The following is a 225968-nucleotide window of genomic DNA, read 5'->3' as shown; positions in this document are numbered from 1 at the left end:
TATCCCCGTATCCCCGTATCCCGCGTATCGCGGACGTGCCTGCCCGTACGCCCTCAAAGCCCCGGCGGGCGGCGGTACTTGCGCTCCGCCCCCGCGCCTTGCTGGGCGAGGCCGAGGTTGTTGAGGGCGTTGGCGACGCCGTCGAGGTCGCCCGTCGTACGGAAGAGGCTGACGGCGCGGGCGTGGGCGTCGACGGCGTCCTCGAAACGCTCCGCCTCCTGCAGCGCGAGACCGAGCGCGTCCAGCGCCTCGGCCTGCCCCCGGGGGTCGCCGAGCTCGCGGAAGATCTCCAGGCCTCGGGTGTGGGCGGTGACGGCCTCCTCGGACCGGCCGGCGCCCTGCAGCGCCAGCCCGAGGTTGTTGCAGGCCCGGGCCTCGCCGTCCCGGTCCCCGGCCTCGTGGCGGAGCGCGACGGCTTCCGTGTGGGCGGCGACGGCCTCCTCGCACCGGTCCGCGCCCTGCAGCGCGAGGCCGAGGTTGTCGAGCGCCTCGGCGCGGCCGTTCCGGTCCCCGGCCTCCTGGAGGCGGGCGGCGGCGTCGGTGTGCGCGCGAACGGCCTCGTCGGGCCGGTCCGCCTCCTGCAGCGCGAGACCGAGCGCGTCGAGCGAGGCGCCCTCGCCACGCCGGTCGCCGATCTCCCGGTAGGCGGCGGCCGACTCCCGATGGGCGATGACGGCCCTGTTGAACCACTCCGTGTCGTCCATGATCGGGCCGAAGCCCTCCACCGCCTCACCGTCGCCCTGGCCCTCGGCCCTCGCCGGGCACATGGAACGAGTGAACATCTCCGGCCAAAGTCGCGCAATACCCGCGCAATACCCGCGCAATACCCGCGCAGCGTCCGCGCTAGCCGCGCCGCCCCGCGTCGTGTCCCCAGGCGTGCTTCAGCCGGTCGATGCCGCTGGGGTTACGAGGGGTGAGGGACAGCTCGGTTCCGGTGCCCTGGAGGGCGAAGAGGGAGTAGTAGTCGTAGGTGGGCCGTTCCTGGTGCTTGCCGCCGAGGGCGGGCCAGTAGATGGCGCCCATGCCGAGGTCGCGGACGGTGTCGGTGTCGGCGCGCAGGTAGCGGACGAAGTTCTCGCCGCTGTCCGCGTCGTTGTAGTCGAAGCCGGTGTCGGGCTCGTCGTCCATGGGGGCGCCGAACTCGTCCAGGACGGTGCGGGAGGCGCAGTCGCCGATCCCGTTCTTGAGGTCGGCGACCCAGCCGTCGTAGTCCTTGGCCTCCTTGCCGAACGCGTAGTGGTGGAGGGAGAGATACGTCCCGTCGAGCCTGCTGTCGGCGCACACGGACTTGACCTCGTCGTTGTAGCCGGTGCCGCTGATGAAGATCCGGTCCTTGGGGATCCGCGGGCGGTCGGTGATCCAGGTGGCGGCGAGGTCGGCCCACTCGGTGGCGCTGTAGCCGTGGGGCTCGTTCATCGGCTCGAAGTAGACGTGGTCGTCGTCGGCGTACTTGTCCGCGACCGTGTCCCACATCGAGTCGAAGGCGGCCGTGTCCGTGATCCGGCCGTCGGAGGACGCGCCGTCCTCCCAGTAGGACAGGACGACCTTGAGGCCCTTGGCGGTCGCGGCGTCGATGGCACCGGTGTAGGCGTCCCACCACGGCGTGCCCACGGACTTGGTGTTGACGGGCAGCCGGACGGTGTTGACGCCGGTCTCCTGGAAGCCGCCGTAGACGGCGTCGGCCTTGGCTCTGACCGTGTCGTAGTCGTCGGCTGCGTCCAGCCCCTCCAGGACGAGGGGCTCGTCGGCGAAGTTGTCGCCCGGACGCGCCCAGTTCACGCCTTGGAACTGGCCGGGGTCCAGCTCCTCCGGGCCCGGCTCGGCGGCGGACGAGGGCCCGCCGGAGGCGAGGGCCATGGGGGCGGCCAGCAGCATGGGCAGCAGACCTGCCAGCGCTCGTCGGGTACGGCGGCCTGAACGGGGGGTGGTGTGGGGGGTCATGGCTTCCTTTCGCACGTCGGCGGTGACGGGATGTTCGCGTGAACAGGGAGCGGGGAGCGTCGGCCGTGGGGTTACTCGTTGACGGTGAAGCCCTGGTCCTTCCCGTGGTCGACGCTCTTCTTCTCCCAGGCCGCGAAGCCCTTGCTGAGCGGGGTGTCCGAGACGTACGCCTTGCCGACGGTGTCCTTGAAGACCGAGTTGGCGTACACCTGGTACGGGAGGTACGACCAGTCGGCGCCGACGCGGCGCGCGGACTCGGCGAAGACCTTGTTGGCCTTCTGGCCGCCGAAGTAGGGGAACTTCGTCTCCAGGAACGCGGCCGACTCCAGGTGCTTCCTGGTGGCCGGGAAGGCGCCGCTGTCGATGCGTGAGGTGGCGCCCTGCCCGGTGGCCGCGTACTGGAGGAAGGCGTACGCGAGCTGCTTGTTCTTCGCGGCCTTGGGGATCGCGAGGGAGCTGCCGCCGTTCTCGGCGCTGGCGGAGTCGCCCTTCTTCCACTGCGGGAGAGGGGCGACGCGCCAGTCCCCGGCGGCGGACTTGACGTTCGACGTGAAGTTGGCGGGCATCCAGGCGCCCATGGTGAGGGTGGCGATGCTGCCGTCCCCGAGGCCCTTGTACCAGTCGTCGGTCCAGGTGGTGACGGGCGAGACCAGGTCCTTGTCGAGCAGTCGCTGCCAGGTCTTCGCGTACGTCCTGGTCCCGGCGTCGTCGAAGCCGACGTTCACCTCGGTGCCCTTGGTCCTGTACGGGCGGCCCCCGGCCTGCCAGATGAGGCTGGTGGTGGTGCCCGCGTCGCCCGTGTCGGCGGTGATGTAGGTGTCCGGGTCGGCCTTGTGCAGCTTGCGGGCGGCCTCGACGTACTCGTCCCAGGTCCTGGGCACGTCGATGTGGTGCTTGTCGAAGACCTTCTTGTTGTAGAAGAGCGCCATGGGGCCGGAGTCCATGGGCAGCGCGCTGATGGCCTTGCCGTGCCGCACCGCGCTCCAGGGGCCTTTGCTGAAGCTGTCGCCGTACTTCTCGGCACCGTAGGCGGCGAGGTCCTCGACCGACTTGCCGAGGGCGAACTGCCCCAGCGCGTAGTACTCGATCTGGGCGACGTCGGGTGCGCCCGAGCCCGCGGACATCGCGTTCTGCAGGGCGGTGTACTGCTTGTCGCCGGTCCCGGCGTTGACGAGCTTGACGTTCACGCCGGGGTACTTCTTCTCGAAGTCCGCGGCGGCCTTCTTCAGCGTGGGCTCCCAGGTCCAGACGGTCACCGTGCCGCCCTTCTTCAGCGCGGCCCGGACGTCCTTCGCGCTGGCGCCCGCCGACTCCCCGTCGGAGGAGCCGCAGGCGGTGGCGGTGAGGGCCAGCGCGCAGGCCGCGGCGAGCGCGGCGGGAAGGCGTCGGGGCGTGGTCGTTCTCATGAGGGTGCTCCCGGAGGTGGTGAGAGAGGAGTGCGGGGAAGGGGGAGGGGAGGAGTGGCCGGTCATTCCTTGACGCTTCCGGCGGCCAGGCCGGACTGCCAGTACCGCTGGAGCAGCAGGAAGACCGCGATGAGCGGCAGGATGGTGAGCAGGGACCCGGTGAGGATGAGGTCGAAGACGGCCTCGCCGCCCGCCGTCTGGGCCTGCGCGCTCCAGGAGTCGAGGCCGAGCGTGAGCGGGTACCAGTCCGGGTCCTTGATCATGATCAGCGGCAGGAAGTAGTTGTTCCAGGTCGCGACCATGGAGAACAGCAGCACGGTGACCGTTCCCGGCATCAGCAGCGGCAGGGCGACCCGGAAGAACGTGCGCAGCTCGCCGGAGCCGTCGATGCGTGCCGCCTCCAGCAGCTCGTCGGGGACGGCCTCGCGGGCGAAGACCCACATCAGATAGAGCCCGAACGGCGAGACGAGCGACGGCAGGATCACCGCCCAGGGCGTGTTGGTGAGCCCCAGCTCGCTGAACATCAGGAAGGTGGGCACGGCGAGCGCCGTCCCCGGGACGGCGACCGCGCCGATGACGACGGCGAACACCGCGCGCCTGCCGGGGAAGTCGAACTTCGCCAGCGCGTAGCCGCCGAGCACGGCGAGGACCGTGGCGCCGCCCGCGCCCGCGACCACGTACAGCAGGGTGTTGAGCAGCCAGCGGGTGAAGACGCCGTCGTCGTAGGTGAGCGTGCGGGAGATGTTCTCCCACAGCTGGAAGTCGTCGCTGAACCAGAGCCCGAAGGAGTCGAGAAGCCCCTTCTGGCTCTTGGTGGCGTTGATGAACAGCCAGGCCAGCGGGAGCAGCGTGTAGACGAGGACGAGCCCGGTCACGGCGGTCAGCGGGATGCTCCGGCGGGGGCTGAGCGGGGTGGCCGGGCGCCGGGGCGGGCGGGGCCTGTTCCGGGGGCGCCGGCCGGGGGCGGGGGCGTCCGGGCCGGTACGGGGAGAGAGCGTCGTGGTCACCGGTCGGCCTTCCGCATCCCGCGGAGCTGGACGGCGTAGGCGATGACCGCGGTGATCACGCCCATGACGATCGCCACCGTCGCCGCGTAGTTGTGCTGCTGTCCGGAGAAGGACAGCGAGTAGGTGTACAGGTTGGGGGTGAAGCCGCTGGTGATCGCGTTCGGGGCGAGCTTCTGCAGGATGCTGGGCTCGTTGAAGAGCTGGAAGCTGCCGATGATCGAGAAGATCGTCGCGATGACCAGCGCGCCGCGGATGGCGGGCAGTTTGACCGCCGTGACGATCCGCCACTCCGAGGCCCCGTCGATGGCCGCCGCCTCGAACAGCGAACGGGGCACGATGCGGAGCGCGGAGTAGAAGATCAGCATGTTGTAGCCGGTGAACTCCCAGGTCACGATGTTGCCGATGGAGGCGAGGACGAGGGAGGGGGAGAGCGGGTCGGGCAGCGCGGTGCCGAAGGCGTCGTTGAGGTCGCCGACGAGGCCGAAGCGGGTGCCGTAGAGGAAGCCCCACATGAGGCTGGCCACGACCGCCGGGACCGCGTAGGGCAGGAAGACCGCGATGCGGAAGAACGCCTTCCCATAGAGCCGTCCGCTGTCGATCGCCAGCGCGACGAGCAGTGCGATCCCGAGCATGAGCGGGACCTGGACGAGCAGGAAGAGGCCGACCCTGGCCGCTCCCTCCCAGAACTGTGCGTCGGTCAGGGCATGTTCGTAGTTGTCGAGGCCGACGAACGAGGTCCCGCCGATCAACTGCTCGCGGAACAGGCTCAGATAGAGCGAGTAGCCGATCGGCGCCAGGAATGTCAGCGCGAACACCGCGACGAACGGAGCCGCGAAGCCCCAGCCCGCCCGCGCCTGCCGCCCGCGGCGTGGCCGCGCTCGCCGCCGCGGGGGAGGAGCTGATCTCGCGGGCGTCGACAAGAGGGTCATGGCTGTTCCTTGCGTCGGTGACCGACAGGTCAGGTCGGGTCGGGTCAGGCGTGGAGGCGAGGGAGAACGGAGAAGAGGGCGCGCCGTCGAAGCCGGGAACGGCCGGATGAGGACGGGGCCGATGGCGCATGGTTACGTAAACATCGGTAGCGCGATGGTGGCACCCCCACCTGGGAGCGTCAAGGTGCGGGGCGCGACAAGCGGGCGCGACGAGCGCGGCCGGGAGGGTGGGAGGGGAGGGGGGGTTTCGGGCCTACGGGCCGGGAGGTCCTACGCGCGCGTGCTCGGCGGCGCCGTGCTTCGGCGCACCTTCAGGGTCGGCTCCACCGACAGCCGGTGCGCCCCCTCGGTCCTGCCGTTGATCTGGTCCAGGAGCAGGGTGACGCAGCGCTGGCCCACCTCGTCGAAGTCCTGGCGCACGGTGGTGAGCGGCGGCAGGAAGAACTCGGCCTCGGTGATGTCGTCGAACCCGGCGACGCTCACGTCCTCGGGCGTACCGCGGCCCGCCTCGTGCAGGGCGCGGATGACGCCCAGCGCCATCTGGTCGTTGGCGGCGAAGACCGCCGTCACCTCGGGGTCCTTCGCCAGCGCGCGTCCCGCGCGGTAGCCGGAGGCGGCGGACCAGTCGCCGTAGTGCAGCGCGGGGGTCGGTGCCCCGGCCTCCTTGAGGGTGCGGTGCCAGGACTCGGCGCGGCGGCGGGCGGCGAAGGAGTCGCGGGGTCCCGCGACGTGCCAGACCGTGCGGTGGCCGAGTTCGAGGAGGTGGGCGACGACGCTCCGGGCGCCGTGCGCCTGGTCGAAGTCGACGTGGGGGTAGCGGTGTCCGGTGTCGCCGTCGGCGACGACGACCGGCATCGAGGGGGGAAGCCGGAGCGACGGCGTGTCCAGGATCTGCGACTCGACGAGCACGACGCCGTCCACGGACTGGAGCATCAGGCGCTCGAACGCCTGGCGGACGGCGGCCTCGGTCTGGTCGCGTACGCCCATGAGGTTCACCGAGTAGTCCGCCTCGCGGGCGGCGTCGGCGATGGCGGCCAGGGTCCTGGCGTTGCCGTGGGCGCTGATGTCGAAGCTGATGACGCCCAGCGTCTTGAATCTGCCGGTCACCAGGGCGCGGGCTGCGGTGTTGGGCCGGTAGCCCAGCACCTTCATCGCGGCCAGCACCTTCTCGCGCGTGGCCTCCTCGACGTTCTCGCGGTTGTTGGCCACGCGCGAGACCGTCTGGGAGGAGACGCCCGCCATCGCGGCGACGTCCGCCATGGACGGTCCCTTGGGCGGGCGGGCGCGCTGGGCGCGCGCGGTGCGCTTCGTCGTCATCGGAGACCGGCCTTTCGGTGTCAGGGAAGCCGTGGCCAGCCCTTCCGGGCATGTTGGCGCAATCAGCGGCACCTGGTCAAACACGGTGCGCGGGATGCCGCGCGGGCCGGATCCTGACAGAAACCTTGACAGGCCCGGACGGGGTTTCCAGACTCACTCCCGCAATCGCGTGTTTACGTGAACACGCCGGTTCGTCACCCCCACACCCCCCACACCCCACCCCGACAGGGAGAGGCCCATGCGCGCAGAGCCGCGGAGAAGAGCGACGCACCCCGGGATACGGAGAAGGAGAGGCACCGTCGTGCTGCTGTGCGCGGCGCTCGCGGGGCTGCTCGTCTCCCTCCTCACCTCGCTCGGCACCGGCACGGCACAGGCGGCACCCGCGACCGTCACCAACGGCACGCAGTTCACCGACCCGAACGGGGAGGTGGTGCACGCGCACGGCGGCGGCGTGGTCGAGGCGGACGGGTACTACTACTGGTTCGGCGAGAACCGGAACGAGGACAACACCTTCCGCTACGTCTCCGCCTACCGCTCCAAGGACCTCAAGAACTGGGAGTTCCGCAAGCACGTCCTGACCCAGAAGACCGACCCGGAGCTGGAGAGCGCCAACATCGAACGCCCCAAGGTCATGTTCAACAAGGCCACCGGCAAGTTCGTGATGTGGATGCACAAGGAGAACGCGAGCGACTACGGCGAGGCCCGCGCCGCCGTGGCCGTCTCCGACACCGTCGACGGCGACTACGCCTGGAAGGGCAGCTTCCGCCCCCTCGACCACATGTCCCGCGACATCACCACGTTCGTCGACGACGACGGCACCGGCTACATGATCTCCGCCGCCAACGAGAACCGCGACCTGCACCTCTACAAGCTCAACGACGACTACACCAAGGTCGACAAGCTGGTGCGGAAGCTGTGGGAGGGCCAGTCGCGGGAGGCCCCGGCCATGTTCAAGCGCGACGGCCGCTACTTCCTGCTGACCTCCGGCGCCACCGGCTGGTCGCCCAACCAGCAGAAGTACAGCAGCGCCGAGAGCATCACCGGCGACTGGTCCGGACTCCAGGACATCGGCGACTCCAAGGCGTACGGCTCGCAGACCGCCTACGTCCTGCCGGTCCAGGGCTCCTCGGGGACCTCGTACCTCTACATGGGGGACCGCTGGGGCAACTCGATGGGCGGGAACGTCAACGACTCCCAGTACGTCTGGCTCCCGCTGGAGTTCCCCACCGGGGACACGATGACGATGGACTACTACCCGCAGATCTCCGTCGACGCCGAGGCGGGCGAGGTGAGCGGCGCCGGGACCTGGGAGACGCTCGCCGCCGAGCACAGCGGGAAGTGCGTCGACGTCGCCGACGAGTCCCTGGACGACGGCGCGCGGGTGGACCAGTGGTCCTGCGGCGGCGGCCTCCACCAGCAGGTCTGGCTCCAGGACGCGGGCGACGGCACCGTACGCGCGATGCTGCGGCACAGCGGGAAGTGCCTGGAGGTGAGCGACGCGTCCAAGGACGACGGCGCGGCCGTCGTCCAGTCCGCCTGCGGCGAGGGCGACAGCCAGCGCTGGACCGTGAAGGACGCGGGCGCCGGGGAGAGCGTCACGCTCGTCGCCCGGCACAGCGGCAAGTGCCTCGACGTGCAGAACCGGTCGAACGAGGACGGGGCCACGGTCGTCCAGTGGACCTGTGACGACGCGGCCGACAACCAGCGGTGGAAGCGCTCCGCGACCTGATCCACAGCCGGATCCACCACCTGAGCCACCACCGGATCCACCACCCCCCACACCCGTTCGGCCGGTGCACCTCGGTGCGCCGGCCGAACGGCATGGGGCTCACCCGGAGCTCACTCCTCGGTGGGCCCGAGGTCCGGGTGCGTACGGAGGTCGACGGTGCGGGCGTGGCCGGGGGAGTGGAGCTCCAGCAGGACGAGTTCGTTCCCGTTCCGGCGCAGCGCGGGGCCGGGCACGTACAGGGAGCGCTGCGGGCCCCGCGACCAGTAGCGGCCGAGCGCGAAGTCGTTGATCCACGCGAGGCCCTTCGACCAGCCGTCCAGGTGGAGGAAGGTGTCGGCCGGGTCGGCCAGGTCGAAGACGCCGCGGTGGAACGCCGGGCCGACCACGGGGAGCGCGGTCCGCGCGAAGGGCAGCGCGTCCCAGACGGCCGGGGAGTCCAGGGGCAGGGACCAGTGCGTCCAGCCCCTGTGCTCGGCGCCGTTCAGCAGCACCGGGCCGGTCAGGCCCTTGCGGTCGTGGATGCCGGGCCCGTAGTTGACGCGCCCCTGGTTCTCCACGAGGAGGCTGAGCGTGCTGCCCGCGCGGGGCACGGTGAAGGCCAGCGTGCCCTCGTGGCTCTCCCGTTCGAGTACGCCCACGGGCTGGCCGTCGAGGAAGACCTGCGCCCGGTCGCCGACCGGACCGGTCTCCAGCAGGGCGGGGCCCGCGGCGGGGAGCGTGGTCCGGTAGAGGACGAGGCCGAAGTCCTGCCCGAGCTGCTCCATCGTCAGCGGCACCGGGCTGTGGACCGGTGTGCCGAGTACGGCGAGGTGGGGGAGGAGCGGGGCGCACTCCGTGAGCTGGACGCCCGCGAGCGCGGTCTTGCGGCCCGGTGCCGGTACGGGCTCCGCCGGGACCGGCGCGTACTTGGCGATGACGTCACGGAAGGCCGCGTACTTCTCGGTGGGGTCGCCCGCCTCGTCGAGCGGGGCGTCGTAGTCGTACGAGGTCACGGTGGGGCGGTAGGTGTGCTTGTCGTTCGCGCCGTTGGTGAGGCCGAAGTTGGTGCCGCCGTGGAACATGTAGAAGTTCACGGAGCCGCCCGCCGCCAGCAGTTCGTCCAGCTCCCCGGCGACCCCGGCGGCGTCCCTGGTCACATGGTGCGCGCCCCACCGGTCGAACCAGCCGTTCCAGAACTCCATGCACATCAGCGGGCCGGTCGGCTGGTGCTTGCGCAGCACGGCGAGGTTGTCCGCCGTCCGGCTGCCGAAGTTCGCCGTGGCCAGCACGTCGGGGAGGGAGCCCCGTCCCAGGTCGCCGGGCTGGTCGCAGGTGAGCAGCGGCACGTCGACGCCGTGCCCGCGCAGCGCCTCCGCCAGGTGCTCCAGGTGCGCGGTGTCCTCCCCGTACGCCCCGTACTCGTTCTCCACCTGGACGGCGAGGACCGGGCCGCCCCTGGTGGCCAGCTGGTGGCCGACCCGGGTGAAGAGCGCCTCGAAGTAGCCGTCGACGGCCGCGAGATAGCGCGGGTCCTGCGAGCGCAGCCGGACGCCCGGCTCGGCGAGCAGCCACGAGGGCAGCCCGCCGCCCTCCCACTCGCCGCAGATGTACGGCCCCGGGCGCAGCAGTACGTGGAGGCCTTCGTCGGCCGCGAGGTCCAGGAAGCGGGGCAGGTCGAGCCCGTCCGCCATGCGGAACTCCCCGCGCCGTGGCTCGTGGAGGTTCCACGGGACGTACGTCTCCACCGTGTTGAGCCCCATCAGCCGGGCCTTGTGCAGCCGGTCCGCCCACTGCTCGGTGTGCACGCGGAAATAGTGGAGTCCTCCCGAGAGGATCCGGAAGGGGCTGCCGTCGAGAAGGAAGCCCTCGTCGTCGATCTCCAGAACGGGCATGCGCTGCTGCTCCTGTGTGGTCGTCCCGGGCGACGCGGTGTGCGGGCCCCTATGCATGTTTACGTGAACACGCGCGGGGTGCAAGCCGCAGCCGGGAGAATTCACAGGTCCCGCGCGCCGCGTACCCCCGCCGGGGCCCGCAGTCGGCGCGCCAGGCCGCGGACGATCTCGGTGCCCAGTACCGCCTGGCCACGGGCGTTGAGGTGGATGCCGTCCGTGCTCCAGATCGAGGGGTCCTGGCAGGAGGGGTGGCTCCCCATGTCGAGGCAGACGGCGTCGAGCCGGTCCGCGACCGCGCGCATACGGGAGGAGAGCACGGCGAGACGGCCGCGGGCCACGGAGCGGTACCGCTCGTCGAAGTGCGGGTTGGCGGCGATGTCGAAGAAGCCGGAGGTCACCAGGGTGGCCCCGGTCCCGGCCAGCGGCGCGAGGAGCGCGTGCAGCTCCGACTCCGTGGCGTCCGGGTCGAACTCCCTGCGCAGGGCGTCGTTGCCGCCGCACAGCGCGACGACCAGATCGGGGCCGAACTCCAGCGCCTCGGCCAGCTGGGTCCTCCGGACCTCGGCGGTCAGCAGATGGCGGCGGCCCAGGCCGAGGTGGCGCAGCCCGGGGCGGACGGCGCGCAGGGCGGTGAGCAGATGGTGGGACCAGGGCGCGGCCCCGTACCCCGGATACGGTTCCGTGACGCCCTCGGCCACGCTGTCCCCGAGGATCGCGAGCCGGGACCAGGGGGCGCCGTCGAGCAGCGCGCGGGCCTCGGCGGCGGGCAGCAGGTAGGAGGTGTCCGCCTCTGTTCCGTGCGTCGGCTCCATGTCCATGCCTCACTGTGGCGCGGCGCGGCCGGTGAAGCTGGCGGGTTTCGGCCGCCATCGTGCGGGCCCCACCCCCGGCCCTCCGCCGCGACGACCGTGGCCGAATCCCGCCAGAGCCGCACCCTCGCGCGCGCCAGGATGGGGAAGAGGGAGGGGGACGATGGGTGACGACGAGCGGTACGAGGCGACGCGGAGCAAGGACGCCAGGTTCGACGGCTGGTTCTACGTCGCGGTGACCAGCACCGGGATCTACTGCAGGCCGAGCTGCCCGGTGGTCACGCCGAAGCGGGAGAACGTGCGCTTCTACGCGTCCGCCGCCGCGGCCCAGACGTCCGGCTTCCGGGCCTGCAAACGGTGCCGCCCCGAGGCCGTCCCCGGCTCCCCGCAGTGGAACACGCGGGCCGACGTCACCGGGCGGGCCATGCGGCTCATCGCGGACGGCGTGGTCGACCGGGGCGGGGTCGGCGCGCTGGCCTCGGCGATCGGCTACAGCCGACGCCAGCTGCACCGGCTGCTGGCCACCGAGGTCGGCGCCGGACCGCTCGCGCTCGCACGCGCCCAGCGGGCCCAGACGGCGCGTACGCTGATCGACTCCAGCGAACTGCCGCTCGCGGACGTCGCGTTCGCGGCGGGGTTCTCCAGCGTCCGGCAGTTCAACGAGACGGTCCGGCAGGTCTTCGCGTGCACCCCGTCGCAGCTGCGGAGCCGCGCCAGGGACACGGGCAGGGACGGGGACAGGGACAGAAGTAGGGGCCGGGAGCACGGCAGCGCACCCGGGCCGCTGCGACTCCGGCTGGCCGTCCGTCCGCCGATCGACCTGGCCCGGCTGTTCCGGTTCCTCGCGGTCCGCGCGGTGCCCGGTGTCGAGGAGTACGTCGAGGAGAACGGGAACGGCGAGTACCGGCGCGTCCTCGCGCTGCCCCACTCCACCGGGGCCGTGGCCCTGGCCCCCGGGGACACCGGGCGGTACGTCTGGTGCCGCCTGCGGCTCGACGACATCCGGGACCTGGGCGCCGCCGTGCAGCGCTGCCGCCGGCTGCTGGACCTGGACGCGGATCCGCAGGCCGTGGCGGCGTCGCTCGGCGGCTGCCCGGTGCTGGCCCCGCTCGTCCGTGCGGCGCCGGGGCTCCGTTCGCCCGGCCATGTGACCGCCTCCGAACTCGCCGTGCAGGCGCTGATCGGCCAGCAGATCTCGCTCTCCGCCGCCCGCACCGTCGCCGGGCGGCTGACCGCGCGGTACGGGGAGCCGCTGGCGGCCCCCGTGGGCGGACTCACCCATGTGTTCCCCACGCCGGAGGCGCTGCTGGACGCGGATCCGGCCGCCCTTCCCATGCCGGGGGCGCGCAAGAAGGCCGTGCACGCGCTCGCGAAGGCGCTCGCCTCCGGCCGCGTGGACCTCGGTCCGGGAGCCGACCGCGAGGAGAGCGAGCGGCGGCTGCTGGAGCTGCCCGGCATCGGGCCGTGGACGGCGTCGTACATCCGGATGAGGGCGCTCGGGGACCCGGACGTCTTCATGCCGACCGACCTGGGCGTACGCCACGCGCTGGAGCGGATCGGCCGCCCCGGCTCCGCGCGCCCCGATTCCGCGCGCGCCGCCGCCGAGCTGGCCGGTACGTGGCGGCCGTGGCGCTCGTACGCGCTGCACCACCTGTGGTCCGTGCTCGACCCGCCCGCCCCCACCGGCGGAACGGCACCTGCCGTGCGCTGAGGGGCGGATGTCAGCGGCGTCTCAGGGCGCTGTCAGCCGGTCTTCCGAGGATGGGGCCGACCCACGTGGCACGGCAGTACGACAGCACGGCAGCCATCCAAGGAGCCCGGTGTGATCATTCTCGGCTACAACGGCTTTTCCCAGGGCGCCGACACCTTCGCGCGGCTCTACGGGGCCACCGGCATCGACCGGCACAGCATCCTCGGCCACGACGCGGCGGTCGCGCTCTGCGTCGACGGCGAGCTGGTGGCGGCGGTCGAGGAGGAGCGGCTCAACCGCGAGAAGAAGACTTCCGACTTCCCGGCGCACGCGCTGCGGTGGTGCCTCTCCCAGGGCGACGTGCGCCTGGAGGACGTCGACGCGGTCGCGTTCCCCTGGTCCTTCTCCCCGGACGTGGTCGCCACCATGATCCAGGAGATCAGCGGCAGCGGCCTGACGGTGGAGCAGAAGTTCGACCGGCTGCGGCGGTTCGGCGAGCTGTACGGCGGCCTGGTGAGCGAGGAGGCGGTCCTCGCCGACTTCCGGCGGCGTACGGGCCACGAGCTGCCGCCCGGCAAGCTGCTCCCGGTCCCGCACCATCTGGCGCACCTGATGTGCGGCTACCACCTCTCCGGCGAGCGGGACGCCGCGTTCCTCGTCAGCGACGGGCGGGCCGAGCGGCTCTCGTCCATCCTGGGCGAGGTGCGCGACGGGCAGATCGAGGTCTTCGAGAAGTCGAGCATCGGCGTCACCCACTCGCTGGCCCTGCTCTTCGGGGAGATCACCCGCTATCTCGGGTTCATGCCCAACAACGACGAGTACAAGGTCATGGGCCTCGCCGCGTACGCCCCGCCGCCCGCCAAGAATCCGCTGCTGGAGCACGTCGTCGAGCTGCACGACAGCGGCCGCTACACGCTCGCCCTCGCCAACGACCCCAGCGGGACACGGGGTTACTACCCGCTGCTGGACCGGCTCTTCGACGGCGAGGAGGGGCGGCGGGAGGAGACCCCCTTCCGCGCCCGGGTGGCCGCCGCCGCGCAGCAGATGGTGGAGGTCGTCACCGCCCACCAGCTGCGCGAGCTGGAGGCCCGTACCGATCTGCCCCGGGTGCTCTACGAGGGCGGGCTCGCGCTGAACTGCGTCAACAACACCAAGCTGCTGGAGGGTTCCCGGTTCGAGGACATGCACGTCAGCTACGGGGCGAGCGACCCGGGCGTGGCCATCGGCGCGGCGGCCTACGCGGGCCTGCTGAAGGGCCGTACGCGGAGGCGGCGTTCGGCCGCCCGCACCACGCCCTATCTCGGGCCCTCGTACGACGACTCCCACCTGCTCTCCGCGCTGCGCGGGCGCGCCGGGCTGGTCGAGTGGACCGAGCTCGCCCCCGAGGACGTGGCCGGGCACACCGCGAAGCTGCTCGGCGGGAAGAACGTCGTCGGCTGGTTCCAGGGCTCCGCCGAGTACGGCCCCCGGGCCCTCGGGAACCGCAGCATCCTCGCCAACCCCGCGTTCGCCGACATCAAGGACGTCATCAACACGCGGGTGAAGCACCGGGAGCCGTTCCGGCCGTTCGCGCCGGTCGTCCTGGAGTCGGAGGCCGCCGAGATCTTCGAGATGGGGAAGAAGACCACGTCGCCGTACATGACGTTCGTCTTCCCCGTCCGGCCGGAGTATCGCGACCGCATCCCGGGCGCGACGCACGTGGACGGCACGTCCCGGGTGCAGACCGTCACCGACCGCTCGAACCCCGGACTGGCCCGGCTGCTGCGGAGCTTCCGCGCGGAGACCGGTGTGCCGTGCCTGATCAACACCTCGTTCAACGTCGCGGGCGAACCGATCGTGTGCGCGCCGTCCGACGCGCTGGACTGCTTCCTCAAGACCGAGATCGACTATCTGGTCCTCGGCCGGTTCCTGGTCGTCAAGAAGTGACCCGGGAAGTGACCGCCGCACTGGACGAGGCGTGCGTCGCGTCCGTCGAGTGCGCCCTGCGCCTGGCGTCGGCGGCCGGACAGGCCCGGCGCGCGCCCGACGACGAAGGGCTCGGCGCCGCAGCGCTGGAGGCCCTGGCCGCGGCGCGGGCCTCCGTGCTCGCCACCACCTGCGCCGTCCGCGCCATCGACGCGCGCCGCCGGGCGCGCGGGCACCCGGCGGGGAGGGCGGCCCGGTGACCGGCGGTCCGGTGGACGCGCCGCTCGCGCGGAAGCTCGCCGGGTGGGCCGCGGGCCTCCGCCATTCGGACCTTCCGGAGCGGGTCGCCCAGTACGCGACGAGCCAGGTCTTGTCCCATCTGGCCGTGCTGCGGGCGAGCCTCGGCCACCCCCTCGGGCGCAAGCTGGTGACGGCGTTCGGCTCGCCGCTCGCGGACGACCCGGGCAGGGCGGCGTACGTGATGGCCGCGCTCTCCTCGTGCCTCTACTACGAGGACAGCGTGTACGCCGGGCACGTCACCCACGCCTCCGTCGGCGTACCCCTCGCGTACCGGCGTACGCAGCGGCTGGCCGGTACGGACCTGCTCGCCGCCGTCGTCGCGGCGGGGGAGTGCGCGGCCCGGGTCACCGCGGCCGGGGCGCTCGGCACCCTGCGCGGCCAGGGCACCTCGTACACGCAGCTCGTCGGCGCGGTGGCGGCGCGGCTGCACGGCGCGCGGGCGCCGGAGGACCGGTGGACCGACGCCTGGGGGATCGCGCTGGCGGCCCCGCCGTGGCCGCTGCGCCGCGCGCTGCTCGGCTCCGAGGCGAAGGTCCTGTCGGCCGCGGTCCCGGTCCGTACGGCGCTGGACGCCTGCGACGCGGCGGCCGCGGGGCTGCGCGGCGCGGAGGACATCCTCGAACACCCGGGCGGGCTGCTCGCCAAGTTCTCCCAGGTCCCCTCGCCGGAGGTGGTGACGGCCGGGCTGGGACAGCGGTGGCACACCGACACGCTCACGTTCAAGACGCACCCCGCCGGTGCCTACGTCGACGCCGCCATCGACTGCGCGGCACGCCTCCACGCCCGGCTCACCCCCGCCGAGATCGACGCCATCGCCGAAGTAACCGTCTCCGCCGCGCGGTTGACGCTCACCATGGACGCGGAAGGCGCCCCGTATCTCGACCGCGAGCGGTCGGCGATCATGGCGCTGAACGTCTCCGTCGCGTACAACGTGGCGACCGCCCTGCTCACCGGCTCCGTACGCCCGTCCGACCTGGCCGAGCCCGCCACCCGTGACCCCCGGCGCTGGGCCCTCGCCGCACGCGTACGGCTGGAGTACGACCGGGGGATCAGCCGCCGGGTGCTGGGCTCCACCGCGCCGCTGGGCGAGGCGCTGCGGCAGGGCGGCGAACGGGCGCGCACGTGGCTCACGGACTTCATGGGGCCGGGCGCCGCGGCGGACGCCGGGCTCGGAGTGCGGCCCCCCAGCGCGACGTTCGAGGACGCGGAGAAGTCCGTCGGCGCCCGCCTGCGGGTCACGTTGCGCGACGGCCGCGTGCGCACCGCGCGCCGCGACCGCCCCCTCGGGGCCGCCGGTCCGGAGACCAGGGCCGCGCACCGCACGCTCGTACGGGAGAAGCTCGCCGCGACAGGTGTCTCCCCCGAGGTGACGCGGGCGCTGGAGGACCTCCCCGCTCTCGACGCGCGCGGCGTCGACGCGTGCGTGCGCGCCGCGCTGTCCGATTCCGTCCCGCAGCCCTCCCGGAAAGGAGAGACAAACTGATGGCTGACCACACCCCGAGGTTCACGTACCCCTCGAAGCGGTCCGATCCGCTGAGGCCCCCCGAGGAGTACGCCGAGGCGCTCCGCGAGGAGCCCGTCTGCCCCATCACGCTGGCGACCGGCGACGACGCCTGGTTCGTGGCCCGGCACGAGGACGTACGCACCGTGCTTTCCGACCGCCGCTTCAGCAGGGAGGCGCTGTTCCGCCCCGGAGCGTCCCGCGCCCAGGTCGTCGAGCCCGATCCGGACAGCATGCTCACCATGGACCCGCCGCGCCACACCCGGCTGCGCAAGCTGGCCAACCGGGCCTTCTCCGCGCAGCGCGTGGAGCGGCTGCGCCCGTACATCCAGCAGGTCTGCGACGAGCTGCTCGACGCGATGGAGGCGGGCCCGCCGGAGGCCGACCTCGTCGAGGCGTACGCCCGTCCGCTCGCCCTCCGCGTCATCTGCCGCACCCTGGGCGTGCCGTTCGAGGACCACGGCAGGTTCGGGGCCTGGTGCGACCGGTTCATGTCCCTGACGAAGTACCCGGCCGAGGAGATCCGCCGGGCCAACGCGGACATGCGCGCCTACTTCGCCGAGCTGGTCGGCGCCAAGCGCGAGGACCCCGGCGACGACCTGATCAGCGCCCTGACCGGCATCCACGACCGGGAGGGGGAGCCCTCGGAGTCGGAGATCGTCGGGCTGGGCGCGCTCATCCTCCTGGCCGGGCACGACACGACGGTGACGACGCTGTGCGGCGGTACGGCGTCGCTGCTGCTGAACCCCGAGCAGCTCGCGCTGCTGCGCGCGGACCCCTCGCTGTACCCGGAGGCGGCCGAGGAGATGGCACGGCTCAACGGGCCCGGCGGCGCTGCCTCGATACGCATCGCGACCGCCGACGTCGAGCTGGGCGGCACACGCGTCCCGGAGGGCTCCGCGGTCCTCGCGGCCGTCGGCATGGCCAGCCGCGACCCGGAGTTCTACCCCGAACCGGACCGCTTCCTGATCCGGCGGGAGAGGCGTACCCAGGTGGCGTTCGGCCAGGGCTCGCACTTCTGCATCGGCGCCGGGCTGGCACGGGCCGAGCTGGCGATGGGCCTGCGGTCCCTCCTCGAACGGTTCCCGGCCCTGCGGCTGGCCGTCCCCGAGGAGCAGCTGCGCTGGAAGGACTTCTCCGTGCTGGGCGGCTGGGAGGAGGTCCCCGTTGCCTGGGGCTGACGCGGGGGCGGGACGTACGGGAGAGGCCGCGTTCTTCGACGTCGACGGGACCCTGATCGCCGTCAACTCCATGGCCGCCTTCCTCCGTCACCACTTCCGCGCCGCCGGACGGCCGCCCTCCGCGTACGAGCACGCCCTCGGGCGGCTGCGGGACCTCGTACAGCGGGGACTGCCCCGCGCCGAGGTGTCACGCGCGTACTACCGGTACTACGCCGGAGCGCGGACCCGGGACCTGGCCGCGCAGGGCCGGGAGTGGTTCGCCGCGGAGCTGGCGGCGGCCGTCGCCGCCGGGCACGGCGACGGGCCGTTCGTCCCCGGCACCCTCGCCGCGCTGCAGGAGCACCGGCGCCGGGGCGCCCTGATCGTGCTGGTCTCCGGCTCGTTCGCGCCCTGCCTGGACCCGGTCGCGCATCTGCTGGAGGCCGACGCCGTGCTCGCCGCCCGCCCCGAGGCGGTGGACGGGGTGCTGACCGGGCGCCTCCTGGCCACGATGACCGGCGACGAGAAGGCCGTGGCCGTACGGGAGTTGCTGGCCGCACGGGACATCCCCGCCGGGCGGTGCCACGCCTACGGGGACCACGTCTCCGACCTGCCCATGCTCCGCGCCGTGGGGCACCCCGTCGTCGTCGGCGACGATCCGGACCTCACCCGGCTGGCCGACGCGTGGCGCTGGCCCCGACTGCCGGGCGCCGTACGGACGTAAGGGCGTAGGGACGTACGTAGGTCCAGGACGACGGCTGGAACCTGCCAGCGCCCCCGTACGGGCCTTGGAAGAGTCGAGAGCGACAGACAGCGTCGAGGAGAGCCGACCCTCATGGCCATGAGCCCGGACACCGCCACCGTCACCGTGACGCGGCAGCCGACGTACCGGACGGTGGTGACCCTCGCCTCCGGGGCGATCTTCCTGTCGATCCTGGACGCCACCGTCGCCAATCTGGCGGTGACGGACATGCACGCGTCGTTCCCCGGCGCCTCGGTGACCTCGCTGACGTGGGTCATCTCCCTGTACGCCGTGGTGTTCGCGGCCTTCCTCGCCCCCGCGGGCCGCCTCGCGGACGTGGTCGGCCGACGGCGGCTCTACACCGTCGGCATGGGGGTGTTCACGCTCGCGTCGCTGGGCTGCGCGCTGGCGCCCGGCCTTCCCCTGCTGCTGGTGGCGCGCGCACTCCAGGGCCTCGGCGCCGCCGCCATGATCCCGGCGTCGCTCGCCGTGGTCCTCGCCGACGTCGCCCCGCACCGCAGACCGGCGGCGATCGGCGTGTGGAGCGCCGCCGCGTCCGCCGCTGCCGCCGCCGGGCCGAGCCTGGGCGGCGTCCTCATCGACGCGGTGGGCTGGCGCGCGGTGTTCTTCATCAACGTGCCGCTGGGTCTCGCCCTCCTCGCGGGCATCCGGGCGGTACGGCCGACTCCCGGGACCGCGAAGGGCGTTCCCGACGTGCTCGGCACGCTGACGCTGGCCGGAGGGACGGGGCTCCTGGTGCTCGGTGTCACCCAGGGCCCCGACTGGCACTGGACCGACCCCCGGACCGTCCTCTCCCTGACGGCCGGAGCGCTCCTGCTCGCCCTCGCCCTCGTACGGGCGCGACGGCACCCGGTGCCCGCGCTGCGGACCGAGCTGTGGCGGAGCCGGACCTTCGCCCTGGCGAACCTGGTCTCCCTGTTCTTCGGCGCGGCGCTGTACGCCTGGCTGCTGGTCGGGGCGCTGTTCGTGGTCGACGTCTGGCACTGGTCCCGTATCGCCGCCGGGCTCTCCATGAGCCCCGGCGCGGTCCTGTCCGCCGCCGTCGCGGTCCTGGTGGGCCGCTCGCTGAGCAGACGCTCGCCCGGCCCCGTCGTGTTCCTCGGCGCCGTGACCCTGGTGGCGGCCGGAGCGTGGCTGGCCACCGCGCTCACCGCGCAGCCCGCGCTGTGGCGCATGTGGATCCCCGTCGGGCTCCTCGCCGGGGCGGGCATCGGCGCCGTCAGCACCGGCGTCTCCAGCGCGGCGGCACTGTCCGTCGAACCCAGGGACTTCGCCGGGGCGACCGGGCTCAACACGGCCGTCCGCCAGATCGGCGGCGCCCTCGGCATCGCCGCGCTGGCGGCCATCCTCCCCGCCCACTCCTCGCCGGACCCGGACCTGGCCCCGTACACGCACGTCGTCCTCTTCAGCTGCGCCGCTGCCGCGGTCGCCGGACTGCTCGGACTGGGGCTCGGGCGCGCTCTGCCCCGGCGGGGTCGCTTCGGAAGAGCGGTTCGCCCTGTGGCGTGAAGTGAGCGCGAAGATGTGGGTTCCGCTCGACGCGCGCCGCGAGGCCCGCCGGGGGGGGGAGACCTTCCGGGCTGACCTGCGTCGTGCGCGGTGCCCTGCTGGGCGAGCAGGGCGGCCGGTGCGCACTGCTGCGTGCCGGGGACCTGACCCTGCGGGACAGCTCACGCCCCCACACCCTCGTGCTCGCGCCGGAGGGTCCGGACGCGCGGGCGCTGGTCCTGCAGTTCCCGCGGTCGCTGCTGCCGCTGCCCGAGCGGAACGTGCGGGACCTGGCGGACCCCCTGCTCGACAGCACATGCCAGTGCGCGCGGACTGAAGACCTGTGCGCTGAGCTGAAAGACCGGGCCGGGCCCCGGCACGCACCCTTGCCTCAGGGGCCGGGTACCAGCGCCCCGGCGGCCGCAGCGCTGACGGACTGCACGGGGGTCAGCCCGGAGGCGCGTACGCCGCCGGGGCGCTGGTACCCGGCCCCTTGGCCGTTCCGCCATCCAACGGCGCGTGCGGACCGAATAGGGGAGAGGCCCGCGTGAGGGCGGGGTGGTCCGACGGTCGTGTGTGCAGGTGAGCGCTGTGGTGGTCGAGGAAGCCGCGGAGATGGTCGGCGGGGCACCGTGGCGGCGGTTCGTCGTGCTCGGGGGGTCGGCGGCGCTCGTCAGGAGGCCGCGCCGCGGATACGCCCCCCGGTCCTGGGCGGACCTCGTCGCCTCGGCGCTGCGGTCGGAGCGTCCGGACCTGGCCTATCGCAACTTCGGCCGGTACGACACGTGCACGGCCGGGGTCAGAGCCGGGCAGCTGGCCGACGCGCTGGCGTTCCGGGGGGACCTGGCCGCCGTGGTGGCCGGGACCGAGGACGCGCTGCCCGGCTCGTTCGACCCCGACGCCACCGAGGCGGAGCTGCGCAGGATCGCCGGGCCGCTGCGCGACGCGGGCGCCGACGTGGTCCTGGTGGGGCCGTACGACGTCAGCCGCTCGGCGGCCGTGGCCGAGGAGGACCGGGCCCCGGTGCGCAAGAGGCTGCGGCTCCTCTCGGAGCGCACGCACTATCTGTCGCTCCGGCACGGGGCCTATTTCGTGGACCTCATCTCGCACCCTCCCGGCGCGGGGAACGGGATCCACGCCGTCACCGCCGCCGCGGTTCTCCGGACGCTGTCGTCCGGCTGACCAGCCGTCGGCTGAAGCCGTGGTTTCAGCGGCCTGTCAGTGACCGGTGCGAAATTGGCAGTCCGGCTCAAGGATTCCTGGAGCGGGACATGAGGACTTCCACGGGGGAAGAGGTCATGAGGACCGATACGGACGGACGCGTCTCCGAGCTTCGCAGAATCCGCGAGACCATTCGTACGGGATCCGACGAGCGGGCCACCCGGGCCCAGTGGGAGAAGGGGAAGCTCACCGTCCGGGAGCGCCTCGCCCTCCTCCTCGACGACGGCACCTTCACGGAGGTCGAGGCGCTGCGCCGGCACCGGGCCACCGGCTTCGGACTGCGTGAGAACCGGCCGTACACCGACGGTGTCGTCACCGGTTGGGGAGAGGTGCACGGCCGGACCGTCTTCGTCTACGGGCACGACTTCCGGATGTTCGGCGGCGCGCTCGGAGAGGCGCACGCGGAGAAGATCCACAAGCTGATGGACCTGGCCGCCTCGACGGGCGCGCCGCTGGTCAGTCTGAACGACGGGGCGGGTGCCCGTATCCAGGAGGGCGTCGCGGCGCTGGCCGGTTACGGCGGCATCTTCCAGCGCAACACCCGCAACTCCGGCGTGATCCCCCAGATCAGCGTGGTGCTCGGCCCGTGCGCGGGCGGCGCCGCCTACTCCCCGGCCCTCACGGACTTCGTGCTCATGGTCCGGGGCACCTCGCAGATGTTCCTCACCGGGCCCGACGTGGTGCGGCGGGTGACCGGCGCGGAGGTGACGCGCGAACAGCTCGGCGGGGCGGACGTGCACGCCACCGCCTCCGGCGTCGCGTCGCTCGCCTACGACGACGAGGAGAGCTGCCTGGAGGACGTGCGGTACCTGCTGTCGCTGCTGCCCTCGAACAACCGGGAGCTGCCGCCCGAGGCCGCCACGGACGACCCCGTGGGGCGTACGACGGGCAGGCTGCTGGAGATCGTGCCCGCCGATCCCGGGCGCTCCTACGACATGCGCGACGTCCTGGGCGAGATCGTGGACGACGGCGACCACTTCGAGGTGCAGCCCTCCTGGGCCCGCAATGTGCTGTGCGCGCTCGCCCGGCTCGGCGGCCAGGTCGTGGGGGTGGTCGGCAGTCAGCCGGCCGTCATGGCGGGGGTGCTGGACATCCACGCCAGCGAGAAGGCGGCACGGTTCGTCCAGTTCTGCGACGCCTTCAGCATTCCCCTGGTGACGCTCGTCGACGTGCCCGGATTCCTGCCCGGGGCCGAGCAGGAGCACGGGGGAATCATCCGGCACGGCGCGAAACTGCTCTACGCGTACTGCAATGCCACGGTGCCCCGGATCCAGCTCATTCTGCGCAAGGCGTACGGCGGCGCCTACATCGTGCTGGATTCCCGGTCGATCGGGGCCGATCTCTCCTTCGCGTGGCCCACCAACGAGATAGCGGTGATGGGCGCGGAAGGCGCCGCCGAGGTGATATTCCGGCGGGAGATCTCCGGCGCCGCCGACCCGGACGCGCTGCGCGCGCGGCGCGTCAAGGAGTACGAAGAGGAACTGATGCATCCGTACTACGCCGCGGAGCGGGGGCTGGTCGACGACGTCATCGACCCGTCCGACACCCGGAGGGTGCTGATCGAAGCGCTCCGTGTGCTCCGGACGAAGCACGCCTCGTTCCCCTCGCGCAAGCACGGGAATCCGCCGGTATGACCGGGGCCGGACCGTCCCGCCTCCGCGTGCCGTTCCGCCTCCGCGTGGTGCGCGGAAATCCCACCGCCGAGGAAGTCGCCGTCCTGGCCGCCGTCCTGACAGCTTCTCTGACGACGAGCCCGCATGCCCGGCGGCGGTCCGTGTCCGCGCGCGCCCCGTGGAAGCAGTGGATGTGCTCCTACACGGCACCGGGCACCTGGGAAAGCGATCGCTTCTAGATTCACCGTTCACAGCTCATGGTTCACGGGGGAGTGTCACATGCAGATCAGTGTTCTGGGCCCGCTGCAACTCGTCGAGCAGGGAGTGCCGGTGAAAGTGCCGGGAGAGAAACTCCGGGCCATCGTCGCGTCCTTGTCCCTCACCCCCGGCACGCCGGTGCTCGCGGGGGATCTCCTCGACGAACTGTGGGGGGAGCGGCCGCCCCGTACGGCGGAGAACTCCCTCCAGTCGCACATCGCCCGCTTACGCCGCGTCCTCGCCGAGCAGACCGGGAAACCGGCGACACGGGATCTCGTCCGGACCACGCACTCCGGCTATCTGCTCGCCGTCGCCCCCGAGGACGTGGACGCCTTCCGCTTCACCCAGGCCGTGGAGCGCGCCGGGAGCTGCCTGGCGGGCGATCCCGAGCGCAGCATCGAGACGCTCACGGGCGCGTTCGCCGAGTGGCGGGGCCCCGCGCTGCTGGACGCCGGGGGCGGGATGATCTGCCGGATGGCCTACGTCAGGCTGGAGGAGACCCGGCTGATCGCGCGCGAACTGCTCGTCGAGGCGCGGCTGAAGCTCGGGCAGCACCAGAGGACGGTTCCCGAACTGGAACAGCTGCTGACCCGGCACCCCTTGCGCGAGCGCTTCTGCGAACAGCTGATGACCGCGCTCTACCGCTCGGGACGGCAGGCCGACGCCATCAACACCTACCACCGCGTCCGGCGCCACCTCTCCGCCGAACTCGGCATCGAACCCGGTCCAGGAATGCGGAACACGCTCAAAGAGGTCCTCCTGCAGAAGGAGACGCTGCTGCGCTGAAGGGCCTCGGGCTCAGACCGAGTTCGTCACCCGCAGCACGTGCCAGACAGCGCGCAGGCTGGCCCGGCCCTCGAAGGCCAGATACTCGGGCAGCACGAGGTGCGGTCCCCATTTCCGCTTGTACGCGAGCTGGCTGCGCGCCGGGTAGACGCGGTCGCCCCGCTCGGCCAGCAGCCGCATCAGCTTCCCGGTGAGCGCGCTGTGCGGCTCCACCTCCAGCCGCGCGTCCAGCCCCGTGAACGGCGTGAACCCGAAGTGCAGCCACTCGGCCCGCTCGCGCGTGAAGGTCTCCGTCGCGGCGACGTTGACCGCCTCCATCACGCCGGGCGGCGTCCCGGGCATCCGCCTGCTGAGGTCGTGCAGCCAGCCGCTGCGGGACCCGTAGACGGGGGAGTACGAGATGTACGCGCGCGGCGTGCCGTCGAGCGAGCCGAGGAAGAGCCTGCGGTGCCGCTGGAGGGGGCCGCCCAGCTCGCCGACCAGGAACTCGATCTCCTTCGCATGGCGGCCCTTGCCCCGCAGCCACGCCCCGTCGATCTCCCGGACGTCCGCGCGGTGCGCGTCGTACGGCACCTCGCGCACGGTGAGGCCGCTCCTGCGTGCCCGGGACACCTTGTTGCGCAGCTTCATGAACTCGGGCCCGCGCAGCGTGAATTCGGGGAGCCGCACGGCGTAGGAGCTGCCGACCTGATTGAGGGTGAAGCCCGCCGCGGCGTACACGCCGGTGTCCGCGCGCTGGAGCTGGACCCCTACGATCCGGCGGCGCCGCGACCTGGCGTACGCCCGGAACTCCCGCAGCACGGTGCTCTGCTGCTCCGGAGGGCCGAAGACCCCGCCGAACTGGACGAGGAAGGGGCCCGCCTCCCGGTAGGCGACGCATTCTCCTCCGGAACCGAGGAAGAACGCGTTCGAGGCGTTCAGGGCGAGAAAGGAGCTGGGGTTCTCCCCGTACTTCCGCACGGCGGTGAACGCCGTCTCCAGCCGGGTGAGAAGGGTTTCCGGTGTCTGCGTCATGCCTCGCGCTCCGGGATCGGCGGGCCGGGTCGCCCCCGACGGTAGGCACGGCCGCCCGGAACCGGCTGAGGCGCGGATGTCAGCGGCGTCTCAGCCCCTTCTCAGCGGTGCTTGTGAGAGTCGGTGGAGACGGGCGGCCGGACCGCCGCCCCGGATTCTCCGCACCGAAGGAGCGGGAGTGGACCGTACGCAGGAGTTCCCCAGGATCACGCAGCGGCACCCGGGCGTCGGCCGGAACGGGACGCCGCTGCCCGGCTACTCCTCCTACGTGGACGGCCGGACCGTACCCGCCGAGGAGTGGGTCTACGTGCTCGACTCCAGCTCCCTCCTCGACGACGTCTTCGCGAGCCTCACCCTGAAGCGGAAGCTGGAGCAGGGGCGGCTGTCGCCCGCCGACTGCCCCGGGACCGTGGTGGGCCGCGTCGCCAAGGCCGACCGCGCGACGGTGGAACGGGCGGTCGAAGCGGCCGCCCGCGCCGCGCCGGAGTGGGGCGCCTTCCCGCTGGAGACCCGGCTCGACGAGGTCGGCACGCTGCTCCGCCGGCGGCTGGAGGAGCACGCCGAGGACATCGCGGCGCTCCTCGTCGCGGAGGGCCATCCGCTGGCCCTCGCCCGCTGGCAGGTGTCGGGGATGCTCGACTGCTTCGGGAGCGAGTCGCTCGGCTTCTACCGCTCGCAGATGCTGCAGGAGTTCCACCGGGGCGAGCGGCGGCTCCAGGTCCGCCGCAGGCCGGACGGCGTGGTGTGTCTCAACCCGCCGCAGAACGCGCCCCTGTCCAGCGCGCTGCTCGGCGTGACCGCCGTGATGGGCGGCAACGCCCTCGTGGTCCGCGCCCCGCGCAGCGCCCCGCTCGGCGTCATGTACGTGATGCAGGAGATCGTCGGCCCCGTGCTGGCCGAGGTGGGCGCGCCGCCCGGGACCCTGAACGCCGTCTGCGGCGACCCGGCGCCCCTGCTCTCCGCCTGGCTGGAGCACCCGGCCGTGGACGACATCATCTACTTCGGCAGCAGCGAGAACGGCGCCCGGTTCGAGGCCCGCTGCGTCGCCGCGGGCAAGAAGCCGATCCTGGAGCTGGCCGGGAACGACATCGTCACCGTCTGGAAGGACGCCGATCTCGACCTGGCGGCCGAGGCGCTGACCGAGAGCTTCTACGGCTCCGGCCAGCTGTGCATGATCCCCAACCTGGTGCTGGTCCACCCGGAGGCCGCCGAGGGGCTGGTCGAGCGCCTCGTACGGCAGATCGGCCACGTCCGGCCCGGCCACCCGTGGGAGGACGACGTCCTGCTGACGCCGGTGCTGCGCTCCGAGAAGTTCTTCGCCTGCCTCCAGGACGCGCGGGACAAGGGCGCCGAGGTGGTCTGCGGCGGGCACGCCATGCGGCTCGACGAGACCCGCGACCCGCACGGGATCTTCCTGGAGCCGACAGTGGTCCTCGTGCGCGGCCTCGACGGGGCACGGGAGATCGAGGCCGTACGGCACGAGACGTTCTTCCCGCTGCTGCCCCTCGTCGTCGCCGCACCGGACACCCCGGACGGCGAACTGCTCGACAGCTTCGTGGACTTCGTGAACACCAACCGGTACGGGCTGCGGAACTCGCTGTGGGCCAGGGACGGGAAGACGGTCGACGCGTTCCTCGCCCGCGTGGCCAGCGGCGGACTGCTCAAGGTCAACGACTCCCACATCGGCTTCCTGCCCTACCTCCCCACGCACGGCGGTACGGGCCTGACCGGCGGGGTGTTCGGCGAGGCCAACTACCCGATCCTGCGGACCACGCACATGCAGGGCGTGAGCATCAGCACCGGTTCCCGCCCCAAGGAGGCCGTCTTCGGCGCCTGGCGGCGGCTCACGCCGTACGAGCGGAACACCGGACGGAACATCGAGCGGAACCCCCAGCGGAGCACCGAGGAGAAGCCATGCGCGCGCTGAACGCGGCCCGCCGGGTCTGCGAGGCCCATCTGCCCGGCCTGCTGGAGAGCCTGGCCGCCGTGCCCCCGGCCGAGCTGGAACGGCCGGGGAGCCCGGCCGTCGAGCTCTTCCGCCGCCACGGCGGCCCGGGACTGGTGATCCCCAAGACGTACGGGGGAAGTGGCGCCGACCCGGTGGAGGCCACCGCCGTCACCCGGGCCCTGGCCGCCGCGAGCCCCTCGCTCGCCGTGGCCACCACGATGCACCACTTCTCCGTCGCCACCCTCTTCTCGCTCGCCGACAGCCTGCAGAGCGCGGGCGTGGAGTGGGCGCTGCTGGAGGGCATCGTCGAGCAGCGGCTGCTGGTCGCCTCCGGCTTCGCCGAGGGGCGGCCCGGGCGCGGCATCCTCAGCCCCACCGTCGAGGCCCGGCCCGCGGAGAAGGGCTTCCTGATCACCGGCGCCAAGAAGCCCTGCAGCCTCTCGCGCTCCATGGACCTGCTCACGGCGAGCGTCGCCCTGCCCAACCCGGACGGCACCCACGACATGGCCGTCGTCCTCGTCCCCAAGGACGCCGAGGGGCTGACCGTCCACCCCTTCTGGTCGAGCTCGGCCCTGGCCGGGGCCGAGAGCGACGAGGTCCGGCTGACCGCGGTGCACGTCGACGAGCAGCAGCTCATGCGCACCGAACTGGGGGACCAGGGCGAGCTGGACGAGCTGCAGACCGTCGGCCTCATCTGGTTCGAGCTGCTGATCACGGCCTCGTACGTGGGCATCGCGAGCGCCCTCGTCGAGCGCGTCCTCGCGGCGGACCGGGGCAGCGACTCCGAACGGGCCGCCCTGCTCACACGGCTGGAGACCGCGCACCTGCTCACCGAGGGCACAGCCCGCATGATCCGCGACGGCGCCGTGGGCAACGACGGCCTCGCCCGCGCCCTGGTGGCCCGCTACGGCGCCCAGGACGCGGTCCGGGACGCGGTCGGGCAGGCCGTGGAGCTGCTCGGCGGCATGGCGTTCATCGGCTCCGACGACATCGCCCGTCTCGCCGCCGCCTCGCACGGCCTCTCCTTCCACCCGCCCTCCCGTACGAGCTGCGCCCGGCCGCTCCTGGATCACGCGGCGGGCCACCCGCTGCGGCTGGCCTGAGGAGGGCGTCGCGACGATGACCGACCCCGGCGAAGGACTCGCCCGTGAAGACATCGGCAGGCTCTACCGCACCCGGCTGAGCAAGGGACGGGCGACGCTCGGCGAACTCTTCGGCGGCCACCAGGAGACCGGTTCGGAGGGCGCCTGGGTCACCACGGCCACCGGCTGCCGCTTCCTGAACTGCGGCGGGTACGGCGTCTTCCTGATGGGCGCCCGGCACCCCACCGTCGTCCGGTACGTCACCGAGCAGCTCCGCCGGCACCCCGTCGCCACCCGCCTCTTCCTGGAGCCCCAGGCCGCGCTCGCCGCCGACGCGCTGCTCCGTACGGCCCCGCCGGGCCTGGAACGCGTGCACTTCGCGTGCTCCGGCGCGGAGGCCGTCGAGGCGGCCGTCAAGCTGGCCCGTACGCGCGGCAGGGACCAGCTCGTGGCCGCGCACGGCGGCTACCACGGGAAGACGATGGGGGCGCTGAGCCTCACCGGCAAGGCCGTCTTCCAGGAGCCGTTCCGGCCGCTGCTGCCCGGCACCCACCACGTCCCCTACGGCGACGCGGAGGCGCTGGGGGCGCTGCTCGCCACGATGCCGGGCCGCGCCTGCGTCGTCCTCGAACCCGTGCAGGGCGAGGCCGGGGTCGTCATCCCGCCCGTCGGCTATCTGCGCGCGGTGCGGGAGCTGTGCCGGGAGCACGGCGCGCTGCTCGTGCTGGACGAGATCCAGACCGGGCTGGGGCGGCTCGGCCACTGGTGGGGCGCGGTCGAGGAGCGGGTGACCCCGGACATGCTGCTGGCGGGGAAGGGGCTGGGCGGCGGCGTGCTGCCGGTCTCCGCCGTGCTCGCCTCGGCCGAGGTCTTCAGCGCCTTCGACAAGGACCCGTACATCCACACGTCCACGTTCTCCGCGACCCCGCTCGCCATGGCCGCCGTCCAGGGGGCGCTGGCCGCCGTCGAGGAGGGGGACCTCGTCCGGCGCGCCCAGGACCTGGGCCGCGAACTGCTGAGGGAGATCTCCCGCATCGCACGGCGGCACTTCGGCGGCCTGGTGCGCGAGGTGCGCGGCAAAGGGCTGCTCATCGGCGTCGAGTTCACCGTCCCCGGGCCCGCCGGGGACCTGCTCGTCGAACTCGTCGACAACGGGGTGGTGGCGAACCACTCCCTCAACTCGCACCTGGTGCTGCGCCTCACCCCGCCCGCCGTGCTGACCCCGGCCGAGACCGCGTTCCTCTACGAGGCCTTCGACCGCGCCTGCCGCGCCCAGGCCGCCCGCCATGTCCCCCATGCCCGCCCCGCACCGACGAGAGAAAGCGGCACGATCCATGCGTAGCGTCGAGGTGACCATCGGACTCACCGGCGTCCCCCCGGACGCGGTGTACGAACGGGTGAGGCAGTTCGCCCGGTACCCGGAGCTGGTGCCCGTGGTGCGCTCCGTCTCCGTCCACGCGATCGACGACGGGGAGGAGACCAGCGACTGGGAGGTGTACTTCCGGAACGGCATCCTGCGCTGGACCGAGTCGGACCACTTCGACCGGCAGGCCCTCACCATCTCCTTCGCCCAGCTCGACGGGGACTTCGAGGAGTTCACCGGCACATGGCACGTCTCCGCGTCCGGGGAGCCGGGGGAGAGCGCGCGGGTCCTCTTCCGCGCCGCGTTCGACTTCGGCATCCCCAGCCTCGCGGGCATCCTCGAACCCGTCGCCGAGCGCGTCATGAAGGAGACCATCGCCCGCGTCGTGCTCTGCCTCTTCGCCTCCGGCACCGTCGTCGGCGACGACGCGCTGGCCCGGGCGGTCGCGGCGGCGGTGGCCTGATGGACACCAGGAACCTGTTCATGACCCCCGTGACGGCGGCCCTCGTCCGCGCCGAGTACGGGCTCGGCCTGCTCGTCGCCCTCGTGCTCTTCTTCGCCCACCTGCCGGACGTGCGCTGGGTCCCGGCCGTCGTGCTGTTCGTCTACATCGACCTCGTCGGCTATCTCCCCGGCGCCGTCCGGTACCGGCGGCACGGCGGCGAACTGCCCCGGATCTACTACCTGCTCTACAACGTCATGCACTCCCTGGTCACCCAGGGCCTCCTGGCGCTCGCGTGGATCTGGCTGTGGGGCTTCGAGTGGGCGCTGCTCGCGCTGCCGATCCATCTCTTCGGCGACAGGGCGCTGTTCGGCAACTACCTCAAGCCCTTCGGGGTGCGGTTCGAGCCCGTGCGGCACCCGGCGTACGACCGCTTCCGCGCCGACTACGAGGCCGAGCTGACATGACGTCCGCCGCGACCCGTTCACCGCACCCCGACACCGGCCTCGTCGCGGTCATGCGTCACTTCGTGACGGGCGTGACGGTGCTGACGAGCGGCCAGGGCGAGGAGACCGAGGGCGTCACGGTGAGTACGTTCACCGTCGTCACGGGCGCCCCACCGCTCGCGTGCGTGGCGCTCCGTTCCGGCAGCCGGGGGTTACGGGCGCTCCTGGACGCCCAGGTGTTCGTGGCCAACGGGCTCTCCGCCGGACAGGAGGCGCTGGCCCGCCACTTCGCCCGCCGCACCCGGCCGCGCGGGCTCACACAGCTCCCGCCGACGGCCTGGCTCGCCGGGGACGACGCGGACGGTGCCGAGGGCCTGCCCCGGCTGAGCGGAGCCGCCGCCTGGCTGACGTGCCGCACCGAGCGGACCGTCGCCCTCGGGGACCACGAGCTGGTCGTCGCCCACGTCGTCGGCGCGGCGCACACCGACCGTCCTCCGCTGCTGAGCTTCGCCGACGCGTTGCACCCGGGCCCCATGAACCACCGAGCGGAAAGGGAATCATGATGGCGTCACCGTCACCGTCACCGTCACCGTCACCCGGCACCCCGGCCGAAGCGGACTGGGAGCAGGCGCCCTCGCTCCTGGACGGAGCCTCGCACCTGACCCTGACGGCGGCCGACTGCGACCTGCGCTACTGGCTGGGCGCCGTGCCCCACGGCACCCTGCGCGGGAACGTCCTCGGCCACGCGGACGACGTACGGCCGACGGACGCCGTCTCCCGTCCCGGGCCGCTCAACAGCGCGCTCACGCAGGAGCTGGCGTACCGCTCGGTGGCCGAGGAGAAGGCCACCCGGGCGCTCGGCCACCTGGTGGCCCTGGCGCCGGACGTCGGGACCATGGAGTTCTACGCCACCCAGCTCCTCGACGAGGCCCGGCACAGCATGGTCTTCCGGCGCCACCTGCTGCGGCTCGGCGTGGCCGAGGACCGGCTCGCCGCGACGGTCGACGCGCTGGCGGCCGAGGACCGGGAACGGATCCTGGAGCCGCTGGAGACGCTGGGGCTGCGCGTCCTGCGCGAGGAGCGCGACTTCATCGGCGGCGTGCTGGTGCTGACCGTGCTGGTCGAGGGGGTCCTCGCCCCGGCGGCGGAGCTCAGCGAACGCAAGTGGCGGGTCTTCGACCCGGCGGCGGCCGACATCGAGCGCGGCGCGGGGATCGACGAGATCCGGCATCTGACCGTCGGCAGCTCGGTCGTGCGCGCGCACCTGCTCGACCACCCGGAGGACAAGCCGCGGCTGCTGGAGCTGATGCGGGAGGGCTACGCGCTGTGGGAGAAGCTCCCGACGACGGAGCAGCTCCTGCGCCGGGAGCGGCTCTTCCAGGAGGGCGTCGAGGCGCACAGGCGGCTGCTCGGCGACTACGAGGTGTGGCCCGGGCGCCGCCTGGTGGACACCACGCCGGAGGAGCGGCTGGAGACCGGCCACGAGTGGGCCCGGCGGATGCAGCGGACCCGCCTTCGTCACATGGGCCTGGAGGAGGCGACATGAGTTCCGGAGAGACCACCGAGACCGCTACGACTGCTGAGACCGTCGGGAGTGCCGAGCTGCGGGAGGTCACCGAGCTGGTGCGGACGGCGGGCTGGCTGGACGCGCAGCCCGTCTACTACTCGTTCAAGATCGCGTCCAACCTCGTGCTGCTGGCCGGGGGATGGAGCGCGTTCGTGCTGGTCGGCGACAGCTGGTGGCAGCTGGCCGTCGCGGCCTGCCTCGCCGTCTGCTTCGGGCAGACCGACCTCATCGGCCACGACGCGGGGCACCGGCAGATCTACCGGACCCGGCGCGCGACCGAGATCATCGGCTACACGCACGGCAACCTGCTGACCGGGGTGAGCTTCGGCTGGTGGGTCGGGCACCACACCAAGCACCACAACCACCCCAACCACCTCTCCCGCGACCCGGACATCCTGCGCCGCCAGGTGATCTTCGACGCGGGGGACCGGCACAAGAAGGGCGACGGCCGCGCCGCGCGGTTCATCGTGCGCCACCAGGCGTGGATGTTCTACGTGCTGATCCTCATGGAGGGGCTGCGGCTGCACGCCTCGGGCTATGTGGCGGCGCGCAAGGGGGCGCTGAAGCGGCACGCCGCGCTGGACCTCGGCCTGCTGACGCTGCATCTGGCCGCGTATCTGACGGTCGTCTTCACGCTGCTCTCCCCGGGCGTGGCGGTCGCCTTCCTCGTCGTCCACCAGGCGCTGTTCGGCTTCTACATGGGCATCCTCTTCGCCCCGAACCACAAGGGCCTGCCGGTCCGCGACGGCGCGACGGAGGAGCTGGACTGGCTCACCCGGCAGGTCGTCACCTCCCGCAACCTGGCCCCCAACCGGGTCACGGACTTCTTCTTCGGCGGCCTCAACTACCAGATCGAGCACCACCTCTTCCCCTCCATGCCGCGCCGCAACCTGCGCCGCGCACAGCCCGCGGTCAAGGAGTACCTGCTGCGCCACGGCTGCCCCTACGCCGAGGAGCGGCTGCTCCGCTCGTACCTCGACGTCTCCGGATATCTCGGCGAGGTCAGCCGCGAGGCGGCCGGTGCCGGGGCGGCCGTGGCAGGGGGCGGAGGATGAGCCCCCGCGCGGCCGTACTGGCCGGACTCGGCTCCTGGCTCCCGCCGCGCGTCGTCACCAACGAGGAACTGTCCCGGGAGCTCGACACCACCGACGCGTGGATCACCAGCCGCACGGGGATCCGCCGCCGTCACGTCGCCGAACCCGGTACGGCCACCTCAGGGCTGGCGGTGGAGGCGGGCCTGCGGGCGCTGAAGTCGGCCGGGGTGCCGGACGTGGACGCCGTGGTGCTGGCCACCACGACGCCCGACAGACCGTGCCCCGCCACGGCACCCGCCGTCGCCGCCGAGCTGGGCCTCGGCACCGTCCCCGCCTTCGACGTGGGGGCCGTCTGCACGGGGTTCCTGTACGCCCTGGCCGCCGGGAGCGGGCTGCTGGCGGCGGAGTGCGCGGACAGCGTGCTCGTGATCGGCGCGGACACCTTCAGCGGCATCCTCGACCCGGCGGACCGCTCCACGCGGGCCATCTTCGGGGACGGCGCGGGCGCGGTCGTGCTGCGCGCGGGCGACTCTACGGAACCGGGCGCGCTCGGGCCGCTGCTGCTCGGCAGCGACGGGACGGGGGAGGACCTGATCACCGTGCGCTCGGGCGGGTCCCGCGCTCCGGTACGGGCGGTGACGGCGGGGGAGGCCGACCCGTACTTCCGTATGGCGGGCAGGACCGTCTTCCGCGCCGCCGTCGAACGGATGGCGGACGCGGCCACGGAGGTGGCCCGCCGCGCGGGATGGAGTGCCCGGGGCATCGACCGGATCGTCGCGCACCAGGCCAACCTGCGGATCCTGCACGCCACGGCGGACCGCATGCGCCTCCCGCGGTCGCGCTTCCCCGTGCACCTGGACGCGGTCGGCAACACCGCCGCGGCCTCGGTCCCGCTCGCGCTGGCGCACGCCGCCGGGACCGGCGAGCTGCTGCCGGGGCACCGCACCGTGCTCACGGCCTTCGGCGGCGGACTGACCTGGGGGGCGTGCGCGCTCCGCTGGCCCGCCGTCACCCCGCTCTGAGCGCCCATGAACGACTACCGATCTGAGGAGTGCGACACATGAGCAGTACCTACGACCGTCTGGTGAACCTGCTGTCCCAGGGCTTCGGCGTCGAGGCCCACGAGGTCGGCCCGGAGGACACGTTCACCGACATGGAGCTGGACTCGCTCGCGCTGGTGGAGCTGACGCTGGCCACGCAGGAGGAGTTCGGCATCTCGCTCTCGGACGACGACCTGAACCCGCACCACACCATGGCCGAGGCTGCCGAGGTCGTCGACACCAAACTCGTGACGGCAACGTCCTCATGAGGACGCCGAACGCCCCCATCCACGCCCCCTTCCACGCCGCCGTCACCGGCCTCGGCATGGTCACCGCCGGGGGAGTGGGCACCGCGCCGACCTGGGCGAGTCTGCTCGCCGCCGAGGGGACGGCGGCCGGTCCTGTGCCCGCCCTCGCGGGCGTACCGGCCGACTTCGGCTGCTGGATACCCGGCTTCGACCCGGCGGAGGCGGTGGGCCGCCGCAAGGCGTGGCGGCTGGACCGCAGCAGTCAGCTGGCCCTCGCGGCCGCCGCCGAGGCCCTGGCCGACGCCGGGCTCGACCCCGGGACGTGGGACGGCGCCCGGGTGGGCGTGGTGCTCGGCAGCGGGATCGGGGGCGCCGCCACCTGGGAGAAGCAGCACCAGATCCTGCGCGAGCGGGGCGCCGAGAAGGTCTCCGCGCTGCTGATCCCGATGCTCGCGGTGAACATGAGCGCCGGGTATCTCGCCATGGAGTACGGCGCCCGTGGACCCAACTTCGTGACGGCGACCGCCTGCGCCTCCGGGACCACCGCGATCGGCGTCGCGCGCGAGATGCTGCGCAACGGCAGCTGCGACGTCGTCCTCACCGGCGGCACCGAGGCGTGCCTCATCCCCTCGATCATCTCCGGCTTCCACCAGATGGGCGCGCTCTCCCGGCGGCGCGACGAACCGATGGCCGCCTCCCGGCCGTTCGACGCGGGCCGGGACGGCTTCGTCCCCGCGGAGGGCGCGGCGGTGCTCGTCCTGGAGCGGCCGGAGGGCGCGCGGGCGCGCGGGGCCCGCGTACGGGCGCGGATCAGCGGCTACGGCGCGTCCGCCGACGCCCACAACGCCACGGCCCCCGACCCCGAGGGCACGGGGGCGGAACTCGCCCTGCGCGCCGCGCTGGCGGACGCCGGCGCCCTCCCGTCGGACGTCGACCACGTGAACGCGCACGGCACCTCCACGCCGCTGAACGACGCGATGGAGGGCAGGCTGATCCGCAGGGTCCTCGGCGAGCGCCCGGCCGTGACGTCCGTGAAGGGGGTCACCGGCCACGCGCTCGGCGCCGCCGGGGCCATCGAGGCGGCGGCCACCGCGCTGACCCTGGAACGGGGAGTCGTCCCGCCGACCGCGAACCTCGACTCCCCGGACCCCTCGATCGGCCTCGACGTCGTCGCCAAGGCGAGCCGCCGGACGCGCGTCGAGGTGGCCGTCAGCAACTCCTTCGGCTTTGGCGGCCAGAACGCCGTGCTCGTCCTCACGCGCGGGTGAGGGGGTGGAGGGCTGCCCGGTTCCTACGGTTCCTACGCGGTGTCCGGGCCGGTGTCCGGACGGCCGTCGTCCGCCGCCGCGATGGCGTCGTGCACCTCGCGCTGCCGCTCCTCCAGCTCGCGCCGTTCGGCGTCCAGCGCCTCGGCCTGGGCCTCGTCGTCGGCCATGAGCTTGAGCAGATCACTGCCCGCCATGTCGAGTACGCCCATGGCCGCGTACGCCTGGCGCACCTTCTCGCCCCACAGCCCGATGTCCTTCACGCAGGGGACGATCCGGGTGAAGAGGCGGGAGCGGAACGCCCGCATGCGGGGCGCCCGGTTCATGTACTCCATGCACTCCTTCATGTCGAAGCCGAGCGTCTCCCAGACCTCCTGCATCCGCAGCCGGTCCCGCATCAGGTAGCAGCCCTCGACGATGAACTCCTCGCGGTCGGCGATCTCCCGGCGGGTCAGCTCCCGGTAGTAGTCGCGGAGCGCGAGCCGCCCGAAGGCGACGTGCCGGGCCTCGTCCTGCATGACGTACGAGAGGATCTGTTTGGGGAGCGGCTTGGTCGTCCTGTCGCGCAGGATCCCGAACGCGGCGAGCGCCAGCCCCTCGATGAGGACCTGCATCCCCAGGTACGGCATGTCCCAGCGCGAGTCGTTCAGCGCCTCGCCCAGCAGGGCCTTGAGGTGCGGGCTGATGGGATAGGCCAGCTCGATCTTCTCGTGCACGAAGCGGGAGAACAGCTCCGTGTGCCGGGCCTCGTCCATGACCTGCGTGGCGGCGTAGAACTTGGCGTCGATGTCGGGCACCGATTCGACGATCCGCGCCGAGCAGATCATGGCCCCCTGCTCACCGTGCAGGAACTGGCTGAACTCCCAGGCGGCCATGTGCTGCCGCAGCTCGTTCCTGGCCTTCGCGTCGAGGCGCGCGTACTGCCGGGAGCCGTAGAGGCCGAGCGAGGTCTCCGGCGTGCCCAGCACGTCGTAGGGATCGACCTCCAGGGACCAGTCGATGCGCTTCCCGCTGTCCCACTGCTTGTCCTTGCCCTTCTGATAGAGGCTCAGAAGGCGCTCGCGCTCCGTGCCGTACTCCCAGGTGAACGTGTTCCGTCCACGCATGGGGAACGACCAGTTCTCCGTGCCGCTCATGCCTGTCCCCTCGTACGGTTCGTCCGGTCCGGTGGTGGGGCGAGCGTGGGGAGCACGCCCGGCAGGACCTCGACGGCGTAGCGCCGCCGCGCCGGGCGCTGCACCTCGCCGTCCCGTTCGAAGACGAGGTCCTCCCCGTCGGTGCGCTCGATCTCGACGCGGCGCCCGCGCCGGTAGAGCACGCCGGGCCGCTCCAGGTGGCGGCCGTCCCGGGTGAGTCCGGGGAGCTCGCGCGCTTCCAGTCGGTCCGAGACCACGCAGACGTCCAGCAGGCCGTCGTCCAGGACCGAGCGGGGGAGCAGCAGGAAGCCGCCGCCCCGGTACCGCCCGCCGCCGACGTTGGCCAGCACGACACCGCCCTCGTGGACCACCTCTCCGTCGACCGTGATCCGGGCCGGGTGGGGTGCGAACCGGCGGAGCGTGGCCGCCACCGCTTCCTCGTAACGGGCCCGGCCCGCGATCCCGGTGAGGGCCGCGGCGGTCACCAGGGCCTCGGCGACCAGCCCGGAGCAGGCGCCCAGGAGCACGGTCGCGCCGGTCGGTTCGAGGCGGGCCAGGTCGAGACGGCGTACGCGGGGCTCCGCCGTGCCCAGGCTCCGGGCCAGCGCCTCCTGCCAGGGAGCGTCCTGCCAGACCTCCCGGTAGAAGGAGTTGCCGGTCCCGGCGGGCAGCGGCAGGAAGCACGGTCCGCGCCCGGCGCCCGTAGCGGCCTCGTGCAGACCGGCGGCCACCTCGCTCGCCGTACCGTCACCGCCGACCGCGACGACGACGTCCCGGCCGTCCCTGGAGGCCTTGGCCGCGAGGACGCGCGCGTGCCCCGCGTGCGCGGTACGGACGACGCTCACCTCGTCCAGCAGCGTGCCGCAGACGGCGGCGACCCGATCGGCCGGCGACGGGGTCGCCCCGCCCGCGTGCTCGTTGGCCACGATCACACCGCTGTACGCCCAGTTCGTCATTCCCCCGCATCCCCTCGCATTCCCTTCGTGCCGAGCGGAGAGAGCAGGATTCGAACCTGCGCGAGGCGGTAGCCCCGGACCGGGACGGGCCCGGCCCCCATTGGGCCGCTATGGGTATCTCTCCTCACGTCACGACGGTGGCAGGACGGGCTTGCAGGCCGCTGACACGGCCGTACCAGGCCGCTGAAATGCAATTATCTGTTCCGTTGTGATAGTTCCGTGAGGAAAACCGGAATGGTGAGCAGGAACGGGTACGGGGGGCGAACGTCGGGGAATAGCCTCTTTCCCCCGCCGGGCCAGGACGCAGGCCCGCCCCCACGCGTGATTCCGGATAGCACTTGGCCCTGGACCCCGGCCAGCGTGACCCTGTTCAACTTTCTGCCGCGATCGGCGGTTCGTGCAGCGGAGACCGCATGCCATGGAGTACGAAACCCTGGAACTGAACCCCTATGTCAGCACCTTCCGGTTCTCCGGATTTCTCGTCGTCGAGCTGCACGGGGAACTCGATATCGCGGCGGAAATCATCGTGTCCCCGTATGTGGACCGGCTGACCGCTATTCCGGCCCCCCGCATCGTGCTGGACCTCACCCCGGCGGAGTTCCTGGACTGCTCGGGGGTGCGGCTGATCGCGCGGGCGCACCGGCGCGTCACGGCACAGGGCGGCGTCACGCGTCTCGTCTGCCCGCACCCGCGCATGCTGTGGCTGCTCCGGCAGACGCGCTTCGCGGAGGTTCTCCCTCCCGCCCCCACGCTGGCGCTGGCACTGGCCAACGGGCACGCCAACGGGCACGGCCGTTCATGACGCGGCGGTTCATGACACGGCGTCGGTACGCGGTGCCGTCACCCCCGCTGATTCCCGGGGGAGGAGCGCCGCGGCGACGAGCCCCCCGAGCCCGATGACCGCCAGGGCGGCCATCGCGGTCGCGTACGCGCCCTTGCTGAGTCCGGAGACGAGGATGGTCCCGGCGATCGCCGTGCCGAAGGACGAGCCGAGGTTCGACACGCTGCGGGAGAGCCCGGAGATCTCGCCCTGCTGCTCCTCCTCGAAGCTCGACTGCACGACGTTGACCGACGGGGTCAGCATGATGCCCAGCCCGAGCCCGATCAGCAGCAGTCCCGGCACGAAGGCCCACGCGGTGGAGTAGCTCGCGACCAGGGCGATCAGTACGGCGATGCCGAGGATCGAGACGACGAAGCCGGTCACGATCAGCGTCCGCTGGGCGCGCCGCCTGGCGAAGCGCCCGGAGAGCAGCGAGGTGGCGAGCAGCCCGAGGGTGGCCGAGGTGAAGATCACGCCCGTCCGCACCGCGTCGTACTCCCGTACGACCTGGAGGTAAGCGGCCACCGTGAACGAGGTCCCCATGAGCAGCAGCCACTGCACGTTCTGGGTGATCAGCCCGAGGTTCGAGACCCGGCTGCGGAACAGGCCGAGGGAGAGCAACGGCTCCGTGCCGGACGCCTCCTTGGCGCGGACGGAGCGGAAGAACCACCAGAGCACCAGCGCCCCGGCGGCGAGCAGGCCCGCCATGAGCCAGCCGTTGTCGTCCGCGGCCAGGATGCCCATGACGACGAGGAGGAGCCCGGCGGCGGACAGGACGGCACCGGCGGTGTCGAACGGCGTGTCCGGCTCCGGCGGCAGCGGATCCTCGATCCGGCGGCCCAGCAGGATGATCAGCGCGATCACCAGGGCCTGGAACACGAAGGCCGCGCGCCAGCCGAGCCCCGCCGTGATGAGCCCGCCGATCAGCGGGCCCGCCGCGGCCCCGATGCCGCCCAGGGCCATGACGACCCCGAACGCACGGGCGCGGGAGGCCACATCGGGGTGGAGGAGCGTGACGAGGATGTACACGGGCGGGATGAGCAGCGCTGTGCCGATGCCCTCCAGGACCGAGTTGCCGAGGATCAGCACGCCGAGCCCCGGCGACGCGGCGCTCACCAGGGCGCCGATCCCGTAGACGGTGAGTCCGGCCACGAAGCAGCGCTTGCGGCCGTATCGGTCGGTCAGCTTCCCGCCGGGGATCATCAGCGCCGCCATCACCAGCAGGAAGACGGTGATCGCCACCTGCACGCCCTGGACGGTGGTGTCCAGGTCCTCGCTGATGTCGTTGATCATCACGTTCATGTTGGAGCCGGCGAAGCTGCAGATGAACTGCGCGAGAGCGAGTGCGGCGAGTACCCGTCGCTGGCCGGCGGGCGACTGCTCGTCCATGCGCTCGCCTCCCGTGTCCGGCTGCCCGAGTGGGGTCACATGGGCAGGATCTGGTGCTTGGCCTGGACGAACTCCGCGTCGGTGAGGGAGCCCGAGCGGTGCAGCGCCGAGAGCCGTTCGAGGTCCCGCGTGCCGTTGCCCGAGGGGCTTTCGGCCGGGTCCAGCGCCAGCCCGGCTCCCCGGAGCTGCGTGCTGCGCCGGGCCATCCGCGAGCCCTGCGAGATCAGGTAGATCAGCACGCCGATCAGCGGCACCACGAGGACGAGCAGGAGCCAGCCCGCCTTCCCCCAGCCGCCCAGCTCCTCGTTGCGGAAGATGTCCACGACGACGTGGAAGAGCACGACGATCCACGCGACCCACAGGAAGAAGATCAGCATGCTCCAGAACACGTCGAGCAGGGGATAGTCGTCCATGGCAGACCTCCGATCCGTCCGGTGAGCTCAGGCTCGCCGATGCCGCCGGGCTCCGTATCACCCCTGGCAGGCGATTCCCGAACGGGGCCGTCCGCGCGGGAATCGGGGGTGCGGGGAAGGAGACGGCGTGGACGACTCGACAACCTCGGAGACAGGACCGCGGCCGGAGGCGGAGCGCTGGGGCAACGACTGCGCCGGTGCCGTCTACGGCTCGCTGCTCGCGGCCTCGGTCGTGGCCAGCGCGGAGACCGCGGGCGAACTCCCCAGGCTCCGGCTCATCGTGCTGCTCCTCGTCACCGGCCTGGTGTTCTGGATCGCGCACGTCTACACGCGCCTCGCGGGCGAGCGGCCCGCCGGACGGGGCTGGAGCCGGCACGAGACGCGGCTCGTCGCCGTACGGGAGTGGCCCGTCGTCGAGGCCGCCGTGCTGCCCTCCGTGGCCGTGGCGCTCAGCCCGCTGCTCGGCATGTCCGCGCGGGGCGGCGCCTGGCTGGCGCTGGTCACGGCGGTGGGCCAGCAGATCGTGTGGGCGTCCGTGAGCGCCGCGCGCGTCGGCGCGTCCCGGCCGCGGATCGCCGTGGAAGGGACGGTGCACCTGTGCCTCGGGCTGGTCATCGTGGCGGTCAAGGTGGCGCTGAAGCACTGAGCCGCCTCCCCGGTACGGGCCGCCTCCCCCGGCACGGGTGAGGCGGCTCCCGGGGGCGCGGCGGGAGAATGCCGCACCAGGCGTTCGGCCCGACGCTGGAGGGCGGTGCCCATGCTGGAAGTGCTGCCCGGCGCGCGGGCCGTGACCTCCTACCGGCGCGAGTGGCTCGTCAAGGACCTGGTGGCCGGGGTCGTCCTCACCACGCTGCTGGTGCCGCAGGGCATGGCGTACGCGGAGCTGGCCGGGCTGCCGCCGATCACCGGGCTCTACACGTCGATCACCTGCCTCCTCGGCTACGCCGTGTTCGGGCCGTCCCGCATCCTGGTGCTCGGCCCCGACTCCTCCCTCGGCCCGATGATCGCGGCGACCATCGTGCCGCTGGTCGCCGCCGACGGGGACCCCGAACGGGCCGTCGCGCTGGCCTCGATGCTGGCCCTGATGGTCGGCGGCGTGATGGCGCTCGCGTCGGTGGCGAAGCTCGGCTTCGTCGCCGACCTGATCTCCAAGCCGACGATGATCGGCTACATGAACGGGCTGGCCCTGACCATCCTGATCGGGCAGCTGCCGAAGCTCTTCGGGTTCTCCGTGGACGCCGACGGGCTGATCGCCGAGGCCGCCGGGTTCCTCGACGGCCTGGCCGACGGCGACGCGGTCGCCGCCGCGGCGGCCGTGGGGATCACGGGGACCGCGCTCGTCCTCGTGCTGCAGCGGTGGCTGCCGAAGATCCCCGCCGTGATCGTGATGGTGGTGCTGGCGATCGGCGCCACGTCCCTGCTCGGGCTGCGGGACCACGGCGTCGAGACGGTGGGGACGCTCCCGAAGGGCTTCCCGCCGCTGACCTTCCCCGACGTCGGACTCGACGACCTGGGCGTGCTGTTCGCGGGAGCGCTGGGCATCGCGCTCGTCTCCGTCGCCGACACGATCTCCACGGCGACGGCGTTCGCCGCGCGCGGCGGACAGAAGGTCCAGGGCAACCAGGAGATGGCCGGGATCGGCGCGGCCAACCTCGCGGCAGGCCTCTTCCAGGGCTTCCCCGTCAGCACCAGCGGCTCGCGCACCGCCGTCGCGGAGCGCTCCGGCGCCCGCAGCCAGCTCACCGGGGTGGTCGGCGCGGCCCTGATCATCCTCATGATCGTGCTGCTGCCCGGCCTCTTCCGCGACCTGCCGCAGCCCGCGCTCGCCGCGGTGGTCATCACGGCCTCGCTCTCCCTCGCTGACCTGCCCGGTTCGCGGCGGCTGTGGCGGCAGCGCAAGGCCGAGTTCCTGCTCTCCCTGACCGCGTTCCTGGGCGTCGCGCTGCTCGGGGTGCTGCCGGGCATCGCCATCGCCGTCGGGCTCTCCATCCTCAACGTCTTCCGGCGGTCGTGGTGGCCGTATCAGACGGTACTCGGCCGGGTGGAGGGGCTGGAGGGCTACCACGACATCCGCTCGTATCCGCACGCGCAGCGGCTGCCGGGGCTGGTGATCTACCGGTTCGACGCGCCGCTGTTCTTCGCCAACGTCAACACGTTCCGCACCGAGGTCGAACGGCTCGCCCGGGGCACCCCGCCCCCCGCCTGGATCCTCATCGCCGCCGAGCCCGTGACGGACGTCGACACGACCGCGTCCGACGCCCTGGAGGAGCTGGACGTCGAGCTCAACGGGCGGGGGATCAGCCTGGTGTTCGCCGAGCTGAAGGACCCGGTGCGGCGCAAGATCGAGCGCTACGAGCTGACGCGCACGATCGACCCGCGGCACTTCTTCCCCACGGTGGAAGCCGCGATCGCCGCGTTCCGCGAGGAGACGGGCGCGCGCTGGACCCCCGCGCCGGAATCGGGCGAGGAATGAGGAGGCGCCCCATGGACGGTCAACCGCACCCCCCGGAGCGGTGGTTCGCGCGCGCCGCGCTGGCGGCGGCGGTGGCGGCGGTCGCCGTGCTGCTCGTCTTCGCGGGCCTGCGTACGCTCGCGCTGCTGGCCGTCGGCGCGGCGGGGCTCGCGGTGTTCCTCGCCGCGGCGTGGTGGGCGCTCACCCGCCGCGGCGTCCCGCGGATCCTCGCCCTGCTCCTGGCCGTCGCGGCCCCGGTGTGCGTGCTGGTGCTCTACACCTCGGCGCGGCTGGCCTGGGTGGTCGCCGCCTCCGCCGCGCTGTGGCTGGGCGCGGTGGGCGCGGGGCGCGCCGCGCTCGTACGCGCCGACCGGCCGGCGCGGATGCCCGAGCGCGCGGTGGTCCCGGCCCGTCACCCCGTGCTCTTCCTCAACCCCCGCTCCGGCGACGGCAAGGTCGGCCGGTTCGGCCTCGTACAGCGGGCCGAGGAGCTCGGCGCCCGTACGGTCCTGCTGGAGGGGCCCGGCACGCGGGACGTGGCCCAGCTGGCGCGCACGGCGGTCGCCGACGGCGCCGACCTGCTGGGAGCGGCGGGCGGGGACGGCACCCAGGCGCTGGTCGCCGCCGTCGCGGCCGAACACGGGATCCCCTTCCTCGTGATCCCCGCCGGAACGCGCAACCACTTCGCCCTCGACCTGGGGCTCGACCGCGAGGACCCCGCGAAGGCGCTGGACGCGCTGCGCGGGGGAGAGGGCGTCGAACTCCGCGTGGACCTCGCCTTCGCGGGCGACCGCGTCTTCGTCAACAACGCCTCCTTCGGCGCCTACGCCGAGGTCGTCCAGAGCGACTCGTACCGCGAGGGCAAGACGCGCACCGTCGCCGCCCTGCTGCCCGACGTGCTGATGGGCCATCAGGGCGCCCGGCTGACCGCTGAGGGCGAGGGGCTCACCCTCGACGGGCCCCAGGCGCTCCTGATCAGCAACAACCCGTACGGCATGGGCGACATCGCCGGTCTCGGGCGGCGTCCCCGGCTCGACGGCGGGGTGCTCGGCGTCGTCGGCGTCACCGTGGCGAGCGCCGCGCAGGCCGCGGGGCTGCTGCGCGGGCGGCGCGCGGAGGGCCTCGTCGGCGGGACGGCCACCGAGGTCGTCGTGCGCGCCGACCAGCCCTCGGTTCCCGTCGGCATCGACGGCGAGGCCCTCCACCTCCCCACCCCGGTCCGCTGCACCACACGCCCCGGCGCCCTCCGCGTCCTCGTCCCCCGCCGCCGCCCTGGCGTCCCCCCACCTCGTCCCCGCCCGGACTGGCGCCGCGTCCTGCGCCTGGCCCGCGGATGATGGTTGCCCTCTGCCGTGGCAACTGGGCAGGGGTTGCCCCGTGCTGTTCGTTGCAGGCTGCGGCTGCTTCCTGGCTTGTCGCGCAGTTCCCCGCGCCCCTGAGGCCTGAGGGGCGCGGGGAACTGCGCGCTCAGCCACGACGACGGCCGCAGCCTGCAAGGCAGGGCACGGGGCAGCCCCTGCACAGCCCTGAGGTGAGGGCAACCATGATCCGCCGGGCACGGCCTAGCCCGGTTCCACCGCCAGGACGTGGGCGCCCCACGCCTCCAGGCCGACGTAGAGGCCCGGGCCCGTCAGTTCCTCGCCGGAGCGGTCCCAGTGGAAGTCGCCGGCCAGCACGTCGGTCAGTCGGCAGTGCCGCGCGGCGAGTTCGGTCCAGGGCAGGGGGATGCGGGCCTGTGCCGGACGGGGGGAGAGGTTGACGGCGACGAGGTGCCTTCCGGCGGGTCCCGTCCAGCACCAGGAGAGGATGTCGTGGTACGAGGCGTTGTCGGGCCAGCCCGTGCACTCCAGCAGCCGCCACCGGCCCGTGCGCATGCCGCTGCCGTGCACGGCGGCCAGGAGCCGTTCGTGGAAGGCGTGCAGCGCGGGGTCGGGCCTCTCGTCCGGGCGGCGGGTCAGGAAGACGGGCACGCGGACCCGGCGCCCGGCGAACTGGCCCTCGTGCCACAGCGTCGCACCGGGCACGGTGGCGATGACGACGGCCGCCGCGCGCTCCTTCCCGGCGGGCAGGACGGCGGCCGCGCGGGGCTCGTCGTGGTTCTCCAGGAACCGTACGAGGCGCCGCTGGTAGCTCTCGTCGGCCGTGAGGTGCGCCCGTACGGAGGCCGCGTTCTCGTGCAGCAGCCGGTCGTAGAGCCGCTTGTCGTAGCAGAAGCCGAACCCCTGCTGCTGGAGCGGCCATTCGAGGTCCCAGTACGCCTCGGCCATGAACGTCATGTCCGGGTGGTGCCGCAGGACCCCGTCCAGGACGGCGGCCCAGAAGTCCTCCCGGGGCGGCGGGCCCGCGCTCTGTCCCCACGTCTTGGCGAAGATGTCGTTCATCAGCAGCATCGCCATGTCGCAGCGCACCCCGTCGCACATCCCGCCGATCCGGATCAGCAGGTCCGTGGTGGCCCGGCGCATGCTCGGGGCGAACGCGTTGAGCTGCACCACGTCCGGCCACGGCGGGAAGAAGGGGTCACGGCCCCGGGCGAGGACGTGGCCGCCCACCCGGAGATACGCCGCCGGGTCCGACTGCTCCGACTCCGCCGTGCCGTGCACGAAGTCCTCCGGGTGCTCGTGGGCCCAGGGGCTGTCCGGCGCGACATGGTTGGGCACGTAGTCCAGGATCAGGCCCGCGCCTCGGGTGGCGAGCGCCGCCCGCGCGGCGGCCAGCCCCTCGGCGCCGCCGAGCGCCGCGTCGACCTCGTAGCGGCGGATGCAGTACGGCGAGCCCGCGACGTCCTCGTCGCGCACCTCGCCCAGCGCCTCCGCGAACGAGCGCCGCAGCTCCGGGTCGCGCAGGGCGAGGGCCCGGCCCTCCGCGCTGCGTTCCCACACGCCCATGAGCCATACGGCGTCGACGCCCGGCGGCACGAGCGCGTCCCACGCCTCGCCGGGCACGTCGCCGAGCCCGGCCGGGGGCCGCCCCGGCTGCTCCGTCACCTCGCGCAGCCACACCCGGGTGTTGACCTCGTGGACGACCGGCTGTGCCGGGAGAGCGGTCATGACGTCGTCCCCTCCTCCGTCGTGCTCGTCCGGGGAGCGAAGCCCTCGGGTGCCAGGTCGCCGAAGACCGTCATCAGGACGGCCACCAGCCCCGTCCACCCGGTCTGGTGGGCGGCGCCGAGCCCCGCGCCGTTGTCGCCGTGGAAGTACTCGTGGAAGGAGATCAGGTCCCGCCAGTGCGGGTCGTTCTGGAACTTCTCCAGCCCTCCGTACACCGGTCGGCGGCCGTCCCCGTCGCGCAGGAAGATCCGGGTGAGCCGCGAGGAGAGCTCGCGCGCGACCTCGTAGAGCGTCATGCGGTTGCCGGAGCCGGTGGGGCACTCGACGGTGAGCCCGTCGCCGTAGAAGCCGTACAGGTTCAGCAGCGCCCGTACGAGCAGCGCGTTGACGGGGTACCACACCGGGCCCCGCCAGTTGGAGTTGCCGCCGAACATGCCCGAGTCCGACTCGGCGGGCAGATAGCCGACCCGCAGCTGCCTGCCGTCCGCCTCGAACGTGTAAGGGTGCGCGGCGTGGTACCGCGAGAGCGCCCGGATGCCGTACGGGGAGAGGAACTCGTCCTCGGAGAGCAGGTAGCCCAGCACCCGGGGCAGCATCTTCTCGTCGACGACGGAGAGCAGCCGGGGCCCGCCCTCGGCACCGGCCTGGGCCGAGGAGACCGTGGCCGCCAGGGACGGGTGCCGGTCGGCGAAGCGGCGCAGCCGGTCCCGCAGGCCGGTCAGGTGGGAGAGCTGCCCGGGGCGGAAGACGGTGGCCGCGCAGAGCGGCAGCAGCCCCACCATCGAGCGGACCCGCAGCCGGGTCGCCCGGCCGTCGGGGAGCCGCAGGACGTCGTAGAAGAAGCCGTCCCGCTCGTCCCACAGCTCGTCGGAGAGGTCCCCGACGCGGTCCATCGAGGCGGCGATCCACATGAAGTGCTCGGTGAACTTCAGCACCAGCTCCTCGTAGCTGCGGTCCACCTCGGTGAGCTCCACGGCGATCTGCAGCATCGTCTGGCAGTACAGCGCCATCCACGCGGTGCCGTCGGCCTGCTCCAGGGAGCCGCCGGTGGGCAGCGGGGCGCTGCGGTCGAAGACGCCGATGTTGTCCAGGCCGAGGAAGCCGCCCTGGAAGACGTTGCGCCCGTCGGGGTCCTTGCGGTTGACCCACCAGGTGAAGTTGGTCAGCAGCTTCTGGAAGACCCGCTCCAGGAAGGCCCGGTCGCCCTGGCCCGTGAGGCGCTCCTCCAGGCTGTAGACGAAGTACGCGGCCCAGGCGTGGACCGGCGGATTGACGTCGCCGAAGTTCCACTCGTACGCGGGGATCTGCCCGTTGGGGTGCAGATACGGGGCGCGCAGCAGGAGTTCGAGCTGCTCCTTGGCGAACGCCGGGTCCACCACCGCGAGCGCGACCGTGTGGAACGCCAGGTCCCATGCGGCGAACCAGGGGTACTCCCAGGTGTCGGGCATGGAGATGACGTCGTCGGCGTCCATGTGGAACCACTCGCGGTTGCGCACGGCGCGGTCGCGCGGCGGCGGGCTCCACGGGTCGAGGCCGTGCTCGGCGAGCCACGCCTCCAGGTCGAAGCCGTAGTACTGCTTGGACCAGAGCATGCCGGCCAGCGCCTGGCGCAGCACCCGCGCCTCGTCCTCGCCGGCCGTGGACGGCGTCAGCCCCCGGTAGAACGCGTCCGCGTCGGCGCGCCGGTCGCGGAAGACGGCGTCGAAGGACGCCACGTCGTGCAACGGCGCTTCGGGGCGCGCCAGTTGCAGCCGTACGGTCGCGGAGCTGCCCGGCGGCACGGCGAGGACGCAGTGCGCCGCCGCCTTGGTGCCCTCCTGGGCCGGGTTGACCGCGTGCTCCTCCCCGTCCACGACATGGCGGCCGATGCCGTCCTTCACGTACGGGGAGGCGTTGCGGGAGCCGAAGAGCCGCTCGTTGTCCGTCTCGTTCTCCGTGAACAGCACCCTCGGCCGCCCCGTCACACGCAGCTCGTGACGGCCGAGCAGGGGGTGGTCGGCCGTGACCACGGCCGCGTCCGGGGAGCCGTCCGCCAGGTGCAGCCGGGGCCTGACCGTGGGCTCGCCCCACGACCAGGTGTTGCGGAACCACAGCGTCGGCAGCACGTGCGCGGTCGCCTCGTCGGGGCCCCGGTTCTCCACGGTGACGCGCATCAGCACGTCCTCGTACCCGGCCTTCGCGTACTCCACGGTGACGTCGAAGTACCGGTCGTCGTCGAAGACCCCGGTGTCCAGCAGCTCGTACTCGAAGTCGCCCCGCCCCCGCGCGCGGCTGGTGGCCACGAGGTCGTTGTACGGGTAGGCCGCCTGCGGATACTTGTAGAGGTACCGCATGTAGGAGTGGCTGGGCGTGCTGTCGAGGTAGAAGTAGTACTCCTTGACGTCCTCGCCGTGGTTGCCCTCCCCGTTGGTGAGGCCGAAGGCGCGTTCCTTGAGGATCGGGTCCCGCCCGTTCCACAGCGCGAGCGCCAGGCACAGCCGCTGCTTCTCGTCGCAGATGCCGCCCAGCCCGTCCTCGCCCCAGCGGTAGGCGCGCGAGCGCGCGTGGTCGTGGGGGAAGTACTCCCAGGCGTCGCCCGTGGTGCTGTAGTCCTCGCGCACCGTGCCCCACTGCCGCTCGCTCAGATACGGCCCCCACATCCGCCACCGTCCCGCCTCGTCGGCGGTGGGTCCGGGTACGGCGGTGCTCCTGTCGGCGGCCATGAGGGCGCTCCCTTCCGGGCTGCGGTCCATGCTCAGGATTCGGGTTCAGGGTCGTCCGGGCGCGGGCTCGGCAACCTCACCTTGTGCGGGTGAGCCGCGCGCCAGCAGCGTCACGGCGATCTCGTAGGCGGCGAGCAGCACGGCGACCACCAGCAGCCCGGTCCAGGAGGAGAGCAGCAGGGCGCACAGGGCCGCCACGGCGAGCCCCGCGATCCGCAGGACGTCGGCGTGCCGCCGCGTCCACGCCCGTACCGCCGTACGGGCGGGCAGCCCGTGCGCGGCGGTGGCCACGCGCGTACCGGTGGCCCGTGCCGCGCGCCGGACGCCGCCGCGCGCCGCGACCGGCAGCCGTCCCGGGCCCACCACGTAGGCGAGCACGGCCAGCACGATGCCGAACCAGAGCAGCTGGTCGCCGCGTTCGCGCAGCGTCGCGAACACGTGCCACATCGCGGCGCGGAGCCCGTCCCGGTACACCCCCTCGGGCACCTGCCCGAGGAGCTGGTCCCGTACGGCCCGCAGCACGCTCGTCAGGACCGTCACGCACACCACCAGCCACAGGCCCAGCTGCAGCAGCGTGCGGCGGCGGGCCGGGGAGGCCCACAGCGCGAGGCCCAGCAGCACGAACGTGCCGATCACCAGGCCCACCAGGCCACGCTTGAAGACGAGCACCGCCAGCTGGAGCTGCCGGAGTTCGTCACGGTCGTAGAGGGTGATCTGCCCGAAGTTCTCGGGCAGCGAGACGCCCAGCGCCTTCTCGATCCGCTCGTGCAGCCCCGGCGGCAGTTCGCCTGAGGTCAGCGTCGGGAGGTCCAGCTTCTTGCCGAAGAGCTGCGGCAGTTCGGGCTCCAGCGCCGCGATCGCGTTGTTGGCCATCGGCAGCAGGTTCAGGGTCACCGTGCTGCCCTTGACCTGGACGTTCTTGGCCTTCCCCTCCAGCAGGGCGACGAGGCGGGCGTGCGCCAGCCGGTTGGCACCGGTCCACAGGCCCTCGAACGTGTCGCTCTTGAGCATCTTCGAGATCCGGGCGCGCATGTAGTCCCGCACCGAGTCGGTGACGGGCGCGGCGAGGAACCGCGCGCGCGGCGGCAGCGCGTCCTCCAGGCGCTCGCGCACGTCGAGCGAGACGAAGAGCTGGTTCGTGAGGCGCCGGGAGACCGCGGCGTTGACGTCGGGGTCGGCCGGGAGCGGGCCGACCGTCGCCACCCAGCGGTCCGTGTTCAGCGTCGTCCGCGCGCCCCACACCCCCACCACGGAGGCGAGGGTGCAGACGGCGACGAGCGCGACGAGCACCGCGGCCAGCGCGCGGCGCAGGCCGGACAGCTGCGCGCGGCGCCGCTTGCCGGTCTCCGTCCCGGTCCCGGTCCCCGTCCCGGTACGGGCCCGCAGCTCGGCCACCTCGGCCCGCAGCCGCTCCAGTTCGGCCCTCGGATCCTCCTGCGTCGGCGCGGCGTCCCCTTCCCGCGGCGTACCGGCCGCTTCCGGGTCGCCGCTCGTACCGCCTGCCGTGTCTCCCCGCATGGTGCGTCCCCTCGTCGCACGGTGGCGGGCGCGGACGCCGCGCCGTGTCTCCCACCGTCGCGGCAGCGGCGCCGCGGGGCCTCACCCCCGGGAGGTGATGCGCGCGGGCCGCGCCTGCCGCTGGATGGACGCAGGTGCGGACGAGGAGAGGAGACATCGTGACCGGGATCGGACCGGTGCAGATACTGAGCCTCGGATTCACGGCGGACGCCGGGTTCGAGCCGGTCGTGGACGAGCTGGAGCTGCTGGAGGAGAACGGGCAGATCCGCGTCCTCGACCTGCTGTTCGTGGAGAAGGAGAGCAGCGGCGACCTGAACTCCCTCGACTACCAGGCCGAGGGCATGGGCGACACCGTCAGCGCGCTGCTCGGCCTGGAGCAGGGCACGCTGGACGACGCCGGAGAGGCCTTCCCGTCCCTGAACCAGGGCATGGCCTTCGGCCTCACGCTGGGCGAGATCCGCGATGTCGGGGAGCAGCTGGCCCCGGGCACCGCGGCGGTGTTCGTACTCCTGGAGCACGTCTGGGCCAGGAGCCTGAGGGAGGCCGTCCGCGGCGCGGGCGGCGTACCTCTCGCGGAGGGCTTCCTCACCGAGGAGGCGCTGGCTCCGGTGGCCGCCGAGCTGCTGGCGGTGGCCTCCAAGCTGGGCGAGCCCGAACCGCGCGCAAGTGCCGGGAAATCGGACGGCCACGTCCCTGGCCGCCTGCACAGGAGGAAGTGATGACCGAACTCGTGGTGCTCGGCTTCTCCGACCGGGAGAAGGCCGAGGCCGTTCTCCGTCTCTCACAGGAACTCTCGAAGCAGGAGCTGCTGGACCTGGAGGACTCCGCCCTGGCGTGGCGGACCATGGACGGCAAGCTGCACGTCAAGCAGTCCATCAACACGACGGCGGCCGGAGCGACCAGCGGTGCCGTCTGGGGCACGCTGCTGGGGATGCTCTTCCTGATGCCGGTGTTCGGCGCGGCCGTCGGTGCGGCCAGCGGCGCGATCGGCGGGAAGCTCACGGACGTGGGGATGAACGACGCGTTCGTCAAGGAGGTCGCGAGCCAGCTGGAGCCCGGCCGCGCCGCGGTCTTCGCGCTCGTACGGCGCTCGACCCCGGACCGGGTCCGCGAGGCCCTGAGGCCCTTCAGCCCCACCGTCGTGCGTACCTCGCTCACCAAGGAGCGCGAAGAGGAACTGATCGCCGCGCTGCACGGCGTGTGAGCCGAACCCGGAAGGGGAGGCACCGAATCCGCCGGCGGGGCCCGCAGGGGTCCCGCCGGCGCACAACGTCACCCGGGTGAAAAGCGGTTCGCGCCGCGTCCGCTCCGCCCGGGGCGAGGCCACACTCATGCGCACCACGCGCCGCTCCCCGGACCCCCGGGGTCCCGGAGGCCGCGCGACCGCCCGTCAGGAGCGAGGTGCAGCCATGGGTGATCCTCCGGTCCCGGCGTCCCGCGACCACGACGCCGGGGACGGCGCCACGGGAGCGCGCGCCGCCGTTCCCCCGCTCCCCGGCTGGCTCGTCCCCAGGCCCCGGCTCGTCTCGCGGCTCGTCCAGGGCGTGCGCGGACCGCTGACGGTGGTGGTCGGCCCGGCCGGTGCGGGGAAGACGGCCCTGGTCACCGAGTGGGCCCATACGGCCAGACCGCCGGGCCCCGTGGTCTGGGTGGCCTGCGACGGCGAGAACGAGCCGAGGGAGGTCTTCTGGCCGCGCATGCTGGCCAGGCTCCGCGAGGCGGGCATCGAGGTGACCGACGAGGACCTCGCCCCCGCGCCGCCCTCCGACCACGACCGGCTGTCGGCCGTCCGCCTCACGGACGCGCTGACGCGGCGGACCGCGCCCGTCGTGGTCGTACTGGAGGACTTCCAGCCGGACCCGGGCTCGTTCACCGCCCACGACATCACGCTGCTGCTCCGGCACGCCTACCCGTCCATCCGCCTGGTGGTCATCTCGCGCCGGGACCCACCGCTGCATCTGCACCGGCAGCGGCTGGCCGGTGCGCTGACCGAACTGCGCACGGCGGACCTGGCGTTCACCGAGAAGGAGACGGCGGCACTGCTGGCACAGCACGGTGTCACCCTTACGGGCTCCTGGGTACGCCGCCTCGCCCAGCGGACGGAGGGCTGGGCGGCCGGTGTGCGGCTGGCGGCCATGTCGATGGCCGGACACCCGGACCCCGCACGCTTCGTGGCCCAGTTCGCGGGGGACGAGGAGGCGGTGGTCAGCTATCTGGCCGAGGAGGTCCTCGACGTCCAGCCGCCTCCCATGCGGCACCTGCTGCTGGTCACCAGCATCCTGGACCGGATGAACCGCGAGCTGACGGCGGCGGTCGCGGGGGAGGAGGCCGCCGGTCAGTTCGCGGCGCTGGTGCAGCAGAACACCTTCCTGCACCCCGTGGGGCACGGGTGGTACCGGTGCCACCCCATGTTCCGCGACGTGCTCCGGCTCCGGCTGCGCCACGAGGCGTCCGGGCAGCTCGCCGGGCTGCACCTCCGCGCCGCCGTCTGGCTCGGCGCGCACGGCCCGCTCGTCGAGGCGCTGGAACACACCCTCGCCGCGCACGACCCGGCCCGCGCGGCCCGGCTGGTCGTCGAACGGCTGGCCGTCGGAGGCGTCCTCGGCCTCTCCGCCGACCGCCTCCCCGACGCCCTCGCCCACCGGCTCCTGCGGGCCCTCGCACGGATCCCCGCCGAGGTCCGCGAACCGGCGACAGCGCTGGTGACCGCCGCGCTGGCCCTCGCCCACGAGGACGCCGAGGGCTGCGCCGAGGCGCTGCGGGAAGCGTCACGGGAGGGGGCGTGGGAGGGGACGTGGGAGGCGTCGCCGAACGCGTCGGGGGAGGCGGGTGAACCGGCGGCGGCGCCGGACGGCGACGCGTTCGCCCTCGCCGCCCGGCTGACCCGTGCCGTGATCCGCACGGAGGCCGCGCGCTCGGCCGACCCCGTGGCCGCGCGCACCGCGGCGGGCGAGCTCGTGGAGCTGTGCGCGCGGCTGCCGCGGGCGGCGCTGGAGCGGCACCCGGAGCTGAGCGCGCTGACGCTCTACGTCCACGGGGACGCGGAGTTGCGGCACGGACGGCTCAAGGACGCGGAACGGGCGCTGCTGGCGGCGGCCTCCGCCGCCGCCTCGGCGGCGGAGGGCAGCCCGCTGCACCGCGACTGCCTGATCGGCCTCGCGCTCCTCGAAGCCGTACGGGGGCGGCTGCGCTCCGCCGCCGACCTGGCCGACAGGGCACGGCGGACACCGGCGCGCGCCCCGGGCGCCACGGACCGCTCCTGCGCCGCGCTGCACGTGGTGGCCGCCTGGACAGCGCTCGGCCGGGGCCAGCTGTCCGCGGCGCGGCACGAACTCGCCTTCGCCGAGCGGGCCTTGCAGGTGCTGCCCGACGCCCCGGTCGGCGCGCTGCGGCTGCTGGCGGGCGAGGTGGCCCGGCTCTGCGCGCGGCGCGTGCTGCCCGCGTCGGCGGCGATCCGGGGCCTGTGCGCGGCGATGGCGGGCCCCTGGCCCACCGAGGGCCTCGAACGCGCCGTGCACCTGGTCTGCGCCGTCGCCCAGGACCTCGGCCGTACGCCGGGCTCCGTGGCCCTTCCCGGCCCCGGAACGCCCCTGCCCGGAGACGAAGTTCAGGAACTGGGCGCGACCGTCGCGGGGACGCTCAGCGGGCGGGAGCGCGACGTGCTGGAGTTCCTGGCGCGCACGATGACCACCGAGGAGATCGCCGCCGAGATGTATCTGTCGGTCAACACCGTCAAGACCCACCTCAAGAACATCTACCGCAAGCTGCAGGTGAGCCGGCGCTCGGCGGCCGTACGCCGGGCACGGGAGCTGGAGCTGCTGTGAACTCCGTGCTGGACCCCGCCCTGCGCCCCGTCCGGCAGGAGTGAGAGCTCCCGCGCCCGCGCGAGGGCCTCGGTGCGGGTGGAGGCGCCGAGCTTGCGGTAGAGCGCCCGGGTGTGGCTCTTGACCGTGTTCCGGGAGATGAACAGGCTCGCGGCGATCTGCCGGAGCGGATCGTCCTGTTGGAGCGCCACCAGCACCTCGTGCTCCCGCTCGGTCAGCGTGCCGTGGACGTCCGCCCGCGCGGCCCCGGCCGCGTCCCCGGCCCTGTCCCCGACGACCTGGGCGAGTATCTCCGAGGCCCCCTCCACCAGGACCTCGGCGGCCCGTGCGTCATCGAGCGACGCGGCGAGGTCCACGAGCGTCCCGGCGACCCACTCCAGGCAGGCGGCCACCGCCGCGTCGGCCCCGGGAGCGTCCTGGCCCAGCTCCCGCAGTCGCCCTTCGAGCACGTCCGCGCGCGGCACGGCGGGCGCCCGCCCGACTCGCGGACGTGGCCGTGGACGTGGCCGCGTGTGCTGCGCCGTGGCTGACATGGCGTCCTCCGCTCGTCCGGCTGCCGGGTGGTTCACCGGGCATCCTGACGCGGGCGCCATGTGCCGGACAGGGGCAATCCGGCCCTCAGGAGGGGCCGGAGGGCCTCGCGGCGTTCTCGGGCGGGGGAAGGCGCCGCACCTCGACGAGTTCGAGCCCGAGCGCCTGGATGCGGTCGAGGATGCCGTAGAGCGCGGCCTGGTCCAGCCCGCCGCCGCGCAGCACCGTCTCCGCGGGGTGCCGCGTGACCGTCAGCTCCCCGAACGCCGCGACGAACGAGTCGCCGACGGTGCCTCTGATGCGGATCTCGAACTCGCCGCCGCCACCGCGCCGTTCGCCTCCCTGGGTCTCGCCCATGGCGTCACCTCCGCAGTGGCCCGGCAGTTCCGCTCTCCCGCTCCCATTCTCGCTTCGGCCCCGTTCCCCGAGTCACCCGCGGCGGATGATTCCGGGGCGGGCGCGGCGCAGGATGCTGATTTTGAAGAAAAAGGAGGTACCGGACATGACTGATCAGATCTCCGGCCAGTCCTCGCCGTCGTCGCCGGAGCGGCCGACCGTCACCGCCCCCGCGCCCCGCTCCCGGCCCAAGCCGCTCGCGGTCGGTGGCATCGCCTTCGCCACCTGGGTGATGATCATGATCGGCGCGTACCACGTCATCCTGGGGCTGGCGGCGATCATCGACGACGACTTCTATGTGCTCGGGCGCGACTACGTGTACGAGTTCGACATCACGGCATGGGGCTGGTTCCAGCTGATCTCCGGCGCCGTGGTCCTGGCCGCGGGGATCGCCCTGATCACCGGCAAGATGTGGGCCAGGGTCGTCGGCATCGTGGTCGCCCTGCTCAGCGCGGTCGAGAACTTCTTCTTCATCCCGTACTACCCGGTGTGGTCGGTGATGATCATCGCGCTGGACGTCCTGGTGATCTGGGCCCTCGTCACCTACGGACCCCGGGAGGCGGAGAACCTCTGACCTCCCGCTGTCCAGATCCGTCCTCGACGGTCAGTGACCCGGCGAGGTCGAGTTCAGTGGCGGAGCCGTGCGCTCCGGCGCGGACGAGGAGCACCGCGCCGAGCGCGGTGCTCCAGAACGTCCTGGCCTCCACGCCGAGCGGACGCCGGGTGCTCCAGCCGCGCGCCTCGGCGAGCCGGCCCAGGTACCGCTCGGACTGCCGGAACAGCAGCTGGAGATGCCGGTCGACCACGGGGGCGAGCTCGGGCTTGGAGACGGCGGCCGCGAGCGCCCGCGCGACCGCCGGGAGCGCGGGCAGGGAGAGCACGGCGCGGGCGACGTTGCGCCGGAACGCCGCCGCGTCGGGGGCCTGGCGGCCGAGGCGCTCGACCCGCCGGGTGTCGTGCAGCAGGCCGAGGAAGGCGGCGTGCACGAGCAGCGCGTCCTTGGAACCGAAGTGGTACGTCACCTGGTTGGGGAAGACCCCGGCCGCCTTCGCGATCTCCGCGACGCTCACCTCGGCGCCGGGCCGCTCCTCGCTCAGCCGGGCGGTGGTCTCGATCAGCTTGCGCTTCGTCGCGCGGCCGCGGTCGTGCGCCGGGGTCGCCGCCGCCCGGGCCTCGGTTGCCTCGGTTCGCTTCTTCTCCACGCCCGGATTGTATGTGATACAACAAGGTCCGCAGGTTTGTATGGCATACAAGAAAGGTCGAAGCGCATGCACCGGACCGAAGTCGTCGTGACCGGACTCGGCGCGATCACGCCCCTCGGCGGGGACGTGACCTCCACCTGGGAAGCCCTGCTCGCCGGGGAGTCCGGCCTCCGCGGCGGCGCCCTGGACGGATACGGGGACGCCGGACTGCCCGGCACGGTCGCGGGCACGATGGCCGCCGACCCCGCCGCGGCGCTGCCCCCGGCCCGGGCCAGGCGGCTCGACCGTTCGCAGCAGGCGGCCTTCGCCGCGACGGCCGAGGCCTGGGCCGACGCCGGAGCCCCCGGGGTGGACCCGGACCGGCTCGCCTCGGCGATCGGCACGGGCATCGGCGGCGTACGTACGCTGCTGCGGCAGGACGACGTGCTGGAGGAGTCCGGGACCCGGCGCGTCTCGCCCCGTACGGTCCCGATGCTCATGCCCAACGCGGCGGCCGCGCTGATCAGCATCGAGTACGGCGCGCGGGCCGGGGCCTACACGCCCGTCTCGGCCTGCTCCTCCGGCGCCGAGGCGCTCGCCCTGGGGGCCAGGCTCATCCGCGCCGGGGAGGCGGACGTGGTGATCGCGGGCGGGGCCGAGGCCGCGGTCACCCCGATCACCGTCGCCGGGTTCGCCCAGGCGCAGGCGCTGTCCCGGCACACCGCCGAACCCGCCTCGGCGTCACGGCCGTTCGCCGCCGACCGCAGCGGGTTCGTCCTCGCCGAAGGCGCCGCCGTCGTGGTGCTCGAAAGCGCCGCGCACGCCGCCGCCCGGGGCGCGCGGGTCCGCGCGGTGCTCGCGGGCGCCGGGATCGCCGCCGACGCCCACCACATCACCGCCCCGGCGCCCGACGGCTCGGGGCAGATCGCGGCCATGCGGAAGGCCCTCGCGCAGGCGGGCCTCGCTCCCGGGCGGATCGGCCACGTCAACGCCCACGCCACCGGCACCCCGGCCGGGGACCTCGCGGAGGCGCGGGCCGTCGGGGAGCTCTTCGGCCGCGCCACCGTGACGGCCCCCAAGGCGTCGCTGGGCCATCTCTTCGGCGCCGCGGGCGCGCTCGAAGCGCTCATCGCGGTCCTCAGCGTGGAGCACGGCGTCATCCCGCCGACCCGCAACCTCACGACGGCCGGGGTCGGGCCCGACATCGCCCTCGACGTCGTCGCGGAGCGCCGGGACGCCGCCCAGGAGGCCGTGCTGAGCAACTCCTTCGGCTTCGGCGGCCAGAACGTCTCCCTCGTCCTCACCGCCGCAGAGCACGGCTAGCGGCCGATTCCGTCCAGCTCCGCGAGGTCCCCGTCGGTGAGGGGGAGGCCCGCGCCGGTGACGTTCTCGCGCAGGTGCGCCACCGACGAGGTGCCGGGGATGAGCAGGATGTTCGGCGACCGCCGCAGCAGCCAGGCCAGGGCCACGGACATCGGCGTCGCGTCCAGCCGGCCGGCCACGGCGGACAGCGCCGTGGACTGCAGCGGGGTGAAGCCGCCGAGGGGGAAGAAGGGCACGTAGGCGATGCCCTCCGCGGCGAGGGCGTCGATCAGCTCGTCGTCCTGACGGTGGGCGAGGTTGTACATGTTCTGCACGCAGACGATCGGCGCGATCGACCGCGCCTCGGCGACCTGTTCCGCCGTCACGTTGCTCACCCCCAGGTGCCGGATCAGGCCCTGCTCCTGGAGCTCGACGAGGGCCTCGAAGGGCTCGGCGAGCGAGCCGGGGCGGGGCCCCGACGCGTCCCCGAGCCTGAGGTTGACCACGTCGAGCGTGTCGAGCCCGAGGTCGTCCAGGTTCTCCCGGACGGCGTCGCGCAGCTCCGCGGGCCGCCGGGCGTGCGGCCAGCCGCCGTTCTCGTCGCGGGTCGCGCCGACCTTGGTCGCCAGGCGCAGCGAGGCGTCATAGGGGTGCAGGGCCTCGTGGATCAGCCGGTTGGTGACGCGCGGCCCGTACACCCCGGCGGTGTCGATGTGCGTGATCCCGAGCGCTGCGGCCTCGCGCAGGACGGCGAGCGCGCCCTGGTGGTCGGCGGGCGGGCCCATGACCCCGGGGCCCGCGAGCTGCATGGCGCCGTAGCCGAAGCGGGTGACGGTCCGGTCGCCCAGGTTCCAGGTGCCGCCGGGAAGGGAGAGGGAAGGTGCGTTCATGGCTGTGTCCTTCATGTCCGTGTTCTTCACGTGACCGATGCTCGCCCCGGCGCCGGCGGTGCGGCCAACACTGATGCGGTGTCCTGTCATACCCGTGCGGTATCACCGGAGTACGGTGAGGCCATGGACACTCCCGACACCCTGGAGACCCGTGAGCTGCGGTACTTCGTGGCCGTCGCCGAGGAGCTGCACTTCGGCCGCGCCGCCGAGCGTCTCGGCATGGCGCAGCCGCCGCTGTCCCGCGCGATCCAGCAGCTCGAACGGCGCCTCGGCGTCTCCCTGTTGGAGCGCGACCGCCGCCGCGTCTCCCTCACCGGCGCCGGGGAGGTCCTGCTGCACGAGGGCCGCGCGGCCCTGGACGCGACGACCGCCGCCGCGCGCCGCACCCGCCGCGCCGGTGCCGCCGACGGTCCGGGCGGCTCCCGCGACCGTCTGGTGATGGCGGTGAAGGCCGCCGCCTCGCACGAGCTGCTGCGGAAGCTCCTCGACGCCTACGCGGCCGAGCCGGGCGCCGCCGAGATCGAGGTGCTGCCGAGCGGCATGTGCGAGCAGGGGGAGATGCTGCGCGACGGCCGCGCCGACGTGGCGCTCATGCACACGCCGTTCAACTCCCTGGCCGGGTTCGACAGCGAGGAGCTGATGACCGAGGGGCAGATCGCCGTCCTGCCCGCCGGACACCCCCTCGCCGCGCACCGCACGCTGTCGCTGGCCGAGGTCACCGACGTCCCCGGCCTTCCCCTCGCCCGCTGGTCCCGGAACGGGGTCTACGAGCCGGGGCCGGGGCCCGAGATCCACGACCAGACGCAGCTGGCCCAACTGATCGCCCTCGGGCGCACGGTGGCCGTCTTCCCCGACTCCGCCCGTGCCTCGCTCTGGGCCGGGCACGCGGCCGTACCGCTGCACGACGCGCCGCCCATCGTGACCCACATCGCCTGGCCCGCGCACAGCCGCTCCCTCGCCCTCGCCGGTCTGGTCCGCACGGCCACCCGGCGCTGACGCCCGGCCTCCCCCCTCCGTTCAGCCCCGGAAGGGGGTACGGACGCCGGGCCCGGACCCCGGCTCCAAGGCGGCCTCGGGGAGCTCCGGGTCGCGCGCCGCGGCGTCCGCGTACCAGCGGCCGTACGCCCCGGCCAGCCACGCGGCGCTGAGACCGTGGGCCGTCACGCTCAGGCCGACGGTGAGGGACACCGCCGCCACCACCGTGCCGCCTCCCGGGACGTCGGCCTCGGCCACGAGCAGCCCCAGCACGATCGAGGCGAGGCCCCGTGGCCCGAACCATCCCACGTACGCCACGGTCGCCCCGCGCAGCCCCGAGCGCAGCAGGCACAGCGCGACGGGCAGCATCCGTACGGCCGTGAGGCTCAGCAGCGCGTACGCCGCCGTGGCCCAGGTCATGCCGTCCAGCGTGGGCCCGAGCAGCACGGCGCCGAAGGCGAAGTAGGCCAGGACCGTCAGCAGCGCCCCGAGCTGGTCGGTGAACCCGAGCCCGTCGGCGGTCCGCTCGGCGGACGGGCGGTTCCCGGCCCCGGCGCGCCGCGCCGTGTTCCCGAAGGCGAGGCCCGCGACCCACGCCGCGATGAAGCCGCTGCCGTGCAGGGCGTCGGCCGCGGTGAAGGCGGCGAGCGCCAGCGTGGCGGGGAAGATCCGCGCCCACTCGGGCTCGGCCCAGCCGCGCCGCCGCGACACCGCGAGTCCCGCGCCGCCCGCCACGCCCAGCGCGATCCCGCAGGCGGCGGAGACGGGCAGCGCGAGCGCGAACACCTCGCCCACGCCGGGCGGTTCGCCGCCGGACCCGCCGCCGGGACCGCCGCCCGACGCCGCCAGGAAGACGACGAAGAACGGCACCGCCAGGCCGTCGTTCAGCCCGCTCTCGGCGTTGATCCCCTGCCGGACCAGCGGCGGCACCCGTATGTCCGTGAGCGCGGGCCGTACCAGCGAGGCGTCGGTGGGCGCGAGGACCGTGCCGAGCAGCGCGAGCTGCCACACGCCCAGGTCCGGCAGCAGCGGCCAGGCCGCCAACGCGCCGAGGGCGACCGTGAGCGGCAGCCCGAGCGCCAGCAGCCGCGAGGGCAGGGAGCCGCCCCGGCGCAGCTCCCCGGCGCCCACCAGCGCCGCGTCGGCGAAGAGCACCAGCGTCAGCGCCGCCTCCAGCAGCACCTGGACCGCCTCGGCGTCGCGCTCGCCGCCGATCAGCCCGAGGCCCAGCGGCCCCAGCGCGACCCCGGCCGCGACGAAGACCATCGGCCCGGAGACGGCGGCGGAGGCGGCCCGCGCGGAGACGAGCGCGTAGCCACCCAGCACCACCGCGACGACAAGGCTCGCCAAGGCCGCCATGACCAGCTCCCCGCACCAGCTTTCCGCACCAGCTCCCCGCACCGACGTGCAGCGTCTCCCCGTACCGCCGCCCGCGGCCACCCTCCCCGCGGGTGAACCGCCCCCGCCGTGGGACGGGTTCGGGCCCGGCCGCACGGCGGTCACCCGCGAGGTGTGATGCCCGCCGACCGGCCCGGACCGAGAGTCGGAGAACCGGACGAGAGCCGGACGAGAGCAGGACGTACAGACCGGTGTCCTCCGCACAGAAGGGTGCGCGGCCATGACCTGGACCGGGAACCACTCCCATACGGCGGCCGAACGCGCCGCGCACGGCAAGGCGGTCCGCTCCCGGGTGCCGCGCGACAGCCATGCCCACTACACCCCCGCGCCCGACAGGGCCGACCCCGTCGCCGTGCTGGAGCAGCACTCCGCCACCCGGCTGCCCGAACTCGTACCGCTGCGCTACGGGAGGATGCTGGAGTCGCCCTTCCGCTTCCTGCGCGGCGCAGCGGCCCTCATGAGCGCCGACCTGGCCACCACGCCCACCACGGGGATCAAGGCACAGCTCTGCGGTGACGCGCACCTGTTGAACTTCCGGCTGCTCGCCTCGCCCGAGCGGCGCCTGATGTTCGACATCAACGACTTCGACGAGACCCTGCCGGGCCCCTGGGAGTGGGACGTCAAGCGGCTCGCCGCGAGCCTCGCCGTCGCCGGGCGCGGCAACGGGTACACGGCCAAGCAGCGTGCGGCGGTCGTCCGCGCCACCGCCCGCTCGTACCGCGAGGCGATGACCGGCTTCGCGGGGATGCGCCACCTCGACGTCTGGTACGCGCACACCGACGCGGACGAGCTCTACACCGCGCTGGCGGCGGAGCTGACGCCCAAGGCGCGCGAACGCCTCTCCCGCGCCCTCGCGAAGGCGCGTACGCGCGACCACCTCCAGGCCTTCGACAAGCTGACCCGCCGGGCGAAGGGGGAGTTGCGCATCGCCGCCGACCCGCCCCTCGTGGTGCCGCTGCGGGACCTGCTGCCCAGGAGCGAGTGGCACCAGCTCGACCAGCGGCTCAGGAACCTCGTCGACCGCTACGCGCAGAGCCTGGCCTCGGACCGCAGGGCGCTGCTGGAGCAGTTCACCGTGGTCGACATGGCCCGCAAGGTCGTCGGCGTGGGAAGTGTCGGCACCCGGTGCTGGATCATCCTGCTCCTCGGCAAGGACGAGACCGACCCGCTCATGCTCCAGGCCAAGGAGGCCGAGGAATCGGTGCTGGCCGACCACGTCGCCCATCTCCCCTTCGTCAACCAGGGCGAGCGGGTGGTGGCGGGGCAGCGGATGATGCAGGCCACGAGCGACATCTTCCTCGGCTGGGAGCGCGTGGAGGGCATCGACGGGAAGCGGCGGGACTTCTACATCCGCCAGTTGCGCGACTGGAAGGCGATCCCGCAGGCCGACGTGATGACGCCGAAGACCATGCGTCTGTTCGGCCAGGTCTGCGGCGCGGCCCTGGCGCGGGCCCACGCGCGCTCCGGCGACCGCATCGCCACGGCCGCCTACCTGGGGAGCAGCGAGGTCTTCGACCACGCCGTCGCCGAGTTCGCCGAGCACTACGCCGACCAGAACGAGCACGACCACGACGCGCTCGCCCGCGCGGCGAAGGACGGCAGGGTGGCCACGGCGCACGACTGAACGAGCCGTGCGCGGGGCGCCGCTCTCATTTCCGTCGTGTCCCCGCGCCGCCGCCCTCGTTCCCCTCCGGGATGCCCAGCACGCGCCGTACCGCACGTTCCTGGGCCAGCACCTGACCGACCGCGACGCACACGACGACCGTGGCGCAGAAGAGGATCAGCCAGGAGAGCACGGTGAACACCGCGCCCAGCGGGCCGAACTGCTCGACGCTCTGCCGCAGCGAGCGGGGCATCCACAGGCCCGACGCCGCCGCGAACCCCGTGGCGCCCGCGCCCGTGAGCAGGGCGCCCGGCAGCAGGGACAGCCACCCGACCCGGCCGGCCAGCAGCAGGTGCTGGGTCCACCACCACAGCCCCACCGCCGCCGCGCCCTGGAGCGGCATGCCGACGGCGCCTCCCGCGCCGAACCCGCCGCGCAGGACGCCCTGGAAGACCAGGGCGACGCTCCAGACGAGCAGCCACACCACCCAGCGCCACGTCATGGCGCGCAGACCGAGATGCGGCAGGTGCCAGGAGCGTTCGCACAGGCGTTGCAGGGCCCGGCTGAGGGCTGTGGCCGACACGAGCGCCACGACCACGCTGACCGCGCCCCAGGTCTCCGACTCCCACGCGCCGCCCGCGTAGACGCTGTCCACCTGGCCCAGCGCCGTGCCGTCGCCGCCCAGGAGGCCCCGGAGGGAGGACCGCAACTGGTCCCGTACCGCGTCCGGGCAGTACGCCGCGATGGCGAAGAGCATCGGCAGAGCCGCGAGGAACGCCTGCGCCGCCAGTCTGGTCGCCAGGTCCAGCACGCTGACATGCACCAGCTGCTCGGCGACCCGCCGCACCACGGTCAAACCCCGTACACCTTCCGTGCCTGCTCAGGGCCGTACCGCGTCAGCGACCAGATGACCAGCACGTCCAGGCCGATGATGACCGCCGACCAGACGCTGTCCATCGGTACGAAGAAGAAGTTCTTCACCGCGCTCAGCAGCGCCACCACGATGCCGATGACACGGGCCGAGGGCCGCGCGCTGAACAGGTTGAGCGCGGCGATCACCGCGGCGACCCCGAAGGCGAGGTGCAGATAGCCCCAGCCCGTCGTCCCCCACTCGAAGACGTAACTCTTCGGCGGCTCGCTCTGGTTGTCGTCGATGACATTGGCCAGCCCCACGACTATCTGGAACAGGCCGGCCAGGAGGAGCGCCGCGGCGGAGAAGACCACGCCTCCGATCGCGAGGGGCGTGACACGCGGATCCGACGCGGGCGCGTCGGGCGGTGGACGCTGCAGGCTGTGTTCCTCCGGTCCTGACGGTGCTGATCCCGACGGTGCTGAGCCCTCCGTCATGGCCGCCACCCCCCTTTGTCGTGCGTCGAGGGTCCCCCGGCGGCGGGCTCCCGTACGTCACCCGCCAGGGGTGACCGGCGTGTCCGCACGGACCCGCGGGCCGAAGCTCTGCCTCCGCTTCGCGGCGTGACGGGGACGCATAAATGCATCAGGGGTGGAAAGTTGAAAAGTACGGCAACTGGCCAAAGGTGTCGGCGGCCGCGCGGTCGGCCGCCCCCGGATGGCTCGGAGACGGCCGCCCTACGGCCCGGGACACGAGGCCCCAACCTCGCAGCCCAGGCCACCCCCCATTCCCTTCTCCGCCCGAGGTCGTGGAGGAAGGGAACGCGCCGGGGGCCGCTGCGTGACACGGCGAGGCGGGCCCTGGCGTCGGGGCAGTCCAAGGAGCGCACACACCACGGCCGTTCGGCCATGGGAACACCGCTCGCCGAGGTCCAGGGCGAACCGTCACGGAAAGCGTATGCCCGACGACAGTGCGCGGCAACGGGCCATGGGACGCCGTGGCCGCCGGTACGGGGGCGGGAGGTGGCAAGTTCGCGCCCGTGCGGTCCGGGGCTGCCCGCCGCCCGTGCGGCCTCATTCGCGCGTGCCTGCCCATTCGTACCAGCAGGCCCTGAGAACACAGGCGTGCAAAGCTTTTCTGACCGCGATCCGGACGAATTCCGCGCACTTCTCCCGGGCGTCCCCTTTCTCATTGACGCTCGTGTTCCGCAGGAGTAGGAATCCAGTCATGCTCCACACTCATCCGGCGGTGGCCGAACTGAGGGGGGAAGCCCATGGCCATCGAACAGAAACAGCTTCTGCAAGCGATTTATGACGCGATCTATGACGCGCTCACCGTCTCTCCTTCAGGAGTCGGCGGTGGACAGTCAATTGCGCGGCGCGCCTCGACGTACATGGCGCTGCAGCTTCCAGGAAATCCCGTGGACCCGGCGCAGTTCGCGAACCCGTGGTCACCCGGAAATCCGAACGGTTCCGTGGCGGCGAGCGAGAACTTCGCCACGCTGGTGGATCCCGTTCCGCTGATGACACCGGCGTACGCGGTCGGGGGCGTCAGCACCGACAACGTCTACGGCGAGATCGTCCGCGCGAATGTGAATCCGTCGCCGCCCGACCCCGAGGGGCAGAAGGCGTACGACAAGGCATTCAACCTGCTGTTCGTGGACGGCCAGGACTTCGACGAGAACGGTCTTCCCGTGACCGTGAAAGTCGACTCCCCGCTGTACCGCAACTACAAGAACAAGTTCGCGCTCTACAACGCCGCCCTGCTCAGCTACACGACCAACTTCCTCCAGTACGACCTGAGCAAGCCGGAGGACCAGCGGAAGTGGGCCGTCCTGGCACCCGTGCTCAAGGGGCCCGTGGATCTCGCCTACCAGGATCTGCAGGCGGCGAGCCCCGGTGTCGTGGAGAGCGCCCTGGCGACCCTGGGCCAGTTCCAGCAGTCGAGCCTCGCGGGAATCTTCTCCCGTGCCCGGCAGACGTATGTGCAGACCAGGAAGGGAAGTCTCATCGATGCCAACATGTTCTGGCATCTGTGCGAGGCGTTCCCCGGAAACTGGTTCGCCGAATCCGGCGCCGCGAACTTCACCTCACTGACGCTCCAGTCCAGCCGACTGCGGCTCAACGAGGAGTCACGGTTCGCCCGTTACGGAGCGGGTGGCGGAATCAACCTGGGCCTGTGGCGCATCGGTGCGGCCGGAACCACGGAGAGGACCCAGTACAGCCTGCACAGCGAGACGTCGAACATGACGATTTCGTTCCGTTTCGGCCGTATCGAAATCCGCCGCCGCTGGCTGGACAGCGGGCTCGCCTCGCTGCACGGGTGGAGCACGGCGGGCCGCCGTCCCGGCGACTATTCGAGCGGTGAGATCAGCGACAAGAACGAGGGGATCTTCTCCCTCCTGCCCTCCGCCTTCATCGTCGCGAGGGACATCAAGATAAGCGCGAACTGGGGCACCACCGACCTCCAGCGGGCCACGCAGGCCACCTCGATCCGCAGCAGCGTCGGAATTGGGCCGTTCTCGCTCTCCGGCAGTTACCAGAACAGCTCGTCCACCCGCCGGTACGCGTCGTCCTTCGACGGGACGACCCTCACGGTGCCCGGCGTGCAGATCATCGCGTGGATCAGCAGCCTGGTCCCGTACTCGCCACCGACCGACGGACCGCCGTCGGCCCGGGCGGAGCATCTGGCACTCGCGACGGCCCGGCAGGCGACGCGCAGCAATGTGTACGCCAACCCGTGGCTGGAGCCCGGGAACGACGGCGTCGAACTCACCTCCGAACCGGGGGTGTCGACCGCGTCGGCCCCGTCCAGCGCCGCGAGCACCACGGAGGACATGCCCGCCGAGGTCACGGGGGCGGCGCCCTCGTCCCCGTCCGACGCCCCCGAGAGCCAGTTCCTCTCGGCCGAGTCGTAAGCGGAGCGGTTCGTCCCCGTACGTTCGGCCGGGGCCCATGGCGATGGGTCCCGGCCGACCCACGACGGGGCACATCCGCACCATCAGTCATTTGTGTGAGCTCCTCTAAGACCGGTCCGGGCAGCGGTTCCGGAGCGGTCCGGGGGAGAGGGGGCCGGGGACCCGGAGAAGGGGCTTCCGCACAGGTCATGAGGCATGTCCTGGTCGTCGAGGCGCCCGCGCCGGGTCACGGAACGGTAGCTCTGGGTTCAAGGATTGAGCACAAATTGCACACGGCCCTCTCTTCAGACGGGCCGGGATGGTCTACATTGACCGTGCTTCGCATGTTTGGACACTAGGCGACAAATAATGATCTATAGGTCCGGCGCTACGGTCAGCCAGCAGTCACAACTCCGGCGCCAGACACAGGGGTGATCGAACCTCGGAGCCCGGGAGGGGGCTTTGGGTGCGGGGAGCACCCGAGGTTTCGTCGGGATGCCGCGTGCCTCGAAAGTCTGGTCGGATACGCGACTCCGCTGTCGCCAGGGTGGGTTGTTCACCTTGCGCTGCAACAGCCGGGAACTGATGGCGGGAGGCGGGGGCCTCCCGGGGGGAGGAAGTGCGCGGCACGGGGGGCGGGGGCGCCTCCCGGTGAACTCAGTGTGAGGCGAACACCTCGAACCACTGGCCCTGGGGGGGTCCTGTGCAGCAGGGGGAATTAGTCAGCCCGTTTCCGTCGGCGCGCGGGCGTCTGGCGAACGGGGCCGTCAGCCAGCCCGCGACCGTCTGGGAGCAGCGGTACCGCCGTACCGTGATCACCAGCGACACCGTGGCCACCGCCGTCGTGGTGGGCGCGATCGGGGGTTTCTTCGGAGCCCGTGACGCGGCCAACTGGCACGAGAAATGGGGCATTCTCGCCTTCGGCACCGAACTGCTGGTGCTCGGGGCGCTCGGGGTGAGCCGGGCGTGGGCCCCGGCCGTGCTCGGCCAGGGGGCCGAGGAGTTCCGCCGGCTCGGGCGCTCGCTGTTCGCGGCGGTCGTCGTGCTGGCACTCGGCGGGATCGCCCTCACCTCGCGCAACATCAAGCTCTGGATCTTCGTCGCGATCCCCACGATCGCGCTGGTCACCATGACAGCGCGGTACCTGCTGCGCCTGTGGCTGCACAGGCAGCGGAAGGAGGGGAGATGCCTCAGACCCGTGCTCGCCGCCGGGAGCCCCGCCACCGTGCGGGACCTGATCACCCGTGCCCGTAAGTTCCCGCACCTCGGCTGGCGCGTGGACGGGGTGTGCACGGAGGACGGCCTCGCGCCCGACGGCGACCACCTGGACGGCGTGCCCGTCGTCGGCCAGCTGTCGGACGTCGCGCTCCATGTCCGGCGCGACGGCTACCGAGTCGTCGCGGTCACCCCGGACGCCCACTGGTCGCCGGACCGGCTGCAGCGGCTGGCCTGGAACCTGGAGGGCAGCGACGCCGAAATGGTCGTGGCCCCCGTGCTGATGGAGGTGGCGGGGCCGCGGCTGCACGTCGACGCGGTGCTCGGCATCCCGCTGCTGCGGGTCAGCATGCCCGCCTTCACCGGGGGCCGCCGGGCTGTCAAGGAGATCGTCGACCGGCTGGGCGCGGCGATCCTGCTGGTGCTGTTCGCGCCGCTGATGGTGCTCGTGGCGATCCTCGTACTGACGGGCAGCCGGGGCGGGGCCTTCTACCGCCAGCGCCGGGTCGGCAAGGACGGCCGCGAGTTCACCATTCTCAAGTTCCGCACCATGGTCGCCAACGCCGACGCGGTACGCGCCGCGCTGGCCGACCGCAACGAGGGTGCGGGACTGCTCTTCAAGCTCCGCCGGGATCCGCGCGTGACCCGGGTCGGAGCGGTGCTGCGCCGGTACTCGATCGACGAGCTCCCGCAGCTGTTCAACGTGCTCACCGGCTCGATGTCGCTCGTGGGTCCGCGGCCCCCGCTCCCGGAGGAGTCCGCCGCGTACGGCCCGGACATCCGGCGGCGGCTGCTGGTCAAGCCCGGTCTCACCGGGCTGTGGCAGATCAGCGGACGCAGCGACCTGCCGTGGGACGAAGCGGTCCGGCTGGACCTGCGGTACGTGGAGGACTGGTCGCTCGCACTGGACACGGTGATCTTGTGGAAGACGCTGCGTGCGGTGCTCCGGGGACAGGGGGCCTACTGATGCGGATGGAGAACGGAACATGAGGGTCAGCGTCTTAGGGCTCGGCTACGTGGGCTGCGTGTCGGCCGCCTGCCTGGCGAGCCTGGGGCACGAGGTCATCGGGGTGGACGTCAACCAGGCGAAGGTCGACCTGGTCAACGACGGCAAGGCCCCGGTGGTCGAGGAGCGGATCGGCGAACTCACCGCCGAGGTCGTACGGACCGGCGCGCTGCGCGCCACCCGTGACGTCCGCGAGGCGGTCATGGGCAGCGAGGTGTCACTGGTCTGCGTGGGCACGCCGTCCGCGCCCAACGGCAGCCTGGACACCACGTATCTGGAGCGGGTCACCGAGGAGATCGGCGCGGCGCTGACGGAGAAGAACGGCCGTCACACCGTCGTCTTCCGCAGCACCATGCTCCCGGGCACCTGCCTGAACCTGCTCGTGCCGATCCTGGAGAAGGCCGTCGGCGGCACGGCCGGAGTGGACCTCGGGGTCGCCGTCAACCCGGAGTTCCTGCGCGAGGGCACGAGCGTGCGGGACTTCTTCGCCCCGCCCAAGACGGTGATCGGCCAGCTCGACGCGGCGAGCGGCGACACGGTGGCGGCGCTGTACGAGGGCCTGCCCGGCGAGGTGTTCCGGGTGCCGGTCCCGACGGCCGAGGCGATCAAGTACGCGGACAACGCCTTCCACGGCCTCAAGATCGGCTTCGCCAACGAGCTGGGCGCCGTCTGCCAGGCGCTCGGGGTGGACTCGCACCAGGTGATGGACGTCTTCCTCGCCGACCGCAAGCTGAACATCAGCCCCGCCTATCTGCGGCCCGGCTTCGCCTTCGGCGGCTCCTGCCTGCCCAAGGACCTGCGCAGCCTGGTCCACGCGGCGCGGCGGGCCGACATCTCGGTGCCGATCCTCGCGCACGTACTGCCGTCCAACTCCGACCATCTGCAGCGCGCCGTGGAGCTGGTCGAGCGCACCGGGAAGCGCCGGGTGGGCCTCTTCGGGCTCTCCTTCAAGCCCGGCACCGACGACCTCCGAGAGAGCCCGCTCGTCGAGCTCGCGGAGCGGCTCTTCGGCAAGGGGTACGACCTGCGGATCCACGACGCCAACGTGAGCCTCTCCCGGCTGATGGGCGCCAACCGCGAGTACATCGAGACCCGGCTGCCGCACCTCGCGCAGCTGCTCGCGGACTCCGTCGACGAGGTGCTGGAGCACTCCGAGGTGTGCCTGGTCGGGACCAGGGACCCGGCCGTGCTGGCGGCGCTGCCGCACGGCGAGGGCCCGGTGATCGTCGATCTCGTCCGCCTTCCCGACGCCGAGACGCGCCGGACCGAAAAGGGGTACCTGGGTCTTGCCTGGTGACGCGATCGGTGAGGGGATCAGCGGCGGCCGTCCCGCGCGGCGCGCGCTGATCCTGGTGGAGAACCTGTCGGTGCCCTTCGACCGGCGGGTGTGGCAGGAGTGCACGACGCTTCGCGACGCGGGGTGGCAGGTCGACGTCATCTGCCCGCGGGGGACCAAGCGGGACACCGAGCCCGAGGCGGAGATCGACGGGGTGCGGATCCACCGCTACCCCATGCGCGCGGCCACCGGGGGACCGGCCGGGTACCTGCGGGAGTACGGATCGGCGCTCTGGCACACGGCCCGGCTGGCCCGCAAGGTCGGCCCGGTCCATGTGGTGCACGCCTGCAACCCGCCCGACCTGCTGTTCCTGCCCGCGCTCCGGCTGAAGCGGCTCGGCGCCCAGTTCGTCTTCGACCAGCACGACCTGGTGCCCGAGCTGTACCTCTCGCGGTTCGACCGCGGCGAGGATCTGCTCTACCGCGCCGTGTGCGCGCTGGAACGGCTGACCTACCGGGCCGCCGACGTCGTCCTCGCCACCAACGAGAGCTACCGCGACGTCGCCGTCAGCCGCGGCGGGCGGCGCCCCGAGAAGGTCTTCGTGGTGCGCAGCGCCCCCGAGAACAACAGGTTCCAGCCCGTGCCCGCCGAGCCCGGGCTGAAGCGCGGCAAGCCCCATCTGCTCTGCTACCTGGGCGTCATGGGCCCCCAGGACGGCGTCGACTACGCCCTGCGTGCCCTGGCGAAGCTGCGCGACCAGCACGGGCGGACCGACTGGCACGCGGTGTTCGTCGGCGGGGGCGACACCTTCGACGCGATGGTGGAGCTGTCGGAGCAGCTCGGGCTCGCCGAGCAGGTGGAGTTCACCGGGCGCATCCCGGACGCCGACCTGGTGCGCTACCTCTCCACCGCGGACGTGTGCCTCTCGCCCGACCCGCGCAATCCGCTCAACGACGTGTCGACGATGAACAAGGTCCTGGAGTACATGGCGATGGGCCGGCCGATCGTCTCGTTCGACCTGAAGGAGGCGCGCGTCTCCGCCGGTGACGCCGCCGTCTACGCGCCCGCCAACGACGAGGGAGCCTTCGCCGGGCTCGTCGCCCAGCTGCTGGACGACCCCGAGAAGCGGGCGCGGATGGGCAAGACCGGCCAGGAGCGCGTCAGCGGGCCGCTCTCCTGGCGCAACTCCCAGCGCGCGCTCCTCGCCGCCTACGCCGAAGCCATCAGGGACCGAAAAGGGAAGCGCAAGACAGGGAAGAGGCGTCGCCGTTGAGCGAAGAGACCATACGCCTGGTCACGATCGGGCGGATATTCCGACGGCGCTGGCGGCTGCTCACCGTCCTCGCCGTGGTGGGGGCACTGGTCGGGTACGGCACCTCGGTGCTGTTCCCGCCGCGCTACACGACAGCGGCGTCCGTGCTGCTGCCGGGGCAGTGGGAGGAGCGTGAGCTGCTCACCCAGGCGGACATCGCGAGCAGTTCGGCGGTGGCCGACCGCGCGGCCACCCGGCTCCGCTGGCCCGGCGTCACCGGCGCCGACCTGCGGGGCAAGGTGAGCGCCAAGGCCGCCGACGGGAACATCATCAAGATCTCCGGTACGGCCGAGAGCCCGGAGCGCGCGCAGCAGCTCTCCGACCGGGTGGCACAGCAGTTCGTCAGCTTCGCCGCGCGGCTCGCGGGTGACAGCGCCGACTCGGAGGACCAGTCGGGGTCCGACGCGGCGACGGAGCCCGAGGTGCTGCGGCAGAAGGTGGCGCAGACCAACCGCCGCATCACGGCCCTGGCCAAGTCGGCCGATCCGGGCCGGACGGTCGAGGGCGTGAAGGCCCGTACCGAGCTGGAGAAGCTGCGCACCTCGCTGCAGGACGCCATGAAGAAGCTGGACGAGGCCGACCCGGCGAGCAGCAAGGCGGGCATGGTCGTCATGGGCCCGGCGGCCCGGCCGGCCGGCGAGGCACCGCCGACGCGGACGCAGTTCGTCGTCGCCGGGGCGCTCCTCTTCTTCCTGTTCGGGGTCGTCGGCCATCTGGCCGCGGCGCGGATGAGCCGCCGCCCGCGCACCGAGCAGGAGATCGCCGCGGCGCTGGACTCGACGGTGCTGGGCACCGTCGACGTGCCCGGCGGGCCCGTGCCCGCGCACCGGCCCCGGGGCGGCGGGCCGCGGGCGGGCATCCGCCGGCTGCTGGGCACGGACACCCGGTGGGACGTGCCGCCCCCGCAGATGTCCGGCGACGAGGCCAGCAGACAGATCCGCTACCGGCGGGTGTGCGCCCGCCTGCGCGAGAGGCTGCGGGGCTCCAGGCGGCTGCTGGCCGTCGTGCCGGAGGGCGACGGGACCGCGCGTCTCGCCGCCGGACAGCTCGTCACCGAGGCCGAGGGCGAGCTGGCGCTGCGGGTGGTGGAGGTTCCGGTGTCCCGGCCGCTGGTGCCGGACCGCGGCACCGAGCACGGCGCCCTGGTGGTGCTCAGCGCGGGGACCTGGACGGCGTGGGAGCTGGCCGGGATCGCCGAGGCGTGCACCGACGCGGGGCACGAGGTCGTCGGCATCGTCGTCGCCGGAAGCGTCCGGGCCCGCGCGGCGCGGACCGCCGGGAGGCCCCCGCCCCGCGCCACGGCGTCGGTCGCGGCAGGCGACGACGCGACGGGAGGTTCTGTGTGACGAAAGGCAAGACTCCGGAGTCGTCGGAGGCCACTCCGGCCACTCCGCTGCTGGACCTGCAAGGGCTGGTCGTGGCGGTACGGAGACGCCGCCGCCTCTGGTGCTTCATGGCACTGCTGGGCCTGCTCGCCGGGGCCGCGGTCGCGGTTCTGCGGCCACCGCCGCCGAGCGCCGTCACCAAGGTGCTGGTCACCCACGCGGAGGACCAGCCGAACGACACCGGAACGCTCATCCGCACCGACGTCCAGCTGCTGGGGACCACGCGGATCGCGGCCAAGGCCCTGAAAACCCTCAAGTCGGCGGAGGACCCGGAGCAGTTCATGGCGGACTACCGGGGCACCGGCGTGACCAACAATCTGCTGCAGATCGATGTGACGGGAGACAGCGAGGCGGACGCGGTGTCCAGGGCCAGGGCGCTGGCCGACGCGTTCGTCGCGGACCATGTGCGGCGGATGAAGGCGACCGCGAAGGCCGAGTCCAAGGCCCTGCTCGACCAGCGCGACCGCATGCGGGACGAACTCGCCTCGGTCAACAAGGCGATCGGGGGCCGGTCGCCCGAGACCAACCCGGAGGCGTCGGCGAGCATCGAGTCGCTCTTCGCCCGCCGGGCCGAACTCAACTCCCGTATCGCCGACTTCGACGAGCGCGCCGCGGAGGCGCGTACCGGCACACCCAAGATCATCGCCGGTACGCAGATCGTGGACGCCCCTCGCGCGGTGGAGCACTCCCTGGTCAAGACGGGTGCCACCAACGCCGGGATCGGGATGGTCCTCGGCCTCGTCCTCGGTCTCGCGGCGGCCGCGGTCAGCTCGGTGGTGGCGGACCGCCCCGTGCTGCGCCGGGACATCGCCTCGAACCTGGGCGCCTCGGTCATCGCGGAGCTGCCGTCGCGTACGGGCGGGCTGTGGCAGCGCAGACGGACCAGGGCGGCGCGCGAACGGCTCACCGCCACGCTGGCCCGCACCGTGCGCGGCTCCACGGAACCGCTGTCGCTGCTGGAGCTGGGCTGCGCGCGCACCACCGGCGAGATCGCCCTGGACCTGGGGCGGACGCTGGCCGCCGAGGGCCCCGTGGTGATCGTCGACGGGCTGCCGGGACCGCAGCTGGCGAACCACCGCCAACGGCCCGGGGACCCGGCGGTGATCGGCGCCGAGCGCGCCGCGGACGTACCGCCGCAGGAGCGCAGGATCGGCGTCGGCTCGGTCGCGCCCGGCACGGCGTGGACCGACCTGCAGTACCTCGGCACGCAGACCGTGCTCGTCGTACGGGCCGGGCACGGCAGCGCCGCGTGGCTGCACACCGTGGCGCGGCAACTCGCCGACCAGCGCGTTCCGGTGAACGGAGTGGTGCTGATCGACCCCGACCCGCGCGACCGGACCGACGGCACGCTGTGGGACGGGCTGCACACCGCGCTGCGCGGCCACAGCGAACGGCTGGCACGGCAGAACGGGACGGGGGGCCAGCACCAGACGGAGCGGCCGCCCGCGTGGGCCTCACGGGGCCCGGACAACGATCAGGAGGCGCGGTAGCACGTGTGTGGCATCGCAGGCACGTATCGATGGCCGGACGGGAAGGCCGTGACCGACCGGCTCACCGACACCCTGGCCCATCGCGGACCGGACGGGGCCGGCCGGTACAGCCACCCCGCCGGTGACGGCGAGGTGGAGCTCGGGCACCGCCGCCTGGCCATCATCGACCTGTCCGGGACCGGGGCCCAGCCGATGGTCTCGGACGGGCTCGCCCTGACGTACAACGGCGAGCTGTACAACGCGCCCCAGTTACGGGCCGAACTCACGGCCGCCGGGGTCTCGTTCCGCGGCACCTCCGACACGGAGGTCGTGCTGGAGGCGTGGCGGCGCTGGGGCACGGAGTGCCTGCCCCGGCTGCGCGGCATGTTCGCGTTCGGGATCTTCGACGAGCGCACCGGCGAGCTGGTCCTCGTCCGCGACCAGCTCGGCATCAAGCCGCTCTTCCTGCTCCGGCGCGGCCAGGGGCTGGTGTTCGCCTCCGAGCTCAAGGCGCTCGCCGCCGCGACCGGCGGCTCGCTGGAGGTGGACCACGGGGCGCTGGTGGCCTCGCTGCTGTACTACTGGGTGCCGGACACCCGGTGCGCGTTCCGCGAGGCCGAGAAGCTGCAGCCGGGCAGCTGGCTGCGGATCAGGCCCGACGGCCGGACCGAGCGCGGCCGGTACTGGAACCTGAAGGACGTCGCCGCCGAGGCCCGCGAGCGCGCCCTGGCCGGAGAGCAGCCGGACCTCGCCGCCCTCGTCGAGGAGTCCACCCGGCAGCACATGCTCTCCGACGTCCCCGTGGCGACCTTCCTCTCCGGCGGCCTCGACTCCAGCTACCTGACGGCGCTCGCGGCCCGCCACCAGCCCGGGATCTCCGCCTACACGATCGGATTCCGCGCCGAGGACGCCAAGTTCGAGGCGATGCCCGACGACCTGCGCTACGCCCGGCAGGTGGCCGCGCGGTTCGGCGTCGACCTGCACGAGATCGAGATCGCCCCGAACGTGCTCGACCTGCTGCCGCAGATGACGTACCACCTGGACGAGCCGATCGGCGACCCCGCCGCGATCAACACCTTCCTGATCTGCTCGGCGGCCCGGGAGGCCGGGGTCAAGGTGATGCTCTCGGGGATGGGCGCCGACGAGCTGTTCGCCGGGTACCGCAAGCACCTGGCCAACCTGCTCGCGCTGCGCTACCAGCGCGTCCCGCGGCCCCTGCGGCGCGGCCTGTCCGCGGCCGTGGACCGTCTGCCGGTCGCCACGGCCCGCCGGGGCTACCGCTCGGTGCGCTTCGCCAAACGGTTCCTCTCCTTCGCGGACCTGCCCGAGGAGACCGCGTTCCGGCGCAGCTACACCATGTACGACCGGGACGAACTGCTCGCCCTGGTCGACCCGGACCTGGCCGGGACCGTCGAGGACGTACTGACCGAGCACGCGGACATCTACCGCGACAACGAGCTCGACGACTTCGTCAACCGCATGTGCCTGGGCGACTCCCGGATGTTCCTGCCGGGCCTCAACCTCACCTACACGGACCGTTCCAGCATGGCCGCGTCCACCGAGGTACGGGTGCCGTACGTGGACGTCGAGGTGGTCAAGGCGGCGTTCGCCGTGCCCGGCGACCGCAAGATCGTCGGACGGCAGGGCAAGGCCGTCCTCAAGGAGGCGGCGACCTCGGTCCTGCCCCGGGAGATCGTCTACCGGCCCAAGGGCCTGTTCAGCGCGCCGCTGCGGGCCTGGATGAGCCGGGACCTGGCACCGCTCGTGCGCGAGGTGGCGAACGACGGTGTGCTCGTCCGCTCCGGCATCCTGCGCCGCGACGCGCTGGCCCGGCTCGTCGCCGAGGACGCCGCCGGGCAGCGGGACTTCTCCAAGCATCTCTGGCATGTGCTGACTCTTGAGTACTGGTATCGCGGCGCGACGTCCAAGGAGACCGTGTGAAGCAGGTTGTTCAGAACTACAAGAGCGGCGAACTGGCGCTGCTCGACGTCCCGGTACCGGGGTGCAAGCCGGGCGGTGTGCTGGTCAGGAGCGCCTACTCGCTGATCTCCACCGGCACCGAGCTCATGAAGGTCTCCGAGGCCGGGATGTCGATGGTGGGCAAGGCCCGCTCCCGCCCCGACCAGGTGGCCAAGGTCATGCAGAGCGTCGCCACCAACGGGGTGCCCGCCACCTACCGCAAGGTGATGGGCAAGCTGGACTCCTGGACGCCGCTGGGCTACTCGCTGTGCGGGGTCGTCGAGCAGGTCGGCGCCGGGATCGACGACGTGGCCGTCGGCGACCTCGTGGCCTGCGCGGGCAACGAGCACGCGCTGCACGCCGAGCTGAACTGGGTGCCGAAGAACCTCTACGCCCCGGTGCCGGAAGGACTCGCGCCGCGGCACGCCGCCTTCGGCACCGTCGGCTCGATCGCGCTGCAGGGCGTCCGCCGGGGCGAGCCGCAGCTCGGCGACGTCACGCTGGTCATCGGCCTCGGGCTGATCGGCCAGCTGGTGGTGCAGCTGCTCGCCGCCTCGGGGGCCCGCGTCGTCGGCGTCGACCCCGACCCGGCGCGCTGCGAGCTGGCCGAGCGGCTGGGCGCCGCCGTCTGCGGCGACCCCGCGTCCGCCGCCGTGGAGGCCGCCGTCGCCGAGCTCACCGGCGGCCACGGCGTGGACCAGGTGTATCTGGCGGCGGGCGGCGGCAGCAATCAGCCCGTCGAGCTGGCGGCCCGGCTGTGCCGGGACCGCGGCCGGGTCGTCGACATCGGCAAGTGCCGCCTGGACCTGCCGTGGAACGCGTACTACGAGAAGGAACTGGACGTCCGGTTCTCTCGCTCGTACGGCCCCGGGCGGTACGACCCGGAGTACGAGCTGGAGGGGCGCGACTACCCGATCGGCTACGTGCGCTGGACCGAGCGCCGCAACCTGGCCTGCTTCCTCGACCTCGCCGCGCGCGGCAGCGTCGACGTGGAGCCCCTGATCACCCGCACCGCCGAGTTCGACGACGCCGTCGGGACGTACCAGAGCCTCAAGGACGGCGAACTGAAGGCCGTGGCCGTGCTCTTCCGCTACCCCGAGTCCGAGGACAAGGGGGAGACGGAGGACGCCCCGGAGGCGGTCGTGCCCTCGGTCGCCGTGCCCGCCACGAGCGGGAAGCGGAACCCGGCGCGCGGCACCAACGCGCCGGTGCGCCTCGCGTTCGTCGGCGCGGGGAACTACGCGACGTCGATGCTGCTGCCGCACCTCTCCGGGCGCGACGGCGTGACGCTCTCCACCGTCGTCACCACCACCGCGCTCTCCGCCGCCAACGCCAAGCGGAAGTTCGGCTTCGCCGAGGCGACCACCGACCTCGACGCCGTGCTCGGCGACAAGTCCGTCGACGCGGTGTTCGTGGTCACCCGGCACAGCTCGCACGCCGAACTGACCCGCAAGGCGCTGCTCTCCGGCAAGGCCGTCTTCGTGGAGAAGCCCCTGGCCCTCACCGAGGAGGATCTGGCCGGGGTGCTCGCGGCGGTCGAGGAGTCCGGCAACGACCGGCTGCAGGTGGGGTTCAACCGGCGGTTCGCGCCGCTGCTCCAGGAGGCCAGGAAGCGGTTCGGCGCCCGGTCGGGACCGGCGAGCCTCCGCTACCTCGTCAACGCCGGACGGCTGGACCACGGCAGCTGGTACCTCCAGCAGGACACCGAGGGCTCGCGGTTCGCGGGCGAGGGCGGGCACTTCATCGACACGGCGAGCTGGCTGCTCGGCGCCGACCCGGTCTCGGCGTACGCGGTGGGCACGTCCGGCAACGAGGACCTCCAGATCGTCCTGCGCTACCCGGACGGCTCCACCGCCACCCTCAGCTACGTCACCACCGGAGCGGCGGGCTTCCCCAAGGAGACCCTCGACATGGTCGCCGACGGCAAGGCGCTGCGGCTCGACGACTTCGTCCGCGCCTCGGTGTACGCGAACAGCGCCGGGCGCAAAAAGTGGGTCAGCTCGCGGCTGCCCAAGGCTCGCGACAAGGGGCAGAACGCCGAACTGGCCTCGTTCGTACGGGCCGTGCGCACCGGCGGGCCCATGCCGGTGCCGCTGGAGTCGCTGGCCGCCACCACGGCGGCCACCCTCGCGGTGCGGACGAGCCTGGCCGGGGGCGTGCCGGTGGCCCTGACGGGGGCCCTGGCGGGGGCGCGATGACCGTGAGTTCGGGGAGCGCGGGCTGGTACCTGCGGCGGCTGTCCCGGATGGGGCCGCGGGAGGTCGGCGGCCGCGCCGCCGACACGGCGCGCAGGCGGCTGTGGCGGCGGGTACGCCCGGAGGCCCCGCGCGTGACTGGCGCCCGCTTCACCTCGGCCCTGCCCGCCGGGACGCTCGCCACGGTGCCGCCCGACGCCGCGAAACGCCTCCTCGCCGAGGCGGACCGGCTGATGGCCGGGCACGCGGAGTTCTTCGGCGTGCCCCGCGACGACCTGGCCGACCCGGACTGGTGGTACGACCCGAAGACCGGGCGCCGGGCCCCCTGGGGTTACGCCTTCGACGTGCCCTACCGGGACGAGCAGGCGTCCGGGGACATCAAGCAGATCTGGGAGCCGTCCCGGCACCAGTACCTCACCGTGCTCGCCTCCGCCTACGCGCTCAGCGGGAACGAGCGGTACGCCGAGCGCGTCGCCGCGCAGCTGCGCGCGTGGTGGGGGGCGAACGCGCCGCTGCGCGGCGTCCACTGGATCAGCGGCATCGAACTGGGCATCCGGCTGGTCTCCTGGGTGTGGATCCGGCGGCTGCTCGACGGCTGGCCGGGCGCGGCCGGGCTCTTCGAGGAGAACCCGGTGGCGCGGAACCAGATCTGGCACCACCAGCGCTGGCTGGCCGCCTTCCCCAGCCGGGGGTCCTCCGCGAACAACCACGTCATCGCCGAGGCCGCCGGACAGGCCGCGGCGGCCTGCGCGTTCGACTGGTTCCCGGACTCGGCGCGCTGGCGGACCGGCGCGCTGCGCTCGCTGGACCGGCACCTGCGCGCCAACACCTTTCCCTCCGGGCTCAACCGCGAGCTGGCCACCGAGTACCACGGGCTCGTGCTGGAGCTGGGCCTCGCCGCGGTGGCCGAGGCGGACGCCGCGCGCGTACCGGTCCCTCCGACGGTCCGGCTGGTGCTGCTGCGGATGACCGACGCGCTCGCGGCCGTCGTGGACAGCCACCTTCGGCCGCCGCGCCAGGGTGACGCGGACGACGGGCACGGCCTGGTCGTGGACGGCGCGGGCACCGACCGCTGGGCCTCGCTGCTGGCCACCGGGGACGCCGTCTTCGGGCGGCTCGGCTGGTGGCCCGAGGTGACCGGCACCGATGTCCGTACGCCGCTGCTGGCCGCGCTCGTCCGGCCGTACCCGAAGCGGGGGAGCGCACCCGCCGCGTCCCGCCCGGCGGCCCGGCCGGCGCACTTCGCCGACGCGGGCATGACGATCCTGCGCGGCCCGGGGGAGATCTGGTGCCGCTGCGACGGCGGTCCGCACGGCTTCCTGTCCATCGCCGCGCACGCCCACGCCGACGCGCTCTCCGTCGAGGTCCGGCACGACGGGGTCGAGGTGCTGGCCGACCCGGGGACGTACTGCTACCACGGGGAGCCCGAGTGGCGGCGGTACTTCCGCTCGACCCTCGGCCACAACACGCTGGAGCTGAACGGCGCGGACCAGTCGGTCTCCGGCGGCCCGTTCCTGTGGACCCGGCACGCCCGCAGCCGCGTCCTCGTCGCGGAGCCGGGCGGCGCCGCCGAGGGCGGGACGGCCCGCTGGAGCGCCGAGCACGACGGCTACGCGCCCGCCGTGCACCGCCGCAGCGTGGAGCTCGCCGCCGGGGGAGGGGAGCTGCGCGTGGTCGACGAGGTCCGGGGCGGGCGCGGCGCGCACGCCCCGCGCCCGGCGGCCGTACGGCTGGCGTTCCACCTCGGCCCGGAGATCGCCGCGGAGCTGACCGGGAACCGCGCCGTGCTCACCTGGACCCGGGACGACGAGGACCGCTCCGCGGTGCTCGACCTGCCCGGGGAGCTGCGCTGGCGGGCGCACCGTGGCGAGGCCGACGCCCCGCTGGGCTGGTACTCCGCGGGCTTCGGGCGCAAGACACCGGCCACGACGCTGGTCGGCACGGGCCCCGCCGACGGCACGGCGCCGTCGGGGGAGTTCACGACCGTACTCAGGTTCCGCGGATAGGGAGGACGTGTGATCACGAGGTGGCACCGGGCGTTGCCCGCAGCGCCGCTGGTGCTGGCCCTGCTGGCGATGACCGGCTGCGACAGCTCGCCGGACGGCGGCGGGGACGGAGGCGGCAAGGACGCGCGGTCCAAGCCTGCCTCCGGACCGCACACGCCCGTGGCGCGGGTCTGCGCGAAGCCCGCGGCGGGGCCGTCGAAGGCACCGGCGGGCGCGGTCACGGTCGATCCGGGGAAGGTCGGCGATCTGGCCGCGAAGACCAAGAGCCGCCCGGCGGGCACGACGTTCTGGTTACGGCCGGGCACGCACAGGCTCGATCCGGACCCGTACGCCCAGGTCGTCCCCAAGAAGGGGAACCGCTACCTCGGCGCGCCGGGCGCCGTGCTCGACGGCCGGAAGAAGAACCGGTACGCGTTCGGCGGTTCCGGCGACGACGTGACCGTCCGCCACCTCACTGTGCAGCGCTTCGTGGCGCCGCCGGACGAGGGGGTGGTCAACCACGACTCGGCCGACGGATGGACCATCGCGAACTCGAAGATCCAGAAGAACTCCGGCGCCGGGCTGATGGCCGGTGACCGCCAGCGGGTCCGCGACAACTGCCTGCGCGCGAACGGCCAGTACGGCATGAACGCGTACAAGTCCAAGGGCCGCCTCACCGACCTGCTGGTCGAGGGCAACGAGATCGTGGGCAACAACACCGACGACTGGGAGCGGCGGCGCGAGGGCTGCGGCTGCACGGGCGGCGTGAAGTTCTGGGCCGTCGACGGCGCCGACGTACGCGGCAACTGGGTGCACGACAACCGCGGGACCGGGCTGTGGGCGGACACCAACAACAACGACTTCCGCATCGAGAAGAACGTCCTGGAGACCAACGACGGCGCAGCCCTGATCTACGAGACCAGCTACAACGCGGTCATCCGCGAGAACACGATCCGGCGGAACAACTGGGTGGACGGCCGCAAGTACGCCAAGAAGGGCGACAGCTTCCCGTTCGCGACCCTCTACTTCTCCGAGTCCGGCGGCGAACCCCGGATCAAGGCCCGTACGGACGAGATCGAGGTCTCCCGGAACCTGCTGGAGAACAACTGGTCCGGGATCACCCTGTGGGAGAACGCCGACCGGTTCTGCAACAGCCCGGCGAACACCTCCTCCGGCGACTGCACGCTGCTGGTGAAGAAGACCGACCGCTGCGCACGGCCGTCCATCGCCGACCGGCCGCTCTACGACGACTGCCGCTGGAAGACCCAGCGCGTGAACATCCACCACAACCGCTTCGTGCTGGACAAGTCCGTCGTCGACTGCACGGTGAAGTGCGACCGCATGGCCGTGCTGGCCAACTTCGGCACGTATCCCAAGTGGTCGCCGTACAAGGGCAAGCGGATCGCCGACGCGATCACCCGCAAGCAGCACAACCGCTGGCACGACAACGACTACAGCGGACCGTGGAAGTTCGTCGCCCACGACCCCAGCGGGATCCTCGACTTCGAGCAGTGGCAGGGGCCGCCGTACGAGCAGGACAAGGACAGCACCCTCGACCCGCAGGCCGGAGGGTGAGATGAGCACGGACACACCGGGCGCGGGGACGCCGAAGGCCGTCGGGATCGTGTGGGGACTGCTGATCCTCAACACGCTCGGCTCCGCCGGGGCCAAGACGATCATCCCGCTGCCCCGTTCCCTCATCCAGCTGGTCACCATGGGCGCGCTGGTCGGCGCGTTCGCGCTGGCGCTCGGGCTCAACCTCCGGCTGCGCATCCGGTCGAGCGCCTTCGTGCTGCTGCTCACGCTGCTGCTCGTGCCGAGCGTGATCTCCAGCCTGCAGCTGGAGTCGGGGCTCGGCGCGCTGTTCCGCTGCGGGCGGCTGGCCCTCTTCATCGCCACGCTCTGGCTGCTCACCCGCTGGTGGGACGGCGGCCTGACGTTCGTACGGCACCACATCCGGATGTACTTCGCGGTGCTCGGCTCCGTCGCCGCCGGAGCGCTCGTCTCGCCGGGCGCGGCCATGCCCGAGCTCTACGGCGGGCGGCTGGTCGGCGCGCTGTGGCCGCTCACCCCGCCGCAGATCGGCCAGTACGCCGCGGTGATCATCGGGCTCACCGTGCTGCTCGTCCTCGGCCGCAGGACCGACAAGGCCAGCGCGGCGGTCATCATCGTGCCCTCGCTCGTGCTGCTCGCGCTGACCCACACCCGTACGGCCACGCTCGGCATGCTCATGGGGCTGACGCTGGCGATCGGCTCGCTCGTCCTGACCAGCGCCGCCGCGCGCCGGTTCTTCACCTGGGCGGTGGTGATCGTCGCGGTGGCCGGGGTGGGGTTCGCTCCCGCGCTCCGGGCGTGGTTCCTGCGCGGCCAGAGCCAGGAGTACCTCACCAGCCTCACCGGGCGTGCCAAGGTCTGGGACGCGCTGCTGGCGGCGCCCCGTACGACCGGGGAGAAGCTCTTCGGGATGGGCCTGGGCGACAAGTCGTTCGGCGGGCTGCCCATCGACAACAGCTGGTACGCCGTCTACCAGGAACAGGGCTGGGCCGGTGTCGTCCTCGTGTCGGCGATCATCCTCGTGCTGGGCGGCGTCGCGCTGCTGCGGCCCCCGTCGCTCGCGCGGGCCTGCGCGATCTTCCTGATCAGCTACTGCGCCATCGCGTCGTACACCGAGGCCGGGCTGGGCGACGCCTCGCCGTACCTGCTGCATCTGGCCCTGGCCGCCTCGCTGCTGGCCACGCCCACCGCGCCCGCGCCGCTCATGACGCCCGTGACACCCACGACGCCGCACATCCGGGTCCCGAGCTGGGCCAGGGGAAGGAGGTGACCTCGACGATGCACGTTCTCGTGGTGCACAACCGCTACGCCTCGGCGCAGCCGAGCGGGGAGAACAAGGTCGTCGACCAGGAGGTGGCGCTGCTGCGCGCGGCAGGTCACCGGGTGGAGACGTTCGAGCGGCGCAGCGACGACATCGCGGCGCGTTCCCTGCCGGGGAAGGCCGCGGTGCCGCTGCTGGTGCCGTGGAACCCGTCGGTCCGCAGGGAGCTGGCCGCCCGGCTGCGTGCCCAGCGCCCCGACGTCGTGCACGTCCACAACGTCTTCCCGCTGCTGTCGCCCGCGGTGCTGGCCGCCTGCGCCGACGCCGGGGTGCCCGCCGTGGCCACGCTGCACAACTACACCCAGGTCTGCCCGCCCGGCACCCTGCAGCGCGACGGACAGCCGTGCACCGAGTGCGTCGGCTCGTCGGTGCCGCTGCCCGCCGTCCGGCACGGCTGCTACCGCGACTCCCGGCTGGCGACGGTGCCGCTCGCGGTCAGCCTGACGGCCAACCGGCGGCGGTGGTGGACCGGCGTGGAGCGGTTCTTCTGCATCTCCGCCGCCCAGCGCGACGTCCTCGTACGGGCGGGTATGCCCGCCGAACGGCTGGCGGTGAAGCACAACTTCGTGCCGGAGCCGGACGTCCGGCGGACGGGCCCCGGCGAGCACGTGCTCTACCTCGGGCGGCTCGCCGAGACGAAGGGCCTGCGGCTGCTCATGGCCGCGTGGGACGAGATCGCCGACGGCGGCGGCGCGGGCGTCCCGCTCGTGATCGCGGGCACCGGGCCGCTGGAGGCCGAGGTGACCGCCTGGGCGGTGGGCCGGGACGACGTGCGCTATGTCGGGCTGTACGGCCCGGAGGAGTGCCGCCGGGCGATCGCGCGGGCGGTCGCCGTGGTGGCTCCCTCGACGTGGCTGGAGGCGTTCGGCCTGGTCGTCGTGGAGGCGATGGCGGCGGGGGTCCCGGCCGTCGCCGCCGGGCACGGCGCCTTCACCGAACTCGTCGAGGACGGCGTGACCGGGCTGCTGCACCGGCCGCGCGAGGCCGCCTCGCTCGCGTCCTGCCTGCGCCGGATCACGGACGGGCCGGAGCGCAACCAAGAGATGGGCCGGGCGGCCCGGCTCCGTTACGAGCGGGGCTTCAGCCCCGCCGTGGGGCTGGAGCGCCTGGTGGAGGGGTACCGCACCGCGATCGCGGGGCGGACCGAAATATTGGGGGGCAACAAATGACACGATGCCGGCTCTGCGGCTCGACGGCGACGGCGAGCGTCGTCGACCTGGGAGCGACACCGCCTTGTGAGAGCTTTCTCGCCGCGGAACAGCTGGACCAGCCGGAGCCCGCGTACCCGCTGCATCTGCGGGTCTGCACCGAGTGCTGGCTCGCGCAGATACCGCCGCTGATCACACCCGAGGAGACGTTCAAGGAGTACGCGTACTTCTCCTCCTTCTCGACCTCGTGGGTGGAGCACGCGCGGACGTTCGTCAGCGACGCGGCGGAGCGCGTGGGCCTGGACTCCGGCTCGTTCGTGGTCGAGGTCGCGAGCAACGACGGCTATCTGCTCAAGCACGTGGTGGACCGGGGGATCCGCTGCCTGGGCATCGAGCCGTCGGTGAACGTCGGCGGCGCGGCGCGGGACGCGGGCGTGCCCACGCTCACGGAGTTCCTGTCCCCGGAGACCGGCTCGGGCGTCCGCGCCGAGCACGGCCCGGCGGACCTGGTCGTGGCCAACAACGTGTACGCGCACATCCCCGACGTGGTCGGCTTCACCCAGGGGCTGCGGGCGCTCGTCGCCGACGACGGCTGGGTCTCCATCGAGGTGCAGCACCTGCTGACCCTGATCGAGGAGAACCAGTACGACACGATCTACCACGAGCACTTCCAGTACTACACGGTCGCGTCCGCGATCCGGGCGCTCGCCAGCGGCGGGCTCTCGCTCGTCGACGTCGAGCTGCTGCCCACCCACGGCGGCTCCATCCGGCTGTGGGCCCGCCCGGACGGGGCGGCGGGGGAGCCCTCGCCGCGCGTCGCCGACGTACTGGCGAGGGAGAAGGCCGCGGGCCTCCAGGAGCTGTCCGGGTACACCGAGTTCTCCGCGCGGGTCGCCAAGGTGCGCCGGGACCTCCTCAAGTTCCTCATCGAGGCCGCCGAGCGCGGCGAGACGGTCGTCGGCTACGGCGCCCCCGGCAAGGGCAACACCCTGCTCAACCACTGCGGCATCCGGCCCGACCTGCTCGCCTACACGGTCGACCGCAACCCCTACAAGCACGGCAGGTTCACCCCGGGCACCCGCGTCCCGATCCTGCCGCCCGAGCGGATAGCCGCCGACCGGCCCGACTACGTGCTCGTCCTCCCGTGGAACCTGCGGGACGAGCTCGTCGAGCAGCTGTCCTACGTGCACGACTGGGGCGGCCGGCTGGTCTTCCCCATTCCGGAACTGAGCATTGTCGAGGTGGAGCGATGAAGGTCGTACTGTTCTGCGGCGGTTACGGGTTACGGATGCGCAGCGGCGACTCCGACGACATGCCCAAGCCGATGGCGATGGTCGGCCCGCGCCCGCTGATCTGGCACGTCATGCGGTACTACGCGCACTTCGGGCACACGGAGTTCATCCTGTGCCTGGGCTACGGGGCGCACCACATCAAGGAGTTCTTCCTCAACTACGAGGAGACGGCGTCCAACGACTTCGTCCTGCGGAACGGGCGCACCGAGCTGCTGTCCACCGACATCGCCGACTGGACGATCACGTTCGCGCAGACCGGCATCGAGTCACCGATCGGGGAGCGGCTGCGCCGGGTGCGGCACCACCTGGACGGCGACGAGATGTTCCTCGCCAACTACGCCGACGTGCTCACCGACGCGCCGCTGCCGGAGATGATCGACCGGTTCTCCCGGCGGGACGCCGGTGCCTCGATGCTGGTCGTACCGCCGCAGTCCTCGTTCCACTGCGTGGACCTGGGCGACGACGGACTGGTCGGGGGCATCACCGCGGTCAGCGAGCTGCCGCTGTGGGAGAACGGCGGCTACTTCGTGCTCCGCCAGGAGGTCTTCGACCACATCCCGGAGGGCGGCGACCTCGTCGCCGACGGCTGCGCCCAGCTGGCCAAGCGCGGGCGGCTGGTGGCCCACCAGCACCGCGGCTTCTGGAAGCCGACCGACACCGTGAAGGAGCGTGCCGCGCTCGACTCCGCCTACGCCCGCGGCGACCGCCCGTGGGCCGTGTGGGAGCGCGACGCCGTGGGCGCGGCCGGGGCCGCCGGAGCCGCCGGAGCCAGAGCGTGATCCGGCTCGGCGCCGGGCGCCTGGAACGGATCGTCGCCGTGGGCGCGCACTGCGACGACATCGCCATCGGCGCGGGCGGCACGCTGCTCGCGATGTGCCTCGCCCGCCCCGGCCTCCGCGTCGACGCACTGGTGCTCTCCGGCGGCGGCACCGAGCGGGAGCAGGAGGAGCGGGCCGCGCTCGCCGCCTTCTGCCCGGGCGCCGAACTGCGGCTGACCGTGCTCAAGCTGCCCGACGGGCGGATGACGGCGCGCTGGGACGAGGCCAAGGCGGCAGTCGAGGAGCTGCGCGAGCGCACCGATCCCGAACTCGTGCTCGCCCCGCGCACCGCCGACGCGCACCAGGACCACCGGGGCCTGGCGCAGCTCGTGCCCACCGCGTTCCGCGACCACCTCGTGCTCGGCTACGAGATCGTCAAGTGGGACGGCGACCTCGGCCGCCCCTCCGCCTACCAGCCGCTGCCGCCCGAGATCGCCGAGCGGAAGGTCGGGCTGCTGCAGGAGCACTACCCCTCGCAGCGGCACCGGTCCTGGTACGACCGGGAAGCCTTCCTCGGCCTCGCGCGGATCCGCGGCATCGAATGCCACGCCCGCTACGCCGAGGCGTTCGACGTCACCAAACTCACTCTCGACCTGGGGGAATGAACCTTGCGCGTACTGCTGACCGGTCACCAGGGCTACCTGGGCACCGTGATGGCCCCGGTCCTCACCGCCGCCGGGCACGATGTCGTCGGGCTCGACGCGGGCCTCTTCGCCAACTGCCTGCTGGGACCGTCTCCCACGGACCCCGCCGGGCACCGGGTGGACCTGCGGGACGTCACCGCCGAACACGTGGCCGGGGTGGACGCCGTGATCCATCTGGCCGCGCTCTCCAACGACCCGCTGGGATCGCTGGCCCCCGACCTCACCTACGACATCAACCACCACGCGTCCACGCGGCTGGCCCGGCTGGCCCGCGAGGCCGGGGTGCGGCGCTTCCTGTACGCGTCGACCTGCTCCGTCTACGGCGCCGCGGGCGGTGACGAGCTGGTGGCCGAGGAGGCCCCGCTGCGCCCGGTGACGCCGTACGCGGAGTCCAAGGTGCGGGTGGAGGACGATCTGCACGCCCTGGCCGACGGCGACTTCACCCCGGTGTTCATGCGCAACGCCACCGCCTTCGGCTACTCGCCCCGGCTCCGCGCCGACATCGTGCTGAACAACCTGGTGGGCCACGCGCTGCTGTCCGGCGAGGTCCTGGTGCTCTCCGACGGCACCCCCTGGCGCCCGCTGGTGCACGCCGCCGACATCGCGCGGGCCTTCACGGCCGCGCTGACCGCGCCGCGCGAGGCGGTGCACGACCGGGCCTTCAACATCGGCAGCGAGGTCAACAACGTCACGGTCGCCGAGATAGCCGACGAGGTCGCCGCCGCGGTCTCCGGCGCGAAGGTGGTGATCACGGGGGAGACCGGCGCCGACCTGCGCTCGTACCGCGTGGACTTCTCCCGGTTCCGCGCCGCGATCCCCGGCTTCGACTGCGAGTGGACGGTGAAGCAGGGCGCGGTCGAACTCGCCGACGCCTACCGGAAGCACGGGCTGACCCGGGCGGACTTCGAGCAGCGCTTCACCCGCCTCGCCGTGCTGCGCGCGGCGTCCGACGCCGGAACCGTCGACGACACCCTGCGGTGGCGCTGATGGCGGGGGCGGGCCCCGGAGTGGGCGAGGAGATGCACGCGCTGGTGGAGCGGATGTACCCGCTCTGCCGGAGCATCACGGGCGACGGGGTGCGCGACACCCTGGCGATCGTCGGCGAGCACCTCCCGCTCCAGCTGCACGAGGTGCCGACCGGGACGCAGGTGCTCGACTGGACGGTGCCGCAGGAGTGGAACATCCGGGACGCGTACGTCGCCGACGCCGCGGGCAACCGTGTCATCGACTTCGCCGCGTCCAGCCTGCACGTCCTCGGCTACAGCGTGCCCGTGTCGCGGACCATGCCCCTCGCCGAACTCCGCGCCCACCTGCACACCCTGCCGGACCACCCGTCCTGGGTGCCGTACCGCACCAGCTACTACACGCCGGAGTGGGGATTCTGCCTGGCCCAGGAGACCCTGGACGCGCTGCCGGAGGGCGAGTACGAGGTACGTATCGACTCCACACTCGCCGACGGGCACCTCACCTACGCCGAGCACGTCGTCCCCGGGCAGGTCCCCGACGAGGTGATCGTCTCCTGCCACGTCTGCCACCCGTCGCTGGCCAACGACAACCTGGCCGGGATCGCGGTGGCGACGTACCTCGCCCGCGCGCTGGCGGAGGGGACCCCGTACTACACCTACCGGTTCGTCTTCGCGCCCGGCACCATCGGCGCGATCACCTGGCTGGCGCGCAACGCCGAGCGGATCGACCTGGTCAAGCACGGGCTGGTGCTGGCCTGCGCCGGGGACCCGGGGCAGCTCACGTACAAGCAGAGCAGGCGCGGCGACGCGGAGATCGACCGGGTGCTGCGGCACGTGCTGAGCACGTCCGAACGCCCGCACCGCGTCACCGAGTTCACCCCGTACGGCTACGACGAGCGGCAGTACTGCTCGCCCGGGTTCGACCTCGGCGTGGGCTCGCTCAGCCGGACCCCCTACGCGGGCTACCCCGAGTACCACACCTCGGCGGACGACCTGGGCTTCGTCACCCCGGAGGCGATGGCCGACACGCTCGCCGTCTGCCGCGAGGCGTTCGCCGTGCTCGACCGCAACCGGCGGTACGTCAACCTCAGCCCGTACGGCGAACCCCAGCTGGGACGGCGCGGGCTGTACGACTCGCTCGGCGGCCGGAGCGACGCGAAGCAGGCCCAGATGGCCATGCTCTGGGTGCTCAGCCTCTCCGACGGCGCGCACACCCTGCTGGACGTCGCCGAGCGGTCCGGGCTGCCCTTCGACACCGTCGCCGCCGCGGCCGAGGCCCTGCGCAGCGCGGACCTGATCAAGGCATGACGTCCATGACCACCGAGGAGGAGAGGGCGACGAAACCACCGGGCCGGGCCAGGCACGCCCGGCCGTCGACGCGTCGGGCCGTGGCCGGCCGGCTCTCCTGGGGACTGGCCGACCAGGCGGTCTGCAGCATGAACAACTTCGCGGTGGGGATCTTCGTCGCCCGCTCGCTCGGGCTGACCGCCTTCGGCGTCTTCAGCCTGGCCTGGGTGACCTACGGCGTGGTGCTCAACGTCTCGCGCGGCCTGGCCACGGACCCGCTCATGGTGCGCTTCAGCGGCGTACCGGAGGCGGACTGGCGCGCGGCGGTGGCCCGCTCCGTGGGCACCGCGCTCGGCGTCGGCACCGCGCTCGGCGCCGTGTCCCTGGCGGTCGGGCTGGGCATCGGGGGCCGGATCGGGCCCGGCTTCGCCTGCCTCGGCGTCGTCCTCCCGGCGCTGCTGCTGCAGGACGCCTGGCGGTTCGCGTTCTTCGCCGCGGGCACCGGGCGCAAGGCGCTCGTCAACGACCTCATGTGGTGCGCCGCGCTCGTCCCGGCCATGCTGGTCGCGGCCCGCGTGGGCAGCGTGGGCGCCTTCGTGCTCGCCTGGGGCGTCGCCGCGGCGGTGCCCGCGCTGTACGGCTGCTTCCAGTCCGGGATCCGGCCCCGCACGGCCGGGGCGCGCGGCTGGCTGCGCGAGCACCGCGACCTCGGCTACCGCTACCTGGTCGAGAACGTCAGCAACAGCGGCGCCGCCCAGCTCCGCGCCTACGGGCTCGGGGCGATCGTCGGGATCAGCGCGGTGGGCGTGATCCGCGGCGCCGAACTGCTCCTCGGCCCGTTCCTCGCGCTGCTCATGGGGCTCTCGCTGGTCACCGTCGCGGAGGCCGCCCGCGTGCTGCGCCAGGCCCCGCACCGGCTGGCCACGTTCTGCCTCGTCATCGGCGGCGGGCAGGCCGCCGCCGCACTGCTGTGGGGCGCGGCGCTGCTGCTGATGCCGGACCGCGCGGGAGAGCTCGTGCTCGGCGACGTCTGGCACGCCTCCTCGCAGCTCATCGTCCCTGCCACCCTCGGCGTCGCCGGTGCCGGTCTCGGCACCGGCGCCGCGGCCGGACTGCGCGCGCTCGCCGCCGCCCGGCGCAGCCTGCGCTGCCAGCTCTTCGCCTCCGCCTGCTACGTCACCGGCGGTCTCGGCGGCGCCGTCGCGGCCGGGACGGAGGGCTCCGCCTGGGGCGTCGCCGCCGCGACCGTCAGCGCCTCGGCCGTGTGGTGGCTGCAACTGCGCTCCGCCCTGCGCGAGCACCACCGGAAATCCATCCCCGAAGTGAGGACGCCTTGACCGCCATTCCCCGTGTGAGCATCGGCCTTCCCGTCTACAACGGCGAGGAGTACCTGGCCGAGTCGCTCGACGCGCTGCTCGGACAGACCTACGAGGACTTCGAGCTGGTCATCTCCGACAACGCCTCGACCGACCGGACCCAGGAGATCTGCCGCGAGTACGCCGCGAAGGACCCGCGGATCCGCTACCTCCGGCTGCTGCGGAACGTCGGCGCCGCGCCCAACCACAACTACGTCTTCACCCGGTGCCGTGGCGAGCTGTTCAAGTGGGCCTCGCACGACGACCTGTACGCCCGTGACCTGCTGCGGCGCTGCGTGGAGGCGCTGGACGCACACCCCGACGTGGTCCTCGCGCACTCGGGCCAGGCGGTCATCGACGGCGACGGCAAGGTGAAGGTCCCGTACGAGTACTCGCTCGCCACCGACTCTCCGCGCGCGCCGGAGCGCTTCCGCAGCTTCCTCTTCGAGCCCGGCGGCGACGACTTCTACGGCCTGATGCGGGCCGACATGCTGCGCCGGGTGCGGCCGCACGACAGCTACCACCACGCGGACCGTACGTTCGTCGCCGAGATCGTCCTGCAAGGGCCGTTCCACCAGGTGCCGGAGCTGCTGTACTTCCGCCGCGACCACCCCACCCGCGCCGAGCGCGCGAACCCCTCCAAGCGCTCCCGCTGCGTCAACCTCGACCCCCGCAGGTCGGGGCCGCTGCACCCCACGCCCCGGCTGCTCGCCGAGTACGTCTGGGGCTTCGTCGAGGCGATCCGGCGGGCGCCGCTCTCCACCGCCGACCGGCGCGCCTGCTACCGCCACCTCGCCTCGTGGATGACCAGCCGGGCCCGCCCCGGCGCGGGCGAGCGCGTCGAGGACCGCGCCCCGGCCGACCCGGCGGCGCTCACGGTCTCCCTCGACGAGCTCGTCGCCGGACGTGAGGGCCGACGGGCATGAGGTCCCCGCGTGAAACCCCGCCACGCGTCGGGGTGTTCGGCCTCCTCGGCTCCGGCAACCTCGGCAACGACGGCTCGCTGGAGGCCGTGCTCGGATACCTCCGCGAGGCGCACCCCGCCTCGCCCGTCGACGCGCTGTGCGGCGGACCCGCGACCGTCACGGCCCGGTACCGGATCCCCGCGACGCGGCTGCACTGGTACCACGGCGAGTACCGGACGGCGTCCCGCGCGGGCGCGATGGCGGGCAAGGGCCTCGGCAAACTCGTCGACGTCTTCCGGACCGCCGCCTGGGTCCGGAAGCACGAGGTGGTGATCGTGCCGGGCATGGGAGTCCTGGAGGCCACGCTGCCGCTGCGTCCGTGGGGCTTCCCCTACTCCCTCTTCCTGCTCTGCGCGGCCGGCCGCCTCTTCCGCACCCGGGTCGCACTCGTCGGCGTGGGCGCGGCGCCGATCGCCGACCGGCCGACCCGCGCCCTGGTCCGCTGGTCGGCGCGGCTGGCCGCGTACCGCTCGTACCGGGACGCCGAGTCCCGCGACGCGATGCGGGAGATGGGCGTGGACACAGCGCGCGACGAGGTGTACCCCGACCTCGCGTTCGCCCTGCCGTCGCCGCCCCGGGGCACGCCGGACGGCACGGTCTGCGTCGGCGTCATGGACTTCCACGGCGGCAACGACGACCGCGCCCGCGCCGACGAGATCCACCGCCGCTATCTCGAAGGGACGACCCGGTTCGTCCGCGCGCTGGCCGAGGACGGCAGACGGGTCCGGCTGCTCACCGGCGACGAGTGCGACACGACGGTGGTCGCCGCGATCCTCGAAGCGGTGGACTCGCCCCTGGTCACGGCCGCCGAAGTGGCTTCCCTGGCCGACCTGATGGCGGAGACGGCGGCCGCGGACGCCGTGGTGGCCATCCGCTACCACAACCTGATCTGCGCGCTGAAGGCCGGAACGCCGACGCTCGCGGTCAGCTACGCGGCCAAGAGCGACGCGCTGATGGCGGGGATGGGCCTCGGCGCGTACTGCCATCCGGCCCGCGAGGTCGATGCCGACCGGCTGCTGGAACAGTTCCGGGAGCTGGAGAAGCACGCGCCGGAGCTGCGCCGGACCCTCGCCGGGCGGAACGAGGAGACCGTCCGGCAACTCGACCACCAGTTCACCGCCTTGACCACGGCCCTGTTCCAGGCGACCGCCCCGCGGGAGACCCCATGAAAGCCACCGAAGTCCCGGAGATCGACGGCGCGTTCCTCTTCGAGCCGACTCCGTACGCCGACGAACGCGGCTTCTTCTGCCGCACCTTCGACGCCGACGTCGTCCGCTCGGTGGGCCTCGACCCGGACGCCTTCGTCCAGGACAGCCTCTCCCGCTCGGTACGGGGCGTGGTGCGCGGCCTCCACCTGCGCTCCGGCAAGGGCGAGGCCAAGCTCGTGCGGTGCTCGTACGGGCGGATCTTCGACGTCGTCGTGGACCTGCGCCCTGACTCGCCGACCTACCGCACGGTGGCCACCTTCGAGCTGTCCGGCGAGACGCAGACGACGCTGTACGTCCCTGCGGGCTGCGCGCACGGCTTCCAGGCGCTGACGGAGACCGCCGACACCTCCTACCGGATCGACCGTCCGCACGATCCGGCCGAGGACGTGACGATCGCCTTCGACGACCCGGAGCTGGCCGTTCCCTGGCCGCTGCCGCCCACCTCGATGTCCCAGCGGGACCGCGAGGCACCGAGCCTCGCCCAGGCCCTGCACCAGGAAGGGAGCTGAACCCACCGTGGACTCCGAACAGCCCGCACTGCCCCGCTCACAGGCGGCGAACGAACGGCTGCACGCCATGATCCCCGGGGGCGCGCACACGTACGCCAAGGGCGACGACCAGTACCCCGAGAACCTGGCCCCCGTCATCAGCCACGGCCGAGGCGCCCACGTGTGGGACATCGACGGCAACCGCTACATCGAGTACGGCTCGGGGCTGCGGTCCGTCAGCCTCGGCCACGCCCACCCGCGGGTCACCGAGGCCGTGCGCCGCGAGATCGACCGCGGCGGCAACTTCGTCCGCCCTTCCTTCGTGGAGGCCGAGGCCGCGGAACGCTTCCTGGCGACCGTGCCGACCGCCGAGATGGTGAAGTTCGCCAAGAACGGCTCCGACGCCACCACCGCCGCCGTACGCCTCGCCCGCGCCGTCACCGGGCGCCCACGGGTGGCCGTCTGCGGCGACCACCCCTTCTTCTCCGTCGACGACTGGTTCATCGGTACGACGCCGATGCCCGCGGGCATCCCGGCGGCGACGACCGAGCTGACGCTGTCCTTCCCCTACGGCGATCTCGCCGCCACGGAGGAGCTGCTGAGCCGGTACCGGGACGAGGTCGCCTGCCTCATCCTCGAACCCGCCACCCACACCGAGCCCCCGCCCGGCTACCTCGCCGGACTGCGCGAACTGGCCGACCGGCACGGCTGCGTCCTCGTCTTCGACGAGATGATCACCGGCTTCCGCTGGTCGGAGGCGGGCGCGCAGGGGCTGTACGGGGTCGTCCCGGACCTCTCCACGTTCGGCAAGGCGCTCGGCAACGGCTTCGCCGTCTCCGCGCTGGCCGGGCGCCGCGCGCTGATGGAACGGGGCGGACTGCGCCACTCCGGCGAACGGGTGTTCCTCCTCTCGACCACGCACGGCGCGGAGACGCACTCCCTGGCCGCCGCGATGGCTGTCCAGACCACCTACGCCGAGGAGGGCGTCACCGCGCGGCTGCACGCCCTCGGCGAGCGGCTCGCCGCCGGGGTCCGCGACGCCGCGGCCACCATGGGCGTCGGCGACCACGTCGTCGTCCGGGGCCGGGCCAGCAACCTGGTCTTCGCCACCCTCGACGAGAACGGGCAGCCGTCGCAGCCGTACCGCACCCTCTTCCTGCGCCAGCTCCTCGCGGGCGGAGTGCTCGCCCCCTCGTTCGTGGTGAGCGACGCGCTGAGCGACGCCGACATCGACCGGACAGTGGACGTGGTCGCCCAGGCGTGCGCGGCGTACCGCAAGGCGCTGGACGCCGCCGACCCCGGCCCCTGGCTGGGCGGACGCCCGGTGAAGCCGGTCTTCCGCCCCCGGGCCTGACAGAGTCCTGACGGCCCGTCAACGACCGGGCGGTCTGCGGGAATCGGCCGCCCGGTCGACCAGCCACGCGCTCGCGGGGACCACCACCAGCGCGGTGCACCAGCCGCCGAGGACGTCGGTCGGATAGTGCGCGCCCAGCGCGACCTGCGCCCAGCCCATGGCGGCCCCGGCGGCCAGCGCGGCCCCGAGCACGAGCGCCAGGCCCGCCCTCCCGCGGAGGCCGAGCGGGCCGGTCGCGAGCATCGCCGCCATGAGGGCCAGCGCCGTGACGAAGGCGGTGTGCCCGCTCGGATAGGACAGGTTGCCCTCGCCGTGGATGGTGCGCCCCACCGGGAATTTGAGCAGCGTCGCCGTCCCCACCGTCAGCACGGCGCCGACGACGACGAAGACCGCCGCGCGGCGGTGCCGCAGCAGCAGACAGCCCGCGACGGCGGCCACGACCAGCACCACCGCACCGAGGGGTTCACCCCAGAAGTCCGTGGCCAGCGCGGCGTACCGCCACGGCGGCCGCACGCTGTCCTCCGTCGGCGCGACGATCCATCTGTCCACGCTGCCGGGCTCGCTGTGCCCCGCGTACAGCACCCCGACCGCCGCGACCACCAGCGCGGCGAGCACCGCGACCAGCCCGAGCCAGGCGCCCAACGGGCGGGGCAGCACCGCGTGTTCCGACCGGCCGCTCACCCGCCCACCGCCCCCGCGCCCGGCCGTCCGCCTAACGCAACCTCCGGCCCCGCTCCGGCCACCCCATCCACCACGAGCCCCCCGTCGTCTCCGCCCTCTCCCCGCTCGTCACCCTAACGAACGCTCCCCCGACGGCAACCGGCCCTCGCCCCCGCCACCGAGGGCCGCCCGCAGCCGTCGCGCCATGTCCGCCGACTCCTCGGCGGTGGGGGCGAGCACCCCGTTCTCGGTCATGAGGGCGTGGAACTGCTGGTGCTCGTAGGGGGTTCCGGGCGGCAGCCCCGCGATGTGCCAGTGCAGGTGGGCGTTGCCCTGCTGGCTGCCCAACGACAGCAGGTACGTCCGCTCCGGCGCGAAGACCGCCTCCACCGCCAGCGTCACCCTGCGCACCACGCGCATCAGCCGGGTGAAGGCAGCCTCGTCCAGGTCCCGTACCGCGTGCTCGATGTGCGCCTTCGGCGCCACCAGCACCTTGCCCGGCACGGTCGGCCAGCGGTCCAGGAAGGCGACATGGGCCTCGTCCTCGTAGACCGTCTCGTGCCGGTAGTCCGGGTCGCCCGCCAGGTAGGCGCAGACGAAGCACGGGCCCTGCCGGGCCCTGGCGGTGTAGGAATCGAGGTCCATCGCCGCGCGTTCCACCGCGTCTCCCTCCGAAGATTGCCCGACCGATGATCCTCCATGAGCGGCGTCGGTAAAGTCGAGGCCCGTTGGCGAACGGGGATTCGGATGGGCCGGAGTACGACGCACGCGCGCAGCGTCCCCGACGGCGCGGGCGGGGAGTTGGCCTTCATCTCCCGGGGCGCGCTCGTACGAACCGAAGGAGAACGATGACGTCACCGGCCACCGTCACCCTCAAGCTCGTCGAAGGGGGCCTCGAACCCCGCGAGTACGTCTTCGAGGAGCGGGCCACCTGCGTGCTCGGCCGCTCCCGCGACTGCTCGCCGCGGGTGCCGGACGACGCGCGCCACAAGACGGTCTCCCGCCACCACTGCCTGCTGGACATCAACCCGCCGGACATCCGTATCCGCGACTTCGGCAGCCTCAACGGCACGTACGTCAACGGGGACAAGATCGGCCAGCGGCGCGAGGGCCTCTCCGCGCAGGAGGCGGCGGCCGAGTCGTACCCCGAGCACGATCTGGCCGACGGCGACGAGATCCGGCTCGGGGACACCGTGCTGCGCGTCGGCGTCACCGGGCAGGCCACCCTCGTCCTCGCCCACTGCGCCAAGTGCGGCCGGGACGTCGGCGACGAGGCGGGCGGGCGCGCGGGCGAGGTCCTGTGCGCCTCCTGCCAGGCCGAGCCCGCGGCGGTGCTGAAGCTGCTGCTGGAGCTGGCGCAGGACGGGCACGCCGACCTGAAGGCCATCCGCGGCTACACGGTGATCCGGGAGCTGGGCAAGGGCGGCATGGGCGCGGTCTATCTCGCCGAGCACGAGGCCACCGGCGCCGAGGTGGCGCTGAAGGTGATGCTGCCGAAGGTGGCCGCGAGCCCGATCGCGCGGGCCAGGTTCCTGCGCGAGGTGGCCCTCACCCGCGCGCTGGGGCATCCGCACGTGGCCTCTCTGCACGACGCCGGGTTCGCCAACGGCACGTTCTACCTGACCACCGAGTTCTGCACGGGCGGCAGCCTGGACCGGCTGCTGGCCCGGCGCGGCGAACGGCTGCCCGTCGGGGAAGCGGTGCCGATCGCACTGCAGGCGCTCAAGGGCCTCGAACACGCCCACGGGCAGGGCGTGGTGCACCGCGACCTGAGCCCGTCCAACATCCTGCTGCACGAGGCGGTCGACGGCTCCCGCACCGCGAAGATCGCGGACTTCGGCATCGGCAAGGCGTTCGACCAGGCCGGACTGAGCGGCCTGACCCGCACCGGGGCGACCGCGGGGAAGCCGAAGTTCATGCCCCGGCAGCAGGTCGTCAACTTCCGCAAGGCCGCGCCTGCGGTGGACGTATGGGCGCTGGCGGCGTGCCTGTACCACATGCTGACCGGCGCGACGCCCCGCGAGTTCCCGCGTGCGAAGGACCCGTGGCAGGTGGTGCTCCAGGAGCCCGCGGTCCCGGTCCGCCGCCGCGACCCCGAGGTCCCCCGGGCGCTGGCCGACGTGATCGACGAGGCACTGGTCGAGACGCCGCAGATCGGCTTCCAGAGCGCCGCGGCGCTGCGCCGGGCGCTGGAGGAGGCGACGGGGACGCGGGAGTGACAACTGTGCGGAGAGGTGGAGCAGATGGCCCTGTACGTGGTGTACCGCAAGGCTGAGGAGACGGAGACGGACGTGACGTACCGCTTCGGCAGCGGCCCGGAGGAGCTCGACCAGACTCTGCGGATCACGAAGGTGGACTCCAGGGTCGTCCCGGCGGACGGAACGCCCACCGCCCTGGCGACGCGGGTGGCGAGCAAGGTCCTCGGGCGGAGGAGGGCGGACGGCGTGTGGCCGGGCGGGGGCGGCATCCAGAGCTGACGGGCGGTCGCCGGGTGGTTCGCACGGCGGCCGGTGTGCGCGATAGTGATCGCACCGGAAGTTCGTTCACCTCACGGCCCCGCCCGGGGCGTTGGGAGGCTGACGCCATGCCGCGCACCGGCACGGACGCCGACATCGACCCCGCGGCCGAGGACCCCACGCCCCAGCTCGACGCCTGGCGGCGGGAGGGCCGCCGGGTGGTGCGCAGCGAGGCTATGGGCGGCGCCTGGCTCGTGCTGGGCCACCGGGAGGTCCAGCGGGTCCTGGACGACCCGGAGACCTTCTCCTCGGCGTACGCGCTCGGCGGGCGGCCCAGCCGTACGCTGCCGCCCGCCGTCGTCGCCGAACTGCCCGCCTTCCCGTGCGAGGACGTCACCGGCGTCGTCGACATCGACCCGCCCGCGCACGACCCGCTGCGCGCCACCGTCCTGGCCGCGTGGTCGGGACCGCGGATCAACCCGCTCGCCGGGACCGTCCGGGCCGCAGCGCGGGAGCTGGCCGCCGGTCTCGCGCGGCGCGAGCGCGCCGACCTGGTCGCCGACTACGCCGTGCCGCTGGTGCACCGCTTCATGGCGGCCGCCCTGTGCGTCCCGGAGGAGGACGTGCCGCGGGTGGCCGCCTGGGCGCAGGACATGGCCACGCTCCTCTCGCCCGGCCCGGAGGAGCCCAAGGCCGAGGCGGCCCGTCGGCTCCGCGCGTACGAGGAGTGGGCCACCGCCTTCCTCGGGACGGTCCCGCCCGACGGCGGGGGGGTGCTGAGCGTCTACCTCCACGGCCATGGCCACGCCGTCCCCGCCATGTCGTACGCCAACGTCGTGCACAACCTCCTGGTCCACTGGGTCGCGGGAACCGTCACGACCGCACACGTCATCTCCGGGACCTGTTACGAGCTGCTGCGCCGCCGTGAGCTGTGGGAGTGGGCCCGTGCCGCGCCCCAGGAGCGGGCCCGGCAGGCCGTCGAGGAGACCTTCCGGTACGCGGCCCCGCACCGGGGGCTGGTCCGGGCCACGACCCGCGCGTGCGTGCTCGCCGGGCACCCTCTCCCGGCCGGGAGCCTGGTGCTCCCCCTGCTGGGCAGCGCGAACCGGGACGAGGAGCACCTCGCCGACGCGTGCTCCTACGACCCGGACCGCCCCGCGGCCACCCCGCGCGGCCACCTCGCGTTCGGCCGCGGCGTCCATGCCTGCCCCGGCGCGAACCCGGCCCGCATGGAGGCCCGTACAGCCGTGGCCGAACTCCTCACCGGACTGCCCCGGCTCGCGCTGGCCGGGCCGGCGGAGCCGCCGCGGCTGCCCAGCCTGCACTTCGACGGGCTCGCCGCGCTGCCGGTCGCGCCGTCGGGCGCGTAGGCCGTGTTGCCCTGTGCCGTGGCTACTGGGCAGGGGCTGCCCCGTGCTGTGCGTTGCAGGCTGCGGCTGCTTCGTGGCTCGTCGCGCAGTTCCCCGCGCCCCTGACGGGGCGCTCCGAGGAGCGCCGCGTACCTCTAGGGGCGCGGGGAACTGCGCGAGCAACCCTCCACAACCCGCAGTCTGCGGCGGACAGGCGGGGCAGCCCCTGCCCAGCCCTGAGGTGAGGGCGAGCACGAACGGCTTGGCGGCCCGGCGCGGGGGCGTGGCTGGAAACTCAGGCCGTTTCTCGGCCGGAATCGGATGTTCTACGGCGGATGGGGACCCGGCGGGTACAGCACCCGCCGCGCGGCCGGGGGTAGTACGGCGGGCGCCGGAGCCCCGGGGGTGCGTCAGTCCGACGTGTCCGAGGCCCGTTCGCGCGCGGTTTCCGTGCTGGCGATGATGTTCGGGTTCTCCAGCGTCCCGCCCTTCTCGACGGTCTCCAGCCAGTCGGCCGTGGTCGTCACGGCGGCGAAGGCGGACTGCATGACGACCAGGACGGAGTTGTGCAGGTCCTCGGCGCTCACGCCGCCCGCGCGGTTGGACAGGTCAAGGGTGCCCGTGGCGTCGGAGAGGAACTCGACGGTGTAGCCACGGTGCGCGGCCGCCCTCGCCGTGGACTCGTCGCAGTTCTGGGTCATGTAGCCCGCGATGGTCACTGTGTCGATGCCGTGGCCGCGGAGCCAGTCATCCAGGTCGGTCCCGGTGAAGGACGACGGCAGAGACTTTTCGACGAGGTGGTCGTACGGGCGCTCGGTGACCGTCGGGTGGAGCGCGAAGCCGTGGCTGCCGCGAGCGAAGATCGGCGACTCCTCGGGTGCGGTGTGCTGGACGACGACGACCGGGATGCCGGCCGCCCTCGCGGCGTCCATCGCGTCCGCGATGTTGCCCAGGCTGTGCTCCACGTTCGGATAGGCAATGGGTAAGCCGCCTGTGACGTACTCGTTCTGGACGTCGATGACGACGAGTGCGCGCTTCATCCGGGGTCCTCCTGGAGGTCTCTCGACGGGTGGGGCGACCCTCCTGTTCCCCTTCCGGCGGAGGGGAAACGGGGGGTCCGCGGAGGGGCGGGCGTCTCCTCCGCACGCAGACGCCCCGCCTCATCCGCCCCAGGCCGCGCTCGCGAGCTCTCCGCTGAACTTATGACTCCATTCGGAACGGGAACTCTCAGTTCCTGACGGGCCTGGACACCGTTTCTCCACCTCGGCATGCTGGAGACCGCGAGAGGAAAGTACAATATTGCACTAAATGTCCGCTGTCATAGCTCTATTCCCTGCTTTAGCGGAGACTTCTATGGCGGAACCTCGACTGGAGAGCGCGCCGGACCCCGAATGGGCGGAGGGGGCGGACATGACGTCCGGACCTTTCGGGGCCGGCGCCTCTCACGCGACAGTGGCCCCGGATCTCCAGGGGTCACCTCTGCGCGACGCGTTCGACCCGAGACTCTTCCGGAGGAACTCGGAAACGGCCATCGCCAAATTGGCGGAACATCTCGCCGATCTCTCGGTCAGAGGGCTGGATCTCGTCGATCCGTCGGCACTCTCGCAGGACGCCAAGGCGTTGATGACCGAGGAGTGCGAAAAGATCGCGCCATTCGATGAGAAGAAACTGGAGGAGATACTCGATCTCTACATCAGGACCGGTATTCCGGTGCATTCACCGGGATACATGGGACGGCAGTTCTCGGGCGTGGTCCCCCTGGGCGGTGTCGTCGAGTTCGTCAGCTCGGTGCTGAACCAGCCGTCCTCGTTCTACGAGGCGGGCCAGCTGCCCAATGTGGCCGAGCGGCTCATGGCCGACGAGCTGAACCGCTTCATCGGCTGGGAGCCCGGCCGGTTCGCGATGGTGACGACGTCCGGCGGTTCGCTGGCCAACCTCACCGCGATGCTGGCCGCCAGGAACCAGAAGTTCCCGCGCTTCTGGCCCGACGGTGCCGCCGGACTGGAGGGCGGCGCCCGGCCCGCCATCGCCGTCAGCGACGACGTCCACTACAGCGTCTCGCGGGCCGCCGGTGTCATGGGCATCGGCGAGGCGCAGATCGTACGGCTGCCGCTGAACGGCCGCCGGCAGATCTCGATCGAGGGCGCGCGCGCCGCGCTCGCCGCCGCCGAGCGGGCGAACCTGCGGGTCTTCTGCCTGGTCGCCTCGGCGGGCACCACCTCGGTCGGCGCCTTCGACCCGATCGGCGCGCTGGCCGACCTGGCCAGGGAGCGGGACATCTGGCTCCACGTCGACGGCGCGCACGGCGCGAGTCTGCTCGTCTCTGACCGGTTCCGGCACAAGCTGCGCGGCATCGAGAAGGCCGACTCGCTCACCTGGGACGCGCACAAGATGACCTTCGTGCCCGCCCCCTGCACCCTGCTCTTCTACCGGGACAGGGAAGCGAGCGGCGGCGCGTTCCGGCAGCGGGCCAGCTACGTCTTCGACGAGAAGCCCGACATCTACACGGAACTCGACAGCGGCGACCGGAACTTCGAGTGCACCAAGCGCCCCATGATCATGAGCCTGTGGGTGCTGTGGGCCATGTACGGCCGGGCGCTCTTCGCCGAGAAGGTCGAATATCTCTGCGCGCTGACGCAGCAGGCGTACCACCTTCTGCACGCGGAGCCCGATTTCGAGACCGTGCACCGTCCCGAGGCCAACATCCTCTGTTTCCGTTACCGCCCGCACGGTGTGGCGGAAGAGGACGTGCACGCACTGCAGGTAGCCATCCGGAATCGTGTCAAGCTCCGGGGCCGGTTCTTCATCTCCAAGGTCAACGTGGACGGCGTCGCCGCTCTGCGCGTGGTGATGATGAATCACGAGATCACCGTCGACCACTTCCGCATGCTGCTCGAAGAAATCAGGGGAGTGGGAAGAACGCTGCACGGCACGCACTGGAATCCGCGGAGAAACGGAGGTTGTTCATGACCATGGTGCAAAGCCCTCAGGAACGGCTGTCGCCCGACGACACCGGGGAACTGGTGCGCCGGCTCATCCCCGACGCGGAGCTGACCCCCGCGTCCGTCGACGCCGTCCCGTCGCTCCCCTCGTTCCTCAGCAAGATCCGGGAGTGCGAGAGGGCCTGCGGCGCGCCGTACGCCGAGATCGAGCACGAGGTGCAGGACGCCCTGGTCCTCCGCCGATTACAGCAGCTCGTCCACACGGCCGCGCTCAACCCCCTGTGGCGCGACCGGCTCCGCGGAGCCGGCTGCACGAGCGTGCCGGAGACGTACGAGGAGTGGCAGCGCGTCCCCCTCTCGGACAAGGAGACGCAGCGCGAGTTCTTCATGGACTCGCGGCCGGGGCTCGTCGTCCCGCTCAGCCGGGGCGGATTCGAGATCGTGGCCAGCGGCGGCACCAGCGAGGGACGGCCCGTCGAGACCGTCTATCCCATCAGCGAGCTGCACGAGACGTACGAGCACGCGGGCGACTTCATCGGCAACTACCTGCTGCCGCGCTACCTCACCGGCGGCGACCCCAAGTGGCTCTTCACCACGCTGGCCGACTACCAGATGTGGAGCAGCGGAACGATGGTGGGCGGGGTCCTGCAGAACGTGCCGCATGTGAACTACATCGGCGCGGGCCCCGTGGGCCCCACCGTGCTGGAGCACATCTTCTCCTACCGCGGCCCCAAGGCCATGATGGGGATCACCGCGGGCGTCGCGATCCTCACCGAACTCGGCGCCGGACTTGGACAGGAAGCCCGGGAGAGTTTCCGCGTCGCCCTGTACGGGAGCGGGGTGCTCTCGCAGCGCAAGCGCGCGGAGCTGCACGCCATGTACCCGAACCTGGCGATCCTCAGCTACTTCGCCGCGACGCAGGCCGAGACCATCGGGCTGCAGCTGGACCCCGCCTCGCCGTATCTCGCCTCGGTCCCCGGGCTGCACCTCGTGGAGATCGTCGACCAGGACGGACGCTGGGTCGAGGAGGGCGAGGAGGGCGAGCTCGTCGTCACGCGCCTGCACGGGCACGAGGCGCCGCTGCTCCGGCTCAAGCTCGGCGACCGGATGGTGCGGGGGCCCCGGACGGAGGGGCCGGGGCCCCGTACCCAGCAGTTCGAGTTCGCGGGCCGCAGCGGGGACGTGCTGCATCTCAACGACACCCAGTACTCGGCGGCGCGTGCGCTGAGCACGCTCTCCGACTCGCTGCGCGAGGCCGGGGCGCTGGACCTGGACGAGCTGGCGCACGACGTCCAGTTCACCAACCACCGCGAGGGCAGGGCCCTCACGCTCACGGCGTCCGTCGACGACGTGTACGCGGCGGGATGCCGGGTGGACGAGACGCTCGGCCCCATCGGGGTGCAGCGGCTGTTCATCGAGTCCCTGCCGCGCGCGCTGTCGCTCTTCAACAACGGGGAGGCGAACCCGGAGTCGATCAAGAAGACCGGCTACAGCTTCAAGCTGAATTTCGTGCCCAGGCTGTCACCGGAGATCGAGAGGACGGAATTCGGAAAGGTGCCGCTCGTCCGGGACCAGTTCTAGGCACGAGGAGGGCAAATCGATGGAACAGCACGTGAACATCGTCCTGGTCGTTGACGTCATAGGAGCGCTCTCCGACGGGACACTGCGCAACGGGAACCTCATCATGATCGATGACAGCCCCTACGAGAGCGCGGGGCAGGGCACCCCGGACCTGCAGACCTACTGCAAGCCGGGCCAGACCATCAACTGGACCATCCTGGCGCTGGACCTCCAGACGCCCGCCGACATCAAGAACATCACGTTCCTGGGCGCGGAGAGCTCCAACGGCGGCCGGTCGTCGAACGGCTCGGGCGCCCAGCCCACCGAGAGCAAGAACCTCCATCTGGAGGTGTGGAGCGGAGTGGTCCCGGCGTATCTGACGCCCGGCGAGTCCCACCGCTACCGGCTGGAAATCCAGATGTACGACGGCGAAGCCAGCGTGATCCACGTCGACACACCGGCGTTGACGTGCGTGTGACAGAGACTCCGGCGAAGGCGAAGAGGTTGAGGCCATGAGCCAACAGTTAGCCATCATCGTGCTGGTGGACGTCGCCAACGCGCTGCGTTCCAGGACCCTCAGGGGCAACACCTATCTGTTCGACAACATGAAGCTGCAGGGCTCGGAGAACCAGGGCACCCCCGATCTGGTCACCGCCATCAACGGGACCTACTGGATGGACGGTTCGCAGGCGAACGAGCAGGTGCTCAACTGGCTGCCGTACGGCCTGGGGTCGATCCCCCCGACCGTCCCGAAGGGCTACCAGGCCGAGCGGGTGCAGCAGAGCGACCAGCAGGCGCTGGACGCGCTGGCCGGGCTCAGCCCCAAGGGCACGGCGAAGGGGCCCGAGCTGGCCACGGAGCTGGAGGAGATCAAGGCGAGCGTCGGCGCGCGGACCGCCGTGAAGAGCCCCCGGCGCGGCGCGCGCCGCCCGGGCCAGAAGATCATCGACATCACCGGCGAGATCGTCCCCCTGGACTCGCCCGCCGCCACGGACCCGGCCCGCGTCCACCAGACGCCCATCATCACGGACGTCACGGGCGAGGCCGTCGACAAGAACGTGATCTACCCCGCCGAGTACGGCTCCCCGGACATGGTCACCGACGGCTGGTACTGGTCGGCCACGGTCGACTCGTCCCGCCCCGGCACCTACGCGTACACGATGGAGATCGAGCTCCACGCGCTCACCGCGCGCGAGGGGGAGCTGGTCTGGGAGCCGGTCCGGATGACGTGCGAGTCGAAGATCAAGGTCATCACGGAGCCGAAGCGGAACGGGTTCACCAAGCGGGGCGTCGGGATGCTGCCCGTCCCGCCCTCGCCGCCGCCCACGTTCACGTCGTACGGGCAGCCGCAGCAGCACCTGGCCCAGGAGAGGTGAGGAGACCGATGGCTCAGGCACGACAGTCCACGAACTCCAGGCCCCCCGTGTCGATCGGCGCCGTGATCGACTGCGTGGGCGCCCTGGCGACCAGGAGCCTCAGCGGCAACCTGTACCTGTACGACACGAACAAGTCCGAGGGCTCCGCCGGGTTCGGCACCGAGGAGCTGCGGACGACCGTGCGGGTCGGGGACAAGATCCTCTGGACCGTCCTCTCGCTGGAGTGCGAGGCGTACGTCGGCATCGACAGCATCCTGATCGACCACGCGCTGTGCGAGCCGGAGCGCAGGGTCTACCCCGGCACCGACGTCGCGTACTGGACAGGGACCCTCAAGGCGGGCGCCAAGGGCGCGATCCCGTACCAGATGAAGTTCAAGGTGGGCGCGCGGACCGAACCGATGACGACGCCGCTGTCGGCGGTCCTGGTCGCGGGCTGAGGGAGGAGCACAGATGACCCAGAGCCTGGACGTCAAGCAGAACCCCGGGCAGCTCAACTCGGTGCAGCTCAATGTCCTCACGCTGGTGGACATGGAGAAGGCGACGAGGAACGGCAGCCTGCGGGACGCGCTCTACATGATCGACAACAGCGTCGGCGGCGTGGGACAGGGCACCTCCCACCTGCAGACGTTCTGCAAGCAGGGCCAGGTGCTCAACTGGCTCATCCGGCCGATCGAGATGGAGAAGCGCCCCGACGGCAACTGGCCGCCGATGCCCAAGATCAACAACATCGTGTTCCTGGACAGCGAGGCGGGCGACGAGCAGGACGTCGCGGAGACCAAGGTCTGCACCGACATCAAGGTCTACGGCGGCCCCGACCGCATGCGCTCCCCGTACACCCCCGTCTACTACTACTGGGCGGGCACCGTCCTGAGCACCATCGCGCCCGGTGTCTACAAGTACCGGCTCATCATCGAGCTGGAGCAGGAGGGCAAGAAGGAGCGGCTCTACCTGAACACGGCGGAGGACGCGTCCCTCAGGGTGCTGCCGGTGGTGGAGCTGTGACTCCCGCCCCCGCCGCACCCACCTCTCCCGCAGAACCCGTCGTCAGCGCGGACCGGTAACGTCCCGCTGCCGACGAGGCACCGGCGCCGCCGAGCGCGACCACCCCGAGGAGCCGTTCCCCCGTGCGGTATCCGACGACAAGTGGCGTCTCGGCGCAGTGCGGGTCGCCCTCCAGGAGTTCGGCGCTCCTGGCCTGGCCAGGAGCGCCGAACGACTGGACCCGCATCCCGAACTGGTCGCTCCAGAAGGAGGCCAGGGGTGCGAACGGTGCCGCCGTAGGCTCCTCGCCGGCCAGCCCGGCGAGGAGCGTACGGGCCGCGTGCCTGGCCGTCTCGCCGGGCACCGACCAGTGCTCGACCCGGCGCGCCCGCGTGTCGTAACGGGCGTTGGGGAAGCGCGCCACGTCCCCGACGGCCACGACGTGCGGCAGACCGCCCGCGCGCAGCTGTCCGTCGCACAGCACCCCGTCGCTCAGGTCGAGCGCGTCGTTGCCGCGCAGCCACTCGGTGTTCGGCAGCGAGCCCACCGCCTCCACCACCGTGTCCGCGCCCAGCAGCGTCCCGTCGTCCAGCAGCACGCCGTCGGGCCCGAAGCGCGCGACCGTACGGCCGAGCGCGAAGCACACGCCCTCGGCCTCGTGGCGGCGGCGCAACACCGCGCCCAGCCCGTTCCCCAGCGGCCCCTCCATCGGCTGCTCCTCGGGCGCGACGACCGTGACCTCGCAGCCCAGGGTCCGCGCCGTCGCCGCGGTCTCGCAGCCGATGAAGCCCGCACCGACGACCACGACCCTGCCGCCCCGCGCGAGCGCGTCGCGCAGCCGCTCGGAGTCGTCCCGGGTGCGCAGCACATGACGGACGGGAGCGCCGTCCCCGTTCGCCAGCGGCAACTGTCTCGGCCGGATGCCCGTCGCGGCCACCAGCCCCTCGAACCGCTCCACCGAGCCGTCCGCGAGCGTGAGCGTGCGCGCGGTCACGTCGGCCGAGACGACCCTGCGCCGCAGCCGCCACCGCACGTCGCCCGTGCTGTCCCGGCGCCGCAGCTCGGTGGTGTGCGGGGCCGCGCGCCCGGCGAGCACCTCCTTGGAGAGCGGGGGCCGGTTGTACGGGAGGTGGTTCTCGTCCCCGTACACGGTGACGGGGCCCTCCCACCCGGCGGCGCGCAGCTGCTCCGCGGCGCGCAGGCCGCCGAGGGAGGCGCCGACGATCGCGATCCCGGGACCCGGCACAGCCCGCGCCTCAGTCCTGGACGGTGATGGCCTGGAGCGGGCAGACGTCGGCCGCGTCCTCGACGTCGTCGCGCAGCGCGTCGTCGGGTGCCGCGTCGTAGACCAGCTCGCCGTCCTCGTCGAGCCGGAAGACGTCGGGCGACGAGAAGACGCACTGCCCGTGGTGCTGGCAGACGTCGCGGTTGACGATGACCCTCATGGGGCCTCCAGATTCCTTGATTCCTGGTGATTCCTAGTGATTCCTGGTCTTGCTGATTCCTTGTCAGGAGCGCCGCGGGGCGCGCACGCCGCGCAGCTCCCAGTCGCCGCCGAGCGCCGTGGAGCGGACCTCCTCCGACTCCGTCGGCTGCGCCCCGCAGTCCGTGCGCACGGGCACGGGCCCGTTGACGATGTGGTTGGTGAGCCGCCCCAGCCCCTCCGCCTCGACCTCCACCACGTCCCCGGGCCGTACGGGCCGCGAGTGTGCCGGGGTGCCGGAGAGCAGGACGTCGCCGGGGACGAGCGTGATGGTGCGGGCGATGTCGGCGACGAGGTAGTGCATGTCCCAGCGCATCTCGTCCGTCGAACCGCTCTGCGCGACGTCCCCGTTGACGTACGTACGCAGCCACTTGCCGTGGAAGTCCCAGCCCGTCACCAGCCCGGGGCCGAGCGGGCAGAGCGTGTCGGAGCCCTTGACGCGCAGCATCGAGCCCGCGTCGGTGTCGCGGAAGTCGTGCAGCCCGTAGTCGTTGGCGAGGGTGTAGCCCGCGATGTGGTGCGCGGCGTCGGCGGGGGCGATGTTGCGGCAGGTGCGGCCGATGACGAGCGCGATCTCGCCCTCGTAGTTGAGGTACTTGCAGCCCTCGGGGCGGACGACGGCGCCGCCGTGGCTGTTGAGCGAGGAGAGCGGCTTGTGGAAGTAGGTGGGCGTGGGCGGCAGCGCGGTGCCGAACTCCTCGACCCTGCTGCGGTGGTTGAGGTGCACGGCGACGATCTTCGTCGGCTCGACGGGCGGCAGATGGTGCGCCGCGTCCGCCCGGACGCGCCGCCCGTCGCCCGCGACCAGCTCGTCCCCCTCGCGTACGACCGTGACGACGGCGCCGTCCAGCAGCACGCGGCGGTACTCGACGGTGCTCACGCCGCCGCCTCCCAGCCCTCGGCCGGACGGTCGAACCACAGGTGCACCTGTCCCGTGCCGACAGAGTTCTCGTAGTCGCTGTACGCCCGTCCCGGCGCCCGGCAGTTCCCCTCGCCCAGCGCGCCGATCATCATCAGGTAGTGCGCGAAACGCGCCTCCGGCTTGTACGCGAGGAAGTCCGGCATCTCGCGCAGCACCCGCGCGTGATCGCCTTCCTCGAACCATTCCACGCGCCGCTCGTCGGCGGCCCGCGCCTCGGGCGTACGGATGTGCACCGGGTCGCTCGCCTCGTGCGCGCGCAGCTCGCGCAGGCCCCAGAAGGTGTGCGAGAGGGCGCCGGAGGCGATCAGCAGCACCCTGCGGTCCGGCAGCGCCGCGATCCCGTCGCGCAGCGCCCGGCCGAGCCGCAGATGGTCCTCGGTGTCCCCGGTCTGGCACACCCCGATGGAGACCCAGCGCTTGCCGGGCAGGCCCTGGCCGAGGTACGCCCACAGGTTGACGGTCGCGTAGTGCACCGGCAGGTACGGGTCGTCCACGGGCGTGATCCAGGTGCCGTGCCGCTCGGCGAAGCGCGCCACGGAGGCGGCGAGTTCGGGGTCGCCGGGGTAGTCGTAGGGCATCCGGCACATGCCGCGCGGCAGCTCCTCGGAGGTGAAGAGACCGGCCCGGCGCGCGTGCGCGGAGACGACGAACTCGACCGTGGTGGCCCAGTGCGAGTCGAGGACCACCACGGTGTCGTAGTCGAGCTTCTCGAAGACCTCGGCCCGCAGCCTGCGCAGCCCCGGCACGAGGCTGATCTCCTGGCCCCCGTTCAGCTCCCTGCGCTGCTCCTCGGGGAGGACGATGGTGGGCACGTGCGCGAGGAGGCCCGCTCCGGCGATCTCACCCATGCTGCTGCCAGCCCTTCGGTGCGGTCACGGTGTTCTTCACGTCGCAGTAGAAGTCGAAGCTCCACGCGCCGCCCTCGCGGCCGATGCCCGACTCGCGGGAGCCGCCGAAGGGGGCCGCGAGGTCGCGCACGTAGAAGCAGTTGACCCAGACGGTGCCCGCCGTCAGCCGCGCGGAGACGCGGTCGGCGCGCGCGGGGTCGCCGGTGGCGAGGGTGGCTGCCAGGCCGAAGCGCGTGCCGTTCGCGAGGGTCACGGCCTCGTCCTCCGTGCGGAAGGTCTGGAGGGTGAGGACGGGCCCGAAGACCTCCTCCTGCACGATCTCGGAGTGCTGCGCGACCTCGGTGAGCAGGGTGGGGCGGTAGTACGTGCCTCCGGTGGCGTCGTTGAGCTCCGTGTGCGGGCCGCCGCCGAGCGCCACGCGCGCTCCGGAGGCGAGCGCGCGGCGCACGAAGCCGTCGACGCGCTCCAGGTGGCGCGGGTGGATGCTGGGCCCGACGTCGGTGTCGGCCTCGCGGGGGTCGCCCTGGCGCAGGGCCCCGGCCCGGTCCAGGAAGCGCTCCAGGAAGGCGTCCGCGATCCGCTCCTCGACGAGCAGCCGGGTGGCGGCGAGACAGACCTGCCCCGCGTTGTCGTACTGCTCGACGGCCAGGTCGACGGCCAGGTCCAGGTCGGCGTCGGCGAAGACGAGCAGCGGCGACTTGCCGCCCAGCTCGAAGCTGACGGGCACGAGCCGCTCCGCGGCCCCCGCGGCGATGTGCCGGGCCGTGGGCACGGAGCCGGTGAAGGAGATCCGGCGCACTCCCGGGTCGGAGACCAGGGCGGCGCCCGCCTCGGCCCCGTACCCCTGCACGACGTTGAGGACCCCGGGCGGCAGTCCGGCGCCGTGGGCGATGTCGGCGAAGAGCGAGGCCGTCAGCGGCGCCCACTCGGCGGGCTTGAGCACGACGGTGCAGCCCGCGGCGAGCGCGGGGCCGATCTTCCAGGTGGCCAGCATCAGCGGCGCGTTCCACGGCGTGATGAGCAGCGCCGGGCCCGAGGGGTCCCAGGAGACGTGGTTGGTGTGGCCGCGCGTGGTGAAGTCGTCGTGGCCGAGGCGGAGCAGCCAGTCGGCGAAGAAGCGCAGATTGTGCGCGGCGCGGGGCATGACGCCCCGGCGGTGCGCGCGCAGCAGCGCGCCGTTGTCCGCGGTTTCCACCCGGGCCAGCTCCTCGGTCCTGGCCTCCACGCCGTCCGCGACGGCGTGCAGCAGGCGGGCGCGCTCGGCGGGCGGAGTGGCGGCCCATCCCGGGAACGCGGCGCGGGCCGCGGCGACCGCCGCCTTGGCCTCCTCGGCGCCGCCGCGCGCGAGGGACGCGAGCGCGGTGCCGTCGATCGGGGAGCGGTCGGTGAAGGTGGCCGGCGAGGCGACGCGCTCGGCGCCGATCCAGTGCCGGGTGTCGACGGGTACGCCCGCCACCGTGGCGGTGGAGGCGAGTGCGCGGGGAGCCATCGCCTTCTCCGTTCCGTGTTCCGCTGACGCGGTAATTCGTTTGAGGTCAAACAATTTAGGCGGCGCGCTTCACCGGGGTCAACCCCCCTTCCCCGCAAGGGGATCCACGCTATGGTTTGAGGCCAAACGACCTGGCGGTGCCCGGGGAGGTGGTGGTGCCGATGACCGCGGACCACGAGGAGCGGCGGCTCGACGACCGCGCGGCATGGGTACGCCGCGCGGAGGGGCTGGCCCTGGCCACCCAGCACCGCGTCGCGGGCAAGGACGAGGCGGGCTCCGGCGCCGCGTTCCCCGTCGTCTCGCCGAGGGACGGACGCGTGCTGGCCACCGTCGCCGACGGGGGAGCGGCGGAGATCGACCTGGCCGTCGGCGCGGCGCGCACGGCCTTCGACGCGGGCCCCTGGCCGCGCCTCGCCCCCGCCGAGCGGGGCCGCGCGCTGCTCCGGCTCGCGGACCTCGTCGAGGAGCACAGGAACGACCTGGCCCTCACCGTCAGCCTGGAGAACGGCAAGCCGGTGACCGAGTCGTACGGCGTCGAACTGCGCGCCGTGGCCCAGACGTTCCGCTGGTACGGCCAGCTCGCCGACAAGCTCCACGACACCGCGCCGCACACCGACCCCGGCGCCTTCGCGCTCGTCAGCCGGGAGCCCGCGGGCGTCGTGGGCGCGGTCGTGCCCTGGAACTTCCCGCTCTCGCTCGCCGCCTGGAAGGTCGCCCCCGCGCTCGCCGCCGGATGCGCCTGCGTGCTCAAGCCCTCCGAGCTGACCCCGCTCTCCGCGCTGGCGCTGGGGCGGCTCGCGGACGAGGCGGGGCTCCCCGCCGGGGTGCTCAACGTCGTCGCGGGCGACGGCCCGACGGCGGGACGCGCGCTGGGCAGTCACCCGGACGTCGACGTCCTCGCCTTCACCGGATCCACCGCCGTGGGACGGCACTTCCTGCGGTACGCGGCGGACTCCAACCTCAAGCGCGTCTGGCTCGAACTCGGCGGCAAGTCGCCCAACCTCGTGCTGCCCGACGCCCCCGACCTGGAGGCCGCCGCTTCGGCAGCGGCGGCGGGCATCTTCTTCAACCAGGGCGAGATGTGCACCGCGCCCTCCCGCCTCCTGGTGCACGCCTCGGTGGCCGACCAGGTCGTGGAGTCCGTCGTCGCACGGGCCCGCGCGCTGCGCGTCGGCGACCCCCTCGACCCGGCCACGGAGATGGGCGCCGTGGCGGGGGAGGCCCGGCTCGCGACCGTACTCGGCCACATCGCCTCGGGCCGCGCCGCGGGCGCCCGGCTGCGCACCGGCGGCGAACGGCTCGCACGCGTCCCCGGCGGCACGTATCTGGAGCCCACCGTCTTCGACCGGGTCACCCCGGACATGCGGCTCTCCCGCGAGGAGATCTTCGGGCCCGTGCTCTCCGTCCTCACCTTCGAGACCCTCGACGAGGCGGTCCGGGTGGCGAACGACACCGAGTACGGCCTCGCCGCCGCCGTCTGGTCCTCCGACCTGACGACCGTGCACCGCCTCTCCCGCGCACTCCGGGCCGGAACGGTCTGGGTCAACTGCTACGAGGAGGGCGACCTCACCGTCCCCTTCGGCGGCTACAAGCAGTCCGGCAACGGCCGCGACAAGTCGGTGCACGCGCTGGAGAAGTACACCGAGCTGAAGACGACCTGGATCCGCCTTTGAGCCCCGCCCGCCGCACGGGGCCGCCGCCCCTCATCGCCCTGCCCCAGCGCTTCTCGGCCTCCGCCTCCGCGCTGCGCTACGCGGCCGTCGTCACCGCCCGCGCCCTCGCGGACGCCGTCGTACGAGCGGGAGGTGAGCCGTTCATGATGCACCCGGGCCCGCCGGAGGGCGTACCGGAGCGGCTCGCGCGCTGCGACGGGGTGCTGCTGCCCGGCGGGGGCGACGTGGCGCCGTATCTGTACGCCGCCGACGCCCGGGTGCACGAGGCCGTCTACGACGTGGACGAGGAGCAGGACGCCTTCGACCTGGCCGTCGCCCGGCACGCTCTGCGCGCCGGGCTCCCGCTGCTCGCCGTCTGCCGCGGCCTCCAGCTCGTCAACGTCGCGCTGGGCGGCACCCTCCGCCAGGACATGGGCGGCCCCGCGCGCGAGCACCGGCACCTGGTCCACCCGGTGACCCTCGTGCCGGGCTCGCTGGTGGCCCGCGCGACGGGGGAGGAGAAGGTGACCGCGTCCTGCTTCCACCACCAGTGCGTGGACCGCCTCGGTGCGGGGCTCACCGTCACGGCGCGGGCCGCCGACGGCACGGTCGAGGGGCTGGAACTCCCGGACGCGGGCGGCTGGTTCGCGGCCGTCCAGTGGCACCCGGAGGACACCGCGGCGCACGACCCCGCGCAGCAGTCGCTCTTCGACGCCCTCATCCGCCCGTGAAGCGCTGCCCCATGGCGATCTCCTCGCCGATCACCGACCAGAGGGTCTCGTCGTCCTCGAAGGGGAGCGGGTCGATGGCGCTCGTCTCCTGGACGATGCGGCCGACCTCGTCCTCCAGCCGCTCGAAGTCCTCGTCCTCGCCGTCGTCCCCGCCGCCGAAGGCGAACGAGTCCAGCAGGTGCTGGAACCGGAGCGTGACGTGGACGAGGGAGGAGACGTCCGCGTGGAGCTGCCGTACGGACTCCTCGTCGGCGTCGAAGGCGTGCACCGCGCCGGAGCCGGGGTCGAGGGCGAGGTGGGCGTTGAGCAGCCAGCCGATGACGGGCCACGCGCCCGCGCCCTCCGGCGCTTCCTCGAAGTCCTCGACGCCCTCGAAGTCCTCGACGTCGACGACGTCCCGGACGAGCGGCAGCCTGCCGCCGTCCTCGCCGGAGCCCCGCAGCAGGAGCGTCCCGGTGGGAGCCCCGACGGTCCGCAGGAGGCGCGCGCCCCCGGTGTCAGCGGCCTCGGGCGGAAAGGCGGTGGCGGGGACGGTCGCGAGCCGGTCCGCGCCGAAGAGGGCGGCGAGTTCGCCGCGGGTGAGGTCGAAGAGCACTGTTCCGGCCGCCCGTCAGTCCCGTGCCGCGCGGCGCCCGCTGCGCCGCGGCCGGGGCTCGGCCCCGTCCAGCAGCCCGGTCCGGCGCTCCTCGCCGTGCCGCTCGGTGTGCACCACGATGCCGCGCAGCAGGTCCGCGAGTGTACGGCACTGGCGGTTCGTCAGCCCCTCGGTCACGAAGGCCTCCTCGGCGTTGAACGCGGGGAACACCTCCCGCATCAGCCGCTCGCCCTCGGGCGTGAGCCGCAGCAGCGCGAGACGGCCGTCACCGGGGTGGGTGTGGCGTTCGAGCAGGCCGCGGTTCTGGAGCGTACGGGCCACGCCCGTCAGGGTGCCCTTGGAGATCCCGGCCTCCGCCGCGACGTGCCGGGTCTCCATCTCGCCCCATATCCACACCACCCACAGCACCACGAACGAGGTCCACGTCAGCTCGGCGCCGCGCAGCACCGAGTTCTCGAAGTGCTGCCGGACCGCGGCGGCCGCGCGGTAGATGTTCGCGACCGCTGCCATCTGGTCGTGCTTGATGCCGTGCTCGATGTCGGTGCCGCCGAGCTTGGCCTCCACGGCCTTCTCGGTCTCGGTGATGGAACGGTGCTCGGTCACGACTTGCCTTCCCCGCATGCCACGCGTTGCTCCCGGACCCTTGCCGGACGTCGTTTGGGTCCGTACGATTACGCCGATCGCGCATTGTACGGGTTCAAACGATAGCGCGTTCTCGGGAGTCCGGTATGGCAGTCCCATCCCAGCAGGCAGCAGAGGTCCCTCCGGCGGCGCAGCGGCGGCGCATCGGCGTTCCGGGCCTCGTCTTCTTCGTCGTCGCGGCCTCCGCGCCGCTGACCGTGGCGGCGGGCGGCATCCCGCAGTCCCTCGGCGTCACCGGGGTCATCGGCCTCCCACTGCTCTACCTGCTGATCACCGCGGTCCTCGCGCTCTTCAGCGCCGGGTACGCCGCGATGAGCCGCCGCATCACCGGAGCGGGCGCGTTCTACGCGTACGCGGCGCAGGGCCTGGGCCGGGTGCCCGGCGTCGGGACGGCCTTCGTGGCCCTGCTCTCGTACAACGCGATGCAGATCGGCATCGCGGGGCTCTTCGGCGCCGTCGCCTCGGACTTCGTCGAGGCGCGGACGGGCGCGGAGATCCCCTGGTGGGTCCTGGTGTTCGGCTGCGCCGCGCTCGTCGGCTTCCTCGGCTACCGGCGCGTGGACCTGAGCGCGCGGGTCCTCGCGGTGCTGCTGGCCGTCGAGTTCGCCACGGTGCTCGTCTTCGACATCGGGCAGTTCGCGCACGCGCCGCACGGCGTCTCGGCGGAGCCGCTGACCTGGAGCGCCGCCGTGCACGGCCCGCTGGGCCTGACGCTGTGCTTCGTCTTCGCCGCCTTCATGGGCTTCGAGTCGGCGGCGCTCTACAGCGAGGAGTGCCGCGACCCGCGGCGTACGGTCGCGCGGGCGACGTATCTCGCGGTCGCGCTGATCGGCGGCTTCTACGCCTTCACGGCGTGGGCCATGATCGTCGGCGCGGGGACGGGGGAGGCCGGGGCGATGGCGGGGAAGTACGGGGCCGACATGATGTTCGTGCTGGGGGAGCACGCCACGGGTCCCGCCTTCTCCGACATCGCCCAGTTCTTCTTCCTCACCAGCCTGCTGGCGGCGCTGCTCTCGTTCCACAACGCGGTGGCCCGCTACATCCGTTCGCTCGGCCGCGAGGCCGTGCTGCCGGTGTTCCTGGGGGCCGCGCACCCCCGGCACGGCTCGCCGCACCGGGGCTCGCTGGTGCAGACGGCGCTCACCTTCGCCGTGGTCGGCGCCTTCGCGCTGGCCGGGCGCGACCCGGTCGCCGATCTCTTCACCTGGCTGACCAACCTCGGCGCGCTCGGCGTGATCCTGCTGCTCCTCGTCACCTCGGCGGCCGTCGTCCGCTTCTTCGCGGGCGGCCCCGGAGCGCGCGGCGGGGCGGGGGCCGGGGCGGGGGCGGGGGACGAGTCCGTGTGGAACAGGCTGCTCGCGCCGCTCGCCGCGGGCATCGCGCTCGCCGTCATCTTCTCGCTCGGCCTCACCAACTTCGGCGCGCAGCTCGGTGTCGCACCCGGCAACCCGCTGCGCTGGATCTTCCCCGGGCTCGTCCTCGTCGCGGCCGTCCTCGGCCTCGCCTGGGGAGTGTGGCTGCGCGCCGCGCGGCCCGCCACGTACCGCGGTATCGGCACGGCCGCCGCGGTGGAGGACGACACCGTGGAAGGAACGGAAGGAGACGCCCGTGCCGCGGCATGACGTGCCGTGCGCCGGCCATCGGGGGGAGGGGGCGGGCCGGATCCCGGTCCGCCCCCTGCGCCCCGGCGCTCAGCTCCCCGCGGTCCGCCGCTCCAGCTGGGTGCCGCCGTTCCAGCAGACGCCGATCTGGCGGTAGTACGCGCCGATCGGCTCCTCGACGCGCAGCGCCGCCAGTTCCTCGGACGGCGCCTCGAACAGCTCCAGTTCGGCGTCGCCCGCCCAGGGCTGCCCGCCCTCGAAGGAGGCGGCGCCGCTCGCGATCAGCTCGTCGAGGGCGAGGCCCCGGCCGTCGATGGCGGGCAGCCGCCGGTGGTGCGCCATGGCGTGGGCGTTCACGAATCCGTTGGACGAGGACGGGCCGCGCAGCGTCACCACGGCCTGCGCCAGCCGCCGGTCGCCCGCCGCCAGCGTCGCGCCGAGGACGGCCCCGGCCCCCAGCCGCGGCGCCGGGCCGTACGGATGCGGCCTGGTCAGATGGATCGAGCCGAGCTTCTTCGGGTACCCCTGGTGGATGCCGCGCGCGAGCGCGAAGTCCTTGTCCACCCAGATGTGGACGCAGCGCGAGTACGTCCGGCCCCGGTAGCCGCACCGTACGGCCGCGAAGCACTCCTTGTACTGGCTGCGCACCGGGTCGAGCAGCTCCTCGCGGCTCTCCCCGCAGGACTGCCAGTCGGCCCAGATCAGCGCGACGGCCCCGGGGTCCTCCTCGGCGGGTTCGAGCGGCGCGGGCAGCAGCTCGCGCACCCGCGCCGGGTCCGTGCGGTACTCGACGGTGAGCAGGTCGCCCGAGTAGTGCCAGGGGGGCGGGGGGATCAGGGCCGCGCGGCCCGTGGCGGTCAAGGGCGGGAAGAATCCGCGGACTTCCGGCATCGGAGCTCCTTGGACGAGGAGTGTCGTTTGGGCCCGTACGATAGGCGCCTCCCCGGGGTCTGTCATGGGTGCGGGCGCCTACGGATTCCGCCGTGGATTCCGGCGTGGATTCCGTCCGGGAGTCTTGCCGGGCGGGGGCCGGGCTCGTAACGTTTGATCCCAAACGAACGGACGGTCCCGCCGCGAGTCCGGCCCCCGCAGGGAGAGTTCACGTGAGCGATGCACACGAAGGACACGAAGGAAAAGCCGAGGCGGCCTTCACCTCGCTGCGCGCCCAGGGCATCGACGTGGTCCGGGTGATCTATTCGGACATCATCGGCGTCGACCGCGCCCGCGACATCCTCCTCGACCACCTCCCCGACGCGTGCGGAAGCGGACTGTCGTTCTGCCGCGCCGTCTACCACACCACCCCGCAGGGCGACGTCGTCCCCGTCACGGGCGGGCTGGAGGCCGGGCTCCCCGACATCGGCGTCCGCCTCGACCTGGACACCCTGCACCCGCTGCCCTGGGAGCCCGGGGTCGCCTGGTGCCTGGGCGACGCGTACGACCACGCCACGGGCCGCGCCGTGCCCGAGTCGCCCCGCGACCTGCTGCGCGGCGTCGTGGACTGGTGCGGCCGGGACCAGCGCGCCGTCGTCGGCCCCGAGCTGGAGTACTACCTGTGCGAGCCGGACACCGACCCCGCCTCCACCACCGGCTGGCGCCCGTACGGCCCGGCTCCGGGCAACGTGTACAGCGCCGGGCGGCGCGGCGACCCCGACCGCCATCTGCTGCGCACCATGCGGCACATGAAGGAGCTGGACATCGGGGCCATCGCGGGCAACCACGAGTTCTCCAGCGGCCAGTTCGAGATCAACCTCACCCACTCGTACGCGCTGGACGCCGCCGACCGCGCCTTTCGCTTCAAGGCCGCCGTCAAGGAGATCGCCCGTACGGAGGGCAGGATGGCCACCTTCATGGCCAAGCCCTTCAACGACGAGGGCGGCTCCGGATTCCACCTCCACCTCTCCCTCGTGGACGCCGACGGCGCCAACGTCTTCGACGCCCCGGACGAGCCGTACGGCCTCTCCAAGAGCGCCCGTTACGCCATCGCCGGAGTCCTCGCGCACGCGCCCGCGCTGGCCGCGCTGCTCAACCCGACCGTCAACTCCTACAAGCGCTTCGGGCCCGACACCCTCGCGCCCTGGCTCATCGACTGGGGCCTGGACAACCGCAGCGCGATGGTGCGTGTGCCGCCCGAGCGCGGCGCGGGGGCCCGGCTGGAGATGCGGCTCGGCGACGCCGCCGCCAACCCCTACCTCGCCGTCGCCGGAACCCTCGCGGCCGTCGGCCTCGGCATCCGCGACAAGCAGGAGCCGCCCGCGCCCCTGGAGGGCTACGGATACGGCGGGGACGCGCCCCGGCTGCCCGGCACCCTCGGGGAGGCGCTCGACGCGCTCGCCGCCGACACCCGGCTCGGCGAGGTGCTCGGCGCGGCCTTCACCGACAGCTTCCTCACCTACAAGCGCAACGAGATCGAACGGTTCCAGCAGTTCATCACCGACTGGGAGTTCAGGGAGTACGCCGTCCTGATGTGAAAGGAGCCCCATGTCCACCGCCACGTCCGAGCCTCCGGTGCCGCTGCCCCTCTCCCAGGTCGATCTCGCCGACACCGACCGCTTCACGGACGGCGCGACCCCCTGGCGGATGTTCGACACGCTGCGCCGCGAGGACCCGGTGCACTGGCAGCCGGAACCGGCCCCCAACAGCGGCTTCTGGGCGCTCACCCGGCACGAGGACATCGTGCGCGCCGACCGCGACACCGAGACGTTCACCTCCACCCGGTTCACCAACCTCGAAGAGGTCGACGCGGGGCAGCGGGCCATCCGCCGCTCCCTCCTGGAGACGGACGGCCCGCGCCACCAGGCGCTCCGCCGTGTCCTGCACAAGCAGTTCACGCCGCGCGCCGTCGCCACGTACGCGACGTTCCTGCGCGGGCTGACCGGACGGACGCTGGACGCGGCGCTCGTCAAGGGCGGCTTCGACTTCGTACGGGAGATCTCGGCGGACTTCCCGATCAACGTGCTCGCCCGGATGCTCGACGTGCCCGAGGACGACACCCAGCAGCTCATCGACTGGGGCAACCGCCTCATCGGCAACACCGACCCCGACTACGCGGACGTGCTCCTCGGCAGCGAGGAGAGCGAGCGCTACCGCGAGCTGCCCTTCCGCAGCCCCGCCGCGCTGGAGGTCTTCGCCTACGGCCGTGAGCTGGCGGCACGGCGGCGCGGCGGCCGGGGCGAGGACCTGGTCAGCAGGCTCGTCAACACCGTCCCCATGGACGGCGTGCCGCTCAGCGACCGGGACTTCGACAACTACTTCCTGCTCCTGGTCGTCGCGGGCAACGAGACGACCCGGCACGCCATCTCGCACTCCATGCTCGCCCTCATCAACCACCCCGCCGAACGCGCCCGGCTCCAGGCCGACCCCGCGCTGATACCGGTCGCCGTCGAGGAGTTCCTGCGCTGGGCCTCGCCCGTCTACCACTTCCGGCGCACCGCGACCCGGGACGTCGAGCTGGGCGGCAAGCGGATCAGGGAGGGCGACAAGGTGGTCCTGTGGTTCGCCTCCGGCAACCGCGACGAGGCCGTCTTCCCCGACCCGTACCGCTTCGACGTGACCCGCGAGAACAACGACCACGTCACCTTCGGCAAAGGCAGCCCGCACTTCTGCCTCGGCAACGCGCTGGCCCGCCTGGAGATCCGCGTCATGTTCGAGGAACTCCTGCCCCGCCTCGCCGACATCCGCCTCACCGGCGAGGTACGCCGCGTCCGCTCCAACTTCGTCAACGGCATCAAGGAGCTCCCGGTAGAGATCACCCTCGCCTGAGCGCGAGATCGTCGGAGTGTCCGGCGGCGAGGCGGGCCCACTGGGGGAGGGGGCGCCCGTCGCGGCGCAGCGGGCTGGACCCTTCGGCGACGTGCCGGGCGACCGGCCAGCCGGGCGGCGAGTCCTCCCAGGGCTCCTGGCGTCCGTACGGGGTGCGGTCCATCAGCCGGTAGCTGCAGTCCATCGCCTCCACGCCGCGATCCGTCGTCCAGTACGTCTCGTGGACGCGGTCGCCGTCACGCAGGTAGCAGACCAGGTGCGTGATCCCGACGCGGCGGCCGACGAGGAGCGTGTCCTGCGAGGGGAGGGCCGAGTACCAGGGCATGTCCCAGCCCATGAAGTCCCGGTAGCGGCGGCTCTCCTCGTACGGGCCCTGGCAGAGGACCGCGTAGGTGATGTCACGGGAGTGCAGGTAGGACAGCTCCTGGACCTGGCTGGTGACCCAGGTGCAGCCCTCGCACTGGTCGGCCGCCCCGTGGCCGTCGTGCCACATGAAGAAGTAGGCGAGGAGCTGCCGCCGTCCCTCGAACGCGTCGAGCAGGGTCATCGGCCCGTCGGGGCCCGTCAGTTCGAGGTCGGCGGCCACCTCGACCATGGGCAGGCGGCGCCGGGCCGCCGCGATCGCGTCGCCCTCGCGGGTGTGCGCCTTCTCGCGGACCCGCAGCTTGTCCAGCTCCGCCTGGAAGGCGGCCCGGTCGGCGACGGGCGGCATCCCGATGCCGTGCTTCTCGTGCTTCTCGTGCTCGTCGTGCGTGGTCATGGTCGTGTCCCCTCGTCTTACGTCGTACGTCGTCAGTCGTGGGCTTCCGGAGCGGCCGGGCCGGGGCCCTCCGCCAGCTCCTTGATCCGCAGCAGGCGGTTCTCCCAGGAGCGGCCGATACGGTCGAGTTCCCTGGCCAGTGCGCCGAGCCTGGCGCCGACGGCGACGTGGACGACCTCGCGCCCGCGCTGCTCGGACTCGACGAGGCCGACCTCGCGCAGCACCTCCAGGTGCTTGCCGATCGCCTGACGGCTCACCGGCAGCTCGCGGGCCAGCGCGGAGGCCGACATGGGGCCCTTGCCGAGGTGGGTGAGGATCTCCCAGCGCGTCGGATCCCCGAGCGCGGCACACATGACGGGGAGGGGGGCGGTCACGCGGCGGACTTCTCGGCGAACGCCTTCGCGGCCGCCAGCTCGGTGAGCCACCCCTCGTCGTTGCCCTCGCGCTCCTTCAGCCACGCGGCGGGGTCGTCGGCGAGGCCGGAGAACCCGCTCTCGACGACGCGCAGCGTCACGCCGCCGCCGTCCCGCTCGTCGATCCAGAACTCGACCAGCGTCGAGGGCGTCGTCTCGTCCCGGTACGGGGTGCCGATCCAGCGGAACGCGGCGTAACGCGGCTTGTCCAGCTCCACCGTCCGGAACCGGAACTCGCCCAGCGTCGGATGGCGCAGCACGGCCATGTCGCCCTCGTACCGCAGGTCGGGCTCGGCCTCGACCGTGCCGTCGTTGACGTACCAGCCGGGGCGCGCGACCAGCTCCCAGACCCGCTCGGCCGGAGCGTCGATGTCGATCTGCCGCGCGATCCGGTCGAGCTCGGCGAGCTCGGTCTCGGTGTGTCCTGCGTAGCTCATGACCTTCTCCTTCGTCGTGCCAGCCCTCAACCTGCTACCCCACGGTTGCACATCGCGCGCGCTCCTGCAACCCGGAGGTTGCGGGAATGGTCTCCGCCGCACGGGGGAGGCAGCTCCTCCGCGCGGCCGATCCCCGTGCGCCCCGGGCCGACAAGGCTGGACGCATGGCGATCTGGCTCATGTCGTTCCCGGCGTTCGTGTGTCTGCTGGCCCTGTTCGCCCTCGCGGAGGGCGTGTGGCGGTGGACCACGGGACTGGGCGTGCTCCCGTGGGTACGGCGGCGCTCGGGACGGTCGCTGTCGAGCATCGCCTTCGACGAGTTCACGGCCGTCGTGAACGGGAACAAGACGGCGGAGCTGGAGCAGCGCCGCGTGGAACTGCTGCTCCGCGACGACGAGACCGACGGCGCCCCGCCCCGCTCCAGCGTCGACCTGACCGGGGGCACGGCACGCATCGTGGTGCCGCGAGAGAAGTTACCGAGCGGCGGGCCGGGGCGCTGACGCGTCGAAGGCCAGGTCGCCCTCGATGAAGGTCATCCTGACCCCCGTGGCGTGCACGCGGGTGACCGGTACGTCGAAGGGGTTCTGGTCGACCACGACGAGGTCGGCGAGCATGCCCGGTTCGATGCGGCCGACGCGGTGCGTCATGCCCTCCTGGCGTGCGGCGTTGACCGTGAACAGGTCGAACGCCTGGTCAAGGGTGATGGCCTGGGACGCGCCGAAGGAGTCGGCGCTGCCTCCTGGGCGCTGCCGGGTGACGAGCGTCTCGATGGCGGACCACGGGTTCACCGACGGGACGACGCACCAGTCCGAGCCCGGCACGACCAGGGCGCGGGCTTCGAGCATGTCGCGTACCGGCCAGACGCGTTCGATCGCGTCCGGCCCCACGGCCGCCGCGATGTCGGCGCAGATGGGGGAGGGCTGCCACAGATACGGCGAGACCTCGAACGTCGCGCCGATCCGCGTCGCGCGCTCGATGTCGTTCTTCGCCACGAACGTGCAGTGCCCGACGTTGTGCATGCAGGGGCCGGGCCCGTTGGCCGTACGGGCGGCCTCGACGGCGTCCAGCGCCGCCCGGACCGCCGCGTCCCCGGCGGCGTGGAACTTGACCGTGAGGCCCATGCGGTCGAACCGGGTCACGGCCTCGTCGAGGGCGGCGGGCGCGATCGCGAGCATCCCGTACCGGTTCGACTCGTCACCCCGTCCCTCCGGCGTGTCCTGGTAGGGCGTGAGCATGGCCGCCGTACGGCTGTCGGTCGGCACCCCGTCGAGGAAGATCTTCACGCAGTCGGGCGCGAGATGGCGGCTCGCGCACAGGTTCCGGGTGGCGATCACGTCCTCGCACACGGGGTCCTGGGGGGACCACACGAGGGAGAGGCGGACCCGCTGCCGTACGGCTCCGCGCGCGTCGAGCCGCGTATAGGCGCGCAGTTCGGCGTGCGGCCCGGCGGTGAACCCGACCGCGGCCTCGGTGAAGGACGTGATCCCGTACGAGAGCATCTCCCCGAGCGACCACTCCAGGGCCGCCTCGACCTCCTCGTCGGCCGGGCGGGGGGCCGAGGCGGCGAGCGTGTCGACGGCGGTCTCGCGCTGGACCCCGCTCGGGCCGCCCGCGGCGTCCCGCTCGAAGTAGCCGCCCGGCGGGTCCGGGGTGCCGGGACCGATCCCGGCGGCCTTGAGCGCCGCGCTGTTCGCCCAGGAGCTGTGGCCGCTGGTGTCCTCCAGGACGACGGGGTTGCCGGGCGCGACGGTGTCGAGCAGGGTCCGGTCGGGGACGGTGCCGAGCGCGGACGCGTCCCACTGCCCGCCGAGGACCCACGCGCCGGGCGCGGCCCGGGACACGTGCTCGGCCACGATGCGGAGGGTCTCGGCGAGGCTGGAGCCCTGCGGGATCTTGCAGCGCCGCTCGCGGATCCCGGCGTAGACGGGGTGCACATGCAGGTCGTGCAGTCCGGGGAGGACGGTGTCGCCGCCCAGGTCGAAGACCCGCGTGTCCGGGCCGCTCCGTTGCAGCACGTCCTCGCGGCCGCCGACCGCGACGATGACCCCGGCACGTACGGCGAGCCCCTCGGCCCAGCCCGACGACACCCTGACGCGCCCGCCCACCAGGATCGTGTCCGCGTACTGATGACCGGTCATGGTGCTCCACCTCCGGCTCGGCGACGGCTACGTGGCGAATCAACGGCGGTTGATGTACCCGGCGTCCACGGGCAGCGTGACGCCGGTGACGTAGCGGGCCTCGTCCGAGGCCAGCCACAGGACGGCGTTGGACACGTCGACCGGCTCGATCATCTCGACCGGAAGGGCGTTCGCCCCTCCCGCCGACAGGACCGGGTCCTGCGCGACGAACTCGACCATCGCCGGATCGGCGACCATGCGGGTGGCGACGCCGGTGGGGTGCACGGAGTTCACCCTGATGCTGTGCGGGGCCAGGTTGTTGGCGTACGTACGCATCAGCCCGACCAGCCCGTGCTTGGAGGCGGCGTAGCCGAGGCCGCCGTTGCTGGCCCCGCCGATCCCGACGAGCCCGGCGGTGGAGCTGACGATCACGATCGAGCCGCCCCGCTCGGCCTCGATCATCGAGGGGAGGGCCACCTCGACGGTGTGGAAGGCGCCGGTGAGGTTCACCTCGATGGCGTCGTACCACGCCTGCACCCTGTCCTCCACGAGCAGCGGCGCGATCCCGGCGTTGGCGACCACGACGTCGATCTCCCCGAACGCGTCGAGCCCGGCGTCGTACGCCTCCTGCAGCGCGTCCCGGTCGCGTACGTCCGCCTGCCGCGCCACGACGCGGCGGCCCAGCTCCTCCACCTCGCCGACCGCCTCGACCAGGTCCTCCGGCGTCGACTGCGCGTAGGGCACCGTGTCGACGGACCGGCAGATGTCGACGATCACGAGGTCGGCGCCCTCCTCCGCGAGCCGTCGGACATGGCTGCGGCCGAGCCCTCCGGCCGCGCCGGTGACGAAGGCGACCTTGCCGCCGAGACGCCCCTCCGCGCTCCCGGTTCCCCCGGATTCCCGGGTCTCCTCACCGTGCGGGGTCATGTGGGTGATGTACCGCGCGCCGGGCCGCGTGGCCAGGGGGCAAAGGCCCGCCGCCGCACGCGCGTACGCAATCCGGCCGGGGCACGCGCCGGGGCCCGCGCCGGGGCGCGCCCTGGGCGCCGTCGCCGCTAGGACGCCTGGGCCGTCGTGTCGAGCCGGGCCTGGAGTCCGTCGAGGACCCGGTCGAGCCCGTAGTCGAACGCCTCGTCCCGGATCCGCTCCGGAGTCACGTCCTGCCGTGCCGAGCTGCCCTCGCGCACCGCCGGGTGGTCCGCCGACGCCTCCTCGAAGCCCGGCCGCAGGTCCGCCACCCACTGCTCCTCGCTCTTCCCGCTGCGGGCGATCAGCGAGAGGTACGCGGCCTCGGTGGTCGCGGTCCCGAGGACGTACGACGTGAGCACGCCCATGGCCTGGTCCTTCTCGTCGTCCGGGAATCCCGCCGCCTCGAACTGCGCCACCAGCCCGGACGCCATCCGCATCGCGTTGGGCCCGACGTGGACGAGTCCGACCTGGCCGAGTTCGGGCGCGATCCAGGGGTGGCGCAGCGCCATCGCGCGCAGCCCGGCGGCGGTCTCGGCCGCGGCCTCGCGCCACCGCTCGGGGCCGGCCGGTGCGCGTACCTCCAGCTCGCCGTAGATCTCGTCGACGACCAGCTCCATCAGCTCGTCCTTGTGGGCCACGTGCCGGTAGAGGGACGTCGCGGCGGCACCCAGGCGCGTCCCGAGCTTGCGCATGCTGAGGGCCTCCACGCCCTCCGCGTCGAGCAGTTCGATCGCCGCCGACACGATCTGCTCCCGCGTCAGCTGCTCCCGCTGCCGCGGGCGCGGCCGCGTCCACACCGATCCGGTCCGCTTCCCGTCGCCCGCCATACGCCTCCGGCTCCCTCTTCATCCTCTTCATCGGCACGTGTCCGCCCTCACGGTAGCGGACGCCGTTCGCGCCTTGCGTACAGTGTTCCTTCATGCGTACGGTGTTCGCACGCTGATCGCATCGAGTGGGGGCACACATGTCGCAGCACGTGAACTGGGACGAGCAGGGCAGCTGGAGCGCCAAGGGCGAGTGGGGCGCCCGGAGTTCCGCGGGCCGCAGGCTGGACCTCGACCGCTGGCAGGCCCGCCTCGACGCGCTGCGGGCCGCCCATCACGTCCCCGGCGCGTCCCTCGCGATCCTCGTCGACGGCACGGTCCACGAGCTGGCCTCCGGCGTCCTGCACCGCGGCACGGGCGTCGAGACGACCACCGACTCCGTCTTCCAGATGGGCTCGATCGCCAAGCTCTACACGTCCACCCTGATCATGCGGCTCGCCGACGCGGGCCAACTCGACCTGGACAGGCCGGTGGTGGAGGTGCTCCCGGAGTTCAGGACCGCCGACCCCGAGGCGACCAAGGTCATCACCACCCGCCGGCTCCTCAGCCACACCAGCGGCCTCACCTGCGACTTCACGTACGACAGCGGGCGCGGCGACGACTGCCTCGCCACCTACGTCGCGGCCGCGCGGGACGTGGCGCTGGACTGCCCGCCCGGCACCGCGCTCTCGTACAGCAGCGTCGGCTACAACATCCTGGGCCGGATCATCGAGGTCGTCACCGGCAAGGTCTGGGACCAGGCCCTCAAGGACCTCCTCTTCACCCCGCTCGGCCTCACGCACACCATGACGCTGCCCGAGGAGGCGCTGTGCTTCCGCGCCGCGATGAGCCATCTCGGCGAGCCGGGCCAGGACCCCGACCCGGCCCCGTCCTGGGACCTGATGCCGCGCTCGGCCGGTCCGTACGGGCGCGTCATCGCCAGCGCCGGTGACCTCGCACGGCTGGCCCGGATGCACCTCGCGGGCGGCGTGGCCGAGGACGGCACGCGTGTGCTCTCCGAGGAGTCCGTCGAGCTGATGCAGCGCCGCGTCGTCGACTCACCGGACAAGTGGTCGGTCAGCGCGGACGGCTGGGGCCTGGGCTGGACGCTGTACGACTGGAACGGCGTCCAGGGCTACGGCCATGACGGCGCCTCCATCGGCCAGTACGGCTACCTGCGCGTCGTCCCCTCGGCGGGCGTCGCGGTCGCCCTGCTCACCAACGGCGGCGGTGCCCGCGAGGTCTACGCGGCCCTCTACCGCGAACTCCTCGCCGAACTCGCCGACGTGACCATGCCGGAACCCTTCGCCCCGCCCGCCACCCCGCCCACGGTCGACCTCGCCCCGCTCCTCGGCACGTACCGCCGCGAGGGCGTGGTCATCACCGTCACCGAACGGGACGGCGCGGCCCACGTCCGTTACGAGTTCGTCGACGGCATGAAGGACTTCTCCGAGCCCCTGGAGATCGACCTGATCCCCGTCACCGACACGGTCTTCGCGGGCACGGGCGTGGGCGCCGCCTTCAGCGAGGACTACACCCCCGTCGTCTTCTCCGCCCTCCCCGACGGCACCCCCTGCGTCTACATCGGCATGCGCTGCGGCCCGAAGGCGGAGGCGGCGGCAACGGCCTAAGGCCTTAAGGCAGGTCGACGTAGGTTTGCGTATCCCCGTCCCAGCGGAAGCTCAGGGCCTCGTCGCCGATGCCGAGCGTGTCGAGCAGGAGCGTGAGCGCGGGGTCCATGTCGGCGTCCCTCCCGATCCAGACCTGCACCTCGGCGCGACCGTGCTTCATGTCGCAGAGCGCGAACTGGGTTCCCCGGATCCGGAACATCGCGACCTCGACCTCGCTCAGCTCCTCCCAGCTCTGCTCCACCCGGAGCAGCAGCCGGGCGGCGAGCACCTGCAGCGGCGGGCGCAGCCCGGCGACGAGCCGGAGTCCGTCCGAGGCGTGCTGCCACAGCCCGCTCTGGAGCGCCGGGTTCGGATTCCCCTGGTACGAGGAAGCCTGCCACCACCCGGCCTCGGGCCCCGGCACCACGATGTGCCGCCCGCGGGCGCCCCCGCCTCCACTGCCACTGGCACCGTCGCCGTCGCTCACGCCGTCCCCTCGCTCTCGGATCTGCCGAATTGAACCAGACTCAGTTCGCCGCACCGTCGAGCAGCCAGTGGTAGCGGAGCCGGAGCGCCCGCTCCACGCTGGCCATCGCCGTCGCGGCCCCGAGCGCGATGTTGAGCCAGAGCGGCAGGCGGACGGGGGACTCGAAGCTTCCGACGCGGGCGGCGACGGGGGGTATCTCGGAGACCGGTTCGGCGATCTGCAGGACCAGAAGCCCGACACCGACGAGGAGCGCGCTCAGCGAGCAGAGGCCGATCCAGCGGCTCAGCGCCGGGTGGTCACGGTCGAGTCGGGCGCGCCGGCCCTCGGCCGAGGCGGGGTGCGGGGTGAGCTGGCGCTCGGCCCCGTCGGCGGCGACGTGGTGGCAGCGCTTGATCCCGAAGCCGCTCATCGCCACCTCGATCGTGCCGCCGCCCGGCACGGGGAAGACCGCCGGGATCTTCGACTCGGCGTGCAGCCTGCCGTCGCGGTACAGCTGCGCCTTGACGTTCCCGGAGCTCTGGTTCTGCCAGTGCCGTACGTCCACGTCGTACCTCACCGTACGGCCGTGATCCTCCGTCAGCGCCAGCTCGAACAGCGCCCGCCCCGGCAACTGCCACCAGCGGAAGCGCCGCAGCGGCCGCCCGTCTCCCGCCCGCACCCGCCGTACGGCCCGACGCCGCCGCCTCTCCTCGAACATTCGCCAGCCCCTTCCGCGGCCTCGACTAGTACGCCGTACTAGTGCCCTGGGGGCGACGCTAGCACGGTGTACTAGTACGGTGTGCGGAGAGGAGGCGAGGACCGTGACGGAGCGGAAACCGGAAACTGCGGGGCTCAGCACCCGGGGCAAGATCATCGCGGCGGCCGTGGCGATGATCGGCGAGGACGCGGGAGCGAACCTGAGCGTGCGGGCGGTCGCCGCGCGCGCCGGGGTGAGCGTCGGCTCGCTGCGGCACTTCTTCCCCACGCAGCGCGAGCTCCGCGACACCGTGCTCGCCTGCATCTACGATCAGGTGGCCACCGGGGACTGGATCCACGACCGCTCACTCCCGGCCCGGGACCGCCTCGTGGACTGCCTCCGCCAGGTGCTCGCGCCCGCGGGCGCGGGGGAGCAGGCGCGAGAGGCGTGGCGCAAGATCTTCGAAGCCTTCATCGCCCCCGAGCCGACCGAGGAAGCGCGTGCGGCGTACCTCGCCATGGACCGTGAAGGCCAGCGCCGCGTCGAATCCTGGCTGGCGGGCCTCACCCAGGAGGGCGCCCTCGCCCCGGGCGACAACACCCGGCGCGCGAGATTCCTGATGACCGTCCTCAACGGCCTCGCAACCGAACGGGCCCTCCCCGCCGAGGACTCCCTCCTCCACTCCGAAACGGAAACCCTCTACATGGCCGCCGACTGCGTCCTCAACTCCCGCACGTGACGGCGCCCGTGGTGCGGGTCAGCGCCCGTGCCGTTGTCGTGGACCAGGAGGGCCGCGTCCTTCTGGTCCGGCATCGCGACGGTGACCGGGAGTTCCACGTTCTGCCCGGTGGGCGTGTGGAACCAGGTCAGACGGCTGCCGAGGCCGCCCGCCGGGAGGTGGAGGAAGAGACCGGACTGCGGGTCGCCATCGGCGAGCTGCTCTGGGTCCGGGAGTATCTGCCGGACCGGCACCCGGCCGACCTGAACCACCGCACCCGGTCGCAGCAGCTCCAGCTGTACTTCACGGCGCGACTGCTCCCCGGCGCCACGTCCCCGGCGACCGCGCCGGATCGCACCCAGGCAGCCGTCGTCTGGCATCCTCTGCACGCCGTCGGCGAACTGGCCCTGCTTCCGCTCGGGCTGACGGCGCCGCTCGCGGCACTCGGCACGGAAACGGCCGCGAACAGCCCCGTGTACCTCGGCGACCTGCCCTGAACCCGATGGTCAGGCGGTGGTGGCCCCGTTCGTGGATGAGCCACCGGGCCATCGTGCGCACCGTGTCGGTGCCGAGCCCCTTGCCGTGGTGCCGCGCCGTCAGGAAGAGGTCGATGCCGGCGTGGCGGAACTCGGGGTCGGTCTCTTCGTCGAACTGGGCGGCGCCGACGGCCTCGCCCTCGTGGAGCACGGCCAGCATGTCCTCATCCGACCGAGTTCTCGCCGGGCGGCGAGGAGCTGCGCCCGTTCCGGGGGAGTGGGTGGGAGGGTGGAGGCATGAGATATCTCGTACGCGAACGCGTCTTCGGCATCGGCGACGACTTCTGGGTCGAGAACGAGCACGGCGACAAGGCGTTCCTCGTGGACGGCAAGGCGCTGCGGCTGCGTGAGACGTTCGAGCTGAAGGACGCGCAGGGTGAGATCGTCGCCGTCGTACGGAAGAAGCTCGTCAGCATCGGCGACGCCATGAGGATCGAGCGCGACGGCGAGACCCTCGCCACCGTCCGCAAGAAGCGCTTCACCCCGATGCGCGAGGTCTACCGCGCTGAACTGCCCGGCGGGGACGAGCTGGAGATCCGCGGCGATCTCGTCGGCAAGGAGTACGACATCGAGTACGGGGGCGAGCGGCTGGCCCGCATCTCCCGCCAGTGGTTCCGCGTCCGCGACACCTACGCCATCGACGTGCAGCGCCAGGACGCGGACGCGGCACTCCTGATCGCCGTCGCGGTCTGCGTGGACCGGCTCCTGGAGAAGGCCGAGGACGACGACTAGGCCGTCCTGGCCGTGGCGCCCGGACCACCGGTTCTTGTGCTGGTCAGTGGGCGGCTCTGGTGATGTCGGTGCCCTTCGGGGTCAGGAAGAACACCAGGGACGCCACGGCGAGCATGAGGCCGCCGCCGATGAGTCCGGCGGTCTGGAGGGAGTGGGTGAAGGCGTCGGTCGCGTGGGTGGCGAGGCCGGGCATGCCGAGTCTGTCGGCGATGGTGACGGCCGCGCCGAGGGACTCCTCCGCCTGTCCGGCGAGGGCAGGGTCCGCCCAGTGCAGGGTGTCGAACTCCGCGCCGTCGGTGAACCGCGCCCGGAAGCCGAGGGCCGAGATGCTGCCGAGGATCGTGACGCCGAGGGTGCCGCCGAACTCGTAGGCGGTCTCCTCCAGCGCGCCGGCGTTGCCTGCCTTCTCCGCCGGGGCGCCGCCCATGATCATGGCCGAGCCGATGGCGAGGGCGCCCAGGCCCGCTCCGACGAGGCAGAGCGCGACGGTCATGTGCGTGAGGTCCAGGCCGTCGCCCGCGAGCCGGAGGTAGAGCATGCCGATCCCGGCGAGCGCGAGTCCTCCGGCCAGGACGGCGCGGGAGCCGATGCGGCGGCTGAGCGGCGGGGCGACGAGGGAGACGACGGATCCGGCGAGTGCGATCGGCATCAGCCGTATCCCCGACTCGACCGGGCTGACGCCCTGGACGAGCTGGAGCCACTGGGCGACCAGCAGCAGGGCCGCGACCATGGAGAACGTCGCGCCGAGTGCGGCGATGACGCCGGCGGAGAACTGCCGGCCCGCGAAGAGCCGCAGGTCGAGCAGCGGGTGGTCGCTGCGCAGGCTGCGCAGCGCGAACCAGGTGAGGGTCACCGCGGCGATCCCGAGGGCGAGCCAGGCCGAGGGCACGGCGAAGCTGGACTCCTCACCGAACTGCTTGATGGCCCACACGAGAGTGACCATGCCGACCAGGGAGAGGAGCGCGGCGGGCGCGTCCCACCGGCCGGGGTTCTTCGCGCGGGACTCGGTCAGGAGCAGCAGGGCCGCGATGATCCCGGTGACCATGAGCGGCACGTTGACGAGGAACGCGGCGTGCCAGGAGAAGTGGTCCAGCAGGAATCCGCCGACCAGCGGGCCGACGACCGCGCCGAGTCCGGAGGCCGCCGCCCAGATGCTCAGGGCGGTGGCGCGTTCCTTCGGGTCGGTGAAGATGACGCGGATCAGGGAGAGGGTCGTGGGCATGACCATCGCGCCGCCGATGCCCAGGACCGCCCTGACCGCGATCACCTCCCCGGCCGAGTCGGCGGCCAGGATGACCAGGGAGGCGACCGCGAAGACGGCGTAGCCGAGTACGAGCATCCGCTTGCGTCCCCAGCGGTCGGCGATCGCGGCGACGGAGACGAGCAGCCCGGCCAGGACGAGGGAGTAGGCGTCCACGATCCACAACTGCTGGGCACTGGTGGGGTGGAGCTCGGCGGCCATGTCGGGCAGCGCGATGTTCAGGATCGTCATGTCCATCGTGATGACGAGCAGGCTCGCGGTGAGCACCGCGAGCGCGGCCCAGCGCCTGCCGCGGGACAGCTTGGCGACGGGACCGGGCGGGGCGGCGAGCGTGGTCATGACTCTCGGCCTCCGGTCTCGGGCATGGCGAAGATCGCGCGGAGGGCCCGGGTGACGGCCTCCCGGCTGAGCGGGGTGTCGTGCAGGGCGGCGTACATCATCGCCCCGTCGAGATAGACCTCGGCCGCGACGGCCCGCTCCCTGCCGACGTGCACGGCGAGAAGATCGGTCAGGCGGTCGGTCCAGCGCACCGCGAGCGAGCGCAGGCGCGCGTCGGAGGCAGCCGCGGTGACGAGCGCCATGGTGGCGTGCACCTGCCGGGAGTCGGCCAGGAAGTCGTGCATCGACGCGGCCAGGCACTCCGCCAGGTCGTCGCCGGACGCCAGGTCCCGCTCCGTCTGGGCGAGGTAGGCGTCGATCTCGTCCCCGAGCATCCGCAGCGCCGTCTCGCGCAGGTCGTCGATCGATGCGAAGTAGCGGGTGGTCGACCCCAGGGCCACCCCAGCCCGCGCCGCGACCGCCCGGTGCGTCAGCGTCGCCGCCCCCTGCTCGACGATGAGCTCCGCCGCCGCCTCCAGGATCACCCGCCGCGTCGCCTCGGGGTCCCGCTTCCTCGGTCCGGGGTCCGCCGCCGTGTGCGCGGTCATAGCCGCCTCCAGTTAGAGAACATTTGTACATGTACTTTTGTACACCAGGAACCGCGGCAGGGGAACCGCCCCGGCGGGCGACGGACGATCAGCCACTTGAGGAGTCGGTGGGGCCTGTCGGCCGGTACGATTTCGGCCAGCCGCACGTTCTGGCATGCACACGTTCATCTGGCCCGAGAGTCCACCACCGCCGGGGAGCGCCATGGAGGACACGATCCGCACCGGCGAAATGATCGGCGGCCGCTACAGGCTGGTCCGCCCCCTCGGCGCAGGGGGCTTCGGACAGGTGTGGCTCGCCGAGGACGAGAGCCTGGGCGTGCGCGTAGCCCTCAAGCGGGTGCACTTCCCGGGGCAGGCCACGGCCGAGGAGCGGCGGGAGCGCATCGCACGCGCCGTGCGGGAAGCGCGGCACGCGGCCAGGCTGCGCGACCATCAGAACATCGTCACCGTCCACGACGCCCTGGAGCACCGGGGCAGCCCGTGGATGGTCATGCAGTACGTCGAAGGGCGTTCGCTCGCCGAGGAGATCGAGCGGCACGGGTGCCTGCCGGCCGAGACGGTCGCCCGCATCGCCGCCGCGGTCCTCTCCGCCCTCGGCGCCGCCCATCGGGCCGACATCGTGCACCGCGACGTCAAGCCCGCGAACGTGATGCTCGCCGCCTCCGGGCAGGTGCTGCTCGCGGACTTCGGCATCGCGATGGCCCGCACCGACCACCGGCTCACCCCCGACAGCATGCTCATCGGCTCGCCCAACTACCTGGCGCCCGAGCGGTGGCAGGGCGCCGATCCGGACTCCGCGGCCGACCTGTTCGCGCTCGGTGTGACCCTGTACGAGGCGGTCGAGGGCGAGTTGCCCTACCCGCGCCGGAACCCGACCGCGGTCCTGACCGAGGAGCCTCGGCCGCCTCGGCGCGCGGGGCCCCTCCAGCCGCTGTTGCGGCGCCTGCTGGAGAAGGACCCGGCCCTGCGGAGCGATGCCGACGCGGCCCGCGCCCTGCTCGCGGCCGATCCGGACGCCACGCTCAGATCGCCGGGCCGTACGGGAGCCACCCGGACGACCAGGGTCATCACTCCGGAGCCGGTTCGGCACAGGGCGGCGGGGCCCGCGTCGCCCGCGTCGCCCGGGGCGCACGTGGCGATCACCAGTGGCCGGATGGAGATGGCCAAGGCGCGTGGCAGCTCGCGGGCCGACCTCTTCATGTGGATCTTCGCCGCGGCCGGTCTGATCGCCGGGCTCGGGGGAGCGCTCTCCGCCGACCGGGGCGAAGTGCTGAAGTTCTGCCTGCTCGGCCTGGGCGCGGGGTCGGTCTTCGGGTACTTCTACGGCTGGGCGCAGGGCGGCCTGGAGGCGCTCTTCGGCGACCTGGACAGCCTCACGGTCAGTCCTGGCGGTCTGACCATGACGGGCCGGAAGAAGGACGAGTACAAGTTCGAGCATCTGTCGGCCGTGCGGCTGAAGCGATCGGGCGCCACGGTGTCGCTGTCCGTCAAGCCGCCCAGCAGCGACCCGGAGCGCGAGGTGTTCGTCGGCCGCGGCATCCCCGCGGCCGACGCCGGACGTCTGATGGCCGCGCTGTCCCAGTACGCGGGCGACAAGTACCACGGCCCGGCCGGCCTGCCCTGAAAGAGGCACCGGACCTGCCCCGGGGGGCGCGACGGATGGACGGCCCCCGGGACGGCCCGGGTCCCGGCTGCTACGCGGGGGAGCGGACGGGGAGGTCGTGCTCGGCCGCCGCGTCCCACTGGTTCTTGGCGGTGGAGCGCCAGCTCGGGCCGGTCTCCTCGGCCATGCCGAAGCGGGCCAGGCCGGTGAGGTGCTTGCGGACGGTGGGGAGCGTGTAGCCGACGGACGCCGCGAGGTCCTCTGCCGTCGCTCCGGAACGGCCGTACGCCTTCAGCTCGCGCCAGGTGCGGGCGGCGTGCGCCCCGAGGCCGCCGTCGCGGGCCTTGGTGGTGAAGACGGGGCCGTCCGCTTCTCCGGGATCGTCCGGGGCGGCCTGCGTCTTCTGAGGCGCCGTCACCTGGTGGGCCGGTTCAGGTGCGGATGCCTCTGCCTTTGCCTCTGCCTTTGCCGCTACGGGCGCGGGACGCGCCTGGGCCTGCGGCCGTGCGGCGCGGGGGCCGGAGCGTGCCGGGCCCACCGGGCGGGGAGTGCGGTTGACGCTGCGGTGCTTTCGCCCCTTCTGGTGTCTGCTCATGCCTGGCCAACGAGCCGGAGCCGGATCCGGAGCCGTTGACCGGAATGATCACCTGGACGGTGGCGGCCACCGGTGTGAGGTTCAGGCTCCGGAGTCGGAGTCGGAGCCGGAGCCGGAGTCGGGGCCGGAGTCGGAGCCGACGATGGCGGTGACGCGGATCTCCACGCGCATCGCGGCGAGGCCGAGGACCGTCACGCCGGTCTCGGTCCAGATCGGTGCGCGGCCACCGAGGCGGCGCCGGAACTGCTCGGCCATGACCAGGTTGTGGTCGTCGCCTATCACGTCGTCTCCCGGTGCGACCTTGTGGTACGAGTTGACGTGGATGACGTCCTTCCATGTCGCGCCGACCGTGGCGAGCGTGCGCTCCACGTTGTCGAAAGCCTGGACGATCTCGTCCTCCAGCGAGTCGGGGATGACGAGGTCGTCGTCCACCCCGGCCTGGCCGGAGATCTCGACCCGGTCGCCGACGCGGACGGCTCCGCTGTAGCCGAGAGCCTCGTGGAGCTTCTCGCCGAAGCCCGGGGTGACGCCGAAGGTGACGGTGCTCATGATGTTCCTCTTCCTGTTCACAGGGGGCGCTCTCCCTCCCTTGGGAGTTCACGCGTAAAGTGAGAGTAGCAGGCAATGACTTCAAGCGTAAAGTGATGACGGGTTTCGTCGGAGGGATGTGAGGGGCCCATGAGCGGTACGGGCGAGCACGAGCACGAACATGAGGACGAGGAGGAGCTGCGCTGGCTCGACGAGCAGGAGAAGGCGGCGTGGACGGGGCTGATCTCCCTCGTCCTGCTGCTGCCCGCCAAGCTGGAGTCGCCGCTGCGACAGGAGCACGGCCTCACCCTGTTCGAGTACCTCGTGCTCAGCCACCTCTCCGAGGCCCCGCGGCGCAGCCTGCGGATGGGGGAGCTCGCCTTCCTCGCCAGCGGATCGCTCTCCCGCCTGTCCAACGTCGTCAAGCGCTGCGAGCAGCGCGGCTGGACCGTACGGACACCCGACCCGGCCAACGGCCGCTACACCCTCGCCGAACTCACCGACGCCGGGTTCGACATCGTCCGCCTGGCGGCGCCCACGCATCTGCGCGCCGTGCGCCGCATCGTCCTCGACTCGCTCAACACGGCCGACCAGAAGGCCCTCGCCCGCATCGCGCAGAAACTCCACATCGTCCCCGACGACTTCGGCTGACGGCCGTCCCCTGGCCGGCCCCGGCCCCGGTGGCGCGTTCACCAGGTGGTTTGACCTCAACCGCAGTTGAGCTGGTGGGCTTCTCCGCGATCCCCGGCGTCGAGGAGAGCGAGGGCGCACCATGGAGACCACCACGGCGGACGCCGCCACCAAGGCCGCCACGGCCACAGCGACGAGGCCCTCGGCGCTGACCCTTCCGGCAGTCCTGGCGGGGGTGGCGCTCGTGGCGATGTCCATCTCCGGTACGGCCGTGGCCCTGCCGGGCATCGGCCGCGAGCTGGAGGCCGCCGGTTCGCCCCTCAACTGGGTCGTGGCCGGTTACAACCTGGCCTTCGCCGCGATGACGCTCGTCGCGGGTTCGACCGCGGACCGGGTGGGTCGGCGCAGGACGTTCATCGCCTCGGCGCTGGTCTTCTCCGGCGGCTTCCTCGTCACGGCGGTGAGCCCGTCGATCCTGCTCACCGACATCGCGCGCGTCGTCTCGGGAGCGGGCGGCGCGGGGATCATGGCGGCGGGCGGCGCGATCCTGGCCGCCGGTTACGAAGGGGCGGCGCGCAACCGGGCGTTCGCGCTCATGGGCACCATGGCCGGGATCGGCATCGCCGTCGGACCGAGCCTGTCCGGGGTGTTGATCTCCACGACCGGATGGCGGGGCAGCTTCGCGGTGTTCACCGTCGTCGGCCTGCTGGTGGCCCTCGGGGCGACGCGGGCGCACGAGTCCCGGTCCGCACGGGGCAGGACCGACTGGGCGGGCAGCGTCCTCTTCGTGGCCGCGCTCTCCCTGGGGATGTTCGCCCTGCTGGAGGCCCCCGCTCTCGGCTGGGCGCATCCCGCCGTCCTCGCCACGGCGTTCGGCGGCCTCGTGGCCCTTGTCGTCTTCGGCGCGGTGCAGCGCCGCAGCTCCTCGCCGGTGCTCGATCCGGCGCTGGTCGCGAACCGCGCGTTCCTGGGGTGGAGCCTGGCCACGCTGACGACCTCCGTCGGGTTCCTGGGCGTGCTGGTCTTCCTGCCGACCTACCTCCAGTCCGCCACCGGCCTCTCCCCGGCGGCGGCCGGGGTGGCGATGCTGCTGCTGACCGCGCCGGTGCTGACGATGCCCCTGGCCGCCGTCGCCCTCGTCAACAGGGGCGTACCGGCGCGACTTCTGATCGTGCTGGCACTCGGACTCGTCACCGCCGGGAACTTCTGGCTCATGGCGCTCGGCCCCGAGGACACGGTGCTGATCACCGCGGCGCCGCTGCTGATGATCGGAGTGGGCATGGGCACGTCCTTCGGAATCACCGACGGGCAGGCGATGGCCCTGGTGCACACCGACGCCGTGGGCATGGCCGCCGGATTCCTCAACACGCTGCGCGGGGCCGCCGAGGCGCTGGTGATCGCGGCATTCGGCGCCGCCCTGCTCGGCCTCCTCACCCACCGACTGGGGGACGGGGAACAAGCCGCCGAGATCAGCTCGGGGAAGCTCACCGCCGGGCACTCCGGAGTCGGCGTCGAGGCCTTCACCTGGGCGTGGCGCCTCACACAACTGGGCGTCGGGGCGGTGTGTCTCGTACTGTCGGTCGCCGTCGCCGCGCTCATCCTCGGCCGTCGGAGCCGTAGCGGCGCCCGTTGACCGCTGATCGTTGAGCGTGGAGAGACCCCTGGGAGGCTGAGGTGCGCGTCGACCCCGAGGACCACTTGGCGATCAGTGAGGTCGCCCGCCGGACCGGCGTCTCCCTCTCCGCCCTCCACTTCTACGAGCGCAAGGGCCTGATCTTCTCCGTACGCGACAGCGGCAACCGGCGCCTCTACCCGCGCCACATGCTCCGGCGCGTCTCGCTGATCGTCGTGGCCAAACGCCTCAACATCCCCCTGTCGGACGTCGCCGCGGTCTTCACCACCCTCCCCACCGACCGGCCCCCGGCCCACGAGGACTGGCAGCGCGTCTCCCTCATCTGGAAGCGCCAGCTGGAGGAGCGCCGCCGGGCCATCGAGGACCTGGAGCACGAACTCACCGGCTGCATCGGCTGCGGCTGCCTGTCCATGAAAGCCTGCCTGCTGCTCAACCCGGACGACACCCTGGGCCGCCAAGGCCCCGGCCCGGTCCGCCTCCAGAACGGCGCCGCGCGCCCGGGTGAGGGGCGCCGGTCAACGAGACGGTGACGTCCTGGCACCCGGAGCCGCGGCCGCGTCCGGATCGGGGCCGGAGACGGGTGCCTCGTGGCGGATCGTGGCGTCGGCCAGGCGGCGGCCCGGCTCGAAGACCGCGACGGCCACGCGGAGTTCGGGGGAGAGCGCGCCCCACAGCTCCTCCAGGAGCGCGTCCCGGTCGTGGGCCTCGGTCCGGGCTTCGAGGAACGGTTCGCCGGTCGCGACGGTCCGGCCGTCGGAGCGGTACGTCGTCATCAGTACGGCGTCCCCCGGCTCCAGGTCCCGGACCGCCAGCGTGAGCACGTCGGCCGCCGTCCGCCCGCCCCGGCTGCGGCGCGCGGCGCCGAACCACGCCTCCCGCCCCGCGCGGAGGTCGGCGACCACGGTGATGCGGGGCGTGAAGATCGGCGGGTCGGGCTCGTACTCCAGCCCGCCCAGCGCTTCGACGGGGCGACGGCCGTCCCGTAGCCGGTCGGAGACCGTGGCGACCTGCTCGCCGTTGCCGAACACGAGCCACCCGTCCCGTTCGCGGGCCGCGACGTAGTGCCGGAGCGGATCGTGCCGGGACGCGCCGGTCGGCGAGACGATCAGCTCCGCGTCCCCGTGCCGGACGGCGCGGGCCTTGGACGCCGGACTGCGCCCGGTCAGGAAGTAACCGGCACACAACGTCCCGTCCAGCGTCCGCCCCCACAGCACACCCCGCCCCGGATAGGCGTTCCCGGCCACCACCTCACGCACCCGATCCAACTGCCCCATGACTGCACACTCCTCCGTCTGCCCACCCGCGAAGCGCGAGGTTCCCTCCAACCAACCCACCGCCATCCAACCGCAACGGCCCCTCGTCCGGCCGCGCCGGGCTCAGTAGCCTCCCGGGATGCGGATGGCCAACAGACGTGGCTCGTCCGCCTCCTGGGGCACGGCACAGCCGAGTGCGTGCTGGATCTTCCGTAGCGCGCTGTCGTGCGCCCCCATGGAGCCGCGGCGCTCGATGGCCTGCCGGTACCCGGTGATGCTGTCGAGCACGTCGGGTCGGCTGCCGTTGTCGTAATGAGGGAGGAGCGGGTCGAAGGAGGAGAGGATCTCGCCGTCCTCGGCGTACGAGATCCAGGTGAGGCCTGTCTCGACGCGTAACGCCAAGAGCGCGACCGTGCCCCGGGACGCGGCGCGGATGATCTCCTCCCGGGCGAGGTAAGGGCCCTCCGATTCGATGGCGAAGCACCAGCCGTCGTGGGTGCCCGCGCGCAGCAACGGGCCTTCGTCGCAGATCATCCCGCTGTCGCACAGCTCGTCGAAGTCCAGCTCGGGAACGTCGTCGTCCTCAAGGTCCTCCCCGGCCATCTTGATCATCTCGGCTTCCATGCGGTCGAGTTGGACGGGGTGGTACGCGTCGCCCGCTATCCCGGCGAGAAGGGCCTCGGGGGAGGTGCCGCGCACGAAGAGGGCGCAGTAGCCGGTGTCGTACAGATCCGAGTTCGGCAGCAGTTTCATGGTCGCGATTTTGCCTCGCTCACCAGTTCGCGGCGGTGGTCTCGGCGAGGTGGCCGGATAGGGTCGGGGGGTGGCTGGGCTGGAGCGGTTGGGTGGGGGGCATGCGTCGGCGGTGCTGGCGTTCGAGTTGGCGAACCGGGAGTTCTTCGCTGCCGCCGTCACGGACCGTGGCGACGCGTACTTCGACCGGTTCACGGAGCGGTTCCAGGCCTTGCTGGCCGAGCAGGAGGCCGGGATCTGCGCCTTCCACGTGCTCGTCGACGGGGACGGCTCGGTCCTCGGCAGGTTCAACCTGGTCGACATCGAGGACCGCCGCGCGGAACTCGGCTACCGGGTCGCGCGGCACGTCACCGGGCGCGGCGTGGCGACCGCGACCGTACGGGAGCTGTGCGGGCTGGCGGCGGAGCGGTACGGGCTGCGTACGCTGCGGGCGGCCACGGCCCATGTGAACACCGCTTCCCAACGAGTGCTGGTCAAGGCGGGGTTCGTCCGCGCCGGAGCGGCCGACCCGGCCGACATCGGCGGCAAGCCGGGGATCTGGTACGAGCGCGAGCTGTAGGGGCGCTTCCGTCAGGGGCTTCGCTCGACGACCTTCGCGTGCAGGAGGTTCCCGACGACTTCGACGCGGAGAGGGGCGTCCGCGGCGGTGTTCTTGGGGTGGAGCCTGACCTTGGAGTAGACGAGGCTGAGCCCGTTCGTGTCGATCACCGTGTCCGGCGCGCAGACGAGGACCAGCTTGCCGTGCACCATGTCCGCCTCGATCCGCAGGACGTTCGAGGCGAGCACCGCCTGGGTGAGGTCGAGGGTGACCCGGCACTCGCTCGTGCGGAGCGTGATGCGGGCGGGCACGGACCAGGGGCCCTCGCGTACGTACTTCCCGCCGTGCTGCACGACCGTGAGGACATCCGTGGATGTGGATGTGGATGTGGATGTGGATGTGGACGTGGACGCCGACGGGGGCGCGGGCGGCAGGTCGGTTGTGAGCTCGGCCAGTTCGCCCAGCGTTCGGGCCGTGAGCGCGCTCTCCAGTCGCGTGTCGAGTTCCTCGGCGTCGAGCCGCCCCTCACCGGCGGCGACCCGCAGCACGTCGACGGTGCGGTCGCGGTCCTCGTGCGACGCCCGCGTACCGGGCGGGAGCTCCGACATGCCGACCACGGTAGCGGGCCGACCCGTCCGGGCCCATGGCAAAGGCGAGGAGAACCCTCTCCTCGCCACTCTCAACGTATAGCGCACCCGGGGGCTTGCGGCAAGGCCCCGGTCACGGCGCAGAATCGTCCGTCGAAGCCACAACCTGCGGAAATGAGGGCACAGGTGCGCGAGCGGTACGTATGGGATCTGGCAGAGGCCGACGGGACGCGGGTCGCGGTCGTCGGGGGCAAGGGCGCGCAGCTGGGCGCGCTGGCGCGGCTCGACGGGGTCCGCGTGCCGGACGGGTTCTGCGTGACGACGGACGCCTTCCGGCAGGTCATGGCGGCGGCCCCGGCGGTCGACGCGCGGCTCGACGAGTGGCTCGACGCGCTGTCGCGGGTGGATCCGGAGGACCGGGAGACGGTACGTACGCTCAGCGCGCGGGTCCGCAGGACCATCGAGGGGGTCGGCGTCCCGGACGGCGTCGCGGCGGCGGTCACCGGCGCGCTCGCCCGGCTCGGCGACGGGCGGACCGCCTGCGCCGTACGGTCCAGCGCGACGGCGGAGGACCTGCCGACGGCCTCCTTCGCCGGTCAGCAGGACACCTATCTGAACGTCATGGGGCACGCGGCGGTCCTGGAGCACGTCAGCCGGTGCTGGGCCTCGCTCTTCACCGAGCGGGCCGTGACGTACCGCCGGAGGAACGGCATCGATCACCGTACGGTCGGCATGGCCGTGGTCGTGCAGCGGATGGCCTTCCCGGACGCGGCCGGAATCCTCTTCACGGCCGACCCCGTCACCGGCGACCGGAAGGCCGCGACCGTGGACGCCGGGTTCGGGCTCGGCGAGGCGCTGGTCTCCGGCCTGGTGAACCCGGACGTCTTCACGGTGCGGGACGGCGAGGTCGTCGCCCGGACGATCGCCGCGAAGCAGCGTGCCGTGCGGACCCTGCCCACCGGCGGTACGCACGAAGTGGCGGTCGACCCGGAGCAGCAGGAGCAGCCCGCGCTGACGGACGAGCAGGCCGTACGGCTCGTCACGCTCGGGCGGCGGATCGAGGCGCACTTCGGCTGTCCGCAGGACATCGAGTGGTGTCTCGTCGGCGACTGCTTCGAGATCGTGCAGAGCCGCCCGATCACGACGCTGTTCCCCGTGCCCGAGGACGGTGGACCGGAGAACCGTGTCTATCTCTCCGTCGGCCACCAGCAGATGATGACCGACCCCATGAAGCCCCTGGGGCTCTCCGTGTGGCAGCTGACGGCCATGGCGCCGATGCACGAGGCGGGCGGGCGGCTCTTCGTCGACGTCACCCGGCGCCTGGCCTCGCCCGCGAGCCGCGCCGGTCTCCTGGACCTCGTGGGGAGAGGGGATCCGCTGACCAGGGACGCCCTGGAGACCGTCCTCGAACGCGACGACTTCGTGCCGTTGCTCCCGGAGTCTTCGGAGTCCCAGGACGGGGCGCCCCCGGCGCCCACCGAACCCGTCGAGACCGACCCCGCCCTCGTCCGCGAGCTCATCGAGCGCAGCCAGGCGTCCGTCGCCGCGTTGGAGCGCGACATCCGTACGAGGACGGGACCGGCGCTGTTCGACTTCCTGCTGGAGGCGTTCGAGGAGCACAAGCGGATCCTCGGCGATCCGGTGAGCATGCGGGCGGTCATGGCCGGGATGGAGGCCACCTGGTGGCTCAACGACAGGCTGGGGGAGTGGCTCGGTGAGAAGAACGTGGCCGACACGCTCACGCTCTCCGCGCCCGACAACGTCACCTCGGAGATGGGACTGGCGCTGCTCGACGTCGCGGACGCGATCCGCCCGCACCCGGAGGCCCTGGCGTTCCTGCGCGAGGTCGCCGCAGGCGGGGGCGGGGACGAACGCTTCCTGGACGAGCTGGCGAAGCTCCCCGGCGGGACCGAGGCGCGTGACGCCATCGAGGCCTACCTCGACCGGTACGGCATGCGCTGCGTCGGCGAGATCGACCTCACGAGGCCACGGTGGCGCGAACGCCCCGCCACGCTCGTGCCCGTGATCCTCGACAACGTCCGGAACTTCGCGCCGGGCGCCGCCGGACGCCGCTTCGAGGAAGGGCGGCTGAAGGCGGAGGCGAAGGAACGGGACGTGCTGTCCCGGCTGCGGGCCCTCCCGGACGGGGAGCGGAAGGCCGACGAGACCAAGCGGATGATCGACCGGGTGCGGACCTTCATCGGGTACCGCGAGTACCCGAAGTACGGCATCGTCAGCCGCTACTTCGTCTACAAGAGGGCCCTGCTCGCGGAGGCCGGGCGCCTCGTGGCGGCGGGCGTGCTCCGTACGGTGGAGGACGTCTTCTTCCTCACGTTCCAGGAGTTCCACGACGTCGCGCGCTCGCACCGGGTGGACGACCAGCTCGTCCGGCGGCGCGAGGAGGCGTTCCGCTCGTACCTCGGGCTCACCCCGCCCCGGGTACTCACCTCGGACGGCGAGGGGCTCTCCGGCGCCTACCGGCGGGAGGACGCGCCGGACGGCGCGCTGATCGGGCTGCCCGTCTCCGCCGGGACCGTCGAGGGGAGGGCGCGCGTCGTCCTCGACATGGCGGACGCCGACCTGGAGGCGGGCGACATCCTGGTCACGGCGTTCACGGACCCCAGTTGGTCGCCGTTGTTCGTCGGGATCGCGGGCCTGGTGACGGAGGTGGGCGGCCTGATGACGCATGGCGCGGTGATCGCCCGCGAGTACGGCCTGCCCGCCGTCGTGGGCGTGGACCAGGCCACCCGGCGGATCCAGGACGGACAGCGGATCCGTATCCACGGCACCGACGGATACGTCGAACTCCTCCCCTGACGACCGGCGACCGCTCGCCCGCTCTCGTGGCTGCTGGGCAGGGGGTGCCCCTGCCTGCCGGTCGCAGGCTGCGGGTGGTGGGTGGTCGCTCGCGCAGTTCCCCGCGCCCCCGAGGCCGCAGGGGCGCGGGGGACAGGGCGCCCCCCGCCCCCCCCCCCCCCCCGCCCCGCGGGGGGGGGGGGGGCCCCCCCCCGCGACCAGCCACGACGACAGCCGCAGCCTGCAACGCCACCGCACGGGGCAGCCCCTGCCCAGCCCAGAGACGAGGGCAACCACGATCCGCCGCACACGCCTAAGCCCCCCTGAGGCACCCCTCTAAGGCACCTCCGAGCGGCAAGATGAGGAAGTCTCCCCATGTGGGGTGCCCACCTTGGAAACGACGCTGGAAGCACCAGGAAAGACCAGCCCGTCCAAGGAGAGCACCCCATGATGCACTATGAATTCCAGGCCGCCCGCCAGGCCGAAACCCTCTCCCGCGCCGAGCGGCGCCGCCTCGTCCGCGAGGCGGAACAGGCCGAACGGGCGGGGAAGGAGGGGACGCCGGCCCGTGCCGCCGCCGGAAGGTGCGCGCACGACCTCCGCACGGCATGACGGGCCGCCCGGCCTACGTCCCTTCCACTGTCCCTGACCTCGTACGACGTGCGATGCTCGGCTCCATGTACGGCAGTCATGTGAGCCCCGTCCTCGTCGGCCGCGGTGCGGAGCTGAGAGCTCTCGGCGAGGCCCTGTCCCGGGCGAACGCCGGGGAACCCCGTGCCCTGTTCGTGGGCGGCGAGGCCGGAGTCGGCAAGACCCGGCTGATCCAGGAGTTCCTCGGGCGGGCGTCCGCGGACGGGGCCGTCGTCGCCGTCGGCGGCTGCGTCGAGTCCGGCGCCGACGCGCTGCCGTACCACCCCGTCTCGACGGCCCTGCGCTCCCTGCGCCGTCAGCTCGGCGCCGAGCTGGACGCCGCCGTCGAGGGGCAGGAGGGCGAGCTGGCCCGGCTGCTGCCCGAGCTGGGGGAGATGGACCGGGGCCGTGCCGAGCCCGACGGCCGCACCCGGCTCTTCGAGCTGACCGTCCGTCTCCTGGAGCGCCTCGCCGCGGACCGGACCCTCGTCCTGGCCCTGGAGGACCTGCACTGGGCCGACCGTTCCACCCGCGAGCTGCTCAGCTATCTGCTGCGCGCCTCCACCGGCGGCCGCCTCCTCATCGTCGCCACCTACCGCGCCGACGACCTGCACCGCCGCCACCCGCTGCGGCCGGCCCTCGCCGAGTACGAGCGGCTGCGCACCGTGACCCGCCTCGAACTGCCCCGCTTCGACCGCTCCGAGGTCCGCCGCCAGCTCGCCGCCATCAGCGGGGAGGCCCCGTCCGAGCAGACGCTGGAGCGGATCTTCGAACGTTCCGAAGGCAACGCGTTCTTCGTCGAGGAGCTGGCCTGCAGCTTCCGCGAAGGCTCCCCCAGCGGCATCAGCGACTCCCTGCGCGATCTTCTGCTGGTCCGGGCCGAGGCGCTGCCCGACGAGGTGCAGCGCGTGGTGCGGATCGCCGCCGAGGGCGGCTCGGAGGTGGAGTTCCGGCTGTTGGCCACCGTCACGGGCCTCACCGAGGACGCGCTGATCGAGACGCTGCGCGCAGCCGTCGGCGCCGCCGTCCTGCAGCCCTCCGACGAGGGCGAGTCCTTCCGCTTCCGGCACGCCCTGATGCGCGAGGCCGTGATCGGCGACCTGCTGCCCGGCGAGCGGTCCCGGCTCAACCGCCGCTACGCCGAGGCGCTGGAGGGCGACCCCACGCTCGTACGGTCCGAGGAGCGGGCCGGGCGGCTGGCGCGCTACTGGTTCGGCGCCCGCGACCCCGCCCGCGCGCTGCCCGCCGTGATCGCCGCGGCGGGAGCGGCGCGCGGCCGCCACGCGTTCGCCGAGCAGCACCAGCTCCTGGAACGAGCGCTGGAGCTGTGGGACGACACCCCCGAGGAGCTGCGCCGCCGGACGATGCGGGAGGGCGTCGGCGAGGGCCTGTGTCCGGCCATCATCCCGGACATGCCGGGGGACTTCGTGGATCTGCTCGCCGCGCTCACCGTCGCCGCGCGCCTCACGGGGGAGCGGGAGCGGGCCCTGACCCTGTGCAGGCGGGCGCTGCGGCAGCTCGGGGGAGGGGAGCAGGACCCCGTGCGCGCGGCCTGGTTCCTCACCGAGCGGTACCAGCTGATGGTCGACCTCTCCCGGTCCGACGGCTGGGAGGAGATCTCCCGGGCCCAGGAGCTGCTGAAGGACCTGCCGCCGTCCGTCGTGCACGCCGACGTGCTGACCCACGCCGCGCACTGGTACGCCGTGCACCAGCCGGGCCCGAAGGCCGTCGAGACCGCCCGGCAGGCGGTGGAGCTCTCCCGGGTGACGGGCGCTGGGATCACCGGCCTCGCCGCGCGGCACACCCTGGCCTGGCTCACCATCGACTCCGGCGACGTCGAGGGCGGGCTCGCGCAGGCCCGCGAGGTGTGCGCGCAGGACCTGGAGCCGGGCAACGCCAACGTCCTGCTGCGTGGCTTCGGCAATCTGTCCACCGCGCTGCACGGCATCGGCCGCTACGGGGAGGCCGCCGAGGTCGGTGAGGAGGGCAGCGGGCTGGCCGACCGGCACGGGCTGCCGGACACCGCCTCGTTCATCGACGGCAATCTCGCCGAGTCCCTCGTCCAGCTCGGCCGCTGGTCCGACGCGGACGACGTGATCGCCCGGGGCGAGGCTCGCCGCGGCGTGAGCGTACGCACGCGGGCGCAGCTCGCCCTGCAGCGGGCCGAACTGGCCGTGGCCCGGGGCGCGTACGAGGAGGCCCGGAAGGGGCTGGAGGAGTCCGACAGCTGGACCACAGGGCCGTACCCGGAGCCGCAGCACACGCTGCCCGCGGCGCGGGTCGCGCTCGTCATGGCGGCCGCCGACGGCCGGATCCTCGACGTCCGCTCTCTGCTGGAGGAGGCGGTCGGCGACGCCATAGCCCCCGGCCATCAGCGCTACGGCTGGCCGCTGCTGTACGAGGCAGCGGCGGCGGAGGCCCGTGCCAGGGGGCTCGCGGTGGCCGGGCCGGGACGCGAGGCCGCGCTGGAGCGGATCCGCGCGGGGACGAAGGGCCAGTCCACGTTCGTACCGGTGTGGTCCACGCAGGCGATGATGGTCGAGGCCGAACTGCTCACCGCCGAGGGGCGGGACGCCACCGCCCGCTGGACGGAGACCGTGGCCGCCGCCGAGCGGCTGGAGGCCCCCGTGCTGCTGGCCACCGCACGGCTGCGGCTCGCGGAGGCCCTGATCGTCCAGGACGGCCCCGGGGCGCGGGGGACGGCCGGTGAACTGCTGCGGGAGGCCGAGACGGTGGCACGCGAGCTGGGCGCGGCGCCGCTGGCCTCGGAGATCGCCACGCTCGCGGGCCGCGCGCGGATCCCGCTGCGGCAGGACGGTGACGGGGCGACCCCGCCCCCGGAACCCGCGGCGGAGCTGGGCCTGACCGCCCGCGAACGGGACGTGCTGCGGCTGGTCGCCGCGGGGCGCAGCAACCGGCAGATCGCGGAGGAGCTGTTCATCTCGCCGAAGACGGCGAGCGTCCACGTCTCCAACATCCTCGCCAAGCTGGGCGCTTCGGGCCGGGGGGAGGCGGCGGCCATCGCGCACCGGCTGGGCGCCTTCGACGCGTGACGCCGCGCTGGAAAAAGATCCGGATCCGGTTGAACCGTTCCCCGCTCCTGGCCGTTGTGGCTCTGCAAGAGGGGAACATCGGGCCCTCGGGCAGCGCGGGGCCACCCCGTACCCGCGCCGCGCCGAAGTGTTCCGGTGCGGATGAGGCGGGGCGGGGCGGTCAGCTGATGACCTACACCCGCCGGGTCCCGTCTCCTGGGCAGCGGCACCCCTACCGGCTCGCACCGGCCGCTGCCCACTACAGCGAGGGAAAGTGATGGCGAAGCAGAACGACGACCGGCCCGCGGACAGCGGGGACATGTACGCGGTGCACACCATGTTCCGGCGGGAGTTCGCGGCGCTGCCCACGCTGATCGGCGGAGTCGCCGACGGTGACCGGGTGCGGGCGCTGACGGTCAGCGAGCACGTCGGCATGGTCGTCGATCTGCTGCATGTGCACCACCGCAGCGAGGACGACCACTGCTGGCCCAAGGTGGCCGCCCGGGGGCCCGAGGACGCGGCGCCCCTCGTCGGTCTGATGGAGTCGCAGCACAAGACCGTCGACGCGGCGCTCCGGAGCGCCGAGGACCAGGTGACCCGGTGGCGGGCGACCGCTGCGGCGGAGGACCGCGACGCGCTCGTGGACACCCTCGACGGGCTTCTGGCGCCGCTCGGCGAGCATCTCGCCGCCGAGGAGGCGGAAATGCTGCCGCTCATCGACCGGTATCTGACCGCCGGGGAATGGGCCGAAGTCGGCAGGAAAGGGCTCGGAAACGTGCCGCGCGGAAAGGTCCCCGTCCTTTTCGGAATGCTGCTGCAAGAGGCCACCGACGGGCAGCGCGCGCTGTTCCGGGAAGCCGTCGGCGCCCCGGTCTTCGCGGTGATGTCCCGGATCGGCCCGATCGCCCTGCGGCGTTACCGGGCGAGGGTGTTCGCCGACGGCCGGGGTTCGGGCCGTGGGGTCGAATTCCCCGGGGCCGCCGGCTGAGGGAACTCCACCCGGATCGCCAGCCCCCCATCCTTGTTCGCGCGTGCCCGTACGTCCGCGCCGTGCGCCCGGACGATCGACGCGACGATCGACAGGCCCAGCCCCGCGCCCTCCCGCGGGCCGCGGCTGCGCTGCTCCGCGCGGCGGAAGGGCTCGAAGAGGAGCGGGACGTCGGCGGGCGGCACGACGGGCCCGGTGTTGACGACCTCCAGCGCGTCAGGGCCGACGCGCACCCGTACGGTGCCGCCGCTGTGGTTGTAGCGGACGGCGTTCGAGATGAGGTTGTGCACGGCGTGCTCCAGCAGGACGGCGTCGCCCTCGACCGGCAGCCGCTCCTCGGCCCGTACGTCGAGGGTGACGGAGCGCCGTGCCGCGTCCTCCCGCAGGTTCGCCGCGCAGTCGGCCGTGACCTCGTGGAGGGCGACCGGTTCGCGGTGCGCGAGCTCCTGGTCGGAGACCGCGAGCAGCAGGAGGCTCTCGATGAGCCGCTGGCTCGACTCGGCGTTCTCGATGAGCTTGTGCCGCATGCGGGCGACCTTCTCCGGCGGCGGATCGTCCGCCAGACCGATCTCGGCGGCCACGCGCTGGACGGAGACGGAGGTGCGCAGCTCGTGCGCGGCGTTGGCCGCGAACCGCTGGCGGGCGGCCACCAGTTGCTCGATACGGTCGAGCATCTGGTCGAAGGTGTCGGCGAGTTCCTTGAGCTCGCCGCGCGGCCCCCGCAGGTCGAGCCGCTCGTGCAGGTTCGCGCCCGTCAGCCGCCTGGCCCGCGCGGTGATGACGCCGACGGGGCGCAGCACGCGGCCCGCCATCCACCAGGCCAGCAGGGCGGAGACGACGGTGAAGACGGCCAGGGAGACGCCGGAGACGGTCAGCAGACGGCTCAGCGCCGCGTCCCCCGCGGCGTCGCCCACCTTCGCGGCCAGGTCGATCTCGCCCCCCGCGTCCGAACGTTGCGCCGGGCGCGTCCGCCGCGGCGTGCTGCTGCTCTGCTTCCACTCCGTGGTGACGTTCGCGGGCACGGCCCTGGAGACGGCCACGCCGAGCCGGGAGTCGAGGCCCTGCTCCAGCAGGACGTAGACGAGGCCGGTCAGCAGGATGCCGACCAGCATGAGCAGTCCGGTGTAGAGGGCGGTCAGCCGGGCCCGTTCGCTGTTCACCGGCCCGCCCCCACGCGGTAGCCCGAGCCCGGGACCGTCTCGATCACGGGCGGGTCGCCGAGCTTGGCGCGGAGCTTGGAGAGCGTGACGCGGACGCTGTTGGTGCGGTAGCTGGTGTCCTCCTCCCACACCTGCTCGATCAGGTCCTCTCCGCTGACGACCGCGCCGTCGGCCCGCATCAGCGACTCCAGCACGGCGAACTCCTTGCGGGACAGGGCGAGATAGCGGCCGTCGCGGCTCGCCTGGCGCCTGGCCGTGTCCAGGACCAGCCCGGCCCGTTCCAGCACGGGCGGCAGCGCGGGCTGGGCGCGGCGGCCGAGGGCGAGCACGCGGGCGAGCAGCTCGTCGTACGCGAACGGCTTGCTGAGGTAGTCGTCCGCGCCGAGGCTCAGCCCGGCCACCCTGTCCCGTACGTCCCCGGCGGCGGTCAGCATCAGGATGCGGGTGAGCAGCCGCTGCCCGACGACCCGGCGGCACACCTCGTCGCCGTGCAGCCGGGGCAGGTCGCGGTCGAGGACGAGCACGTCGTACGCGCCGAAGCGGAGCTTGTCGAGCGCGGCGCGGCCGTCGTGCGCCACGTCCACGGCGACGGCGTCCCGCCGCAGCCCCTCGGCGATCATCTCGGCCAGAAACTCCTCGTCCTCCACCAGAAGTACGCGCATGGACCCTGTCTATCGGAGAAGGGGGTTTCGTCGGTGTAAACGAATTCGCTGAGAGAAACGAAAGGCGCTCCTGCGGCACGGTCCCGGTGTGCGTATTCCGCGCACCGATAACGCCGTTGAAGAGGAGAACGTCATGCGGAAGTCGTCCATGCCCCCTCGTCTCGCCGCCGCAGTCGCCTGCGTAGCCGTATTGGGGCTTTTCGGCACGGCATGTTCCGACAGTTCCGGAGAAAAGGGCGGGAAGGACGGGAAGGACTCCGCGGCGCAGGGCGGCGGAAAGACCGAGGCGGACCAGGCCGTGGAGTGGCGCAAGTGCCTGCGGGACAACGGGGTGAAGATGCCCGAGCCCAAGGGCGACGACGCGCAGGCGGGGGTCCAGGTCGACAGGAGTAACCAGGGCGCCATGAAGAAGGCGATCGAGGCCTGCAAGGACAAGGCCCCGAAGAACGGCCCCGGCAGCCCGATGTCGCAGAAGGAGCGGGACGCGCTGGTCGAGCGGACCAAGTGCCTGCGCAAGCACGGCGTGGACGTGCCCGTCCCCAAGGAGGGCCAGGCGGCGGCGCTGCCGAGGCCGAAGAACGCGGCGGAGAAGAAGGAGCTGGCGAAGGCCCACAAGGCGTGCGGGAGCGAGACCCGTTGAGCACGGACGAGCGAGCGGCGCGGCCGGAGAAGCGCCCCCGGATGAAACGCGGCACCGTGCTGGCGGCGGCGCTGGCGGTCCTCGCCGTGGTGGGCGGCTCCGCCGCGTTCGTCGCCCTGGGCTCCTCCGGCGGCGACGGCGACGGGGGCACGTCCGGCACCGGCGGCCTGCCCCCGGCGACCGCCACCGTCCAGCGCGAGGACCTCAGCGAGAGCGCCGAGGCGGAGGGCACCCTCGGGCACGCGGGCAAGCGGAAGATCAACGGTGCCGCCTCGGGCACCCTGACCTGGGCGCCCAAGAGCGGTTCGGTGATCAAGCGGAACGGCCGGCTGTACGAGGTCGACGACCACTCCGTACGGCTGCTGTACGGCTCCGAGCCGATGTACCGGACGTTGAAGGAGGGCGTCACGGGCGACGACGTACGACAGTTCGAGGCGAACCTCGCCGCGCTCGGCTACACCGGCTTCACCGTCGACGACGAGTACACCGGCCTCACCGCCGACGCCGTGAAGCGCTGGCAGGAGGCGAACGGCGACAAGGAGACCGGCACCGTCACCCAGCGGGACATCGCCTTCGCCTCCGGCGCCGTACGGATCGAGAGCACCGCCCTGTCTGTCGGGGACAGGACGGCGCCCGGACGCCCCGTACTGTCCACGACCGGCTCCGAGCGCGTCGTCACCATGAAGCTCGACGTCGCGGAGAGCGGCTCCGTGAAGCCGGGCGACAAGGTGACCGTCACGCTCCCCGACGGCGAGTCGGCGCCCGGCGAGGTCCGTTCCGTCGGCACCAGGGCGAAGAAGGGCACGGACCCCGAGGACGACTCGCCCAAGGTCCCGGTCACCGTCTCCCTGGACGCGCCGGACAAGGCGGGCGCCCTGGACCAGGCGCCCGTGACCGTGGAGCTGAAGGGGGAGACGCGGAAGGACGTGCTGACGGTGCCCGTCGAGGCGCTGATCGCGCTGCCCAGCAAGGGCTTCGGCGTCGAGGTCGTCCAGCACGGCAGATCCCGCGAGGTACGCGTCGAGCCCGGCCTCTTCGCGCAGGGCCGGGTCGAGGTCAGCGGCGGCGGACTGCGCGCCGGGATGAAGGTGGGGGTGCCGAAGCTATGACGCGAGTCGTGGGTCTCACGGGCGTCACGAAGGAGTACCCGGGCGGCGTCACGGCGCTGCGCGACGTCGATCTCGCCGTCGAGGAGGGCGAACTGGTGGGCATCGTCGGGCCGTCCGGCTCGGGGAAGTCCACGCTGCTGCACATCATCGGCACGCTGGACCGGCCCACGTCCGGCGCCGTCGAGATCGCCGGGTTCGACGTGGCGGCGCTCTCCGACCGCGAACTCTCCACGCTGCGCGCCCGGCACGTGGGCTTCGTCTTCCAGGCGTTCCACCTGGTGCCGGGGATCAGCGCGCTCGACAACGTGGCCGAGGGGCTGCTGTATTCGGGCCTCTCGCGCGCCCTGCGGTGGCGGCGGGCCGCCGAGGCGCTGGAACGCGTCGGCCTCGCCGACCGCGCCCGCCACCGGCCGCACGAGCTGTCCGGCGGCCAGAAACAGCGGGTCGCGATCGCCCGGGCCGTGGTCGGCGGCCCCGAACTGCTGCTCGCGGACGAGCCGACCGGCGCGCTGGACTCCGCCTCCGGCGACTCGGTCATGGCGCTCCTGCACGACCTCAGCGCCTCGGGGTCGACCATCGCGGTCATCACGCACGACGCGGAGGTCGCCGACCGTCTCCCGCGCCGGGTGCGGCTGCGGGACGGCGCGGTGGTGGAGGACGTGACGGGCGACGTGCCGGACGACGTGCCGGGACCCGCGCGGGACGTACCGGCCCGGAGGAGCGCCTGATGGCCCGGCGTTTCCTCCGGCACCGCGGGCTCGCCCCGGCACGGCTCTCGCCGCGCGACGTCCTGCACGTCGGCTCCGGCGGCCTGCGCAGCCGCCCGCTGCGCGTCGTCCTGTCCGCGCTGGGCATCGCCATCGGCATCGCCACGATGATCTCCGTGGTCGGCGTGTCCGCCTCCAGCGAGGAGCAGCTGATGCGGCGGCTCGACCGGCTCGGCACCAACATGCTGGTGGCGTCGCCGGGCGACGCGATGTTCGCCGGTGAGGACGTCAAGCTGCCGAAGAGCTCCGTCGGAAAGGTCGGCCGTATCGACGGGGTGGAGCAGGCGGGCGCGACGGGCGAGGTCGACGCGTCCGTTCGCCGCAGCGCGAAGATCCCGGAGGACGACAGCGGCGGCATCGCCGTCCAGGCCGCGTCCCAGGGGCTGCTGAAGACCGTACGCGGGGAGGTCGGCAGCGGCGCCTGGCTGAACCGCGCCAGCGGGCGCTACCCCGCCGTCGTCCTCGGCCATGTCTCCGCGCGGCGGCTCGGGATCGGCAAGGCCGGGCAGCAGGTGTGGCTGGGGGACCGGTACTTCACGGTCGTCGGCGTCCTCGACCCGCTGCCGCTGGCCCCGGAGCTCGAACGCTCGGCCCTCGTCGGCTGGGACGCCGCCGAACGGCTGCTCGCCTTCGACGGCCACCCGACCTCCGTGTACGAGCGCTCGACGGACGAGTCCGTGAGCACCGTACGCGAGCTGCTCGGGCCCACCATCGACCCGGAGAGCCCGCAGGAGGTCAAGGTCACCGACCCCTCCGCGAAGCTCCAGGCGCGGGCGGCGACGGAGGGCGCCTTCAACAGCCTGCTGCTCGGCCTCGGCGGCATCGCGCTTCTGGTCGGCGGGGTCGGCGTCGCCAACACCATGATCATCTCGGTGCTGGAGAGACGGTACGAGATCGGGCTGCGGCGCTCGCTGGGCGCGGCGCGGGGGCAGATCCGCATCCAGTTCGTCACGGAGTCGCTGCTGCTCTCCTGCCTGGGCGGCGCGGCCGGTGTCGCGCTGGGCGCGGCGGCCACGGCGGTCTTCGCCCGCCTCGACGGCCTGCCCTGGGTGGTGCCGCTGTGGGCGGTGGCGGGCGGCTTCGGGGCCACCCTGGTCATCGGCACCCTCGCGGGCCTCTACCCGGCGGTCCGCGCCGCCCGCCTCTCCCCGACCCTGGCCCTGCACGCGGCGTAGAGCGACGGCGCGGCGCGGTCCGCCGGTGCCGGGATCCGGAGGGGCGTCCATGGCGGCGCGCAGCGCGCGTACGGCGTGGTGCACGCGGGACTTGACGGTGCCCGGCGGGGACGCCGGGCACCTGACCGGCCTCGCGCATCGTACGGTCGGAGAAGACGAGAGCTGACGCCTCGTCAGCGCCTCGTCAGGCTCCGGGATCCGCCGGATCCTCCTGGGCCAGGGCCCGGAACTCCCACGGGTCGTGGGCCGAGACGACGCGGACACCGGAGGCGGGGTCCGCGGCGAGGGCGCCGAGCCGGGTCACGCCCGTGAGGCGGAGGTCCCGGTCGGCCTCCGTCTGTTCCTGGAGGGTGTCCAGGAGCGGGGGAGCGGCGGGGGCGTCCTGGCGGAGTTCGCCGTGGAAGTAGTAGGCGTCACCGGCGTGCAGGAGCCATCCCGCGTCGCCGCGCACCGCGAGCGCCGTGTGGCCGGGGGTGTGGCCCGCCAGCGGGACGGCCAGGATGTCGGCGGGCAGCCCGGGGAGCGGGCGGACGCCCGTGAACCCGTGCCAGCGCTCGTCGCCGTCGGTGGCGTAGGGGGACCAGCGGGGGCCGTGCGCCCAGTGGGGGTGCGGTGTGCCGGAGACGGCGGCGAGTTCGTCCTCGTGGACGTGGACGAGTGCGTCGGGGAAGTCGGGCAGCCCGCCGGTGTGGTCCCGGTGCAGATGCGTCAGGAAGATGTGCCGTACGTCCTCGGGGCGGTGCCCCAGCCGGGTGACCTGGCGGAGCGCCGTCTCCGCCGGGTCGAGGCGCGGCCGCGCCCAGCCGAGGAAGTCCTCGCCGAGCCGGGCGGCCGGGGAGGCGGTGTCCGCCAGCCCGAAGCCGGTCTCGACCAGGACCAGCCCGCTGGTTTCGGTCTCGATGAGCAGACAGTGGCAGACCACGGGCAGGGGAGCGAGACCGTGGGCCCCGACAGGCTCGACGGCCAGCATCGAACCGCAGTTGAGATGATGAACGCGCATGGGAGACGACGTTAGGAGGGCCGCTCGTGGCTCACCAAGCAGTAGGTCACGGCCACGATCACGGCCACGGTCACGACGGGGCGGGGCTGCTGGACGCCTGCCCGGGGCCGGACCCCGGGCCCGGCCCGGACTGTCCCGTGGAGGTCACGCTCGCCGCGCTGCGCGGCCGGTGGACGCCGCTGGTGCTGCGCGAGTTCCTGCACAGCGGGACCCGCGGCTACTCCGAGCTGGCGCAGGCGCTGCCCGCCCTCTCCGACAAGGTGCTCTCCGAACGGCTGGCCCAGCTCACGCGGGCAGGGGTGCTGGTGCGCGAGCGGACCGCCGGCTGGCCGCCGCGCGTCACGTACACCCTCACCCGGCGCGGCCGCGACCTGGATGCCGTGCTGCGGATCATGTGGGACTGGGGAGCCGGTGGGGAGCAGGCAGCGGATCAGGCCCGGACGTGAGTGGCGGGGCCGGGCGCCGAGTTGGCCAGGTCGCGGCTGATGACCAGGCGCTGGATCTGGTTGGTGCCCTCGAAGATCTGCATGACCTTCGCCTCGCGCATGTACCGCTCGACGGGGAAGTCACGGGTGCAGCCCGCGCCGCCGAGGACCTGTACGGCCTCGGTGGTGACCCGCATCGCCGCGTCGGTGGCGACGAGTTTGGCGATGCTGGCCTGGCGGCCGTACGGCAGTCCGGCGTCCTTGAGCCGGGCCGCGGCCAGCACGGTCGCCCGGGAGGAGGCGACCGCGGCCTCCATGTCGGCGAGGAGGAAGGCGATGCCCTGGTGGCCGACGATCTTCCGGCCGAAGGTCTCCCGCTCCCGGGCGTACGCGAGCGCGTCGTCCAGCGCGCCCTGCGCGAGCCCGACGGCGACCGCGGCGATGCCGAGGCGCCCGGCGTCCAGGCCCTCCAGCGCGATGGCCAGCCCCTGGCCCTCCTCACCGATCAGCCGGTCCTCCGGTACGCGGACGTCGTCGAAGCGCATGGTCGCGGTGGCCGAGCCGGTCAGCCCCATCTTGCGCTCCGGGGGATCGGCTTCGAGGCCCGGCGCTTCGGCCGGTACGAGGAAGCAGGAGACGCCCCGGGCGCGGTCGGCGGAGGTACGGGCCATGACCGTGTAGAAGTCCGCGTGCCCGCCGTGCGTCGTCCACGCCTTCGCGCCGCGCAGCACGTACGCGCCACCGCCGTCGCCGTTCCCGCTCTCGTCCCCGCTCTCGCCCCCGCCCTCGCGCCCGGCCCGGCTGGTCATCGCGGCCGGGTCCGAACCGGCGTGCTCCTCCGACAGGCAGTAGGCGCCCAGCCGGTCGCCGTTCAGCAGCTCCGGCAGATGGCGTTCGCGCTGCGCCTCGGTGCCGTGCGTGGCCAGCGGGAAGCAGGACAGGACGTGCACGCTCATGCCGACGGCGACGCTCGCCCAGCGGGCCGCGACCTCCTCGACGACCTGGAGGTAGACCTCGTACGGCTGTCCGCCGCCGCCGTAAGCGGCCGGGTACGGCAGGGCGAGGAGCCCGGAGCGGCCCAGGGTGCGGAACACGTCGCGGGGGAAGCGCTCCGCCGCCTCGTGCTCCGCGGCGCGCGGCCGCAGCAGTCGCTCGGAGATCTCGCGCGTCAGGCCGAGCAGGTACGCGGCCTCTTCGGTCGGCAGCAGCCGGGAGACGGGCATGGCAGACGAACTCCTGGTCCTGGTCCTGGTAGTACCTCGTACGGGCGTCACCGGCCGCCCAGCTCCCTGCGGCGCCGGTCCCGCAGCACGTAGCGCTGGATCTTCCCGCTGGGAGTCTTGGGCAGCCCGTCGGCGAAGTGGACGGCGCGCGGGTAGGCGTGGGCGGCGAACCGGGTCTTGACCAGATGCTGCAGCTCCCTGACGAGGACGTCGTCACCGACCGTGCCCTGGCGGAGGACGACGAAGGCTTCGAGTACCTCGCCGCGCAGCGCGTCGGGCACCCCGACGACCGCGGCGTCGGCGACCTGGTCGTGCTGGAGCAGCGCGCTCTCGACGTCGAAGGGCCCGATGCGGTACCCGGCCATGATGATGACGTCGTCGTCCCGGGAGGAGAAGGAGAAGTATCCGTCCTCGTCGCGGGTTCCGGCGTCGCCGGTCAGGTACCAGCGGCCGTCGGCGGAGAAGCGTTCGGCGGTCTTCCGGGGGGAGTCGGTGTAGCCGGAGAACCACATGAGCGGACTGTCGGCCACCCGGAGCGCGACCCGCCCCGGCGTACCGGCGGGGGCGGGCTCGTCGCGGTCGTCCCGCAGGACCTCCGCCGACCAGCCGGGCAGCGGCCGGCCCATCGAGCCGGGCCGGACGGGGGCGCGTACGGCCTCTGCCCACCCGTTGACGATGACCATGCCGTGCTCGGTCTGCCCGTAGTGGTCGCGCACGGGGACGCCGAACGTCTTCTCGGCCCAGCTGATCACCTCGGGCGTGAGCGGCTCACCGGCCGAGGAGGCGGTACGCAGCCGCAGTCCGTCGGGCGCGGGCTCCGGGGCGCCGCGCAGGCTGCGGTAGGCGGTGGGCGCCGCGGCGAAGTTCGTGACCCCGAACTCCTCCATCACCCGCCAGGTCAGCGCGGGGGAGAAGCCGGAGTGCAGCAGCAGGCTGCGGCGGCCCGCGGCGAGGGGGCCGAGGAGGGCGTAGTAGAGGCCGTAGGCCCAGCCGGGGTCGGCGGCGTTCCAGAACACGTCGTCGGGCCTGACGTCGAGGCCGTACTCCAGATACGCCTGGAACGAGGCCAGCGCCTTGACCGGGACCGGCACGCCCTTGGGCGAGCCGGTGGTGCCGGACGTGAACAGCTGGACGAGCGGCGCCTCCCCGCCGAGCACCGCGGCCCGGCCCTCCGGCTCGTCGCCGCTGTACGCGCCGAGCAGCCGGTCGAACGAGAGGTCGCCGTCGCCCGGTTCGCCGCCCACGACCACGACCCGCCACGGGGGAACGGCGGGCATCTCGTCGCCGGGCGCGAGCTTGCTCCGCTGGTCGGCGTCGACCACGACGGCCTTCGCCGAGCTCGCCCTCAGGCGCAGCGCGAGCGCGGGCGGCGCGAAGGCGGTGAACAGCGGTACGTGCACGGCCCCGCGCCGCCAGATGCCCAGCAGCGCCACGGCCAGCTCGGCCGACTTCCCCATCAGGACGGCGACCTTGTCCCCCGGCCCGATGCCGATACCGGCCAGCGCGGCGGCGAAGCGCGCCGACTCCCGGCGGAGGGTGCCGTAGGTGAGGTCGCGGGACGACAGGTCGGCCTCGACGACGGTGAAGGCCACGGCGTCGGCGGGATGGCGGTCGCAGAGCAGCTCCGCGGCGCACGCCCGCGGCGAACCGGAATACGACATCAGTTCGCGGACCCGGTCCGGTACGGCCGTGGGGTCCGCGACATCCCCGAGCTCACCGGCGGTTTGACCGATGCTGGTCACCATCAGCACCTTCCTCGCAGAGTTGGCCGACGCTTTGCGGCGGGGTCACGTCGACCTATGCTCCGGGTCACACGGATGGCCGACTACCCCCGGAAAGGGGCAGGGGCAATGGCGAGGGAGCCGAACGCGGACATGCACGCGGGCATGCACGCGGACATGTCGATGCGTCCCGACGACGGCGACGCCTTCCGGCAGGCCCTGCGACTGGCCCAGCGGCGCTCCGACCTCCCCATGGCCTTCGGCGGTCCCGTCCGGGGCGAGGTCCTCCACCTGACCCAGCACCTCGGCCTGCAGACCTCCGGCCTGCGCGGACTCCCCGTCCACGCCGCGACCGGGCTGGGCGGCCAGGTCCTCGTGGAACGCCGCCCCGCCGCCGTCGCGGACTACGGCTCTGCCGACTCCATCACCCACGACTACGACGCCCCCGTCCTCACCGAAGGCATCCGCTCCGTCGTCGCCGTCCCCGTCGTCGTCTCCGGCGCGGTGCGCGGGGTGCTGTACGGCGCGTCCCGCGGCGTCGCGCCGGTCGGGGAGCGCGCGACCGACACGATGGTCGGCGCCTCCCGCCAGCTGGCGCGCGAACTCGCCGTACGGGACGAGGTCGACCGGCGGCTCAGGCTCCGCCAGGCGGCGGAGACCGGACCGGGCCACGGCCCACGCCACGGCGCGGGCCACGAGCCGGGCGCGGGCTGCGGCATGAGCCACGACGCCGCCGAGGAGCTCCGCGAACTCCACGCGGACCTGCGGGCCCTCGCCCAGTCCGTGGACGACGAGACGCTGCGCGGACAGCTCCTGGACGCCACCCGGCGCCTGGCCGGACTCGGCGCCCCGCGCGAACCGGAGCCCCGCACCGCGCTGGCACCCCGCGAGCTGGACGTCCTCGCCCAGATCGCCCTGGGCTGCAGCAACGCCGAAGCGGCGGCACGCCTCTCGCTGCGCCCCGAGACGGTCAAGGCGTATCTGCGCAGCGCCATGCGCAAGCTCGACGTCCGCACCCGTTACGAGGCGGTGGTCACCGCCCGCCGTCGCGGGCTGCTTCCCTGACCGTCCGCCCCTCGCGGGTGTACGGGCCCGAGTGCGCCGCGCGCGCTCCTCGTTCGCTTCCCGCTCCCTGCCGCTCACCGCGTCACCCGATCCCCGCATGGGCACTTTCGGTAACGGATCAACTCCACCGAGTCATCAGTCGACTCGGCTCGTCGTCCGGAAGGAACCTTGATGCTCAAGCGTCTCGCCGTTGTCCTCAGCGGCCTCGCCCTCGCCCTCGGCGGTGCCGTGACCCTCGCGCCCGCCGTCCAGGCGACTCCGCAGGGCTGCTTCTACCACGTACTGGAGCGGCATCCCGGCGCGGACACCGCAGTGGTCGAACGGGCCTGTCTCCTCGGGGCCGAGGGCAGCCCGGAGGCCGTCCAGGCCTGCTACTTCGAGATGCGGAAGGACTACATCCCCGCGCAGCTCGCCCACGAGGCCTGCCGCCGCGCGAGCCAGCGGTAACGAGCCGCGAGGGCAGGCGCCCGGCCGTGGGCACGCACCGTGTCCGCGGCCGGATAGCCTGGGCCGCGTGAACCCTCTGCCATGACGTTGACGAACCGGCGTCGATGAAACGTATCATCGGTCGCATCCGCAGGTCAGCGAGGAGCAGATCGGCGGAGTGCGGGTTCGTGGCGGTCGAGGAGGTACGCGGCGTTGGTCAGCATCAGGGAGGTCGCCGAGCGGGCGGGCGTCTCCGTGGGGACGGTGTCGAAGCACCTGAACGCCCCGCACCGCGTCGCCCCGGAGACCGCGAAGCGGATCCGGCGCGCGATCAAGGATCTCGGGTACGTGCGCAACGAGGCGGCCCGGCAGCTGAGGGCGGGGCAGAGCAACACGCTCGCGTTCGTCGCGCTCGAACTCCGCAACCCGTTCTTCGGCGAGGTGGCGCACGCCGTGGAGCGGCGCGCCGCGGAGGCAGGTCTCTTCCTCGTGCTCGCCAGCAGCGACGGCGATCCGGTGCGGGAGTCGCAGTACATCGACATGTTCGTCCAGCAGCGGGTGCGCGGGCTCATCCTGGCCTCCGGGACGACGCGGGACGCGGACCTCGAACTGCTCGCGGCACGCGAGATCCCGACGGTGCTCGTCGACGCGTACGGCTCGTCGGACCGCTTCTCGTCCGTCTCCGTCGACGACGTGCTGGGCACCCGGCGCGCGGTGACGCACCTGATCGAACAGGGCTGCCGCTCGATCGCGTTCGTGGGCGGCCCCGACACGGTCCGGCAGATCGGCGAACGGATCGAGGGCGCCCGGCAGGCGGTGGAGGCCCACCCCGGGGTGCGGTTCGAGGTGCTGCCGACCGGGGAACGGACCGTCGCCGCCGGGCAGCACGCGGGGGAGGCCCTCGCCGCGCGCCGGGCCGACGAGCGCCCCGACGGCATCGTCGCGGCGAACGACTCGGTGGCCGTCGGCCTCGTGCAGTCCTTCGGCGAGCGGCCCGGCCTGCGCATCCCCTCCGACATCGCGCTCGTCGGCTACGACGACATGGAGTTCGCGGCGACCACGCTGGTGCCGCTCACGACCGTACGGCGCCCGCGCGACATGTTCGGCCGCACCGCGGTCGACCTGGTCCGGGACCAGGCCGAGGCGGAGGGCAGACTGCCGGTCCGCTCCATCGTGATCCAGCCGGAACTGGTCGTACGCGCCAGCTCGTTGCGCCGAAGCGGCTGAGTGACTGAGCGTCAGCCGCCTCGTACGGGCTCGGCGCGCAGCGTGAGATCGGCCTCGGCGGCGGTGCGCAGCAGGTCCAGGCTGCGGACCGGCGTGGCGGTCCCGTCATGGGACACGTGGGCGTGCTCCCGCACCCGTGCCTCCCAGGCGTCCGCGTCGTACGACAGCCGCAGCGCGGCCCGGCTGCCCTGGACCAGGGCGCGGCCCGGGGCCTCCAGGGTGATCGGGGCGAAGGACATGAAGCGTTCGGTGATCTCGACGGGCGCTGCGGCGGTGAGGCGGTCGCGCAGCACGAGGCTGCCCCCGGAGAAGGCGAACTCGCGGACGAGGGAGGTCAGCGCGGGCACCGGGTAGGCGCGGGCGAGGTCGAGCCGGAACAGGGTCCGCCGCGCGGTCCGTTCGGCGGCGAGGACCTCGGCGGCGGCGTCCCGTGACGCGCGCTGGGGCGTGCCGTCGAGCAGGGGGACGCTGTGGCCCTGCGAGCCGGTGCACAGGATGTCGTAGCGGCCGGGGCCGAAGTACTGGGCCGAGTAGAAGCCCTGGCCGAGCTCGGCCAGGAGCGGTTCGCCGTCGACGGCCAGGACGAAGCTGCCGACGTCGTTGTGGTTGTGCAGCTCGTCGTTGTGGCCGCCCTTCGCGGCGAACGCCACCTCGTGCCCGCCCGTACGGGTGCGCGTACGGGCGATCATCCACTGCACGTCGGGGAGGTAGCCGCCGGGCTCGGGGGCGGTGTGCGCGGACGGCTCGGGGCCGGACTCGGACTCGTGCGCCCAGACCAGGGAGCGCAGGGCCGTCGGCCACGAGCCCATGGTGTTGACCGGCTCCGTCCTCAGGCGGTCCGGCGGGGGCGGGGGGAGGGCGGGGAAGCGCCGCCTCAGACACGCGGCCAGCCCGGGGTCGAGGGTGCTGTGCGGCGGGCTGTCGGAGAACGCGGCGGTGGCCGTGCCGGAGAGGAAGACGCGCTCCGGGAAACGGGCGATGCGCTCCAGCTTGCCCGGGGGGACGTCGAGTTCGGCGAAGAGGTCGACGCGGCCCGCCGTACGCCGGTGCAGCGCGTCCGCGTAGACGGTGAAGAAGCCGAACCCGTAGCTCCAGTAGGCGAGCCCCTCGGGGCAGGCGCCGTCGTCGCCGTATCCGGTCAGGAAGCAGCGCATGGCCTCGGTCATCCGGGAGGTGATCAGAGCCAGCTCGGCTTCGGCGTCCTCGTCGTCGAGGAGGTGGAGCGCGGCCATTCCCACGGAACCGCCGCACACCGCCGACCAGTTCGTCCGCGCCGTCTCCCACCAGGGCGCGGGGTGGTCCAGGAGCGGGCGCAGGACGCGGCGGGTCACCTCGTCGCGGATCCGCGCGGCGACCAGCGGGTCCAGCCGGTCGGCGAGGAGATGGCGCAGCTCGGCCAGGGTGAAGGCGGTCTCGGCGGCGAACAGGTCGATCTGCTCGGCGTGCGGGCGCGGCGGCCGGGGGTCCGTCAGCCCTTCGAGGTGCGCGGGCAGGGCCCAGGCGTACTCGTCGCAGACGGCCCAGATCAGGTCCTCCAGCGGCCCCAGGCACCGGCGCCCCTCCCCGTCCGGCTCGCTGAGCGCGGTGAGGGCGAGGTCGGTGAGCCGGTTGCGGCGCCTGCGGAAGTACACGTCCTGGAACGGGGCCCGCGCGCCGTCCTCCGCGTAGCGCCGGTACAGGGAGAACGGCAGCGGCTCGACGGGCGCGTCCGCCCATGCCTCGGCGCGTGCGGCGACCGCCTTGAGGGCCGGGCCGCCGAGGGGAGAGGCGCGCACGCGGTCCCAGAGCTCGGGGGAGCGGTATCCGGCGATCAGATCCTCGCGCCGCCCGGCCCGCAGGGCCTCGGCCATGTCGTGCATGCGCGTTCCTTTTCTGGAGGGGGCGGGGACGTGTCCCTACGCCGTACGGGAGAACTGTTCCTGGCCGACCGGGTGGGCGAGCGGCTCTCCTCGCGTGAGGCGTTCCACCTCGCGGACGGCGCCGTCGCCGAGGCGGCGCAGCTCGTTGCCCGCCGAGCCCGCGGTGTGCGGGGTCAGTACGGCGTTGGGCAGGGTCCACAGCGGCGAGGAGGGCTCCGGCACCTCGGGCTCCGTGACGTCGAGCACGGCGTGGATCCGGCCCGAGGCCAGCTCCGCGACCAGCGCGTCCTGGTCGACGAGCGCGCCACGGGCGGTGTTGACGAACGTGGCCCCGTCGGGCAGCAGCCGCAGGCGGTCGGCCGTGATCATCCCCCGGGTGGTGTCGAGCAGCGGGGCGTGCAGGGAGACGACGGAGCAGCTCGCCATCAGCTCGTCGAGCGAGGCGGACCGGGCGCCGAGCCGCGCCGCCTCCGCCTCGTCGGCGTACGGGTCGTGGAGCAGCACCTCCATGTCGAAGGGGCGGAGCAGCTCGCAGACCCGGCGGCCGGTGCGGGAGGCGCCGACGATGCCGACGCGCAGCCCGTACGTGCCGCGCCCGGCGGGCAGTTCGGACTCGTCCGGCGCCGCGCGGCGCCTGCGGTAGGTGTGCTGGGCGGCGAAGTGCGCCTTGCCGCCGAGCAGGATCATCGCGAGCGCGTACTCGGCGACGGGCCGCGCGTTGTTGTCCGCCTGCGAGGAGACGGCCACTCCGGCGGCGAGGTCCGCGTCGTCCACCAGCGTGCGGACGCTGCCCGCCGTGTGCACCAGGGCGCCGAGGCGCGGGGCGAGTTCGCGCAGGGCGCGGCCTCCCGTGGTGGTTCCCCAGCCGGAGACGAGGACGTCCGCCTCGCGGAGCATCCGGGCGGCGCCCGGGTCCGTGAGATCGCCGCCCGCCGGGCTGATCCGGACATCGGCGCACCGTTCGAGCCGTTCCCAACTCCGGTGGCCGAACAGGCGGTTGCGCAGATCGTCCCGAAGGGCGACCACGGCGGTCCAGCGGGTGAATCGATTCATCCTCGTGACGCTAAGCCGCGCAAGGGGGAGCGTCAAGGAGTTGAGCGGGAACAGGAGGTTACCGAAGTTTTCTCGGCTCACTTTGTTGACGCGCGGATCACCCGAGAGCTAGCTTCCCGGAAACCTGAGTGAAACCTTTCACCCTCACGGTGCGGACCTGACCCTCCGGCCGGAGCCGCGCCGTAAAGGAAGGAATCGAGCCATGGCGAGTCCCGTCGCGGAGCGGACAGCCCCCGCCCCGACGCCGCAGTTGCAGAAGGGGGAGGCACGGCGCAGGCGCCGCTTCCCCTGGTTCGTCTACGTCGGCCTGCTGCCCCTGTTCGCGCTGCTGGGCGTGCTGGCCTACTATCCGGCGGTCAGCGGCATCTACCACTCGTTCTTCGACTGGCGGCCCGGCTTCGACTCGCCGTTCGTGGGCCTGGAGAACTACCGCACCATGTTCGCCGACGAGCTGTGGTGGGACTCGTTCAAGAACCTGGGATACATCTTCCTGGTCAGCGTCACGGTGATGTGGTTCTTCCCGCTGCTCGCCGCCGAGCTGGTGATCAGCCTCAAGAGCGAGCGGCTCCAGTTCGTCTTCCGAACGGTGCTGATCTTCCCGCTCGCCTTCCCGGGCGTGGTGACGGTCCTGGTGTGGTCGTTCATCTTCGATCCCAACGACGGCATGCTCAACCAGGCGCTGAACGCGATCGGTCTCGACTCCCTCGCGCACAACTGGGTCGGCGACCCCGCGACAGCCCTCCCCGCGCTCCTCGTCATCGGCTTCCCCTGGGTGGCCAGCCTGCCGTTCCTGGTCTTCCTCACCGCGCTGCAGAACATCCCCAAGGAGGTCCTGGAGGCGGCCTCGCTCGACGGGTGCGGGCGGCTGCGGCGCGTCTTCAGCATCGACCTCCCGCTGATGGCGGCCCAGATGAAGCTGCTGTTCTTCCTGGCGACGATCTCCGTCCTGCAGTTCGGGTTCGCCGCCTACCTGGTGACCGGGGGAGGGCCCGACAACGCCACCCAGGTGCCGGTCCTCCGCATGATCGGCGTCGCCTTCGAGGGCAGCGACTGGGGCTACGCCGCCACCCTCTCCTCCACCCTCTTCGTCATCACCGCACTGCTCAGCGGCGCTCTCACGCTGATCCGCCGGAAGGAGAACTCCGATGTCCGAGCGCTCTGACGTGCTGACGGCGACGGTGAAGGGCCGGGGCGCGGAGCCCACGCGCCCGTCCGTACGGGCCGGGGACCACGACCGGGGCCGGGGCCGGGACGCGGGCGGGGCCGCCGCCGCGCGCAGGCGGGCCCGCGGAGGCCGGATCGGCCAGGGCGCCGTGATCCTGGTGCTCGGCGCGATCGCCCTGGTGGCGCTCTTCCCGTACCTGTTCATGTTCATGACGTCGTTCAAGACGAACGGGCAGTTCAACGACAGCTACTGGGTGCCGACCTGGCCGTTCCACCTGGAGAACTACAGCACGGCCTGGCAGCAGATCCAGCCGTACTTCATCACCTCGATCCTCGTCGCGCTCGCCGCGATCGTCGGCACCGTGGCGCTGTCGTCCGTCGCCGGATTCCTCTTCGCGCGCTACGAGTTCTTCGGCCGCCGCGTGCTGTACGCGATGGTCGTGATGCTGATGATGGTGCCGCCGGTGGCGAGCCTCATCCCGATGTTCGTGCTCATGCGCGACCTCGACCTGCTCAACACGACGACCGTGCTGATCCTGCCGCACATCGCGAGCAGCGTCGTCCTGGCGACGATCCTGATGCGGACGTTCGTCGCGCAGATCCCGCAGGAGCTCTTCGACGCCGCGCGGATCGACGGGGCGAACGGCCCCCGGATGTTCCGCTCCCTCGTGCTGCCGCTGTCGATGCCCGTCATCGGCACGGTCTCGCTGCTCACGGTCATCAGCGTGTGGAACGACTTCTTCTGGCCGCTGCTGGTCATCACCGAGGACAAGCTGCGCACCATCCCCGTCGGCCTCGCCTTCTTCAAGGGGCAGAACGCCACCGAGTGGGGGCCGCTCTTCGCCGGCTACACGCTGGCCAGCCTGCCCCTGCTGCTGCTCTTCACGTTCCTCTCCAAGTACTTCCTCGCCGGAGTCCAGGGCGGATTGCCCGGCACCGGCAAGTGACCGAAGTCCCCTCTGCTTCCCCCTCCTTCTCCTTCACGGAAGGCACTGTCATGCGCTCACGATTCCGCCGACCGAGCCGTACGAAGGGCGTGGCCTCGTGCGTCGCGCTCGGGCTCGCCGCGGTGGCCGCACTCTCCGGCTGCTCCAGCTCCGACAACGGCGTGGGTCCGGACGGCAAGGTCGAGATCACCATTGCCGGGCCCAACCAGTGGAACGACCAGTCCGGCAGCTTCGGCAAGCCCTGGGAGAAGCTCATCGCCAAGTTCGAGAAGGCGGAGCCGAAGATCAAGGTCAAGACGAACGTGCTGCCGCTGGCCGACTACCAGAAGACCCTCGGCACCCAGCTCTCCGCCGGTACGGCCCCTGAGCTGGTCTTCTACTCGGCCCCGCACCAGCCGCACATGGTGCACACGCTGGACGACGAGCTGAAGAAGCCGAACCCCTATGTCGACGGCAACAAGAAGTGGGCGTCCCTCTTCAACCCGAAGTACTACGGCCCCGGGAAGGGCATCAACGCCGAGGGCAAGAAGGAGTACCTGCCGTTCAACGTCGTCTCGACCGGCCTCTATTACAACGAGAAGGCCTTCGACAAGGCCGGGGTCAAGGCACCGGTGAAGACGTTCGACGACCTGATGAGCGCCTGCGGCAAGCTCAAGAGCGCCGGATACGCGCCGCTGGCGATGGACAGCTCGCCGAGCGGCGTGGGCTGGACGATCAAGACGATCTCCAACATGCTGCTCGACAAGTACTACGACAAGCTCAATGTCTTCGCGCCCGACGGCTCCAAGGGCAAGAACTCGGAGGTCACGGACAAGGCGCGGTACCGGGCGATCCTCAGCGGTGACCTCGACGCGACCAAGACCCCCGAGGTCGGCGAGTCGGTGAAGCTGCTCAAGCGGGTCTTCGACAAGTGCGCCACCAAGAACTGGTCCGGCATCACCCCGTCCTCGTCCTCCGTCGTGAACGTCCGCGACTTCAGCTCCGGCAAGGCCGCCATGGCCTGGGGCACCCCCTTCGGCTACGGGGCGCTCGCGGGGGTCAAGGGCAAGGTCTCCAGCATGCCCTTCCCGACGATCACGAAGGGCACCACCGAGCTGTCGTCCGACGCCCCCGCGCAGTTCGGCGCGGACGCGGGCGGCACCAGCTACATGATCCCCTCGACGGTGAAGGACGCGAAGTACGACGCCGCGCTGAAGTTCCTGCAGTGGATGAGCGTGCCCGAGCACACCCAGGACTGGCTGGACGCCACCGGCGCGCTGCCCGTCCTCAAGGGCGCGAAGGCGCCCGAGGCCACCAAGTCCATGGCCCAGGGCGTGTGGAGCGAGAAGATGCGGGTCGGCGGCCAGCCGGACGCGCCCAAGGGCGTCTCCGTGGTGAGCCTCTACGACGGCTATCTCCTCGGCTCGAAGTCGCTGGGCACGACCCTCAAGGCCCTCGACGCCTCCTGGCACAAGCTTGCCGAGGAACAGGTCAAGGCGCACGGCTGGGACGACGAGCCCTGGGCGAAGGGCTGAGGTGCCGCTGTGAGAAGGAATCGCGCACGCAGGACCGCACGCAGGACCACCGCCCTCGCCGTCGGTACGCTGCTGCCGCTGGCCGTGCTGCACCCCCAGTCGGCCGGCGCCGCGGAGGGCCGCACGTACTACGTGGACAACACCTCCGGCAGCGGCTGCAGTGACAAGCACCCCGGCACCAGCCCCGAGGCGCCCTGGTGCGGCTTCGCACCGGCCAACGACCACACCTTCGTCCCCGGCGACCGGCTGCTGCTGGCCCGCGGCGCCGTCTTCGGCGAGGGCCTCTCGGTCAAGGGGACGGGCAGTTCGGACGCGCCCGTCACGATCGACGCGTACGGGCAGGGGCCGCGCCCCCGCATCGTCAAGAACAGCCTCGACACCGGGGTCTTCCTGCACAACCCGTCGTACTGGACCGTCCGCAACCTCGACGTCGGCTCGTCCACGGGCGGCAAGGGCGACATGCGGTACGGCGTCCGGGCCAACTTCACCTCGCCCGGGCACAAGGGGCTGGTGTTCGAGAAGCTCAAGGTCCACGACTCCCGTGTCGCGGGTCTGCACCTCGTCAACAACGGCCCGTACACCACCACGCAGTCCGTGCTGCAGGGGCTGCGGATCAGCCGGGTCGAGAGCACCCGCAACGCGCACGGCATCGTGACCAGCACCAACAAGAGCGCCACCGACCTGCCGCCCAAGCGCGTGCCCGGAAAGAGCGGGGAGAACGCCTTCACCGATGTCGTCGTCGACCGGGTGCACCTGCACGACGACGACAACAACAACGGCGACCCGTCCAAGGTGCCCTCCCAGATCGACTCGGGCTGCCCGGACGGCCTCGCCCTCGGCAACGTCACGAACGCCGTCGTCACCAACTCCGTGCTGCGCAACGAGGCCGCGTGCCGTACGACGTTCGGCACGGCGGCGGTCTACCTCGGCTCGGCCAGGAACGTCCTGATCGCCAACAACATCGTCACCGACACCCCCAACACCGCGAACCCGGACATGGTCGCCATCGACCACGAGTCCAGGACCAGCAAGATCACCATCCAGGGGAACTACTTCGCCGACAACTTCGGCGGCGGCATCGAGTACCTGGCCATCCACGGCGCGGACGACTTCCACGAGGGCAACAAGGTCGTGGACAACGTCTTCTCCGACAACGGCGTCCAGTCCCACATCCCGTACCCCCCGGACGGCGCCATCGCGCAGCTCGGCGACGACATCCCCGTCGCGGCCGAGCTGAACGGCAACCTCTACCACGAGCCCTTCGGCTTCATGACCGCCAAGTCCGGCGGCGACGTCTCCCGCTTCACCCGCAGCAACAACGTCCCCGTCGCCGAGCGGGGCGACCTGGACCACGCGGCGGAGGACTTCGGCCCGCCCGGCGACCGTGACCGCGGACCGTGGACGTACACGGTGCGCGACGGCAAGAGGTGGAAGCAGCTGCCGTGGGACGCGAAGCGGAGCGCGTACACCAGCGCCGCCGGAACCGTCGACCGGTTCACCTCCACCGCCGGAACGGCCCGCACCTGGACGGCGCCGCGCGCCGGCACCGTCAACCTCCGCGGCTTCGCCCGGCCCACGGACCCGGACGGCAAGGCCACCGTCTCCCTCACCCGCAACGGCCGCCCGCTCGCCGGGCCGTGGCGCGACATCGGCTCCACGGGCCGGGCCACCAACGCCGACGACGTACGGGTGCGCGCCGGTGACGTCCTCCGCTTCGAGACGGCCCCGGGCAGTACGCCCGTGAGCTGGGCCCCCGCCGTCGGCTACTCGGCGAAGAGCCGGGCCGACGACGCGCCCGGCACCTGGTCGTTCGCCAAGAACGGCGACACGCAGGGGTGGACCAGCGACAAGCCGCTCACGGCGAAGCGCGGCAGGCTCGACGTGCGGGCGAGCGGCGAGGAGACCGGACTCAAGACGCCGGGCGACCTGGAGCTCAGGCCGAAGGACCGCTCCGCGCTCCGTATGCGACTCGACAACGACACCCGCGCGAAGAGCGGCAAGGTCACCTTCACCACCGCGGACGGCCGCACCGGCACCGTGCCCTTCCACCTCAACCCCGAGGAGCCCAAGGGCCTCGCCGCCGCCGACCGCGACGTCCTCGTCCCGCTGGGCGGTGACAAGGCGTGGGACGGCACCGTACGGCGGCTGGCCGTGAGCTTCACGGGGGCCGACGGGCGGATCTCCGTGGACCGCATCGGCTTCGACGACCCGCCCGCGAAGTCCTGGGACTTCACCGACGGCGCCGAGGGATGGACCTTCAACCCCGACGTGAGCAAGCCCTCGGCGGGCACCCCCGCCTCCGACGTGGTCGCCGACACCGACAACTCCCAGGGCACCTTCACCCAGCACGCCGACCTCGCGTGGACCCACACCCGTATGCAGACCTTCCGGGCCACCAAGGGGAGCCTCGCCCGGCTCGACCTGTGGGCGTACCGCAAGGGCGAGCCCACCGGCTCGCTGTTCCTGCGGGTCGTGCGGCTCAAGAAGGGCGGCACCGACACGGCCGACACGCTCTTCACCGGGTCCGTGGCCCCGGACCGCGTCTCCACCGGGGGCGGAATGGTCAGCGTCCACCCCAACCTGAAGGACCTGGACCCGGACGCGACGTACGCGGTGCAGATCGCCGCGCCGTACCAGACCCCGGGCGGCGGAACGTACGGCATCGGCTACAACGACGCCGGGCTCCACACCGAAGGGCGCGAGTACTACTCCGTGGACGCCAGCGGCTCCTGGCACGGGCCCGAGGGCGGCGGCAAGCGCAGCCTGCGGTTCCGCACCTTCGCCCTCGCCGACGGTGCCACAGCCCCGGCGCCCGCCGACGGGTACAAGGCCGCGCCGACGGCCGACGGCGAGGTGAGAGGCAAGAGCGGCTACGAACCCGCGCTGCTCTCGCCCGGCCGCCTGGGCCTCGACGCCGACAAGCACCGCTACGTCCGCGTCCGCATGAGCAACCCCGACAACCGGCCCACCGGCTATCTGCTCTTCACCACCGAGGACGAGCCGGAGTTCGACATCCCGAACGGCGGCTATCCCCCCACCAACGAGGCCGGGCTCAAGGGCATCGCGTTCTCCCTCGTCCCCGGCGCCGAACACACCGAGTACGTCCTGGACATGGCGACCGTGCCCGGCTGGAAGGGCACCGTCAGTCAGCTCAAGGTGCAGCCCTTCAACCGCTGGAACTACTACATGGGCAAGCCCACCAGCAGCTGGACCGGAGCAATCGACTCCGTCCGCGTCGACCGCACCGAGGCTGACCGTACCGAGGAAGGTCAATGATGACCCGCTCCCCGTGCACCCCCCTCCTGCTCGCCACCGCCCTGGCCGTGCTGCTGCCCGCCCTGACTCTCTCCGGACCCGCGCAGGCGGCGAGCGCCACGTACCACGTCGACAACCGCTCCGGCTCCGGCTGCTCCGACTCCGGGCCGGGCTCCGCGCAGCAGCCCTGGTGCACCTTCGCGCCCGTCAACGCCCGTACGTACGGCGCGGGGGACAGGATCCTGCTGGCGCGGGGCGCGGCATGGAAGGAGGCCATGAAGCTGCGCGGCTCCGGCACGGCCGCGGCGCCCGTCGAGGTCTCCGCATACGGAAGCGGGGTCAGGCCGCGGATCCTCAAGGGCACGGAGGACAACGGCATCAGCCTCTACAACCCCTCGCACTGGGCGGTGCGGAACCTGGAGATCGACGGGCGTGGCGCCAAGAAGCTGACCTACGGCGTCGTCGCCTCCTACAAGGGCGCGGAGGGCATCGGTCACGAGGGCCTGACCTTCTCCGGCCTCTACGTCCACCACACCCACATGGGCATCCGCGTCGGCGGAGACGCCGAACCGTCCAAGGACCAGTGGGCCGTCAAGGGCGTACGGATGCGCGACATCACCGGCAAGCACAACGGGGTGTCGATCGCCTTCGGCGACGACAAAGGACGGAAGCACTTCATCCAGGACACCGTCCTCACCGACCTCGCCCTGAACAACGACGACGGCACCCCCGACCCCCGCCCCGAGGAGTGCCCGAACTCCCTCACCCTGCAGTCCATGACCCGGGTGACCGTCATGGACTCGGTCGTCAGCCACGCCGGGGGCTGCCGGGTCACGACCGGCACCACCGGCATCTACCTCGGCCATGTCGCGGACGTCGACCTCACCAACAACATCGTCGCCTTCACCCAGCAGTCCGGCTCGCCCGACCAGAGCGGCGTCAACTACGAGGGCTGGACGGACGACGTGGCCGTCCGCGGCAGCCTCCTCACCGGCAACGTCCGCTGGGGCGTCGCCCTGCAGGACATCCACGCCGGCGGGCCGAACACCAGGGTCACCGTCGAGTCCAACGCGATCGTCGACAACGGACAGCCCCCCGTCGCCTCGCTCGGCGACGACACGCGGTCCGACGGGGTGATCCGCGGCAACCTGTGGAAGGGCGACAGCCTCACCACCACCGTCTCGGGCGGCAGCTTCGACAAGATCGCCGTCTCCGGCAACGCCGGGCCGACGGGGGAGGGCCGGGTCTGGTACGCGGCCCGGGACTTCGCCACCGGGCAGGGCCTCAACCAGTGGCGCTACCAGCACTCGCCCGACGGCGGCGCCACCTGGAAGGACCTCACCTACCAGAACGGCGACGGCTCCTGGCGGCCCTCCGCCGGAGCGCTGCCCGTGCTCAACAAGTGGCGCTGGCACCCGGTCGGAGGGAAGGGCCTGGTGGCCCGGACCTGGACCGCGCCGCGCGACGGCACGGTGGCGATCCGCGGCCAGGCCGCCAAGGCCGACCTCGGCGGCGACGGCGTACGTGTCCAGATCCGGCACGGCGACCGCCAGGTGCTCACCCCGCACGGCCTGAGCGGCGGCAACAGGGTCGGGATCCCCACCTCCGTCGACTCCCTGCCCGTCAAGGCGGGCGACACCCTCCGCTTCATCGTCGACCCGGGCGCCGCCGGGGACACCGCGCACGACACCACGAGCTGGGCCCCCGTGGTCGGTTACCTCTGAGCCCTCAGAGCACTCAGAGCCCCCCGACACCTCTGACCGAAGGACGCAACCGCAGCATGACGCACGACATCGGCATCGTCCACGACGCGCGGGACACCGCGCTCACCCTCCGCCGCGACCACCTCGCGCACTGGGGCGGCACGGACCCGCGGGGGCGGCGGCTCACCGCGAACAACTATTTCCTCGAACTCGACGGTGAGCCGCTGCCCCTGGTGGCGGGGGAGCTGCAGCTCCAGCGCTACCCCGCCGAGGAGTGGGAGCAGGGCATCCTCGCGCTCAAGAGCGCGGGCTGCACCATGGTCTCCTCGTACGTCTTCTGGAACCTGGTCGAGCCGCGCCCGGGGGAGTTCGACTTCTCCGGCGGCAACGACGTGCGGCGCTTCGCCGAGCTGTGCCATCGGCACGGTCTGCTCTTCTCGCCGCGCGTCGGCCCGTACAACAACGCGGAGTTCTCCGTCGGCGGCCTGCCGCCCTGGCTCTACGGCATGCCGCTGACCGAGCGCTCCAACGACCCGCGCTACCTGCGGCTCGTCGGCCGCTACTACGACCGGCTCGGCCAGCAGCTGTCCGGCCTGTACTGGCAGGACGGCGGCCCCGTCCTCCTCGTCCAGCTGGAGAACGAGCTCACCCACGCCCCCAACGACTGGCGCACCCTCTTCGGCTACACCGCCACCGACCACCGCGGCCCCACGGGCAAGGATTTCACCGCCCACATGGAGCGCCTGCGGCAGCTCGCGCTGGAGGCCGGGATCGACCCGCCGGTCTTCTCGATGACCGGCTGGGGCGCGGACACCGGGGAACCGCCCGCCGACACCTTCCTGGTGAGCTACGGCGGCTACATGGACCTGCACCCGAGGCCGCGCAACAGCGGGCTGACCGTCTTCGGCAGCCTGACCTACCCCTACCGGGGCCATCTCCCGGTGGCCTTCTGCGAACTGGGCGGCGGCTCCCCGACGCGCGCCGCCTACCGGCCCGTGACCGCGCCGGACGACGTCCTCGTCGGCGCCCTGTCCCGGCTCGGCACCGTAGAGACGATCATGCTCGGCTACTACATGATGCACGGCGGCACCAACCCCGTCCGCGGCGACTTCGGCTGGATGACGAAGGAACCGGAATTCTCGTTGCTGTCCTACGACTTCGGCGCCCCGGTCAGCGAGTACGGCGAGCGCCGCGCCCCCTTCTACCGCACCGCGCCGCTCAACCGCTTCGTCACCGAGTTCGGCCCCGACCTGGCCCACATGCGGGCCGTGCAGCCCGCCGAGCCGGTCACCGACCCCGAGGAGGACCGGCTGCGCACGGCCGTACGCTCGGACGGCACCTCCGCGTTCGTCCTCCTCGCCAACTACGGCAACCGCACGCCGCTCAGCGCCCGGGACGACGTGACCCTCGTCGTCGCCCTGGACGGCGGGGACGTCCGCTTCCCGCGCCGCGCCCCGCTCTCCGTCGCGTCCGGGGAATCGGCGATCCTGCCCGTCGAACTCGACCTGGGCGGCGGGATGACCCTCGTGTCCGCGACGGCGCAGCCGCTGGCCCGGCTCCGCGGCCACACGGTGTTCTTCCGGCCCGGCGAGGGCGACGTCGAGTACACGCTGCGCGGCGTCGAGGACACCCGGGTCAGCGGCGACGAGTCCGTCCTCGGCGAGCCGGACGGCGTCACCGTCGTCACCGGCGAGGGCTCCTTCACCGTCAACGAGACGCTCGGGATCGTCACGCTCAGCCGGGCGCAGGCCGAGCACAGCCAGGTCGCCGACGTGGCGGGCGAGCGCCGCCTCGTCACCAGCCCCGACGATCTGACGCTCGAAGGGGACACCGTCACCCTCAGCCGCCGGGTCCCCCTCGGCACCGACCCCGGCACCGACCCCGCGCCGTTCACCTGGTCGGTCCTCCCGGCGCCGGACGCGGTACGAGCGGGTGGCGAGGCCCTGCGCGCCGAGACGGCCGGTCCGCTGTTCCGGTACACGGCGGCGGCGCCGCGCCCCGCGCTTGGCCCGGATGTGGTCGAGGTGGAGAAGCTCTCGCCGTCCCGCTGGCTGCTGCGCGCGCCCGACGTGGACCCGGCGGACCCGGAGGAGCTCGCCGGGCTGTGGGCGGACGTCGACTACACGGGCGACCTGTGCCGGATGTTCGACGCGGGCACCGGAGCGCTGATCGGCGACGACTTCCACCACGGCGTCCCCTGGCGGGTGAAGCTCGGCCGCTTCCGCGCGGCCCTGGCCGGTGCCGGTCTCCAGCTGCGGGTCGAGCCGCGCGCGACGTCCGAACGTACCGCCGACGCCGAGGGGATCCTCCTGGACAGCCGCGAGGAGATCCACAGCTCCGCCGAGATCCACGCGGTACGGCTGTCGGCCGAGGTCGTCCAGCGGTTCGTCTGCCGCTGAGAACCCTTCCGAGGAGTGAGAGAGGTTTCATGCCCCAGTTCGATCTGCCGCTCGACCAACTGCGCGACTACCGGCCGGAGATAGCCGTACCCGACGACTTCGACACGTTCTGGGAGAAGACCCTCGCCGAGACCCGTTCACACTCGCTAGACGCCACCTTCGAGCCCGTGGAGACCGGCCTCGCGGGCGCCCGCGTGTGGGACGTGACCTTCGCCGGGTTCGGGGGCCACCCCGTCAAGGGCTGGTTCACCGCGCCCGCCGCCGCTTCCGCTACGGCGGAGGGCCCGCTGCCCCTGATCGTGCAGTTCCAGGGCTACAACGGCGGCCGGGGCCTGCCGCACTGCTGGTGCCTGTGGCCGCTGGCCGGATACGCGCACTTCGTCATGGACGTACGGGGCCAGGGCGGCGGCACCCAGGGCGCGGGCGGCAACGTCGGCGACACCCCGGACCCCGTCGGCTCCGGGCCGGCGCACGCCGGGTTCATGACGCGCGGCATCGAGGACCCGGAGTCGTACTACTACCGCCGGGTCTTCGCCGACGCCGTCCGGGCCGTCGAGACCGCCCGCTCCCATCCGCTGGCCGACCCGTCCCGCACGGTCGCGCTCGGCGCCAGCCAGGGCGGCGGCATCACCCTCGCCGTGGCCGGACTCGTCCCCGACCTCGCGGCCGTCTGCGTCGACGTGCCGTTCCTGTGCCACTTCGCCCGCGCGGTCACGCTCACGGACGCGCGGCCGTACGGGGAGATCGCGGGCTATCTGCGCATGCACCGCGGCAAGGAGGAGCAGGCGCTGCGCACCCTCTCCTACGTCGACGGCGCGAACTTCGCCGCGCGCGGCCGTGCGCCCGCGCTCTTCTCCGTCGGCCTGATGGACCAGGTCTGCCCGCCGTCCACGGTCTTCGCCGCGCACAACGCCTACGGCGGGCCCAAGGACATCGCGGTCTACCCGTTCAACGGGCACGAGGGCGGCGCCATGTTCCAGCAGGAGGCTCAGCTCGACTGGATCGGCCGTCAGGTCCGGCACCCCGCGTGAGCGGACCGCCGTAGCCGTAGCCCTGGGCCGAGTCCGGCGGATCGTGGTTGCCCTCGTCTCCGGGCTGGGCAGGGGCTGCCCCGTGCTGTTCGTTGCAGGCTGCGGCTGTCGTCGTGGGTTGGCGCGCAGTTCCCCGCGCCCCTAAAGGGCGCTCCCCGCGGCGCCCTCCAGCGGAGCGCCCGTCAGGGGCGCGGGGAACTGCGCGCGCAACCACCCACAACCCGCGGTCTGCGACGGACAGGCGGGGCAGCCCCTGCCCAGTGGCTACGGCAGAGGGCAACCATGATCCGCCGGACACGGCCCAACCGTGAACGACGCCGTCGCACCACCACACCGGGCCGACGAGAAAAGGACGTTCCGCCATGCCCGCCACACCCGCCACCTCCGCTTCCCCCTCCCCTCTCCGCGTGGCCCGGCCGACCGTCGAGTACGCCGAGCGGCCCCTCGGTCTCGACGTCCGCCGCCCGCGCCTCAGCTGGCGCCTGGAGTCCGAGGAGCCCGGCAGACGCGGACAGGCCCAGAGCGCCTACCGGATCCGCGTCGCCACCAGCCCCGACCGCCTCACCGCGCCCGGTGGACCCGGCGAGCCGGACGTCTGGGACAGCGGCAAGGTCACCTCCGGCACCTCCCTGCTGGTGCCCTACGACGGGCCCGTACTGCGGCCCCGTACGCGCTACTTCTGGACGGTGCGGGTGTGGGACGAGGCCGGTGACGCCTCCGCGTGGAGCCCGCCCTCGTGGTGGGAGACGGGCCTGCTCGACGCCTCGTCCTGGTCGGCGCGGTGGATCGGCGCCCCCGAGGCGCTGCTCGCCCCGCCGTCCCTCGACGGCTCCCGCTGGATCTGGTCCCCGGACGGCACGCCAGCCGGGCAGCCGGGCTCCCGCTGGTTCCGCGCCGTCGTGGAGGTGCCGCACGGCCTGGTCCGCGGCCGTCTCACCCTGACCGCGGGCGGCGGATACACGGCGTACGTCAACGGTGAGGAGGCCGACCACGTCGACGCCGCGGCCCCTGTGGTCGACGGACGGCCGCCCTATGTCACCGACGTCACCGCCCGGCTGCGGCGCGGCCGCAACGTCCTCGCCGTCGCGGCCGCCGACCCCGCGCCCGCTCCCGGGAACGATGGCCACGCGCCGGGCCTCCTCGGCGCGCTGGAGCTGACCACCGAGAACGGCGAGATCCGGTTCACGACCGGCGCGGGCTGGAAGACCGCCACCGCCACCGCCACCGTCACCGCTGCCGCTGACGCCGCCGAGCAGCCGTCCGGAGACTGGCACGCCCCCGAGTACGACGACGGCTCCTGGGACCCGGTCGCCCTCCTCGCGCCGTACGGGCACGAGGACCGGCCGGTGCCCCCTCCCGCGTACGCGCCCGTGGCCCAGCTGCGCCACGCCTTCCCGCTCGCCACCGGGAAACCGGTGGCCCGCGCACGCCTCTACGTCACCGCCCTCGGTCTGTACGAGGCCCACCTCAACGGCCGTCCCGTCGGCGACGACCGGCTCGCCCCCGGCTGGACCGACTACCACCGCCGCGTCCAGTACCGGACCCACGACGTCACCGGCCAGCTGCGCGACGGGGAGAACGTCCTGGCGGTCAGCCTGGCCGCGGGCTGGTACGCGGGCAGCGTCGGCTGGGCCGGGCCCCGGCAGTACGGCGACCACCCGGCGCTCCTCGCCCAGCTGGAGGTCGAGTACGCCGACGGCTCGACGGACCGCGTCGCCTCCGCGCCCGACTGGCGCGCGACGACGGGCCCCGTCACGTCCGCCGACCTGCTGGCCGGTGAGGAGTACGACGCCCGGCTGGAGACCGGGGGCTGGACGGAGCCCGGCTACGACGACACCCGCTGGTCCCACGCGGTCGCCGTGGACGGCGTCACCGCCGAACCGGTCGCCCAGATCGACGCCCCCACGCGCGTGACGCAGGAGCTGGCCCCGCGCGCGCTGACGGAACCGGCCCCCGGCGTCCACGTCTTCGACCTCGGCCAGAACATGGTCGGCACCGTGCGCCTCACCGTCGCGGGCCCGTCCGGCCCGTCCGGTCCGGCCGGGACGCGGATACGGCTGCGCTACGCCGAGGCCCTGAACCCCGACGGCACGCTCTACACGGCGAACCTGCGCTCGGCCCGCGCCACGGACACGTACACCCTCAAGGGCGCCGGCACCGGCACCGGCACCGGCACCGAGGCCTTCGAGCCGCGCTTCACCTTCCACGGCTTCCGCTACGTCGAGGTCACCGGCCACCCGGGCACCCCCGCCCTGGAGGACCTGACCGGCCTCGTCCTGCACACCGACGAGCCCCTCACCCTCGACCTGGCCACCGACTCCCCGCTCCTCGACCAGCTGCACAGCAACATCACCTGGGGCCTGCGCGGCAACTTCCTCTCCGTCCCCACCGACACCCCCGCGCGCGACGAACGGCTCGGCTGGACCGGCGACATCAACGTCTTCGCGCCGACCGCCGCCTACCTCATGGAGTCGGCGCGCTTCCTCACCAAGTGGCTGCGCGACCTGCGCGACGCCCAGTCCGAGGACGGCGCCTTCCCCGACGTCGCCCCCCACGTACGCCCCCTCGGCAGGGGAGTGGCGGGCTGGGGCGACGCGGGCGTCACCGTGCCGTGGGCGCTCTACCAGGCGTACGGCGACGAGCGGATCCTCGAAGAGAGCTGGCCCTCGATGGTGCGCTGGCTCGACCACCTCCAGGAGCGCAGCAGCGGCCTGCTGCGCCCCGCCGAGGGGTACGGGGACTGGCTCAACATCGACGAGGAGACCCCCAAGGACGTCATCGGCACCGCCTGCTTCGCGCACAGCGCCGACCTCGCCGCGCGCGCCGCGCGAGTGCTCGGGCGGGACCCGGAGCCGTACGAGCGGCTCTTCGCGGAGGTCCGTGCCGCGTTCCGCGCGGCGTACGTCTCCGCCGGAGGACGCGTGAAGGGCGACACCCAGACCGCCTACGTGCTGGCCCTCACCATGGACCTCCTCACCGAGGAGGACCGGGGCCCGGCCGCCGACCGGCTGGTCGAACTGATCCGCGCCCGCGACTGGCACCTGGCCACCGGCTTCCTCGGCACGCCCCGCCTCCTCCCCGCCCTCACCGCCACCGGCCACACCGGGACAGCGCACCGGCTGCTGCACCAGCGGACGTACCCGAGCTGGGGCCACCAGATCGACCGCGGCGCCACGACGATGTGGGAGCGCTGGGACTCCGTCCGCCCGGACGGCACCTTCCAGGACGCCGGGATGAACTCCTTCAACCACTACGCCTACGGCTCGGTCGGCGCCTGGATGTACACCCACCTCGCCGCCCTCGCCCCCGCGTCCCCCGGCTACCGCCGCGTCCTGATCCGCCCGCGCCCGGGAGGCGGGGTCGGCGAGTCCAAGGCCCGCTTCGACTCCCCCTACGGCCCGGTCACCACCCACTGGACCCTGACGGACGACACCTTCCGCCTCACCGTCACGCTCCCCGTCAACACGACGGCCGAGATCTGGATCCCGGCACGAACGGGAGCGGACGTCACCCACGAGGAAGCGGAGTTCCTCCGCACGGAAGACGACTGCGCGGTCTTCGAGGCGGGCTCCGGCACGCACCATTTCGCCACCGTGGCGAGGGGGACGGATCCGGTGATCGTCAAGGGGCGCCGCGCCGGGCGGTCTTGAGGGTACTGTGCCGATCTCGAACGACGGGTGTACGGGGGGCATCGCGTGACGAAGGCGATGCACGAGCACTGCGGCAGCTACGGATCCCGACTGCACCAGGCCGACGACGGCACCTGGGTGGCGTACGCCCGGTGGCCGGACCCCGCCACCCGCGAGGGGTGCCCGGACGTCGACCCCGAGGGCGAAGCCATGATGAGCGAGGCGATCGCGGAGCATCTGCCCACGGTGCGCTGCAACGTGGTGGACGACCTCCTCTCGGAGCCGGTGCCGTAGCCCCAGGGTGAGGGCGCGAAGGTGATCCGAGTCGTACGGCGCCGGTCCCGGTCCCGGTTCCGTCAGCTTTTCGCGCCCGCGGGCAGGACCGGGTCCGGTCGTTCGCCGGGGTAGAAGATGTCGATGTCGACCTCTTCGCCTCCGACGATCTGGGTGTCCCACGCTCCGCTTCGCACCAGGGTGTAGAGGGTCGCGCTGTCCAGCGTCTCCAGGTGCCCCCGCAGCGTGGCGTCGTCGGGCAGGCCGGGGATGCGGGGCGCCAGGCGGGTACGGATCGCGCGGAGCTGCTCCATGAGCGCGCCGATGTCGGAGGGGCGGTCCGGCCGCGGGGCCGTAGCGGGCGCCGGTCCGTCGTCCGGGACCTCCGGGACCTCCGGGACCTCCTGCGCGTACTCGGTGATGCTCTGCTGGATCTTGTCCTTGATGGCGCGGGTCACCCCGTTCTCGTCCGTGGCGATCATGGAGTTCCAGGCGCGGCTCTTGTGCCGGTACTGGAGCATCGACATGGCCGCCTCGTGGCGGACGAAGTCCGCGTCGCGGAACGGCCGGCCCCGCCAGGTGCCGCTGAGCGTACGGGCGAGGGAGATGGCCGATCCCAGGCCGCTGTTGAGGCCTCGTCCGGGCCAGAAGTGGATGGCGTTGGCGGCGTCGCCGAGCAGGAAGCCGTACGTGCCGGGGCCGGTGGACGTCCTGGGGTGCAGCCGCGCGGTGAACCGGGGGCGCTGCACCATGTCCAGCCGGAACGCGGTGACGGCGGTCAGGTCGGCCTCGGGCACGGCGTAGAGCTTCAGGCCCTCTTGGACGCGTTTCCACAGCGCGGAGCCCTTGATCAGGGCGGGCAGGAACAGGGTGCTGTGGGTGTCGCAGCGGAAGTCGCCGTCCTCGCCGCGGATCATCACGCACGGGCGGGAGGCGACGCACTCCTCGAAGACCCGCCGGACGGGGTCGATGCCCACGACCTCCCGGGCCTCCTCGTCGGTGAGGCGCATGTTCAGGAAGCCCTCGCCGCGCAGGGAGTTGAGCAGGAACCGGTTCTGCGCCACCGTCAGCAGCACGGACATCGGGTCGGAGAGCCCGGACCTGACCCGCAGGCCCAGCACCACGTCCTGGAGATGCGCGCCCTCCAGCGAATAGATCGACTTGTCCGCCTGGCCGAACTTCTCGGTGAAATGCTCGCGCGTACGGGAGCGGCTGCCCTCGCAGATCGCGAGCACGTGGTCAGCAGCGGCGGTCTTCTCGTGCTCGACGGGGTCGAACCGCTCGGGTAACAGGCGGATACGGTCCGGCTTCTCGTTGGCCATCTCCAGGAGCGTGTCCTCGACGAAGGCGATCCGGATGTTCCGCGGGTTGTGGCCCTGGACGGAGTCAGGGCCCGCGGGCCACATCTCGGTGTACGTGCCGTCCTTGAACAGCCTCGCCCGCACCTCGTCGGGCAGGCCCAGGTACTGGCGGCTCTGGACCGTGACGACCTGCTGGCGTCTGACGTTGCCCTGCTTCTCGTCCTTCCACACGACCTTGTCCCCGGCGCGGGTCCACCGGCTGTCGTAGACCGTGACGGCCACCCGCGGGCCGAGGAGGGATTCGAGCAGCAGGGAGAACGCCAGCCCGACGGGACCGCCGCCCGACACCGTGACCTTGAGCACCGGGACCGGGACCTCGGCCGGGGGCGGCGTGAGCGCCTCCAGCACGGACAAGTCCATGATGGTCTCCATCGCGCCGGCCGCCTCGAAGCGGAACGTCTCCTCGCCGATGGTGATCAGATCGCCGGGCTGGAGCACGCGGGAGGTCGTACGCTCCCCGTTCACGAAGGTCCCGTTGCTGCTGCCCAGGTCGTACAGGACGAAGCCGTGGCCCTCGCGGCGCACCTCCGCGTGGAACCGCGAGATGCTCTCCTCACGTATCACCACGCTGTTGGCCGCCTTGCGGCCGAACGTGAGGGGCTTCGCCCCGATACCGAACCGCTCACCTGCGAGGGAACCTTGACGACCGACAATCTCGGGAGGCATGAGTCCTCGGATCCTTCCAACCAACGAGCCGATGGGCCTTGACCGTCCGTACCAGGATGACGGGACAGGGCCGCCCACGGCGCGATACGCCCGCACCCCGGGCCGCCGTCCGTCCCGCACTGCATCCATACGGCGGGAAGCGACCCGGCGTTCAGCGGAAGGAGTTCCGGTCCGCCACGAGTCCCGGGGCTGCGGAAGCCGGTCCAGGGGAAACCAGGCGTAGGCGTCGAACTCGGTTTCGACCGCGCTCTGGACCAGACATCTCGCCGGTGTGTCGCGGGGCGTTGGCCGCGAGTTCGACCATTCCGGCCGACGGGAAGTCCCTGGTGACCACCGGCCCGTTCACGCCCTCGTGCAGGGCGGCGATCAGGCCCGCGGTCTGCTTCTCGTCCGCACCGCCGAGGCCGATCAGGTCCTGCGCCGCTTCACCCGCGGCGGCCCCAAGCACCTCACCTACCGGGCCATCGAGCACCTGCTCCAGCCGGTGCTCGTGCACGTCAAGACCCTGCTGACGGCGCTCCTCCCGCGCCGGGAGTGCTGGTCGCCGGGACCTGGACCAGCGCCAAGGAGCAGATGGCCGACCGGTACGCCGAGCAGCTGGCGGCCCGCGGTTTCGCGGCGCTGTCCTTCGACTTCACCGGGTCCGGCGCGTCGGGCGGCGCGCCGCGCGACGTGGAGTCGGCGGAGCAGAAGGTGCGCGATCTGCGTGCGGCGGCCGACTTCTTGACCGGGCATCCGGCGGTGGACGGTGCGTCGCTGGGCGCGCTGGGGGTGTGCGCCGGTGCGATGTACGTCAGCGCGTTCGCGGCCGCCGATGTGCGGGTGCGGTCGCTGGCCCTGGTGGCACCATGGCTGCACGACCGCCGGATCTGCGAGGAGAACTACGGCGGCCCGGACGGCGTGGCGGCGAAGCCGGCCTAGGCGGCCGAGGCTCGGCGGCGGTACGAGGAGACCGGGGAGTATCCCTCAGGCCGGCCAACGAGCGGTGACGCACCGGTAGGTGGCCACGAGGTAGGGGGGCGGCGGTCTCCGACCGCGTGGGCCCGGACGGGGCGGTGGACCAGATCGCGGAGGTGCTGTGGGCACGGCTGCGATGATTTCTTCCGGGCCTGCGGGTCTACCCTTCCGACAGCGATGATCAGAGATCACCGAACGGGAGCAGGTAGCACCATGGCGCAGTTGCTGCGGGTCCAGAACTTCACCGTTTCGAGCGACGGATTCGGCGCGGGCGAGGGGCAGAGCCTGGAGCGGCCCTTCGGCCACGCCGATCCGATGAGCCTGATGAGCTGGGCCGGCACCACGGCAAGTTGGAAGATGCGGGCGGAGCCGGGCGGCAGCCGCGGGCTGGACGACTACTTCATCCGCGACTACGACCACAACATCGGCGCCGAGATCATGGGCCGCAACAAGTTCGGCCCGCAGCGCGGCCCCTGGGAGAACGAGGAGTGGCAGGGCTGGTGGGGAGACGAGCCCCCCTTCCACGTCCCGGTCTTCGTCGTGACCCACCACACCCGCCCGACCTTCACCTTGTCGGACACCACCTTCCATTTCGTCGACGACGACCCCGCCAAGGTCCTGGAGAAGGCGAAGGAGGCGGCCCGGGGCAAGGACGTCCGCGTCGGTGGCGGCGCCACGGCCATCCGCGCCTTCCTGGAGGCGGACCTGGTGGACACCCTGCACGTGGTGGTGAACCCCTCCATCACGCTCGGCTCCGGGGCCCGCCTGTGGGAGTCCCCGGACGAGCTGACCGACCGCTTCCACCTCGACGTGGTCCCCAGCCCGAGCGGAGTGGTCCACCACCTGTTCTGGCGGAAGTGACGCGCTGAGAACCCTTCAGGCGCCCACGAACGCGCTGCCGGTCTTCCAGCAGCCGCGGCCAACCTCCGGGCGGTGCGAGGTGTAGGCGGCGTTCCTGCCGGGCGTGGCGGTGCGGATGGTGAGCACGGACTTCTGTTCCGGACGGGGCTCCGATGGATTCGGAGCACGTTCTGCGCAGCGAGGTAGTCGGTGCAGGCTACGGTGACGCGTTCCGCGCTGCAGGGGCGAGTGGTAGCCGTGACAGCGGAGGTCGGTGGGAGCGATCACGACGGGCGGATCCCGTCCGACTCATCGGAGTACGGGATCCGGGGAACCGGGCGCGGTGCTGACGCCGACGGCGCCGGTGCTCTACGCCCGCCCGCGCGGCCCCTCATCCTCGTTGTCGGGCCTGTCGGGCAGCTCCGTGTGACGGCGTACCGCGTCCAGGTAGATGTGGTCGGCGCGTTCCTGGAGGCGCTCCTCGGCGGTGAGCCGCAGGCGCAGCCGCTCGGTCTCCTCGCGCTCGCGTGCCATGGCGAGTTCGCGGGAGCGTTTGCGGGACTCGACCACGCCCCAGACCATCCAGCCCCCGCTGCTCAGCAGCACCACGAACAGGACCGCGAAGACCATCGCGAGCGCGTCCATCATGACTCCTTCTTCTCCGGCTGCCCTGACTTTCCGTCCCTGTCCACCTTGCGCCACACCAGGGCCCAGCGCAGGAACACGGCCACCACCACGGCCTCCGCGAGCAGGAACAGCGCGGCGCCCACGGCACCCCAGACACCGGCCAGCGTCACGAACCACATCCGCACCAGCAGGACGAGCGCGGGCCCCAGCACCGCGACCGTGAGGAGCACATAGCCGGTGAAGATCCAGCGGGCCCGGGGCGGGTAGCCCTCCGGCGCGAACGTGCGGCCGCGCAGCACGGCACCGGCGTAGCGGAAGGACTCCGACTGGAGATGCATGGTGGAGGTCGCGTGCTCCAGCATGTGGTAGCCGTCCAGCTTGAGGAACGGCACCAGGTTGCCCACCGTCGTGGCCGTGCCCAGCACCAGCAGCCCGCCGGCCAGGCCGTGCCACCAGCCGCCGTCCGGGCCCCACCACCACAGGGCCGCGCTCGGCAGCAGGGCGAGCAGATTGACGTAGATCCCGGCGAACGCCGTCATGACGCGGTGGGCGCGGCGAGGGAAGGTGACGACGTCGTCGACCTTGCAGTACGGGGCGATCAGCGGGAACCGCCACATCACGCCGATCTGCGTGGGCCTGCCCCCGTAGCGGTGGCAGGCGACGCCGTGCCCGAACTCGTGCGCGGCGATGGTCAGCCAGGTGAGGGCGAACGCCACCGCCGTCGCCGACCAGCGCCCCGGAGCGTTGCTGAGCGCTCCGTAGAGCTGTGACCAGTGCAGCAGTGTGACCAGCGCGACCAGCGCGCCCGCCAGCCCGAGCGGGGCCACGGCGAACGGGTGCAGCAGCCAGCCGAGGCGGCGCGCGGCCCCCGGCACCAACTCCGCGGCGCCCCGCACCGGAAGCCGCCACAGCAGCGGCGAGCGGCCCTCGGCACGCCGCGCCGCCTCGGCCCGCTCGCGTACCTCGTCCAGCCGGGCCGGGTCGGCCGGTTCGATCAGGCCGCGGGAGGCGAGCATGCCCAGCAGTTGCCGCCAGTGCTGGACGGCCAGCCGCTTGCCGAACTCGGCCGCGTAGGCGTCGCCGATCTGTGCCAGCGAACGGTGTCCGTCGAGCCTGCCCATCAGGAACGCCTCGCGCGGCCCCACCTTCACGAAGGCACCCGTACGCCGGTCACCGACGAGGTGCACGCCGGTCGGGCCCTTGGTGACGAGCGGTCCGATGCGCACGTCCTCACGCAGCCGGGGCCTGGCCTCCTGGAGCCAGTCGGTCGCCTCCTGCGTCGTCATGACGGCACCCGCACGGCGGGTTCGAGCGCGCGCTCGATCAGGTACGAGAGGTAGATCTCGTCCAGGATGGCCACGCCGAGCCGGTTGTTGGTCATGTGGATGTACGAGCTGAGCAGCACTGTCGCCAGTGCGTCCGGGTCGTCGATAGGGGAGCGGCGCTCCAGCCTGTCCGCGGGAAAGACCAACCGTCCGCGGTCCGCGGCGTCCCGCACCCGGGCGCGCAGCTCGGCGCAGTGGGTGAGCCAGGTCCGCTCGATCCCGGACAGCGCGTTCCCGCCGCCCACGCCCGCGCCCGCGCCTGCCCCCGCGACGTCCGCCGTGACCGTGCGGATCCGGGAGATCCGCTCGGCCAGGGTGCCCCGGGTCAGCTCGAAGCTCTTGTCGAACGAGCCGTGGTAGTCGTCGGACCGCTCCTGGTAGGAGGTCTCCCAGAAGTCCCGGTAGCGTTGGAAGAACTGCCGCACCCGCGCGCCGTCCCGCAGGAAGGTGTACGCGGTCATCAGCGACAGCTGGGCGGCCAGGCCCAGCAGCACCGGCCGCACGTGCGCGTTGGACGTGGCCAGCAGTCGGGCCACCAGGTCGCTTGAGTGCTCGAAGTGCCACTCGGCGATGTCGATGCCGACGGGCCCGCCGTAGCGGTCGTACTCGGGCTCGTACGGCAGCTGCGCGACACTGTTGTTGGGGCGGAACGGCATCTGCCCGTCGCCGTACTCCGCGTCCCACCGCTCCTGGCCGTACTCCGCCAGGTACATCTGCTTGTACAGGTCGCCGAGCCCGTCGATGTCGGTGTCGTACAGCGCCGGGCGGCGCTTGAGGAACGCCTCCAGCGCGTCGGTGGCCCGCCGCGTGACCTCCTCGCGCAACTCCGGGCGTGCCGGGCGGAACCGGACGCGGACGTGCGGGCCCTCCATCCAGTACTTCAGGAAGAACCAGCCGCCGATCACCCCGTCCTGGCGCAGCTCGGCCACCAGCGGCCGTACCGCCTCGGTGATGAGGGGGTTGGCGTCGCTGGCGTAGAAGACGTGCAGCGCGATCCAGTCATCGGACACGGGGGCCACCTCCGTCGTACAGCTCGATCAGGAACTCGTTGACATGGCGCCGTCCCTCCTCGTTCCGCAGCCACAACTCGTCGGTGTCCGGGAGCGGTTCGGTCAGGACGATCCGTGCGGAGGCGCCGAGGGCGAGCTGTTCCAGGAGGTTGATCGACAGCCAACTGTCGAAGTCGACGGGCAGCGGCTTACGGCCCGTCTTGCGGGCGCCGTCACCCTCGCCCGCACCGGCCGCCCCCTCGGCGCCGTCCGTCGCCCCGTCGTCCACGGCCGAGCGCGCCGCGGCGGCGTCGGTCTGGACGAAGAGCCGGCGCGGCAGGCGGTGCGCGCGCCGCCAGCGCTGGACGCGCAGCAGGTGCTCGGCGTCCGAGTGCGCCGGATCGCGGAACGGGAACGCCGAGACGCTCAGCTTCCACATCCGGCGCTGGAGGACGAGGTCGCCCAGCACCAGTCGCGGATAGGCGGTGATGCCCTCGGCGGGGACCGGCTCGCCCGTGCCGGCCCACAGGTCGATCTGCGCCATGCCGCTGGGCGAGAAGCACATCAGCACCTGCTGCACCTCGGGCAGCGCCATCGGCAGCAGGAAGCCGAGGTAGACGGGGACGACCTCGCGGCGCAGGCGCCGCGAGCGCAGCACGACCCGGTCAGCCTCCGCGTCGTGCACCAGGACCAGGTCCTCCAGCGGAATCTGTTCGTGCGCCGGGCGGGTGCTGGCGTCCCCCGGGCAGACGATCTCGTAGTCGGTCACGGCGGGATGGACGTTGAGGTTCGTCGTCTCGTAGCCGCCGCGAAGCTCCGCCAGCACCGCGCCGTCCCGCGCGTAGCCGCCGAGGACGTGGCGGATCAGGCGCGTGGCGTCGGCGCCACCTGCGTCGAGGCTGTGCGCGAAGCGCGAGAACATCAGCGTCATCCCGGCGTACGCCTGGTTGAGAACGAGCCGTCCGGGTAGGCCGGAGCCGCGCTCGGCCGCCAACTGGACGAAGAACGACCAGGGATGGCGTACCCGTCCGGCGTCCGGCAACCGGCGGCGCACCGCCTCCACGAAGTCTGGGCCGAGCCGGATCTCCTCCGGCGGCGGGCCCTCGCCCTCCGTGTCCCCGGCCACCGAGTACAGCGAGCGCAGATGGGTGGAGGCGGCCTCGCGGGCGTCGTCCAGCGCGGAGATGTCGTCGATCTTGAACCAGTTCTCCTGCCGTACGAAGCGGTTGTCCTCGTCGAACGAACGGCGCCGCATCGCCCGCTTGGTGTACGGGTCGAAGAAGTCCCGCTGGAACTCGTGGCAGAAGCGCACCACGTCCTCGCACCGCCCGCCCACGCCGTAGCGGGCCCGGAAGAAGCCGGTCGCGGTGAGGCGGCGCGGCACGTTCACGTCGAACGCGGGCAGGATGTCGGCCAGGTCGGCCAGGTCCGGCAGGTAGCGCTCCTCCCACACCGGGAGTGCGGCCTCCAGCCCGGCGCCGCCGACCGTGGTGTCCTCGTAGATCAGGGTGCGCGGGATCAGCGCGGCGTCGGCGCCGACCGTGTCGAAAGCGGCACGCACCTCGTCGCGCACCCGTGCCAGCACCCCGGCGCGCCCCCGACCGGTCGTGCGCGGGTATGCGCGGACCAGCTCGCCGCAGCGCGTCAGGTGCGTGGCGGCCCGCCGCAGCGCCGGATGGCCGTGGGCGCCGAGCGCTTCCGCGAGCACGGCGTCCGGGGCGGGGGCGCGCAGATCCACCTGGAGCTGCGGGGCCAGCAGGAAGCCGAGCCGCAGCAGATGACCGAGCAGCTTCTCGGCCTCGGCGACGGTGCGCTCGGGCCGCGCGGCGGCCACTTGGCGCCCGAGCGCGCGCAGCGTGGGCCGGGAAGCCTCGGCCAGTTCCACCACATCGGCCAGAGCCGGGCCGCTGGGCAGGAAGAACATGTCCTCGTGCACGCTGTCGAGCGCGACGACGGCGTCCGGGTCGTGCTGCGCGGCCGTACGGCGACGTACGTACCGCACCGAGTCGCCCTCGACGCTGGCGCCGGGCGCGAGCGTGACCCGGACGTCGGCGCGCAACTCCGCGTCGGCGAGGATCACCGCGGCCAGCCGGGCCAGCACCGCGACGTTGAGCCCCGCCGTGGAACGCTGCCGCAGTGAGTCCGGGCACGGCAGGCCCGCACCGGGGCTCTGGTCAGGGGACCCGCCTGGCCCCAGGGGGCCGAAGCAGCCGAGCCCGACCGAGGTCAGCGTGGAGAACGGGCTGGTCTTCAGCGCCGAGCGGTACAGCAGCTCCAGCAGCGTCCGTTCGAGGTGCCGGCGCTGCTTGTCGAGTTTGCGCCCCGGGTCGAGGTAACGGTCCATGTGCTTCTCCAGGACCTCGGACTGGAGCAGCACGGCGCTGCGCAGCGCGTCATCGTCCAGCAGCACCCGGGCGCGTGCGCGGGCCGCCGCGAGGTCCGTCGCCAGCACCTCCTCGCCGCGCCCGCGCTCGGCGGCCAGCGCGGCGAGGTCCGCCAACCACCGCTCCAGCAGGGCACGGACGGTGTCCGGCAGCGCGGCCGCCGCGGCCCTGAGAGTGGCGGGGCGTGGGCGGCGCGCGTTGAAGACGTCCCGGCGCAGGTTGATCAGCGCGCCCCGGTGCGGTGCCTCGCGAGCGGTGCCCGCGATGGCGTCCTCCAGCCCGCCGCGCAGCGCGGCGCCAGTCGTGTCGCGGGCGGCCTCCAGGGCGAAGACCCGCTCGGCCCACGCGACGGCGTCGGGGGTGCGCAGCTCGGCCGCGACGTCGGCGGGCCGTCCGGCCACGCGCAGCAGGAAGCCCTCACTCAGCCGCCAGCGCTGCGCGGCGGCATCGGGGCCGGGCGGGGCGGATGTGTGCGCGGCGAGGTCGGTCATCAGAGGATCCCTCCCGGACGTCCGGGGCGTTCATGGCGTTCATGGCGTGCGTGCCGTGCGTGGCTCTCCGGGTGCCGTGGCCGCCACAGCGCGTGGTCGTAACCCGGTGTGCCGGGCCGGTCGTGGCCGAGCAGCACGTAGAGCATGCTGTGCTCGTCGGTCCCGTCGATGCCGAGGAGCCCGTCGACGGTGAGGTTGTCCAGGCCGAGCACCGCGCCGACGCCCAGACCGCGTGCCGTGGCGGCCAGATAGGCGAGCTGGGCCGCGTGGCCGACCTCGACGCCGAGCATGCGGTAGCCGCGGGCGCCGTAGGCGTCGACGAGCGCGGGGAGCCGACCGGTGATCACCATGACGGCGGCCACCTCGCGCATGTTGTAGTTCGCGAGCGCGTAACTGCGCTGGAGCTCGCCGAAGTCGACCTCCGCGCCGCCGGTGAGCAGATGGTGCTGCCCGTCGCGCCGGTAGGCGTACGCGCGCCGCTCCAGCCCCTCGACACTGTTGGCCAGCACCCACAGCCGGGTCCAGGCCGACCGCTGCGGTGCCGGGGCCACATCGGTGCCCGCGCGCCCGCCGTCGTCGACGGCGGAGAGCACCCAGCCCAGGTCCCCCGCGGCGAGCGGGGGCCGCGCCGCGAACTGCCCGAAGCTCGAACGGCGGCGCAGCAGGCTGCCGACCAGATCATGGTCCCCGTCCCGGGGCAGCGGCGCGGGCAGGGTCACGGTGCGGCCGTCCGGCTCCGGCGCGGCGGACATGTCCCCGCGGTCGGCGGCTCGTGCGGGCGGCCGGGGCTCGTCGCCGCGGAGCGCGGCGGCGTGGACCCGCTCCACCAGCTCGAACCTGCGGGTGCGGCGCGAGCGTTCCCAGTGCGGGTACCGCTCGCCGGGCGTTCCACCGCGGTACGCCCGGGTGGGCGGGGACGGCACCGGCACGCCGTCGTCCGGGGAGACGGGCGGACCGAGCGGGACGACCACGAACGGCGCCTCCGTGCGGCCGTCGAGACCGAGCGCGTCCGCGACCGGCGCGTCCGCGAACCACATCACCGGTTCGATGACCGGGCCCGCCGCCGCGAACACGGCGCGCCAGGACGCGAGCAGCGCGCCGCAGTCCTGAGTGACCACGTGGTAGCAGAAGGAGTTGTACTTGAAGGAGTTCTTCCAGAACCGCACCGCTGCCACCAGATACAGCCCGGCCCCGACACCCGTCGCCTGCGTGAGGTCGCCCGTACGGTCGGCCAGCGAGAGCCGGTCGAGGCTGTGGTGCGCGGTGTCGTAGTGGTAGACGCCGGGCGGCAGCGGTGCCCCGCGCCCGGCCACCAGATAGCTCTCGACCGGGTACATGCCGCCGCCGGAGGCCGTCGGACGCGACCACAGCGCCTGGTCGGCGCGGAGCTTGCGGGCGCTGTCCTCGTTCCAGTTCGGCGCGGTGCGCCGGTCGGCGAGCCCGTAGCAGGCCAGCGCGGAGGCCAGCGTCTCCAGCGAGGGCGGCCGGTCGCCGCGAGGCTTGGCCGCCGCCTGCCCCACCGCGTCGAGGGTGAGCCGTGGCAGCCCCTCGAAGGGCGACGGCAGCGGCAGTTTGACGGTGTCGGTGTAGAGCTTGTGACGTGCGGGCTGGTCGGCCCAGTCGACCTGGAAGCCCAGCGGCGGCAGCGGCACCCGCTGTCGCTCGAAGATGCGTTTCGCGTAGTCCAGCGCGACGGCGTCGCCCGAGGTGGCCACTGACGTCACTCCTTACGGGAACGGGTGCGGGACGAGGTGCAACTGCTCGGCCGTCAGCGGCCGTTCGACCAGACCGGCCTCGTACGGTGCCCAGCGCGTGCGCGGCAACGTCAGGGCACGCTGCCGCCGCCAGCCGAAGTCGATCGGCACCAGCCCCGGGACCAGCGTGGCGACGGTGGTGAGCCCCAGGGCCCTCTGCTCCGGCGTGGTCTGGTCGACCGCCACGGTGTCTAGGCCCCGGTCGGCCAACAGCCCGACGATCTCCCGAACCGGCTCGCACAGATCCCCGCCGCCGTCGCGGCCCGCGGTCCATCCGGCATACAGGTCGGACAGCGGGCGGGCCTCGCGCCGCCGCAGCCAGTGCGCGGCGTGCGGGGCCATCTCGGGCATGCCGAACAGCCGGGCGTGGTGTTCGAGTTCGGTCACGGCGCCGTAGTCGGCCACCATCCGCTCGTTGTGCTCCCGCGCGGACGTGACCCGTTCCTCGAAGCCCGGCACGTAGCTGGCGACCTCGCACACCGCGGCGCGTACGGCGTCGGCGGGGTCCAGCGAGGCGCCGCCCGCGAAACAGAGGGTGCCGGGCCCGCCGTCCCGGCGCACCGCCACGGCGCCGACCGCGGGCACCGGCAGGTCGACACGGATGTCGAAGCAGCGCAGGTCGTAGCCGAGCAGGCCGAGATGGGCACGCATCTGCCGGACGAGTGGGTGGCCGACGGTGTCCAGGTCGATCTCGGCCGGGGTGAGGCCCCCGTACCACTGGATCAGGAAGGCGTCCCGCTCGATGAGTTCGAGCAGCCCGTGCAGCACGGCCTCGGTGACGGAACTGCCGGAGGCACAGCCGTTGGAGCACTCCTGGACGGTGTTGCGGTGGTCCTCGCGGTGATCGAGGTAGTAGACGAGCTGTTCGGGGACGAGCAGCGCCCGGTCGTCGCGCAGCGACCAGCCCCAGACCCAGGGCACGCTGGGGTGCTCGGACCAGCGCACGTACTGTTCGGGGTGCCGCTCGTAGAAATCCTCGGAGTAGACGCCGCACTCCTCCATCTCCACGTGCGGCACACCCAGTTCGGCGACCGCCGCGCGGCGCGCGACGGTGGTGCGGCGCGGGCGCTGCCCGGCGTCGCGCTCCAGCCCCTCCAGCGCTCCCAGCAGCTCGCTGAGCCGGTAGCTCTCCGCGTGCCCACTCCACCACATCTCGTGCAGCCCGTACTTGCTGCGGACCTCGAAGTAGCCGCTGACCGGTGCGGTCGCGGTGGCGTGGTACGCGCGCAGGGCGGGACCGCCCAGCATGCCGCACACGGGGTTGGCCAGCGCGTCCATCGGCAGCCCCAGGTCCTCGGGGGCGCGCGAGCGGGTGCCGCCCGGCCTGGACGCCAGGGCGGGCCGCAGGGTGACACGGGCGTCCTCCGCGGTGTCCTCGGCGGGCTCCGCGCAGGTGCAGGAGGAGTCGCGCAGCAGCCCGTACTCGCGTACGGAAGCGGTGCCCGTCGCCACTTCCCACACCGGGTACATCGGCCCGGTGACCGGCTCGACGGCGGCCTCCACCAGCGCCGCGAGCATCGGAGCGAGGTGCGACGGCGGCGGTGCGGCGTCGGAGGCGCGCACGCCGAACGGGTCGTCGAGCGCCCAGCGTTCGGTCCTTGTCCTGCGGGCGGTCCAGCGGCGCTCCAGACAGCGCGGGCACGGGCCGGGGCGGCCGGGCGTGGCGGCGACGATCACTTTCCCCGCGTACAGGCGGAGGCTCACACCGGGGCCGGAGTCGGAGCCGGAGCCGGGGCTGAGGTCGGAGTCGGGCCCGACGAGCGGAAGTGTCAGCCGGTGCTCGTGACCGGGGACGCCGAGCACGGCGATGTCGAGCGCGGGGCAGCGGGAGCCGAAACTGTCCGGCAACAGGGCGGCGATCGCGCGTGCCAGCGCGGTGCGGTGATCCGCGGGGCCGCGGGGCCGTGTGTCGGATGGGGTGGGGGTGGGGCGGGAGTCCTGCAACGTCGGCACAGGGTTCGGCACTTCTTTCGCCTCTTTCGCCATCGAGTCTTTCCACGTCAAGGCAGCACGGCATGGCCTCCCGGCGCGCGTGGCCTCCAGGGGCGGGCTACGGCTGAGTACCCTGAGTGGGTGGGTGCTGCGGGCCATTGCGAGTGGCCCGCAGCACCCCGCTCAACTCAGTTGGTCAGCCGTTCAGGCGTACGGCGCTCAGCCGCAGCTCGACGTGCTGGTGCTGCACCCGCAGCAGCTTGAGGTGGAGCAGGACGAGCAGCTTGAGCAACTGCACGAGGAGCTGCTGGCGGCCATCTCCATCGACGGGTCGTTGATCTCGTCGATCTCGAAGGTGGTGGCCTCAAGCTCCAGGAGCTCAAGGTCGAGTGCGGTGGTGCTTGGCATGGTTCTCTCCTGTTCTCTTCGTGGTGCCGTCGACCGTCGTTCAGGTGGTGCTTGGCACGGTTCTCCCCTCTTACGGGTGGTGTCGCCACCGCCTGCGGGTCAGCCGCCGCACCCGGTGCTGGTGCTCGTCGAGCAGCAGCTCGACGTGGAGCAGGACGAGCAACTGGAGCACGAGCAACTGGAGCTGCACCAGCCCGCGGCGTCCTGGCCGATGTCGGTGATGTCCTCGACCTCGAAGGTCGCTGTCTCAAGTGAGAGCAGCTCGTCGCTGAGACCCATCGGAAACCTCCTTCCTTGGCTCGGATCGACCGCCGCCCGGACCGGCGGCGGGGCTCGCGCGTCGACCGCTCAGCTCGTGCTGCTGCAGCTGCAACTGGAGCAGCCGCAACAGCTTGAGGTGGAGCAGGACGAGCAACTGGAGGTGCTGGTGCTGGAGCTGCACCAGCCCGCGGCGTCCTGGCCGATGTCGGAGATCTCCTCGACCTCGAAGCTGACCGTTTCCAGTTCGAGCAGCTCTGTGGTGAGTGATGTCGCGGTCACGGTGCCTCCCCGGGGGCGTGGTCGGTGAACAGCAGCACACGGCTGACGGCGGTGACGGTGCGCAGGTCGGGCGGCGTGAGATCGACGACCGCTGCCCGGTGTCCGCCCGCGCGCAGGGCGGCCAGGACCTCCCCGCTCCCGTGCCGCCGGTGCAGCGGCGCGCCGTCCTCCGCGGTGCCGCGGGGGAGGAGGCGTCCGAGGTCCGCCGCCCGGGAGCCGCTTCCGGGCGGCGGCGGGGCGGTCTCCAACGGGGTGCCCGCGATCTGGCGACGCCCCAGGATCTCCAGCAGCGCGTCGTGTGCCGCCTCGCTCCAGGAGACGCCGGCGCGCACCACGACCTGGTCGTGCCCGTCGCCTACCCGCACCATCGCGACGGGCACTGGGCCGTGAGCGGCGTACGTACGGACCTTCGTGCCGTCCTGCTCCAACTCGCCCAGCAGCATGGACAGTCGGCCCTGTCGCTCGGCGTCGGGACCGGTGGCCAGCAGCGCGCGCGGCACCTCCCGTAGCTCGGCCTCGCCGCGCGCGAGCGCGGTCACGGTGAGCGCCCCCGCGGCGTCGACCAGGGCCCGCTCCCGCGCCTCGGCCTCCGTGGGGGCCGCCGCGAGCCCGGTCGGCTCCGGCTCGAACAGCGCGGCCTGCCGGTCCCACGGCCCGGCCAGCACGGCCGCGCGCTCCACGGACAGCGGTCCGCCGTGCTCCAGATCGGTGGCCGGAACAGCGACCGGAGCCGTGACCGGGGCGCCCAGCCAGGTGGCGAGCCGCTCAGGCGCGACCGCCTCGGCATCTGAGATGTCCTCGGTGCCCGCCTGTGCAGCTGCAGAGAGCCCGAGGCGCCGGTGCACGCCCACGGCGTACCGCGCGGCCATGGTTTCCAGCGCCGTGAGCCGGGCCTGGAGCGTCGACCGGGAGCCGAAGGCGACCAGCGGTTCCGGCGCGAGGGCGGGGGCCACCAGCGCGGCGACCTTGACCGGGACCTGGACGGCGGCGTCGTCCTCGAACCGGCATGCGATGCCGACGGTCGCGGCGACGGTGGGCTCGTAGCGCCGGTAGGCGCGTTCCTCGGGCGAGGCGTCCGCGGCGGTATCTGCGGAGGCGGCCTCGGCGTCTCCGGCCCGGTCGGCGGGTGTCGCGGCGGGCTCGGCGGCGTGGGGCGAGGAGGGGTGGGGGAGCAAGCGCTCGGTGGCCACGGTGAGCCGGTGCGGATCGATGACGACCACCGCGTCCCGCACGTCGCTCGCGGGCACCCCGGCGAGGGCCTTGAACACCTCGAACCCGGCCAGACTCACGCCCATCGCGACCGCCCTGCCGGGCAGCGGCGCGAGCGCTGCCGCCGCGCCCGGTCCGGCGGTGGCCGCCTGCCACAGCGCCGCGGTGCCGTCGAGCGCGTTGTCGGTCATCCGCAGCACGGCGGAGCAGACGTCGCCCTGGCCGTCTGCCTGCCAGGGCCCGAGCACCAGCCGTTCGCCGACCCGGAGCAGCGGCAGGAACGCGGTGCCGCGCGCGGCGCAGGCGTCCGCCAGCGCGAACAGGTGCCGACTCGGACGCTCCGCGGCCACCAGGCACACGGCATCGACCCCGGCACCGGCTCCTGAAGCGTCCCCTTCCCCTTCCCCTTCCCCGTCCCCGTGACCGTCGAGCAGCGCGAGGGCTTCTGAGGGGGTGGCGGACCGCACCCACCCCTCGCCGCTCCCCGTCCCGTTGGCACGCAGCGCCGCGACGAGGTCCGCCGCGCCGTCACCGGCCACCAGGACCCGCGCCGCCGCGACGCGCGCGAAGCCGCCGCCGGTGTCGCCATGGTGGTCCAGGAACGCCAGTTGTCCGCCGTACCGGTCGACGGTCTCCTTGTCGTGTTCCGCCAGCGGGTCCCTTCCGTCCGCCAGCACGCCGCGCTCAGCCAGCGTGGTCAGCAGGGACCGCACGGCGGAGGCGTGCGCCTCCGGGAGTCCGGCGACGATGTCGGTGAGCGGGGTCGCGCCGTCGAGATACGGCAGCAGTACGTTCAGGTAGCGGTACGCGTCCGCGCCCCGCACCACGAAGGCGTCGTCGAGGTGGCGCACGTACACACCTCCGACGGTTTCGAGGAACGCCACATCGCGGCGCAGGCGAGGCCGGGCGAGCCCGGGTGCATGGAGGGCCAACGTCACTCCTCGTTCGATACGTTCGATGGGATGCTTGTTCGCGATCTTGGTTCGCAGGTCAGCCGATGTCGCGGCGCCGCGTGATCACGACGGCGGCGGTGAGGCTCACCGCGATGTAGACGGTCAGCACCAGGCAGGCGGTGGGCGTGGACATGTGCTCGACCACGCCGGGGGTCCCTCCCGCGCCCTGAGTGGGAGCGCCGAGCCCGGCCACCAGCGAACCGCCGGCGGAGCTGAGCAGCACGGTGCGGACCGGTTCCAGGACGTTGACCATCGAGGCCAGTCCGGAGACCGCGTTCTCCAGCCCGAGCATCCACAGCAGTCCCGCTGCCAGCGCCACGCTGGTGCCGCGGCAGATCACGCCCAGGGCGGCGCCCAGGCTCATGCAGGCCACCGAGATCAGGACGGCGACGCCGAGCGAGGCCGCCATGGAGGGCACCGACGGCAGCCCGCGCGGCGCCCCCTCGGCGGTGGCGATCACGAGCGAAGCCACGACGGCCGCGACGGCGGCCACCACGGCGATGGCCACGGCGGCCAGCGCGCCCGCGGCGGCCTTGGCGAGCAGCACCTGGGTACGGCTCGGCCCCTGCGTGAACCGCGCGCCCCAGGTCGCCCACCGGTACTCGGAACCGGTGATCAGCACTCCGAGGATCAGCATCAGCGCCCCGCCGAACAGCGGATAGCTGCTCACCGAGGTGCTGTCCACGGAGGACGGGACCAGCACGTCCAGCAGATCGGCCCGGTCGCCCGAGTCCTTGGCCGGATCCAGCGTGCGGTAGACGATGTACGGCACGCCGAACGCGAAGATCAGGACCATCGCGACCCAGGCCGCCCCGATCACGACGGGGGCGAGGCGTTTGCGCAGCAGGAGGGTCTCTGCGGCCAGAGCGTCGATCATGCCGCCCTCCTCCCGCCGTCGCCGGAATCGCCGTCCGAACCGTCCGCACGGCCCGTACCGTCCGCGTGCGGGGCGTCGGCCGGGTGCTGGGTCAACGTGAAGAACACGTCCTCCAGCGACCGCCGTTCGGGCCGGATCTCGTGGACGTCCACCCCGGCCGCGACGAGCGCGCGCACCAGGCCGGGCACCCCGTCGGGGGCGGTCCGGACCTGCCATGTGCCGGTCTCCGGCCCGCCGCCTTCGCGTGGAGGGGTGGCGCCGGGCGCGTGCTCCACCAGCACCGCGCGGGCCTTCCCATCGGGCGTGGCCCGTACGTGCAGCACGGTGCCGCCCGCGCGAGTGCGCAGCGCCTCGACCGAGTCCTCGGCGATCACCTGTCCGCGGTCGATGACCACGACGCGCTCGCACAACTGCTGCACCTCGCCGAGGACATGGGAGGAGAGCAGCACCGTCGTGTCGCCGGTCCCCAGGCTCCGGACCAGCTCCCTCATCGAGGCGACACCTTCGGGATCCAGCCCGTTGGTCGGCTCGTCCAGGATGAGCAGCCGCGGATCGCCCAGCAGAGCCGCGGCGATGCCGAGCCGCTGGCCCATGCCCAGCGAGTATCCGGCGAACCTGTCGTCGGCCCGCTGCTCCAACTGGACCGTCGCGAGGACGCGTTCCACCTCGGTGTCCGGCAGCGCGCGGGCGCGGGCCAGCACCCGGAGGTTGTTCCGCCCCGAGAGATGTGGGACGAACGCGGGCCGCTCGATGAGCGCGCCGATGGAGTGGAGTGCGGTGGCCGTGCCCGGCGGCATGCCGAGAACCGAGACGGTCCCGCTGTCCGGGCGCACCAGGCCGAGAAGGATGCGCAGCAGCGTCGTCTTACCGGCCCCGTTCGGCCCGAGCACGCCGTACACCTGCCCGGGCGCCACATCCAGGTCGACGCCGCGGAGCGCGGTGACGTGAGCGAAGTTCTTGGAGACCCCGGAGACGCGGAGCACCGCGTCCGGGTCTGTGGTTGTCGAGTGAGTGTTCTGATACGTACGTGAGCGTGCTGAAGAGCGCACGCGTCCAAAAGCGGACATCCCCCGTGTCCCCCTACATCCCCGTCGCCACTGATCCGGCGTGAAAGTGTCAACTCGGACCAGTTGGTATTTGCGAACATAGCGGCCTATGCGGACGGCGTACAACCCCCCTATAGGGTGAACGAGGTGAAACCGCCCGGCGCGTCGGCACGAGCCGGAACGGGTGCAGATCTCCCGCGGGGCATGCGGTCGGCGCTGATGAGAAGGCGACCGGAATCCGGACGTGGCGGCCAACCGGAATGCCACGTCGAGAGAAGAAAAATCTGCAGGTGGGCGGGATCATCCCGTCCGGTGTGGGGCGCCTTCTTCGACATGGTCGGTCCTCTCCTTGATGGTTCGGCAAGTTGGTGCTGGATAAGCCGTCGAAGTTCAGGGCACACACCACTACTCCGGGTAGACCATGCCCCACCAGCCGTTCGGGCTGGACTGGCAGGAGACCCAGGTAATGTGCGGGTTTGCCTGCTGGTACGCGTGGACGCCCCAGTCGCACTCCGAGAGCGTCGGGTACCAGGACAGGCAGCGCCAGCCCGGATCGGGGGCCGGGCCGCCGGGCGGGCAGGACAGGGGGGCGACGCCGGTCTGGGGCGTCACGCCCACTGGGGCCATCGGTGTCGTCGGGGCAGCCGAGGCCGCCGGTGCGACGACCACGGTCCCCAGGCCGGCGAGCAGCCCGGCGGTGACGGCGAGGCGCTTGATACGCATGTGGGTCCCTTCTCTTGGGTTCTCCGGCGTGTCGGAAGTGCCGAACTGCCCGGGTCCGTAAGGCCGTCTCACAGGGGCGGCAGCGGGCAGTCGCGCGCGCCAGAATGGTGTCCCGCCGAGCGGTGCACCCGGCAGACTCCGTGACATTGCAGGTGGTGGCGGTATTCGGCCCGGATACCCGGATACCCGTATACCCGAATGCCGGGGTGGGCTTCGGCTGCGCGTCCGGCCGCACAGTTATCCGGACCAGCGCTAATTCAGAAGGCTGTGCAATTCGGCGGGGGACCGTCCACCCCGCCGGATCCCGGCGACCATCGGCCTGAGTTTGAAACAGGCGCTCACGTACTCCCCCCGTCCGTACGCCTTTTCGGAGTCCGGCGCACGTCGTTGATTCTTCCGGCCGCGTTGAACAGGGGACAAGCGTGGAACAATCCGTTCCGGAGTTTGATCGATAAGGCACGGTCTATGAGTCGTACGCTCACCGCCCGGGCGCAGGCGGCGTTCTCGGCGGTGCACGCGCACGGATGCGGTCCGGAAGGTAGAGCACGGGTGCCGTGGTGGGGCCGTCCTACCGGCTGGCCGACGGCAGCGCGCAGCTCGTCGCCTCCCATGGTCTGAGCGAAGCTGCCGCTTCGGCACGGTAGGAGCCCTGCCTGCACGCCCGCCTTCCGTACAGGGGTCCCACCCGGTGTCGCCAGTGCTGGGCTCGTCGTTATCGCCGGGGAGACCACAGATGGTGGAGAGCGCACCAGTGAGAGGATCGCGAGGGTGACCGCACGAACCAGTGACATCGACATCGAGAAGGCGGCCGACGTACTGCGTGCCGGAGGCCTGGTGGCCCTGCCGACCGAAACCGTCTACGGCCTGGGAGCCGACGCCGAAGATCCCGCCGCCGTCTCGCGCATCTTCAAGGCCAAGGGCCGCCCGCCCTCCCACCCGCTCATCGTCCACATCGGCAGCGCGGAGCGCCTGGAGGACTGGGCTGACGATGTGCCCGCCGCCGCCCGCCTGCTGGCCGGACACTTCTGGCCGGGGCCGCTCACGCTGGTGCTGCGGCGCGGACGTCGGGTGCCTCTGGAAGCCACCGGTGGTCTGGAGACGGTGGCCGTGCGCGTGCCCGGCCATCCCGTCGCACGCGCGGTGCTGGTGGCCTTCGGCGGCGGCATCGCGGCCCCGTCCGCCAACCGGTTCGGCTCCGTCAGCCCCACGACAGCGGATCATGTCCGTGCGGAGCTCGGTGACAGGGTCGACTTCGTGCTGGACGGCGGCCTGTGCGGGGTCGGCGTGGAGTCGACCATCGTCGACGTCACGGGCGATGCCCCCAGCATCCTGCGGCCGGGCGGGGTGACGCGCGAAGACCTCGAATCGGTACTGGCGCACCCTGTGGCGGTCCCTTCGACGAGCAGTGTCAGGGCGCCGGGCCGGCATCCGTCCCACTACGCGCCGCGGGCGCGGGTCGTCCTCGTCGAGCCGGAGAAGGTCATCGCCGAAGCCGAGCGCGCGCAGGACCTCGGCCACCAAGTCGGCGTTCTCCTCTCTTCCTCCTTCGCCGATGCTCCGGTGAAGGCGCGCGCCACGGTGTCGCTTCCCGCGTCGATGGAGGCCTACGCGCGCGGGCTGTACGGATTCCTGCGCGAGTTCGACCAACAGGGGTGCGACCTCATCGTCGCGTCCTTGCCGGTGGAGGAGGGACTGGGCCTCGCGATCGCCAACCGGCTCCGCCGCGCTGCCGGACCCCGGCCCCGCGAGACCAGCACTCGGTGAACACGGCGTCGGTGGGGCACAGACCCCTGTCGACGTGAGCGGTGAAGGCGAGGGATGTGCATTGCCAACCACGCGCGCGTGCTCGAACACGTCCCGTACGAACCCCCCGTGCGCCTCGGTGGCATCGCCACAGCCTGCCGCATCGCTGAACGCAAGGCGCGAGCCCTCGTCAGTGACTTCGAACGTGGCGTCTGTCCGAGCTGGATACGCTACGAGCGGAGCACACCCGACATCCTCCACCCGGAGGGCGGACTCCGACACCGAGCCGAAGCTCATCTCCCCGTCCAGGTACCTCTGGACCTCCTGATCTGCCAAGCCACCGGCGGCGGACACGCAGTGGACACCGCGGCACGCGGCGAAGGGACACCCCCGTACGCCGACAGCGCGCATGCGGAAGCCCACGAGAGGACACACACGCATGGACCGGCTGACCGTTCACCGGGCCCGGACCGAGACTGGACCCTTCATCACCCTGGCCCTGGTCGGCGAGCTGGATGTGATCAGCGTCGGTGAACTCAGCGACGCCGTCGTCGACGCCTCCGGGGCAACGGGCGACACCTGCTGATCGACCTTGATGGCATCACCCTGTGCGAGACCGGCAGTCTCTACACCATCCTCGGCGTCCGGCACGCTGCCAACCAGGTCGGTGGCAGCCTCGCCATCAGCGCGGCAAGCGGCCCGGTGCGCGACGCGCTCCACGAGGCCGGGCTGCACGAAATCCTGCCGGTCACCACACACTGAACCCGGGCAGCGACATCGGTCCACATCGACATGGTCTTCGAGAACACTGTGTCGGTGGCCCCCGAACTCGCTTCGAAACGACTTCTTCGAAGAGGCACTGGTCCACGTGTTGTGGGGCTGGACGCTCGGCCGACGATCATGTGGTCCCCTCTCGCCGGATCGGGCGCCCCCCGACTACAACAAGCGCCTGAACGCCGCAAGGCCACTGATCAGCCACGTGATCGAGGCCCCGGCCCGCCAGGTGCCGACCTGGCACGACGATCTGCGGCTGCCTGGCCACCCCGAAACTCGGCGAGCGGGAGGTGATGACCACGCTGCTGGAACGCGACCACCATCTCCTGCGTGCCGGCCAGGTGATTCTCGGCGACAAAGGGTTCGCGGGCCGGGAGTTCGAGGCTTTCCTCGCCGACCGCCTGGGGTCCGCCTGGTGCGGCCCGGCGGCCGCAAGGACGAGCCTGTCCGGCACGGGAAGATCACCCGTGTCCGCCAGTGGATCGAAGCCGTCATCGACGCCCTCAAAGGCCAGCTCAGCCATGCAGTTCGTGCCCGTAGGAGAGCTGGTACGCCTCCTGCGCGTACAGCCACGACATCGTCGTCCGACCCTCAGCGGCAGCGGCCACGCGCCACCAGGAACGGGCGCTGGAGTCCCCGAGCTTGGGCAGGGTCAGGGCCATCAGCCCGGTTGGCGCGGCCTCAGGCGCCGGTCGCCCCGCGGGGTGGGGAGACGAGGGCGTGGATCACCAGGACGCAGAGGCCGATGACGACCAGGGACCAGAGGGGGAAGGCGGCCAGGAAGGCGAGCTGGCAGACGGCGACGACGACCGCGAGTGCCGTGCCCGTCGCGCGGGCCCACGCGCTGCCGCGCACGGCGCCCACGCCGACCGCGATCTGGAGGATGCCGAGGACGAGCCAGATCCAGCCCCAGGCCGTGAAGTCGAAGACCAGCAGGCGGCCCTCGGAGACCGTGTAGTAGTCGTCCTTGAACAGCGCGGCCAGGCCGCTGATCACGTTCGAGCAGCCGATCATCAGGATGATGATCCCGGCGAAGGTCAGCCAGCCGGAGGACGGCGGGCGGCCGGTGGTGGCCTGGGGGTCCGCGGGGGTGCCGGTAGGCGCGTTCATGCCTCGCTCCTCGTCGTCGACGATGCCCCGATGAGACAACCGGAGGGGGAGCCACGCCCGGCGGGCGCCGCCGAATGGGTGACCTGGCCGGATACGGGCCCACCCGTCACCGTCAGTCGCTGTCGCGCCAGCGGTCGTAGGCGCCGCTGCCGCGGGCGACGTGGACGCAGAGCGCCGGCAGCGTGCCGTCGTACGGGGACCAGGCGTGCGGGGCGATGCCCTCGCTGATGCCGATGCCCCAGACGCTGATCAGCAGGCGCATCGCCATGTCCCGCTCCTGGGCTGTCAGTTCGCCGGGCCCCTCGAAGGCGGCGATCTCCCGCTCGGCGTGCCGCCAGAGGGCGGGATCGACCTCGGGCAGGACGTCCTGGAGGACGGTGGCGAGGAGGGCCACGAGGACCGTCATGGTGCGCCGGGACTCCGCGGGGTGGGCGCGGAGCGTGTCGCGCGCCTGGTCCACGAGGTCGGCCAGCAGCTCCACCCGCGCCCGCATGCGGTGATCCGGCGAGTCGTCGCCGTGCCGGTCGGACACGCGTCCGCTCCCTTCCTAACGTCTGCCCGAAGGGGCGGGGCGGGAGGGGAGGGACACGTTGAGGCGCAGCGAGACCACGGCCGCCTGCGCCGGCCGCGGCGCGTCACCGGGCCGGTCGGTGATCTCGATGTCGCACCGGTCCTCGCCGGTGCACAGCAGGAGCCGGAAGCGGCGTGCGCGGCTGTGCGTGACCAGGTAGTGGGCCGCCGTACGGACGCTGTCCCGCAGCGCGCCCGCGCCGCACGGTCCGACCCCCAGCACGAGGACCGCGACGCCCGCCGCGCGTCCGGCGAGCCCGATGCTGGCCGCCTCCCGGGGCAACGTCAGTTCCCATGTGCACGTGGGCACCACAGCACTCACCGTCCCGCCGACTGGTCACGGCCCGGACACATGGCCTCGTTCCGGGTCCTGTTCCAGCAATAGTCCGGAACACTGGGGTCCGCCATGCACCGTCGTGGTGCGGGCTCCCGGGCGCGTGAACAGCAGGGCTGGTACGGGGGGCTCGGAGGAACGCGTGTTGTCCGTGGGCCGAGGAGGATTTGTGATGCGCAGGGTGACCTATTCGATGGGCGTCTCTCTGGACGGCTACATCGTCGACCCGGACGGGGACTTCGCGTGGGGTGTGCCCGACGAGGACGTCTTCCGCCTCTCCACCGACGAGATCCGGGGCGTCGGCGTCCATCTGCTGGGGCGGCGGCTGTACGAGACGATGCTGTACTGGGAGACCGTCGACCAGAACCCCTCCCTCGACTTCTCCACGCGCGAGTTCGCCGCCGTCTGGAGACGGCTCCCGAAGGTGGTCTTCTCCCGCACGCTGACGGCCGTGGAGGGCCAGGCCCGGCTGGCCTCCGGCGGCCTCGCCGAGGAGATCGGGCGGCTGCGGGCCGAGCCGGGGGAGGGCGACATCGCGATCGGCGGCGCCACGCTCGCCGCCGAGGCGGAGGGGCTGGGGCTCATCGACGAGTACAGGCTCAGGGTCTACCCGCTCCTCGTCGGCGGCGGCATCCCGTACTTCCCCCGGAACGAGCGCCGGGCGGATCTCGAACTCGTCGAGACCCGCACCTTCGCTTCGGGGGTCGTCCACCTCCGCCACCGCGTGCGCCGCTAGGACCCATAGGACCCATAGGGCCCAGAGGACCCGTAGGGCCCACGGCCTAGACGCGTGCGAACTCCGGGAGGGCGAGGGCCGAGTGGGCCGGGCGGGCCTCACCGGGCGGCAGGGCGCTGAGGCCGCGCAGCATGGTGTTGCGCCGCTCCAGGGCCAGGGCAGTGGTGGGGAAGAGCGTGGCGTCGCCCTCGCCGACCAGCCCCTGGTTCGCGGCCACGAACGCGCGGGTGCCGTGCTCGTACGCCGCGAAGCCCGACACGTGGTCGCGGTCGGCCAGCGAACCGGCGAGCATGTACGCGCCGACCAGCGCGAGGCTGGTGCCCTGCCCGGTGAGGAACGAGGGTGCGTACGCGGCGTCGCCCACCAGCGCCACCCTGCCGCTGTGCCAGCGGGGCATCCGGATCTGGCTGACCCCGTCGAAGAACAGGTCGTCCGTGCCTCGCAGCGCCGCGATCATGCCGGGCACCTCCCAGCCCGCGTCGGCGAAGACCGCCGAGACCAGGTCCCGTTGGGCCCCCGGATTCCGGAACACGTGGAACGGAGGCTCCGGACGGGCGAAGTTCAAGAAGGCGTGCACCTCCTCGTCCTCGCCGCCCACCGCGTAGAGCGCCGCGGCTCTGCCCGGGGTGTTCCACATCAGGGTCTCGTGGGAGAGCCCGAAGGTGTTGCGCATGGTGAACACGGCGAAGCAGTAGCCCAGGTAGCGGTGGAACTGCTCCTCGGGGCCGAAGAGGAGTTCGCGGGTGCGCGAGTGCAGCCCGTCCGCTCCGACGACCACGTCGAACGTACGGCTGCCGCCGCCGCGGAAGGTCACGTCGACCCCGTCGCCGGACTGGTCGAGGGTGTCGACGGAGTCGTCGAACAGGAACTCCACGTCGTCACGGACCGCCGCGTACAGCGCGTCGGTCAGATCCCCGCGCCGCACCTCCAGGTCCTGTCCCGCGACGCCGCCGGTGAGGGCGTGCGGGCTGAGCGAGGCCACCTCGCCGCCGTCCCCGTCGAGGAAGGTCAGCCGGCGCAGGTCGATGTGCGCCTCCCGCAGCCGAGGCAGGATGCCCATCCTGCGGACGACTTCGAGGGCGGTGCCGCGTACGTCGATCGGGTAGCCGCCGCTGCGCAGGGTGCCCGCCTTCTCGACGACCGTGACGGCGAATCCGTAGCGGCTCAGCCAGTACGCGAGCGCGGGCCCCGCGATGCTGGCCCCGGATATCAGGGCGGTACGCCTCGGCGTCGTACGCGTACCGGTGCGGGTACGGGTAGGTGTACGGGTCATTCCTTGACTCCCTTGCTCATGGTGCGGGTGACGAAGAGGGACAGCGCGGTGACGGCGCCCGCGATGACGAAGCCGGTGACGAAGGCCGACTCGGCCGGGTCGTCGGCACCGGCGGGGGTCCCGGCGGTGAGGAGGGCGCCGCCGAGCTGCGCCCCCACGGCGTAGCCGACGACGCGCGTGACCAGGACCAGGCTGGTGGCGATGCCGGTGTCGCCCTGGCCGACGGAGGTGGCGGTGCTGGTCACCATCGCCGTCACGCAGAGGCCGTTGGCGAGCGAGATCGCCATCTTGGCCACGACGAGGTGCCAGCTCGCGTCGTGCACGGCCGCCAGCGCGAGCAGCGCCGCGGCCATCAGGACGACCCCGGTGGTGACCACGGCGCGCGAGCCGAAGCGCCGCGCCCCGATCCCGCCGAGCGGCCCGGCCAGCGAGGCGGCGACGGCGCCGGGCAGCAGGAAGAAGCCGATCTCGGTGGCGCTGGCCCCGAAGCCGTACGAGTCGGCGGAGACCTCGAAGAGCTGCGGGACGAGGTAGACCGCCATCGAGGTCCCGACGCAGATCACGAACGTCAGCACGCACGCCTTCCACATCGCGGGCCGCGCCAGCATGCGCAGATCGACCATCGGCGAGGCCGCGCGGCGCTCGACGGATATCCATCCGGCCACGAAGGCGGCCAGCACCGCGAGGAGGGCGACGAGCACGAGCGGCTGCGAGCCGAGCTCGGGCGCCGCCGCGAGGACGAGCATGAGCGTGACCAGCGTCCCGCTCAGCAGGCCCAGCCCGGGCCAGTCGATCCTGGCGTCGTCCTGGCGGCCCGGCTCGTCGAGCGGCATCAGCCGCTGCACCAGCAGGGTGGAGCCGATGACCGCGAGGGTCGGCAGCGCGAACATCCAGTGCCGGGAGAGCCCTTCGGCGACGGGCCCGGCCGCGAGCGTGCCCGCCATGCTGCCCCCGACGAACATCCCGCTGACCACCCCGATGGCCACCTTCGACTCGCCCTCGGAGAGGTTCTTGCGGACGACGATGAACGACAGGGGCAGCGCCCCCACCATCGCCCCCTGCAGCACCTGGCCGAGCAGCAGCACGGGCAGGTTCGGCGCCAGCGACGACACCGCGCCACCGACCGAGACCACCGCCATCAGCCGGACCAGGACCCGCTTCCCGCCGTAACGGTCACCGAACTTGCCCGCGACCGGGGTGATCAGCGCGCCGGTGATGAGCAGCACGACGCTGAGCAGCGCCCCCTGGGACCGGCTCATGCCCAGCTCGCGCTGGAGGAGCGGGAGCGTCGGCGTCAGCACCGACTCCAGGGCGCCGGTGGCGACCGCGAGCATGGCGAGGGCCCCGACGGCGGCTTTTCCGATACGGACCGGTGGCGGTGGAGCCAGAGTTGCGGACATGAGCGTCCTTCCGTGATTTCCGGGCGACGAGCGGTCGGGTGAGGGAGTGCGCGAGGGGCCGTGGGAGGGGCCTTGGGAGGGGCCATGGGAGGGGCCTTGCGCGTGGTCGGTCGTACGCATGCGCTACGACCTGCGGCGCAGCGCCGCCCGCGCGGGCAGCGTGACCGCGAGCAGGACCAGTCCTCCGGCGGCGGCCGCGAAGGAGCCGTAGACCAGCGGCGGTACGTGCGGCGCCTGGCCGGTCATGCCGCGCATCATCGGGACGAGCGTGGCGGCGGCGATCGCCGTGCCGAGGAGCACGCCCGCGCCCGACACCAGCAGGCTCTCCCAGCGGAGCATCCGCATGACCTGGCGGCGGGTGGAGCCGACGAGGCGCAGGGTGGCCAGTTCGCGGCGGCGGTCGAGGACCGTCATCACGAGGGTGTTGACGGCGGCGACGGCGGCGAAGCCGCCGAGGACCGCGGCCATCGTGGTGTTCATCCAGGCGCCGGTCCTGGCGTCGAGGCTCTGCTCGGTGGCGTAGCCGGAGGCGTCGGTGACATTGCCCAGCGCCGACAGCGACCGCTGCGAGCCGCCGCTCACCAGCAGCGTGCTGTCGAAGCCCGAGGTGACGTGCCCGGCCAGGGAGGCGCGGTCCATGGTCACCGCCGCGAGGCCGAGGCCGCGGCCGTAGACCGCGGTGATCTCGGGGCTGGCCCTGGTGCCGTCGGGGAGGTAGAGCGGAAGCCGGTCGCCGACGCCCACGTCCGCCGTGGCCGCCAGGGTCTCGCCGATGGCGATACGGCCGGTGCCGATCCGGTCGAGGCTCCCCTCCGTCACGTCCAGGTCCTGCACCTTCGCGAGCTCCGCGCCGGAGCCGGTGACGCCCTGGGCCGCCGCGCCCTGCAGCGCCTTGAACTCGCCGGAGCCCGTCGGCACCAGCACCTGCGTGCTCAGCACGCCGACGGCCGCGTCCACGCCGGGCGCGCGGGCCGCGCGCCGTTCCGTGCCGACCGGGAGCCCGGCCGGGTCGGTGACCACGTGGTCCGCGGTGACGCCCGCGCGCAATTGAGTGTCGGCGACGTGGCGTTCGCTCGTGTTCATGAAGACCAACGTCGAGGCGAAGGCCATCGCGAGCACGATCGGGGTGATCGCGGAGGCGAGACGGCGGGCGTTCGTACGGGAGTTGGCGGCGGCGAGCTGCGCAGCCGGGCCCGCGCCGCGCAGCGGGAGGCCGAAGAGGCCCGCGCACAGCCGCGCGATGAGCGGGCCGAGCAGTCCGACGGCGAGCATGAAGCACATGACGACGCCGAGGGCCGCACCGGCGGCGTTGTCACCGGACGAACCGGCCGCGACGCCGGTGAGAGACGCGCCGCCGACCAGCGCCGCCAGGCCCAGTCCGGTACGGAGCACGCCGGGCCGCAGCCGCTCGACCGACGCCTCCTGCAGCGCCTGCCCGGGCTTGGTCCTCGCGGGACGGCGCCCGGCGATCCAGCCCGCGCCGAGCGCGGTGAGCAGCCCGGTGCCGACGGCGATGAGGAGGGGGAGGCCCGAGACGTGCACGTCCACGGCCTCGGGGACCGCGCCGCGGTCCTGCAGCTGCCCGAACCACCAGTGCGCGAGCCCGATGCCCGGCAGGGTGCCGAGGATCCCGGCGAGCGGCGCGACGAGCAGCGCCTCGGAGGCGACCGCGCGGCGGATCTGCCGCGGGGTGGCGCCGACGGCGCGCAGCAGCGCGAACTCGCGGGCCCGCTGGCCCACCGAGAGCGCGACGGTCCCGGCCGCGGTGAACACCGCGACGAGGGCCGCGATGCCGCCGAAGGGGCCGCCGATGCCGAAGAGCGTGTCCTTGGCATAGGCCAGGCCCGGGTCTTCGACGGCACCGCGGTCGTCACCGGTGCGCACCTGGGCGCCGGAGCCGGACAGGGCCTTCTGCACGGAGTCCGCGAGCGCTTCGGCGTCCGCGCCGCCCTCGGCCAGTACGGCGATGGCGTCCGCCTTGCCGGGGTGCCCGGCCAGCGTGGGGGCCTGGGCGTCGGAGAACCAGGCGGTGGGCCCTCCGGTGCCCTTGCCCTTGGCGGCCTCCGCCGCCCCGGCCTCGGCGAGGCCCGCGACGCGGAACTCCCGTTCCCCGGCGGCGGTCTGCAGCGCCACGGTGTCGCCGACGGCACTCTTCGCGGCGCGCCCGGCGGCCGCGTCGAGCACGACCTCGCCGGTACGGGGGGGCGCGACCGGAGCTGAGCCGGGTGCCGGTGAAGGCGTGCGAGCCCCAGCCGTGCGCGGTGAACGCACCGTCCCCGCGCGGGCCGTCTCCGGCTGAACCGCCTCCGTCCGGGCCGTCCCCGGCCCGTACCGGGAAGGTGAAGTCCGGCACCGCGTCCCGCGCGCCCGGCGCCCGGGCGGCCTTCGCCGCCAATCCGGTGTCCACCCGTGCCGTGTCCGGCAGCGGCACCGCTTCCTTCTCGCGGTCCTCGCCGCTGCCCGTCACGACGTACTTGTACTGGTCGGCCGCCGCGACGACCGGCGCCTTCTCGTACCGCTGCGGCGGCACCGAAGCGCGCAGGCCGGTCTCCAGCAGGATGCCGCAGGCCGAGACGATCAGCGCGGACATCAGCAGCGCGACGAACGTCCCCGCGAAGGACGCGGGCTTGAAGCGGACGGCCGCGCGGGCCAGCCCGTTGGGCTTCAGCTTCATGCCGCCGCACCCGCCATCGCGCCCGGGCCCGCCGCTGCGGTACGGGCGGTGAGCGCGGCCATCCGCGCCGCGATCTGCTCCGCCGAACCGCGCTCCAGCCCGCCCGCGAAGGCCCCGTCCGCGAGGAAGAGCACGCGGTCGGCCCAGGCGGCCGCCGCCGGGTCGTGGGTGACCATCACGACGGTCGCGCCGAGGCCGTCCACCGCGTTCCGCAGCAGGCCCAGGACCTCGGCGGCCGTACCGGTGTCCAGGGCGCCGGTCGGCTCGTCGGCGAAGATCACATCGGGGCTGGTGACCAGGGCGCGGGCGAGGGCGACGCGCTGCTGCTGGCCGCCGGAGAGCTCGCCGGGCCGGCGCCGCGCCTTGTCGGCGAGCCCGACCCGCGCGAGCATCGCGTCGGCGCGGTGCCGGTCCTGGCGCTGCCCGGCCAGCCGCATGGGGAGCAGCACGTTCTGCTCCACCGTCAGCGACGGCAGCAGATTGAAGGACTGGAAGACGAAGCCGAGGCGGCTGCGGCGCAGTTCGGTGAGCTGGTTCTCGCTCATGCCGGTGAGCTCGGTGCCCCCGAGGCGTACGGACCCGGCGGTGGGCCGGTCAAGCCCGGCCGCGCACTGCAGGAAGGTGGACTTGCCGGACCCGGAGGGCCCCATGACCGCGGTGAAGGTGCCGCGGGGGAGGGCGAGGTCGACGCCCGCGAGCGCGTGCACGGCGCCCCGGCGCCCGTAGACCCGCCGGACCCCGCGCAGTTCGACGGCGAGCCCCGGGTCGCCGGTCACCTGGGGCTCCTCGTCCGCCTCGGCGTGCCGCTTACCGCTGTGCCGCTTGCCGCTGTGCAGCCTCATCTCGTGCCCTTTCACGCTCTCGTCGTGCTCGCTTGTGCCGATGGGAAGGAGAGTGCGGCAGCGGTTCCGCACCGGTCGTCATACGGGGGAGCCCATGCGTAGTGCTACGGGGGTAGGGGGTCGGGCCGGAAGTGGGGGCGAACCGCCCTACTCGCCCGGGGACACCAGCCCCGACTCGTACGCGAAGACCACCGCCTGGGCGCGGTCGCGCAGGCCGAGCTTGGTGAGGACACGGCTCACATGCGTCTTCACCGTCTGCTCGACCAGCACCAGCGTCTCCGCGATCTCCGTGTTGGACCGGCCCCGGCCCACCAGGGTGAGGACCTCGGTCTCGCGTGCGGTCAGGGCCTTGAGCCGCAGCGCGGCCTTGCTCCCGGAGGCGGGCCGCTGCCGCGCGAAGTCCGCGATGAGGCGGCGCGTCACGGAGGGGGCGAGCAGTGCGTCGCCCGAGGCCACGACGTGCACCGCAGCGATGAGGTCGGCCGGTGGCGCGTCCTTGAGCAGGAAGCCGCTCGCGCCCGCGCGCAGCGCCTCGTAGACGTAGTCGTCGACGTCGAACGTGGTCAGCATCAGGACGCGCGGCCGGTGGGTCACCCCCGGCGGGGGAGCGAGGAGGGTGCGCGTGGCCTCCAGGCCGTCCATCTCGGGCATCCGGACGTCCATGAGCACGATGTCCGGATGGGTGCGCCTGCTCAGCTCGACGCCCCGCACGCCGTCGGGGGCCTCGCCCACCACGTCGATGTCGCTCTGGGCCGCCAGCAGCGCGGCGAAGCCCGCCCGCACCATGGCCTGGTCGTCGACGATGATGACACGCGTCGTCACGTGAAGTCCTTACCGTTGGGAGTCGAGGGGGAGTTGGGCGGCGACCCGGAACCCGCCGTCCGGCAGCGGTCCCGCGTCGAGGACGCCGCCGACGAGCCGCACCCGCTCGCGCATGCCGACGAGGCCGTGCCCCGTGCCGCCCACTTCGAGCGGCGCGGCGGGCGGCCGGGGCGGCGGCCCGTTGACGACGAGGACGGTGAGCCGCGGGGCGTCCGCCTCCGCGTCGGAGGACACCGACACCGACAACGACACACGCGTCGGGGCGCCCGGCGCGTGCCGTACGACGTTCGCGAGGGCCTCCTGGGCGATGCGGTACGCGGAGAGGCTCACCGCCTCAGGCACGGCAGCGTCGACGTCTGCGCCGGAGTCCGCGTCCCAGGCGGTGAACTCCACCGGCACGCCCGCCCTCGCCGTCGCCTCCGCCAGCTGGCCGATCCGGGTCAGGCCGGGCTGGGGCGCGAGTTCGCCGTGCGCCTCCTCGTTCCGCAGCACGCCGAGGAGCCGTCGCATCTCGCCGAGCGACTCGCGCGCGGTCGCCGCGATGGACGTGAACTCCGCCTGCTCGTCCGGCGGCAGCCCTTGGTGGCGGTAGGCCGCGGTGTCCGCCTGCACCGTGATGACGGACATGTGGTGCGCCACCACGTCGTGCATCTCCCGCGCGATACGGGCGCGTTCCTCCAGCAGCGTCCGCCGTCCGCGTTCGGCCTCGCTGATCGTCTCCTGCTCGGCCAGCCTGCGCTGTGCCTCGTACCGCTCGCGGAGCGCGCCGCAGAGTACGAGCGTGACGCCGCTGAGGATGGTGAGCAGCGCGTCCCCCGCGCTCGTCCCGTGCGGTGCGACGAACCCCAGCCCGATGTTCGCGCCCGCCGTGGCCAGCCACACCCGCAGCAGCGTCCGGCGCGGCTCGCGCAGGCCGAGGGCGAGACAGAGGCCGACGTACCCGACGATCTCCATCGGCGGGAACGGCCACAGGTGCCGTTCGTCGAAGTCGACGGCGAGCAGGGCGAGCGCCCCGGCGACGTCCGCGGCGAAGATCACGTACCAGGCGTGCAGCGGGCGGACGACGGCGAGCAGCAGCGGCGCCGCCTGCGCGACGGCCAGCGCGCTCGCGAGGCCGCCGTTCATGCCGTACTCGACGCTGAGCACCTGGATGGTGGTGGGCAGCAGGGCGACGCACAGCACGAAGGCCACGCCCCACGGCAACACGCGGATCCACCGGCGCGAAGCGCCCGAGAGCAGCGGGCGCGGGGACGCGGGAGGTGCGGTCATGAGCGTCCTTTCCGTCGTCGCTACTGCACTACACCGTGTAGTGTAGCTCGGGAAAAGGCTAAGCTGTGGCCATGCCGACCACGAAGACATCGACTGCGAAGACGCTGCGCGAGGGCTCCACGCGGAAGCGGGCCGCCATCCTCTCGGCGGCCCGGGACCTCTTCCTCGCCGACGGCTTCGACCGGACCAGCGTCGACGCCGTCGCCGCCAGGGCCGAGGTGTCCAAGCGGACGGTCTACGACTACTTCGGGGACAAGCGGACGCTGCTGCAGGCGGTCGTCGACTCCGTCGGCCAGTCGATGATCACCACGATCCGGAACACCCTCGACGAGACCCTCACCGGCCTCGGCGAGGACGCCGATCTTGAGGACGCCCTGATCACGTTCTCGATGCGCATCGCGACCGACATGCTCGGCTCGGCCGAGTACGCCACGCTGCAGCGGCTGGTCCGGGCGGAGTCGGGGCACCTGCCGCACCGGGGCTACAACTCCATGGCCGACACCCCCGACGAGGCCATCGCCGAGCGGTTCGCCGCCCTCGCCGCGGCCGGGCTGCTCCGCGTCCCCGACCCGCGGCTCGCGGCCGACCAGTTCGTCGCGCTGACCTTCGGCGTCGCGCTCGACCGGCTCGGCTCCGCGAACGCGGCGGAGGACGACCGTGTCCGCCCCCTCGTCATCGAGGGCGTACGCACGTTTCTCCGCGCCTACCGCCCCGCGTAGCCCTCTAGCCCTCTAGCCCTCCGGCACCTCCGCGCCCAGAGCGCCCGAGCCCCTCACGGCCCTGCCCGTGGGGGGCTCGGTCGTGCGCGGAGTGGTTCCTGTAGCGTGCGGCGGAGTAAAGTTGGCTATACAACTTAAGGAGAAGTGCGTGACGACGGCTCCGTCTCCCCGCTCCCTGCCGGCCGTATGGCTGCGCGACAACTGCCCCTGCGCGGAGTGCCGCGACCCGGGCAACGGCCAGAAGCTCTTCCAGATCGTCGACCTCCCGCCCTCGCCCGCCGTGCGCGAGGTGCGGGAGACGGCGGACGGCCGGGGGCTGGAGGTGACCTGGGCGCCGGACGGGCACCTTTCCGTGTACGCGCACGAGTGGCTCGCGGCCCACGCACCGGGCGAGGGTGAGAGGACCGCGGGAGACGGCCGTACCGAGGCGGACAAGACGCTGTGGCGCGCCGCCGACCTGGAAGGACGGCTCCCCGAGGCGGAGTGGGAGGCGTACGGGACGCGCCCCGAGGTACGCGCCGAGGTCCTGGACTCCGTCCTCCGCCTCGGCTTCGCGCTGCTGCGGAACGTGCCGTGCGAGGACGGCCAGGTCCTGGACGTCGCCCGTACGTTCGGCTTCGTCCGCGAGACCAACTACGGGAAGCTCTTCGAGGTGCGGGTCGAGCCCGACCCGAACAACCTGGCGTTCACCGGCGCGCGCATCACCCCGCACACCGACAACCCGTACCGGGACCCGGTCCCCACCCTCCAGCTCCTGCACTGCCTCACCAACGCGGCCGTCGGCGGCGACTCAGGCCTGGTCGACGGCTTCCAGGCCGCGGCCCTGCTCCGGGATGAGGACCCGCGCGCCTTCGAGGTCCTGGCCGGCACACCCGTCCCGTTCCGCTTCACCGACGCGCGTACGGTGCTGAGTGCCGAGCGCCCGTTGATCGACGTGGACCCGCTCGGCCGGATACGCGAGGTGCGCTTCAACAACCGCTCCATCGGCACGCTCCGGCTCCCGGCCGACCGTATCGAGGCGTTCTACGAGGCCTACCGGACCTTCGCCGGGATCCTGCTCCGCCCCGAGCTCCAGCTCGACTTCCGGCTGTCACCGGGCGACTGCCTCATCTTCGACAACGTCCGCCTGCTGCACGCCCGTACGGCCTTCGCCGAGAACGGCGCCCGTCATCTCCAGGGCGCCTACGCCGACCTGGACGGCCTCGCCAGCACGCTGAGCGTGCTGCGCCGCGACCAGCAGAGGGCGAGGGAGGCCTTCCTCGACGAGTTGGAGGCGCTGTTCGAGGGGGAGGGGGCGCAGGAGTATCTGGGCGAGGAGGTGACGATGGCCCAGCACATGCTGCAGTCCGGCGCCCGGGCCCAGGCCGCCGGGGCCCCCGGTCACCTGGTCGCCGCCGCCCTGCTGCACGACATCGGCCACTTCCACGGCCCCCTGCACGGCAGGGACCTGATGGAGGGCCACGACAACCGCCACAGCCACACCGGGGCCGACCGTCTCACCCCCTGGTTCGGCCCCGAGGTCACCGAACCGGTCCGGCTGCACGTCGCCGCCAAGCGCTATCTGTGCGCGGCGGAGGCCGAGTACCGCGCGGCGCTCTCCGAGGCGTCGGTCCACACCCTGGAGGTGCAGGGCGGCCCGATGTCCGAGGACGAGGCCGCCCGTTTCGAGGCCGGCCCGCACGCCCAGGACGCCGTCGCCGTACGCCGCTGGGACGACCAGGCCAAGGACCCGGCGGCGCACGCGCCGGACTTCGCCCACTTCCGGCCCCTGCTCCGGGGGCTGCTGCGGGCCCGGACGGCGTGAAGGCCTGACCCGGACCGCCCCTCCTCAGCCCGAGGAGGGGCGGCCGGCGCGCCGGGCCAGGGAGCCCGAACCGGCGGAGGAGTTCGCCGTGAAGGCCACGGTCCCCGGCAGATAACGGTCCTCGGAGAACTCGATCGGCGCCCCCGCCGGATCCGTACTGCGCCGTTGCTCCCGCAGCAGCACGTCCCCCTCCCCGCAGCCCAGCAGCTCCGCGTCGGTCGCGTCGGCCGGGACGAGGTCGATGGTGTGCTGGGCGTCGGCGAAGAGCACCCCCTGCTCCTCCAGTCGCACCGTGAAGGACACCGTGTCGGGCTCCAGTTCGGCGACGAGCGCGCCGACGGCCTCCGGATAGACCGTACGCTCGACCATCACCGGCCGCCCCGACAGCGTACGGACGCGCAGCACCCGGCAGACCTCGGCGCCCTCCGCCACGCGGAGCCGCGCGCTCTCGGTCCCGGAGGCCGGGCCCTGGACGGCGCGGACGACCCGCCCGCCGGGCTCCTCGCCCGTGGAACGGGCCCACCGCGTGAAGCTCAGCAGCTCCCCGAAGCTCTGCGACTGCGAGGTCCGCAGCACGACCCGCCGCGTCCCCCGCCGCGAGGCCACGAAGCCGTTCGCCCGCAGTACGGACATCGCCTGCCGGACGGTGCCCCGCGAGACCCCGTACTGCTCGGCCAGCACGCCCTCGGCGGGCAGCTTGCCCCCGGAGCCGTACGCCCCCTCGGAGATCCCCCGCTCCAGGTCGGCGGCCACCTTCCGATAGAGCGCCTGCGCCCTCCCCGCCACCGGTTCCCCACTTCCCTCGACCTACGGCCCACAGTCCGCGACCCAGTATCCACGAAACATGTCTGACCAACTGACACGCGCGCGCCGGTCACGACGGATCGCCGTCCGGCGGCAGCCGAGCACTGATCGTCGCGTCGAGCTCGGTCATCGTGCGTCGGAAGGCCTCTTCCAGATCGACACCGTAGCGGTGGGCCAGGACGAGGACGGACCACAGGCAGTCCGCGAGCTCGTGCTCCAGCGCCGCCCGACCGCCCGGTACGTCGCGGGCGCCCTCCTCCGCCATCACCAGCTTGGCCAGATCACCGACGTCGCCGACGAAGCCGAGCATGAACTCCTCCCGCGTCCACACCCGTCCCCGCTCGTACCGATTCAGCGCGTCGTACTGGTCATGGATGCGCACAGCCTCCCGCCGCAGCTCCTCCAGGCTCACCACAAGGCCCCTCCTGACCGGGTCGGTTCGGAACAAGGCACCCATGGTCGCAAGCGGGCGACGGAGGTTCCGGGGCGTTCTCACTGCCCGGCGTCGAGCAGGGCGACGCCCGCCGCGGTGACGGTGTGGTGGACCGCGTTGTGGTGCCGGGTGGACGAGGTCAGTCCGGCGTTGCGCAGGATGGTGGCGTGTTCGCTGGCGCTCGGCGGGGCGATGCGCGCGTGGCGGGCGAGTTCCTTGGTGGTGCAGTCGGGATGCTCGGCGATGACCCACAACACGGTGGCCCGGGTGCGGCCCAGCACCGTGGCCAGGGACTGCGGGACGCCGCCGAGCGCGGTGGCCGTGGCGACGGACGGGGAGGACGCCAGGGGAGTGCCGTCGGGGATCGGGAAGGTCATCCATGGCTGGGCGGCCTTCGGGTTGACCATCCCGGTCGGAGTGCCGAAGACGGAAGGGATCAGGAGGAGGCCACGCCCGCCGAGGTCCTCGTCCTTGGTCATCCGGGACCGGGTGACGACTTCCAGTACGGGAGGTGACCAGTGCGCGTGCCGGGGATCGAGCTGCCGCAGCATCGCCGTCAGTCCCTCCTCGGCCATGGTCCGGCGTAACCGGGAGAGGGCGGTGTGCGCCGTCTGCAGGATCCCGGGCCAGTGGGCGGCGACCAGGGCCTCGTGAGCCTGCGCGAAGGTGTCCACCACCTGCTGGTAGACAGGCGGTTCCTCCACCATGCGCCACAACCAGGGCGAGAAGGTCTGCCCTCGGCCCGCGACCACCTGAAGCTCGCTCCGCACATAGCTCGCGGGGGTGCCGCGAACGGTCTCCAGTACCTCGTCGACGCTGTTGTCGGCCTGTACGGGATGGAGGAAGTCCACCGACCCTCCCACAGGGTTGGTGAGGTCGAACAGCGTCCGGGTGCGCGGCTCCAGCCGCTCGGCGGCCCGGATCCTCCACGCGTCGAACCGCGCCCGCCGGGGGGCGGCCCCCTGAACGATGTGGAGCGCGAGGAACGTCTCCAGCAACGGATGGGGCTCGTCGGCCAGGCGTGTGCGGAGCAGGTCCTCGGTGGTGAAGTGGATGCGCAGCGCCATCGGGGGATTGTCGGTCGGCCGTGCCCCGAGGGGCCAGCCTCATGGCCCGGCTCCGCCGCGTTCGGGCGTAATGGCAGGATGGCCCGCATGGTGACGAATCAGCCATGGGTGGGGCTGCACGGGGATCTGCTGGTGGCGAAGGCGGCGGTGTACGACCCGGGCGGTTTCGCCTGCTCACCGCCGGTGGCGGAACCGGAGAGCGCCGAGTACGGCGCGTGCGCGTTCACGCTGGACGGCCGCTCGGTCCGGTTCCGCGTGGCCAGAACGACGCCGACGAAGGTGGGCCAGTTCGTCACCGTGTGGCTGCGTTCCGAGGAGGGGCCGATCCGGCCCTTCGACGTGAGCGACGGGGTGGACCTGTTCGTCGTCAGCAGCCGTGACGGCGACGGCTTCGGGCAGTTCGTCTTCCCGCGCGAGGTGCTGTGCGAGCGCGGCATCGTCTCGCGCGGCGGGCCCGGAGGTCCCGGCGGGAAACGGGGGTTCCGCGTCTATCCGCCGTGGGTGACCACCACGAGCCGACAGGCCCGTAGCACCCAGGCGTGGCAGGTGGACCACTTCTTCGACCTCGGCCTCGACGGGCCCGCCGACCTGGCGCGTGCCCATGCCCTCTACGGCACCGGTACTGGCTAAGAGGTCAACTGGCCGGCCACGGGCTGGCTGATCTCCGTCCACACCGCGTCGAGCGAGAGGCCGAGGACGTCGGCGATCGCCGCGATCGTGGGGAAGGCGGGGGTGGCCACGCGGCCCGACTCGATCTTGCGGAGGGTCTCCGGCGAGACGCGTGCGGCGAGCGCGACGTCGAGCATCGAGCGCTCCCCCCTGGCCCGGCGGAGGAGGGCGCCGAGACGCTGACCGCGTTCGACCTCTTCGGGAGTGAGCGGCAACCTGACCATGGGGCCGATTCTAATACCGGTATAGTAAGCCCGGTATAGTTATTGGTTGCACAAGAGTTGCCCAAGAGGGACGCCCCATGATCGAGATCCTGAACCACCCCACCCTGCTGGCCCGGGCGAAAGGCGCGGGCGCCCTGGTCGCCGACATCCTGCACACGCTGAAGGGCCGCAGCGCGGTCGGCACGAACCTTCTGGACATCGACCGCTGGGCCCAGGAGATGATCGTCGCGGCGGGCGGGAAGTCCTGCTACGTCGATTACGCGCCGTCCTTCGGGCGAGGCCCGTTCGGCCACTACATCTGCACGGCCGTCAACGACGCCGTGCTGCACGGACGGCCGCACGACTACGCGCTCGCCGACGGCGATCTGCTCACCCTCGACCTCGCCGTCTCCCTGGACGGCGTCGCCGCGGACGCCGCGATCAGTTTCCTCGTGGGCGGCGCGCGGCCCCCGGAGAGCGTCGCGATGATCGAGACGACCGAGCGCGCGCTCGCCGCGGGCGTCGCCGCCGCCGGACCGGGTGCACGCGTCGGCGACCTCTCGCACGCCATCGGCACGGTCCTCAGCGAGGCCGGGTACCCGATCAACACCGAGTTCGGCGGCCACGGCATCGGCTCGACGATGCACCAGGACCCCCACATCCCGAACACCGGCCGCCCCGGCCGCGGTTACACCCTGCGCCCCGGACTCCTGCTGGCCCTCGAACCGTGGGTCATGGCGGACACCGCCGAGCTCGTCACCGACGCCGACGGATGGACCCTCCGCAGCGCGACGGGCTGCCGTACGGCGCACAGCGAGCACACGATCGCCATCACCGAGGACGGGGCCGAGATCCTCACCCTGCCGAGGTGAGCGCGGCGCGAGGGTCAGTGGCGGCGGGCTGCCCAGACGCTGCGTTCGGTGCGTACGGCCAGGTCGGAGCGGCGCAGGAGGGTGTGGGGGCCGTCGGGGGCGAGGAGTTGGTCGAGGGCGGTGAGGTCCTCGGGGGCGAGGGTGTCGGCGACGGTGGCGCGGATGCGGCGCAGGCTGCTGAGGGCGTAGCGGCCGACCGCTTCGCTGCGGGCGCCGTCGATGCTGACGGCGAGGGTGCGTTCGGCCTCGACCGTGAATCCGGCGGCGGTCAGCAGGGGCCCCCAGTCGGCGCCCCGGTGGGGGACGCGTGCGGCGTGGAGCTGCGCGGTCGCCGCGTGGCAGCGCTCTTCCAGGCCGGGCCGGAACTCGGGCGCGTCCTCGGGCAGGAAGCGGGGGAATCCGGCCAGCTCGACGACCGCGAGGAGGCCGCCGGGCGCGAGCAGGGCGTGGACGTCGCGGAGGGCCTGGTCGGGGCGAGCCATGTGGTGCAGGGAGGCCGAGGCCCAGACGAGGTCCGGTGAGCCGAGGTCGGGCCAGCCGGGCTCGTCGAGGTCGGCCTGCACGGTGCGTACGCGCTCCTCCGCACCCCGGGCGCACGCCTTCTCGCGCAGCCGCTGAAGGTGCCCGGCCGAGGCGTCGACGGCGGTGACGTGCGCCTCGGGGAAGCGGTCGAGCAGTGCGAAGGTGCCCGCGCCCGTGCCGCAGCCCAGGTCGAGGATCTGCCGTGGTTCGGCCGTCAGCGGGAGCCAGTCGGTGAGGGAGGCGAGGTGTTCGGCGAGCACCTCGGCGTCGAGGTCGAGGATCTCCGCCTGGTCGTGCTCGCCGTGTTCCTGGTGGTGCCCGTGCTCGGGGTGTGCGCTGGTCATGCACGACACGTTAGGCCGGGCTTGCGCCTGCGGCACCAGCTCTGTCCTACTGCGCAAGAAGGTCGTCGCATCCGCTGCCGTACGCGCAAGACGCCCGGGCCAGGGACGAGGGGCGTCACTCCGGCTCGCCCTCGTCCTGCTGGTGGCCGCGGCGGGCGTCGCGGTCGAAGATGCCCAGGATCTCGCACGGGCCGCCCTCGGCGCCGATCGCGTGCGGCATCATCGTCGGGAACTCGGCGGCCTGGTTGGTCTCGACGCGGAAGCGGCGGTCGCCCAGCATGAGGACCGCCGTGCCGGACAGGACGACGAGCCACTCCCGGCCCGGGTGAGCGCGCATACGGGCGGGGCTGTCGGGCGGCGGTCCGGTCATCCGGCGGCGCATGACGGTGATGCCGGGGTCGCCCTTCACGGCCCAGCGCATCAGGCCGTGGGCGCCGTCGATCATCGGGCTGGTCACGACGTCGTCCGCGCCCGTCTCGACGAGCTGGTCGAGCGTGGTGTCCAGGGCGCGGGCGAGGGTGACGAGCTGGTCCAGGGCGAGGCGCCGCTGACCGTTCTCGATGCGGCTCAGCGAGGACTGGCTGAGGTTGGCGCGACCGGCCAGCTCCTCCAGGGACCAGCCCTGCGCGACGCGCAGCGCGCGGATCCGCTTGCGTACGAGGCCGTCCAGCCCGCCATCTTCTTGCGTCATAGGCAACATTGTATGCCCTCCACGCACTACGAGGTTAGCGTCGTGAAGCGGATGGCCAAGGCACCGAGGAAAGGACGCGCCATGTCTGTGACGACTTCCGCGTACGAGAGCGACGTACTGCCCGAGGGGACCGTCGACGCCGTGGTGATCGGCGGCGGCGCGGCAGGGCTGAACGGCGCTCTGATGCTCGCCCGCTCCCGCCGCTCCGTCGTCGTGATCGACAGCGGCGCGCCGCGCAACGCGCCCGCCGAGGCCATGCACGGCTTCCTCGTCCTGGACGGCACCCCGCCCGCCGAGATCCTGCGGCGGGGCCGGGAGCAGGTGCGCCAGTACGGCGGCCGCGTCGTCCTCGGCGAGGTGAGCACGGCCGAGCCCGCCGCCTCGGGTCCGGCCGCGCTCCCGGGCGATCCGCGCTTCACCGTCACCCTCGCCGACGGGCGCCGCGTGACGGCGCGCCGGGTGCTGGTGGCGACCGGGCTGCGGGACGTACTGCCCGACGTGCCGGGCCTCGCCGCGCACTGGGGCCGTGCCGTGGTGCACTGCCCGTACTGCCACGGCTGGGAGGTGCGCGACGAGCCGATCGGCGTCCTCGCCACCGGCCCCGCCTCGGTCCACCACGCGCTGCTCTTCCGCCAGTTGACCGACGACCTCGTCTACTTCGCGGGCGGCACGGAGCTGGACGAGGAGACCCGTGCGCGCTTCGTCGCGCGCGGCATCCGCGTCGTCGACACCCCGGTGGGGGAAGTCGTCGACGGAGACGACGGCGCCCTCGCGGGGGTGCGCCTCGCCGACGGTACGTTCGTCGCCCGTCGCGTCCTCGCCGTCGCCACGCGCATGGAGGCGCGCACGGCGGGGCTGGGCGGCCTGGGGCTGCCGACGGAGGACCTGCCCGACGGCATGGGCCGCCGCTTCGCCTCCGGTCCTGCCGGTGCCACCGAGGTGCCGGGCGTGTGGGTGGCCGGGAACGCGACCGACCTCACGGCCCAGGTCGGCGCCGCCGCCGCGGCCGGGGCGCTGGCCGGAGCCCGCATCAACGCCGAACTGGCCACCGCGGACACCGACGAGGCGCTGACGCTGGCGCTCGCGCTCACGGAGAACCGCGCCGCGACGCCGGGCGAGCCCGTCACCGCCTGACCGGTCCGGTGGGCATCGCCGTCACTGACGTCACCGATGAGTTCGAGCGGCGCGTCGAGTCAGTCCCTGGACGGCGAACTCACGGAGAGGGCGATCCCATGACCGAGCTGAACGCCGAGCACGCCCGGCGGGCGATCATCGAGCACACCCGGCGTCTGGCGGAATCGGCCGCAGCGGCCGGGCCCGACGCGGCCGTGCCCACGGCCCCGGAGTGGAGCGTCACCGAGCTGGTCGCGCACCTGGGGCAGACGCAGCGCTGGGTGGCGGAGATCATCGAGCGGCGTGTCACCGACCCCGCACAGCTGCCCACGGAGATGGCCGAGCTGCCCGCCGACCCCGGCGAGTGGCCCGCGTGGCTGTCGGAGTCCGCGCGGCTGGTCGTGAGCGCGTGCTCCGACGAGGCGCTCGACGCGCCGGTGTTCAACGCGGCGGGGGACGGCCGGACCGGGGGCCGGTTCTGGCTGACCAGCGTCCTCAACGAGTCGGTCGTCCACGGCTTCGACGCGGCCAACGCGGCGGGCCGGGTGCTCGACGTCGATGCCGACGTCGCGGCCGCGCTCATCAGCAACCACTTCGCGATGCTCACCTCTCCCACCTGGGCGATGCTGCGGTCCGAGTCCGCCCACGCCCTGCGGGGCACCGGGCAGACGCTGCAGTGGCGGGCCACCGACACCGCGGACGGCACGGGCGCCTGGTCCGTGGAGCGGCGGCCCGACGGGGCGGCGTGGCAGCCGGGGACACGGGAGGCCGAGGTGACGGTGACCGGCCCGGCGAGGTCCCTGTTCCTGACCTTGACCCGGCGGCTCCCCCTCACCGACCGCAAGGCGACCGGCATCAGCGTCGACGGCGACGCCGACCTCGCCCAGCACTGGATCGACAACACGGCCCACGTCGCGGACTGACCGGCACCGCACCGCGCTTCAGGGGCTCTCATCCGTCGAGGGCTCGGACGGGGACGCGGGGTGCCCGGTCGGTGCCGTGCGTACGAACGTCGCCGCGAGGAACGCCGCCCCGGCGAGGCCGATCGTGCTGAGGGCCGCCGCGGTCTGGAGGCCGCCCGCGAAGGAGGACCGGGCGGCCTCGCGCAGTGCGGAGCCGATTCCGTCCGGCAGCCGTTCGGCCTCGTGCAGGGCGCCGCCGACGGTCTCCTCGGCGCGGGCGCGCACCTGGGCGCCGACGCCCTCGGGCGCCGCGGCCGTCAGCTTCCCCTGGTAGACCACCATGGCGACCCCGCCGAACAGCGCCATTCCGCCCGCCAGCCCCAACTCGGCCCCGCTCTGCGAGATCCCGGAGGCGGCCCCGGCGCGTTCGGGCGGCGCCGAGCCGATGATCGCGTCCGTCGTGAGCGCCAGAACCGGGGTCACGCCCGTGTAGAGGACGGTGAACCCGACGACGGTCCAGCCCAGGCTCATCCGCCCCGCCGTCGAGGCCAGCACCGCCGCGCCCAGGGCGGCCGAGCCGAGGCCCGTACTGATCACGACGGCGGGACGGATCCGGCGTACCGCCCGCGGTGCCAGCAGCGTCGCGCCGATCCCGCACACCACCGAGGGCGCCGTCCACAGCCCGGCGGCGAGCGGGGAGAGGCCGAGAACCGCCTGAAGGTACTGCATCACCAGCAGTTGTGAGCCCGCCATCGCCGTCACCGCGAGGGTCTGCGTGGCCAGCCCCGCGCCGAACGAGGGCACTTTGAAGAGCGCGAGGTCCACCAGCGGCGCCTCGGCCCGCCGCTGGCGGTGCAGGAAGAGCGCCCCCAGCGCCAGACCGCCCGCCAGCCACCCCGCGGCCTGCGTGCCCAGCCCCGACGAGGCCGCCTGCTTCGCCCCGTACACCACGGTCAGTACGGCGGCCAGGGAGAGGGCGGCCCCGGTGAGGTCGAAGGGGCCCGTGGCGGCGGGGTTCCGCTGCTCGGGGAGGAGCAGGGGGCCGGTGACGAGGAGCAGGAGCATCACCGGCACTCCGACGAGGAACACCGAGCCCCACCAGAAGTGCTGCAGCAGCACCCCGCCGACCAGCGGCCCGGCCGCCTCGCCCGCCGTGAAGCACGTCATCCAGCACGCGAACGCGAACGTCCGCTGGACCGGGTCGCGGAACATCCCCGAGAGCAGTGCGAGCGTTGAGGGCATCACCGTCGAACCGGCGACGCCCAGGAGAGCACGCGCGAGGATCAGCGCCTCGGCGGTGGGGGCGAACGCCGCCACGGCGGACGCCGCGGCGAACGCGGCGGCCCCGGTCAGCAGCAGCCTGCGACGGCCGATCCGGTCGCCCAGCGTGCCCATCGTCATCAGGAACCCGGCGACGAGGAACCCGTACGCGTCGAGGATCCACAGCAACTGTCCGCCGGTGGGGGCGAGGTCCGCGCTCAGGGCCGGCGCCGCCAGGTGCAGCACGGTCAGATCCATCGACAGGACGAGCGTCGGCAGGGCCAGCACGCCCAGGCCGAGCCACTCCCGGCGCCCGGCGCGGGCCGGGGTCCTCGTATCCATGTGACCTCTCCTCTCGCGACGCTCGGGGCACGGCGACGCTAGAGGCTCACATCGATGTGAGAGTCAACCCGCCGTCAACCCGCCTCGTCCAGGACCCGCCTCGTCCAGGAGGGGAGCGGCCGCGATGACGGCGTCCAGCCTGGCGCGCGAGGTGGCCAGTTCGTCGATCATGGCCGTCATCCGGTCCCGCGCCTCGTGCAGCGGGTCGAGCATCTCGGCGCAGGTGGGCGCCAGATGCTCGCCGTCCTCGCGCATGCACGGCAGCACACCGGCGATCAGCGAGGTGCTGAGCCCGGCGGCGAGCAGGGAGCGGATCCGGCGTACGAGATCGATGTCGCCCTCCCGGTACTCGCGGTATCCGCTGGCCCGCCGCCCGGGGTGCAGCAGCCCCTGCTCCTCGTAGTAGCGGAGCAGCCGGACGCTCACCCCGGTGCGCCGGGCGAGCTCCCCGATCCGCAGCGGCGCCGGGGCGTACGGACGCAGGTCGTACAGGTGCGCCGTTCCGGGGTCGCCGGCTCCGTGCCAGACGGTGGCGGGCGGGACGGGCCCGTCACCGTCCGGCGCGGAGCCCGCGACCGGGCGTGCGGTGATCCGGCCGTCAGAGGTCTCGCAGCGCCAGCCCTCGTCCGGGCCCCACAGACACCGCTCCGCTCCATCCGTACGACGGAAGGCCGGACGGCCGTGACTGTCGCCGTCGCGCTCGAAGCGATGGCTGAGATGGTCGGTCTGCCGCACGAGCGTGAAGACGCTGAAGTCCGTCATGTCTACGAGAGCGTACGTTCCACCTGGCACACCCCGCCGTGGGCGGTTCCCGCGGTCTTGGGCACCATGGCCCGTATGAATGCCGAACGGCCGTCGGGCGCGGCCCTGCTGGAGTTGCGTGGGGTCTCCCGTGCCTACGGGGAGCGGCAGGCGCTCCGTCCGCTGGATCTGGCGATGCGCGGCGGGGAGTGCGTGGCGCTGGTGGGGGTGAACGGGTCCGGCAAGTCGACGCTGCTGAGGATCGCCTCGGGACGTGAACGGCCCAGCAGGGGCAAGGTGTTCTTCGACGGGCAGCCGCTGCGGGAGGAGGACCCCCGGGTCCGTGCGCGCGTGGCCGTCGTGGGGGACACCGTGGCGTGCTACCCGGACCTGACCGCGCGCGAGCACCTGGTGCTGGTCGCGCTGGGGCAGGGCGTGGGGGACGAGGCGGAGGCCTGGGCCGACGTCGTGCTGGCCGACCGGGGGCTGTCCGGGCATGCCCACAGCTATCCCTCCGCGCTCTCCTCGGGCCAGCTCCAGGCGCTGCTGCTGGCGAGCGCGTTCGTCAGGCCCCGGGAGCTGCTGATCCTGGACGAGCCCGAGCAGCGCCTCGACCCGGGCGCCAGGGACCGGCTCGCGGAGCAGCTGTGCGAGGAGAAGGAAGGGGGCGTCGCGGTCCTGCTGGCCACCCACCACGCCGACCTCGCGGCCCGCGTCGCCGACCGGGTGATCGCGCTGGAGGAGGGCCGGGTGCTGGCCGAGGGCGAGCCCGGGTCCGTACTGGAAGCGGTGCGGTGAGCGGGGTGGGCGGGTGAGCGGCTCCGTCGAGGTCGTGGACGGCCACGACGAGGAGGAGAGCGAGGAACTGCCCCCGGCCGACGACTCCTACTGGGACTCGCTGACCACCGACGTCCTGACGCGCCTGCGCCGGATGCGCGCGGACACCCGCCGTCAGCAGCGCCGCGACCGGCTGTTCCTCGCCTACGTCGTGCTGCTCTTCCTCGGCGGCTACGGCAGCGTCTACGCCGCGCAGGCCGTGCGGCAGGGCGCGCTGACCGCGCCCGTGCGGACCGACGCCGCGTGGGCGGCGGCCGTACCGTCCGCCGCCATGGCGCTCGCGGCGGCCGTGCTGCTGACGTTGCTGCGCTCGGCCCGCTGGCGCGGCCCGGTGGTGCTCGACCCGTTGACGGTGGCCTGGCTGCTGCCCCTTCCCGTGCGCTGGTCACGTCTGCTCGTACCGCGCTACCGGTCCGCGCTGGTGCGCGCGGTGCTGACCGGCGCCGCCGCGGGCGGCTGCGCGGGGCTGGGGGTGTGCCTGGCGGGGGCGGGGGCGCTGCTGCCCGACCTGCTGGGGACCGGCGCGGCGGGCGCGGGCCTGGCGGTCCTGGCCACCGGGTGCTCCGGGGTCGCGGTGACCCGTCCCGCGCTCGTGAAGTGGGGGACGGTGGCCCTGGGTTCGCTGACCGTGCTGGGGGTGGCGCAGGCGCTGTACGCCCTGTACGGGCACCGCCTGCCCGCCCTCGAAACCGTCGGGCTGTGGTCAGGCCCCTGGGGATGGGCCGCGCAGCTCGTGGCCGCCGCCACCGGAACGGGGCCCGGCGGCGGAGTGTCCGCGCCCCTGGCCGCGCCGCTCGCCGGGGCGCTGCTGGTGGCCGCCGCCGGGGGAGCGGTGTACTGGGCCGGGCGCCTCGTGCCCTCGCTCGACGGAGAGGGGCTGCGGGCCCGCAGCCGTACGGCCCGGGGCGTGGCCGACGCGGTGGGGACGGCCGATCTCCGCTCCGCCCGGATGGCGATACGCGCGGGAGCCGGGCCCGCGGCAGGGCCCGGAGCAGGCGCGGGGTCCCTGCTCCGCCGACGTCCGGGGCCGCCGCGCCACCGCGCTCTCCTCATCCCCTGGCGCGATGTGCTGTCCCACCTCACGGCTCCCTCCCTGGCCGTCTGGGGCCTGGTCTGGTGGGCCGGGGCCCTGCTCTTCGCCTTCGCCGCGCACGGCGGAGCGGACCTCGCCCCCGGCGCGGCGGCGGGCGCGCTGGCCTGCGGCTACATGGCCGCCGCCCAGTGGGCGGAGCCCGCGCGCATCGACGCCGACGACCTGCGCCGCGCGCGGCTGCTGCCGTACCGCTACCCCGCCCTCGTCCTGCGCCACGCGGTGGTCCCGACGGCCGCGCTGGCGCTCGCGGGAGCGCTCGGCTGCGTCGTGGCCGCGCTGTGCGGGTGGCCGGTGGCGCCGGTGGCTGCGCTGACGGCCACGGTGCCCGCGCTCGTCGCGGCGGCGCTGGTCTCCGCCAACCGCGGCGCCATGCCCGTCTCCGTACTCATCGGAAGCGATACGGCGATGGGGAACACCGCGCCGTTCCAGGTCGTCCTCTGGCACGCCCGCGCGCCCCTCACGGTGTGCGTCCTCCTCGGCGCGAGCGCGCTCGCGCTCACGCGGGGGACGCCGGTGGCCGTACCGCTCGTGCTCCTGACCGCCACCACCGCCATGAGCTACGTGTGGGTGTGGGTGAGGGCCGCGAAACTCGCACGCTGAGCAGGGGAGCTGAGCAGAGGAAGGGAGACGGCCATGGGCGTCTACGTGTCGGTCCGCGGGTGGCTGGAGTGCGACGGGACCCAACTCGCCGCCGTCCGGGAGATCATCGCCGCGCACGACGACGGCCGCTACGCCGACGGCTGGGGCGCGCCCCGTCGGCACCTCAACTGGACCCACTACCTCTTCTACGGCGCCGACATCCGCGCCTCGGCCCTG

General features: G+C 72.8%; 203 protein-coding genes, 1 tRNA gene and 5 pseudogenes (1 of these 209 cut by a window edge). 121 read left to right on the top strand and 88 right to left on the bottom strand.

Going from position 1 to position 225968, the window contains the following annotated elements; all coding sequences use genetic code 11:
* Window positions 1–53 precede the first annotated feature (53 nt).
* From ACGF3A_RS27940 to ACGF3A_RS27915, 6 genes are all read right to left on the bottom strand, one after another.
* Entirely contained in the window at window positions 54–782 is a 729-nt protein-coding gene (locus ACGF3A_RS27940) for a tetratricopeptide repeat protein (RefSeq protein WP_393733095.1), read from the bottom strand.
* A 61-nt stretch (window positions 783–843) separates the two neighbouring features.
* Window positions 844–1941 (bottom strand): glycoside hydrolase family 5 protein, encoded by a 1098-nt coding sequence (locus tag ACGF3A_RS27935; RefSeq protein ID WP_393733094.1) that lies wholly within the window; start codon window positions 1939–1941, stop codon window positions 844–846.
* A gap of 71 nt (window positions 1942–2012) precedes the next feature.
* Entirely contained in the window at window positions 2013–3347 is a 1335-nt protein-coding gene (locus ACGF3A_RS27930) for an extracellular solute-binding protein (protein WP_393733093.1), read from the bottom strand.
* A 62-nt stretch (window positions 3348–3409) separates the two neighbouring features.
* Entirely contained in the window at window positions 3410–4354 is a 945-nt protein-coding gene (locus ACGF3A_RS27925) for a carbohydrate ABC transporter permease (RefSeq protein ID WP_393733092.1), read from the bottom strand.
* The gene (locus tag ACGF3A_RS27920; RefSeq protein ID WP_393733091.1) at window positions 4351–5283 is read right to left on the bottom strand and encodes a carbohydrate ABC transporter permease; all 933 of its coding nucleotides are present in this window, start codon (window positions 5281–5283) and stop codon (window positions 4351–4353) included. The genes ACGF3A_RS27925 and ACGF3A_RS27920 overlap by 4 nt, the downstream gene beginning before the upstream one ends.
* Before the next feature lie 270 nt (window positions 5284–5553).
* Entirely contained in the window at window positions 5554–6600 is a 1047-nt protein-coding gene (locus ACGF3A_RS27915) for a LacI family DNA-binding transcriptional regulator (protein WP_393733090.1), read from the bottom strand.
* 238 nt (window positions 6601–6838) lie between these two features.
* Here ACGF3A_RS27915 and ACGF3A_RS27910 point away from each other — a divergent pair, with 238 nt between their 5' ends.
* The gene (locus tag ACGF3A_RS27910) at window positions 6839–8329 is read left to right on the top strand and encodes an RICIN domain-containing protein (RefSeq protein ID WP_393733089.1); all 1491 of its coding nucleotides are present in this window, start codon (window positions 6839–6841) and stop codon (window positions 8327–8329) included.
* 110 nt (window positions 8330–8439) lie between these two features.
* Here the strand turns inward: ACGF3A_RS27910 and ACGF3A_RS27905 are convergent, their stop codons facing one another.
* Both ACGF3A_RS27905 and ACGF3A_RS27900 read right to left on the bottom strand, forming a co-directional pair.
* Entirely contained in the window at window positions 8440–10200 is a 1761-nt protein-coding gene (locus tag ACGF3A_RS27905; protein WP_393733088.1) for a beta-galactosidase family protein, read from the bottom strand.
* A gap of 101 nt (window positions 10201–10301) precedes the next feature.
* The gene (locus ACGF3A_RS27900; protein ID WP_393733087.1) at window positions 10302–11012 is read right to left on the bottom strand and encodes an SGNH/GDSL hydrolase family protein; all 711 of its coding nucleotides are present in this window, start codon (window positions 11010–11012) and stop codon (window positions 10302–10304) included.
* 160 nt (window positions 11013–11172) lie between these two features.
* Here ACGF3A_RS27900 and ACGF3A_RS27895 point away from each other — a divergent pair, with 160 nt between their 5' ends.
* The 12 genes from ACGF3A_RS27895 to ACGF3A_RS27840 all read left to right on the top strand — a co-directional run bounded on the left by ACGF3A_RS27895 (window position 11173) and on the right by ACGF3A_RS27840 (window position 23694).
* Window positions 11173–12720, top strand: coding sequence for an AlkA N-terminal domain-containing protein (locus ACGF3A_RS27895; RefSeq protein ID WP_393733086.1), 1548 nt, complete (start codon window positions 11173–11175; stop codon window positions 12718–12720).
* 111 nt (window positions 12721–12831) lie between these two features.
* The gene (locus ACGF3A_RS27890) at window positions 12832–14625 is read left to right on the top strand and encodes a carbamoyltransferase (protein ID WP_393733085.1); all 1794 of its coding nucleotides are present in this window, start codon (window positions 12832–12834) and stop codon (window positions 14623–14625) included.
* 8 nt (window positions 14626–14633) lie between these two features.
* Window positions 14634–14864 (top strand): hypothetical protein, encoded by a 231-nt coding sequence (locus ACGF3A_RS27885; protein ID WP_393733084.1) that lies wholly within the window; start codon window positions 14634–14636, stop codon window positions 14862–14864.
* Window positions 14861–16387: an MmgE/PrpD family protein gene (locus tag ACGF3A_RS27880; RefSeq protein WP_393733083.1), complete on the top strand. Its 1527-nt coding sequence runs from the start codon at window positions 14861–14863 to the stop codon at window positions 16385–16387. The genes ACGF3A_RS27885 and ACGF3A_RS27880 overlap by 4 nt, the downstream gene beginning before the upstream one ends.
* Window positions 16387–17586, top strand: coding sequence for a cytochrome P450 (locus tag ACGF3A_RS27875; RefSeq protein WP_393733082.1), 1200 nt, complete (start codon window positions 16387–16389; stop codon window positions 17584–17586). The genes ACGF3A_RS27880 and ACGF3A_RS27875 overlap by 1 nt, the downstream gene beginning before the upstream one ends.
* On the top strand, window positions 17573–18289 hold the full coding sequence (locus ACGF3A_RS27870; RefSeq protein ID WP_393733081.1) for an HAD family hydrolase: 717 nt from the start codon (window positions 17573–17575) through the stop codon (window positions 18287–18289). The genes ACGF3A_RS27875 and ACGF3A_RS27870 overlap by 14 nt, the downstream gene beginning before the upstream one ends.
* Window positions 18290–18406: 117 nt before the next feature.
* Entirely contained in the window at window positions 18407–19837 is a 1431-nt protein-coding gene (locus ACGF3A_RS27865; RefSeq protein ID WP_393733080.1) for an MFS transporter, read from the top strand.
* 83 nt (window positions 19838–19920) lie between these two features.
* A complete protein-coding gene (locus ACGF3A_RS27860) occupies window positions 19921–20367 on the top strand; it encodes a hypothetical protein (RefSeq protein ID WP_393733079.1) in 447 nt (148 codons plus the stop codon).
* Window positions 20368–20398: 31 nt separating this feature from the next.
* Window positions 20399–20998 (top strand): GDSL-type esterase/lipase family protein, encoded by a 600-nt coding sequence (locus tag ACGF3A_RS27855; protein WP_393733078.1) that lies wholly within the window; start codon window positions 20399–20401, stop codon window positions 20996–20998.
* Between the two features lie 116 nt (window positions 20999–21114).
* Complete coding sequence (locus ACGF3A_RS27850; protein WP_393733077.1) at window positions 21115–22671, top strand: acyl-CoA carboxylase subunit beta; 1557 nt, start codon at window positions 21115–21117, stop codon at window positions 22669–22671.
* On the top strand, window positions 22668–22889 hold the full coding sequence (locus tag ACGF3A_RS27845) for an acyl-CoA carboxylase subunit epsilon (RefSeq protein ID WP_393733076.1): 222 nt from the start codon (window positions 22668–22670) through the stop codon (window positions 22887–22889). Before ACGF3A_RS27850 ends, ACGF3A_RS27845 begins: the two co-directional genes overlap by 4 nt.
* Before the next feature lie 40 nt (window positions 22890–22929).
* A complete protein-coding gene (locus tag ACGF3A_RS27840; RefSeq protein WP_393733075.1) occupies window positions 22930–23694 on the top strand; it encodes a BTAD domain-containing putative transcriptional regulator in 765 nt (254 codons plus the stop codon).
* Between the two features lie 12 nt (window positions 23695–23706).
* Here ACGF3A_RS27840 and ACGF3A_RS27835 read toward each other — a convergent pair whose 3' ends face one another.
* Window positions 23707–24708: a bifunctional lysylphosphatidylglycerol flippase/synthetase MprF gene (locus ACGF3A_RS27835; protein ID WP_393733074.1), complete on the bottom strand. Its 1002-nt coding sequence runs from the start codon at window positions 24706–24708 to the stop codon at window positions 23707–23709.
* 268 nt (window positions 24709–24976) lie between these two features.
* On the opposite strand from ACGF3A_RS27835, the gene ACGF3A_RS27830 reads away from it, so the two are divergent.
* From ACGF3A_RS27830 to ACGF3A_RS27780, 11 genes are read left to right on the top strand one after another with little or no spacing between them, the layout of a single operon-like run.
* Window positions 24977–26635 carry an aldehyde dehydrogenase family protein gene (locus ACGF3A_RS27830; RefSeq protein WP_393733395.1) on the top strand — a complete coding sequence of 553 codons (1659 nt, stop codon included), beginning with the start codon at window positions 24977–24979 and terminating at the stop codon, window positions 26633–26635.
* Entirely contained in the window at window positions 26623–27759 is a 1137-nt protein-coding gene (locus ACGF3A_RS27825; protein WP_393733073.1) for an acyl-CoA dehydrogenase family protein, read from the top strand. Before ACGF3A_RS27830 ends, ACGF3A_RS27825 begins: the two co-directional genes overlap by 13 nt.
* Window positions 27760–27775: 16 nt before the next feature.
* Window positions 27776–29080 carry an aspartate aminotransferase family protein gene (locus tag ACGF3A_RS27820; RefSeq protein ID WP_393733072.1) on the top strand — a complete coding sequence of 435 codons (1305 nt, stop codon included), beginning with the start codon at window positions 27776–27778 and terminating at the stop codon, window positions 29078–29080.
* Entirely contained in the window at window positions 29073–29564 is a 492-nt protein-coding gene (locus ACGF3A_RS27815) for a type II toxin-antitoxin system RatA family toxin (protein ID WP_393733071.1), read from the top strand. The genes ACGF3A_RS27820 and ACGF3A_RS27815 overlap by 8 nt, the downstream gene beginning before the upstream one ends.
* Complete coding sequence (locus ACGF3A_RS27810; protein WP_393733070.1) at window positions 29564–30010, top strand: hypothetical protein; 447 nt, start codon at window positions 29564–29566, stop codon at window positions 30008–30010. Before ACGF3A_RS27815 ends, ACGF3A_RS27810 begins: the two co-directional genes overlap by 1 nt.
* Window positions 30007–30552, top strand: a complete 546-nt coding sequence (locus ACGF3A_RS27805) for a flavin reductase family protein (protein ID WP_393733069.1) — start codon at window positions 30007–30009, stop codon at window positions 30550–30552. The genes ACGF3A_RS27810 and ACGF3A_RS27805 overlap by 4 nt, the downstream gene beginning before the upstream one ends.
* Window positions 30552–31535, top strand: coding sequence for a VlmB-like protein (locus ACGF3A_RS27800; protein ID WP_393733068.1), 984 nt, complete (start codon window positions 30552–30554; stop codon window positions 31533–31535). The genes ACGF3A_RS27805 and ACGF3A_RS27800 overlap by 1 nt, the downstream gene beginning before the upstream one ends.
* Window positions 31532–32611: a fatty acid desaturase family protein gene (locus ACGF3A_RS27795; RefSeq protein WP_393733067.1), complete on the top strand. Its 1080-nt coding sequence runs from the start codon at window positions 31532–31534 to the stop codon at window positions 32609–32611. The genes ACGF3A_RS27800 and ACGF3A_RS27795 overlap by 4 nt, the downstream gene beginning before the upstream one ends.
* Window positions 32608–33612: a beta-ketoacyl-ACP synthase III gene (locus tag ACGF3A_RS27790; RefSeq protein WP_393733066.1), complete on the top strand. Its 1005-nt coding sequence runs from the start codon at window positions 32608–32610 to the stop codon at window positions 33610–33612. The genes ACGF3A_RS27795 and ACGF3A_RS27790 overlap by 4 nt, the downstream gene beginning before the upstream one ends.
* 38 nt (window positions 33613–33650) lie before the next feature.
* Window positions 33651–33899, top strand: coding sequence for an acyl carrier protein (locus ACGF3A_RS27785; protein ID WP_393733065.1), 249 nt, complete (start codon window positions 33651–33653; stop codon window positions 33897–33899).
* Window positions 33896–35146, top strand: coding sequence for a beta-ketoacyl-[acyl-carrier-protein] synthase family protein (locus tag ACGF3A_RS27780; RefSeq protein WP_393733064.1), 1251 nt, complete (start codon window positions 33896–33898; stop codon window positions 35144–35146). The genes ACGF3A_RS27785 and ACGF3A_RS27780 overlap by 4 nt, the downstream gene beginning before the upstream one ends.
* Window positions 35147–35178: 32 nt before the next feature.
* Here ACGF3A_RS27780 and ACGF3A_RS27775 read toward each other — a convergent pair whose 3' ends face one another.
* The 3 genes from ACGF3A_RS27775 to ACGF3A_RS27765 form a co-directional block, all read right to left on the bottom strand.
* Entirely contained in the window at window positions 35179–36279 is a 1101-nt protein-coding gene (locus ACGF3A_RS27775; protein WP_393733063.1) for a ferritin-like domain-containing protein, read from the bottom strand.
* Entirely contained in the window at window positions 36276–37235 is a 960-nt protein-coding gene (locus tag ACGF3A_RS27770; RefSeq protein WP_393733062.1) for a diacylglycerol/lipid kinase family protein, read from the bottom strand. The genes ACGF3A_RS27775 and ACGF3A_RS27770 overlap by 4 nt, the downstream gene beginning before the upstream one ends.
* A gap of 35 nt (window positions 37236–37270) precedes the next feature.
* Window positions 37271–37359: transfer RNA gene (locus ACGF3A_RS27765), tRNA-Arg, on the bottom strand.
* 294 nt (window positions 37360–37653) lie between these two features.
* On the opposite strand from ACGF3A_RS27765, the gene ACGF3A_RS27760 reads away from it, so the two are divergent.
* Window positions 37654–38037, top strand: a complete 384-nt coding sequence (locus ACGF3A_RS27760; protein WP_393733061.1) for an anti-sigma factor antagonist — start codon at window positions 37654–37656, stop codon at window positions 38035–38037.
* A 9-nt stretch (window positions 38038–38046) separates the two neighbouring features.
* On the opposite strand, the gene ACGF3A_RS27755 is transcribed toward ACGF3A_RS27760, so the two are convergent.
* Both ACGF3A_RS27755 and ACGF3A_RS27750 read right to left on the bottom strand, forming a co-directional pair.
* Window positions 38047–39444, bottom strand: coding sequence for an MFS transporter (locus tag ACGF3A_RS27755; RefSeq protein WP_393733394.1), 1398 nt, complete (start codon window positions 39442–39444; stop codon window positions 38047–38049).
* A 35-nt stretch (window positions 39445–39479) separates the two neighbouring features.
* A complete protein-coding gene (locus ACGF3A_RS27750; RefSeq protein ID WP_393733060.1) occupies window positions 39480–39857 on the bottom strand; it encodes a PLDc N-terminal domain-containing protein in 378 nt (125 codons plus the stop codon).
* A gap of 127 nt (window positions 39858–39984) precedes the next feature.
* On the opposite strand from ACGF3A_RS27750, the gene ACGF3A_RS27745 reads away from it, so the two are divergent.
* The 3 genes from ACGF3A_RS27745 to ACGF3A_RS27735 all read left to right on the top strand — a co-directional run bounded on the left by ACGF3A_RS27745 (window position 39985) and on the right by ACGF3A_RS27735 (window position 43646).
* A complete protein-coding gene (locus ACGF3A_RS27745) occupies window positions 39985–40503 on the top strand; it encodes a hypothetical protein (RefSeq protein ID WP_393733059.1) in 519 nt (172 codons plus the stop codon).
* Between the two features lie 111 nt (window positions 40504–40614).
* Window positions 40615–42330, top strand: coding sequence for a SulP family inorganic anion transporter (locus ACGF3A_RS27740; protein ID WP_393733393.1), 1716 nt, complete (start codon window positions 40615–40617; stop codon window positions 42328–42330).
* A gap of 11 nt (window positions 42331–42341) precedes the next feature.
* Window positions 42342–43646: a diacylglycerol/lipid kinase family protein gene (locus ACGF3A_RS27735; protein WP_393733058.1), complete on the top strand. Its 1305-nt coding sequence runs from the start codon at window positions 42342–42344 to the stop codon at window positions 43644–43646.
* A 225-nt stretch (window positions 43647–43871) separates the two neighbouring features.
* Here the strand turns inward: ACGF3A_RS27735 and ACGF3A_RS27730 are convergent, their stop codons facing one another.
* From ACGF3A_RS27730 to ACGF3A_RS27720, 3 genes are read right to left on the bottom strand one after another with little or no spacing between them, the layout of a single operon-like run.
* Window positions 43872–45356: an alpha-amylase gene (locus tag ACGF3A_RS27730; protein ID WP_393733057.1), complete on the bottom strand. Its 1485-nt coding sequence runs from the start codon at window positions 45354–45356 to the stop codon at window positions 43872–43874.
* Entirely contained in the window at window positions 45353–48058 is a 2706-nt protein-coding gene (locus ACGF3A_RS27725) for a glucosidase (protein WP_393733056.1), read from the bottom strand. Before ACGF3A_RS27725 ends, ACGF3A_RS27730 begins: the two co-directional genes overlap by 4 nt.
* 45 nt (window positions 48059–48103) lie before the next feature.
* Entirely contained in the window at window positions 48104–49576 is a 1473-nt protein-coding gene (locus ACGF3A_RS27720; protein ID WP_393733055.1) for a hypothetical protein, read from the bottom strand.
* A gap of 158 nt (window positions 49577–49734) precedes the next feature.
* Here ACGF3A_RS27720 and ACGF3A_RS27715 point away from each other — a divergent pair, with 158 nt between their 5' ends.
* From ACGF3A_RS27715 to ACGF3A_RS27705, 3 genes are all read left to right on the top strand, one after another.
* Entirely contained in the window at window positions 49735–50295 is a 561-nt protein-coding gene (locus tag ACGF3A_RS27715; RefSeq protein WP_393733054.1) for a DUF1269 domain-containing protein, read from the top strand.
* Window positions 50295–50780, top strand: a complete 486-nt coding sequence (locus ACGF3A_RS27710; RefSeq protein WP_393733053.1) for a DUF1269 domain-containing protein — start codon at window positions 50295–50297, stop codon at window positions 50778–50780. Before ACGF3A_RS27715 ends, ACGF3A_RS27710 begins: the two co-directional genes overlap by 1 nt.
* A gap of 205 nt (window positions 50781–50985) precedes the next feature.
* Window positions 50986–53400, top strand: coding sequence for a LuxR C-terminal-related transcriptional regulator (locus ACGF3A_RS27705; protein ID WP_393733052.1), 2415 nt, complete (start codon window positions 50986–50988; stop codon window positions 53398–53400).
* On the opposite strand, the gene ACGF3A_RS27700 is transcribed toward ACGF3A_RS27705, so the two are convergent.
* Together ACGF3A_RS27700 and ACGF3A_RS27695 are read right to left on the bottom strand one after the other, a co-directional pair.
* Window positions 53331–53864 (bottom strand): LuxR C-terminal-related transcriptional regulator, encoded by a 534-nt coding sequence (locus ACGF3A_RS27700; RefSeq protein ID WP_393733051.1) that lies wholly within the window; start codon window positions 53862–53864, stop codon window positions 53331–53333. The genes ACGF3A_RS27705 and ACGF3A_RS27700 overlap by 70 nt on opposite strands.
* Before the next feature lie 154 nt (window positions 53865–54018).
* Window positions 54019–54288, bottom strand: a complete 270-nt coding sequence (locus tag ACGF3A_RS27695) for a hypothetical protein (protein WP_393733050.1) — start codon at window positions 54286–54288, stop codon at window positions 54019–54021.
* Window positions 54289–54433: 145 nt separating this feature from the next.
* On the opposite strand from ACGF3A_RS27695, the gene ACGF3A_RS27690 reads away from it, so the two are divergent.
* On the top strand, window positions 54434–54901 hold the full coding sequence (locus tag ACGF3A_RS27690) for a hypothetical protein (RefSeq protein WP_393733049.1): 468 nt from the start codon (window positions 54434–54436) through the stop codon (window positions 54899–54901).
* On the opposite strand, the gene ACGF3A_RS27685 is transcribed toward ACGF3A_RS27690, so the two are convergent.
* The gene (locus tag ACGF3A_RS27685; RefSeq protein WP_393733048.1) at window positions 54867–55529 is read right to left on the bottom strand and encodes a TetR/AcrR family transcriptional regulator C-terminal domain-containing protein; all 663 of its coding nucleotides are present in this window, start codon (window positions 55527–55529) and stop codon (window positions 54867–54869) included. The two genes, ACGF3A_RS27690 and ACGF3A_RS27685, sit on opposite strands and share 35 nt — an antisense overlap.
* 66 nt (window positions 55530–55595) lie before the next feature.
* On the opposite strand from ACGF3A_RS27685, the gene ACGF3A_RS27680 reads away from it, so the two are divergent.
* Window positions 55596–56831, top strand: coding sequence for a beta-ketoacyl-[acyl-carrier-protein] synthase family protein (locus ACGF3A_RS27680; protein WP_393733047.1), 1236 nt, complete (start codon window positions 55596–55598; stop codon window positions 56829–56831).
* On the opposite strand, the gene ACGF3A_RS27675 is transcribed toward ACGF3A_RS27680, so the two are convergent.
* A complete protein-coding gene (locus ACGF3A_RS27675; RefSeq protein WP_393733046.1) occupies window positions 56828–57700 on the bottom strand; it encodes an oxidoreductase in 873 nt (290 codons plus the stop codon). The genes ACGF3A_RS27680 and ACGF3A_RS27675 overlap by 4 nt on opposite strands.
* 123 nt (window positions 57701–57823) lie before the next feature.
* Here ACGF3A_RS27675 and ACGF3A_RS27670 point away from each other — a divergent pair, with 123 nt between their 5' ends.
* Complete coding sequence (locus tag ACGF3A_RS27670; protein ID WP_393733045.1) at window positions 57824–58696, top strand: LysR family transcriptional regulator; 873 nt, start codon at window positions 57824–57826, stop codon at window positions 58694–58696.
* 21 nt (window positions 58697–58717) lie between these two features.
* Here ACGF3A_RS27670 and ACGF3A_RS27665 read toward each other — a convergent pair whose 3' ends face one another.
* Window positions 58718–60034: a cation:proton antiporter gene (locus ACGF3A_RS27665; RefSeq protein WP_393733044.1), complete on the bottom strand. Its 1317-nt coding sequence runs from the start codon at window positions 60032–60034 to the stop codon at window positions 58718–58720.
* Here ACGF3A_RS27665 and ACGF3A_RS27660 point away from each other — a divergent pair.
* On the top strand, window positions 60033–60191 hold the full coding sequence (locus ACGF3A_RS27660; RefSeq protein ID WP_393733043.1) for a hypothetical protein: 159 nt from the start codon (window positions 60033–60035) through the stop codon (window positions 60189–60191). The genes ACGF3A_RS27665 and ACGF3A_RS27660 overlap by 2 nt on opposite strands.
* A gap of 102 nt (window positions 60192–60293) precedes the next feature.
* The gene (locus tag ACGF3A_RS27655; RefSeq protein WP_393733042.1) at window positions 60294–61697 is read left to right on the top strand and encodes a DUF2252 domain-containing protein; all 1404 of its coding nucleotides are present in this window, start codon (window positions 60294–60296) and stop codon (window positions 61695–61697) included.
* A gap of 25 nt (window positions 61698–61722) precedes the next feature.
* Here ACGF3A_RS27655 and ACGF3A_RS27650 read toward each other — a convergent pair whose 3' ends face one another.
* Window positions 61723–62526 carry a YhjD/YihY/BrkB family envelope integrity protein gene (locus tag ACGF3A_RS27650; protein ID WP_393733392.1) on the bottom strand — a complete coding sequence of 268 codons (804 nt, stop codon included), beginning with the start codon at window positions 62524–62526 and terminating at the stop codon, window positions 61723–61725.
* Between the two features lie 2 nt (window positions 62527–62528).
* Window positions 62529–62900: a hypothetical protein gene (locus tag ACGF3A_RS27645; RefSeq protein ID WP_393733041.1), complete on the bottom strand. Its 372-nt coding sequence runs from the start codon at window positions 62898–62900 to the stop codon at window positions 62529–62531.
* A gap of 1046 nt (window positions 62901–63946) precedes the next feature.
* On the opposite strand from ACGF3A_RS27645, the gene ACGF3A_RS27640 reads away from it, so the two are divergent.
* The 22 genes from ACGF3A_RS27640 to ACGF3A_RS27535 all read left to right on the top strand — a co-directional run bounded on the left by ACGF3A_RS27640 (window position 63947) and on the right by ACGF3A_RS27535 (window position 93623).
* Window positions 63947–65443: a hypothetical protein gene (locus ACGF3A_RS27640; RefSeq protein WP_393733040.1), complete on the top strand. Its 1497-nt coding sequence runs from the start codon at window positions 63947–63949 to the stop codon at window positions 65441–65443.
* Window positions 65444–66125: 682 nt separating this feature from the next.
* The gene (locus tag ACGF3A_RS27635; RefSeq protein WP_393733039.1) at window positions 66126–67604 is read left to right on the top strand and encodes a sugar transferase; all 1479 of its coding nucleotides are present in this window, start codon (window positions 66126–66128) and stop codon (window positions 67602–67604) included.
* Between the two features lie 19 nt (window positions 67605–67623).
* Window positions 67624–68940 carry a nucleotide sugar dehydrogenase gene (locus ACGF3A_RS27630; RefSeq protein ID WP_393733038.1) on the top strand — a complete coding sequence of 439 codons (1317 nt, stop codon included), beginning with the start codon at window positions 67624–67626 and terminating at the stop codon, window positions 68938–68940.
* Window positions 68930–70192: a glycosyltransferase family 4 protein gene (locus tag ACGF3A_RS27625; RefSeq protein WP_393733037.1), complete on the top strand. Its 1263-nt coding sequence runs from the start codon at window positions 68930–68932 to the stop codon at window positions 70190–70192. The genes ACGF3A_RS27630 and ACGF3A_RS27625 overlap by 11 nt, the downstream gene beginning before the upstream one ends.
* The gene (locus ACGF3A_RS27620; protein WP_393733036.1) at window positions 70189–71577 is read left to right on the top strand and encodes a Wzz/FepE/Etk N-terminal domain-containing protein; all 1389 of its coding nucleotides are present in this window, start codon (window positions 70189–70191) and stop codon (window positions 71575–71577) included. Before ACGF3A_RS27625 ends, ACGF3A_RS27620 begins: the two co-directional genes overlap by 4 nt.
* A complete protein-coding gene (locus ACGF3A_RS27615; protein WP_393733035.1) occupies window positions 71574–73106 on the top strand; it encodes a Wzz/FepE/Etk N-terminal domain-containing protein in 1533 nt (510 codons plus the stop codon). The genes ACGF3A_RS27620 and ACGF3A_RS27615 overlap by 4 nt, the downstream gene beginning before the upstream one ends.
* Before the next feature lie 3 nt (window positions 73107–73109).
* Window positions 73110–75026: an asparagine synthase (glutamine-hydrolyzing) gene (asnB, locus tag ACGF3A_RS27610; RefSeq protein WP_393733034.1), complete on the top strand. Its 1917-nt coding sequence runs from the start codon at window positions 73110–73112 to the stop codon at window positions 75024–75026.
* A complete protein-coding gene (locus ACGF3A_RS27605) occupies window positions 75023–77242 on the top strand; it encodes a bi-domain-containing oxidoreductase (protein WP_393733033.1) in 2220 nt (739 codons plus the stop codon). The genes asnB and ACGF3A_RS27605 overlap by 4 nt, the downstream gene beginning before the upstream one ends.
* Window positions 77239–79245, top strand: a complete 2007-nt coding sequence (locus ACGF3A_RS27600; RefSeq protein WP_393733032.1) for an alginate lyase family protein — start codon at window positions 77239–77241, stop codon at window positions 79243–79245. The genes ACGF3A_RS27605 and ACGF3A_RS27600 overlap by 4 nt, the downstream gene beginning before the upstream one ends.
* A gap of 69 nt (window positions 79246–79314) precedes the next feature.
* Window positions 79315–80799 (top strand): right-handed parallel beta-helix repeat-containing protein, encoded by a 1485-nt coding sequence (locus ACGF3A_RS27595; protein WP_393733391.1) that lies wholly within the window; start codon window positions 79315–79317, stop codon window positions 80797–80799.
* Window position 80800: 1 nt separating this feature from the next.
* Window positions 80801–82048: an O-antigen ligase domain-containing protein gene (locus tag ACGF3A_RS27590; RefSeq protein ID WP_393733031.1), complete on the top strand. Its 1248-nt coding sequence runs from the start codon at window positions 80801–80803 to the stop codon at window positions 82046–82048.
* An 8-nt stretch (window positions 82049–82056) separates the two neighbouring features.
* Window positions 82057–83268, top strand: coding sequence for a glycosyltransferase (locus ACGF3A_RS27585; RefSeq protein WP_393733030.1), 1212 nt, complete (start codon window positions 82057–82059; stop codon window positions 83266–83268).
* Window positions 83265–84500 carry a class I SAM-dependent methyltransferase gene (locus tag ACGF3A_RS27580; RefSeq protein ID WP_393733029.1) on the top strand — a complete coding sequence of 412 codons (1236 nt, stop codon included), beginning with the start codon at window positions 83265–83267 and terminating at the stop codon, window positions 84498–84500. The genes ACGF3A_RS27585 and ACGF3A_RS27580 overlap by 4 nt, the downstream gene beginning before the upstream one ends.
* On the top strand, window positions 84497–85318 hold the full coding sequence (locus ACGF3A_RS27575; protein WP_393733028.1) for a glucose-1-phosphate cytidylyltransferase: 822 nt from the start codon (window positions 84497–84499) through the stop codon (window positions 85316–85318). The genes ACGF3A_RS27580 and ACGF3A_RS27575 overlap by 4 nt, the downstream gene beginning before the upstream one ends.
* The gene (locus tag ACGF3A_RS27570; protein WP_393733027.1) at window positions 85315–85962 is read left to right on the top strand and encodes a PIG-L deacetylase family protein; all 648 of its coding nucleotides are present in this window, start codon (window positions 85315–85317) and stop codon (window positions 85960–85962) included. Before ACGF3A_RS27575 ends, ACGF3A_RS27570 begins: the two co-directional genes overlap by 4 nt.
* Before the next feature lie 3 nt (window positions 85963–85965).
* Window positions 85966–86988, top strand: a complete 1023-nt coding sequence (locus tag ACGF3A_RS27565) for an NAD-dependent epimerase/dehydratase family protein (RefSeq protein ID WP_393733026.1) — start codon at window positions 85966–85968, stop codon at window positions 86986–86988.
* The gene (locus ACGF3A_RS27560; RefSeq protein ID WP_393733025.1) at window positions 86988–88274 is read left to right on the top strand and encodes a DUF4910 domain-containing protein; all 1287 of its coding nucleotides are present in this window, start codon (window positions 86988–86990) and stop codon (window positions 88272–88274) included. Before ACGF3A_RS27565 ends, ACGF3A_RS27560 begins: the two co-directional genes overlap by 1 nt.
* A 5-nt stretch (window positions 88275–88279) precedes the next feature.
* Complete coding sequence (locus tag ACGF3A_RS27555; protein WP_393733390.1) at window positions 88280–89590, top strand: hypothetical protein; 1311 nt, start codon at window positions 88280–88282, stop codon at window positions 89588–89590.
* A complete protein-coding gene (locus ACGF3A_RS27550) occupies window positions 89587–90534 on the top strand; it encodes a glycosyltransferase family 2 protein (RefSeq protein WP_393733024.1) in 948 nt (315 codons plus the stop codon). The genes ACGF3A_RS27555 and ACGF3A_RS27550 overlap by 4 nt, the downstream gene beginning before the upstream one ends.
* Entirely contained in the window at window positions 90531–91742 is a 1212-nt protein-coding gene (locus ACGF3A_RS27545; RefSeq protein ID WP_393733023.1) for a polysaccharide pyruvyl transferase family protein, read from the top strand. Before ACGF3A_RS27550 ends, ACGF3A_RS27545 begins: the two co-directional genes overlap by 4 nt.
* Window positions 91739–92290 (top strand): dTDP-4-dehydrorhamnose 3,5-epimerase, encoded by a 552-nt coding sequence (gene rfbC / locus ACGF3A_RS27540; protein WP_393733022.1) that lies wholly within the window; start codon window positions 91739–91741, stop codon window positions 92288–92290. The genes ACGF3A_RS27545 and rfbC overlap by 4 nt, the downstream gene beginning before the upstream one ends.
* 7 nt (window positions 92291–92297) lie before the next feature.
* Window positions 92298–93623, top strand: a complete 1326-nt coding sequence (locus ACGF3A_RS27535; RefSeq protein ID WP_393733021.1) for a glutamate-1-semialdehyde 2,1-aminomutase — start codon at window positions 92298–92300, stop codon at window positions 93621–93623.
* A gap of 18 nt (window positions 93624–93641) precedes the next feature.
* Here ACGF3A_RS27535 and ACGF3A_RS27530 read toward each other — a convergent pair whose 3' ends face one another.
* On the bottom strand, window positions 93642–94304 hold the full coding sequence (locus tag ACGF3A_RS27530; protein ID WP_393733020.1) for a phosphatase PAP2 family protein: 663 nt from the start codon (window positions 94302–94304) through the stop codon (window positions 93642–93644).
* A gap of 108 nt (window positions 94305–94412) precedes the next feature.
* A complete protein-coding gene (locus tag ACGF3A_RS27525; protein ID WP_393733019.1) occupies window positions 94413–94943 on the bottom strand; it encodes an HIT family protein in 531 nt (176 codons plus the stop codon).
* Window positions 94944–95131: 188 nt separating this feature from the next.
* Between ACGF3A_RS27525 and ACGF3A_RS27520 the strand changes: the two genes are divergently transcribed.
* The 3 genes from ACGF3A_RS27520 to ACGF3A_RS27510 all read left to right on the top strand — a co-directional run bounded on the left by ACGF3A_RS27520 (window position 95132) and on the right by ACGF3A_RS27510 (window position 98109).
* Window positions 95132–96502, top strand: coding sequence for a protein kinase (locus tag ACGF3A_RS27520; protein ID WP_393733018.1), 1371 nt, complete (start codon window positions 95132–95134; stop codon window positions 96500–96502).
* 24 nt (window positions 96503–96526) lie between these two features.
* Window positions 96527–96760, top strand: coding sequence for a hypothetical protein (locus tag ACGF3A_RS27515; protein WP_393733017.1), 234 nt, complete (start codon window positions 96527–96529; stop codon window positions 96758–96760).
* A 107-nt stretch (window positions 96761–96867) separates the two neighbouring features.
* Window positions 96868–98109 carry a cytochrome P450 gene (locus tag ACGF3A_RS27510; RefSeq protein WP_393733016.1) on the top strand — a complete coding sequence of 414 codons (1242 nt, stop codon included), beginning with the start codon at window positions 96868–96870 and terminating at the stop codon, window positions 98107–98109.
* A 389-nt stretch (window positions 98110–98498) separates the two neighbouring features.
* On the opposite strand, the gene ACGF3A_RS27505 is transcribed toward ACGF3A_RS27510, so the two are convergent.
* Window positions 98499–99128 (bottom strand): cysteine hydrolase family protein, encoded by a 630-nt coding sequence (locus tag ACGF3A_RS27505; RefSeq protein WP_393733015.1) that lies wholly within the window; start codon window positions 99126–99128, stop codon window positions 98499–98501.
* A 499-nt stretch (window positions 99129–99627) separates the two neighbouring features.
* Here ACGF3A_RS27505 and ACGF3A_RS27500 point away from each other — a divergent pair, with 499 nt between their 5' ends.
* The 6 genes from ACGF3A_RS27500 to ACGF3A_RS27475 are packed head-to-tail and all read left to right on the top strand — an operon-like array spanning window position 99628 to window position 104968.
* Window positions 99628–101058, top strand: a complete 1431-nt coding sequence (locus ACGF3A_RS27500) for a pyridoxal phosphate-dependent decarboxylase family protein (protein ID WP_393733014.1) — start codon at window positions 99628–99630, stop codon at window positions 101056–101058.
* Window positions 101055–102611, top strand: coding sequence for a hypothetical protein (locus tag ACGF3A_RS27495; RefSeq protein WP_393733013.1), 1557 nt, complete (start codon window positions 101055–101057; stop codon window positions 102609–102611). The genes ACGF3A_RS27500 and ACGF3A_RS27495 overlap by 4 nt, the downstream gene beginning before the upstream one ends.
* Window positions 102612–102630: 19 nt before the next feature.
* Entirely contained in the window at window positions 102631–103068 is a 438-nt protein-coding gene (locus tag ACGF3A_RS27490; RefSeq protein WP_393733012.1) for a hypothetical protein, read from the top strand.
* 34 nt (window positions 103069–103102) lie between these two features.
* Window positions 103103–103966, top strand: coding sequence for a hypothetical protein (locus ACGF3A_RS27485; RefSeq protein WP_393733011.1), 864 nt, complete (start codon window positions 103103–103105; stop codon window positions 103964–103966).
* A gap of 8 nt (window positions 103967–103974) precedes the next feature.
* Window positions 103975–104403 carry a hypothetical protein gene (locus ACGF3A_RS27480; protein WP_393733010.1) on the top strand — a complete coding sequence of 143 codons (429 nt, stop codon included), beginning with the start codon at window positions 103975–103977 and terminating at the stop codon, window positions 104401–104403.
* A 13-nt stretch (window positions 104404–104416) separates the two neighbouring features.
* Entirely contained in the window at window positions 104417–104968 is a 552-nt protein-coding gene (locus tag ACGF3A_RS27475) for a hypothetical protein (RefSeq protein WP_393733009.1), read from the top strand.
* Here the strand turns inward: ACGF3A_RS27475 and ACGF3A_RS27470 are convergent.
* The 5 genes from ACGF3A_RS27470 to ACGF3A_RS27450 all read right to left on the bottom strand — a co-directional run bounded on the left by ACGF3A_RS27470 (window position 104940) and on the right by ACGF3A_RS27450 (window position 109689).
* On the bottom strand, window positions 104940–106193 hold the full coding sequence (locus ACGF3A_RS27470; protein WP_393733008.1) for an NAD(P)/FAD-dependent oxidoreductase: 1254 nt from the start codon (window positions 106191–106193) through the stop codon (window positions 104940–104942). The two genes, ACGF3A_RS27475 and ACGF3A_RS27470, sit on opposite strands and share 29 nt — an antisense overlap.
* Before the next feature lie 10 nt (window positions 106194–106203).
* Window positions 106204–106392: a ferredoxin gene (locus tag ACGF3A_RS27465; protein ID WP_393733007.1), complete on the bottom strand. Its 189-nt coding sequence runs from the start codon at window positions 106390–106392 to the stop codon at window positions 106204–106206.
* Window positions 106393–106455: 63 nt separating this feature from the next.
* On the bottom strand, window positions 106456–107310 hold the full coding sequence (locus ACGF3A_RS27460; RefSeq protein WP_393733006.1) for a fumarylacetoacetate hydrolase family protein: 855 nt from the start codon (window positions 107308–107310) through the stop codon (window positions 106456–106458).
* Window positions 107307–108200 (bottom strand): 3,4-dihydroxyphenylacetate 2,3-dioxygenase, encoded by an 894-nt coding sequence (locus ACGF3A_RS27455; RefSeq protein ID WP_393733005.1) that lies wholly within the window; start codon window positions 108198–108200, stop codon window positions 107307–107309. The genes ACGF3A_RS27460 and ACGF3A_RS27455 overlap by 4 nt, the downstream gene beginning before the upstream one ends.
* The gene (locus ACGF3A_RS27450) at window positions 108193–109689 is read right to left on the bottom strand and encodes an aldehyde dehydrogenase (protein ID WP_393733004.1); all 1497 of its coding nucleotides are present in this window, start codon (window positions 109687–109689) and stop codon (window positions 108193–108195) included. The genes ACGF3A_RS27455 and ACGF3A_RS27450 overlap by 8 nt, the downstream gene beginning before the upstream one ends.
* Window positions 109690–109850: 161 nt before the next feature.
* On the opposite strand from ACGF3A_RS27450, the gene ACGF3A_RS27445 reads away from it, so the two are divergent.
* Window positions 109851–111362 carry an aldehyde dehydrogenase gene (locus ACGF3A_RS27445; RefSeq protein WP_393733003.1) on the top strand — a complete coding sequence of 504 codons (1512 nt, stop codon included), beginning with the start codon at window positions 109851–109853 and terminating at the stop codon, window positions 111360–111362.
* Window positions 111359–112072, top strand: coding sequence for a gamma-glutamyl-gamma-aminobutyrate hydrolase family protein (locus ACGF3A_RS27440; RefSeq protein ID WP_393733002.1), 714 nt, complete (start codon window positions 111359–111361; stop codon window positions 112070–112072). Before ACGF3A_RS27445 ends, ACGF3A_RS27440 begins: the two co-directional genes overlap by 4 nt.
* On the opposite strand, the gene ACGF3A_RS27435 is transcribed toward ACGF3A_RS27440, so the two are convergent.
* Complete coding sequence (locus tag ACGF3A_RS27435) at window positions 112059–112667, bottom strand: SUKH-4 family immunity protein (protein ID WP_393733001.1); 609 nt, start codon at window positions 112665–112667, stop codon at window positions 112059–112061. The two genes, ACGF3A_RS27440 and ACGF3A_RS27435, sit on opposite strands and share 14 nt — an antisense overlap.
* 15 nt (window positions 112668–112682) lie before the next feature.
* Window positions 112683–113288 (bottom strand): MarR family winged helix-turn-helix transcriptional regulator, encoded by a 606-nt coding sequence (locus ACGF3A_RS27430; RefSeq protein ID WP_393733000.1) that lies wholly within the window; start codon window positions 113286–113288, stop codon window positions 112683–112685.
* A 107-nt stretch (window positions 113289–113395) separates the two neighbouring features.
* On the opposite strand from ACGF3A_RS27430, the gene ACGF3A_RS27425 reads away from it, so the two are divergent.
* Window positions 113396–114931 carry an APC family permease gene (locus ACGF3A_RS27425; RefSeq protein ID WP_393732999.1) on the top strand — a complete coding sequence of 512 codons (1536 nt, stop codon included), beginning with the start codon at window positions 113396–113398 and terminating at the stop codon, window positions 114929–114931.
* Window positions 114932–115000: 69 nt separating this feature from the next.
* On the opposite strand, the gene ACGF3A_RS27420 is transcribed toward ACGF3A_RS27425, so the two are convergent.
* The gene (locus ACGF3A_RS27420; RefSeq protein ID WP_393732998.1) at window positions 115001–115801 is read right to left on the bottom strand and encodes an acetoacetate decarboxylase family protein; all 801 of its coding nucleotides are present in this window, start codon (window positions 115799–115801) and stop codon (window positions 115001–115003) included.
* A gap of 212 nt (window positions 115802–116013) precedes the next feature.
* Here ACGF3A_RS27420 and ACGF3A_RS27415 point away from each other — a divergent pair, with 212 nt between their 5' ends.
* Both ACGF3A_RS27415 and ACGF3A_RS27410 read left to right on the top strand, forming a co-directional pair.
* Window positions 116014–117378, top strand: a complete 1365-nt coding sequence (locus ACGF3A_RS27415; protein WP_393732997.1) for a glutamine synthetase family protein — start codon at window positions 116014–116016, stop codon at window positions 117376–117378.
* Window positions 117379–117388: 10 nt separating this feature from the next.
* Window positions 117389–118669 (top strand): cytochrome P450, encoded by a 1281-nt coding sequence (locus ACGF3A_RS27410; protein WP_393732996.1) that lies wholly within the window; start codon window positions 117389–117391, stop codon window positions 118667–118669.
* Here the strand turns inward: ACGF3A_RS27410 and ACGF3A_RS27405 are convergent.
* From ACGF3A_RS27405 to ACGF3A_RS27395, 3 genes are read right to left on the bottom strand one after another with little or no spacing between them, the layout of a single operon-like run.
* Complete coding sequence (locus ACGF3A_RS27405) at window positions 118656–119429, bottom strand: DUF899 family protein (protein WP_393732995.1); 774 nt, start codon at window positions 119427–119429, stop codon at window positions 118656–118658. The genes ACGF3A_RS27410 and ACGF3A_RS27405 overlap by 14 nt on opposite strands.
* Before the next feature lie 32 nt (window positions 119430–119461).
* Window positions 119462–119803: an ArsR/SmtB family transcription factor gene (locus ACGF3A_RS27400; RefSeq protein WP_393732994.1), complete on the bottom strand. Its 342-nt coding sequence runs from the start codon at window positions 119801–119803 to the stop codon at window positions 119462–119464.
* The gene (locus ACGF3A_RS27395; protein WP_393732993.1) at window positions 119800–120279 is read right to left on the bottom strand and encodes an SRPBCC domain-containing protein; all 480 of its coding nucleotides are present in this window, start codon (window positions 120277–120279) and stop codon (window positions 119800–119802) included. The genes ACGF3A_RS27400 and ACGF3A_RS27395 overlap by 4 nt, the downstream gene beginning before the upstream one ends.
* 164 nt (window positions 120280–120443) lie before the next feature.
* On the opposite strand from ACGF3A_RS27395, the gene ACGF3A_RS27390 reads away from it, so the two are divergent.
* Window positions 120444–120779 carry a DUF6191 domain-containing protein gene (locus ACGF3A_RS27390; protein WP_393732992.1) on the top strand — a complete coding sequence of 112 codons (336 nt, stop codon included), beginning with the start codon at window positions 120444–120446 and terminating at the stop codon, window positions 120777–120779.
* Here ACGF3A_RS27390 and ACGF3A_RS27385 read toward each other — a convergent pair.
* From ACGF3A_RS27385 to ACGF3A_RS27375, 3 genes are all read right to left on the bottom strand, one after another.
* Window positions 120753–122417, bottom strand: a complete 1665-nt coding sequence (locus tag ACGF3A_RS27385; protein ID WP_393732991.1) for an amidohydrolase — start codon at window positions 122415–122417, stop codon at window positions 120753–120755. The genes ACGF3A_RS27390 and ACGF3A_RS27385 overlap by 27 nt on opposite strands.
* Window positions 122418–122456: 39 nt before the next feature.
* Window positions 122457–123323, bottom strand: coding sequence for a mycofactocin-coupled SDR family oxidoreductase (locus ACGF3A_RS27380; protein WP_393732990.1), 867 nt, complete (start codon window positions 123321–123323; stop codon window positions 122457–122459).
* 128 nt (window positions 123324–123451) lie between these two features.
* Window positions 123452–124192, bottom strand: coding sequence for a TetR/AcrR family transcriptional regulator (locus ACGF3A_RS27375; RefSeq protein WP_393732989.1), 741 nt, complete (start codon window positions 124190–124192; stop codon window positions 123452–123454).
* Between the two features lie 137 nt (window positions 124193–124329).
* On the opposite strand from ACGF3A_RS27375, the gene ACGF3A_RS27370 reads away from it, so the two are divergent.
* Window positions 124330–125799 (top strand): serine hydrolase domain-containing protein, encoded by a 1470-nt coding sequence (locus tag ACGF3A_RS27370; RefSeq protein WP_393732988.1) that lies wholly within the window; start codon window positions 124330–124332, stop codon window positions 125797–125799.
* 4 nt (window positions 125800–125803) lie between these two features.
* On the opposite strand, the gene ACGF3A_RS27365 is transcribed toward ACGF3A_RS27370, so the two are convergent.
* Together ACGF3A_RS27365 and ACGF3A_RS27360 are read right to left on the bottom strand one after the other, a co-directional pair.
* Window positions 125804–126265, bottom strand: coding sequence for a hypothetical protein (locus ACGF3A_RS27365; protein ID WP_393732987.1), 462 nt, complete (start codon window positions 126263–126265; stop codon window positions 125804–125806).
* A gap of 40 nt (window positions 126266–126305) precedes the next feature.
* Complete coding sequence (locus tag ACGF3A_RS27360) at window positions 126306–126962, bottom strand: hypothetical protein (RefSeq protein ID WP_393732986.1); 657 nt, start codon at window positions 126960–126962, stop codon at window positions 126306–126308.
* A 103-nt stretch (window positions 126963–127065) separates the two neighbouring features.
* Here ACGF3A_RS27360 and ACGF3A_RS27355 point away from each other — a divergent pair, with 103 nt between their 5' ends.
* Together ACGF3A_RS27355 and ACGF3A_RS27350 are read left to right on the top strand one after the other, a co-directional pair.
* Window positions 127066–127680 (top strand): TetR family transcriptional regulator, encoded by a 615-nt coding sequence (locus ACGF3A_RS27355; protein WP_393732985.1) that lies wholly within the window; start codon window positions 127066–127068, stop codon window positions 127678–127680.
* Complete coding sequence (locus tag ACGF3A_RS27350; protein ID WP_393732984.1) at window positions 127677–128156, top strand: NUDIX domain-containing protein; 480 nt, start codon at window positions 127677–127679, stop codon at window positions 128154–128156. Before ACGF3A_RS27355 ends, ACGF3A_RS27350 begins: the two co-directional genes overlap by 4 nt.
* A 4-nt stretch (window positions 128157–128160) precedes the next feature.
* Here the strand turns inward: ACGF3A_RS27350 and ACGF3A_RS27345 are convergent.
* Window positions 128161–128439, bottom strand: a pseudogene (locus tag ACGF3A_RS27345) (GNAT family N-acetyltransferase); the annotation flags it as partial.
* Between ACGF3A_RS27345 and ACGF3A_RS27340 the strand changes: the two are divergent.
* Window positions 128433–128927 (top strand): LURP-one-related/scramblase family protein, encoded by a 495-nt coding sequence (locus ACGF3A_RS27340; protein ID WP_393732983.1) that lies wholly within the window; start codon window positions 128433–128435, stop codon window positions 128925–128927. The pseudogene ACGF3A_RS27345 and the gene ACGF3A_RS27340 sit on opposite strands and share 7 nt — an antisense overlap.
* Window positions 128928–128970: 43 nt before the next feature.
* Here the strand turns inward: ACGF3A_RS27340 and ACGF3A_RS27335 are convergent, their stop codons facing one another.
* Both ACGF3A_RS27335 and ACGF3A_RS27330 read right to left on the bottom strand, forming a co-directional pair.
* Complete coding sequence (locus ACGF3A_RS27335; RefSeq protein WP_393732982.1) at window positions 128971–130527, bottom strand: MFS transporter; 1557 nt, start codon at window positions 130525–130527, stop codon at window positions 128971–128973.
* Window positions 130524–131114 carry a TetR/AcrR family transcriptional regulator gene (locus ACGF3A_RS27330; RefSeq protein ID WP_393732981.1) on the bottom strand — a complete coding sequence of 197 codons (591 nt, stop codon included), beginning with the start codon at window positions 131112–131114 and terminating at the stop codon, window positions 130524–130526. The genes ACGF3A_RS27335 and ACGF3A_RS27330 overlap by 4 nt, the downstream gene beginning before the upstream one ends.
* Before the next feature lie 202 nt (window positions 131115–131316).
* On the opposite strand from ACGF3A_RS27330, the gene ACGF3A_RS27325 reads away from it, so the two are divergent.
* The gene (locus ACGF3A_RS27325; RefSeq protein ID WP_393732980.1) at window positions 131317–132738 is read left to right on the top strand and encodes a protein kinase; all 1422 of its coding nucleotides are present in this window, start codon (window positions 131317–131319) and stop codon (window positions 132736–132738) included.
* A 70-nt stretch (window positions 132739–132808) separates the two neighbouring features.
* Here the strand turns inward: ACGF3A_RS27325 and ACGF3A_RS27320 are convergent, their stop codons facing one another.
* Together ACGF3A_RS27320 and ACGF3A_RS27315 are read right to left on the bottom strand one after the other, a co-directional pair.
* Window positions 132809–133135: a hypothetical protein gene (locus ACGF3A_RS27320; RefSeq protein ID WP_393732979.1), complete on the bottom strand. Its 327-nt coding sequence runs from the start codon at window positions 133133–133135 to the stop codon at window positions 132809–132811.
* Between the two features lie 258 nt (window positions 133136–133393).
* Window positions 133394–133861, bottom strand: coding sequence for a Rid family hydrolase (locus ACGF3A_RS27315; protein WP_393732978.1), 468 nt, complete (start codon window positions 133859–133861; stop codon window positions 133394–133396).
* A 129-nt stretch (window positions 133862–133990) separates the two neighbouring features.
* On the opposite strand from ACGF3A_RS27315, the gene ACGF3A_RS27310 reads away from it, so the two are divergent.
* The 3 genes from ACGF3A_RS27310 to soxR all read left to right on the top strand — a co-directional run bounded on the left by ACGF3A_RS27310 (window position 133991) and on the right by soxR (window position 136633).
* Entirely contained in the window at window positions 133991–134491 is a 501-nt protein-coding gene (locus ACGF3A_RS27310; RefSeq protein WP_393732977.1) for a MarR family winged helix-turn-helix transcriptional regulator, read from the top strand.
* A 121-nt stretch (window positions 134492–134612) separates the two neighbouring features.
* Window positions 134613–136103, top strand: coding sequence for an MFS transporter (locus ACGF3A_RS27305; protein WP_393732976.1), 1491 nt, complete (start codon window positions 134613–134615; stop codon window positions 136101–136103).
* Window positions 136104–136144: 41 nt separating this feature from the next.
* Complete coding sequence (gene soxR, locus ACGF3A_RS27300; RefSeq protein WP_393732975.1) at window positions 136145–136633, top strand: redox-sensitive transcriptional activator SoxR; 489 nt, start codon at window positions 136145–136147, stop codon at window positions 136631–136633.
* Here the strand turns inward: soxR and ACGF3A_RS27295 are convergent.
* Window positions 136619–137377: an IMP cyclohydrolase gene (locus tag ACGF3A_RS27295; RefSeq protein WP_393732974.1), complete on the bottom strand. Its 759-nt coding sequence runs from the start codon at window positions 137375–137377 to the stop codon at window positions 136619–136621. The two genes, soxR and ACGF3A_RS27295, sit on opposite strands and share 15 nt — an antisense overlap.
* A 102-nt stretch (window positions 137378–137479) precedes the next feature.
* On the bottom strand, window positions 137480–138109 hold the full coding sequence (locus tag ACGF3A_RS27290; protein ID WP_393732973.1) for a DUF6461 domain-containing protein: 630 nt from the start codon (window positions 138107–138109) through the stop codon (window positions 137480–137482).
* A gap of 70 nt (window positions 138110–138179) precedes the next feature.
* On the opposite strand from ACGF3A_RS27290, the gene ACGF3A_RS27285 reads away from it, so the two are divergent.
* Window positions 138180–138668: a GNAT family N-acetyltransferase gene (locus ACGF3A_RS27285; RefSeq protein WP_393732972.1), complete on the top strand. Its 489-nt coding sequence runs from the start codon at window positions 138180–138182 to the stop codon at window positions 138666–138668.
* An 11-nt stretch (window positions 138669–138679) separates the two neighbouring features.
* Here ACGF3A_RS27285 and ACGF3A_RS27280 read toward each other — a convergent pair whose 3' ends face one another.
* Window positions 138680–139255, bottom strand: coding sequence for a DUF1707 domain-containing protein (locus tag ACGF3A_RS27280; protein ID WP_393732971.1), 576 nt, complete (start codon window positions 139253–139255; stop codon window positions 138680–138682).
* A 153-nt stretch (window positions 139256–139408) separates the two neighbouring features.
* Between ACGF3A_RS27280 and rph the strand changes: the two genes are divergently transcribed.
* From rph to ACGF3A_RS27260, 4 genes are all read left to right on the top strand, one after another.
* Complete coding sequence (rph, locus tag ACGF3A_RS27275; protein WP_393732970.1) at window positions 139409–142051, top strand: rifamycin-inactivating phosphotransferase; 2643 nt, start codon at window positions 139409–139411, stop codon at window positions 142049–142051.
* Window positions 142052–142477: 426 nt separating this feature from the next.
* Window positions 142478–142642 carry a hypothetical protein gene (locus ACGF3A_RS27270; RefSeq protein WP_393732969.1) on the top strand — a complete coding sequence of 55 codons (165 nt, stop codon included), beginning with the start codon at window positions 142478–142480 and terminating at the stop codon, window positions 142640–142642.
* Between the two features lie 65 nt (window positions 142643–142707).
* Window positions 142708–145713, top strand: a complete 3006-nt coding sequence (locus tag ACGF3A_RS27265) for an AAA family ATPase (RefSeq protein ID WP_393732968.1) — start codon at window positions 142708–142710, stop codon at window positions 145711–145713.
* A 256-nt stretch (window positions 145714–145969) separates the two neighbouring features.
* Window positions 145970–146680, top strand: coding sequence for a hemerythrin domain-containing protein (locus tag ACGF3A_RS27260; RefSeq protein ID WP_393732967.1), 711 nt, complete (start codon window positions 145970–145972; stop codon window positions 146678–146680).
* Here the strand turns inward: ACGF3A_RS27260 and ACGF3A_RS27255 are convergent.
* Together ACGF3A_RS27255 and ACGF3A_RS27250 are read right to left on the bottom strand one after the other, a co-directional pair.
* Window positions 146608–147840: an ATP-binding protein gene (locus tag ACGF3A_RS27255; protein ID WP_393732966.1), complete on the bottom strand. Its 1233-nt coding sequence runs from the start codon at window positions 147838–147840 to the stop codon at window positions 146608–146610. The two genes, ACGF3A_RS27260 and ACGF3A_RS27255, sit on opposite strands and share 73 nt — an antisense overlap.
* The gene (locus ACGF3A_RS27250) at window positions 147837–148502 is read right to left on the bottom strand and encodes a response regulator transcription factor (protein WP_393732965.1); all 666 of its coding nucleotides are present in this window, start codon (window positions 148500–148502) and stop codon (window positions 147837–147839) included. Before ACGF3A_RS27250 ends, ACGF3A_RS27255 begins: the two co-directional genes overlap by 4 nt.
* 133 nt (window positions 148503–148635) lie before the next feature.
* Here ACGF3A_RS27250 and ACGF3A_RS27245 point away from each other — a divergent pair, with 133 nt between their 5' ends.
* From ACGF3A_RS27245 to ACGF3A_RS27230, 4 genes are read left to right on the top strand one after another with little or no spacing between them, the layout of a single operon-like run.
* The gene (locus tag ACGF3A_RS27245) at window positions 148636–149142 is read left to right on the top strand and encodes a hypothetical protein (protein WP_393732964.1); all 507 of its coding nucleotides are present in this window, start codon (window positions 148636–148638) and stop codon (window positions 149140–149142) included.
* 41 nt (window positions 149143–149183) lie between these two features.
* Entirely contained in the window at window positions 149184–150251 is a 1068-nt protein-coding gene (locus ACGF3A_RS27240) for a peptidoglycan-binding protein (RefSeq protein ID WP_393732963.1), read from the top strand.
* Complete coding sequence (locus ACGF3A_RS27235) at window positions 150248–150979, top strand: ABC transporter ATP-binding protein (RefSeq protein ID WP_393732962.1); 732 nt, start codon at window positions 150248–150250, stop codon at window positions 150977–150979. The genes ACGF3A_RS27240 and ACGF3A_RS27235 overlap by 4 nt, the downstream gene beginning before the upstream one ends.
* On the top strand, window positions 150979–152193 hold the full coding sequence (locus tag ACGF3A_RS27230; protein ID WP_393732961.1) for an ABC transporter permease: 1215 nt from the start codon (window positions 150979–150981) through the stop codon (window positions 152191–152193). The genes ACGF3A_RS27235 and ACGF3A_RS27230 overlap by 1 nt, the downstream gene beginning before the upstream one ends.
* 184 nt (window positions 152194–152377) lie before the next feature.
* Here the strand turns inward: ACGF3A_RS27230 and ACGF3A_RS27225 are convergent, their stop codons facing one another.
* Window positions 152378–153193 carry an MBL fold metallo-hydrolase gene (locus ACGF3A_RS27225; protein ID WP_393732960.1) on the bottom strand — a complete coding sequence of 272 codons (816 nt, stop codon included), beginning with the start codon at window positions 153191–153193 and terminating at the stop codon, window positions 152378–152380.
* Between the two features lie 26 nt (window positions 153194–153219).
* Here ACGF3A_RS27225 and ACGF3A_RS27220 point away from each other — a divergent pair, with 26 nt between their 5' ends.
* Window positions 153220–153639: a winged helix-turn-helix transcriptional regulator gene (locus ACGF3A_RS27220; protein ID WP_393732959.1), complete on the top strand. Its 420-nt coding sequence runs from the start codon at window positions 153220–153222 to the stop codon at window positions 153637–153639.
* On the opposite strand, the gene ACGF3A_RS27215 is transcribed toward ACGF3A_RS27220, so the two are convergent.
* Window positions 153624–154841 carry an acyl-CoA dehydrogenase family protein gene (locus ACGF3A_RS27215; protein ID WP_393732958.1) on the bottom strand — a complete coding sequence of 406 codons (1218 nt, stop codon included), beginning with the start codon at window positions 154839–154841 and terminating at the stop codon, window positions 153624–153626. The genes ACGF3A_RS27220 and ACGF3A_RS27215 overlap by 16 nt on opposite strands.
* 47 nt (window positions 154842–154888) lie before the next feature.
* On the bottom strand, window positions 154889–156586 hold the full coding sequence (locus tag ACGF3A_RS27210; protein WP_393732957.1) for an AMP-binding protein: 1698 nt from the start codon (window positions 156584–156586) through the stop codon (window positions 154889–154891).
* A 105-nt stretch (window positions 156587–156691) separates the two neighbouring features.
* On the opposite strand from ACGF3A_RS27210, the gene ACGF3A_RS27205 reads away from it, so the two are divergent.
* The 3 genes from ACGF3A_RS27205 to ACGF3A_RS27195 all read left to right on the top strand — a co-directional run bounded on the left by ACGF3A_RS27205 (window position 156692) and on the right by ACGF3A_RS27195 (window position 159280).
* A complete protein-coding gene (locus ACGF3A_RS27205) occupies window positions 156692–157627 on the top strand; it encodes a response regulator transcription factor (protein ID WP_393732956.1) in 936 nt (311 codons plus the stop codon).
* A 171-nt stretch (window positions 157628–157798) separates the two neighbouring features.
* Window positions 157799–158074 carry a hypothetical protein gene (locus ACGF3A_RS27200; RefSeq protein WP_393732955.1) on the top strand — a complete coding sequence of 92 codons (276 nt, stop codon included), beginning with the start codon at window positions 157799–157801 and terminating at the stop codon, window positions 158072–158074.
* A 192-nt stretch (window positions 158075–158266) separates the two neighbouring features.
* Window positions 158267–159280: a LacI family DNA-binding transcriptional regulator gene (locus tag ACGF3A_RS27195; RefSeq protein WP_393732954.1), complete on the top strand. Its 1014-nt coding sequence runs from the start codon at window positions 158267–158269 to the stop codon at window positions 159278–159280.
* Window positions 159281–159291: 11 nt separating this feature from the next.
* Here the strand turns inward: ACGF3A_RS27195 and ACGF3A_RS27190 are convergent, their stop codons facing one another.
* On the bottom strand, window positions 159292–161139 hold the full coding sequence (locus tag ACGF3A_RS27190; protein WP_393732953.1) for a heparinase II/III family protein: 1848 nt from the start codon (window positions 161137–161139) through the stop codon (window positions 159292–159294).
* 36 nt (window positions 161140–161175) lie between these two features.
* Window positions 161176–162192, bottom strand: coding sequence for a hydroxyacid dehydrogenase (locus tag ACGF3A_RS27185; protein WP_393732952.1), 1017 nt, complete (start codon window positions 162190–162192; stop codon window positions 161176–161178).
* A 202-nt stretch (window positions 162193–162394) separates the two neighbouring features.
* Between ACGF3A_RS27185 and ACGF3A_RS27180 the strand changes: the two genes are divergently transcribed.
* From ACGF3A_RS27180 to ACGF3A_RS27140, 9 genes are all read left to right on the top strand, one after another.
* Window positions 162395–163354 carry a carbohydrate ABC transporter permease gene (locus ACGF3A_RS27180; protein WP_393732951.1) on the top strand — a complete coding sequence of 320 codons (960 nt, stop codon included), beginning with the start codon at window positions 162395–162397 and terminating at the stop codon, window positions 163352–163354.
* Window positions 163338–164303: a carbohydrate ABC transporter permease gene (locus tag ACGF3A_RS27175; protein WP_393732950.1), complete on the top strand. Its 966-nt coding sequence runs from the start codon at window positions 163338–163340 to the stop codon at window positions 164301–164303. The genes ACGF3A_RS27180 and ACGF3A_RS27175 overlap by 17 nt, the downstream gene beginning before the upstream one ends.
* Before the next feature lie 50 nt (window positions 164304–164353).
* Window positions 164354–165817 (top strand): ABC transporter substrate-binding protein, encoded by a 1464-nt coding sequence (locus ACGF3A_RS27170; RefSeq protein ID WP_393732949.1) that lies wholly within the window; start codon window positions 164354–164356, stop codon window positions 165815–165817.
* Between the two features lie 9 nt (window positions 165818–165826).
* Window positions 165827–169093, top strand: coding sequence for a right-handed parallel beta-helix repeat-containing protein (locus ACGF3A_RS27165; protein WP_393732948.1), 3267 nt, complete (start codon window positions 165827–165829; stop codon window positions 169091–169093).
* Entirely contained in the window at window positions 169093–170796 is a 1704-nt protein-coding gene (locus ACGF3A_RS27160; protein WP_393732947.1) for a hypothetical protein, read from the top strand. The genes ACGF3A_RS27165 and ACGF3A_RS27160 overlap by 1 nt, the downstream gene beginning before the upstream one ends.
* 56 nt (window positions 170797–170852) lie before the next feature.
* On the top strand, window positions 170853–173174 hold the full coding sequence (locus ACGF3A_RS27155; protein ID WP_393732946.1) for a beta-galactosidase: 2322 nt from the start codon (window positions 170853–170855) through the stop codon (window positions 173172–173174).
* Between the two features lie 29 nt (window positions 173175–173203).
* Entirely contained in the window at window positions 173204–174205 is a 1002-nt protein-coding gene (locus ACGF3A_RS27150) for an acetylxylan esterase (protein WP_393732945.1), read from the top strand.
* Between the two features lie 362 nt (window positions 174206–174567).
* Window positions 174568–177855 carry a family 78 glycoside hydrolase catalytic domain gene (locus ACGF3A_RS27145; protein ID WP_393732944.1) on the top strand — a complete coding sequence of 1096 codons (3288 nt, stop codon included), beginning with the start codon at window positions 174568–174570 and terminating at the stop codon, window positions 177853–177855.
* 45 nt (window positions 177856–177900) lie between these two features.
* A complete protein-coding gene (locus ACGF3A_RS27140) occupies window positions 177901–178128 on the top strand; it encodes a hypothetical protein (protein WP_393732943.1) in 228 nt (75 codons plus the stop codon).
* Window positions 178129–178190: 62 nt separating this feature from the next.
* Here the strand turns inward: ACGF3A_RS27140 and ACGF3A_RS27135 are convergent, their stop codons facing one another.
* Together ACGF3A_RS27135 and ACGF3A_RS27130 are read right to left on the bottom strand one after the other, a co-directional pair.
* Entirely contained in the window at window positions 178191–180134 is a 1944-nt protein-coding gene (locus tag ACGF3A_RS27135) for an FHA domain-containing protein (protein WP_393732942.1), read from the bottom strand.
* A gap of 151 nt (window positions 180135–180285) precedes the next feature.
* The gene (locus ACGF3A_RS27130; protein ID WP_393732941.1) at window positions 180286–180630 is read right to left on the bottom strand and encodes a hypothetical protein; all 345 of its coding nucleotides are present in this window, start codon (window positions 180628–180630) and stop codon (window positions 180286–180288) included.
* Window positions 180631–180650: 20 nt separating this feature from the next.
* Between ACGF3A_RS27130 and ACGF3A_RS27125 the strand changes: the two are divergent.
* Both ACGF3A_RS27125 and ACGF3A_RS27120 read left to right on the top strand, forming a co-directional pair.
* Window positions 180651–181055 (top strand): annotated as a pseudogene (locus tag ACGF3A_RS27125) (alpha/beta hydrolase); the annotation flags it as partial.
* 249 nt (window positions 181056–181304) lie between these two features.
* A complete protein-coding gene (locus ACGF3A_RS27120) occupies window positions 181305–181952 on the top strand; it encodes a dihydrofolate reductase family protein (protein WP_393732940.1) in 648 nt (215 codons plus the stop codon).
* A 348-nt stretch (window positions 181953–182300) separates the two neighbouring features.
* On the opposite strand, the gene ACGF3A_RS27115 is transcribed toward ACGF3A_RS27120, so the two are convergent.
* Genes ACGF3A_RS27115 through ACGF3A_RS27090 form a run of 6 tightly spaced genes read right to left on the bottom strand, consistent with a single transcriptional unit; the run spans window position 182301 to window position 191454 of the window.
* A complete protein-coding gene (locus ACGF3A_RS27115) occupies window positions 182301–182579 on the bottom strand; it encodes a hypothetical protein (RefSeq protein ID WP_393732939.1) in 279 nt (92 codons plus the stop codon).
* Window positions 182576–183844: a peptidase M50 gene (locus ACGF3A_RS27110; protein ID WP_393732938.1), complete on the bottom strand. Its 1269-nt coding sequence runs from the start codon at window positions 183842–183844 to the stop codon at window positions 182576–182578. Before ACGF3A_RS27110 ends, ACGF3A_RS27115 begins: the two co-directional genes overlap by 4 nt.
* Complete coding sequence (locus ACGF3A_RS27105; RefSeq protein ID WP_393732937.1) at window positions 183841–184893, bottom strand: thiopeptide-type bacteriocin biosynthesis protein; 1053 nt, start codon at window positions 184891–184893, stop codon at window positions 183841–183843. The genes ACGF3A_RS27110 and ACGF3A_RS27105 overlap by 4 nt, the downstream gene beginning before the upstream one ends.
* On the bottom strand, window positions 184883–187747 hold the full coding sequence (locus ACGF3A_RS27100) for a lantibiotic dehydratase (protein ID WP_393732936.1): 2865 nt from the start codon (window positions 187745–187747) through the stop codon (window positions 184883–184885). Before ACGF3A_RS27100 ends, ACGF3A_RS27105 begins: the two co-directional genes overlap by 11 nt.
* On the bottom strand, window positions 187747–189462 hold the full coding sequence (locus ACGF3A_RS27095; protein WP_393732935.1) for a nitroreductase family protein: 1716 nt from the start codon (window positions 189460–189462) through the stop codon (window positions 187747–187749). The genes ACGF3A_RS27100 and ACGF3A_RS27095 overlap by 1 nt, the downstream gene beginning before the upstream one ends.
* A gap of 12 nt (window positions 189463–189474) precedes the next feature.
* Window positions 189475–191454, bottom strand: coding sequence for a TOMM precursor leader peptide-binding protein (locus ACGF3A_RS27090; RefSeq protein WP_393732934.1), 1980 nt, complete (start codon window positions 191452–191454; stop codon window positions 189475–189477).
* A gap of 124 nt (window positions 191455–191578) precedes the next feature.
* On the opposite strand from ACGF3A_RS27090, the gene ACGF3A_RS27085 reads away from it, so the two are divergent.
* A complete protein-coding gene (locus ACGF3A_RS27085; protein WP_393732933.1) occupies window positions 191579–192409 on the top strand; it encodes a hypothetical protein in 831 nt (276 codons plus the stop codon).
* Here the strand turns inward: ACGF3A_RS27085 and ACGF3A_RS27080 are convergent.
* The 4 genes from ACGF3A_RS27080 to ACGF3A_RS27065 form a co-directional block, all read right to left on the bottom strand.
* Window positions 192378–194441 carry a hypothetical protein gene (locus ACGF3A_RS27080; protein ID WP_393732932.1) on the bottom strand — a complete coding sequence of 688 codons (2064 nt, stop codon included), beginning with the start codon at window positions 194439–194441 and terminating at the stop codon, window positions 192378–192380. The genes ACGF3A_RS27085 and ACGF3A_RS27080 overlap by 32 nt on opposite strands.
* A 139-nt stretch (window positions 194442–194580) precedes the next feature.
* Window positions 194581–195420, bottom strand: coding sequence for an ABC transporter permease subunit (locus tag ACGF3A_RS27075; RefSeq protein ID WP_393732931.1), 840 nt, complete (start codon window positions 195418–195420; stop codon window positions 194581–194583).
* Entirely contained in the window at window positions 195417–196403 is a 987-nt protein-coding gene (locus tag ACGF3A_RS27070; RefSeq protein WP_393732930.1) for an ABC transporter ATP-binding protein, read from the bottom strand. The genes ACGF3A_RS27075 and ACGF3A_RS27070 overlap by 4 nt, the downstream gene beginning before the upstream one ends.
* 468 nt (window positions 196404–196871) lie before the next feature.
* The gene (locus ACGF3A_RS27065) at window positions 196872–197189 is read right to left on the bottom strand and encodes a hypothetical protein (protein WP_393732929.1); all 318 of its coding nucleotides are present in this window, start codon (window positions 197187–197189) and stop codon (window positions 196872–196874) included.
* Window positions 197190–197740: 551 nt separating this feature from the next.
* On the opposite strand from ACGF3A_RS27065, the pseudogene ACGF3A_RS27060 reads away from it, so the two are divergent.
* The 5 genes and pseudogenes from ACGF3A_RS27060 to ACGF3A_RS27040 all read left to right on the top strand — a co-directional run.
* Window positions 197741–197833, top strand: a pseudogene (locus tag ACGF3A_RS27060) (carbonic anhydrase); the annotation flags it as partial.
* Window positions 197834–197957: 124 nt separating this feature from the next.
* On the top strand, window positions 197958–198953 hold the full coding sequence (locus ACGF3A_RS27055) for an L-threonylcarbamoyladenylate synthase (protein ID WP_393732928.1): 996 nt from the start codon (window positions 197958–197960) through the stop codon (window positions 198951–198953).
* A gap of 418 nt (window positions 198954–199371) precedes the next feature.
* On the top strand, window positions 199372–199518 hold the full coding sequence (locus tag ACGF3A_RS27050; RefSeq protein ID WP_393732927.1) for a hypothetical protein: 147 nt from the start codon (window positions 199372–199374) through the stop codon (window positions 199516–199518).
* Window positions 199512–199694 carry an STAS domain-containing protein gene (locus tag ACGF3A_RS27045; protein ID WP_393733389.1) on the top strand — a complete coding sequence of 61 codons (183 nt, stop codon included), beginning with the start codon at window positions 199512–199514 and terminating at the stop codon, window positions 199692–199694. The genes ACGF3A_RS27050 and ACGF3A_RS27045 overlap by 7 nt, the downstream gene beginning before the upstream one ends.
* A gap of 175 nt (window positions 199695–199869) precedes the next feature.
* Window positions 199870–200223: pseudogene (locus ACGF3A_RS27040) on the top strand (IS982 family transposase); the annotation flags it as partial.
* Here the strand turns inward: ACGF3A_RS27040 and ACGF3A_RS27035 are convergent.
* The 4 genes from ACGF3A_RS27035 to ACGF3A_RS27020 all read right to left on the bottom strand — a co-directional run bounded on the left by ACGF3A_RS27035 (window position 200222) and on the right by ACGF3A_RS27020 (window position 201696).
* On the bottom strand, window positions 200222–200368 hold the full coding sequence (locus ACGF3A_RS27035; RefSeq protein WP_393733406.1) for a hypothetical protein: 147 nt from the start codon (window positions 200366–200368) through the stop codon (window positions 200222–200224). The pseudogene ACGF3A_RS27040 and the gene ACGF3A_RS27035 overlap by 2 nt on opposite strands.
* 19 nt (window positions 200369–200387) lie before the next feature.
* Entirely contained in the window at window positions 200388–200816 is a 429-nt protein-coding gene (locus ACGF3A_RS27030; protein ID WP_393733405.1) for a hypothetical protein, read from the bottom strand.
* Window positions 200817–200928: 112 nt separating this feature from the next.
* Window positions 200929–201348: a hypothetical protein gene (locus ACGF3A_RS27025; RefSeq protein ID WP_393732926.1), complete on the bottom strand. Its 420-nt coding sequence runs from the start codon at window positions 201346–201348 to the stop codon at window positions 200929–200931.
* Between the two features lie 15 nt (window positions 201349–201363).
* Window positions 201364–201696 carry a hypothetical protein gene (locus ACGF3A_RS27020; protein WP_393732925.1) on the bottom strand — a complete coding sequence of 111 codons (333 nt, stop codon included), beginning with the start codon at window positions 201694–201696 and terminating at the stop codon, window positions 201364–201366.
* Window positions 201697–201892: 196 nt separating this feature from the next.
* Between ACGF3A_RS27020 and ACGF3A_RS27015 the strand changes: the two genes are divergently transcribed.
* Window positions 201893–202456: a dihydrofolate reductase family protein gene (locus ACGF3A_RS27015; protein WP_393732924.1), complete on the top strand. Its 564-nt coding sequence runs from the start codon at window positions 201893–201895 to the stop codon at window positions 202454–202456.
* A 46-nt stretch (window positions 202457–202502) separates the two neighbouring features.
* Here ACGF3A_RS27015 and ACGF3A_RS27010 read toward each other — a convergent pair whose 3' ends face one another.
* From ACGF3A_RS27010 to ACGF3A_RS26985, 6 genes and pseudogenes are all read right to left on the bottom strand, one after another.
* Complete coding sequence (locus ACGF3A_RS27010; RefSeq protein WP_393732923.1) at window positions 202503–203729, bottom strand: FAD-dependent monooxygenase; 1227 nt, start codon at window positions 203727–203729, stop codon at window positions 202503–202505.
* Window positions 203726–205129 (bottom strand): MFS transporter, encoded by a 1404-nt coding sequence (locus ACGF3A_RS27005; protein WP_393732922.1) that lies wholly within the window; start codon window positions 205127–205129, stop codon window positions 203726–203728. The genes ACGF3A_RS27010 and ACGF3A_RS27005 overlap by 4 nt, the downstream gene beginning before the upstream one ends.
* A 123-nt stretch (window positions 205130–205252) precedes the next feature.
* Window positions 205253–207803: pseudogene (locus tag ACGF3A_RS27000) on the bottom strand (FtsX-like permease family protein).
* Window positions 207800–208645, bottom strand: a complete 846-nt coding sequence (locus ACGF3A_RS26995; protein WP_393732921.1) for an ABC transporter ATP-binding protein — start codon at window positions 208643–208645, stop codon at window positions 207800–207802. Before ACGF3A_RS26995 ends, ACGF3A_RS27000 begins: the two are co-directional and overlap by 4 nt.
* Before the next feature lie 147 nt (window positions 208646–208792).
* Window positions 208793–209467 (bottom strand): response regulator, encoded by a 675-nt coding sequence (locus ACGF3A_RS26990; RefSeq protein WP_393732920.1) that lies wholly within the window; start codon window positions 209465–209467, stop codon window positions 208793–208795.
* Between the two features lie 9 nt (window positions 209468–209476).
* Window positions 209477–210736 (bottom strand): sensor histidine kinase, encoded by a 1260-nt coding sequence (locus ACGF3A_RS26985; protein WP_393732919.1) that lies wholly within the window; start codon window positions 210734–210736, stop codon window positions 209477–209479.
* Window positions 210737–210807: 71 nt separating this feature from the next.
* On the opposite strand from ACGF3A_RS26985, the gene ACGF3A_RS26980 reads away from it, so the two are divergent.
* Window positions 210808–211455 carry a TetR/AcrR family transcriptional regulator gene (locus ACGF3A_RS26980; RefSeq protein WP_393732918.1) on the top strand — a complete coding sequence of 216 codons (648 nt, stop codon included), beginning with the start codon at window positions 210808–210810 and terminating at the stop codon, window positions 211453–211455.
* A gap of 148 nt (window positions 211456–211603) precedes the next feature.
* On the top strand, window positions 211604–213259 hold the full coding sequence (locus tag ACGF3A_RS26975; protein WP_393732917.1) for a TauD/TfdA family dioxygenase: 1656 nt from the start codon (window positions 211604–211606) through the stop codon (window positions 213257–213259).
* A gap of 24 nt (window positions 213260–213283) precedes the next feature.
* On the opposite strand, the gene ACGF3A_RS26970 is transcribed toward ACGF3A_RS26975, so the two are convergent.
* The 3 genes from ACGF3A_RS26970 to ACGF3A_RS26960 all read right to left on the bottom strand — a co-directional run bounded on the left by ACGF3A_RS26970 (window position 213284) and on the right by ACGF3A_RS26960 (window position 215563).
* Entirely contained in the window at window positions 213284–214045 is a 762-nt protein-coding gene (locus ACGF3A_RS26970) for a GntR family transcriptional regulator (RefSeq protein ID WP_393732916.1), read from the bottom strand.
* Window positions 214046–214133: 88 nt separating this feature from the next.
* A complete protein-coding gene (locus ACGF3A_RS26965) occupies window positions 214134–214475 on the bottom strand; it encodes a MazG nucleotide pyrophosphohydrolase domain-containing protein (RefSeq protein WP_393732915.1) in 342 nt (113 codons plus the stop codon).
* 80 nt (window positions 214476–214555) lie between these two features.
* Window positions 214556–215563 carry an ArsR/SmtB family transcription factor gene (locus ACGF3A_RS26960; protein WP_393732914.1) on the bottom strand — a complete coding sequence of 336 codons (1008 nt, stop codon included), beginning with the start codon at window positions 215561–215563 and terminating at the stop codon, window positions 214556–214558.
* 87 nt (window positions 215564–215650) lie between these two features.
* On the opposite strand from ACGF3A_RS26960, the gene ACGF3A_RS26955 reads away from it, so the two are divergent.
* Entirely contained in the window at window positions 215651–216193 is a 543-nt protein-coding gene (locus ACGF3A_RS26955; protein ID WP_393732913.1) for a MepB family protein, read from the top strand.
* Here the strand turns inward: ACGF3A_RS26955 and ACGF3A_RS26950 are convergent.
* Window positions 216190–216456, bottom strand: coding sequence for a helix-turn-helix domain-containing protein (locus ACGF3A_RS26950; RefSeq protein WP_393732912.1), 267 nt, complete (start codon window positions 216454–216456; stop codon window positions 216190–216192). The two genes, ACGF3A_RS26955 and ACGF3A_RS26950, sit on opposite strands and share 4 nt — an antisense overlap.
* A 77-nt stretch (window positions 216457–216533) precedes the next feature.
* On the opposite strand from ACGF3A_RS26950, the gene map reads away from it, so the two are divergent.
* Entirely contained in the window at window positions 216534–217307 is a 774-nt protein-coding gene (gene map / locus ACGF3A_RS26945) for a type I methionyl aminopeptidase (protein WP_393732911.1), read from the top strand.
* A gap of 14 nt (window positions 217308–217321) precedes the next feature.
* Here the strand turns inward: map and ACGF3A_RS26940 are convergent, their stop codons facing one another.
* The gene (locus tag ACGF3A_RS26940) at window positions 217322–218173 is read right to left on the bottom strand and encodes a class I SAM-dependent methyltransferase (protein WP_393732910.1); all 852 of its coding nucleotides are present in this window, start codon (window positions 218171–218173) and stop codon (window positions 217322–217324) included.
* 115 nt (window positions 218174–218288) lie between these two features.
* On the bottom strand, window positions 218289–218873 hold the full coding sequence (locus tag ACGF3A_RS26935) for a helix-turn-helix domain-containing protein (protein ID WP_393732909.1): 585 nt from the start codon (window positions 218871–218873) through the stop codon (window positions 218289–218291).
* A gap of 72 nt (window positions 218874–218945) precedes the next feature.
* On the opposite strand from ACGF3A_RS26935, the gene ACGF3A_RS26930 reads away from it, so the two are divergent.
* Entirely contained in the window at window positions 218946–219998 is a 1053-nt protein-coding gene (locus ACGF3A_RS26930) for an NAD(P)/FAD-dependent oxidoreductase (RefSeq protein WP_393732907.1), read from the top strand.
* 98 nt (window positions 219999–220096) lie between these two features.
* Window positions 220097–220900, top strand: a complete 804-nt coding sequence (locus tag ACGF3A_RS26925) for a maleylpyruvate isomerase family mycothiol-dependent enzyme (RefSeq protein ID WP_393732906.1) — start codon at window positions 220097–220099, stop codon at window positions 220898–220900.
* A gap of 18 nt (window positions 220901–220918) precedes the next feature.
* Here the strand turns inward: ACGF3A_RS26925 and ACGF3A_RS26920 are convergent, their stop codons facing one another.
* Entirely contained in the window at window positions 220919–222481 is a 1563-nt protein-coding gene (locus ACGF3A_RS26920; RefSeq protein ID WP_393732905.1) for an MFS transporter, read from the bottom strand.
* Between the two features lie 63 nt (window positions 222482–222544).
* Window positions 222545–222940, bottom strand: coding sequence for a MerR family transcriptional regulator (locus tag ACGF3A_RS26915; protein WP_393733388.1), 396 nt, complete (start codon window positions 222938–222940; stop codon window positions 222545–222547).
* Between the two features lie 378 nt (window positions 222941–223318).
* Here ACGF3A_RS26915 and ACGF3A_RS26910 point away from each other — a divergent pair, with 378 nt between their 5' ends.
* The 3 genes in view from ACGF3A_RS26910 to ACGF3A_RS26900 are tightly spaced (at most 33 nt apart) and all read left to right on the top strand, a layout consistent with a single transcriptional unit that may run on beyond the window.
* Window positions 223319–224020: an ABC transporter ATP-binding protein gene (locus ACGF3A_RS26910; protein ID WP_393732904.1), complete on the top strand. Its 702-nt coding sequence runs from the start codon at window positions 223319–223321 to the stop codon at window positions 224018–224020.
* Window positions 224021–224033: 13 nt separating this feature from the next.
* On the top strand, window positions 224034–225752 hold the full coding sequence (locus ACGF3A_RS26905) for a hypothetical protein (protein ID WP_393732903.1): 1719 nt from the start codon (window positions 224034–224036) through the stop codon (window positions 225750–225752).
* 33 nt (window positions 225753–225785) lie between these two features.
* Window positions 225786–225968, top strand: partial view of a hypothetical protein gene (locus ACGF3A_RS26900; protein ID WP_393732902.1) — the start only. 183 nt of this gene lie beyond the right edge of the window; the window shows 183 of its 366 coding nt (coding positions 1–183); it begins with the start codon at window positions 225786–225788; its stop codon lies beyond the right edge, outside the window.

The sequence above is a fragment of the Streptomyces sp. NPDC048172 genome (assembly GCF_043202595.1).
Taxonomy (GTDB): domain Bacteria; phylum Actinomycetota; class Actinomycetes; order Streptomycetales; family Streptomycetaceae; genus Streptomyces.
The sequence above is the reverse complement of the archived record's forward strand: the minus strand, read 5'-3'. Positions and strand labels throughout refer to the sequence as shown.

Bases quoted from the DNA above. Each gene is read 5' to 3' on its own strand.
- ACGF3A_RS27905 (WP_393733088.1), bottom strand. From the start codon at position 10,200: ATGCCCGTTCTGGAGATCGACGACGAGGGCTTCCTTCTCGACGGCAGC.
- ACGF3A_RS27930 (WP_393733093.1), bottom strand. From the start codon at position 3,347: ATGAGAACGACCACGCCCCGACGCCTTCCCGCCGCGCTCGCCGCGGCC.
- ACGF3A_RS27600 (WP_393733032.1), top strand. From the start codon at position 77,239: ATGACCGTGAGTTCGGGGAGCGCGGGCTGGTACCTGCGGCGGCTGTCC.
- ACGF3A_RS27335 (WP_393732982.1), bottom strand. From the start codon at position 130,527: ATGACCACGCTCGCCGCCCCGCCCGGTCCCGTCGCCAAGCTGTCCCGC.
- ACGF3A_RS27390 (WP_393732992.1), top strand. From the start codon at position 120,444: ATGGCGATCTGGCTCATGTCGTTCCCGGCGTTCGTGTGTCTGCTGGCC.
- ACGF3A_RS26930 (WP_393732907.1), top strand. From the start codon at position 218,946: ATGTCTGTGACGACTTCCGCGTACGAGAGCGACGTACTGCCCGAGGGG.
- ACGF3A_RS27315 (WP_393732978.1), bottom strand. From the start codon at position 133,861: ATGAGCACCGTCACCTTCGGCGTCACCCCGGGCTTCGGCGAGAAGCTC.
- ACGF3A_RS27370 (WP_393732988.1), top strand. From the start codon at position 124,330: ATGTCGCAGCACGTGAACTGGGACGAGCAGGGCAGCTGGAGCGCCAAG.
- ACGF3A_RS27555 (WP_393733390.1), top strand. From the start codon at position 88,280: ATGACCACCGAGGAGGAGAGGGCGACGAAACCACCGGGCCGGGCCAGG.
- ACGF3A_RS27035 (WP_393733406.1), bottom strand. From the start codon at position 200,368: ATGGCCCTGACCCTGCCCAAGCTCGGGGACTCCAGCGCCCGTTCCTGG.
- ACGF3A_RS27770 (WP_393733062.1), bottom strand. From the start codon at position 37,235: ATGACGAACTGGGCGTACAGCGGTGTGATCGTGGCCAACGAGCACGCG.
- ACGF3A_RS27775 (WP_393733063.1), bottom strand. From the start codon at position 36,279: ATGAGCGGCACGGAGAACTGGTCGTTCCCCATGCGTGGACGGAACACG.
- ACGF3A_RS26940 (WP_393732910.1), bottom strand. From the start codon at position 218,173: ATGACCAGCGCACACCCCGAGCACGGGCACCACCAGGAACACGGCGAG.
- ACGF3A_RS27305 (WP_393732976.1), top strand. From the start codon at position 134,613: ATGGAGACCACCACGGCGGACGCCGCCACCAAGGCCGCCACGGCCACA.
- ACGF3A_RS27380 (WP_393732990.1), bottom strand. From the start codon at position 123,323: ATGACCCCGCACGGTGAGGAGACCCGGGAATCCGGGGGAACCGGGAGC.
- ACGF3A_RS26995 (WP_393732921.1), bottom strand. From the start codon at position 208,645: ATGAGGCTGCACAGCGGCAAGCGGCACAGCGGTAAGCGGCACGCCGAG.
- ACGF3A_RS27185 (WP_393732952.1), bottom strand. From the start codon at position 162,192: ATGAATCGATTCACCCGCTGGACCGCCGTGGTCGCCCTTCGGGACGAT.
- ACGF3A_RS27845 (WP_393733076.1), top strand. From the start codon at position 22,668: ATGACCGGGGCCGGACCGTCCCGCCTCCGCGTGCCGTTCCGCCTCCGC.
- ACGF3A_RS27330 (WP_393732981.1), bottom strand. From the start codon at position 131,114: ATGACCGCGCACACGGCGGCGGACCCCGGACCGAGGAAGCGGGACCCC.
- ACGF3A_RS27170 (WP_393732949.1), top strand. From the start codon at position 164,354: ATGCGCTCACGATTCCGCCGACCGAGCCGTACGAAGGGCGTGGCCTCG.
- ACGF3A_RS27455 (WP_393733005.1), bottom strand. From the start codon at position 108,200: ATGGGTGAGATCGCCGGAGCGGGCCTCCTCGCGCACGTGCCCACCATC.
- ACGF3A_RS27280 (WP_393732971.1), bottom strand. From the start codon at position 139,255: ATGTCGGAGCTCCCGCCCGGTACGCGGGCGTCGCACGAGGACCGCGAC.
- ACGF3A_RS27360 (WP_393732986.1), bottom strand. From the start codon at position 126,962: ATGTTCGAGGAGAGGCGGCGGCGTCGGGCCGTACGGCGGGTGCGGGCG.
- ACGF3A_RS27190 (WP_393732953.1), bottom strand. From the start codon at position 161,139: ATGCACGACATGGCCGAGGCCCTGCGGGCCGGGCGGCGCGAGGATCTG.
- ACGF3A_RS27310 (WP_393732977.1), top strand. From the start codon at position 133,991: ATGAGCGGTACGGGCGAGCACGAGCACGAACATGAGGACGAGGAGGAG.
- ACGF3A_RS27730 (WP_393733057.1), bottom strand. From the start codon at position 45,356: ATGACCGCTCTCCCGGCACAGCCGGTCGTCCACGAGGTCAACACCCGG.
- ACGF3A_RS27180 (WP_393732951.1), top strand. From the start codon at position 162,395: ATGGCGAGTCCCGTCGCGGAGCGGACAGCCCCCGCCCCGACGCCGCAG.
- ACGF3A_RS27725 (WP_393733056.1), bottom strand. From the start codon at position 48,058: ATGGCCGCCGACAGGAGCACCGCCGTACCCGGACCCACCGCCGACGAG.
- ACGF3A_RS27150 (WP_393732945.1), top strand. From the start codon at position 173,204: ATGCCCCAGTTCGATCTGCCGCTCGACCAACTGCGCGACTACCGGCCG.
- ACGF3A_RS27825 (WP_393733073.1), top strand. From the start codon at position 26,623: ATGCGCGCGCTGAACGCGGCCCGCCGGGTCTGCGAGGCCCATCTGCCC.
- ACGF3A_RS27695 (WP_393733050.1), bottom strand. From the start codon at position 54,288: ATGGGCGAGACCCAGGGAGGCGAACGGCGCGGTGGCGGCGGCGAGTTC.
- ACGF3A_RS27010 (WP_393732923.1), bottom strand. From the start codon at position 203,729: ATGACCCGTACACCTACCCGTACCCGCACCGGTACGCGTACGACGCCG.
- ACGF3A_RS27505 (WP_393733015.1), bottom strand. From the start codon at position 99,128: ATGAAGCGCGCACTCGTCGTCATCGACGTCCAGAACGAGTACGTCACA.
- ACGF3A_RS27225 (WP_393732960.1), bottom strand. From the start codon at position 153,193: ATGCGCGTTCATCATCTCAACTGCGGTTCGATGCTGGCCGTCGAGCCT.
- ACGF3A_RS27895 (WP_393733086.1), top strand. From the start codon at position 11,173: ATGGGTGACGACGAGCGGTACGAGGCGACGCGGAGCAAGGACGCCAGG.
- ACGF3A_RS27705 (WP_393733052.1), top strand. From the start codon at position 50,986: ATGGGTGATCCTCCGGTCCCGGCGTCCCGCGACCACGACGCCGGGGAC.
- ACGF3A_RS27290 (WP_393732973.1), bottom strand. From the start codon at position 138,109: ATGAAACTGCTGCCGAACTCGGATCTGTACGACACCGGCTACTGCGCC.
- ACGF3A_RS27005 (WP_393732922.1), bottom strand. From the start codon at position 205,129: ATGTCCGCAACTCTGGCTCCACCGCCACCGGTCCGTATCGGAAAAGCC.
- ACGF3A_RS27660 (WP_393733043.1), top strand. From the start codon at position 60,033: ATGACCAGCTCCCCGCACCAGCTTTCCGCACCAGCTCCCCGCACCGAC.
- ACGF3A_RS27425 (WP_393732999.1), top strand. From the start codon at position 113,396: ATGGCAGTCCCATCCCAGCAGGCAGCAGAGGTCCCTCCGGCGGCGCAG.
- ACGF3A_RS27585 (WP_393733030.1), top strand. From the start codon at position 82,057: ATGCACGTTCTCGTGGTGCACAACCGCTACGCCTCGGCGCAGCCGAGC.
- ACGF3A_RS27175 (WP_393732950.1), top strand. From the start codon at position 163,338: ATGTCCGAGCGCTCTGACGTGCTGACGGCGACGGTGAAGGGCCGGGGC.
- ACGF3A_RS27910 (WP_393733089.1), top strand. From the start codon at position 6,839: ATGCGCGCAGAGCCGCGGAGAAGAGCGACGCACCCCGGGATACGGAGA.
- ACGF3A_RS27690 (WP_393733049.1), top strand. From the start codon at position 54,434: ATGACTGATCAGATCTCCGGCCAGTCCTCGCCGTCGTCGCCGGAGCGG.
- ACGF3A_RS26985 (WP_393732919.1), bottom strand. From the start codon at position 210,736: ATGACCGCACCTCCCGCGTCCCCGCGCCCGCTGCTCTCGGGCGCTTCG.
- ACGF3A_RS27115 (WP_393732939.1), bottom strand. From the start codon at position 182,579: ATGATGGACGCGCTCGCGATGGTCTTCGCGGTCCTGTTCGTGGTGCTG.
- ACGF3A_RS27760 (WP_393733061.1), top strand. From the start codon at position 37,654: ATGGAGTACGAAACCCTGGAACTGAACCCCTATGTCAGCACCTTCCGG.
- ACGF3A_RS27810 (WP_393733070.1), top strand. From the start codon at position 29,564: ATGGACACCAGGAACCTGTTCATGACCCCCGTGACGGCGGCCCTCGTC.
- ACGF3A_RS27420 (WP_393732998.1), bottom strand. From the start codon at position 115,801: ATGCCGGAAGTCCGCGGATTCTTCCCGCCCTTGACCGCCACGGGCCGC.
- ACGF3A_RS27260 (WP_393732967.1), top strand. From the start codon at position 145,970: ATGGCGAAGCAGAACGACGACCGGCCCGCGGACAGCGGGGACATGTAC.
- ACGF3A_RS27265 (WP_393732968.1), top strand. From the start codon at position 142,708: ATGTACGGCAGTCATGTGAGCCCCGTCCTCGTCGGCCGCGGTGCGGAG.
- ACGF3A_RS27670 (WP_393733045.1), top strand. From the start codon at position 57,824: ATGGACACTCCCGACACCCTGGAGACCCGTGAGCTGCGGTACTTCGTG.
- ACGF3A_RS27630 (WP_393733038.1), top strand. From the start codon at position 67,624: ATGAGGGTCAGCGTCTTAGGGCTCGGCTACGTGGGCTGCGTGTCGGCC.
- ACGF3A_RS27160 (WP_393732947.1), top strand. From the start codon at position 169,093: ATGACCCGCTCCCCGTGCACCCCCCTCCTGCTCGCCACCGCCCTGGCC.
- ACGF3A_RS27200 (WP_393732955.1), top strand. From the start codon at position 157,799: ATGCTCAAGCGTCTCGCCGTTGTCCTCAGCGGCCTCGCCCTCGCCCTC.
- ACGF3A_RS27135 (WP_393732942.1), bottom strand. From the start codon at position 180,134: ATGCCTCCCGAGATTGTCGGTCGTCAAGGTTCCCTCGCAGGTGAGCGG.
- ACGF3A_RS27395 (WP_393732993.1), bottom strand. From the start codon at position 120,279: ATGAGCTACGCAGGACACACCGAGACCGAGCTCGCCGAGCTCGACCGG.
- ACGF3A_RS27750 (WP_393733060.1), bottom strand. From the start codon at position 39,857: ATGGACGACTATCCCCTGCTCGACGTGTTCTGGAGCATGCTGATCTTC.
- ACGF3A_RS27675 (WP_393733046.1), bottom strand. From the start codon at position 57,700: ATGAACGCACCTTCCCTCTCCCTTCCCGGCGGCACCTGGAACCTGGGC.
- ACGF3A_RS27230 (WP_393732961.1), top strand. From the start codon at position 150,979: ATGGCCCGGCGTTTCCTCCGGCACCGCGGGCTCGCCCCGGCACGGCTC.
- ACGF3A_RS27100 (WP_393732936.1), bottom strand. From the start codon at position 187,747: ATGACCGACCTCGCCGCGCACACATCCGCCCCGCCCGGCCCCGATGCC.
- ACGF3A_RS26920 (WP_393732905.1), bottom strand. From the start codon at position 222,481: ATGGATACGAGGACCCCGGCCCGCGCCGGGCGCCGGGAGTGGCTCGGC.
- ACGF3A_RS27545 (WP_393733023.1), top strand. From the start codon at position 90,531: ATGAGGTCCCCGCGTGAAACCCCGCCACGCGTCGGGGTGTTCGGCCTC.
- ACGF3A_RS27850 (WP_393733077.1), top strand. From the start codon at position 21,115: ATGAGGACCGATACGGACGGACGCGTCTCCGAGCTTCGCAGAATCCGC.
- ACGF3A_RS27480 (WP_393733010.1), top strand. From the start codon at position 103,975: ATGGCTCAGGCACGACAGTCCACGAACTCCAGGCCCCCCGTGTCGATC.
- ACGF3A_RS27780 (WP_393733064.1), top strand. From the start codon at position 33,896: ATGAGGACGCCGAACGCCCCCATCCACGCCCCCTTCCACGCCGCCGTC.
- ACGF3A_RS27590 (WP_393733031.1), top strand. From the start codon at position 80,801: ATGAGCACGGACACACCGGGCGCGGGGACGCCGAAGGCCGTCGGGATC.
- ACGF3A_RS27800 (WP_393733068.1), top strand. From the start codon at position 30,552: ATGGCGTCACCGTCACCGTCACCGTCACCGTCACCCGGCACCCCGGCC.
- ACGF3A_RS27250 (WP_393732965.1), bottom strand. From the start codon at position 148,502: ATGCGCGTACTTCTGGTGGAGGACGAGGAGTTTCTGGCCGAGATGATC.
- ACGF3A_RS27245 (WP_393732964.1), top strand. From the start codon at position 148,636: ATGCGGAAGTCGTCCATGCCCCCTCGTCTCGCCGCCGCAGTCGCCTGC.
- ACGF3A_RS27575 (WP_393733028.1), top strand. From the start codon at position 84,497: ATGAAGGTCGTACTGTTCTGCGGCGGTTACGGGTTACGGATGCGCAGC.
- ACGF3A_RS27050 (WP_393732927.1), top strand. From the start codon at position 199,372: ATGGACCGGCTGACCGTTCACCGGGCCCGGACCGAGACTGGACCCTTC.
- ACGF3A_RS27015 (WP_393732924.1), top strand. From the start codon at position 201,893: ATGCGCAGGGTGACCTATTCGATGGGCGTCTCTCTGGACGGCTACATC.
- ACGF3A_RS27595 (WP_393733391.1), top strand. From the start codon at position 79,315: ATGACCGGCTGCGACAGCTCGCCGGACGGCGGCGGGGACGGAGGCGGC.
- ACGF3A_RS27520 (WP_393733018.1), top strand. From the start codon at position 95,132: ATGACGTCACCGGCCACCGTCACCCTCAAGCTCGTCGAAGGGGGCCTC.
- ACGF3A_RS26960 (WP_393732914.1), bottom strand. From the start codon at position 215,563: ATGGCGCTGCGCATCCACTTCACCACCGAGGACCTGCTCCGCACACGC.
- ACGF3A_RS27490 (WP_393733012.1), top strand. From the start codon at position 102,631: ATGGAACAGCACGTGAACATCGTCCTGGTCGTTGACGTCATAGGAGCG.
- ACGF3A_RS26910 (WP_393732904.1), top strand. From the start codon at position 223,319: ATGAATGCCGAACGGCCGTCGGGCGCGGCCCTGCTGGAGTTGCGTGGG.
- ACGF3A_RS27495 (WP_393733013.1), top strand. From the start codon at position 101,055: ATGACCATGGTGCAAAGCCCTCAGGAACGGCTGTCGCCCGACGACACC.
- ACGF3A_RS27450 (WP_393733004.1), bottom strand. From the start codon at position 109,689: ATGGCTCCCCGCGCACTCGCCTCCACCGCCACGGTGGCGGGCGTACCC.
- ACGF3A_RS27110 (WP_393732938.1), bottom strand. From the start codon at position 183,844: ATGACGACGCAGGAGGCGACCGACTGGCTCCAGGAGGCCAGGCCCCGG.
- ACGF3A_RS26950 (WP_393732912.1), bottom strand. From the start codon at position 216,456: ATGGTCAGGTTGCCGCTCACTCCCGAAGAGGTCGAACGCGGTCAGCGT.
- ACGF3A_RS27560 (WP_393733025.1), top strand. From the start codon at position 86,988: ATGGCGGGGGCGGGCCCCGGAGTGGGCGAGGAGATGCACGCGCTGGTG.
- ACGF3A_RS27340 (WP_393732983.1), top strand. From the start codon at position 128,433: ATGAGATATCTCGTACGCGAACGCGTCTTCGGCATCGGCGACGACTTC.
- ACGF3A_RS27875 (WP_393733082.1), top strand. From the start codon at position 16,387: ATGGCTGACCACACCCCGAGGTTCACGTACCCCTCGAAGCGGTCCGAT.
- ACGF3A_RS27805 (WP_393733069.1), top strand. From the start codon at position 30,007: ATGACGTCCGCCGCGACCCGTTCACCGCACCCCGACACCGGCCTCGTC.
- ACGF3A_RS27485 (WP_393733011.1), top strand. From the start codon at position 103,103: ATGAGCCAACAGTTAGCCATCATCGTGCTGGTGGACGTCGCCAACGCG.
- ACGF3A_RS26955 (WP_393732913.1), top strand. From the start codon at position 215,651: ATGGTGACGAATCAGCCATGGGTGGGGCTGCACGGGGATCTGCTGGTG.
- ACGF3A_RS27465 (WP_393733007.1), bottom strand. From the start codon at position 106,392: ATGAGGGTCATCGTCAACCGCGACGTCTGCCAGCACCACGGGCAGTGC.
- ACGF3A_RS27295 (WP_393732974.1), bottom strand. From the start codon at position 137,377: ATGGGGCAGTTGGATCGGGTGCGTGAGGTGGTGGCCGGGAACGCCTAT.
- ACGF3A_RS27790 (WP_393733066.1), top strand. From the start codon at position 32,608: ATGAGCCCCCGCGCGGCCGTACTGGCCGGACTCGGCTCCTGGCTCCCG.
- map (WP_393732911.1), top strand. From the start codon at position 216,534: ATGATCGAGATCCTGAACCACCCCACCCTGCTGGCCCGGGCGAAAGGC.
- ACGF3A_RS27410 (WP_393732996.1), top strand. From the start codon at position 117,389: ATGTCCACCGCCACGTCCGAGCCTCCGGTGCCGCTGCCCCTCTCCCAG.
- ACGF3A_RS26925 (WP_393732906.1), top strand. From the start codon at position 220,097: ATGACCGAGCTGAACGCCGAGCACGCCCGGCGGGCGATCATCGAGCAC.
- ACGF3A_RS27720 (WP_393733055.1), bottom strand. From the start codon at position 49,576: ATGCGGGGAGACACGGCAGGCGGTACGAGCGGCGACCCGGAAGCGGCC.
- ACGF3A_RS27795 (WP_393733067.1), top strand. From the start codon at position 31,532: ATGAGTTCCGGAGAGACCACCGAGACCGCTACGACTGCTGAGACCGTC.
- ACGF3A_RS27680 (WP_393733047.1), top strand. From the start codon at position 55,596: ATGCACCGGACCGAAGTCGTCGTGACCGGACTCGGCGCGATCACGCCC.
- ACGF3A_RS27915 (WP_393733090.1), bottom strand. From the start codon at position 6,600: ATGACGACGAAGCGCACCGCGCGCGCCCAGCGCGCCCGCCCGCCCAAG.
- rfbC (WP_393733022.1), top strand. From the start codon at position 91,739: ATGAAAGCCACCGAAGTCCCGGAGATCGACGGCGCGTTCCTCTTCGAG.
- ACGF3A_RS27030 (WP_393733405.1), bottom strand. From the start codon at position 200,816: ATGAACGCGCCTACCGGCACCCCCGCGGACCCCCAGGCCACCACCGGC.
- ACGF3A_RS27385 (WP_393732991.1), bottom strand. From the start codon at position 122,417: ATGACCGGTCATCAGTACGCGGACACGATCCTGGTGGGCGGGCGCGTC.
- ACGF3A_RS27865 (WP_393733080.1), top strand. From the start codon at position 18,407: ATGAGCCCGGACACCGCCACCGTCACCGTGACGCGGCAGCCGACGTAC.
- ACGF3A_RS27445 (WP_393733003.1), top strand. From the start codon at position 109,851: ATGACCGCGGACCACGAGGAGCGGCGGCTCGACGACCGCGCGGCATGG.
- ACGF3A_RS27120 (WP_393732940.1), top strand. From the start codon at position 181,305: ATGGCGCAGTTGCTGCGGGTCCAGAACTTCACCGTTTCGAGCGACGGA.
- ACGF3A_RS27710 (WP_393733053.1), top strand. From the start codon at position 50,295: ATGACCGAACTCGTGGTGCTCGGCTTCTCCGACCGGGAGAAGGCCGAG.
- ACGF3A_RS27325 (WP_393732980.1), top strand. From the start codon at position 131,317: ATGGAGGACACGATCCGCACCGGCGAAATGATCGGCGGCCGCTACAGG.
- ACGF3A_RS27215 (WP_393732958.1), bottom strand. From the start codon at position 154,841: ATGCCCGTCTCCCGGCTGCTGCCGACCGAAGAGGCCGCGTACCTGCTC.
- ACGF3A_RS26935 (WP_393732909.1), bottom strand. From the start codon at position 218,873: ATGTTGCCTATGACGCAAGAAGATGGCGGGCTGGACGGCCTCGTACGC.
- ACGF3A_RS27205 (WP_393732956.1), top strand. From the start codon at position 156,692: ATGGCGAGGGAGCCGAACGCGGACATGCACGCGGGCATGCACGCGGAC.
- ACGF3A_RS27900 (WP_393733087.1), bottom strand. From the start codon at position 11,012: ATGGAGCCGACGCACGGAACAGAGGCGGACACCTCCTACCTGCTGCCC.
- ACGF3A_RS27235 (WP_393732962.1), top strand. From the start codon at position 150,248: ATGACGCGAGTCGTGGGTCTCACGGGCGTCACGAAGGAGTACCCGGGC.
- ACGF3A_RS27270 (WP_393732969.1), top strand. From the start codon at position 142,478: ATGATGCACTATGAATTCCAGGCCGCCCGCCAGGCCGAAACCCTCTCC.
- ACGF3A_RS27940 (WP_393733095.1), bottom strand. From the start codon at position 782: ATGTTCACTCGTTCCATGTGCCCGGCGAGGGCCGAGGGCCAGGGCGAC.
- rph (WP_393732970.1), top strand. From the start codon at position 139,409: ATGAGGGCACAGGTGCGCGAGCGGTACGTATGGGATCTGGCAGAGGCC.
- ACGF3A_RS27815 (WP_393733071.1), top strand. From the start codon at position 29,073: ATGCGTAGCGTCGAGGTGACCATCGGACTCACCGGCGTCCCCCCGGAC.
- ACGF3A_RS27065 (WP_393732929.1), bottom strand. From the start codon at position 197,189: ATGCGTATCAAGCGCCTCGCCGTCACCGCCGGGCTGCTCGCCGGCCTG.
- ACGF3A_RS27430 (WP_393733000.1), bottom strand. From the start codon at position 113,288: ATGCGGGGAAGGCAAGTCGTGACCGAGCACCGTTCCATCACCGAGACC.
- ACGF3A_RS27755 (WP_393733394.1), bottom strand. From the start codon at position 39,444: ATGGACGAGCAGTCGCCCGCCGGCCAGCGACGGGTACTCGCCGCACTC.
- ACGF3A_RS27655 (WP_393733042.1), top strand. From the start codon at position 60,294: ATGACCTGGACCGGGAACCACTCCCATACGGCGGCCGAACGCGCCGCG.
- ACGF3A_RS27405 (WP_393732995.1), bottom strand. From the start codon at position 119,429: ATGACCACGCACGACGAGCACGAGAAGCACGAGAAGCACGGCATCGGG.
- ACGF3A_RS27840 (WP_393733075.1), top strand. From the start codon at position 22,930: ATGCAGATCAGTGTTCTGGGCCCGCTGCAACTCGTCGAGCAGGGAGTG.
- ACGF3A_RS27920 (WP_393733091.1), bottom strand. From the start codon at position 5,283: ATGACCCTCTTGTCGACGCCCGCGAGATCAGCTCCTCCCCCGCGGCGG.
- ACGF3A_RS26980 (WP_393732918.1), top strand. From the start codon at position 210,808: ATGCCGACCACGAAGACATCGACTGCGAAGACGCTGCGCGAGGGCTCC.
- ACGF3A_RS27155 (WP_393732946.1), top strand. From the start codon at position 170,853: ATGACGCACGACATCGGCATCGTCCACGACGCGCGGGACACCGCGCTC.
- ACGF3A_RS27935 (WP_393733094.1), bottom strand. From the start codon at position 1,941: ATGACCCCCCACACCACCCCCCGTTCAGGCCGCCGTACCCGACGAGCG.
- ACGF3A_RS27785 (WP_393733065.1), top strand. From the start codon at position 33,651: ATGAGCAGTACCTACGACCGTCTGGTGAACCTGCTGTCCCAGGGCTTC.
- ACGF3A_RS27580 (WP_393733029.1), top strand. From the start codon at position 83,265: ATGACACGATGCCGGCTCTGCGGCTCGACGGCGACGGCGAGCGTCGTC.
- ACGF3A_RS27240 (WP_393732963.1), top strand. From the start codon at position 149,184: ATGAAACGCGGCACCGTGCTGGCGGCGGCGCTGGCGGTCCTCGCCGTG.
- ACGF3A_RS27375 (WP_393732989.1), bottom strand. From the start codon at position 124,192: ATGGCGGGCGACGGGAAGCGGACCGGATCGGTGTGGACGCGGCCGCGC.
- ACGF3A_RS27735 (WP_393733058.1), top strand. From the start codon at position 42,342: ATGGACGGTCAACCGCACCCCCCGGAGCGGTGGTTCGCGCGCGCCGCG.
- ACGF3A_RS27820 (WP_393733072.1), top strand. From the start codon at position 27,776: ATGACCGACCCCGGCGAAGGACTCGCCCGTGAAGACATCGGCAGGCTC.
- ACGF3A_RS27665 (WP_393733044.1), bottom strand. From the start codon at position 60,034: ATGGCGGCCTTGGCGAGCCTTGTCGTCGCGGTGGTGCTGGGTGGCTAC.
- ACGF3A_RS27515 (WP_393733017.1), top strand. From the start codon at position 96,527: ATGGCCCTGTACGTGGTGTACCGCAAGGCTGAGGAGACGGAGACGGAC.
- ACGF3A_RS27740 (WP_393733393.1), top strand. From the start codon at position 40,615: ATGCTGGAAGTGCTGCCCGGCGCGCGGGCCGTGACCTCCTACCGGCGC.
- ACGF3A_RS27475 (WP_393733009.1), top strand. From the start codon at position 104,417: ATGACCCAGAGCCTGGACGTCAAGCAGAACCCCGGGCAGCTCAACTCG.
- ACGF3A_RS27075 (WP_393732931.1), bottom strand. From the start codon at position 195,420: ATGATCGACGCTCTGGCCGCAGAGACCCTCCTGCTGCGCAAACGCCTC.
- ACGF3A_RS27510 (WP_393733016.1), top strand. From the start codon at position 96,868: ATGCCGCGCACCGGCACGGACGCCGACATCGACCCCGCGGCCGAGGAC.
- ACGF3A_RS27835 (WP_393733074.1), bottom strand. From the start codon at position 24,708: ATGACGCAGACACCGGAAACCCTTCTCACCCGGCTGGAGACGGCGTTC.
- ACGF3A_RS27145 (WP_393732944.1), top strand. From the start codon at position 174,568: ATGCCCGCCACACCCGCCACCTCCGCTTCCCCCTCCCCTCTCCGCGTG.
- ACGF3A_RS27210 (WP_393732957.1), bottom strand. From the start codon at position 156,586: ATGGTGACCAGCATCGGTCAAACCGCCGGTGAGCTCGGGGATGTCGCG.